Below are 229,299 nucleotides of genomic sequence, written 5' to 3' on the forward strand. Positions count from 1 at the left end.
CGCCAGATGGCTGATGCGCTCGGGCAGCGAACCGGCCAGCACCATCGAGACAATCGCGCCCATCGAATGCCCGAGCAGGCCGAAACGCTTCCAGCCCAGTTGTTCAGCGACTTGCAACACATCATGGGCGTAGTCCCACAGCGCATAACCGGCGCCGCTTGGTCGATGAGCGGAATGACCGTGGCCGGCCATGTCCAGCGCGACGATGCGCAAGCCATCAAGCTTGGGCGCCAGTCGCGCGAAGCTGTTGGCGTTGTCGAGCCAACCGTGCAACGCGATCACCGGCAAGCCGTCCTCGGGGCCGAAAAGATGAGCGGCCAACTCGATATGCGGCAGGTTCAGGCGCACTTCTTCGCAGGTCGGGCTCATGCGCAATCCTTGTTCTGCCGCTGTTCCCAACGCATGAACAGATTCTTGAGCAGCCGAGCCGTGTCCTGCGGACGCTCCAGCGGGAACATGTGCCCGCCAGGCATGCTCAGCGCCTCGCCCTGGGGCAGGCGCGAGACGAAACGTGTGTGATGGCGCATGACCACCCGGCTCTTGTGCCCGCGCACGATGGCCAGCGGCACCTGCAACTGGCGGGTGCGCCCGGGACTGGTGTGCGGCACGCCGCGATAAATGCTGATTTCGGTGGCCGGGTCAAAACGCAGACGCAGCTTGTCGTCGACCTGATGCAAACCGTGTTGCAGGTAGGCATCGAAGCATTCCGGATCGAAGCCGCGAAACAGGGTTTTGCCGGAAAAGTAACTGCGTGCACTGTCGAGATCGGCGAATTCTTCACGCCGCCCGAGGGTGCGCCCGGCGGGTGTCAGCCGGTCGATGAAACCAAAGCGCTTGGCCGCGCGAATCACCCACTGATCAGTGCGGGTCAGTACTGGCGAGTCGAGCATGACCACGCCGCGATACAGCTCGGGACAACGCAACGCCGCGTGCAAATGCAGCAGACCGCCAAAAGAATGGCCGACGCCCCACACCGGCTGCTCCTGCTGCTCGAGGTGATGGATCAGTTCATCGACCAGGTTGTACCAGTTGTCGTCCGCCGGAAAACGCGGGTCATGGGCATGCTGCTCCAGATGCGCGACCCGATACTCCGGCGCCAGCGCCGCGAACAACTTGCCATAGGTCCCCGAGGGGAAACCGTTGGCGTGGGCGAAAAAGATCGGTTGCGACATGCGGGCAAATCCATGAGCGGGAATCGTGGCGTTGATTGTCCGCAAGAGCCGGCGTCGCAGCAATGACTGTAAGTGCCAGGAATGATGACAGTCCGGTCAGGGTGATGTGCATCAGCGAGACCGCTGCCCCCTCACCCCAGCCCTCTCCCCCAAGGGGGCGAGGGGGAAAGGGAGCAGATCGGGGGAGTGTCCGGGACCTGAGCTCGACTCGAATTATCAGGTCGACGAGGATCGCGAAAACCACACGGTAGGCTCCCTCTCCCTCTGGGAGAGGGCTGGGGTGAGGGCTCGACCTGACGGAACCCGATAGATGTCAACGCAGCGGCGGCTGTTCCCCCAGCGGCACCACCGCCATGGTCAGGCGCGACACGCAACTGGCCTTGCCTTCGTCGCTGGTCAAACGGATGTCCCAGACATGCGTGGTGCGGCCGATATGAATTGGCGTGGCCACCGCCGTCACCCTTCCGCTACGCAAGCCGCGCAAGTGGTTGGCGTTGATCTCCAGGCCGACGCAATAGAATTTGCTGGCATCGATGCACAGATAACTGGCCATCGAGCCGACGGTTTCCGCCAGCACCACCGATGCGCCGCCATGCAGCAGACCGTAAGGCTGGTGGGTGCGATGGTCGATGACCATGCTCGCGGTCAGCGACTGTTCGTCGAAGGCTTCGAAGCGAATATCCAGCACTTCGCCAATGGTGTTCTTCTGGATTGCGTTCAACTGTTCAATGTCGGGAGTAGTACGCCACAAGCTCATCGCAGACTTCCTTTGTTGTTGTAATCGACGCTCAATCCTGCCACAGCACTGCCTCGCTGCGCGCGCTCCATTCTTCGAAACGCTCGCCGTAGCGGTCTTCGATGACGTTGCGTTTGATTTTCAGGGTCGGCGTGAGGAAGCCGTTGTCCACCGCCCAACTGTCCTTGACCACTACCAGTCGGTGCAGGCGTTCGTGCTTGTCGAGGGCGGCGTTGACCTCCTCCAGCAATTTTTCCAGGCTCGCGTGCAGGCTGGCACGAGGCTCTTGCTGATTGACCGCCGACAGCACGCACAACCCCAGCGGTGCACTCAGGCCATCGCCCACCACGCATACTTGTTCGATGCGTGAATGCACGGCCAGACGGTTTTCGATCGGCGCCGGCGCGACGTATTTGCCCTTGCTGGTCTTGAAGATTTCCTTGAGTCGCCCGGTCAGGCGCAGGCGCCCTTCGCTGTCCTGCTCGCCCTTGTCGCCGGTGCGCAGAAAGCCGTCGGCAGTCAGCGTCTCGGCAGTTTTCTGCGGTTCCTTGAAATAGCCGAGCATGTTGGCCTGGCTGCGCACCTGCACTTCGCCGGACTCATCGATGCGCACCTCGACTTCCGGGCACGGCTGGCCGATCCAGCCCTGTTTGTATCGCCCCGGCAGACAGATATGCGAATAGCCGCAGCCCTCGGTCATGCCGTACACCTCCAGCACATCGAGGCCAAGTTTCTGATACCACGCGAGCAAGGTCTGCGGCACCGGCGCGGCACCGGACAACGCCACGCGCAAGGCATCCAGGCCGAGCCCGGCCAGCACCTTGTGGCCGACCCGCTTGCCGATGAAGGGCAACCCGAGGAGGAAGTCCAGACGCTGCGCCGGGATCTTGCTGTACACACCCATCTGGAATTTGGTCCAGATACGCGGCACGCCGAACATTGCCGTCGGCCGCGCGCGCTGCAGATCGGTGATGAAAGTCTCGAGGCTTTCGGCGAAGAAAACGGTCTGGCCGGTATAGATCGATGCCAATTCGACAAACATGCGCTCGGCGACGTGGCACAGCGGCAGATACGACAGCAGCCGATCGTTCTCGTTGAGCCCGAACAGCTGCGTGCCGCGACTGGTGGCGAAACCGAGATTGGCGAAACTGTGCATCACGCCTTTAGGCAGGCCGGTGGTGCCGGAGGTGTAAATGATCGTCGCCAATTGCTCGGCGGCGGGACGTGGATCGTCCTGGATTGGCGAACAGCTCTGCAGATCCGCCCAGCTGTAATCGAACTCGCCCGGCGGATGCAGTGGCAGGCTGATGGTCGGTAAACCCGTCGGCACGCCTTGCGCCATGCCTGCCCAGTCATCCAGTTTGCCGATGAACGCCAGCGCACTTTCCGAGTGAGTCAGCACCTGCGCCACGGACTCGGCGGTGAGATTGGGGTACAGCGGCACGGACACATGCCCGGCCATCCAGATCGCCAGGTCGGCGATGATCCAGTGCGCGCAGTTCTTCGAGATCAGGGCGATATGGCTGCCGGGCGGCAACTCCCGCGCCCGTAACCAGTGCGCCGCGCAGCGGGCCTGATGGCCGACATCGGCCCACGTCAGCGTCTCGACCTGACCGCCGCCGATGGGCTGCACAAGAAAGCGCTGGCGCGGGTGCCGGGCTTCCCGTTCGTAGAACACGTCCAGCGGCAAACGGAAGGCGGCAGACATGCGACTCGCTCCTGTTTTTTTGGTCTGGAGCAAGCGTAGTCAACCAAGCAAGTGCTTGGTTGGAATTTTCAAACAAATAATTTCATGGGTTGGCAGAAATCAATGTGGGAGCGAGCCTGCTCGCGAATGCAGTATGTCAGCCCCAAAAAAGGGTGAATGACACGCCGCCTTCGCGAGCAGGCTCGCTCCCACAGGGATATGGCGTTAAGGGTGCTTGAGGCTGTTGAGCTTCATCGAGCCAATCAGCAGTTCACTGTGCTCAAGCTCCGCCAGCCCCGCCGTACTCACCCGCTCCGGCGGATGTCCGGCGCCGTGCTGCAGATAGCTGAGCAGATTGCCCACCAACGGGTTGTGGCTGACCAGCAAAACATTACTGACGGACACCAATTGCTCGGCGACCTTGTCCGGATCGCTATCCGGCGTCAGCCACTCGACCGTGCGAATCTCCGGCTCGAAACCCAATGCGTCGCGCACGATCTGCGCGGTTTGCTGCGCGCGCAGATAAGGGCTGGCGTAAATCGCCGTCAGCGGCTGGCCCATGAGATGCGCGGCGCTGCTCAGGACTTCTTTACGACCATGCTCGGTCAACTCGCGCTCGGAATCGATCTTCGAGTGAGGCACCGCCTCACCATGACGCAATACCCACAGTTTCATAGTTTGGGCTCCTCATCGCGCACCGGATGCGCGGCCGGGGCGACAGTGTGCGGCGCTTCACCTTCCGGGGTGCGCGGCGCCGGCCAGTCGGCGAACGGCCAGGGCTTCTGGTCACTGTGAAACGTGCCGAAGCGGCCAATCTGCGCGAGGAACTGGCTGAGGCTGTCGCCGAAATTCATCAGGCTGGCGCTCGGTGCGCCGTAGATCAGGCGGTAGATCAGTTGCACCAATACCACCGCGCCGAGGATGAACTGCGCGACTTGCCAGACCAGCAGATAAACGATCATCCACAACACCCGCAGGAGGATGGATTCGTACTGGGTTTCGCTTTTCGGATCGCTCATGGCTTGCTTCCTGTCCGTGTAACAGCTGAATCAGTTGAAACCGCTGGTGGAAATAAAGTCGACGTCGGTTTTCGGCTCGGCACGCATCAGTAGACCGATCACCTGCTCCAGCGTGCGTCCTTCGAACAGGATCGCATGCAGCCCGGCGACCAGCGGCATGTACACGCCGACTTCCTGGGACTTGGCCTTGAGCACCTTGAGGGTGTTGACCCCTTCGGCGACCTCGCCGAGACGCGACACCGCTTCGTCAAGGCTCAAGCCCTGACCGAGGGCGAAGCCGACCTGGTAGTTGCGGCTCTTGGGCGATGAACAGGTGACGATCAGATCGCCAACCCCGGCCAGACCAAGGAAGGTCATCGGGTTGGCGCCCTGATTCACGGCGAAGCGGGTCATCTCCGCCAAGGCGCGAGTGATCAGCATGCTCTTGGTGTTCTCGCCCATCTCCAGCGCCACCGCCATGCCGGCGATGATCGCGTAAACGTTTTTCAACGCACCGCCCAGCTCGACACCGAAACGGTCGGCGCTGGCGTAAACGCGGAAGGTGCGCCCGTGCAGGGCGGCTTGCACCGCTTTGCACAGTTCTTCGTCTTCGCTGGCGACCACCGTGGCGGTCAGCGCGTGCTCGGCGATTTCCCGCGCCAGGTTCGGCCCGGACAACACGCCGATCCGCGCCTGCGGGGCGATCTCTTCGAGAATCTGGCTCATCAGCTTGAAGGTCTGCGCTTCGATGCCTTTGGTCAGGCTGACCAGCATCTTGCCGCTCAAGCGCTCGGCGTGGGCGGCGAGTACCGTGCGCAAGGCGCTGGATGGCAGCGCGACAAAGCACAGATCGCAGGCATCGAGAGTGGCCTGCAGGTCGGTGACAGCGGTCACCCCCGGGAGAATCTTGATGCCTTTGAGGTAACGCGGGTTTTCGCGGTTGACCCGGATGGCCTCGGCCTGCTCGGGGTCACGCATCCACTGAAGGACTTGATGGCCGTTCTCGGCCAGCAGATTGGCCACGGCGGTACCAAAACTTCCGCCTCCCAGGACCGCAATCGGGCGCTGTTCAGTCATATGCAATCCGTTAATCCATACCAGTGGCGATGCCGGGCATTATACGGGGCGACCCGGTGGCGGCCAGCCCCAGCAACAATTACCGACATTTGTAGGAAGAAGACCAATAAAACCTAGGAAAATGCCTGCAACGTCACTGGAAAAGTCGCAGCCCTCGGTTAACATGCGCGCCAATTCTTCTCTCTGCAGGCTGTGTCGTGTTTTCTGGCCCTCCTTCCCCGCGCTCGCCCCTGTTACTCGCGCTGATGTTCAGCCCGCTGGTGCTGGCGGACGATCTGTTCGTCGACAGCCAGACGCTGCCGCCGGTGCTTACGGCCACGCGCCTGAAGCAGACCCCGGCCGAAGTACCGGGGAGCATGACCGTTCTCGACAGCGAATTGATCAGCGCCAGCGGCGCCCGCGACATCAGCGAATTGCTGCGACTGGTACCGGGGATGATGGTTGGCAGCATCAACGGCAATCAGCCGGCGGTGAATTACCACGGCACCAACGCCAGCGAAGCACGGCGCATGCAGGTGTTGATCGATGGCCGTTCGGTGTATCGCGCCGGGCTGGCGACGGTGGACTGGAGCGATATTCCGGTCGCGATGGAAGATATCGAGCGGATCGAGGTGTTTCGCGGTCCGAACACTGTCAGCTACGGCGCCAACGCATTGATGGCGGTGATCAACATCATCACTCGCCACCCGGCCGACAGCCACGGCACGCGCCTGAAGATCACCCGTGGCCAGCGTGGCATCAACGACTTTTATGCCAGCCAGGGCACCGGTTGGGATGGCGGCGATCTGCGCCTGTCGCTGTCCGGCCAGGAAGACGACGGTTTCGACAGCGACCGTAACGGCGCCGATTATCGCGACAGTCGGCGCTTGAATCGTCTGAGTCTGGCGATCAGCCATGATCTCAATGAAGATCAAAGCCTCGACTGGCAGCTCAACGCCAAGGACGGCAGCAATCAGCGGCCTTATACCTACCGCCCGGTGTTCTCTGGGATTACCGACGCCGGGAACAATTCCGACGTGGTGGCCAAGGATTACGCCGGTTCGGTGCGCTGGAACCTCGACATCAATCCCGAACACAGCCTCTATGTGCAAGGTTCGGCGCAGCACTGGGATCGCCAGCAGGTCTGGCGCGCCTGCGATGCCGAAGTGTCGTTCAGTCCTGAACTGACGCAGCTGTGGCAGCTCAACCCGAATTACACCGAACGGCTGGCGCGCAACATCACCCGGTTCACCGGCCCCGGCGCGGCGCCCGGCACGCCGCAGGAAATGGCGCTGGCCAATCAAGTGCTCGAGCAATGGCGCAACGGCGCCAGCCAGACCTTGTGCGGCGATATCGACCAGAGCGCCCGCGAGTCGCGTTACGACCTCGAACTGCAGGACACCCTCAGCCTGGCAGACAGCCTGCGTCTGGTCAGCGGCCTGAATTACCGCTACGACCGCGCCGACTCCGAAACCTACTTCAACGGCACCCTCGACGACACCACCTGGCGCGCCTTCGGCCAACTGGAATGGCGCGCTACCGAGCACTGGCTGGTGCAGGGCGGTGCGATGTTCGAAGACACGCAACTGATCGGCAGTTCGCTGACCCCGCGCTTCGCGGTCAACTACCTGATCAACCCGCGTCACGGCCTGCGCGCGGTGTACTCGGAGGCGATCCGTTCGCCGGACATGTTCGAAAACAACGTCAACTGGAGCTATCAGGTCAGCAACCTGCGACCCTCGGCCTATGGCCAGTCGTCGGCGCGTTATTTCGTCAAGACCCGCGGCCCCGGCGATCTCGATCAGGAACACATGCGCTCGCGGGAATTGGGCTACAACGGCTACTTCGCCGAGCTCGGACTGGCCGTCGACGTGAAGCTGTTCTACGACGAAATCACTGGGATGATCAGCGAGCCGCTGCGCAACAATCAGTACATCGCCAGCAATGCCAACAGCTCGCGCTTTCGCGGCACCGAAACGCAACTCGACTGGCGCCTCAATAGCGCCGACCGTTTGCGTTTGACCTACGCCTTCGTCGACGCCGAGGCGAGCAATCCGCTGGATCAGCAGTTGACCTCGCGCAACAGCGGTTCCGCCGGTTGGCTGCGCAATTGGGGCCATGGCTGGAACAGCGCCCTCTTCTATTACGGTGACAACGCGCTCAACGGCTATCGCTTCGAACGCGTCGACACGCGCATCGCCAAACGCATCGCCATTGGCAAAGCTCAGCTGCAATTGGCCGGCGTGCTGCAACAGCGCCTCGATCATCAGCCGAATACCTTCTTCGACAATAATTACGATGAACGCCGGGTAATGTATTTCAGTGCCGAGCTGGAGTTCTAGGATGCGCAACGGCCCGTCACGGAAGACGCCAACCCTTGGCCACTGGCTGGCGGGGCTCTGCCTGTTCTTGACCGCGTGGCTGCACGGGGTCGCGGTGCAAGCGGCGGATATTTTGTTGACCGGCGCCGAGGAAAGCCCCGGCGTGCAGGCTTTCGTACAAGCACTGAGTGAACTGCGCCCGACCGACAATGTGCGGTTCCAGCCGCTGGCCAGTTTGCCGGCACCGGGCAAATTACCGGCCAGTCTGCGCTTGATTCTGCTCGACCTGCCCAGCCTCGACTGGCGTCTGCAAGACTCACAAGGCCCATCGACACTGGTGTTGCGCATCAGCCGCTTGCAGGCGCGCCAGCGTTTCGCCGATGCCCAACCGGCGCGCCTGAGTCTGCTCTGGAGCGACCCACCGCTGAGCCGGCAATTGCAACTGATCCGGCGGATCTTGCCGCAGGCCCGGCGGGTCGGTGTGCTGTTCGATGAACACGGCGAGTTCCTGCTCGACGAATTGCGCGTGGCTGCGCGGCCATTGAACCTGGAGATTGTCAGTCAGCGCTGGGACAACATTCACGACAGCCGTCCGCTGCAAGCGGTGCTGAAAAGCAGCGATGTCTTGCTCGGCCTCGACGATCCCGACCTGTACAACTCGCAGACGGCGAAAAACCTCCTGCTCAGCAGCTACTCGCGTCAGGTTGCGCTGATCGGCCCCAACATTGCATTCGTTCGCGCTGGCAGCCTCGCCAGTACCTACAGCGACCAGAGCGACTGGCTGGCGGTCCTCGACCATTTGCTCGATCAGCCCACCAGCGCCTGGCCGCGAGCGCTTTACCCCGCTCGTTTCAAAGTCTCAAGTAATACGCAGGTGGCTCGTTCCTTAGGCATCGAACCGTTGAATGAAGCATCTGTCGCCAGTGCCTTGGCCGAAGGAGAGCGCCGCCCATGAATTTTCGCCGCCGTTGGGACATCAACACCCGCACGCAGATGATCAGCCTCGGCCCGGCGCTGCTGCTGACGCTGCTGTTGATCAGTTTCTTTACCTTCGTCCGCATCCAGGATTTGCGTCAGGAGCTGAATCACACCGGCCAACTGATCGCCAACCAACTCGCCCCGGCCACGGAATACGGAGTGATCTCCGGCAACAACGAAGTGCTGGAAAGCCTGCTCAAGGCGACACTCGCCACGCCCAACGTGCGTTTTCTCGAAGTGCAGGACAGCGCCAACCGGATTCTGGTGTATGTCGAACAACCGGCCGACAGCCACAGTCGCCCGCATCAGGTCGAAGTGTTCCAGGCCCCGGTGCGTCTGCAACGGATCGCCTTGCACAACGATTTTTTCCAGGACGGCAAGGTCAGCAACAGCGCCGCCGGCGAGGATTATCTCGGGCGAGTGATCGTCGGGCTGTCCAATGACGCTTTCAGTCAGCGCCAGCAGGAGATCCTGTTCAAAGCCGGGGTTCTCGCGCTGTTCGCCCTGCTCTTCACCTTCGTCGTCGCCCGTCGTCTGGCCGGCAGTCTGTCGCAGCCGATCCGTGATATTGGCGATGCGGTCAAGGCGATTCAGGAAGGCGACTACAAAACCCCGCTGCCGATTGTAGATGACACTGAATTGGGTGCGCTGTCGCAGCACATCAATAACCTCGCCCAAGCGCTGGAGCAGGCCAGTCGCGAACAGCAGCAAGCGATGGCGCAACTGATCCAGACCCGCGAGGAGGCGGAAAAGGCCAACAACGCCAAATCGGATTTTCTGGCGATGATGAGCCATGAACTGCGCACGCCCATGAACGGCGTGCTGGGCATGTTGCAGTTGCTTGAAACCACCGAGATGACCGAGGAGCAGGTCGAATACGCCGCGCTTGCTTCGGAGTCGACCGAGCACTTGCTCAAGGTCATCAATGACATTCTCGACTTCTCGCGAATCGAGCGTTCGGAGCTGGAGCTGGAGCACATCCCGTTCAATCTCGCCGAGCTGATCGGCGCCTGCGCGCAATCGTTCCAGCACAGCGCGGTGCAGCGAGGCCTGGCACTGAATCTGCGCATTCCCGACGACATGCGCGGCTTGCAGGTGCAGGGCGATCCGACGCGGATCCGGCAGATTCTGGTCAACCTGGTTGGCAATGCCTTGAAGTTCACCGAGCAGGGCCGGGTCAGCATCGAGGCGCAATGGCAGTCGCTGGACCATGAACTGCTGTGGTTCACCTGCTCGGTGCGTGACAGCGGCATCGGCATTTCTTCGGAAAGTCTGGAGCTGATGTTCAATGCCTTCCAGCAGGCCGACAGTTCGATCTCCCGTCGTTACGGTGGCACCGGTCTTGGTCTGCCGATCGCACGGACTCTGGCCGAACGCATGGGCGGTACGTTGCGCGCGCAGAGTGAGGAAGGACGCGGTTCGGTATTCACTCTGGAAATTCCATTGGCGCTATATAAGCAGGCAATGCCAGCGCTGGCCGCGCCGCGAGCGCCGAACGGTAGTGGTCAGGGTGAAGGACGCCATGTGTTGCTGGTCGAAGACAACCCGGTCAACCAGACCGTGATCGAAGCGATGCTGCGCAGTCTGGGTTTTGCCGTCAGTGTGGCGACCGATGGCGCGCAGGCGGTGCGCAGTGCCGAGGGCAGCGAGTTCGAAGTGATTTTGATGGACTGCCGGCTGCCGATCATCGACGGCTACGAGGCAACACGGCAGATCCGCGACCTGCCCGGACGCCGCGATGTGCCGATCATCGCGCTGACCGCCAACGCCTTGCAGGGCGATCGCGAAACCTGTCTGGCAGCGGGGATGAACGATTACCTGGCCAAGCCGTTCAAACGCAATGACCTGCAGCAGATTTTGCAGCGCTGGGTGTCGTAGTGTGGGCCTTTCGACCATCTGCGACTGGCGTGAAAAGCGAAAGTGCGGCAGTCTTAGGCACCCGAACGAGCCCCAAAAGGGGCTTGATTAAAAATTTCAGTGCACAAGTGTACATTCATGTCCTTGGTGCTGTGACTTTCACCACAACGCAATAGTCTATGAGTAGGCTGCCGGTTCGAGGCATGAATGCCTTGAACGGTCGGGAAGATCTGCCCCACCTGCCGCATGGGATTATTGAGGAGCTCGCATGACCAAACAAAACGCCTTTACTCGGGAAGACCTGCTGCGCTGCAGTCGCGGTGAGCTGTTCGGCCCAGGTAACGCGCAACTGCCCGCCCCGAACATGCTGATGGTGGATCGCATCACCCATATCAGCGAAGAAGGCGGCAAGTACGGCAAAGGTGAATTGGTCGCCGAGCTGGATATCAACCCTGACCTGTGGTTCTTCGCCTGCCATTTCGAAGGCGATCCGGTGATGCCGGGCTGCCTGGGTCTGGATGCCATGTGGCAACTGGTCGGCTTCTTCCTGGGCTGGCAAGGCCTGCCGGGCCGCGGCCGTGCGCTGGGTTCGGGCGAGGTGAAATTCTTCGGTCAGGTGCTGCCGACCGCCAAGAAAGTCACTTACAACATTCATATCAAACGCGTCCTCAAGGGCAAGCTGAACATGGCCATCGCCGATGGTTCGGTCAGTGTCGACGGACGCGAAATCTACACCGCCGAAGGCCTGCGCGTCGGCGTGTTCACCTCCACTGACAACTTCTAAGGGTTATTCGCATGCGCCGCGTCGTTATCACTGGTCTGGGCATCGTTTCGTGCCTGGGCAATGACAAAGAGACCGTCTCCGCTAACCTGCGTGCAAGCCGCCCTGGCATCCGGTTCAACCCGGAATATGCTGAAATGGGTCTGCGTAGCCAGGTTTCCGGCTCCATCGACCTCAACCTTGAAGAGCTGATCGATCGCAAGATCTATCGCTTCGTCGGTCATGCAGCGGCTTACGCCTACCTGGCCATGAAAGACGCCATCACTGACTCCGGCCTGACCGAAGAGCAAGTGTCCAACCCGCGTACCGGCCTGATCGCTGGTTCCGGTGGTGCTTCCACGCTGAACCAGATGGAAGCGCTGGACATCCTGCGCGAGAAAGGCGTGAAACGCGTTGGCCCGTACCGTGTAACGCGGACCATGAGCAGCACCGTTTCCGCTTGCCTGGCCACGCCATTCAAGATCAAGGGCCTGAACTACTCCATCGCTTCTGCCTGCGCCACCAGTGCTCACTGCATCGGTACCGCCATGGAACAGATCCAGATGGGCAAGCAGGACATCGTCTTCGCCGGTGGCGGTGAAGAAGAGCACTGGAGCCAGTCGTTCCTGTTCGACGCGATGGGCGCCCTGTCCAGCAAGCGCAACGACACCCCGGAACAAGCTTCCCGCGCCTACGACAAGGACCGCGACGGTTTCGTCATCGCTGGCGGCGGCGGCATGGTTGTCGTCGAAGAGCTGGAACACGCTCTGGCCCGTGGCGCGAAGATCTACGCCGAGATCGTTGGCTACGGCGCAACGTCCGACGGCTACGACATGGTTGCCCCGAGCGGCGAAGGCGCGATCCGCTGCATGCAGCAGGCGCTGTCCACCGTCGACACCCCGATCGACTACCTGAACACCCACGGCACGTCGACTCCGGTCGGCGACGTCGCGGAAATGAAAGGTGTGCGTGAAGTGTTCGGCGACAAGGCTCCAGCGATCAGCTCGACCAAGAGCCTGTCCGGTCACTCCCTGGGCGCCGCCGGCGTGCACGAAGCGATCTACTGCATGCTGATGATGGAAGGCAACTTCATCGCCAGCTCCGCCAACATCGACGAGCTCGACCCGGAAGTGGCCGATCTGCCGGTGCTGACCAAGACCCGCGAGAACGCCACCATCAACACCGTGATGAGCAACAGCTTCGGCTTTGGCGGCACCAACGCCACGCTGGTACTGAAGCGCTGGGAAGGCAAATAATTCCCCGCTGCTGAGCCACACATGAAAACGCCCCGACTGGTTCGGGGCGTTTTTTTTGCCTGAAAATTAGCTAGGACACCGCTGATCTAGATCGTTCCCACGCTCTGCGTGGGAATGCAGCCCGTGACGCTCCGCGTCACTGGACGCGGAGCGTCCCCAGAGGCATTCCCACGCGGAGCGTGGGAAGGATCAAATTGCGTACCCTCAAGATGAAACTTCTGTCATGAAACTTACCGCCCTGCGACCGAATGTCGCGGTTTACGCGGCCTGCAGCTTTGTTGCGAATTCCGCAACAACACCTTGCGCCAATCGGCAGTTTACTTAGCTGACTAACAAATCCTATAACAGAGTCCTGCACACGCCTTGGTGCAGTAACTTGAGATCTGGAGCTAGCAGATGACTGTAAAAGTAACTGAACGCGACGATTCACACATGTCCCACGAAGGCCTGGCCGCCGGCATCCGTATCTGGGATGTGCATCAACAAGACTTGCTGGTCGGTATGTTTCACAACGAGATCGATGCCCACAACTACAAGGCTGAACTGGAAGTGCAGGAACAGCAAAGAGAACTGAAGTCCGCCTGAAACAACACAGCATTTGAAAACGACAAACCCCGCCATGAGCGGGGTTCGTCGTTGTTACAGCCGTGGATTTACCACATCAGATCGTCAGGGATCTGGTACGCCGCGTACGGATCGTCCTCAGCGTTGACCTCTTCAGTCTGCACGTTGAGCTGGACGATGCGCTGCGGGTCGCGCTCCTGGATCTTCAGCGCAGCTTCACGGGGGATCACTTCGTAGCCGCCGTTGTGGTGCACGATCGCCAGCGAACCGCTGCTGAGCTTGTTGCGCATCAGCGTGTTGACCGATATGCGCTTGACCTTCTTGTCGTCGACGAAGTTGTAGTAGTCCTCGGTGGTCAGCTTGGGCAGACGCGAGACTTCGATCAACTGCTTGACCTGCGCAGCGCGGGCCTTGGCCTCGGCCTTCTCCTGCTGCTGACGGTTAAGCTCCTGGTCGCGCTTGACCTTCTCGGCCATGGCTTCCTGGGCGGCGCGCTGCTGCGAATCGTCCAGCTCGGCCTGGCCTTTGTGAGCCAGGCGCTGTTGCTTCTGCTTGTCTTTGCTGACCTGCTTGGCCTGCTTTTGGTTGACCAGGCCTGCTTTGAGCAACTGGTCGCGAAGGGAAAGGCTCATCAATGCTTACTCACTTGGGCAACGGCTCAGCCGCAGCTGGGCTCATTCTTTTCCTGGCGTTTGGCTTCGCCCCACAGGGCGTCCAACTCTTCGAGGGTGCAATCTTCCATGGGACGGTGGGTGTCGCGCAATGCCTGTTCGATAAAACGGAAACGTCTTTCAAACTTGCCGTTGGCGCCGCGCAAGGCGGTTTCCGGATCGACCTTCAGATGCCGGGCCAGATTGACCACGGAAAACAGCAGATCGCCGATCTCGTCGGCCACCGCCACCGGATCGTTTTCGGACATGGCTTCGAGCACTTCATCGAGCTCTTCGCGAACCTTGTCGAGCACCGGCAAAGCGTCCGGCCAGTCGAAACCGACCTGCCCGGCGCGTTTTTGCAACTTGGCCGAGCGCGACAGTGCCGGTAAGGTGGCCGGCACGTCGTCGAGCAAGGACAACTGCTCGGGCGCCGAGGCTTTCTCGGCACGCTCTTCGGCCTTGATCTCTTCCCAGCGCTGCTTGACCTGCTCTTCGCTCAAGCGCGGCACGTCGAGCGGCGCGTACAGGTCGCCCGTCGGGAACACATGCGGATGACGGCGGATCAGTTTACGCGTGATGCTGTCGATCACCCCGGCAAATTCGAACCGCCCTTCTTCCTTGGCCAACTGGCTGTAATACACCACCTGAAACAACAGATCGCCCAACTCGCCTTGCAAATGGTCGAGATCGCCACGCTCGATGGCATCGGCCACTTCATAGGCTTCTTCGAGGGTGTGCGGGACGATGGTCGCGTAGGTTTGCTTGATGTCCCACGGACAACCGAACTGCGGATCGCGCAGACGGCTCATCAAGTGGAGCAGGTCTTCGAGGCTGTACATCATTTTTCTGTCTCACCACAAAACCATTGTGGGAGCGAGCCTGCTCGCGAAAGCGCTGTGTCTGCAACAAAGATGTCGACTGACACGCCCTCTTCGCGAGCAGGCTCGCTCCCACAGGGAACAATCAATTGCATCACGGGGTACGGTTACGCCGCGTTTCGATGATGTTCGGCAATTGCGAAATCCGCCCCAGCAGCCGCCCCAGCGCATCCAGACCGGGGATCTCGATGGTCAGCGACATCAGCGCGGTGTTGTCTTCCTTGTTCGAGCGGGTGTTGACCGCCAGCACGTTGATGCGCTCGTTGAGCAGCACCTGCGAGACGTCACGCAGCAGCCCGGAACGGTCGTAGGCGCGGATGATGATGTCCACCGGATAGGTGAGCACCGGCACCGGCCCCCAGCTGACCTGGATGATCCGCTCCGGCTCGCGCCCGCCCAGTTGCAGCACCGAGGCGCAGTCCTGGCGGTGAATACTCACACCACGGCCCTGGGTGATGTAACCGACAATCGCATCGCCCGGCAGTGGCTGGCAGCAACCGGCCATTTGCGTCATCAGGTTGCCGACGCCCTGGATCTGGATATCGCCGCGCTTGCCCGGCTTGTAACCGGTCGCCTTGCGCGGGATCAGTTCCAGTTGTTCGTTGCCGCGCTCCGGTTCGACCAGTTGCTGCGCGAGGTTGACCAGATGCGCCTGACGCAGGTCGCCGGCACCGAGGGCGGCGAACATGTCTTCGGCGGTTTTCATGTTGGCCTTTTCGGCCAGCTTGTCGAAATCCACCGCCGGCAGGCCGAGGCGATTGAGTTCGCGCTCGATCAGGGTTTTACCGGCCGCAACGTTCTGATCGCGAGCCTGCAGCTTGAACCAGTGAACGATCTTCGCCCGCGCGCGCGAGGTGGTGACGTAACCGAGGTTCGGGTTCAGCCAGTCGCGGCTCGGCGTGCCGTGCTTGCTGGTGATGATCTCGACCTGCTCGCCGGTCTGCAGGCTGTAGTTCAACGGCACGATACGCCCGTTGATCTTCGCGCCCCGGCAGTTGTGGCCGATTTCGGTGTGCACCCGATAGGCGAAATCCAGCGGCGTCGCGCCTTTCGGCAAGTCGATGGCGTGTCCGTCGGGAGTGAAGATGTAAACGCGATCAGGCTCGATGTCGACGCGCAACTGTTCGGCCAGACCGCCGATATCACCCAGTTCTTCATGCCATTCGAGCACCTGACGCAGCCAGGAAATTTTCTCTTCGTAATGGTTCGAGCCGGATTTGACGTCGGTGCCCTTGTAGCGCCAGTGCGCGCAGACGCCAAGTTCGGCTTCTTCGTGCATGGAGTGGGTGCGGATCTGTACCTCGAGGACCTTGCCCTCCGGGCCGATCACCGCCGTATGCAGCGAGCGGTAGCCGTTCTCTTTCGGGTTGGCGATGTAGTCGTCGAATTCTTTCGGGATGTGCCGCCACAGGGTGTGGACGATACCGAGCGCGGTGTAGCAGTCGCGCATTTCCGGCACCAGCACGCGCACAGCGCGAACGTCATAGATCTGGCTGAATTCCAGACCCTTGCGCTGCATTTTGCGCCAGATCGAGTAGATGTGTTTCGCCCGGCCGCTGATGTCGGCATCGACACCAGTGGCCTGCAGTTCGTCCTTGAGCTGGGTCATCACATCGCTGATGAAGCGCTCGCGATCCAGCCGCCGCTCGTGGAGCAACTTGGCGATCTGTTTGTATTGATCGGGTTCCAGATAACGGAAGGACAGGTCCTCCAGTTCCCATTTGATGTGACCGATGCCGAGGCGATGCGCCAGTGGCGCATAGATGTCGAAGACTTCGCGAGCGACGCGGTTGCGCTTTTCATCGTCGGCGGTTTTCACCGCACGGATGGCGCAGGTGCGTTCGGCCAGTTTGATCAGCGCAACGCGCACGTCATCGACCATGGCCACGAGCATCTTGCGCAGGTTCTCGACCTGCCCTTGGGTGCCCATGACCATCGATTGCCGTGGGCTGAGACTGGCGCTGATGGCCGCCATGCGCTGCACGCCGTCGATCAGCTTGGCCACCACCGGACCGAAGCGCTGGCCGATGGCCGCCAGCTCGATCTGGCCTTCGCGCACGCCGCGATACAAAACGGCGGCGACCAGCGAATCCTGGTCGAGCTTGAGGTCGGCGAGGATCTCGGCGATCTCAAGGCCAGTGCTGAAACTGCCGGAGCCTTCGGCCCACAGATTCTTCTTCGCGTTGGACTGCTGTTCGGCCTCGCGAGCGAACTCGCAGGCCTCTTTCAAGGCCTCGCGATCCAGTGCCAGATCGACACTGACCGCGTGATCGAGCCAGGCCTCGAGATTGATACTGCCGTCGGTGTTGATCGGCTGGTGTGCTCTCACCTGTACCATGCTGCTTTACCTTCCCTACGACGCAGATTCAATGCGTCAAATCGCTGATCCTCAGTGTCCGTTCGCGCTCGCGGGGCTCAGGCGAGCGCTGCGCGGACAGATCAGACGGATTCAGACGAGCCGTCCTGGCTCGCTTCAAATAACGCCATGGCCTCGACATGTGCCGTCTGAGGAAACATATCGAGAATCCCGGCACGTTTTAACCGGTAGCCCTGCTTGATCAATTCCTGCGTGTCGCGCGCCAGCGTGGCCGGGTTGCACGACACATATACCAACCGCTTGGCACCCAGGGTCGCGAGCTTGCGCACCACCTCGAAAGCACCGTCACGCGGTGGGTCCAAGAGTACCGCAGAAAAGCCGTTTCCGATCCACTGGGCATCGGTCAAAGGCTGGGATAAATCGGCTTGAAAAAACTTTGTGTTATGCAAATTGTTACTGATGGCATTTGCAGCGGCACGCTCGACCATGGTCTGCACACCCTCCACCGCCACCACTTCACGGACGCGTTTGGCCAGCGGTAGCGCAAAATTTCCCAACCCGCAAAACAGGTCGAGCACGCGTTCTTCAGCCGTCGGTTTAAGCCAGTCCAGCGCCTGGGCGATCATCGCTTCGTTGACCCCGGCGTTGACCTGAACGAAGTCACCCGGCCGGTACGCCAGCTCGAGATCCCACTGTTCCAGGCGATAGCCGAGGCTCTGACCGGCTTCGACCGGTTGCGGTTCACCTTCGCCATGCAGCCACAACTGCGCTTCATGGAACTGGCAGAAATCCTTGAGAATGGTCAGATCCGCTTCGGACAACGGCGCCATGTGCCGCAGCAATAGCGCCAGAGATGAGCCGCTGAACAACTCGACATGGCCCAGCGCCTGCGGTTTGCTCAAGCGCCGCAGCATCTCTGGCAAGCGGGTCATGATCGGTTGCAAGGGCTGTACCAGCACCGGGCATTCGCTGATCGCGACGATGTCCTGACTGCCGGCAGCGCGGAAACCCACTTCGAGTTTTTTTGCCTTCATGTCCCAGCGCACGGCGATGCGCGCGCGCCGACGGTAACCGAATTCCGGGCCGCTCAGCGGCGCCGCCCACTCTTCAGGTTCGACTCCGGCCACCCGCGACAATTGCTCGGCGAGCATGCGCTGTTTCAGGGCGAGTTGTTCGTCGTGGGGCAAGTGCTGAACGCTGCAACCGCCACAACGGCCGAAGTGCGCGCACGCTGCCGGACGACGCAATTCGCTGGCAGTGAATACCCGTTCGGTACGCGCCTCGACCACTTTGCCGTGGGCGCCGAGCACCCGTGCTTCGACCTCTTCACCGGCAAGGGCGCCGAGGACGAACCAGGTTTTGCCTTCAAAAAATGCGATACCGCGACCGTCATTGGCCAGGCGTTCGATACTCAAGCGCTGCTTTTTGCCGGTCGGGATCTGTGGCGCCTTGCTGCCGCCGGTGGGCTGGAAGCGCAGGCCTCTCTCGTGTTTGGCCATCAGTTCGGCGCGTCGAAAATGCCGGTCGACAGGTAACGGTCGCCACGGTCGCAGATGATCGCGACGATCACCGCATTTTCAACTTCTCTGGACAAGCGCAGCATCGCTGCCACCGCACCGCCCGAGGACACGCCGCAGAAGATGCCTTCTTCGCGGGCCAGGCGCCGGGTGACGTCTTCGGCTTCGCTTTGCGCCATGTCGACGATGCGATCGACGCGGTCAGCCTGATAGATCTTCGGCAGGTATTCCTGCGGCCAGCGGCGTATGCCGGGAATGGCCGAGCCTTCCATCGGTTGCAGACCGACGATCTGCACGCTGTCGCTCTGCTCTTTGAGGTAGCGCGACACGCCCATGATGGTGCCGGTGGTGCCCATCGAACTGACGAAATGGGTGATGCTGCCCTGGGTCTGACGCCAGATTTCCGGGCCGGTGGTGGTGTAGTGCGCTTCGGGGTTGTCGCCATTGGCGAACTGGTCGAGCACCTTGCCACGGCCTTCGGCTTCCATACGCTGGGCCAGATCACGGGCGCCTTCCATGCCCTCTTCCTGAGTCACCAGAATCAGCTCGGCGCCATAAGCAGTCATCGCCGCTTTACGCTCGGCGCTGGAGTTGTCCGGCATGATCAGGATCATCTTGTAACCCTTGATCGCAGCGGCCATCGCCAGCGCGATGCCGGTGTTGCCGGAGGTCGCCTCGATCAGCGTATCGCCGGGATTGATCTGCCCGCGCAACTCGGCGCGAGTGATCATCGACAACGCCGGGCGGTCCTTGACCGAACCCGCCGGGTTGTTCCCTTCGAGCTTGAGCAAAAGGGTGTTGCTGGTGGCGCCGGGCAGGCGCTGCAAACGCACCAGCGGCGTGTTGCCGACGCAATCGGCGATGGTTGGGTACTGCAAGGTCATGGCGTATTCGCAATCCAGACGTGCGGGGGCGCCTATCATACCGGCAAACCCGCGCAGGCCATATCACGCAAAGTGCGGTGCTTATGGTTTATGGGAATAAGCAAATAAAAGTCGCGCCAGTGGTGCGACTTTTATTTGAGTAACACTCAGTTCTTGTGGTGATGCTTGAATTCGCGAGCAGGCTCGCTCCCACAGGGGATGAATTTTGCTTATGCGATCTGCGGTGAATGCACAGCCATTGTGGGAGCGAGCCTGCTCGCGAAGGCGTCCGCATGGGCGACGCCATCATCCGCCAGCAAGCGCAAATTCAACCGCAGCCCCGCCCCGGTGTTTTGCGCCCAGAGCAACCCGCCCTGGCGCTGCACCGCATTACGCGCAATGCTCAAGCCCAGGCCAAAGCCACCATCCCCGGGTCTCGATCCGTCCAATCGAATGAACGGCGAAAAGATCCGCTGCAGATCTTCGTCAGCCACGCCGCCGCCCTGATCCTCCAGCCACAAATGCCAATACTCGCCATCGCGCCGTGCATCTAGCCGCACGATGCCGCCCTCGGGCGAGTGACGAATGGCATTGCGCAGGATGTTTTCCAGCGCTTGCGCGAGGGTATTGAGGTTGCCGCGCACCCAACACGAAGCTTCGACCGAGCATTGCAATTGCAGGCTCGGCCAGCCGCTTTCATAACAGGCGTTGTCGGTGAGCATTTCCCACAGTGCCTGAATCTGGATCGCTTCATCCGGCAACGGCGAGCGGTCGGTGTCGAGCCAGGCCAGTTGCAGGGTGTCTTCGACCAGCCGCTGCATGCCGTCGACCTCGCGGCCGATGCGTTCGCGAAGCTGCGGCAGACCTTGTTCGCTTTCGCTGGCCACACGCAGACGGCTCAGCGGCGTGCGCAGTTCGTGGGACAAGTCGCGCAATAACTGCTGCTGCAAGGCGACCGTGGTTTGCAGGCGCTCGGACATGGAATCGAAGGCCCGCGCCAGCTCACCGAGTTCATCCGGGCGCTGGGTGATGCCGCTCGACAGGCGCACGTTCAACTGATCGGCGCGCCAGGCGTTGGCCTGTTCGCGCAGGTTGTTCAGCGGCACCACCAGCAGGCGATACAGGCCGACACAGAGCAACAGGGTGAACAGCCCGGGAATCACGCCGTTGGTGATCACCCGCCAGAACACCCGGAACTTGCCCGGAACAAAGCGCTCGGGCAACTCGATGACCAGAATGCCGGCGGCCGGATCCTGCGGGAACGGTACCCGCAGCCAAGGTCGGCCCTTCTTGTGGATCGGCCAGTCGAGGCCGCGCAAAAAGGTAAGGTGCTGCACCTCCGCGGCGTTCAACGGCTGGCTGCTCAGCGACTGCAAATCAGCGCCGATCACCCCGACCCAACTGGCCTCGCGCAATTCCATGCTTTGCAACCAGTCATGGACGCCATTGCGCCCGCCGCGCTGCCACGCCTGTTCGGCTTGCGCGGCGTAACGGCTGAGGGTGCTGCGGGCGTCACTGGAGAGGAACTGATTGCGCTCCTCCATGTAGCGGCCCCACGACCAGCTCAGCCAGATCATCAGCAGACAGAACGCCACCAGCAGGCACGCCAGTTTCCAGAACAGCGAATGCCGCCCCGGCAGCTCAGACAGTTTCATCGGCGCCACTCAAGACATAGCCCTTGCCCCACACCGTGCGCACTTCGCGCTCGGTGTAACCGATGGCTTTGAGTTTGCGGCGGATCTGGCTGATGTGCATGTCGAGGCTGCGGTCGTGCGCCGCAAAGCCGCGTTGCAGGACGTGCTGATAAAGGAAGGCCTTGCTCAACACTTCCTCGGTGTTGCGGTGCAGGGTTTCCAGCAGACGGAATTCGCTGCGGGTCAACCCGGCCGCTTGCTCGCCGAAGAACACGTCGCAGTGTTCGTCATCGAAACGCAGGGTGCCGCTGACCACCGCAGCGGTAACCGCAGGCGGGCGCCGATCCAGCGCCACCCGGCGCAGGATCGCTTCGATGCGCACATGCAGCTCGGCCATGCTGAACGGCTTGGGCAGATAGTCATCGGCACCGAGGCGGAAACCGCTGATGCGATCGGCCTCGGCACCCAGCGCCGACATCAGCAGCACCGGCGTCGAATGGCTCTGCCGCAATTGCGTCAACAACTGCAGACCATCGAGCCCCGGCAGCAGAATATCCATCAGCACCACGTCGAAAGGCTGACGCTGGGCGATGTTCAGACCTTCCTGGCCGTTCTGGCACCAGGTCACCTGAAAACCGCTGCGGCCCAGATGCTCGTGCACATACGCGCCGAGGACCGGGTCGTCTTCAATGGAAAGGATGCGTGGCTGGCCAACGGAAACAGGAGTCATGAGTATCTGCAAGTAATTCTCAGTTGGCGGATTATTCAAGATTGTCCGACAGCGGGCAACACAAGCTTGGCCTGTCGGACGAACGAGTGCGTCGGCGGCGCTGCATTTTCCGCAAGATTGCCCGCCTGCAAATCGCTACACTGCGCCCATGTCGCGTGCCGGATGCACGCATGTGTCAACAGATCAGCGGGATGCGGGAGATAGGCGTGCTCAAGAAACTGGGAATCAAAGGTCGCGTGCTGTTGCTGACCTTGTTGCCGACCAGCCTGATGGCGCTGGTGCTGGGTGGCTATTTCACCTGGACGCAGCAGACCGACCTGCACAGCCAATTGATGCAGCGCGGCGAAATGATCGCCGAGCAACTGGCGCCGCTGGTGGCGCCGGCGATGGGTCACGGCGACGCCGATCTGCTTGAACGCATCGCCACCCAGTCCCTTGAACAACCCGACGTGCGCGCGGTGACCTTCCTCGCGGCGGACCGCTCGCCACTGGCCCACGCCGGCCCGACCATGCTCAATCAAGCGCCAAGCGGCGACAGCGCGCTGCTGCAACGACGCAGCGGCAATGACGCGACGCGCTACCTGATGCCGGTGTTCGGCAAGCATCGCAACCTCGCCGGCGAAATCATTCCCGAAGAATCCGAACGCCTGCTCGGCTGGGTCGAGCTGGAGCTGTCGCACAACGGCATGTTGCTGCGCGGCTATCGCAGCCTGTTCGCCAGCCTGCTGCTGATCGCCGCCGGACTTGCCGGCGCCGCCCTCCTCGCGTTGCGCATGGGCCGCACCATCAACCGTCCGCTGAGCCAGATCAAACAGGCAGTCGCGCAGCTCAAGGACGGTCATCTGGAAACCCGCTTGCCGCCCCTCGGCAGCCAGGAGCTGGACGAACTGGCCTCGGGTATCAACCGCATGGCCGGCACCTTGCAAAACGCTCGCGAAGAATTGCAGCACAGCGTCGATCAGGCCACCGAAGACGTGCGGCAGAATCTGGAAACCATCGAGATCCAGAACATCGAACTGGACCTGGCACGCAAAGAAGCGCTGGAAGCCAGTCGGATCAAATCCGAATTCCTCGCCAACATGAGCCACGAGATCCGCACGCCGCTGAACGGCATTCTCGGCTTCACTCACCTGTTGCAGAAAAGCGAACTGACCCCGCGCCAGCTCGACTATCTGGGCACCATCGAAAAGTCTGCCGACAGCCTGTTGGGAATCATCAACGAGATTCTCGACTTCTCGAAGATCGAGGCCGGCAAACTGGTGCTCGATCACATTCCGTTCAACCTGCGCGACCTGCTGCAAGACACCCTGACCATTCTCGCCCCGGCCGCGCACGCCAAGCAGCTTGAGCTGGTCAGTCTGGTCTATCGCGACACGCCGCTGTCGCTGGTCGGCGATCCGCTGCGCCTGAAGCAGATCCTCACCAATCTGGTCAGCAACGCGATCAAGTTCACCCGCGAAGGCACCATCGTCGCCCGGGCGATGCTCGAAGACGAACACGAAGACAGCGTGCAACTGCGCATCAGCATTCAGGACACCGGCATCGGCCTGTCGAATCAGGATGTCCGCGCGCTGTTCCAGGCTTTCAGTCAGGCCGACAATTCGCTGTCGCGCCAACCCGGCGGCACCGGGCTGGGGCTGGTGATTTCCAAGCGCCTGATCGAGCAGATGGGCGGCGAGATCGGCGTCGACAGCACGCCGGGCGAGGGCTCGGAATTCTGGATCAGCCTGAGCCTGCCCAAGACTCGCGACGACGCCGAAGACCTGCCCGCCGCGCCATTGCTCGGACGCCGCGTGGCAGTACTGGAAAATCACGAACTGGCGCGTCAGGCCTTGCAACATCAGCTGGAAGACTGCGGACTGCAAGTTACGCCGTTCAATACCCTGGAAAGCCTGAGCAATGGCGTTACCGGCGCGCATCAGACCGATCAGGCGATCGATCTGGCGGTGATCGGCATCACCAGCAACGACATGCTCCCGGAACGTTTGAATCAGCACATCTGGGACCTTGAACATCTGGGCTGCAAAGTGCTGGTGCTGTGCCCGACCACCGAACAGACGCTGTTTCATCTGTCGGTGCCCAACCCGCACAGCCAGCTGCAAGCCAAACCGGCGTGTACGCGCAAGCTGCGCCGAGCGTTGTCCGATCTGGTCAATCCGCGCCAGACCCGCAGCGAACCGGGCGAGCCGCTGTCCAGCCGTGCGCCGCGCGTGCTGTGTGTCGACGACAACCCGGCCAATCTGTTGCTGGTGCAGACCCTGCTCGAAGACATGGGCGCTCGAGTGCTCGCGGTCGAAAGCGGTTACGCGGCCGTCAAAGCCGTGCAGAGCGAATCTTTCGACCTGGTGCTGATGGACGTGCAGATGCCGGGCATGGACGGTCGCCAGACCACTGAAACCATTCGCCAGTGGGAAAGCGAGCGGCATTGCACGCCGCTGCCGATCGTCGCCCTCACTGCCCACGCCATGGCCAACGAAAAACGCGCGCTGCTGCAAAGCGGCATGGACGACTATCTGACCAAACCGATCAGCGAGCGGCAACTGGCGCAGGTGGTGTTGAAGTGGACCGGGCTGGCCCTGCGCAATCAGGCGCCGGAGCGCAACGGCGACAGCGCGGCGAGTCAGCAGGAACTGCCGGTGCTCGATCACGAAGAAGGCTTGCGCCTGGCGGCGGGCAAAGCGGATCTGGCGGCAGACATGCTCGCCATGCTGCTGGCCTCGCTGGAAGCCGACCGCGAAGCGATTCGCGCCGCGCGTGACAGCCACGACCAGAATGCCCTGCTTGAACGCGTGCACCGCTTGCACGGCGCGACCCGTTATTGCGGCGTGCCGCAACTGCGCGCCGCCTGCCAGCGCAGCGAAACCCTGCTCAAGCAGGACGATCCTAAAGCCGCCGCCGCGCTGGATGAACTGGAGCGCTCGATCAATCGACTCGCGGCGCAGGCGCGCATCAGCGCCTGATCCACGGCAAGGCGCTGCACACGCAAAGCGCTACAGTTGTCGCGGGCCATTGCGGCCCGCGTCGATGTTCCAGGAGGATTCATGCGCACAATCTTTTTCAGCAGTCAGACCTACGATCGCGACAGCTTTCTCGGCGCCGACTGCCCGGCCGGGCTCGAATTGCATTTTCAAGCGGCGCGACTGAGCCTCGATACGGCGGCGTTGGCCGAGCAGCACGAGGTGGTCTGCGCGTTCATCAATGACGACCTCAGCGCCCCGGTGCTCGAACGCCTCGCTGCTGGCGGTACGCGGCTGATTGCCCTGCGTTCGGCCGGTTACAACCATGTCGACCTGCCGACGGCGAAACGCCTTGGCCTGGCCGTCGTGCGTGTGCCGGCCTACTCGCCGCATGCCGTGGCCGAACATGCGGTGGCGCTGATCCTCGCCCTCAATCGTCGCTTGCACCGTGCCTACAACCGCACCCGCGAAGGCGATTTCAGCCTGCATGGCCTGACCGGTTTCGATCTGGTCGGCAAAACCGTCGGCATTGTCGGCACCGGACAGATTGGTGCGACCTTCGCGAAAATCATGCACGGCTTCGGCTGTGAATTGCTCGCCTACGATCCGCATCCCAATCCCGAGGTGCTGGCGTTGGCCGCACGTTATCTGAGCCTGCCGGAATTGCTCGCGCAGTCGCGGATCATCAGCCTGCATTGCCCGCTCAACGAACAGAGCAAGCACCTGATCAATCGCGACTCACTGGCGCACATGCAGGCCGGGGCGATGCTGATCAACACCGGGCGCGGCGGGCTGGTCGACACGCCGGCACTGATCGACGCGCTGAAGGACGGCCAACTCGGTTATCTGGGGCTGGATGTTTACGAGGAAGAGGCGCAGCTGTTTTTCGAGGATCGCTCCGACCTGCCGTTGCAGGATGATGTGTTGGCGCGTCTGCTGACGTTTCCCAACGTGATCATCACCGCGCATCAGGCGTTTCTGACCCGCGAGGCGCTGGGCGCGATTGCCGCGACCACCCTGCACAACATCGCGACCTGGGCGGCAGGTGCGCCGCAGAACCAGGTCGAGGGTTGAACGGTTTTACTTGGACAGCGAAGACGCCAGGATCAGCAAGCCCAGCCAGCCAAAACCGAGCAGGCGCTGCTTGCTCGAATGGCCGTTGCGCAGCAGGAACCAGACGAAAAACGCCGGTAGCAGAAACACCATGATTTTCAGCCAGCCCTCCACCGGGCGGCTGCCATCGGCGTTGAGCGGTTGCTGCTCCTCGCGGGCCTGTTCTGCGGCCTGCTGACGACGGCGACGCCCTGCTGCTGCCGGCATCACTTTGGGTAAAGGCTCGGACACTGGCGGCGCAACCGCCTCGGGCACTGCGTTGTTGCGTGGCAGGCTGCCGAAGGAAATCGTCGCGGCTTGCACCGGTGCCGCCGTCGATTGCGCCTGCATGGCGGCGTGTTCGGCCATCGGCGCGCCGCAGTGAATGCACACCAGCGCTTCGGAACTGATGCTCCGCTTGCATTCATAACATTCGATCAGCGCCATGTTCCGTTCCTTCAGATTCGGGGGCCGGCAGTTTGCCATGACTGTCGCTGCATTTGAACCGGATCGAAGGTCGCACGCGTGCATCATTCTGCAATCGAGCCCGTGCTAGCATGTCGCGCATATTTGGAGGACCCATGGTCGAACACGATTTCCGCTACACCCTGATGAACCCGCAACACACCCTCACCGAATGCCGCGCCCTCGTTCCGGGCCGCTATCAGGTGACCGGTAACGGTGGCTCGATCCGCATCGGCGATGCCCTGTTGGTCACGCTCAAAGGCAGCAAGGATTTGTCCATGCGCCTGACCGTCGACACGGTCCGCCACTTGATCAATCCGCCAGGCCAATGGACCGCAATGACCACAGGCCCGGTGTTCGGCGAACTGGCCATTCACACCTGGCAGGTCAACTGCGACAGCTGCGCGAAAGAGCTGAGTTTCGAATTCGCCGTGGATGCCAAACTCGGCAAAACCGCCGAGAAACCCGCCGCCACTGCGCGCATCGCCGAGCTCGGCTGGAAAACCGCTGGCGACAAGCACCTGTGCCCGAAATGCCAGGAGCCTGCATGATGAAACGCCTCGCCCTGACCGCACTGATCGGTGTCGGCCTGGCTGGTTGCGCCGCAGAGCCGGTACAACTGCAGCACAACCGCAGCTACATTCTGGAATGGATCGGCGAGCGGCCACTGATGGATTACAGCCATTTGACCGTGACCCTCGGCGATGACGGCCGCGCCTACGGCAACGGCGGCTGTAATCATTGGTTCGCGCCGTACACGCAGGACGGCGACAAGCTGAGCTTCGGCAAGATCGGCAAGACCCGCAAGCTCTGCGCCCCGGCGCTGATGGAGCAGGAACAACGGTTCCTGCAGGCGCTGGAAAAAGTCGAGCGCTGGGACATTTCGCCCATCGAGCAGATACGCTTCTGGCCGGCTGAAGGCAAACCGTTGCGCTGGTGGCTGGAAGAGGGTTGATCCGCCCTGGATCGCCAAGGCCCTCACCCTAGCCCTCTCCCAGAGGGAGAGGGGACTGATTGGGGGATATTGAAGAGTTATGTCGACGTGGTAATTCTTCGCCGAATCCATAATCGACTGGATTCTGTCTGACGGGACCATAATCAACTCGGTGTCTCAGGTCGATGTACGACGAAAGACACCTCGGTCGGCCCCCTCTCCCCCCGGGAGAGGGCTGGGGTGAGGGGCTTCTGGCGGTTTACTTCGTAGCCTGCAACGCCTCCAGCTTCGCCATCACCCCCGCCGCCGTCTGCTCACCCAGCAACTGCTCACGCACCTTGCCCTTGTCATCAATAATGAACGTCACCGGCAGCGCCTCACTGCGCGGCAGGTCGAACAGCTCGGCCGGATCCTGCGCCAGCACGGTGAACTTGATGCCGAGTTTTTCGCTTGCCTCTTTCAGCTCCGCGCCCTGCACGTTGTCGAAATTGACCCCGAACACCCCGACGTTCTTGCTCTTGAGCTCATCAGCCAAATGATTCAGCTCGGGAATTTCCGTGCGGCATGGGCCACACCATTCGGCCCAGTAATTGAGCACCACCCACTGCTTGTCCAGACGTTCGGACGCTACCTTCTGGCCGTTCTGGTCGATGCCGTAATCATTACCGCAGCCCCCCAGCATCAACGCCCCGAGAATCGTCAATGCCGCTGCCAATCGCCGTGTCATGTCGTGTTCCTTGTGAAAATTCGAAAGCGCCTGCGACCCATCGCCTCTGACGGTTCTGGATTGCGCGCCGCACAGTTAGAATAGCCGCCACTTTACGCCAGAAGCGACCCGCCATGACCGATCTGACGCTTTATCACAATCCGCGCTGCTCGAAATCCCGCGGCGCGCTGGAACTGCTCGAAGCCCGCGGCTTGCATCCGACCGTCGTGCGCTACCTGGAAACGCCGCTCAGCGCCGCGCAGATCAAGGCCCTGCTCGGCAAGCTCGGGATCAGCGCGCGACAGCTGCTGCGCAGCGGTGAAGAGGAATACAAAACCCTGAATCTGTCGGATGCCAGTCTCAGCGAGCAGCAGCTGATCGACGCCATCGCCACGCACCCGAAACTCATGGAGCGGCCGATTCTCGAAGTCGGCGACAAGGCCGTCATCGGTCGCCCACCGGAAAACGTGCTGGAGTTGTTGCCATGAGCACGCCGTACATTCTGGTTCTCTATTACAGCCGCAACGGTTCGACCAACGAGATGGCCCGGCAAATCGCCCGTGGCGTCGAGCAGGCCGGAATGGAAGCGCGTCTGCGCACAGTGCCGGCGATTTCCACCGAATGCGAAGCGGTAGCGGCGGAGATTCCCGCCGAAGGCGCGCTCTACGCCAGCCTCGACGATCTGAAGAAATGCGCTGGCCTCGCCTTGGGCAGTCCGACGCGTTTCGGCAACATGGCCGCGCCGCTCAAGTACTTCCTCGACGGCACCAGCAACCTCTGGCTGACCGGCGCGCTGGTCGGCAAACCGGCCGGCGTGTTTACCTCCACCGCCAGCCTGCACGGCGGTCAGGAAACCACGCTGCTGTCGATGATGTTGCCGCTGTTGCATCACGGCATGTTGATCACCGGCCTGCCCTACAGCGAATCGGCCCTGCTCGAAACCGAAGGTGGCGGCACGCCTTACGGGGCCAGCCATCACGCCGGTGCCGACGGCAAGAACGGTCTTGATCAGCACGAAGTGGCGCTGTGTCGCGCACTCGGTCTGCGCCTGGCGAAAACCGCACAGAAGCTGGTGGGCTGATGGCGAAGAAGCCGAAAGTCCTGCCCTCGATAGAGTGGCTTGAGCCACGGGTGAAGGCGATGCGCGTGCTCAGCCTGCTGAGCTTTTTCGCCCTCGCCGGCTTGCTCGCTGTTTATTACCTGCTGTTCGCCGATCTGCATGGCGCGCGGCCTTGGGTGATTCTGCTGGTCGAGCTGATCCCGTGGCTGGTCCTCGCCCCGGCGATGATCATGGGCAGCGCCCGTGGCCATTCGTGGATGTGTTTTGTGGTGAACCTGTACTTCATCAAAGGCGCCCTGGCGGCGTACGACCCCAACCGGCAGCTGTTCGGCCTGCTGGAAATGGCCGCGAGCCTGGCGGTGTTCTGCTCGGCGCTGCTGTATGTGCGCTGGCGCTATCAGTTGAATCGCAAATTGGCTGGCGAAGGCGAGATCAGCGTCGCCTGACCAACCGCTTTCGCGAGCAGGCTCGCTCCCACAGGGAATGCATTCCAGAGGTGGGAGCGAGCCTGCTCGCGAATGCAGCGACGCGGTTTTAATGGTTGACGGTATAGGCGAGCATCATCGAAATCTGGCTCATCGGCCGTCCGCCACTCTGCTCATGCCACTGGTTGAACGCGTTCTGCACCGTCGCCAGATCGCGCTGGCTGGTCGGCACTTTGTCGACGATCTTCTGCGCATTCAGCGCCGCAACCACGTCGTAGCTCGGCACGAACGTGTCCTTGCCGACCATGCGCAAAAAGCGTGGCGCCGACAGCCCGCCAAGTTGGTGGCCGTGCTTTTTCAGGTACGTCCACAGGCCGACGATATCGGTCACCGGCCAGTCGGCGATCAGCGCGCCGAAGCTGCCCTTGTCCTTTTCCACATCGAGAATGAACTGCGCATTGCGCGGCACACTTTTCAGCTTGCCCAGATGGCGGATGATCCGCGCATCCTGCATCAGCCGCTCAAGGTGCTCGGCGCTCATCAGCACGACTTTTTCCGGATCGAACTTGAAGAACACTTCTTCGAACGCCGGCCACTTGGCGTCGACCAGGCTGTGCTTGAGCCCGGCGCGAAAAACCCGCAAGGCCATGGTCGAGAGATAGCGGTCATCGCGGATCTTGCGCAGTTGCGTGGGGGTCTTGGGAACGGGCAGATGGGCTTCCAGTTCAGCCGCCGAACCGAAACGGTTCAGACAGTATTCGTGCAGCCACTTGTAATCGCGCATGCCCTCTCCTATTGAATGAAGCGAAGAAACCAATGTGGGAGCGAGCCTGCTCGCGAAGAGGGAGTCTCAGTCAACCAATCAGTTGAATGACACACCGCTTTCGCGAGCAGGCTCGCTCCCACATTTGAAGGTGTTTACAGATTGACGACGTTAACGAAGCGCGAAGCTGCAGTCTCGTCGATCTTCAGGCTGGTGAAGTCGAACAGGTTGCGGTCGGCCAGTTGCGACGGCACCACGTTCTGCAGGCTGCGGAAAATCGATTCGGTACGGCCCGGGGTCTTGCGATCCCAGTCCTGAAGCATTTCCTTGACCACCTGGCGCTGCAGGTTTTCCTGCGAGCCGCAGAGGTTGCACGGGATGATCGGGAATTGCTTGAGGTCCGAGTAGGCCTGAATGTCCTTCTCGTTGCAGTAAGCCAGCGGACGAATCACCACGTTGCGGCCATCGTCGGCGCGCAGCTTCGGCGGCATCGCTTTCAGGGTGCCGTTGAAGAACATGTTGAGGAAGAACGTTTCGACGATGTCGTCGCGGTGATGACCGAGGGCCATTTTCGTCGCGCCGATTTCGTCAGCGAAGGTGTACAGCGTGCCGCGACGCAAACGCGAGCACAGCGAGCAGGTGGTCTTGCCTTCCGGCACCAGTTCCTTGACCACCGAGTAAGTGTCCTTCTCGACGATGTGGTACTCGATGCCCAGTTCTTTCAGATAGGCCGGCAGCACGTGCTCAGGAAAGCCCGGCTGTTTCTGGTCCATGTTCACCGCGACGATGTCGAACTTGATCGGTGCAACCTTCTGCAGGTGCATCAGCACGTCGAGCATGGTGTAGCTGTCCTTGCCCCCGGACAGGCAGACCATGACCTTGTCGCCATCTTCGATCATGTTGAAATCGGCGACCGCTTCGCCGGCCAGGCGGCGCAGGCGCTTTTGCAGTTTGTTCTGGTTGACCGTAAGAGTGCCCATGACGCGAAATCCGTGAGGTGTGACGAAAGGCCGGCATTTTACGCAAAAACCCTGGTAGCGCGAAGCATCTGTGGCGAGGGGATTTATCCCCGCTGGGTTGCGAAGCAGCCCCAAAACCTGAGAACTCGTATTGCCTGACACTGCGCGGTGTATGGCTTGGCGACTGCTGCGCAGCCGAACGGAGATAAATCCCCTCGCCACAAAAGTGTTTCAACCCCAAAAATGCCGTCCCCGCAAGACCCCGAGGCGATTACCTGCAATGTTTACAGCGCGATTTGCTCTAAGCCCGGCATACCGGTGCGTTGGAGTCCTTTCTATACTGCGACATAAGGTCGCACACATCTGAAGACCTGTATTTGCTCGGCCATCTTGGCCCGTAGGCGCTCCGTTGGGGGGCGATGGCAATGACAAGAGGAGTGAATGGCATGATCCATCACGTAGTGGGACTGTTTACCCACCCCGATCAGGAATGGAAGGAGATCCGTGGCGACCAAGAGGAAAGCATCAGCCACATGTACCTGACGCACACGCTGATTCTGGCGGCGATCCCCGCTGTCTCGGCGTTCATTGGCACGACCCAGGTCGGTTGGGTGATCGGCAATCGCGCGCCGGTGATGCTGACGTTCGAAAGCGCCTTGTGGATGACCATCATGTCGTACCTGGCGATGCTCGGCGGGGTCGCGGTGATGGGCGCCTTCGTGCACTGGATGGCGCGCACCTATGACGCCAATCCAAGCCTGGCCCGTTGCGTGGCATTCGCCACTTACACGGCGACACCGTTGTTCATCGGCGGTCTGGCGGCGCTGTATCCGCACATGTGGCTGGGGATGATCGTCGGTACGGCGGCCATCTGCTACACGGTGTATCTGTTGTATGTCGGTCTGCCGACGTTCATGAACATCCCTTCGGATGAAGGTTTTCTGTTTTCCAGCTCGGTGCTCGCGGTTGGGCTGGTGGTGCTGGTGGCGATCATGGCGTTCACCGTGATTGTCTGGGGCCTGGGTGTCGGCCCGGTCTATACCAACTGACCTGTTTCCTCCCTGAGAAAAACAACATCTGCCAATACAGGCCGCCGCAAGGCGGCCTTCTTGTTGGAGCGACGACCATTCGGCAGGTCGGCGATTCGCAAGTCGCCGGGGTTGCGGCATACTCGGCGTCTCTGGAGATCCATCAAGCATGTCCGAGCAACTCAATACCCGCGTCGAAGATTGTTACCAACTCGCTGAATCCTTTTTCAAACGTTCCTTCAAACGCCCCGTGGTCAGTCTCAAGCTGCGCGGGCAGAAAGCCGGTGTCGCGCATCTGCACGAGAACCTGCTGCGCTTCAACCCGCAGCTGTACCGGGAAAACACCGAACACTTCCTCAAGCAGACCGTGGCCCACGAAGTCGCCCACCTGATCGCTCATCAACTGTTCGGCGACCGCATCCAGCCCCATGGCGAGGAGTGGCAACTGATCATGCGCGGCGTCTACGAACTGCCGCCGGATCGCTGCCACACCTATGAAATCAAGCGGCGCAGCGTGACCCGCTATATCTACAAATGCCCGTGCCCCGACAGTGATTTCCCGTTTACCGCCCAGCGTCACGGTTTAGTGCGGCAAGGGCGGCGGTATCTGTGCCGGCGCTGCCGCAGTACGCTGGTGTTCAGTGGTGAAATGCGGGTGGAATGACAGTTTTGTAGAGTATCGGCGGGCCCCTTCGCGAGCAGGCTCGCTCCCACAGGGGAATGCATTTCAATGTGGGAGCGAGCCTGCTCGCGAAGGCGGCGGCATGAGCGCTACAGAATCACCCTGGCCGAACGCAACTCGGCGATCCGCTCAGCACTCAACCCTAACTCCCCCAACACCTCATCCGTATGCTGCCCCAACCCCGCACCAACATGCCTTGGCGCCGGCAACGCCTCAGAGAATTTCAACGGACAGGCCATCTGCGCCTGCGTCGTACCATCGCCGCGCGGCACCTGGGTCACCAGCTCCCGCGCCTGTAACTGCGGATGGCGCAACGCCTCGCCCAGACTCAGTACCGGCTCGACACAGGCATCGACCCCGGCGAACAATTCACACAGTTCTGCAAAATCGTGCCGCTCGAATTCGATGCGCAACGCCTCTTTCAAGGCTTGTTGTTGCTCGGGCCTGGGCGACAACCCTTGCGCCGCCAGCTCCGGCCGGCCCAGCGCCGTGCACAATTGCTGCATGAAGGCCGGCTCCAGACTGCCCACCGACATCCAGCGCCCATCCCGGGTGCGGTAATAGTCATAGAAACTGCCGCCGTTGAGCATCTGATCTTCGCGGCCCGGTTCCGCGCCGCAGGCCAGATAGCCAGCGCCGGCCATGGCGTTCAGGCTGAACGCGCAGTCGGTCATGCTCACATCCAGATGGGTGCCCTGCCCGGTTTGCTGACGGGCAATCACCGCTGCCAGCAAGCCGATCACGCCGTGTAGCGAGCCGCCCGCCACGTCTGCCACCTGCATGCCCAGCGGCAACGGCCCGCTGTCGGCGCGACCGGTGTAAATGGCGAGTCCCGCCAGCGCCAGATAATTGATGTCATGCCCGGCGCGCTCCTTGTACGGCCCGGTCTGGCCGTAACCGCTGATCGACACATAAATCAGCTTTGGATTGATCGCTTTCAACGCTTCATAACCCAGGCCCAGACGCTCCATCACCCCGGGGCGAAACTGCTCGAGGACGATGTCGTATTCGCCCAGCAGTTGCTTGATGATCTGCAGCGCTTCGGGCTGTTTCAGGTCCAGCGCCAGACTGCGCTTGTTGCGGTTCAGATAGGCGTGGCTGGCTGAGACCCCGCCATCATGCGGCGGCAGCACCCGCAGCAGATCCATACGCGTCGGCGATTCGATGCGCAGCACCTCGGCGCCCATGTCCGCCAGCAGCAACGAGGCGAACGGCCCCGGCAGCAAGGTGGAGAAATCGAGAATCTTCAGTGAGGCCAGCGGTGCAGACATGGGTGAACTCCTTGGGCGATGTACTCAGCCTAGGCAGCCATTGCCGATGCGGCAATCACCGCAAATGTCAGCAGGTGTGACCGTTGCGCTCAAATTCCGGGCAAGAAAAAACCCGCCGAAGCGGGTTTTTCTGTGCAAGCGATGCTTACTTCACATTGCTCGGGGTTGGGCCTTCAGCCACACCCAGGTCGTCTTCTTCACGCTCATCGGAGATACCGCGACCGCCGGAAGCCAGCTCGGTCTGCAGTTGATCGGTGTCCAGCTCCTTGACCCACTTGGCGACGACGATGGTCGCTACAGCGTTACCGACCAGGTTGGTCAGTGCGCGGGCTTCGGACATGAAGCGGTCGATACCGAGGATCAGCGCCAGACCGGCAACCGGCAGGTGACCAACCGCCGACAGCGTCGCGGCCAGAACGATGAAGCCCGAACCGGTTACACCTGCCGCGCCTTTGGAGGACAGCAGCAGCACCAGCAGCAGAGTGATCTGGTGGGTGATGTCCATGTGCGTATCAGTCGCCTGAGCGATGAAGACGGCGGCCATGGTCAAGTAGATCGAAGTACCGTCGAGGTTGAACGAGTAACCGGTCGGGATCACCAGACCCACGACGGATTTCTTCGCGCCCAGACGCTCCATCTTGATCAGCATGCGTGGCAGTGCCGATTCCGACGAGGACGTACCCAGTACGATCAACAGCTCTTCACGGATGTAGCGCACCAGTTTGAACACGCTGAAACCGTGAGCCCGGCAGATCGCACCCAGCACCAGCACGACGAACAGGACGCAGGTGATGTAGAAGCAGATCATCAACTGGCCCAGTTGCACCAGCGAGCCGACACCGTAGGCACCGATGGTAAACGCCATGGCACCGAACGCACCCAGTGGCGCCAGTTTCATGATCATGTTGATGATGTTGAACATCACGTGGGCGAAGCGATCGATCATGTCCAGCAGCGGACGGCCGTACGAGCCGAGGCGATGCAGGGCGTAGCCGAAGATCACCGAGAACATCAGCACTTGCAGGATGTCACCGGTGGCGAACGCGCCGACGATGGTGTTCGGGATCACATTGAGGAGGAAACCGACAATGCTCTGGTCTTTACTGGCCGTCACGTAGGTGGCGATTTTCGAGGCGTCCAGGGTGGTGACGTCGATGTGCATGCCGGCGCCCGGTTGCACAACGTTGACCACGATCAGACCGATCAGCAGGGCAATGGTGGAAACGATTTCGAAGTACAGCAGCGCGTAACCGCCGGTCTTGCCTACCGATTTCATGTTCTGCATGCCGGCGATGCCGCTGACAACAGTACAGAAGATGATCGGGGCGATGACCATTTTGATCAGCTTGATGAAGCCGTCACCCAGTGGCTTGAGGGCCACACCGGTCTGCGGATAGAAGTGACCAAGCAGGATGCCGATGGCGATGGCAACGATCACCTGGAAATACAGGGATTTGTACAGTGGCTGACGAGTCGTCATTGCAGGTTTCCTCAAGCGTCCAGCGGCAACATCCATCTGTCGAGCGCCGAACCTTAATTGCGAACCCTCCTGCACTGGAGGGATTTGTTGTTGGAACGGCATTTTTCCCGGTCGGAGAATGCACGCTTCTGTGGCTTGTATCGCAAACGTCGTGCCAGATTGGTGCGAATGGCAGCAAGCCTTTTGATATCAGGGCCTGCGGGAGTTCCCTGTCACCAATCAGCGACTTGAGGCATGGCGGATTTCCGCCAACTGAGCGTTCAGCGTCCTGCAATTTGGCGGAAATCCGCCTTGTGGCGTTGCCGGCCCGCCATTACGATCGGTGCCTGAACAAGGATTGCCGCTTATGCGCGAACGCACCATCGCCAGCCATTTCGCCCGCGCCGCCCTTGGCGGTGCACGCCGGCGTGGCCTGGATTATTCAGGCTTGTTGCAGCAACTGGGAATCAGCCCGGAGTTGCTCGACGAGCCCCGCGCGCGGATTGCCCCGGAGCAGTTCACCCGGCTGATTCAAGGGCTGTGGCTGGCGCTGGACGACGAATACCTGGGTTTCGGCAATGCGCCGAGCAAGCCCGGCAGCTTCGCCATGATGTGCCACGCCTCGATTCACTGCCGTAACTTGGAGAAGGCTCTGCAACGTGGCTTGTTGTTTTACAGCCTGTTCCCCGACGCCCCACGCCTGACCCTGCGTCGCGAAGACGAATGGGTGCGTTTGAGCCTGGACGACGCGCAGTCGTGGGACCCGGATCATTTTCTCAGCGAGAGCCTGTTGGTGATCTGGCACCGCCTCGGCAGTTGGCTGATCGGCCAGCGCATTCGCCTCGAGCAGGCAACCTTCAGCTATCCGCGCCCCGAGCACGGCAGCGAATACGACCTGCTGTTCCCCTGCCCGCTGACCTTTGATGCCGAGCAAAGCAGCCTGCTGTTTCACAGTCGCTATCTGGCCATGCCGCTGTTGCAGGACGAACGCACGCTCAAGCATTTTCTCGAACGCTCCCCCGCCGACCTGCTCTCACGCCCGGACGACGGCGACAGCCTGAGCAGCCGTCTGCGCCGCTTGCTCAGTCGCGACGCTGCGCACTGGCCTGATCTGGAAGCGGTTGCGGCGCATCTGCATATCAGTCCGCAAACCTTGCGCCGGCATTTGCGCGAGGAAGGCACCAGTTTTCAGGAACTCAAGGATCAGCTGCGGCGGGATATCGCCATCTACCATCTGGGCCGGGCGGAGCTATCGTTGCAACAGATTGCCGAGCAGCTCGGGTTCTCTGAGCCTTCGGCGTTTCATCGGGCGTTCAAGAAATGGACGGGGCTGACACCGGGGGCTTATCGGTCGCAGGAGCAATGAGGCGCTAAATCAAAAGCCCCTCACCCTAACCCTCTCCCGGAGGGAGAGGGGACTGATTGGGGGATGCTTGAGAAATACGCCGACCTGCAAGCTCTCTATTGAATCCATATTCGCTGCAAATCGCTCAGGTCGATAATTTTCCAAAGACACTTCGGTCAGTCCCCTCTACCTCTGGGAGAGGGTTAGGGTGAGGGCAGCTCGCAATCACACCGCAGGAAAATCAATCCTGAACGCCGCCCCGCCCATCGGTGAATCACCCAAGGCCAAACGGGCGTTGTAGCTTTCGATGATGTCCTTGACCACCGCCAGCCCGATGCCCTGCCCCGGATGCTGGGCATCCAGGCGTTCGCCGCGTTCGAGAATCCGCGCGCGCTGATCGAGTGGCACACCCGGCCCATCGTCCTCGACGCACAATTCGATCCCGGCCAAGGACTCGCGGACGCTGACCCGCACTTCGCCGAGGCACAGGCGATAGGCGTTTTCCAGCAGGTTGCCGAGCATTTCCAGCAAGGCGCCCTGCTCGATCGGCACGTAACAGTGCTCGGGCAGATCAAAGGTCACGCGCACGTGTTTGTCGCGGTAGACCTTGTCCAGCGTATCGCACAGGCTTTTGAGCACCGGTCGCAGGCGCACCTGATGGCGGACCAGGCCGCTTTTGCGCAGGCTGGCCCGTTGCAGTTGGTAGCTGATCTGCTGGCTCATGCGTTCGATCTGACTTTGCAGAACCCAGGCCTGGTCGCGGTCTTCGGGGCGCTGGGCCATGTCTTCGCTGACGCCTTGCAGCACCGCCAACGGGGTTTTCAGGCTGTGGGCGAGGTCGTCGAGGGAGTCGCGGTAGCGGCTGCGTTGCTGGCGTTCGCTGAGCAGCAAGCGGTTGAGCGAGCCGGTCAGGCGCAGCAGTTCACGCGGGTGTTTTTCCGTCAGGCTTTCGCGGGTGCCGCCTTCTATTTCGTCGAGTTCCTGGCTCAAGCGGCGCAAGGCCTTGAGGCCCCAGGTCAGGCCGATCCATAGCAGCGCCAGCAAGACCAGCAATGCCGCGCCGAAGCCCAGATAGAGATTTTCCCGCAGGCCTTCGAGGGTGGTTTCGTATTCACGTACCGGTTGCAGAGCGACGATGCTGAACGCTGCGCTTTTGCCGCCGAGCAATTTGACTTCGACGTCGTAGACGAAGAATTCTTGACCGCTGGCTTCACGGATGCGCGCGAACTCATTGCCGAGGCCGTCGTAGCGCGGTTTGTAGTTGATCTGTTCTTCCTGGGTGGCTTTCGAGCGCCACACCAGTTTGCCGTCGCGGTCGTAGATATAGCCGAGCAAACGGAAGTCGGTGAGGTTGAAGCGTTCGTCCGGCAATTGCGACGGCATCACCAGCCGACCGTTTTCCACCCGGGCGGCGGAGATCAATGTGGTGACATCGGAGGCCAGACGTTGCTCGATCGAGTCCTGCAAGGCAAGGCTGAAGGCACCCTGCATCGCCGGCAGCAAGGCAAGCATGAACAACACCGCCAACGTGGTGGCGGCGAGCATCAAGCGAACGCGAAGGGAACGGATCAAGTGCAGCGCTCATTGAACAGGTAACCGAGGCCGCGCACGGTGTCGATCGGCTTGAACCCGGCCGGGCCTTCGAGCTTGCGGCGCAAACGGCCGACCAGCACTTCGATGACATTCGGATCGCGCTCGTCATCGTCCGGATAGAGCTGCTCCATCAAGCGATCCTTGGGCACCACTTGCTGATGATGGCGCATGAGGTATTCGAGGATGCGGTATTCGTAAGCAGTCAGCGCCAGCGGTTGTTCATCGAGGCTGGCCTGTTTGCGATTGAGGTCGAGCAGCAAAGGCCCGGCAACGATGGTCGACTGGGTGAAGCCGCTGGAGCGCCGCAGCAATGCGTTCAGGCGTGCATCGAGCTCTTCGAACTGGAACGGCTTGACCACGTAATCGTCGGCACCGGCGGCGAGGCCTTCGACCTTGTCCTGCCAGTTGCCGCGCGCGGTGAGGATCAGGATCGGGAAGGTCTTGCCGCCCGAGCGCAACTGGCGGATCAGGTCGAGCCCGCCCATGCCTGGCAGGCCGAGATCGATCACCGCCAGATCGAAGTTGTACTGGCCGGTCTGGTACAGCGCCTCCTCGGCATTGGCCACGGACTCGACCACGTGACCGCTCTCCGTCAGGCGGGTTTGCAGGTGATGACGCAACAGCGCCTCATCTTCGACGACCAACAGTTTCATGCCTTTCTCCCTATCACTTGAACTCTCCAGGCAACTACCTGTAGGAGCGAGCCTGCTCGCGAATACGGTGGATCAGCCAAGAAAGTGTCGGCCGATACACCCATTTCGCGAGCAGGCTCGCTCCCACACTTCAAACTGCGACAACCACTTAGAAATAGTAGTTGGCCGACAGGTAGGTCTGCGCGCTGCTGGTCAAGTCCAGCGAGCCCTGTTTGCTGCCGCCGCTTTCTTTCATTTCGGTGCTGGCGTTGCTGCGCAGGTAACGGTAACCGAGTTCTACCGAGGTGTTCTGCGAAACTTGCTGCAACACACCGACCTGGCCACCAATGGCGTAACCGATGTCGCTGTCACGGCTGAAGCCGGGCGAATCCTGCGTCAGTTTGGTCAGACCGGCCGTGGCGCCGCCGAACAATTTGGTGCTGCCGCCTACTGGATAGAACAGGTCATAGCTGCCGAGCAGATTTTCCTGGCGCAGTTTAACGCCATTGTGCGAGCCGGAAACGTTGTCATAGGTGGCGTAGTAGCGGCCCTGGCTGTTTTGCTGACCGAGGCGCATGCCGTAGGTGTTGTTGCCGTCGATGGCCCCAGTGACGTTGGGGTTGCCGAGGTTGTTGTTGAGCGCGTGGGACTTGTCGATCTTGTCGCTGGTCTGGCCGAATGTCAGGCCGGCGAAGTTGCTGGTGTCGTCGGCATTCGCCGCGATGCTGGAGCCTAACAGGGTAAAAGCCAGCAGCAATTTGTTTAAACGAGTCATGGGTATTTCCTCTTTCACAGTGCTGTTTGGGTATGGCGCAAGGTTACTGAGCCGCCCCTGTACGGCCCCTGAACCGTCTCTGAACCTGACCTGAACCAGATCGACTAGGCTGTTCTGACCACTTTCAATAAGGACACCCGACCATGCGCCTGTTCCTCGCCCTCACTTTGCTGGCGGTCAGCAGCCTCACCCAGGCTGCGATCAAGACTGAAGAAATCCCCTACCAAAGCGCCGACGGCAGCAAACTGATCGGCTACTACGCCTACGACGACGCGATCAAAGGCCCACGCCCCGGCGTTGTCGTGGTCCACGAATGGTGGGGGCTGAACGATTACGCCAAGCGCCGCGCGCGGGATCTCGCCGAACTCGGCTACAGCGCGCTGGCCATCGACATGTATGGCGAAGGCAAGAACACCGAGCACCCGAAAGACGCCATGGCCTTCATGCAGGCGGCGACCAAGGATGCCGATGCCGCCAGTAAACGCTTCGCCGCCGGGCTCGATCTGTTGAAGAAGCAAAAGCAGACCGACCCGAACAAAATCGCCGCCGTCGGCTATTGCTTCGGTGGCGCCGTGGTGCTGAATGCGGCGCGTCAGGGTGTGCCGCTGGCCGGTGTGGTGAGTTTCCATGGCGCGCTGGCAACCAAGACCCCGGCGACTCCGGGCAGTGTGAAGGCGAAAATCCTCGTCGAGCACGGTGCGCTGGACAGCATGGTCACTCAGGACCACGTCACCGCCTTCAAGTCAGAGATGGACAAGGCTGGGGCGGACTACCAGTTCGTCAGTCTGGATGGCGCCAAGCATGGCTTCAGCAATCCGGATGCCGATCGCCTGAGCCATGGCGAGCATGGCGGGCCGGACATTGGTTACAACAAGGCGGCGGATGAGAAGTCGTGGGCGGATATGCAGGCGTTCTTCAAGAAGATTTTCGGTTGAGTCAGTAACGCCGAGGCGCGGCTTGCGCGAGCAGGCTCGCTCCCACACCGGATATCTGTCGCGCAGAAGATCCCTTGTGGGAGCGAGCCTGCTCGCGAAGGCTTCACCGCCGATCTCGACCTCGCCCCGACTAACCGGCAAAATGCCCGCCATGAACTTCACCCCCGCCCTGCCCGCCTGCTGCACTGCGCTCGACAGCCACTGGCCGTTGCCGACGGTCCTGGCCGATACCGTGCTGCTCAGTACTCACTTCGACCCGGCCCGCCTGCTTGGCGATGACTTCCAGCGCAGCGCTGTGCTGGCGCCGCCGAGCATTCAGCGCTCGGTGGCCAAGCGCCAGGCCGAGTTTCTCGCTGGACGCATCTGCGCCCGGGCCGCGCTGCAACAACTCGAAGGTCTGTGTATCGTCCCGCCGATCGGCGAAGACCGCGCCCCGGTGTGGCCGGCGCATATCTGCGGTTCGATCACTCACAGCACCGGCCGTGCGGCGGCGATTGTTGCCAACAAGCAGCACTGGCGCGGCTTGGGCATGGATCTGGAAAACCTGTTGAGCCATGAGCGCGCCGAACGCTTGGCCGGGGAAATCCTCACGCCAGCGGAACTGCAACGCATGGCGGCGGGTTCTCAGGAGCAACTGGCGCTGCGGGTGACCCTGACGTTTTCGGTCAAAGAGAGTTTGTTCAAGGCGCTGTACCCGATCGTGCAGCAGCGCTTTTATTTCGAGCATGCCGAAGTGCTGGAGTGGACTGAGGCGGGACAGGTCAGGCTGCGGTTGTTGACGGATCTGTCGAGCGAATGGCGCAATGGATCGGAGCTGGAGGCGCAGTTCGGCGTACAGGATGGGCAGTTGTTGAGTCTGGTCAGTATTCAAGCCTGAGGATTTGCATTGTCTGTTATGGCGCCTTCGCGAGCAGGCTCGCTCCCACAGGGGATTGCATTTCAAATGTGGGAGCGAGCCTGCTCGCGAAGGCGGTATACCGAATCTCAGCGGCGCTCCTGATTCCTCGGCCAACTCAGACTGAAACACGCCCCGCCGAGGCTCTTGCTCTTGCCAATGATCGCGCGGCCGTCGTGCCAGTGAATGATCCGCCGCACAATCGACAACCCCAGACCATGCCCGCCCGAGGCCCGCGTGCGGCTATCGTCGAGGCGCAGAAACGGCGTGAAGATCCGCTCCCACGCCACTTCCGGCACGCCCGGTCCGTCATCCTCGACGTCGATCCGGCAACGCAACTGGCCGACCTGATAACTCACCGTCACCTGCGAATGCGCATGGCGCATCGCGTTGCCCACCAGATTCTGCAGCGCCCGATGCAGATAACGCGGTTCAGCCTCGACCCAGGCGCCGTCATTGTCGGCAGATGAAAGACACAAACCGCGCTGCACCGTGACCTCGGCGCGCAGCGGCGCCAATTCTGCGATCACCTGATTGACCAGCGCATCCAGATCGATTCGCTGGAAAGTCAGCGCCGGCGAGCCTTGCTCCAGTCGTGCGTAGGTGAGCATTTCGTCGACCAGCTTGTCGAGGTCCTCGATGTCGTGATCCATGCCTTCACGGTATTTCTCCAGTGCCTGCGGGGTGGTGGCCGTGCCGATCATTTCCAGCCCGAAACGCAGCCGTGCCACTGGGGTACGCAGTTCATGAGACACCGCGCGCACCAGTTCACGCTGGATCGCCAGCAACTGTTGCAAGTGCTCAGCCATGCCATTGAACGCCGACGCAAGCCGCCCGACCGAGTCAGCGCCGCGCGCCGGCACACGGGTTTCCAGGCTGCCCTTGGCGATGCGCGTGGCCGCCGCTTCGAGGCCGCGCAAACGTCGCTCAAGCTGACGCACCAGCAGATAAACGATGAGACCGATCAGCGTCAGACCGAGCGCGGCAATCAATACCAGCCATTCCGGCGGGTACGGATTCATCTGGTACAGCGGGCCGATTTCCAGCACCCACGGCGTACCAACCATGCCGGCGAACACGCGGATCGAATCGCCGCCCTTGCCCAGCGCCATCACCGTATCGCCCTCGGCCACGCGACGACTCTGGTCTTCGTCCATGTCGGCGTCATTTACCGTGACCAGACGCAGATCGAAGCCGAAGCCCTTTTCCTGCTTTATCTGCGCCAGACGCTTGGGCTGTTCGCCGACCGGTACCCGCACCAGTTCATCGGCCAGCAGGTAAATGGTCGCCCGAGCCAGTTGCTCGCTGATCTGCTGCACCTCTCCTACCAGTACAAGCTGCTCTTTTTCGCTGATCAGCCGATAGACCTTGGCCGCATGTGGCCCGGTCTGCTCGACCAGCGCCTGACCGCGCAACACACGGGTGCGCTGGGCCAGATCGAGGTCGGTTTCAGAGAACTTCTTCAGCGTCAGCGGAATACCGAGCAGCCGCTCCCACACCAGCAACGCGCGATGGCGTTCGGTCTGGTTCATCGGCTGCAGGTTGTCGGCCATCAGCGAGAAGGTGCCGTGGGCCAGGCGTTCGCGATATTGCTCGCTGCGCACCTGATTGAGCAGGTTCAGCGCCAGCACGCCGAGCACCGCCACCAGAATCAGCGCGGCGCACATGCCGCCGTAGATGCGCAGGAAGATCGAATTCACAGCGCCAGGTCTGCGCAGGCCTCAGGGACGAACAGGTAGCCTTTGCTGCGAATGGTCTTGATCAGGCGCGGATGATCGGGGTCGTCGCCGATTTTCGGGCGGATGCGCGAGATGCGCACGTCGATCGAGCGGTCCTGGCCGTCATAGCCGATGCCGCGTAATGCAGTGAAGATTTCTTCCCGGGAAAGAATCCGCCCGGCATTGGACACCAGCAGCCAGAGCAGGTCGAACTCGGCGCTGGTCAGCTCGATGCCGTTGTCGCTCAGCCAGGCTTCGCGCAATGCGTTGTCGACCACCAGTGGACCGAATTGCAACCGCCGGGATTTTTCCGCGACCGGCTCCGGTGTGTCACTGCGTCGCAGCAACGCCTGGATGCGCGCCAGCAACAAGCGCGGGCGCACCGGTTTGCACACATAGTCGTCGGCACCGAGGTCGAGGCCGTGGATCTGATCAGCGTCATCGGTGCGCGCGGTGAGCATCAGGATCGGCCCGTCGTACTGGCTGCGCACCTTGCGGCAGATGCTCAGGCCATCTTCGCCGGGCAGCATCAGATCGAGGATCACCAGATCCGGCTGCTCCTTGATGATCCGCGCCGCCGCCAGCGCACCGTTGCCTTCGATCTCGACGCGCAGGCCATTGGCTTGCAGGTAATCGCGGGTGAGCTCGGCCAGTCGCTGGTCATCCTCGACGATCAATACCTGCCAGGTTTGTTGCTCCACCGGTGACCTCTGCTTGCTGTTTTTATTAAAAGAAGAAAGACAATCGCCTGACACGGACAAAACCTGTGGGAGCGAGCCTGCTCGCGAAAGCGTCTGTTGCTTCAACCTGAATGCTCAGTGGTCAACCGATTCGCGAGCAGGCTCGCTCCCACAATCCTGCGTGTATCTCCCGATCATCTGTCATGTTTCAGGAGGATAAAAATGCCCGTGCACCCAGCGATTGTATAAACGCCGATCACCCGGAAAACAAGTCGGTAAATGCGTTCGGACAAGGCGGAATTCTGTGATAGGGTTCGCGCCCTTAAAAAACCGCTGAAGCGTTTTTCCAGGCAAAAAAACAGTGACAAACGGTCTGGCTCAGCAGGTTCGCGGCCTACACGCGTTTTCCCTGTTTCTTACACAAATTACGCACAGGCTTATCCACAGGTAGTACATTGCAATCCCCCCCTGAAACGCATTATCTTGTAGCACGGCGAAAACGGAGACCCTACATATAGGGTTTTCACCTAAAACGCCCAACCACATTTCAGACCTGAAACTCAAGTGCTTTATGGCCGGTTTCCGGTAGAACAAGCGAGTTTTTTCAAGCCCAAACCGCACTGGCGGATGGCACCGTTTTATTTGGTCCGAAACGGACAAAACGGTATGGGTGTTGCAGTCATGACTGCCACCCGCGAAGGAATCCGGTGGCGAGCTTCGGCTCGTAACCAAAACTTCGGCAAGGATGCGGCGTTGCAGCCTTTTTCCTACTGTTCCGAAGTTTGTAATGCCGACGCCCGTCGGTTGCAGTGCTTCGGTACAGAACGGTGAGCACCATGACGGTGCCAAACAAACATAGAGAATGTGGAGACCACCCCCCATGCAAACCGACACAACTCGCGAGAACCCGCAGGGCACCTTGCCGCAGGCCGCCGATTCGACTTCGGATCTGGCAGCCACCGCGCCTGGCCAGCTGCGCGTGATCAAGCGTAATGGCACTGTCGTTCCTTACACCGATGACAAGATCACCGTCGCTATCACCAAAGCGTTCCTCGCAGTTGAGGGCGGCACCGCTGCCGCTTCGTCGCGAATCCACGACACCGTTGCGCGCCTGACCGAACAGGTCACCGCGACCTTCAAGCGTCGCATGCCATCGGGCGGCACCATCCACATCGAAGAAATCCAGGACCAGGTCGAACTGGCCCTGATGCGTGCCGGCGAGCAGAAAGTTGCACGCGACTACGTGATCTACCGTGACGGCCGTTCGAAAGAGCGCGCAGCTCACGCTCCGGCCGAAGCTGCGGTCAACGCTCACCCGTCGATCCGCATCACCCGCGCCGACGGCAGCCTCGCGCCGCTGGACATGGGCCGCCTGAACACCATCGTCACCGAAGCCTGCGAAGGCCTGGAAGAAGTCGACGGCGACCTGATCCAGCGCGAAACCCTGAAGAACCTGTACGACGGCGTGGCCCTGACCGACGTCAACACCGCCCTGGTGATGACCGCCCGTACCCTGGTTGAGCGCGAGCCGAACTACTCGTTCGTCACCGCCCGCCTGCTGATGGACACCCTGCGTGCCGAAGGCCTGAACTTCCTCGAAGTCGCCGAAAGTGCCACCCATCACGAAATGGCCGACCTGTACGCCAAGGCACTGCCGGCCTACATCGCCAAAGGTATCGAGTTCGAACTGCTGAACCCTGTGCTGGCCACCTTCGACCTGGAAAAACTGGGCAAGGCGATCAACCACGAGCGCGATCAGCAATTCACCTACCTGGGCCTGCAGACCCTGTACGACCGCTACTTCATCCACAAGGATGGCGTGCGTTTCGAACTGCCGCAGATCTTCTTCATGCGCGTGGCCATGGGCCTTGCGATCGAAGAGAAGCAGAAAGAAGACCGTGCGATCGAGTTCTACAACCTGCTGTCCTCGTTCGACTACATGGCTTCGACCCCGACCCTGTTCAACGCCGGTACCCTGCGTCCACAGCTGTCGAGCTGCTACCTGACCACCGTGCCGGATGACCTGTCGGGCATCTATCACGCGATCCACGACAACGCCATGCTGTCGAAATTTGCCGGCGGTCTGGGCAACGACTGGACGCCGGTGCGTGCGCTGGGTTCGTACATCAAGGGCACCAACGGCAAGTCGCAAGGCGTTGTGCCGTTCCTCAAAGTAGTGAACGACACCGCTGTGGCCGTGAACCAGGGTGGCAAGCGCAAAGGCGCTGTGTGTGCCTACCTGGAAACCTGGCACATGGACATCGAAGAGTTCATCGAGCTGCGCAAGAACACCGGTGACGATCGTCGTCGTACCCACGACATGAACACCGCCAACTGGATCCCTGACCTGTTCATGAAGCGCGTCTTCGATGACGGCAAGTGGACCCTGTTCTCGCCATCCGAAGTACCGGACCTGCACGACCTGACCGGTAAAGCCTTCGAAGAGCGCTACGAGTACTACGAAGCGCTGACCGAGTACCCGGGCAAGGTCAAGCTGTTCAAGACCATCCAGGCCAAAGACCTGTGGCGCAAGATGCTGTCCATGCTGTTCGAAACCGGCCACCCATGGCTGACTTTCAAGGACCCGTGCAACCTGCGCAGCCCGCAGCAGCACGTCGGCGTGGTCCACAGCTCGAACCTGTGCACCGAGATCACCTTGAACACCAACAAGGACGAGATCGCCGTTTGCAACCTGGGCTCGATCAACCTGCCGAACCACATCGTCGACGGCAAGCTCGATACCGCCAAGCTGCAACGCACCGTGAACACCGCCGTGCGCATGCTCGATAACGTGATCGACATCAACTACTACTCGGTGCCGCAAGCGAAGAACTCCAACTTCCGCCACCGTCCGGTCGGTCTGGGCATCATGGGCTTCCAGGACGCTCTGTACCTGCAGCACATCGCCTACGGCTCCGACGCTGCCGTCGAGTTTGCCGACAAGTCGATGGAAGCGGTCAGCTACTACGCGATCCAGGCTTCCTGCGACCTGGCCGACGAGCGCGGCGCCTACGAGACGTTCAACGGTTCGCTGTGGTCCAAGGGCATCCTGCCGCTGGATTCGCAACAGATCCTGATCGAACAGCGCGGCGAGAAGTACATCGATGTCGACCTGAAGGAAACCCTTGACTGGGCACCGGTTCGCGCCCGTGTACAGAAAGGCATCCGTAACTCGAACATCATGGCCATCGCACCGACCGCGACCATCGCCAACATCACTGGCGTTTCGCAGTCGATCGAACCGACCTACCAGAACCTGTACGTGAAATCGAACCTGTCGGGCGAATTCACCGTGATCAACCCGTACCTGGTTCGCGACCTGAAGGCTCGCGGTCTGTGGGACTCGGTGATGATCAACGACCTGAAGTACTACGACGGTTCGGTGCAGCAGATCGAGCGCATTCCGCAAGAACTCAAAGAGCTCTATGCGACCGCGTTCGAAGTGGACACCAAGTGGATCGTTGACGCCGCCAGCCGTCGTCAGAAGTGGATCGACCAGGCCCAGTCGCTGAACCTGTACATCGCCGGCGCATCGGGCAAGAAGCTCGACGTGACCTACCGCATGGCCTGGTACCGTGGTCTGAAAACCACTTACTACCTCCGTGCCTTGGCCGCGACCAGCACCGAGAAGTCGACCATCAACACCGGTAAGCTGAACGCTGTTTCCAGCGGCGGCAACCACGGCGACGATTCGGTTCTGGCCGCTCCGGCAGGTCCGGCGCCAGTGCCAAAGGCCTGCGCGATCGACGAGCCGGATTGCGAAGCTTGCCAATAAGCTGAGCTGAGATCAGGCGTTGCGAGACGCCTGGGATCTTCAGGCAAAAGAAACCCCCGACAGACTTCTGGTTTGTCGGGGGTTTTGTTTTTTGGCGGCCTTGGCGGCCTCTGGGCCGACCGGGCTCTTGAGGTTTTGGGTGAATATCCGTTTTCTCGGTGCTGCGGCTGGCGGTTTCGCTCTTACAGCGAGTCACCTTTTTCAGACGCCAAAAAGGTAACCCAAAAGGCTTTGCCCCGGCGTACGGCCCGCTCGCTGGGGCTCGGGGTACCTTCGTTACGGGACCGATCCGGGCGCAGCGGCTCCGGTTGGCTTCGCTGCACCTACACTCGCTGTGTACGACTGCGTCGTACGGTCGCTGCGCTCCCACCCCCGGATCGATCCCGTAACGAAGCCTGCCGAAGGGGCAAAAGATCAAAAGCCGGATCAAAAGCCAGAGCAAAAGCAAAAGCAAAAGCAAAAGCAAAAGCCAGATCAAAGATCGCAGCCTTCGGCAGCTCCTACAGTTGGATTGGGTACCACTTCAAGAACAGGTCGGCTGACATGCCGCCTTCGCGAGCAAGCTCGCTCCCACAAAAAGGCAAAAGCAGCGCAGCTGCCCGCGGCGAAGCCGCCCCACTCAACAATGAGCGCAAGCTCGAGTGCTCTTGATCTTGATCCACCGGCGACGTCGGAAGGCTGAGCGGAGGGATTGATCCGGGCGTGGGAGCGCAGCGACCGTCTGGCGCAGCCAGACACAGCGGAAGGAGGTGCAGCGAAGCAAACCGGAGCCGCTGCGACCGGATCGATCCCGCAGCGAAGGAACCCGAGCCTGCGAGGGCCGAACGCAGGAGCTAGCGTTTTTTGCTTACTTTTTTAGGCGCTTGTAAAAAAGTAAGTCGCCGTCAGGCGAAACCGCCAGCAGCCGCTACCGAAGCAACGGATATTCACCCAAAACCCAACAGCCTGGTCGGCCCAAAGGCCGCCACGACCAAAAAAAAGCCCCTCAAAACCGAGGGGCCCAAAAAACCAGTCAGAAACCCGAATCAGGTCATCTGAATAATGGTCTGCATAATCGTGCTCTGAGTCGAAATAGTCTTGGCGTTCGCCTGATAGTTGCTCTGACCCTTGATCAGATCAACCAGCTCATTGGTCAGGTTAACGTTCGACTCTTCCAGCGAGTTGGACACCACCTCACCCAACGTACCGGTCTTCGGCGCGTCATAGCCCGGAATACCCGAAGCGAACGTCTCTTTCCAGCTGGTGCCACCGACAGCCTGCAAGCCCTGTTCGTTGGTGAAGCTGGCCAGTGCAACCTGACCAATCGCTTTGCTCTGGTTGTTGCTGAAGTTGGCAAACAGCGTACCGGTGCCGTCGATGGTCAGGTTGGTGATCTGGCCAGTGGCGTAACCATCCTGAGTCGGGATCGTACGCGAGGTATCAGCGTTGTACTGAGTGGTGTTGGCCATCGAGATGGTCACGCCATTCGGATTCGCTGCCGCGCCGTTAGGCGTAAACACGCCATTGGTCACAGTGCCCGGCACCCAGCCAGTCATCTTCAGATCGCTGCTGATGATCGGGTTGGCTGGATCCGCCGGGTTAGGCGTGCTCACCTGAACCAGCTTGCCGGAGCTGTCGAACGACAATGTCGAAGCAACCGGCGCAGTGGTCACAGGGTTGCTGCCGGTAGCGTCCGGGTTACGGCCATCGACCAGGGTATAAACCTTCCAGGTGTTCCCGCCAGTCTTGACCATGTACTGGTCCATGACGTGGGCGTTGCCCTGGGTGTCATAAATCGGTGTGCTGAAGGACTTGGTGTAAGTCTCAGGCTTCGACGGATCAAACTTGACGGCGCTGGCGCCGGTATCAACGATCACTGGCGAAGACGAATTGAGGTTGATGCTCGAGGTCACCGCAGAAGACGACTTCGGCGCCAGGTTCGAAGTGTCGATCTTCAGATCGGTCAACACGCCGTTGATGATCTTGCCGTTGGCATCCACACCGTAACCCTGCAGACGCGAGGTGTAGTCGGTGTTGGTGATGTAACCGGCGTTGTCGACCTTGAACGTACCGGCACGGGTGTAAGAGATCGAGCCGTTGTTGCTCATGGTGAAGAAACCGGAACCGTTGATGCCCATGTCCAGCACGTTGCCAGTGTTGTTGATGTCACCCTGGGTGAACTGCTGGGAAACGTTGGCCAGGCGCACGCCGTTGCCGATCACTTTGCTGCCGCTGCCCAGACGAGTCGACGAATAGACGTCTTCGAATTCTGCGCGCGAGGATTTGAAACCGGCGGTGGCGACGTTGGCGATGTTGTTGCCGGTGACGTCGAGTTGTTTGTTGGCGGCATAGAGACCGCTAAGGCCGATGTTAAAAGACATGTTCCACTCCTTCGTGCCGGGTTAGTCGGCTCTATATACCAATGGTTTGTACTTTGGACAGGGCAACGGTGCCCTTGCCGGCCAGGTTGAGCATCAGCTCGCCACCGGTCTGGCTGATCGTCACGCTGTTGACGGTCGCCGGCAGGTAGGTCGCCAGGTCGGTCGCGGTGCCGTTGATCGGTGCGTTGGCCTTGAACGTGTAAGTGCCGACCGGAACCACGGTGCCGGCGGTGTCCTTGCCGTCCCAAGTGAAACTGGCATCGCCGGCAGCGCGGCTGCCCAGGTCGATGGTGCGCACGGTCTTGCCGTCCTTGTCGGTGATGGTCACGGTGCCGCCGGCAATCGACGAAGGCACGGTGACCGAACCGGTCAGGCCTTTGCTCGGGTCATCGAGCTGGGCGGTGTTGGTCTGCACGATCACGTTGCGACCGACCAGCGATGACGCCTGCAGCGCCTGCGACGAGTTGTAGTTGCCGGCAAGGCCACTGACAGTGGAGTTCAGCGTGGTGATGCCTTCAAGGCTGCTGAACTGCGCCAACTGCGCGACGAAGGCGCTGTTGTCCTGCGGGTCGAGCGGGTTCTGGTTTTTCAGCTGGGTGACCAGCAATTGCAGGAAAGCATCCTTGCCCAGCGCCTGGCCGCCGGTGGCACTGTTGGTCGCCGAAGCGATGCCGCCCGACGTCGTGCTGCTGGCCTTCTTCGACGAGTTGGCCAGGATGTCGTTCATGCTCAGGCTGCTGGTGGTATCCGTAACGCTCATGGCAGTCGCCCCTTATTACTGACCGAGGGTCAGTACCTTCTGCATCATGGTTTTGGCGGTGTTCATCATTTCCGCGTTGGTCTGGAACGAGCGGCTCGCGGAAATCATGTCAGCCATTTCTTCCACCACGTTGACGTTCGGGTAGTAGACGTAGCCCTTGGCGTCGGCGGCCGGATGGTTCGGCTCGTAGCGCGCTTCGAGGTTGCTCTGGTCTTCGACGACGCCAAGCACCTGCACGCCCTGCCCGGCCGCGTCCTGGTTCTGGAACAGCGAATTGCTGCCGCCGGCCTGGCCGCCCTGGAACATGGTGGCGAACACCGGATGACGGGCGCGGTAGGTCTGGTCGATGCTCGACGAAACGGTTTCGGCGTTGGCGATGTTCGAAGCCACGGTGTTCAGACGCGTGGTCTGCGCGCTCATGCCGCTGCCGGCAATGTTGAAAACGCTGGACAGGGACATGGATTATTCTCCGCGCAGGGCTGACACCAGCCCTTTGAATTTGCTGTTGAGCAAGGTGAAGCTGGCCTGGAAGCCGACAGCGTTTTCCGCGTAGTTCGACTGTTCCAGTTGAGCGTCGACGGTGTTCTGGTCGATCGAAGGCTGCATCGGCGTGCGATACATCAGCGACTCGTCGCCGTTGCCCAGCCCTTCAGCCTCGATGTGCCGGCTGTTGGTCATGTTCAGGGCAAAGTGGCCGCCGGTCTTGGTCTTCTCGGTCTGTGCTTCGAGCACTTTGGAGAAATCCAGATCCCGCGCTTTGTAGTTCGGGGTGTCGGCGTTGGCGATGTTGTTGGCCAGCACTTCGGCACGCTGGGCGCGGAAGCCCAATGCCTTTTCGTGAATGCCCAGCGCTTTGTCGAAGCTGATGCTCATGTCGGGAACCTTCAGGTGACCGGTTTTTCGTACTTGAGCTTTAGCAAGCGCCGTGCCAAATGATCAAAGCCCCGTATTCCGGGGCTTTGTGCCGAACAGGCTAAGCGGCAATGCCAGAAAAGCGGCAACCGGTTACCGCCGGATGCCGCTTTTCTGCCGCTTGCCGTCGTTGCCAGGTCAGCGCAGATCCCTGTGGGAGCGAGCCTGCTCGCGAAGGCGGCGTGTCAGGCGCCAACTGTCTTATGGACAGACCGCTTTCGCGAGCAGGCTCGCTCCCACAGGGGATTCGTGGAAAATAATTCGGGCATAAAAAAAGGAGGCCTTTGCGGGCCTCCCGTTTTTGTATCAGCGCAAACCGCTTATTTCGCCTTGTAGATAATCCCCGGGCTGCACTGAACCATCTGGTAATGATCCGGCAATCCGTTCAGCGCTTCCGAAGCGCCAAGGAACAGATACCCGCCCGGCTTCAACGTGCTGTGAATGCGCAACAGGATGTCCTTCTTCACTTCGGCAGAGAAGTAGATCAGCACGTTGCGGCAGAACACGATGTCGAACTTGCCCAGCGCCGCGTAGCTGTCGAGCAGGTTGAACGAGCGGAATTCCACCCGGCTCTTGATCGGCGCCTTGACCACCCAGCGCCCCGGCCCTTTCGGGTCGAAGTAGCGTTGCAGGCGTTCCGGCGACAGACCGCGACCGATGGCCAGGCTGTCGTACTCGCCGGTCTTGCAGTTGTTGAGCATCAGGCCCGACAGATCGGTGGCAACGATCTGCACACCCATCTTCAACTGACCCAGGTTGCTGCGCTCGAACTCGTCGATCGACATCGACAGCGAGTACGGTTCCTGTCCCGACGAGCAGGCCGCCGACCAGATCCGCAGACGCTGGTTGGGGCTGGCCTTGATCGCTTCCGGCAGTACCTTGTTCTTCAAGACTTCAAACGGATAGGTGTCGCGAAACCACAGGGTTTCGTTGGTCGTCATGGCATCGACCACCTGCTCGCGCAAACCGCTGCGCGGCTGGGTCTGGATGCGCTGTACCAGCTCACCCAGGGACTTGATGCCTTGCTGCTCCATCAGTTTGTTGAGACGGCTCGAGACCAGATACTGCTTGTTTTCACCGAGCAGAATGCCACAGGCTTTTTCCAGGAAGACCCGGAACTGTTCGAAATCCAAATTACCCGTAGACAATGATGCCGCCTCTTAAATCGTGTTGACCGCCAGGGGCAGAAGGCCCCTAGCTGATATCTGCTGCTTTGATCCGGTCGACTACCCGGGATGCGAGGTCATCAGGACGGAATTTGGCCAGGAAGTCATCAGCACCGACTTTCTTGACCATCGCCTGATTGAATACCCCCGACAACGAAGTATGCAGGATGATATGGAGCTTTTGCATGCGTGCGTCGCCGCGGATTTCCGCCGTCAGGGTGTACCCGTCCATCTCCGGCATCTCGATGTCGGAAATCATCATCAGGAACTCTTCTTCCGGCTTCTTGCCCTCGTCGACCAGCTTGCGCAGGTAATCCAGCGCCTGCTTGCCGTCGTTCAGCGCCACCACTTCGACACCGATGGTCTGCAGGCAACGCGTGACCTGCTTGCGCGCCACCGACGAGTCATCGACCGTCAGCACCCGCAGCGACAACGCCTTGGTCTGCGTCTCGACATCGACCACACCCACCGAAATCGCTTCCGGCGTCGGCGCCACTTCGGCCAGCACCTTCTCGACGTCGATGATCTCGACCAACTGGTTGTCGACCCGGGTCACAGCGGTCAGGTAGTGATCGCGACCGGTACCCTTGGGTGGCGGATGGATCTCTTCCCAGTTCATGTTGACGATGCGCTCCACCGAGCGGACCAGGAAACCCTGGGTCTTGGTGTTGTACTCCGTGATGATCACGAACGGACTGTTCTTGTCTTTCAACGCACCGGAGCCCGTTGCCATTGCCAGATCCAGGATCGGAATGGTCGCTCCCCGTATATTCGCTACCCCGCACACGACAGGACTGGATTTGGGCATCAACGTCAGGGACGGGCATTGCAACACTTCCCGTACCTTGAACACGTTGATCCCATAGAGCTGCGGCCCGTCGAGACGGAACAACAGAAGCTCGAGGCGATTCTGCCCTACCAGTTGCGTGCGCTGGTTCACCGAATCCATTACACCAGCCATGCCCAGACTCCTACACCAACGCCAAGTGTTGTTGCGACGCACATTCATTGCTAAACGGCACGGCGCTTGCTTTTTAACTCGTATGAACGCTCAAACGACATTTTCCCGACGCCTGACATCTTCCCTTCGCAAAGGGCTTTGCGCGGTGTCCGCCGTTTACTGCTTGCTTGCTGGCAGTCCTGCCCATGCAGATGCGGTTACCTTGCCTGATATGCTTATCGGCGTGACTCAGGGCTTTCTTGAATTCACCGTAGAAGACTATTTGGCTTCCAGTCAAACCGAAGGCCGCTACGAAATCGAAGTCAATCAGCTCGACCCGCGCATGCGCATGCCCATGTGCGACAAGGAATTGACAGCGACTCTGGAGAGCCCGGCACGCCCGCTGGGCCGCGTCACGGTGAAGGTTCGCTGCGAAGGCAGCTCGCCCTGGACGGTGTTCGTACCCGCTCAAGTCCGCCTGTTTCGCGAGATCGTGACGACCACTCGTCCGCTGAAACGCGCCGGCATTATCGAGCCGCAGGACGTGACCTTGCGCGAGCGCGACGTCAGCACGATCAACCAGGGTTTCCTGACCTCCGTCGACGAAGCGATCGGGCAGAAACTTACCCGACCAACGGTCGCCGATCAGGTCATCACCCTGGTGCATCTGGAACAGGCCGAAGTGGTCCGCAAGGGTGACCAGGTGGTGATCACTGCGCGCAGCGGCACCCTTGCCGTACGCATGCCGGGAGAAGCGCTCTCCAATGGCGGCATGAAAGAACAGATTCGAGTAAAAAACCTTAATTCTCAAAGAGTTATCAAGGCGCAGGTGATTGCGCCGGGACAGGTCGAAGTGGCCATGTAAAAGCCTCGTGGAGAAAACTGGCGCCGATCCCGTCGCTTCCCTAAACTGTGCCGCAGCAGGTCTCGCAACGGCGCATGCAAGCTTATGGTTGATTGGGCCTAAAGTTTTTCAGGGGATAGCCGAAAACATGGCAAGCGTCCAAATTCCCAGAGGTTTTTTATCATGGTTATCGATTTCAACCGATTGAACAGTTCCTCGTCACTAACCGGCAGCACACGTACCAGCAACGCCAAGGAAAGCGCTGAAAACAGCCCCTCCGCGCCGCTGAATACCCAGGCCGAACAGGCCAATGTCGCCAAAAGCGGGGAGTCGGTACACCTCAGCAATGAGGCTCAACAGTTGCAGAAGGTCACTGACAAGCTGCGCGATCAGCCTGCTGTCGACAAAGCCCGTGTGGCCGAGTTGAAAGCCGCGATTGCCGATGGCAGCTATAAAGTCGACAGCAACCGTGTAGCCAGCAAACTGCTCAACTTCGAAGCCCAGCGCTAGGCTTTTGCCGGCGCCAGGCTTTTGGACGCTTAAACCCCAAGGCCAGCCATGCACGACACTAACTTATTGCAACTGATCAACGACGACTTTGCTCCAGCGCAACAATTGCTGGAGTTATTGCAAACCGAATCCCTCGCTTTGCATGGTCGCGACATGCCGTTGCTGGAAGAAATTCTGGCGACCAAGCAAGCGTTGATCATTCTGCTCGAGCAGCATGGCCGCAAGCGCAGCGAAATCCTCGCCAGCCTCAACCTGCCGACCGATCGCACAGGCCTTGAGCAACTGGCCGGCCAGTCGAGCATTGGCGACCAGTTGCTGACCCAGGGCGATGCCCTGACCGCGCTGATCGCCCAGTGCCAGGCTGCCAACGTCAAGAATGGCCAGTCGATCCAGATCCAGCAGGCGACCACGGCCAATCAACTGAAGATCCTCACCGGCGGTGAGCCGCCAGCGCTTTACGACGCCAGCGGGACCTTTGCCAAACCGGTCAAGCCGCGAACGCTCAGCCAGGCATGAGCCATTCGCTGACCCTGCACTATCCACCTGCGCAACATGCTGGCAAAATACTGGCCAGTCGTCTTATTTTGTCTGGAGATTGAAGAACCGTGTCCAACACCCTAAGCGCGGATGATGCTCCGCAGCCTCCGAAGGTGCTCACCACGCCACTGGAAATCTCCAGCAACCTGCGCCAGCTGCAAGACAGCCACGATCCGCTGATCATCACCTTCCATGAACGCAGCCAGCGCTTTCAGAGCTACCTGATCAAGGTCGACCGCGAAACCGCGACGATCGCCCTGGACGAAATGATCCCGCGCGACGGCGAACGCTTCCTCCAGGCTGGCGAGCCGTTCAAGGTCGAAGGCTTTCATGACGGCGTGCGCATCGCCTGGGAATGCAACGGCACACTGAACATCGAAGAATCCGACGGCGACCGTTTCTACACCGGCGACCTGCCGAGCGAAGTGGTCTACCACCAGCGCCGCAACGCCTTCCGCGCTGCGTTGAAACTCACCGACCTGGTCAGCGTTGAACTGGGCGGCGAAAAGCTCAAGGTTCCTCTGCACGGCAAGCTGCTGGACATCTCCGCCACCGGCTGCAAATTCCGCTTCGAAGGCGACATCACTGATCGCCTGCAACTGGGCCAGGTCTACGATCGCCTGATCGCCCCGCCGCTGTTCGGCAATCAGCCAACATCGGTCGAGCTGCGCTACCTGCACTTCGAAGAAAAACTCAACATCACCTTCGCCGGTCTGCGCTTCCACAACATCAGTGGCCAGGCTGCGCGCAACGTCGAGCGTTTCGTTTACCAGTTGCAGCGTGAAGCACGGCGTTTCGACAAAGACGATCTCTGAGTCGCAGCGACCAATAAAAAGGGCAGTCCTGTGCGGGACTGCCCTTTTTTATGCGCCGATGTTTATGTGCGACTCAAGGCCGGCCACCACTGATATCCGGCGCAGGCTTATCGTCATTGCCGCTGTCCAGTTCGGTTTCAACGACTGCTTCCGGCTGCACTTCGGGCTCTGGCTCAGGAGTGACCGGCGCCGGATCCTGCACCATCTGCTCCTGCACCACCTGCTCATCGACACGCGGATCGAGCGCCGCCACCAGCGGCGAACTCGACATGCTGTCCGGCATTGCCACGTGATGCAGCGGTGCGTCGTCGACCTGATGCAGGTTGGTCACTGCTTTCGGACGAATCCGCCAGACCAGCACCAACGCGAAGAAACTGAAGAACGCATACAGGCTCTGACTGCCGAGAAACTTCATCAGCACACCCGCCAGCAGCGGCCCGATGCTCGCGCCGACGCCATAGGTCACCAGCAACATCGCGGTCAGCGACACCCGGCGATCGCCTTCGACGTGGTCATTGGAGAACGCCACCGCCAGCGGATACAGGCAGAACTGCACCAGCGAACAGAAGAAGCCGACGACGAACAACACCTCCAGCGGCACCTGCGGCATGATCGCCAACGGCAACGCCGCCACCGCCAGAAACCCGGCAAAGCAGCGAATCAGCAATGCGCGGTCATAACGGTCGGACAACCAGCCCAACGGCCACTGCACCAGCAAGCCGGCAAAAATGCAGCTACCCATGAACAGACCGACCTGCTCGGTCGTCAGCCCCTGTTGCGAGGCGTACAGCGGCGCCAGACCGTAGAACGAACCGATGATCAAACCGGCGCCGAGCACCGTGCTCAGCGATTGCGGCACACGTTTGATAAAGAAGCGCGGCTCCATCGGCGCGGGGTGCAGAGGCGCCGGGTGAATCCGTCGAGTCAGCGTCACGGGCACCAGGCACAGGGCAAAGCACAGCGCCACCAGCATCAGCAGTTCCAGCCCGAGGCCGGGATGCATGACCAGAATCAGCTGGCCCAGCACCAGGCCCAGATAAGAGGCGATCATGTAACCGCTGAACACCAGGCCACGCTGATTGGCATCGGCCTGCTCGTTGAGCCAGCTCTCGATGACCATGTACTGACACATCATGCCCAGACCGACGATCGTCCGCAGCACCAGCCACGCCGGCAGCCAGTCCACCAGACCATGACCGAGCACCGCCGCGCCGACGATCCCCGCACACGCCGAGTAGGCACGGATATGCCCGACCCGGGCGATCAGGCGATGGCCGATCTTGCCGCCCAGCACCAGACCGAAATAGTTGGCCGCCATCAGCGCACCGACCCACAGCCCGTCGACATTGTCGGCGGCCAGACGCAAAGCCAGATAAGTAGAAAGAAGGCCTGAGCCGATCAACATCATCAGCGAGGCGAAATACAGCGCTCGAAAGGATTTCCAGATTTGGCGCATCGGCGTTCCGAGCGGCTCCTTGCAGTAAATACCGGGCGGTCAGATCGACAGCCCGGCAGCAGCGATACGTCAGGCCTGGGCGGCCAGTACACGGCGCTCCCAGGGAGTGATTTCATCAAAGAAGCTGGTCAACTCCATGGTCTTCGAAGCGATGTAGCCTTCGATGAACTCCGACCCGAACAGTTCCCTCGCCAACTGGCTACGTTTCAGACGCTCAAGCGCGGCGTGCAAGGTACACGGCAAGGCCAGATTATCCGGCACGGCGAATTCGCCCTGGATCGCTGCGCTCGGCTCCAGCTCCTGTTCGATGCCGTGCAAACCCGCGGCCAGACTGGCGGCGATCGCCAGATAAGGATTGGCGTCGGCGCCCGGCAAGCGGTTTTCGACCCGACGTGCGGCCGGCGAGCTGGCGGGAATACGCAAGCCGGCGGCGCGATTGTCATGGGACCAGCAGGCATTGTTCGGCGACGCGTACGGATGACACAGGCGCTGATAGGAATTCACGTTGGGCGCAAACAGTGCGGTGAAATCGGCGAGGCCTGCCTGTTGCCCGCCGATGAAGTGGCGGAACATCGACGTCGGCTCGCCGTTCGAGTCAGTGAAGACATTCTTGCCGCTGCCGATCTCAACGATGCTCTGGTGAATATGCATCGAACTGCCCGGCGTGTGCGCCAGCGGTTTGGCCATGCACACCACGCTCAGGCCATGCTTGAGCGCGACCTCCTTGAGCAGATGCTTGAACAGGAACGTCTGATCGGCCAGCAGCAGCGGATCGCCGTGCAGCAGATTGATCTCGAACTGGCTGACGCCCATTTCATGCATGAAGGTGTCGCGCGGCAGGCCGAGGGCGGCCATGCATTTATACACTTCGCTGAAGAACGGCCGCAGGCCGTTGTTGGAACTGACGCTGAAGGCCGACTGGCCATCCTCGCGACGGCCGTCGAGGCCCACCGGCGGACGGAACGGCTGAGTCGGATCGGTGTTCGGTGCGAAGACAAAAAATTCCAGTTCGGTCGCCACCACCGGCGCCAGACCGTGCGCGGCGTAACGGGCGATGACCGCTTTGAGCTGGCCACGGGTCGAGAGACTTGAGCTCCCCCCGCTCAGTTCGTCGGCGTCGCAAATCGCCATGGCACGCGGCTCGTCGCTCCAGGGCAAACGGTGAATCTGCGCAGGATCGGCGACCAGCGCCAGATCGCCGTCATCGCTGCCGTAGAACCGCGCCGGCGGATAGCCGCCCATGATGCATTGCAGCAGCACACCCCGCGCCAACTGCAAACGCCGCCCTTCGAGGAAACCCTCGGCGGTCATCACCTTGCCCCGTGGCACACCGTTCAGATCCGGGGTGACACATTCAATCTCATCAATGCCGGTCAATCGCTGCGCGAGTGAACCCTGGCCATCGGTTGTCATGACGCAATCCTTGTTGTTGTGCGAGCCGCGAACGGCGACCCGGACAAAATAGGCTGCGGCTGTTCGGAATATCAAGCAGCGCCCACAAAAATCCCGATCTTGTGCAGGAGACGTAGGAGCTGACGAGTGCAACGAGGCTGCGATCTTTTGATCTTGCTTTTTAAAATCAAAAGATCGCAGCCTTCGGCAGCTCCTACACCAGACCTCAGGGCAAGTAGAGGCTGAACACTCCTCCGCCCAACGGCCCGCCATTGCTGATTTCGGTGCGCCCTTCCACGCCGTTGCGCTGATGCAGCGCCGCGATGCGATTGGCGAAATACAGACCGAGGCCAGTGCTGCCGCTGCTGTGATTGATGCCCTGCACATAATCGGCCTGACGCTCGAGCATCTCTGCCGGATAGCCGTCGCCATCGTCGTTGATGCTCAACACCAGTTGCCCGGCTTCGTCGCTGACAGTAATCAGCAACGACTCGCGGGCGTAGCGAATCGCATTGTTGATGCAGTTGCCGAGCACCGAGGCGATCAGCTCGCGATCGAAGAAACCCAGCGGGCTCAACGGGTCGACTTCATAAGTGGCGATGATGCCGCGACTGGCAAACACTTCCTGATGCGCGGCCAGTTGCGCCTCGATGAAATCGTCGAGTTCGTGATACGCCGGCTGCAGCGGCAACTGATTCACGCCAAGTTTGTACAGCCCCAGCAACTGCACGAGCATGCCGTTGAGGTGGGCGAACTCGAAGTCGATCACGCCCTGCTCCGAGCCGTCGCGCAGCTCTTTCGGCAGACGCGCCAGCCATTGGCTGTGCGCCTGCATCAGCATGGCCAGAGAGTTCTTCATGTCGTGAACGGTGGAGGCAATCACCGTAGAAAAATCCAGCGCCGGATCTATTGAGTTCATTCGCCAAACGCCTTGCTTTTCAGCTTCTGATAACGCGCAAACCGCGCGTCGGTGTCGGGCATCAGGCCCACCAGTTTCAGGCAGGCCCGACATTCTTCCAGCTCCGCCGACGGCACACTGGTGTCGGTGCCGTGCAGCAGCGACTGGGCCAGGTTCAGCGCGATACTGATGTTTTTCGGTTGCAGCTTGAGCGCCTTGCGGAACACTTCGCGGGCCTCGACCAGATTGCCGGTCTTGTACACGCGCACGCCCTGACGGTTGAGATCGGCCGCAGCGTTGCTCGAACTGAGAATCGTCGGATCGTCGGTGAGCTTGGCAATGTCTTTCATCACCGCCGGGTCATCACCGTAGATCTCCGCGCAGCTCTTGAGCATCGAAGTGCCCGCCTCGGCCTGACCGAGCATCTGCAACTGCTTGGCCACCAGCAACGCCGCCTCGGGACTCATGAATTGCTCCATGCCATCGAGGCGCATCAGCGCCTGTTCGGTGAGCTTGTCGGCGGTTTCGGCGTCGTTGAGCAACAGGCTGGTGGCTTTCATCAAACGCGCGCGAATCTGCAGACCGGGGTCGCTCGGGTTTTCTTTGGCCACAGCGCTGAGGGTGGTGTTGATCTCCAGTCGCGTACGCGTGTCGAGCCCGCGATCGCTACCCTTGCTGATCAGCGCGTGCGCCAGGCCGAGATTGCTTTCCGGGTCCTTGAAACGCGACTGCGCGCCCTGCGCCACGGCCTGACGATAAGCCCGCGAGGCGGTTTCGAAATCTTCGTTGGCCATCGCCAGTTTGCCGAGCAGCGCCTGACGGCGCACCGCCAGCGGCGACAGACGGATCGCTTCTTCGAGCACTCGCTGCGCGCCTTTGCTGTCGCCTTCGGCCACCAGCACATCGGCCATGCCGTCATACAGCGCCGGCATCATCGGAAAGACTTTCAAGGCTTTTTCATAAACTTCTTTGGCCTGCGAGACCTGCCCGCGCTTGAACAGCAACTTGCCCAATCCAGCGAAGGCCCACGGCAATGGACGGTCGGCAATGATGCCGTCGTAGAGCCGCTCCAGCGCTTCGTTCTGGTTCATGTCACGCAGCGCGTCGGCGCGGTAGCGCAGGCACAGCGGCGAATAGCGGATGTCCTGCTTGCACAAGGCAATACAGGCATTGAGCACCTCGACCGGCTTACCGCGATCAAGGGCCTGCAGAATCGGTTTGAGCAAAGTCTTGCGTTGCTCCAGACGCTCAAGGCGCTGGGCCAGCCCGGAACGGTTGAACGGCTTGGTCAGGTACGCATCCGGCTCGTGCTCCAGCGCGCTGAGCACCATCGCCTGACTGGTCTCGGCGGTGACCATGACGAAAACGGCTTCGTGACTGATGAGCTTTTCCGACATCAGGTCTTCGAGTACCTGCTGGCCGTTCTTCTTGCCGTCGCCGAGGTGGAAGTCCTGAAGAATGAAATCGTAGGACTTCTGCGAGCACATCTTCAGCGCCTGCTCGCCAGTGTCGGCAGTATCGACATCCTTGACGCCGAGCTCACGCAACATCGAACGCACGGAACTGCGGAAATCGGAAAAATCATCGACGATCAGAAAGCTTTTTTGGTGATACGACGACATCGAAGATTTCCAGGCAATTGAAGAAAACGAACCGAGGCGATTTCAGGCGCGCAGATGATAGCTGGAGGCCATGCGCCATCAAGCGATTTCGCGCGAGCCTGAACTCACCGTTCGGGTTATCGGCCAAAAGTGCCGGGGCCTGAGGGTGGAGCTTCAAGAATGTTGCCTGGAGTATTACTCTGCGCGCCTGCTCAAGGATTTGCATAAGGACTGAATCGTGTACATCAAGGGACACTACATCCTGTCAGCGTGTTTGCTTGTCTTTATCCAGCAAGCGACAGCGGCGGCGATGGATTGCAAAAAAGCGGCGAACGACGTGGAAAACATGATTTGCGCGAATAAATCGCTGTATGAGCTAGACGCGCAGATGGGCACGCTGTATCGCCAACTGATGACAACTGCCACAGCGACGCAACCTGAGCTCAAGCGCACCCAGCGCGCCTGGCTAAAAACCCGCAATGCCTGCGCAGTCGATGTCGCTTGCCTGGATGGCAGCTACCGCCAGCGCCTGCAAGCATTGCAGGCACAGTGGACGCAAGCCGCAATGTGGCAGCCGGACGCCGTGGATGTTCAGGCGATGAACGATCTGCAGGAAAGCATTCGTGCCGAGAGCAAAAACCACCCGGAATTTGCCCTGGAACATGCCTTGACCGCACGGGCTTTCGAGTCTTCGCAGACATCTTTCGCGGGCGATCCAGTCGACAGCTACGGCGAGCAAACCAACTTCCCCAAGTCGCGTCCCAAAGGCGTGAGCGAGGACGAATGGAAAGCATTGAACGCCTCAAGCATCGACGGCGCCGCCGAGACCGGACGGTCTTCCTACGCACTGCTGGATCTGGACCATGATGGCCAGCGCGACCTTATCGTCGACACATACGCAGGCGGCACCGGCTTGTTCACCTACGTGGAAACCTGGCGCCGCAAGGGCGAGCGGTTCGTCAAGAGATCGGTCGAGCCGGAAAGCTCGCTGTTCTACACCAACGACCGTGGCGCCAATCAGGCAATCAGCTGGATCAAGCTTCACGACAGAATCTATGCCGCCTACCGAAACGGCGCCTACGGTGTCGACAATCTGTACCTGCTCAATCCGCTGAAGATCAACCGTCAGGTACCGACGGTGTCCGTGCGTTACGCTTACGCCCTGCAGGTGCCCACGACTCAACATAAAGAGGATGGCACCAGCACCTATGAGCTTGACGCGGATCTGCAAGGGGCACTCGAACACGCCATCACTCAGGTAATGAAAGTCGCATCGGAATCAACCGCTAACGCGCCCCTTTGCCCTATTCCTCCCACGGGTGCCGGAGGCGACGATTACTACAGCTACGGTCCAGGGCACTACACCATCGAAAAGATCGCCGATTTGCCGGTAATGATCGGCGGCGAATGCTACATCGGGGCGCTGATTGACTGGTTCGGAAGTTACAGCGAAAAGACGGGGTTATTCGCTCAACTGGCCGTGCGCAAGCCGGGCGTCGAGGCGAGCGGGACTACTTACGAAGTCCACGGCCGTCGGCATGTCACAGACGTCAGCAGCACTCTCGGCAAAGTCGAACTGAACGGCGACTGATCGTCAGTCAGCACCGGCGCAGGATGATCCGCTGCAACCGCAGAGGTGGAACCCCGGAGTTTGTAACAGTGCAGAACGCCTGTTCGTCGACCAAACCAAAAAGCCCCGTCGCAATGGATAAATGCGACGGGGCTTTTCGTTTTCAAGAAGTGGTGTCCCAGGCGGGGTTCGAACCTGCAACCTTCCCCTTAGGAGGGGGATGCTCTATCCAATTGAGCTACTGAGACACTGATTGAAGCGCGCTGTACGCGGGGCGACAGACGGCGTGCATGTTAACGGCCGGCCCCTGTTTTGTCATGTCGTCCGTAGGGCTTTTTAAGTGTAGGCAGGCGCCGTGCAAGATTGTGGGAACTTTTACCGGGCAATTTGCACTACGCGAAAAAGCGGTCATTGCAGTTTGCAATCAGTGCCGCCCGAAAAACCTTACCAAACCCTTGTTTTTAAAGGACTTATCAGCCGTTACACTGTTGGCACGGCGACTGCTATGGCTGTTCTATCAAAAAGAACAATTTGGAGCGTCGTGCCATGAACAGCACCCTCTTGCTTGCAAACGCAGCGGCATTGGCCTTCTTGCTCGGATCGCATTTTTTTCCCAAGGCGGACATCGAGCAGCCAGTGGCGCAGCGCATGCCGCATTACTTGCAGGTGCAGAAAGCGCCGCAGTGGGCGGTGCTGAGTGATCGCAGCGATGCCTCTACGCAAATGGTCAGCGAGCCTGAGCTAGCCTCGGCGCCGACCACCGAACGTCTGGTTTTTTGAAATATCTTCAGGAGTACAACATGTCCAAATCAGCGACGGGATTTCTGATCCTCGCTTTACTGAGTGGCGTTACCCATCTGGCGCTGTTCGAGGAGACGGAAGTCACCTTGCCTCTGGTTGGCTGTGGCGTGTTTGCGGTGCTGTTTGTGCTGGCGCTGATTGCAGGGCGCAAGATCAAGTTTGATCCGGTTCTGCGTTGAGCTGGATCAGCTCAAGTAATGCAGAGACAGCTTCAGCAAGATCAACAGAATTTTCGATCTGATGAACGGGGCTGTCGCTGGATCTGCGGTCTTTGAACAGTGCGTTGCGCGCGAGTCTTGCGTCGATTTGCTCAGGGGTTTCCCGGCCACGCTTGAGCAGGCGCTTACGCAGGACCTCATCGTTGACTGTCAGCAGAACCGGCACCAGCGTTGGATATTTCTCCATTGCTTGACGCAGGTTCGCTCTCGACCCGTTAACCAATACGTGCCGGCCCGCTTGCAACCATTCATCCATTTCCCTTGGAATGCCGTAAGAGAGGCCGTTGGCTTGCCAGGCTAAGGAAAAAGCGCCAGCGTGCTGTCGCCGGTCGAACTCTTCAGGCGTCACGCCGATTGCATCTTCGCCGACTGACTCCGCCGATCGGGTAATCACCCGGCGCATCACTTCACAGTTCAACTCACGCAGTGGCTCACGCGCTGCTTCGATCAGGCTGTCCTTGCCCGAACCGGACGGCCCCATCAGGTAAAAAAGCTTGCCATCCATCCCGAAAACGCCCTCCGACGGGTCCTGCCTCTAGTAAATCGGCAAATTGCCACTATCCTGTACACATAGGGATCAAGAATAGCGAGCCGCATAGCATGCACGTTCTAAGGTCTTCGGACATCAACAGATGTGCATGCGAAAGCGGGCAGCGATACGGAAGGATGGAAAGTTTTCCAACCAGTCCGCATTTCTGACAACTGGTGCTGGCATTACGCCTTTACCCGGCTCAATATTTGTCACAGAATTGACGCCAATGATCTGGCAATTTTGAGGCATGATGCCGGCCTCTTAACAATTCAGGTTGAACCAATTGGTCCGGATGCTTGTCCTACCACACATCCTGCGGCCAATCCCGAGAACCGCTCCCCTGAACTAACCGGTTAAATATATGCGCCCATTGAAACAGGCAATTTATTCCAGCCGTACGGCTGACAAGTTTGTCGTACGTCTGCCAGACGGAATGCGTGAACGCATTGCCGAGGTGGCTCGCAATCATCATCGCAGCATGAACTCCGAAATCATTGCGCGCCTTGAGCAGAGTCTTATTCAGGAAGGCGCACTGGGCGAAGAGCTGAGCATGCGCCTGGACAGCCCGGAGCTGTCGCTGCACGAGCGCGAGCTGTTGCAGCGCTTCCGTCAGCTGTCGCACCGTCAGCAGAACGCCCTGGTGTCGCTGATCGCCCACGACGCTGAAATGGCCGCAGACGCGTCCTGAGTTATACCGAACATATTGAAGCCAGCATGATTGCTGGCTTTTTTTTGCCCGCGATATGACAGATGGCCGCTTGGCAATGGAGTGTGGCGAGGGGATTTATCCCCGCTGGGCTGCATGGCAGCCCCAAAAACAATGGGACTGCTGCGCAGTCCAGCGGGGATAAATCCCCTCGCCACCGTTACTTGTACTTGCGCCCGTATTTGTTTGGCAGGCACAAAAAAGCCCGTCGATTTGACGGGCTTTTCATTGCACAAGGTCAGAGCAGGAAGATTGTCGCCAACCCGAGGAAGATGAAGAAGCCACCGCTGTCGGTCATTGCGGTGATCATCACACTGGCACCCATCGCCGGATCGCGGCCCATCTTCGCCAGCGTCATCGGGATCAACACGCCCATCAACGCCGCCAGCAACAAATTGAGCGTCATCGCCGCCGTCATGACCACACCGAGTGACCAACTGCCGTAGAGCATGTACGCGACCACACCGATCACCCCGCCCCAGACCAGACCGTTGATCAAACCGACCGCCAGCTCTTTGCGCATCAAGCGCGAGGTGTTGCCGGTGCTGACCTGATCCAGCGCCATGGCGCGCACGATCATGGTGATGGTCTGGTTACCGGAGTTGCCACCGATACCCGCCACGATCGGCATCAGCGCCGCCAGTGCCACGAGCTTCTCGATCGAACCTTCGAACAGACCGATCACCCGCGATGCGACAAATGCAGTGATCAGGTTCACCGCCAGCCACGCCCAACGGTTACGCAGGGATTTCCACACCGAGGCGAAGATATCTTCCTCTTCGCGCAGACCGGCCATGTTGAGGACTTCGCTTTCGCTTTCCTCACGGATCAGGTCGACCATTTCATCGATGGTCAGACGGCCGATCAGCTTGCCGTTCTTGTCGACCACCGGCGCCGAGATCAAGTCGTAACGCTCGAACGCCTGAGCAGCGTCGTAGGCATCTTCGTCCGGGTGGAAGCTCACCGGATCGCTGGCCATCACTTCCGCGACCTGCTTCTCCGGATCGTTGACCAGCAGACGTTTGATAGGCAGCACGCCCTTGAGCACGCCGTCGTAATCGACCACGAACAATTTATCGGTATGACCGGGCAGCTCTTTGAGGCGACGCAGATAGCGCAGAACCACTTCAAGGCTGACGTCCTCACGGATCGTCACCATCTCGAAGTCCATCAGCGCACCGACCTGATCCTCGTCATAGGACAGCGCCGAGCGCACGCGTTCGCGCTGCTGGTTATCCAGACTCTCCATCAGCTCATGGACAACGTCTCGCGGCAGCTCGGAGGCCAGGTCAGCGAGTTCGTCGGCGTCCATGTCCTTGGCGGCAGCCAGGAGCTCGTGATCGTCCATGTCGGCGATCAGCGTTTCACGGACGGAATCGGATACTTCGAGAAGAATGTCGCCGTCGCGGTCGGCCTTGACCAGTTGCCAGAGCGTCAGGCGATCGTCCAGCGGCAAGGCTTCGAGAATGTAGGCGACGTCGGCGGAGTGCAGATCATCGAGCTTGCGTTGCAGCTCGACGAGGTTTTGCCGGTGAACCAGGTTTTCCACGCGGTCGTGGTGCGGACCTTCCTGGCGATGAGTCAGGTCTTCAACGACACGCTGGCGCTGCAGCAACTCGACGACCTGAGCCAGGCGGTCCTGCAGGCTTTCCTGTGTTTTTTTTACTTCGATTTCGGACATAGGCGAACTCCACTCCCAGCAGCGGGGCACGCCGGAAGGATCAATCAGTCAATTCATGATTGGTGAAACGGTTTACTGAACAACTACTGGGTAAGTCCATGGAGGTTTTCCATAAGCCCCGGCGGGGCTGACGGGCGCAATGATACACGCCTGACGGTTTAAAACGTTGAAAAAATCACGGCTGAAACAAGCGCTTGCGAAACAAACCTGAGCGCCTGCCTGACCCGTGCAAATGCGACGACTCATCTTGAAAAGAAAACACACCGGCAATGCAAAAAGCAGCGACTACCCTTGAGCTTAGATCGTCATGGAGGACATCGAATGCCAGCAAAACCAGCGCTTTTTCTACTGACCGCCCTGCTCCACATCACGCCTGCCCACGCCACCACACTTCATCGCTGCCAGGCTGCTGACGGCAGCGTCACGTTTACGTCGATGAGCTGCGCAACTGGCGAGCAACTCTCAACTCAGGAGGTCCACCCGTATTCACCCGGCTGGGTCGCAATCATGCCGGAGTTCAATCACGAAGCTGTGACCGGCATGAAAGACAGCGGACGCGAACCGGGCATCGTCGGCGGCACTGAACATAAATGTGGAAACCTGATCGACAACAGACAGCGGCGCGAAGCGATCATCAACCGTCGAGTGATTGCCGGCATGAGTCAGCGGGACGTCGAAAGCGCACTGGGCAAGCCCGACAAGATCAACACCCGCACATCGACCACGAGCTATCGTTACGACCTCAAGCGAGGCCGCAGTGCTCAAATTGATTTTGATGAAAGAGGCTGCGTGAAGGGAAAAGCCAAATCCCGGACAGCAAAAAGCCCGCGTTAAACGCGGGCTTCTTGGTATATGGTGCACTCGACAGGATTCGAACCTGTGACCGCTCGGTTCGTAGCCGAGTACTCTATCCAGCTGAGCTACGAGTGCATTTTGTGTTTTTAAACCAGACCACAACTGGCTGAAGCCGAGTTACTCACCTTACAGCAAATAACTCTTAAATGGTGCACTCGACAGGATTCGAACCTGTGACCGCTCGGTTCGTAGCCGAGTACTCTATCCAGCTGAGCTACGAGTGCATTTGTTGCCGCGCATTATAGGCCGTCTAATCTCTATGTCAAACACTTTTTCTAGTAATTTCAACAACTTACAGAAGAAGCCAGATTACGACGTACTAAGCAAATAATGGCGGAGAACGGGGGATTCGAACCCCCGACACCCTTTTGAGGTGTACTCCCTTAGCAGGGGAGCGCCTTCGGCCACTCGGCCAGCTCTCCGCAACACGGGGCGTATATTAACCAGCTTCTTCCCCGTTTGCAAACATAAAAATCGATAAAAATTAATGGCTTGGTTCTTCGTCCTTCTCTTTCTTTATACGCAGGTAAATTTCCTCACGGTGCACCGCAACCTCTTTCGGAGCGTTGACGCCGATACGCACCTGGTTTCCTTTGACGCCGAGCACGGTCACGGTGATTTCGCCGTCACCGATAATCAGGCTTTCCGCGCACCGACGAGTCAGAATCAGCATACCTTTCTCCTTACGCCATTCATTTCAGGGACAACAGTCTGCAAAAAAAAGGCACCCGACCTACAACCGCAGCGATCGTAGCCCTACATGCCTGAGTATTGACCAGCGCGAGCAAAAGAACAGTTCCGGGGCTCGCGCCATTCAAAAATAAAGGGCGCGGTCAGACCGCGCCCTTCACAGAATCGGATTACTCGCCCTGACGGGCCGGAGCATCCAGTTCGAAAGCCGTGTGCAGCGCGCGCACGGCCAGTTCCAGGTACTTCTCTTCGATCACTACGGAAACCTTGATTTCCGAAGTCGATATCATCTGGATGTTGATGCTTTCTTTTGCCAGGGATTCGAACATGCGGCTGGCCACGCCTGCGTGAGAACGCATGCCGACGCCGACGATCGAGACCTTGGCGATCTTGGTGTCGCCAACCACTTCACGGGCACCGATTTCGCGAGCGGTGTTTTCCAGCACGGTCTGTGCAGCCTGGTAGTCGTTGCGGTGCACGGTGAAGGTGAAGTCGGTGGTGTTATCGTGCGCGACGTTCTGCACGATCATGTCGACTTCGATGTTCGCGGCACTGATCGGGCCGAGAATCTTGAACGCCACGCCCGGGGTGTCTGGCACGCCACGGATGGTCAGCTTGGCTTCATCGCGGTTGAAAGCGATGCCGGAAATGATCGGCTGTTCCATGGTTTCCTCTTCATCAATAGTAATGAGGGTGCCCGGACCCTCCTTGAAGCTGTGCAGTACGCGCAGCGGAACGTTGTACTTGCCGGCGAATTCCACCGCACGGATCTGCAGGACCTTGGAACCGAGGCTGGCCATTTCCAGCATCTCTTCGAAGGTGATCTTGTCCAGACGCTGAGCGACCGGCACCACACGCGGGTCGGTGGTGTAGACACCGTCGACGTCGGTGTAGATCTGGCATTCATCCGCCTTCAAGGCCGCCGCCAGTGCCACGCCCGTGGTATCGGAACCGCCGCGACCGAGAGTGGTGATGTTGCCGTGCTCGTCGACACCCTGGAAACCGGCGACAACCACCACGCGACCAGCCTTCAGATCACCGCGAATCTTCTGGTCATCAATCTGCAAGATACGCGCTTTATTGTGCGCACTGTCGGTCAGGATCCGTACCTGATTACCGGTGTACGACACCGCCGGCACACCGCGCTTGATCAGCGCCATGGCCAACAGGGCAATCGTCACCTGCTCACCGGTGGAGACGATCACGTCCAGCTCGCGCGGAACCGGTTGCGCCTCGCCACTGATTTGCTTGGCCAGATCGATCAGACGGTTGGTTTCGCCGCTCATTGCAGACAGCACAACCACCAGGTCATCGCCGGCATCGCGGAATTTCTTAACCTTGTCGGCGACCTGCTCGATTCTCTCGACAGTGCCGACCGAGGTGCCTCCAAATTTCTGTACGATCAAAGCCATTTCAAAGCCGCCTCTGCCCATGAAGGGCGCCCAATAATCTTTCGAACAGTCGCCAGGCCCGCCACTAGACTGCGGGCCTGGCGAGCCGTCTTATAAAGCCTGCTCGACGAATGGAACGGTCAGCGCGAGTGCGCCATCCAGCGCAGCGGCATCGACACCACCGCCCTGCGCCATGTCCGGACGACCACCGCCCTTCCCGCCCACTGCCGCAGCAGCCTGTTTCATCAAATCACCGGCTTTGAGTTGGCCAGTCAGGTCCTTGGTTACGCCTGCAACCAGTACGACCTTTTCCTCATGGACACCGCCGAGCAGGATCACTGCGCGGCCGAGTTTGTTTTTCAGCTGATCGACCAGCGCCAGCAGCGCCTTGCCATCCTGACCGTCCAGACGGGCAGCCAGCACCTTCACATCCTTGACGTCCACCGCCGAGGCCGACAGATCGTCGCCCGCAGCGCTGGCTGCCTTGGCCTGCAACTGCTCGAGTTGTTTCTCCAGCAGACGGTTGCGCTCCAGTACCGCCGAGAGCTTGTCGATCAGGTTGTCGCGGCTGCCCTTGACCAGGCTGGCCGCTTCCTTGAGTTGTTCTTCTGCCGCGTTCAAGTAGGCCAGCGCCGCAGCACCGGTGACTGCCTCGATACGACGCACGCCCGATGCCACACCGCCTTCGCTGATGATTTTCAGCAGGCCGATGTCGCCGGTACGGTTGGCGTGGATACCGCCGCACAGTTCGACCGAGAAGTCGCCCATGCTCAGCACGCGCACGCTGTCGCCGTACTTCTCGCCGAACAGCGCCATGGCGCCTTTGTTCTTAGCGGTTTCGATGTCGGTTTCTTCGGTTTCAACGGCGGAGTTCTTGCGAATCTCGGCGTTGACGATGTCTTCCAGCTGCTTGATCTGCTCTGGCTTGATTGCTTCGAAGTGGCTGAAGTCGAAACGCAGGCGCTGACTGTCGACCAACGAACCTTTCTGCTGCACATGCTCGCCCAGCACCTGACGCAGCGCGGCGTGCAGCAAGTGAGTAGCCGAGTGGTTCAGCGCGGTGGCGTGACGTACTTCGGCGTCGACGTGAGTTTCCACCGGTGCGCCGATGGTCAGACTGCCCGAGGCCAGCACACCGTGGTGCAGGAATGCGCCGCCGGTCTTGGTGGTATCGCGCACGTCAAACCGGCTGTCGCCGGCCTGAATGAAACCGCAGTCGCCGATCTGGCCACCGGATTCGGCGTAGAACGGCGTCTGGTTGAGCACGATCACGCCTTCCTGACCTTCGCTCAGCACGTCGACCGACTGGCCATCCTTATAGATGGCAACGATTTTCGCCGAGCCGCGAGTGGCGGCATAGCCGGTGAACTCGGTGGCCACGTCAACCTTGACCAGGGTGTTGTAATCCAGACCGAAAGAGCTGGCCGAACGCGCGCGAACACGCTGCGCTTCCATTTCACGCTCGAAACCGACTTCGTCAACGGTCAGGCCGCGTTCGCGGGCGATGTCAGCGGTCAGGTCCATCGGGAAGCCGTAGGTGTCGTAGAGTTTGAACACCACGTCGCCCGGCACCACGGTGCCTTTGAGTTCGACCAGATCCTGCTCGAGGATTTTCAGGCCGTGCTCCAGGGTCTTGGAGAACTGCTCTTCTTCGGCCTTGAGCACGCGCTCGATGTTGCTCTGCTGCTTCTTGAGTTCCGGGAAGGCTTCGCCCATTTCGGCGACCAGCGCCGCGACGATCTTGTAGAAAAAGCTGCCGGTGGCGCCGAGCTTGTTGCCGTGACGGCAGGCGCGACGGATGATCCGGCGCAGCACGTAACCGCGACCTTCGTTGGACGGCAGCACGCCGTCGGCGATCAGGAAACCGCAGGAACGGATGTGGTCGGAAACGACTTTGAGCGACGACTGATCGCCGTTTTCGCAGCCGATCGCTTCAGCCGAAGCCTTGAGCAGGTTCTTGAACAGGTCGATGTCGTAGTTGGAGTTGACGTGCTGCATCACCGCACTGATCCGCTCCAGGCCCATGCCGGTGTCCACCGACGGCGCTGGCAACGGATGCAACACACCGTCGGCGGTGCGGTTGAACTGCATGAACACGTTGTTCCAGATCTCGATGTAGCGGTCGCCATCTTCTTCCGGCGAGCCCGGCGGGCCGCCCCAGATGTGCTCGCCGTGATCGTAGAAAATCTCGGTGCACGGGCCGCACGGGCCGGTATCGCCCATGGTCCAGAAGTTGTCGGAAGCGTACGGCGCACCCTTGTTGTCGCCGATGCGGATCATGCGCTCGGCTGGCACACCGATTTTCTGTGTCCAGATGTCATACGCTTCGTCGTCGGTGGCGTAGACGGTGACCCAGAGCTTTTCCTTCGGCAGCTTGAGCACGCCAGTGAGGAAGGTCCAGGCGAAGGTGATCGCGTCGTGCTTGAAGTAGTCGCCGAAGCTGAAGTTACCGAGCATTTCGAAGAACGTGTGGTGACGCGCGGTATAACCGACGTTTTCCAGGTCACTGTTCTTGCCGCCGGCGCGCACGCATTTCTGGCTGCTGGTGGCACGGGTGTACGCACGTTTTTCCTGGCCCAGGAAGCAGTCCTTGAACTGGTTCATCCCCGCGTTGGTGAACAGCAGGGTTGGGTCGTTGCCCGGAATCAAAGAGCTGGAGGCTACACGGGTGTGGCCTTGCTCTTCGAAGAAGCGAAGGAAGGCTTCACGGATTTCTGCGCTTTTCATTAGGTTCTTCCACGGAGGCTGCGGCCAAAGGCCTGTTCGAAACGTCATGAGACGAAGCGACGGCAAAGGGCCGCATTATATCGGCCCTGCGCGCGGGGTACAGCGTGTTTATACGATAGAAACGGTCAATTGGACGGCTGACGCTGTCACTTGCGTGAAAACTCGACGAATGTCGCGATCACTTGCTCGATTTGCGCGCGGCTTACGTCCATGTGCGTGACCATGCGCAAGCGCGCAGCGGCGCTGAGCCTGATCCCGCGTTCGCCGGCAAAATCCTTGAGTGCTGCGGCCCTGTCGCCCATTTGCACATAAACCATGTTGGTTTGCACGGGCTCGACGACGAAACCGGCCTCACGCAGCCCCTCGGCGAGCAACTGCGCGTTGGCATGGTCATCCGCGAGCCGTTCGACGTGATGATCCAGCGCGTACAAGCCAGCCGCCGCGAGCAACCCGGCCTGACGCATGCCGCCACCGACCATTTTGCGCAAACGCCGCGCCTTGCCGATCAGTTGCTCGGAACCGCACAGCACCGAACCGACCGGTGCGCCGAGGCCTTTGGAGAGGCACACCGACACCGAATCGAAATGCTGGGTGATCTCCCGGGCATCGACGCCAAGCTTGACCGCCGCGTTGTACAGCCGCGCGCCGTCCAGGTGCAATTGCAGGCCGTGTTCCTGAGTAAAGCGTCGCGCGCGCGCCAGATATTCCAGCGGCAGCACTTTGCCCTGCATTGTGTTTTCCAGCGCCAGCAAACGCGTGCGGGCGAAATGGAAATCGTCCGGTTTGATCGCGGCGGCGACCTGATCCAGATCCAGTGAACCGTCGGCCTGCACCTCCAGCGGCTGCGGCTGAATCGAGCCGAGCACCGCCGCCCCGCCACCTTCGTACTTATAGGTGTGCGCCTGCTGACCGACGATGTATTCGTCGCCACGCTCGCAGTGCGCCATCAGGCCGAGCAGGTTGCTCATGGTCCCGGTCGGCACGAACAGCGCGGCGGCAAAGCCCAGACGCTTGGCCAGTTCGGCCTCGAGGCGATTGACCGTCGGATCTTCGCCGTACACATCGTCGCCGGTGTCCGCTGCGGTCATCGCGTCGAGCATGGCGGGAGTCGGTTGGGTGACGGTGTCGCTGCGAAGATCGATAACGCTCATGAACCTGGCCTCTGGTCAGATGGGAAATCCCTTTGTGAAGTGGGATTACTGCGGTCATCGCACAGATTAATCAACCCTAGAACGAGGAAAAATCCCATTCTTCCTCGAGAAGACAAAGCCCATGTGGGAGCGAGCCTGAACGCGAAAGCGGAGTAACAGTCAGCATATTCGTTGAATGTGAAGCCGCTTTCGCGAGCGGGCTCGCTCTCGCAGTGTCATGTGCATGGCCGGGAAATATGTGTTACAAACTTGCCGCCGCCCGCCTATGGGCGGCGAAACGTTCTCAGGGCGGGGTGCAATTCCCCACCGGCGGTAATTGCGCGCAATGCGCATAGCCCGCGAGCGCTTGGCGCTGCACACGACTTGAGTCGGGTGCGTCGGCAAGGTCAGCAGACCCGGTGTGATTCCGGGGCCGACGGTCATAGTCCGGATGAAGAGAGAACGGGATCGACGCCAAAGGGCCGTCCGCGTGCATCCGTGCCTGCGTTCGCACCCTTGCATCCCTTTCGATTCATAACGCCCTGTTTTTCACACAAACAGGAGTCAGAACATGCAACCCACCGCTATCGACAGCAAAAGCAAACACCCCCAGGGCGAGCGCGTCGCGTTCATCCAGGCCTGCTGGCACAAGGAAATCGTCGACCAGAGCCGTAAAGGCTTCGTCGCTGAAATGCTGGTGCAGGGTTATCAGGAAGCGGACATCGACTTTTTTGAAGTCGGCGGCGCCTTTGAAATGCCGCTGCACGCAAAGCTGCTGGCCAAATCTGGCCGTTACGCCGGCATCGTCGCCGCCGCCCTGGTGGTGGACGGCGGCATTTACCGTCACGAGTTCGTCGCGCAATCGGTGGTCAGCGGCCTGATGCAGGTGCAGCTGGAAACCGAAGTGCCGGTGTTCTCGGTATCGCTCACCCCGCACCACTTCCATTCGGGCGAAGAGCATCAGAAGTTCTTCTTCGAGCACTTTGTGCACAAGGGTCAGGAAGCGGCGCGGACTTGCGCGGATACGTTGCAGAAGATTCGCGCGTTGCGCCGCACCGAGCCGCGTGCGGTAGCCGTGTAACGTCGAGTGAGTTTTTGACCTCACTCAAATCAAATGTGGGAGCGAGCCTGCTCGCGAAGAGGGACTGCCAGCCGACGACAAGTTGACTGGTAGACCGCTTTCGCGAGCAGGCTCGCTCCCACATTGGTTTTGTGCCGATTCAGATGTCGCTATCAGGCGAGGTTTTCGTCGGTGGTCGGGACGATCAGAATGCCGGCGCGCAGGCCGTTCTTGACCTTGGGGTTGGGGAAGATGATTCGTGCGCCCTGCTCTTCGATCACCCAGCGGGTATTGGCCAGGTCTTCGGCCAGCACATAACCCGGTTCCAGCTCGGAAAAGTTTTCGATGTCCGCCGGCAGGTTCAGGCGGAACGCATCGCTGTGCTTGATGATTTCCCGCGCCACGCTGAACAGCTGCAAACCATCCAGCCCTTCTTCTGTCTCCGGCTCAGCGCCTTCGATGATCTGCTTCAGGCGGGTTTCCAGCAGTGAGACGTTGACGCCATCGTTCTGCCCGAACGGCCGCGCCTTGCCCAGTTCCAGAGTGAAAGCCTCGGCGTCGAGTTTGTCGTAGGTGTACGAACTGAAGACGATCGACGGTTTGTTCTGCAACAGCACTGCTTCCATGCCGGCGGCGCGCAGGCGCGCCAGTTCGCGACGGGAATGCTGGCGCCCTTCCTTCCACGGGTACAAGGCGAACTGTTCGATCTTCGACCCACGAATCGCCGTGTGCAGGTCGTAGTGCAGACGCTCGCGATCGGGCTTGCTGAAGAAACTCGCCGCCAGCCGTTCCAGCTCACAGGCGCGCAACGCTTCCGAGCCGCTGCTTTGTTCGTGGCGACCGTTGAACAGTCGATTGACGTCCTGCTCGACGAAACGCTCGCCCTTGCGGATGGCTTCCGGGTTGCCGAACAGGAACAGAATGCGTGCGCGCGGCTTGAGATCGCCGCGTGCGATGTCGTGCAGCAGCCGATCGAGCAACTCGATCGGTGCCGTTTCATTGCCATGGATGCCTGCCGACAGCAGCAGGTCCAGGCCATTGTCGCGCGCTTCCGGGGGCCGCACTTCCAGCGCCCCTTCGCTCAACCACCGCATGCGCACGCCTTCGACAGTCAGTTGAGTCTTCTCCGCCGGTTCGCGGCCGGCGAGGGTCAGTTCAAGCAGTTTGCCGAGGGCGAGCATAGAGCGGTTTCCTTAGTGGTCGTGGTTGCAATCCGGGCCGTGTACGTGATCCTCGTCAGCGCCGAGGTCAGCCGGTTCCATTTCCAGTTGCAGACTTACCAGATTAGTCGCCAATGGGCGCAGCAGCAGGTTGGCGTACTCTTCGTCACCTTCCTCGACGTCCACGCCGATCAGCAGCTGGCCACGGCCGTCCTGCTGGATCCACAGCTCTTTGCCTTGCCACATGACCGCAACGCGGGTGCACGAGGTTTGCAATTGCGTGCCGTCGGTGTCTTCAAGGATCAGCTGCAGGGAATCGCTCATGTTTTTACTCTCTTGGGGTGACACGCCGCGCGCCACGTTCAGGCAGCGCGCTGGCGATCAATTGATCTGGAAGGGATAAACCGCGCCCAGTTTAAGGATTTGCGTCAGTTCATCCAGTGCCGTCCGGCATTCAAGCAACAATTGCGGGTCCGCCAGATCGGTTTCGCTCAGGCGGTCGCGGTAGTGCTTTTCAACCCATGCGGTCAACGAACCGTACAACGGGGCCGTCATGATAACGCCTGGGTTGACCGCCGCCAGTTCGGTTTCATTCAGCGCCACGCGCAGACGCAGGCACGCCGGGCCACCGCCGTTCTGCATGCTTTGCTTGAGATCGAAGACTTTAACTTCGCGGATCATTCCGCCGGAGCTGGTCAGGCTTTGCAGATAAGCCCAGACGCGTTCGTTGGCCTGGCATTCCTGCGGCACGATCAGCAGCATCGAACCGTCAGGACGCGAGAGCAACTGGCTGTTGAACAGGTAGGAACGCACCGCGTCATCCACGGTGACTGCCGAACGCGGCACGCAAACGGACTGGAAGTTACCACCGACCTTGGCCAGTTTGCCTTGCAGTTCGGCGAGCATCTTGTCGGTCTCGAGGAACGCGTCCTCGTGATAGAACAGCACTTCACCGTTGCCCACAGCGATCACGTCGTTGTGGAACACGCCCTGATCGATGACGTTGGGATTCTGTTGCGCGTAGACCACGCCTTCGTCACGCAGACCGTGCAGACGCGCGACGGCTTGCGAGGCTTCGAGGGTCTGGCGTGCAGGGTATTTCTGCGGCGCCGGGAAACGGTTGTCGAACGCACTGCGGCCGAACACGAAAAACTCGACGCCCGCCTCGCCGTACTCACGGCAGAAACGCGTGTGGTTGGCCGCGCCTTCGTCGCCGAACTGCGCCACCGCCGGCAATGCGGCGTGATGGGCGAAGTGCTGTTGATCGGCGAACATCGCGCCGAGCACGCGGCTGGTGGTCGGGTGTTCGATGCTGCGGTGATATTTGCAATTGAGGTTGGCAGCGGTGAAGTGAACGCGGCCGTCAGCGGTGTCGGCACTCGGGCTGACCGTAGCAGCGTTGGCCACCCACATGCTCGACGCCGAGCAACTGGCGACCAGCAGCGGCATCGCTTCTTTGGCGGCGCGCTCGATCACTTGCGCGTCAGTGCCGCTGAAGCCCAGACGGCGCAGCGCCGCCACATCAGGACGTTCCTGCGGAGCCAGCACGCCTTGCTGAAAGCCCATGTCCATCAGCGCTTTCATTTTTGCCAGACCTTGCAGCGCCGCTTCCTTCGGGTTCGAGGATTGCTGACTGTTGCTCTGCGAGGCGACGTTGCCGTAGGACAGACCACCGTAGTTATGGGTCGGCCCCACTAGACCGTCAAAATTGACTTCATAGGATTTCATCAGCGAGGCTCCACGAGAATCTGTTGTTATAGGCTTCAGTAACTATTCTTTGCGACCGAGGCGCGGCCTTCGCGAGCAGGCTCGCTCCCACAGGATTTAGGTTGGACACAAAATGTGTGAACACCACTGAACCTGTGGGAGCGAGCCTGCTCGCGAATGGGCGCTACGCCATTTTCACGCCAGGCGTCAGAGCCGATGGCAACACCAGGCTCGGGGTTTCCAGCGACGCCACCGGGTACGCGCAGTAATCCGCTGCGTAATAGGCGCTGGCGCGGTGGTTGCCCGAGGCGCCGACACCGCCGAACGGCGCGCTGCTCGCGGCACCAGTCAGCTGTTTGTTCCAGTTGACGATGCCGGCGCGGCTTTCCAGCCAGAACTGCTGGTAACGCGCTTCGGAATCGGAGAGCAAACCGGCGGCCAGTCCATAAGCGGTGTTGTTGGCTTCACTGATCGCCGCGCCGAAATCGGCATAGCGGATCACTTGCAGCAGCGGCCCGAACAGTTCTTCGTCCGGACGCTCAGCCACGGCCGTTACATCGACAATGCCCGGGGTCAGCAAAGCCGACTGCGCCTGTGGCTGACTCATTTCCAGCAGCGCCACCGCGCCGTTGGCCAGCAATTGCTCTTGCGCATCCATCAGCGCTTTCGCCGCGCCGAGGGAAATCACCGAGCCCATGAACGGCGCCGGTTGCTGATCGAAGGCACCGACTTCAATGGTCGAACTGACTTCAACCAGACGCTTGAGCAGGCTGTCGCCCCACGCGCCTTGCGGCACCAGCAGACGCCGGGCGCAAGTGCAGCGCTGGCCGGCGGAAATGAATGCCGACTGAATGATGGTGTACACCGCCGCGTCCAGATCAGCAACCTGATCGACCACCAGCGGGTTGTTGCCGCCCATCTCCAGGGCGAGGATCTTGTCCGGACGCCCGGCGAATTGCTGGTGCAGGTGATTGCCGGTGCGGCTCGAACCGGTGAAGAACAGACCGTCGATGCCCGGATTCGCCGCCAGCGCGATACCGGTTTCCCGCGCGCCTTGCAGCAGGTTCAACACGCCTGCCGGCAGGCCGGCTTCGATCCAGCACTTGACCGTCAGCTCGGCGACTTTCGGTGTCAGTTCGCTGGGCTTGAACAGCACGCTGTTACCGGCCAGCAGCGCCGGGACGATATGACCGTTAGGCAGGTGACCGGGAAAGTTATAAGGACCAAACACCGCAACCACGCCGTGGGGCTTGTGGCGCAACACGGCGGTGGCGTCGCCCAATGGGCCGCTCTTCTCGCCGGTGCGCTCGCGGTAGCTCTGCACCGAAATCGCGATCTTGTTGACCATGCTGGTGACTTCGGTCGCAGCTTCCCACAGCGGTTTGCCGGTTTCTTCGCCGATGGTGCGAGCCAGTTCGTCAGCGTGGTTTTTCAACGCAGCGGCGAAAGCTTCGAGGACGCTGATGCGCTCCTCGAGGGTGCGACGTGCCCACTGAGGAAATGCCTGGCGAGCAGCCTGAACCGCCGATTCGACCTGCGCAGCAGTGGCGCCCTCGCCCGCCCACAGCACTTGCTGGGTCACCGGGTTCAGCGATTGAAAGGCCTCGCCCTGACCGGCCAGCCACTCACCTGCGATGTATAGCGAATTCATTATTTCGACTCCCGTGCAGCGGACAGCGCCACGGCGCGAACCTGATCGCCGGCGCTGAGTTGAAGACGTTTCGCGGTCTGCGGATCGACCACCAGGGTGCCCGCAGCCAGGCGCGCTGGTGCAGCCGTGATGCGGCAATCCTCGCGCTTGCGGTTGTGGATGATGAACGGCGTGGCGTCATCGCCCGGCGTGCCGACGGCCAGCACCAGCGCTTCGCTGTCACGCACCGCGCGGATCTTGCTGGTTTCGCATTCGATGGCCGGGCCGGCGTCGAAGATGTCGACGTAACCCTGGTAGCTGAAGCCTTCGCTCTTGAGCATGGCCAGCGCCGGCTCGGTGTCCGGGTGCACCTGGCCGATGACGTTGCGCGCGTCCGGCGAAAGGAAGCAGGTGTACAGCGGGAATTTCGGCATCAGTTCGGCGATGAACGCCTTGTTGCCGACGCCGGTCAGGTAATCGGCCTGGCTGAATTCCATCTTGAAGAAGTGCCGACCGAGGCTTTCCCAGAACGGCGAGCGCCCGGCGTCATCGGACACGCCACGCATTTCGGCGATGATCTTGTTACCGAACAGCTCCGGGAACTCAGCGATGAACAGCATGCGCGCCTTGGACAGCATCCGGCCGTTGAGGCCGTTGCGGTAATCAGCGTGCAGGAACAGCGAGCACAGCTCGGAATTGCCGGTCAGGTCGTTGGCCAGAAACAGCGTCGGGATTTCGCGGTAGATGTTCAGCTCTTGCGAAGCGCTGACCGTCAGTCCGACGCGGAAGTTGTACCAGGGCTCACGCAGGCCGACCGCGCCGGCGATGGCGGAAATCCCCACCACGCGGCCGTCATCGTCTTCGAGCACGAACAGATAGTCCGCATCGCCACGCCCGGCTTCGCCGCGAAAGGTCTTCTCGGCCCAGCCGACCCGGTGGGTCAGGCGCTCTTCGTTGGCCGGCAATGTGGTCAGGCCGGTGCCGGTGCTGCGGGCCAGGTCGATCAGCGCGGATAAATCGCTGCTGCGTACGGGACGAACAATCATGCTATCTCCTCAAACGGGCCGCTCGCGCCACCCGTGAAACTCGCTAAGGCGTTAAACCGCCACCAGGCGCACGCTGGCACCTTCACCGACGCCCAGGGCTTCGGCCGCTTCCATATCCAGCGTCACCGGTTTGCCCGGCGCGTAATCCAGCTCCAGCAACACCGCGCGGTAATCCTGCAACTGCGCATTGGCTACCAGGTATTGACGCCCGGCACCTTTGACCGGCTCGCCGATCTTCACCGGCACTACGCGGCTCTGGGCGATCGAACGGATCCCGGAAACCCGTGCATGCAGGGTCGGGCCGCCGTCGAAGATGTCGATGTAGTGATCGGTTTCGAAGCCTTCGCGCATCAGGATGTCGAAAGTGATCTGCGCACGCGGGTGCACCTGGCCCATCGCCTCTTGGGCGGAATCCGGCAGCAGCGGCACGTAGATCGGGTAATGCGGCATCAGCTCGGCGAGGAAGGTGCGGCTTTTCAGCCCGCACAGGCGCTCGGCCTCGGCGTAGTTGAGGTCGAAGAAGTTACGCCCGATCGCATCCCAGAACGGCGAGTCGCCATTCTCGTCGCTGTAACCGACGATCTCGGTCACCACCGAATCGGCAAAACGCTCTGGATGGCTGGCGACGAACAGCAGACGGCCACGGGAATTGAGCTCGGCCCACGGCGATCCGACCAGCTCGCGCTGCACATAGAAACTGGTCAGCAAGCTGTTGCCGGTCAGGTCGTGGCACTGCGAGAGCACGTGGATCTTGTTGTGGATCTTCAGCTCGCGGGAGGCGTGGACGAAGGTCTCGTTACGGAAGCTGTAGAACGGCTCCGAATAACCGGCGGAAGCGACAATGGCCGAGCAGCCGACCAGTTTGCCGGTGCTCGAGTCTTCGAGGACGAAGAAGTAACTCTCTTCACCGTTGAAGCTCACTTCGGCGGCGAACGAGGCTTCGCTCGCGGCGATCTTGTCGCTCAGACGTTCCACGTCATCCGGCAAGGAAGTGACACCAATCGGGCTGTCCGCAGCCAGACGCTGTACCTCGCCCAGATCAGCCATTTGCGCGGGGCGCATCACCAGCATGGTGTCACTCCTTTCTCTTCAATATTCACAGAAAAAACCGGGCCCACATAAAGATCGATGCAGGAATGGGACTTGTGGCGAGGGGATTTATCCCCGCTGGGGGGCGAAGCACCCCCAAAAATCTGGGGCCGCTGCGCAGCCCTTCGGGGATAAATCCCCTCACCACAGGTTCAATCCAACAGGTGAATGTGCCCGGTATCAAAAATTGGTTCGGCGCCGGAAAAACTCCAGGCGCCGAAAGGTCCATCAGGCTTGCGTCAACTTCGCCGCAGCACGTTCGAAGCGGTCGAGACCGGCATCGATATCGGCATCTTCCACCACCAGGCTCGGGGCGAAACGGATCACGTCCGGGCCAGCCTGGAGAATCATCAGGCCTTCCTGTTCGGCGGCGTTGAAGATGTCCTTGGCCTTGCCTTTCCACGCTTCGCTCAGCACGCAACCGATCAGCAGACCGAGACCACGCACCTGAGTGAACAGGCCGTATTTCTCGCCGATCTGTTGCAGGCGGGTCTTGAACTTGTCGTGCTTGGCGTTCACGCCATTCAGCACCTCAGGGGTGTTGACCACGTCGATCACCGCTTCGGCGACGGCGCAGGCCAGCGGGTTGCCGCCGTAAGTGGTGCCGTGGGTGCCGACGACCAGATGTTTGGCCAGCGCTTCGGTGGTTATCATTGCCGCGATCGGGAAACCACCGCCCAGGCTCTTGGCGCTGGTGAGGATGTCCGGGGTCACGCCGTAATGCTGGTAGGCGAACAGCTTGCCGCTGCGGCCCATGCCGGTCTGCACTTCGTCGAACACCAGCAGCGCGTTGTTCGCGTCGCACAGTTCGCGGGCACCTTGCAGGTAAGCCAGCTCGGCCGGCAGCACGCCGCCCTCGCCCTGGATCGGCTCGAGCACGACCGCGCAGGTCTTCTCGGACACCGCGGCTTTCAGCGCGGCCAGATCGTTGTAGGGAACGTGGGTGATGCCAGTGATTTTCGGGCCGAAACCGTCGGAGTACTTCGACTGGCCACCGACGTTGACGGTGAACAGGGTACGGCCGTGGAAGCTGTTCAGCGCGGCGATGATTTCGTATTTCTCGGTGCCGAAACGGTCGAATGCGACGCGACGGGCCAGCTTGAACGCGGCCTCGTTGGCTTCGGCGCCGGAGTTGCAGAAGAACACGCGCTCGGCAAACGTGGCGTCGATCAGCTTGTGCGCCAGACGCAGGGCCGGTTCGTTGGTGAACACGTTGGACACGTGCCACAGCTTGTTCGCCTGTTCGGTCAACGCGCCGACCAGCGCCGGATGCGCGTGGCCCAAAACGTTGACGGCAATCCCGCCGGCGAAGTCGATCAGCTCGCGGCCGGCCTGATCCCAGACCCGGGAACCGGCGCCACGCACCGGAATGAAAGCGGCAGGCGCGTAGTTGGGAACCATTACCTGGTCGAAATCGGCGCGTTGTACCGCAGCGTGCTCAACGGACATCGGAGTCTCCTGAAGAGGAACACCCGCCTGGAACTGGCGAGCGATGAGGGGATTGTAAGGACAGTTGGGTGCCCGGCCTTGTCGCCAAGCGACAACTTCTTATAGCGCAAACCCCGGATTTTCCCGGGTTTACGGCAATGCGACATATAGCGTCGCAAAGGCGCAGTTTACCGGGCGCGGCCGATTTGCGGCAGGCCGCGCAGGATACCAAGTCAGCCCCCACGGCAGAGACATAAATATCTACCGCACGGTGGTCGCTTGCCGCTGATTTGCTGAGGGTTCTTCCCAACGCCAAGGAATGGCCATGCATTTGTCTGAAGCACCCCCATCGACAACCCCGGATGCCGCACATGACGCGCAACATGCGGACGAGCATTACCAACCACTGAAAAACGCGATTCCGGCCTGGCTGGGCGACACCTCAGCCACTCGGCGCGAAGCGCTGAAGAACAGCGTCCCGCAACAGCCGGCCACGCTCCAGGTCGCGCCAGCCGAACAGCATGCGTTGATGAAAAGTCTTGGGGCGGCGCATATCACCGCGCAGAGCCGGGTCGACAAGAGCCTTGAGCACTTGCAGGACGCTGCGGCCTTCGCCGAGCCCCTGCTCAAGGCCGAGCTGAAAAGCTGCTTCGATCTGGAACTGGATGTCAGAAACACCTACGTGCGCCTGTACATTCCTGCCACCACCCCATGGTTTCCGATCCGCACCGGCGCCCGCGCCTGGTCCGTGTCACTGCTTGAGGCGGCACTGCATAACTTCGAAGAAAGGGAAACCGAAGACGACGCCTTCGAAGCCGAGTCGACATTCACTAGCGCACCTTCGGCTACAGGACAGTTTGAAACCCTGCCCGACATCAAGGCGAAACTGAGCATTCCCGCATTCACAAAACTGTGCCGTCGACTGGATATCGGCGCGAAATACAAAGCCAGTCTGGAAGACAATCTGGGCTACTCCGATCCGATGGTCGCGTCGGTCTTGCGCGGCAAGATCGACGCCAGCCAGAAGGCCGCGATGAAATCGGCCCTGCAATGGGCGCGGATGAACCGCGACGTGTCGGAAAACGCGGTACGCCTGATCGAAGCCATGCTCGACGGTGTGAAAGGCCTGCATGTGCACGGCGCCCCGCTGCTGTGTCATGACATGACGATGCTTTGCGCACCGCTCACCGGCATCGTGGTATTCGCCCCGGACCTGTACATGACACGCAATGCAGCGCGCGTCGTCGCCTACGTTCCGGATGACCCCGAACATCCGTTCAAGGAGTACGCCTCGCCATTGGAAATGGTCGTGGAACTGACGCGCCGGTTGCGCTCCAGGGACTATCAGCAGTTCTTCAGCCGCTTCGTCAATCACGACCAGCGCGGCTTCTTCTTCAGCACCCTCAACAGCCGGCTGAGTGAAATCCGCTGGCACCCGCACGAACCCGGCGACCCTCGGCCGGCGTGGCGCGAAGCCGCAGTGGAGCGGCCCGATCTGCAGACTGCGCTGACGCCGTTTTACGACGATGTGTGGCAACACCTGTACCAGGCAAAACTGAACAAGATTTTCAATGACGCCCGAACCATTGCCGTACCGACTGCGTTGGTCGATCAAAGGGCGCGCTGGGCGTTCTGGGATTCGCTGGTCAACATCCTCTCTTCCATCGCCCAGACCGCCGCAATGATCGTCGCGCCGTTCGTGCCGGTGCTCGGTGAAGCGATGATGGCGTACATGGCCTATCAGATGCTCGATGAAGTATTCGAAGGCATTGTCGAGTGGGCGCAGGGGCGCACGACCGAGGCGGTCGAACACCTGATGGGAACCGTGGAATCGATGATCCAGTTGGGCATGTTCGCCGTCGGCGGTGCGATTGGCGCGGCCGAGTTCCGCAAGGTATTGCCCAAGGAAATCGTGGCGTTCATCGACCGCTTCAAACCGGTACAACTGGCCAATGGTGACACCCGCTACTGGCAACCGGATCTCGAACGCTACAAACATCCGCAGCGCCCGAGTGCCGATTCGCAACCCGATGCCCTGGGTTTGCATGCGCATGAGGACAAGCTTCTGCTGCCCTTGGAGGACGCGCACTTTGCGGTCACGAAAAGTCAGGTGCCGGGGCAGTACCGCATCGAACATCCGAGTCGCCCCGACGCTTACCAACCGGTGCTGCGCCACAATGGCGAAGGCGCCTGGCACACTGAACTGGAGCAACCGCTGGAATGGGATGGCGCAACCGCGCTGCGCCGTATCGGCCCTGCGGTCGAGAGCTTGTCCGCGAGCGAGCGCGAAACCGTGCTGCAGATCAGCGGAACCAGCGAAGACGCGTTGCGCAAAATGCATGTCGAGCAGGAAAGCGTTCCGCCTCTGCTGGCCGACAGCATCCAGCGCTTCAAGATTGATCAGCAGTTGCAACGCTTCATCGACCAGCTCGACAGCGCTGATGCTGAAGTTTTCTTGCGCGCCGACCCGGCCATGCAACTGGAGGTGCTCAGCGAATACGGCCGCTGGCCAGGCGACCAGTGCCTGCGTCTGCTCGATCGCCAAGGCGAGCAACTGTGGCAATCGTCTGCCGACACAAGCCTGCCGGTAATCGAACTACGCCACGACACGCTGGCCGGTGGCGACGTGCTCAAAAACCTGCTCCAAGCCCTCGACGAGACGCAGATCAAAACCTTGCTGGACGAGCCCTTCGCGGGACCGACGCCGTCCATCGAGGTCCGCAGCCACAACCTGCGAAAACAAGTGGCCGACCTCGCCAGACGCAACACCAGCGCGCTGTTCGAGTCGCACTATCAAGCCCTTCAGCACCTCGACGACCCGCTGGCGGCACGACTCAAGACCCACCCTCCCCAATTGCCGGCCAGCATTACCCGCGAACTGCTCGATACCGCGACCGGCAGCGAACTGTTGCAGATCAGCGAAGGACAATTGCCCCCGCGCCAGCAGGCACTCATGCAGATGGCCAGTGACGAGGTGCGCGTTACCCGCGCATATGAGGGCCTTGAGCTGGATTCGGTGAGCAATCACGACTCTGACTCTCTGGCGCTGCACAGCCTCAAATTGTTGCCGGGCTGGAGCGGCGATGTACGTATCGAAATCCGCGACGGGCGCTACGAGGGCCGGTTACTGGACGCGATCGGCCGTGACGATGCGCCCGAATACAAGGTGCTGGTTCGCCGCGACGATGGCCAATACCAACCTTATGACGATCGTGGGCAGCAGCTGCATTCGTTCGCTGATTTCTATTCCAGCCTGTTGTACGCATTGCCCGACAGCGAGCGCCAGAGCCTGGACATGCGGATCGGCCAGGGTCAGGCGCTGAAGGCGGCCATTCGTGAACGCACGCTCGAGCGCAACGAGTGGCGTCAGGTGATTGCCGATACGCCGTCCCGAGCGCCGGCTATCGACACCCTGCGCCTGCTCGGTACCGACGGTTACGCCCATGCTCCGCGTCCGCCACGCCCCGCTTACCAGCCGCACACCCTCGAAGAAGACATCCGGGTGCTCTATCCACGCATGTCGAACCATGAAGTGCGCTTCCTCGCCGAAAGCATGCGAAGCAGTCCCGCAGGCCCGCGCGCCGAAATGCTTCGTTTGCAAAATGACTACCTGCAATTGCAGAACGAACTGCATGTCTGGGCCAACAATCCGCCCGCCGTGCACCCGGAAACCGGCACGGCGCTCACCTCGCTGGAGAAGCGCGCCGAAATCCAGAATCGCAGGCTGCTACGGGAACAATTGCTCAAAGCCTGGAGACGGGAGCACGTCACGGGTATCAATCACCGGGGCTTTGCCGCCGGATACGCCTTGCGCCTTACACCTGCGGTGATGGGCGACTTGCCCGTGTTGTCAGCAGACTTCAGCCATATCACCTCGCTCGCCATTGATGGCAGCCCGATGACCACATCTGTCGACAGCTTTCTGCAGTCCTTCAGCCAGTTGCAGAATATCGATGCGCGCAATCTCAATCTGTCGAGCCTGCCGCAAGCACTGACTTCGATGCGCTCGCTGCGCGAATTGCGCTTACGCAATTGTCGGATCAGTCTGACGACGGTCACAGAGTCAGTGCTCGCGGCCATGCCGCAGCTCACCCTGCTCGATCTGCAAGGCAATGCGCTGGGCCTGCCTCCGGACCTGCACACACTGCCTTCATTGCGCTACGTGAACCTGTCGGATACCGGCATTCACACGGTGCCCGACGATCTGCTGGATCATCCGCGCCTGATTTCGGCGCAATTCGATCGCAACCGCATCACGCGGATACCGGACAGTTTTTTCAACCTGGCAAGCTCCCTCAGCGATGGTTTTACCTTCGCCGATAACCCGTTGACGGCGGCTTCTCGCGAGCGGGTAAAAGTGTTCTACGAGCACACCGGAAGGCACTTCGGCGTCCGGCCCGTGCAGGAGGTTCTGCAACGCACCATCGCCTTGTTTCCATCCCTCGACACGGAAGGCGCAACACAGGTGTTGTACCGATTGCCCGGGCCATTGGCGGAGTGCGGCGTACAGTTGTCCCGCTGGGAAAATGAACTCGGCGTGCTGAATCTCGAACTCAGTCAATGGATCAACCAGGCCACCGTGACCGCCTCTGAGTCGGGGGAACGTCTTCCCCTCGAGGCACAGGCCCGCGAACTGGAGGCCCGGCGATCCTTTGCGCAACAGATCGAGCAATTCTGGCGCAGCCCGCCCCTGTACCCGCGCCTTGAAGAACTCAGGGCAACGGCGACGTTCAGTGGGGATATGCCGATACTCAGCGCCGGTCTCGAGCGCGCGACGCAGCTGAACCTCACCGGCACCGCCAATAGCACCGCTGCCCTGCGCTTCGTGGAGTGCTTCCCCAACCTTGCCAAGCTGAAAATGAACGGTTTCGAACTGGGACCGCTTGCGCTGGGCGAAGCAAAACTGCCTCAACTGAGCGATCTGGAGCTGAAAAATTGTGGCGTGGTCATGACCCCGGAAAATCAGGCTGCGCTGCTGTCACTTGGCAGCCTCGACTCACTGGACCTGAGCGACAATCCGTTGGGTACGTTCCCCGACCTGAATTTGTTGCCCGAATTGATCTATCTCGATCTGTCCAACTGCGGGCTGACCGTCGTTCCCGAAGGACTGGCCAGCCATCCGGGGTTGCGAACCGCAGTGCTCGCAGGCAACCGCATCACGCAACTGCCCGAGGCGCTGTTCGACCTCCCCGCCGAGCGCAGTGACGGCATTGACCTTGCCGACAACCCGCTATCGGCCGCCACCCGCGACCAGATCAAAAACTACTACCGCCTCCATCGCAACGACTTCGACGTATTGGCGGCCGAGCCGGACGTGAGCCTCGCCCGGCAGTTGTTTCCCGGTTTGAACAAGCAAGAGGCCAGCGAGATGATTTACGACTTGCCCGGCGACCTGGCCGACGGTCGCCAACAGCTGCTTCGCTGGCAAGCAGAACAGCAACAGATGCGCGATGACCTGACCCGCTGGGCCTTGGCAACGCCGTCTGCGCACCCGGTTACCGGTCAGGCCTTGAGCGCAAGCGAGCGTTTGGCGCAACGATCCGCACGCTCGGACTTCAAGCAATTGATAAAGGATTTCTGGGGCGAAAGATCGATGGGTACCGGCAGGCGCACGACTTCTTTCGCGGCAGACCTCAAGTTCCTCGGCGAAATGCCGCGCCTGACGGTCAACTTCGATCACGTTACCAGCCTCAAGCTGGCGGGCAACGTGACGATCGCGGGACTGGAGCCGTTCGCTGCCTTGTTCCCGAATCTTCAGATGTTGGAACTGAAAGCTTTCACACTCTATGACATCCCTTCATTCGTCAGCCGTCTGCACTATCTCAAAGAGCTCAAACTCAATGACTGCGCGCTGACGCTTACCCCTGCCGGGCAGCAGGTACTTGGCGCGCTGCCCGAGTTGCGGTTGCTCGATCTGAGCCATAACCCACTGACAAACGCGCCAGACCTGACAATCCTGCCCAAGGTGACGAACTTCTCGCTCGGCCATAGCGAACTGACGAGCGTGCCGAAGGGCATCGCCGAGCATCCGCTGCTGCGAGAGCTCCATCTCAATAACAACCAGATAACCGTGCTGCCCGACGCTGTTTTCAGTTTGCATCCCGAGCGGGCCGACAGCGTCTATCTGAACGACAATCCTCTGTCCATGAATGCCCGCGACCGCGTCAAGCGCTACTACGCCGCACAAGGGCGCAACTTCCGGATCAAGCCGGCATCGGCTGACATTGCCATGGCGCAGAGACTGTTCCCGCGACTGGGCGAAAACGCTGCGATCAACATGATTTATCGCCTGCCCGGGACATTACAGACCGGTACGGCACAACTGGTCAGATGGGAGGCGGAAATTGCCCGCATGATCAGTGATCTCAACACATGGAGCGCGCGCCTGCCGGTCAACAACCCTTCGACAGAGCTGCCCTGGACTGCGCCGGAAAGATTTGCAGAACTCGCCGCCAGACAAAGATTCAGCAGCGACCTTGAGAAACTCTGGCGCGGCCGGCAAAACGAAAACTCAGCCCTGCGGTTCAATACTTTCGAAGCAGATGCGACATTCACCGGCGAATTGCCGGAACTGACCGCTGACTTCAGCCACATCACGCATCTCAACCTTCAGGGCAATCCGGGGCTGAACATTCCCGATGGTTTTTTCCGAAGCTTCAGCGGGCTGCGCGGACTGGAACTGCAGGATTTCGCCTTGGGCCGGATACCCCAATCGCTGCCAAGCCTGCCGTTGCTTGAGAGGTTGATGCTGAGCAAGTGCCAGATCACTCTGGATCCTGCCGGACAAGCGATCCTGTCCACGATGACCCGATTGAAATCTCTGGACTTGTATAGCAACCCTCTGCAGGTGACGCCCGATCTATCGACCCTGCAGAACCTGACGTTCATCGACCTGATCAACACCGGCATCGATAGTGTTCCCGCCGGGCTGGAACAGCTGCCGCACCTGGAAGTCGCGTTGCTGAGCGACAACAACATCAGCGAATTGCCGGCGCAACTGACGCAGTATTCCGATCGCGGCATTGAACTGGGCGGCAACCCGTTGTCGGTTGCTTCCAGAGAACGGATCAAGGCCGCATTCCAGGCCAAGGCTGACAACTTCGGTGTCTGGGTCCAACAGCAAGACATCGATCTGGCGCAAAGCCTTTATCCATCGCTGTTCGGCTTCGATGCCAACGATCTGGTCTACAAGCTTGCGGGCACGCTGGCCGATGGACGTGTTGAGCTGATGCGCCGCAAAACCGAGCTCACCTCCGTGCTCGAACGCTTGGATAGCTGGGCCAACGAGTTTCCCGACGATTCTGGCACGCAGATGCCGCTCGCGAACGACGCGGCAGCCAGAGAAAGACTCAACCGCCAGCACTTCAGGCAAAACCTCGAAGACGACCTGCGCCGTGCGCCCTCGTTCCTGACAGGGCCAAGGGTCAGCTGCGAGTTGTCGTTTACCGGTGAGCTACCGCCGCTGACTGCGCGTTTCGACCACATCGAACAATTGAAACTGACCACCACAGCGTCCGCTGCGCCTCGGATCGATCGTCTGCTGGAGCTGTTCCCGAAGCTCAAAGGCATCGACATCCGCAATTATCCGCTAGGCGAGATTCCCAACCCGATCTTCGCTATGGACAGGCTGCGCAGCCTCTATCTGCCTGACTGTGAGATCACGCTGACTGCGCAGACCGCGCAAGCATTCGCAACGCTGAGAAACCTGAGATCGGTGGACCTGAGCGACAATCCGCTCAACATCGCTCCGGATCTGAGTCATTTCCCGCAGATGACCGATGTGCGTCTGGGCAACTGTGCCTTGAGCAAGGTGCCTGACGGCCTGCTCGAACTGCCTCGATTGATGTACGCGGACTTGTCCGGGAACGCGATCACCGAGTTGCCGGGCGAGTTTCCTTTACAGCCCGGCGACGTGCTGACCGAATACGACTTCAGCGACAACCCGCTGACTGCCGAAAGTTTGCAGCGCCTGCAGCGGTATGAGGCGGCGTATCAATTGCGCCTGCTGGAGCAGCAGTCGAGCAACGACACCGCGTATCAGACGATTGAGGATTTCCATGACTTCTCCGGCGGCATGGAAACCGATTGAGGGTCGATCCGCGCTCAGCCACGCTCCGGCGGCACTGACGACAATTCGAACGGGCTGCTGCTGCGCCGCTGGTTGCGATCTTCGCGCGGCGTGGCACCGAAGAAATTGCGATAGGCGCTGGAGAAATGCGGCCCCGAGGAGAAGCCGCACGAGAGGCCGATCTGGATGATCGACTTGCTGGTCTGCATCAACATCTGCCGGGCCTTGTTCAGGCGCAATTCCAGGTAGTACTGGCTCGGCACGCGGTTGAGGTATTGCTTGAAGATCCGTTCCAGCTGCCGACGGGACACGCACACATGCTGGGCGATTTCGTCGGTGGTCAGCGGCTCTTCGATGTTGGCTTCCATCAGCAACACCGCTTGGGTGAGCTTCGGATGGCTGGAGCCGAGGCGATTCTGCAACGGGATGCGCTGACGCTCACCGCCCTCGCGGATGCGCTCAACGACCAGTTCTTCCGACACCGCACCGGCCAGTTCCGCACCGTGATCGCGGGCCAGCACCGCCAGCAACAGGTCGAGCACCGACATGCCACCGCAAGCGGTCAGACGATCGCGATCCCAGTCGAACAGATGGCTGGTGGCGATGACTTTCGGGAAGCGCTCAGCGAAATCGTCCTGCCAGCGCCAGTGCACGGCGGCGCGATAACCGTCGAGCAAACCGAGCTGGGCCAGCGGATAGACACCGGCCGACAGACCACCGATCACGCAACCGGCACGCACCAGTTGCTTGAGCGCACTGCTCAGCGCCGGCGCCAGGGTGGTCGGCGGCTCGTCGGCGAGCAGGAACAGTTTCTGGAAATTCTCGAGCTTGCCGGCCCAGGGTTCGCCGGGCAATTGCCAGGCACCTTCGCTCTGCGGCTCGGCCTGCAGGAACGACAGTTCGTAAACCACGTCCGGGTGCACCCGCTGCGCAACACGCAAGGCCTCCTCCGCCAGCGCCAGCGTCAACGCTTTAGTGCTGGGCCAAATCAGGAAACCAATTCGATGGGCAGTCATGGGCGGGCAATCCGAAACGAACAACGGTGATGAAGGCATGGGCCAATGCTAGCCCGGAAATGAACACAAATCCTGAAACCGGTGAAGATCAGAATGTGGGAGCGAGCCTGCTCGCGAAGGCGGTGTACCAGTCAACATAATTGCTGGCTGTTGTACCGCTTTCGCGAGCAGGCTCGCTCCCACAGGGATCTGAGCCAGCCAGAAGATCGCGAAGCATGACCTAATCTGGTGCGCAACGGCAGCCCTGATTTATTTCAGGCTGCCCGACAGAAACTGCTGCAAGCGCTCCGACTGCGGGTTGACCAGCACTTCGCGCGGGTTGCCGCTTTCTTCGACGACGCCTTTGTGCAGGAACACCAGCTGGTTCGACACTTCACGGGCGAAGCCCATTTCGTGGGTCACCACGACCATGGTGCGGCCTTCCTGCGCCAGCGCCTGCATGACTTTCAGCACGTCGCCGACCAGTTCCGGGTCAAGGGCCGAAGTCGGCTCGTCGAACAGCATCACTTCCGGTTCCATCGCCAGCGCACGGGCGATCGCCACGCGCTGCTGTTCGCCGCCGGACATGTGCCCCGGGAACGCGTCTTTGCGATGGGCCACGCCAACCTTGTTCAGGTAGTACTCGGCTTTTTCGCGCGCTTCGTACTTGGGTACGCCGAGCACGTGCACCGGCGCTTCCATGATGTTTTCAATCGCGGTCATGTGCGACCACAGATTGAAATGCTGGAACACCATCGACAGGCGCGAACGCATGCGTTGCAGCTGTTTTGGATCAGCGGCTTTCAGCGCGCCATCCTTGTTCGCCACCAGTTTCAGCTCTTCGTTGTTGAGCAGGATCTTGCCGGCGTGCGGCTGCTCGAGCAGGTTGATGCAACGCAGGAAAGTACTTTTGCCGGAGCCACTGGAGCCGATGATGCTGATCACATCGCCGGCGGCGGCTTTCAGGGACACGCCCTTGAGCACTTCGTGACTGCCATAGCGTTTATGCAGGTCTTGGACTTCAAGTTTGTACATGCGGTCGGTTCTCACAAAAACAGTCAGTCAGTCGTTGAGCAAGCGCCCGTGACGCAGCGCTTCGCGCCCCGCCACCTTGGCCAGCCAGAAACCGGGTTGGGCATAGCGCAGCCGTTCAATGGCAAACAGCACCCCGGACGTACCAGCACATACCGTGCTGACCCGATCGGACACAGGGTCGATCACTTGAAAAATCTCATCGCCCGCCTCGACCCATTCGCCAGGCCTGCGGGAAAAACTCACCACACCGGGGTGGGGTGCGAACAACAATTCGGTGCCTTCGAACGGCATGCCTTCGCACGGTTCGAAGGCCGGGTCCGGCCACTCGCCGGTGATCAGACCTTGCTCGGCAAGGAACGCCAGAATGCCTTCAGCATAAGCCTCGGCTTCGACGCGGCCAGTGTCGGCCTGCCCGCCCAGCTCGATCGTCGTCGCCAGACACGCCAGCGGAATCTGCGCCTCGGGGAACTGCCGCGCCAGACGCAACCATGGCAACGAGCAGGCTTCATCGAACGAGCTGCCGCCGGAATCTTCCGCGAGCAGACCAACCTTGACGTTCAGGTGCGCCGACAGCGAACGCCACTGCGGCCAGTGCTGCGGCAGCGCATACATGTGCAGCGCGGCTTCGGCATCGCAGTGCAGGTCCAGCACCACATCGGCGGTGCAGGCGTGGCTGAGCAGCACACGTTGCATGCCTTGCAACTGGCTGCTCGCTTCAGGCAATCCGGCCAGGTGGTCGGCCATTGCCTGACGGATCAGGCGCACATTGGCATGGGGATCATCACCGAGTTTTTCGCCCAGCGCCGCCGCGACCGGCGCGCTGAGCTCGACGAAATCACGATTGAAATTCTTGCCGCTGCCCGCCTCGAAACGGCCCTGGAAATTGCCTTGCAGCAATTGCCCGAGGCCGATCGGATTGGCCACCGGCACCAGCTCGATCACGCCGTTGAGCAAGCCTTGGGCTTCGAGTTCGCCGAGGCGCTTTTTCAGCTCCCAGGCGGTGCGCATGCCCGGCAGTTCATCGGCGTGCAGGCTGGCCTGGATGTAGGCCTTGCGCTCGCCGCTACCAAAACGGAAAACCGAAACCTTGCGCTCGCTGCCCAGGTGGCTCCACGGCAATAGGTGGTCGATGCGTTGCATATCAGTGCTTCCGTGGCGCGAGGTAGCTCAACCAGCGACGCTCGGCCAGTTTGAACAGCTTGACCAGAATGAAGGTCAGGCACAGGTAGAACACGCCGGCAGTGATGTATGCCTCGAACGGCAGGTAGAACTGCGCGTTGACGGTACGTGCCGCGCCAGTGATGTCGATCAGGGTCACGATCGACGCCAGACTGGTGGTCTGCAGCATCATGATCACTTCGTTGCTGTACTGCGGCAGCGCCCGGCGCAGGGCCGACGGCAGCAGGATGCGCTTGTACAGTTTGAAGCGCGACATGCCCATGGCCTTGGCCGCTTCGATCTCACCGTTCGGCGTAGCTTTGAGGCTACCGGCGATGATTTCTGCGGTGTAGGCGCTGGTGTTGACCGCAAACGCCAGGCAGGCACAGAACGTTGCGCTGGACAGCCACGGCCACAGGAAGCTTTCGCGTACCGCTTCGAACTGGGCCAGACCGTAGTAGATCAGGAACAGCTGCACCAGCATCGGCGTGCCGCGAATCACGTAGGTGTACAGCCACGCGGCGCCATTGACGAACGGGTTTTTCGAGACGCGCATCAGCCCCAGCGGCAACGCCGCGAGCAAACCGAAGAACAGCGACAGCGCGAGCAGTTTGAGGGTGGTCAGCAGGCCGCTGAAGTACAGCGGCAGTGCCTCCCAGATGACGTTGTAGTCGAAGATCATAGATCAGCCGCCCTTACGCCTACCGAGTAGCGCTTCTCAAGGTGACGCAATGCCAGCAACGAGACACTGGTGATCACCAGGTACATCGCCGCCACTGCGAGGAAGAAGGTGAAAGGCTCGCGCGTGGCATCCGCCGCCTGCTTGGCCTTGAACATCATGTCTTGCAGACCGACCACGGAAATCAGCGCGGTGGCCTTGGTCAGTACCAGCCAGTTGTTGGTGAAGCCGGGAATCGCCAGACGAATCATCTGCGGCACCATCACCCGGAAGAACACCTGAAAACTGCTCATGCCGTACGCCATGCCCGCTTCGGCCTGGCCCTTGGGGATCGCCATGAACGCACCACGGAAGGTTTCCGAGAGGTACGCACCGAAGATGAAACCGAGGGTGCCGATACCGGCGGCCAGCGGGTTCAGATCGATGTAGTCGTCATAGCCGAGCATCGGCGCAACGCGGTTGAGCAAGTCCTGACCGCCGTAGAAGATCAGCAGGATCAGCACCAGGTCGGGAATGCCGCGGATCACCGTCGAATACAGGTCGCCCAGCCACGCCAGCCAGCGCACCGGCGACAGGCGCAACGCGACACCGATCAGCCCGAGAACGATGGCCAGAGCCATGGACGACAAGGCGAGCTGAAGCGTCAGCCATGCGCCATCGAGGATGACAGCCCCGTAGCCTTTCAACATGATTCAGGTCCTCGAAAGTTGGGATGAAAAAATGGCGCAAACCGCAGAGATTCTGTTGCTTGCGCCATTTCGGACTTGTCGCAGAGACGTGTTACTTGCCGTAGATATCGAAGGCGAAGTACTTGTCCTGGATTGCCTTGTATTTGCCGTTCTCGCGGATGGCCGCGATGGCAGTGTTGATCTTGTCTTTCAGGGCGTCGCCCTTGCGCACCGCGATACCTACGCCGTCGCCGAAGTATTTGACGTCGGTGAAGGCCGGGCCGACGAACGCGAAGCCTTTGCCGGCGTCGGTTTTCAGGAAACCATCGTCCAGCAGGGTGGCGTCAGCCACGGTACCGTCGAGGCGACCGGCAGCCACGTCGAGGTAGATTTCGTTCTGCGAGCCGTACGGCTTGATCTCGGCGCCCAATGGAGCCAGAACTTCGCGGGCGAAACGCTCGTGGATCGAGCCACGCTGTACGCCGATGTTCTTGCCTTTCAGCTCAGCCAGACCTTCGCTGACCTGAGTACCGGCCTTCATGACCAGACGCGCCGGGGTGTTGTAGTACTTGTTGGTGAAGTCGACCGACTTCTTGCGATCTTCGGTGATCGACATCGACGACAGGATCGCGTCGATCTTGCGCACCTTGAGAGCCGGGATCAGACCGTCGAACTCTTGCTCGACCCACACGCACTTGACCTTCATTTCTTCGCACAGCGCGTTGCCGATGTCGTAGTCGAAACCGACGATGCTGCCGTCCGGTGCTTTCGAAGCGAACGGAGGGTAAGCCGCTTCGATACCGATCTTCAGCGGTTTTTCGTCAGCGAAGGCATTCATCGACAGCACGGACAGTGCCAGGGCGCCAAGCAGCACAAGTTTCTTCATCTTGGGACTCCATCGGTAAAGGGCAAAAACGGCAGAGTGAGCGACAGCCCAATATGCGAATGGGTGAATCGGAAATCGGTTGCGCATCGGCGGAAATTTCCCATTGGAACCGCAGGCGATTTCAACGTCAGCCACGATGAGCGAGTGATCGGCATTCTAACGACAGGCCCGAAGCCGATATTTCTTCAATGCGACAACTAATTACAGATGCACCGAGAAAGCGGTTTGAGCTCATTGACAGCCCTGCAATTTCATGCAAGAGCGAAAGACAGTGAACCGATACATATTGCAAGTTGCGGGCCTATTATTCGTAAACCCTTCTAATCCGGCAAGCGCAGCGTTATGTCTTATTTTTCAGCAGGGCTTTGGAGGCTCTAAAACGGCGCACCGCGTTTCCCTTCGCCCCGGTTTGGCGCGGGCGGTTACACATTGGGTTGTGGCGGGTAACAGCGGGAAAGGTCTGACGGTGCAGATCGATAATTATTGGTTGGGGTGTTGCGGTTTCCTACAGCTGACTACTGCGGTGTCTGACAGATCGCCTTCGCGAGCAGGCTCGCTCCCACATTTGAAATGCGCCCGTTTCCTTGTGGGAGCGAGCCTGCTCGCGAAGAGGCCCTCCCAGCTACCACAAACCTCACAGCCATAAAAAAGCCCCGCCCGGCATCACCGGACAGGGCTCCTATGCTTCTAAAGCTTAAGCAACATTCATGGTCTTGTGCGTATCAATCAAATGCTGCACCACACCCGGATCCGCCAGGGTCGAGATATCGCCCAAGCCGTCGTATTCCGCCGTGGCGATCTTGCGCAGGATGCGGCGCATGATCTTGCCCGAACGGGTCTTCGGCAGCCCCGGCGCCCACTGGATCACGTCCGGCGAAGCAATCGGGCCGATCTCCTTGCGCACCCAGTTCTTCAGCTCCAGGCGCAACTGCTCGGTCGGCTCCTCGCCGTTCTTCAAGGTCACATAGACATAAATGCCCTGCCCCTTGATGTCATGCGGCACACCCACCACCGCAGCTTCGGCAACCTTCGGATGCGCGACCATCGCGCTTTCGATCTCGGCGGTACCCATGCGGTGGCCGGAAACGTTGAGCACGTCGTCCACACGCCCGGTGATCCAGTAGTAACCGTCGGCATCGCGACGCGCGCCGTCACCGGTGAAGTACATGCCACGGAAGGTCTTGAAGTAGGTATCGACGAAACGATCATGATCGCCGTACAGCGTACGCGCCTGGCCTGGCCACGAATCGAGAATCACCAGATTGCCTTCAGCCTCGCCCTCGATGATGTTGCCGAGGTTGTCGACCAGCGCCGGCACCACACCGAAGAACGGACGCGCCGCCGACCCCGGCTTCAGCGCATGGGCACCCGGCAGCGGGCTCATCATGTTGCCGCCGGTTTCGGTCTGCCACCAGGTATCGACGATCGGGCAACGCGACTTGCCGACATTCTTGTAGTACCAGTCCCAGGCTTCCGGGTTGATCGGCTCGCCCACCGAACCGAGCAGACGCAGGCTGCTGCCATCGGCGCCTTCCACGGCGGCCTGACCCGAGGCCATCATCGCGCGGATCGCGGTCGGCGCGGTGTAGAGGATGTTGACCTTATGCTTGTCGATGATCTTCGCCACCCGGGTGATATCCGGGTAGTTCGGCACACCCTCGAACAGCACGGTGGTCGCGCCGTTGGCCAGCGGGCCGTAGACGATGTAACTGTGGCCGGTGACCCAGCCGACGTCGGCGGTGCACCAGTAGATTTCGCCTGGACGGTAGTCGAATACGCGCTCGTGGGTCATTGCCGCATACAGCAGATAACCGCCGGTGGTGTGCTGCACGCCCTTCGGCTTGCCGGTGGAGCCGGAGGTATAAAGGATGAACAGTGCCTCTTCAGCGCCCATCTCTTTCGGCGCGCAAACGGTGCCCGCGACCTTCATCAGGTCTTCGTACCAGATGTCGCGATGCTGGTTCCACTTGATGTCGCCACCGGTGCGCTTGCACACGATGACCTTCTGGATGCTGCTGGTTTCCGGGTTGGTCAGCGCGTCGTCGACGTTGGCCTTGAGGGAAATCTTCTTGCCGGCGCGAATACCCTCGTCAGCGGTGATCACCACTTTCGATTTGCAGTCAATGATGCGACCGGCCAGGGCTTCCGGCGAGAAACCGCCGAACACCACCGAGTGAATCGCGCCAATCCGGGTGCAGGCCAGCATGGCGACCACGGCTTCGGGAATCATCGGCATGTAAATGGTCACCACATCGCCACGGTGCACGTCCTGACCACGCAGGGCGTTGGCCAGTTTGCACACTTGCTCATGCAGTTCGCGGTAGGTGATGTTTCGGCTCTCGGAAGGATCGTCGCCTTCCCAGATGATCGCGACTTGGTCGCCGCGCTCGGCCAAATGGCGGTCGAGGCAGTTGTAGGAAACGTTCAGGGTGCCGTCGGCAAACCACTTGATGTCGACATGGTGATCGTCGAACGAGGTCTGTTTCACCGTGGTGAAGGGCTTGATCCAGTCCAGACGCTTGGCTTGCTCGCGCCAGAAGCCGTCAGGGTTGACGACCGACTGCTGGTACATGGCTTTGTAGGTCGCCTCGTCAGTCAGCGTGTTTGCCAGAACCTCGGGACGAACGGGATACAGAGAAGCCGCACTCATCTTTCCTACCTCGGTGTAATAGTTGTTTTTGTATGACCCTGTTGTAGCCGGGTGGGGCCTATAGAACCATTCGACGATGGTTGTAGGAGCTGCCGCAGGCTGCGATCTTTTGATCTTCAAAGCAAGATCAAAAGATCGCAGCCTCGTTGCACTCGACAGCTCCTACAGGGGGTCGCGCGAGGGATTGTTACCAAATATGCCAAAAGTGTTTATCAAAACCCGCTCTGTTTACCCCGCCCCCACCGCCCTAAAATTCACCTCGCCAACAAGGCAACCGCGATTAACAACGTTACAGCCCCCACGAAGGCCGTTAATCCAGCGCTTCAAGTAACGCATCAACTACTCAAGCTCCACACGCAACCCTAAAAAGGTTGCGTGACCCCACTCGACCTCAAAAAGGTGAATTAGAAATGAAAGCTTTATTGGTTCTGGCCCTCAGCAGTCTGTGCGCAACCGCCATGGCAGACGAGGTCCCGACTGATGTCGCACAGCAACAACCGGTAATAGAGGAATACACTTACTCCACACATCTGGACATCGCCAAAGTTGTATCGATGAGCGAAGTGCCAAATGTCTGCGAAGTAGTACCGGCAAAAATGGAATACGACGACTCCAAAGGCCAACGCCACATCCTGCGCTACAGCATCATGGGCAACGGCTGCACGAACTGAATCAGACTGCACCGAATCGGATCGCTCAGCGCTACATTGAGGGTCGATTCCAGCCCGGCTTCGGTCGGGCTCAGTTGTGTCTGGAGCCGCGAAAAAGGCTTGCAAAACACTAGATATAGTGAAAAACCCACTTTTCTGGCTATTTTTTAAACAAAAAACCACCTGCCAAAAAATTAACGAAAAAAAATCTGCTCGGGTCGATTCCGCGCAAAGCCCTGTAATCCCTCGGTCGGACCGAAATCCACCCCCTCCTCGGCCTCGCCATGAGCCGATTCGCCGCACCACGCCGGTAAAAATTTCCCTATAATGCCGCCCTATACGGGTCAGCAATATTCCCTTACAGGGAGCAAAAGCCATTCTGAAGCCCCGCAACAGTGCCAGACGCTGATTGCGCCCATCAGAGGCTCTCGGAACCCGTCAAAATTTCTGTTTATTTGCCTGCGTGCAGCGCTGCAAAAAACGACATCCAACGCGGCTTGTTTGGCCGTGTGAAAAACCAACCCATCAGGTTTCACACGGGCACAAGCCCTCACGCAGGAGACGACACGTCATGCTGAGCTGGGACGAATTCGATAAAGAAGACAGTGAAGTCGCAACCGTGAAAGGCGCCAACGCCGGCCACGCAAGCGAAGCCAACATGGACCGCCTCGACAACGCCGGCGGCGCCGCAGCGCTGGAAGCCCGCGCCGTCACCGCCGACGACTCGGCCGCCGTGGCCCGCGCCAAGGCTGCACTGAACTCCCTCGACGTCGCCGAAGGCCTCGCCGAACTCGAAGGCGCCTCCGCCCGTGTCGCCGTTGACGAAAAGCGCATGATCAACTGCCGCGCTGACCTCAACCAACTCGTGCCATTCAAGTACGACTGGGCCTGGCAGAAGTACCTGGACGGTTGCGCAAACCACTGGATGCCGCAAGAAGTCAACATGACCGCCGACATCGCCCTCTGGAAAAACCCGGAAGGCCTGACCGACGACGAGCGCCGCATCGTGATGCGCAACCTCGGCTTCTTCTCCACCGCCGACTCCCTGGTTGCCAACAACCTGGTCCTGGCCGTGTACCGCCTGATCACCAACCCGGAATGCCGCCAGTACATCCTGCGCCAGGCTTTCGAAGAAGCGATCCACACCCACGCCTACCAGTACTGCATCGAATCGCTGGCCATGGATGAAGGCGAAATCTTCAACATGTACCACGAGATCCCATCGGTCGCGAAGAAAGCAGCCTGGGGCCTGAAGTACACCCGTTCGATCTCCGATCCAAAGTTCGAAACCGGCACCCCGGAAACCGACAAAGAGTTGCTGCGCAACCTGATCGCCTACTACTGCGTTCTGGAAGGCATCTTCTTCTACTGCGGCTTCACCCAAATCCTCTCCATGGGCCGCCGCAACAAAATGACCGGCGTCGCCGAGCAGTTCCAATACATCCTGCGCGACGAATCCATGCACCTGAACTTCGGCATCGACGTGATCAACCAGATCAAAATCGAAAACCCACATTTGTGGGATGCTGAGATGAAAGAAGAAGCGACCCAGATGATCCTGCAGGGTACGCAGCTGGAGATCGAATACGCGCGTGACACCATGCCTCGCGGGGTGTTGGGTATGAATGCGGCGATGATGGAGGACTACCTGAAGTTCATCGCCAACCGTCGTTTGTCGCAGATTGGTTTGAAGGAAGAGTACCCAGGGACGACTAACCCGTTCCCTTGGATGAGCGAGATTATGGACTTGAAGAAAGAGAAGAATTTCTTTGAGACGCGCGTGATCGAATACCAAACTGGTGGTGCTCTGAGCTGGGACTAATAGTGTCGCTTGGTGCGATTTGACGATTGCTGCCTGAGTCGACAAGTCGAGAAAGCAAAAAGCCCCGATTTTATCGGGGCTTTTTTTATGGGCGATAAGCGGTAATTAGGTTAACGATGCATTGGTAGGATTTGGCAGGATCAGTCGCTTTTCCCTGTAGGAAATTTCCTAGACAGCAGTGATGGCCACTCAGTATCGTCCGAGGGTTTTCAACCCTCGGCGATTTTATGGACACGGAAAAAAGTAATAGCGATTGGAGTGAGGTCGAGATTCAGGCGGCAGTCGATGCCTATCTGAAGATGCTTGTACGCGAGCAGAGCGGCCAGAAATTCGTCAAGACTGAGGAGAATCGCATCCTGCGCGAAGGCCCGTTAGCCGGTCGGACTAAAGGCTCTGTCGAGTTCCGGATGCAGAACATTTCTACCGTGTTGGTCGAGATGGATAGAAAGCGTATTGAAGGCTATAAACCTGCCAAGAATGTTGGCGCGAATGTAGCGAGCAGCATCCGTAAGGCACTTGATGCTTCTACCGTTCTGACACTTGAAGATTCCAATCCAACGGCGGACGAAGCATTGCTCGAGCAACGCGCGGCTAAATTTGAGCAAAAGCAATTTGATTACGTCCCCAAAGGGATAAAAACACCAATCCAAACGACTTCCACTAGAAAGGTTTACTTTCGCGATCCTGAATTGAGGGGCTGGGTTCGTCAGCAAGCCAATGGAAAGTGCGAGGGTTGTGGCAAAGCAGCGCCATTTGAAAAAAATGGGAAACCGTTTTTAGAAGTGCATCACGTTAAGCACATGTCGCAAAAGGGTTCGGACCTTGAGACGAATGTTGTGGCGTTGTGTCCCAACTGTCACCAACGTTGCCATCATTCGGACGACAGAGAGGCTTTCACTGCTTGGCTGTATGACAACGTTGGAAGACTCGAAAAGGAATAATTGCAGTTTGTCTGGCTAACCTCATTTGCTGGATTTGGGGCAGCTTCGCTGCCCAACGGGGATAAATCCCCTCACCACAATTCAATGTGTTGCTGCTGGGTCGGTGTCTGGATTCGAGATTAGGTTGATGCCACAAATCGCCAGCGGGCTGCCTCCCACAAATCCCGCATCATCCTGAAAACAATCAGTGCAACCCGCGCCGCCTCCCGCTATTAATACCCCTCCCCCACTCAAGGATCCGAGCCCCACCATGAAATTCGATCTCGCCTATTGCCTCAGCCTCGACGACAAGTTGTCGATCTATGACGTTCGCGATCTCAATTTCGATGAGACGGTGGCCTTCGACTCCGCGAAGGAACACTTCCAGTGCCCCAACGATGCGTGTCGTTCGGCGTTCGAGGCGTCCAACGAGTTGGGCACGTTCAACGCGAAGAATGTGAATTACGTGCGCACGCCGCACTTCAAGAATCTGCCCACGACGCAGCATGTGGCGGGTTGTCCGTATGTGAGTTTGAAGGCGTCGGCTTCTGGCGTTGAGACGGCGGATGACGAGGTGGATGACGGGCGTGAGGAACACTTCCCGTCGGAGTTGTTGCTGACCCGGCGTGAGTATGTGCGCAAGCCTGTCGCGCCAGCGGGGGCGGCGGATGTGTTGCGGGATGATCCGGTGCGGGCGGCGGCGGACGGTGGCAAAGAGTCGGCGAGTCGGGAGTCGGCGCCGGATAAGACCAGTGTGTTTGCGCATCCGGTGGAGTGTTTTGTTTCCAACTTCGCCGACAAGGAGTTGCTCAAGCGCATGCCGTTGAAGGTCGGCGAGCATTCGGCGCCGTACAGTTCGTTCTTCAAGAAGATCGAGTATCTGACGGACAACAAGGGGCTGATTTACTGGGGGCGGATCAAGAAGATCGAGGACTTCCACAGTGCCAGTTTTCGTATCGATTTCGAGGACAAGGTCTGGTTCAAGAAACCCGAAGACAGCAAGAAGAAGCCGTATCCGGTCAGCGTTTATCTGAACAAGAAGCTGATCGACAACTACCGCAAGCGCAAGGCGTTTCTGGAAGAGATCAAGCACGCTGTGGATAGCGACAAGGCGTTGTTCTGTTTCTTCTATGGCGTAACGCCGGAGCTGAAGCAGGTGCCCGGCAAGAAGAACCCCGAAAAACCTTTCGAGGTCTTCAATGCCAATATCGAGAACCTGGATCACTTCATTATTCGTGAAGCGCCGGGGTTGAAGTGAAGCTCAGTTGATGCGTGCCCTTTCTTCAAACGCTCGAATCTCCCGCTCCGCCTCCCTGCGTCGCTCAAGTGCAGCCTGAACGCCCAGATCTTCCACTCCGCAATACTGGAGCAGCCAATGAGCGAGCATTTCTTCATCAGGGCGAAAGTAATCTTTTCGGTCCTTGGTGTTTCGAATTTGCGAATTCATCCGCGCATCGAAACCGATAGCTGCACGTTCGCCTTGGGGCAAACAGCCCCACTCTGCCGCGCAATCCTCGAAAAACCAGGCGACTTGTTCGATGTGCTTTTGTGCGCTGCGATGGCCACGGCGATAAAAACGATACTCGCGACTCAGCTCGAGACGATCGGTCATTGTCCCCGCATCAACCCATTGCATGAGGTCATGATTGATTGCATCGCGGATCAGACCTTCGCGCCAACGCTCGTTAAACCACGCTACAAACCCTTCGGCGTCGGCCTTTTTGGCATCAGCCAGGATCACGCAATAGCGGGTTTTGATGTGCAGGACCAACAACACATGTTTGCGCTGCACAGTGATCGCATGAACCAACCACTGTTCGTCCGCGCCGTTCAGCTCATCATCCTCAATAACTGATGACGGCGGTTTGGTGTCCACCGGCGTGATCGTTTGGCCTTTATGAACACGGCTGAAAAACTTGCTGGCGGCTTCGGTGCAATTGAAGATCAACATCCTGGTTCTCTGCTGAAGACTGGAGGCAACGCTCTGCCGCTGATTCTGATTTCTTTCGCCTGCGCCAATCAACGATTCATTTGAGCGAAATGCTCAGCAGCACCACGATCAGCAAACCAATATAGATCCAGGCATGCACCCGATCCGGTATCCGCCCAATCCACCGCGCAGCCAATCTGATCCCCAGCAACGAGCCAACCGTCAGCAGCGCAAACGCCAGCACATTGACATACCCGATATACCAACCCCCCAGATCAGCCTCGGTGAAACCGGCCAGCGCCATGTACGTCAGCGTCCCGGCCAGCGCTACCGGCACGCTGAGCGGATTGGCCATGGACGTCGCTTGCGACATGCTCAGCCCGCAGCGGCGCAGCAGCGGCACGGTCATGACGATTCCTCCTACACCTAGGAAGGTCGCGATGGCGCCGATGCCTACGCCGCCGGCGGATGTTTCTGTTGAGGTCAGTCGCCGTGGGATTGTCGTCTGGGACTGGGTGAGAAATCCGCGACGCAGCAGGCAATCGACGATGGTCACGCCCAGGTAGGCGATGAAGGCGTAGCGAATCACTTGGCCGCTGACCCACATCGCAGCGATGGCGCCGACGACCGCGCCCACGCCGATAAACCCGCCCAATGGCCAGAGGTAGTCCCGGAGCAGATTGCCGGCGCGTTGGTGTTTGCGTGTGGCGATCAGGGCGTTGACGATCATCACGCAGGTCGAGGTGGCCACGGCGATGTGCATGGCCGATTGCGCGATGGGGTCGTCTGCTGCGTGGCTGGCGGTGAGCATGCGGTAGAGCAGCGGCACGATGACGAAGCCGCCGCCGAAACCGAAGAGCACGGCGCTGATGCCGGTGAGGCAACCGAACAGCGTAAGCAGGAGGTAGAACATGGTGGGCGTCCAGGATCGGGGGAGCCCAGGACATTAGAGCGTGATGCACTGGCCGGCTTCAGTAGTTGGGCCAATAATGTTCGCGTTTACGCCAATCGCTGGAACACGTCTGATGCGCAATATTTCGATCAATCAGCTCGATGACACGCCTCGCCCGGTCGTGGCCATCGGTACCGATTATTCCCACGGCCACCTACTCCCGTTTCATACGCATCGCCGTGGCCAATTGCTCTACGGCGCCACAGGCGTGATGCAAGTCAGCACCCGGAACGGTAATTGGGTGGTGCCGCCGCAGCGCGCGGTGTGGATTCCGCCGGGCGTGGCCCACGAGGTATTAATGCTCGGGGTGAGCACGCGCAGTGTGTATATCGAACCGGGCGACGTGGATCTGGGGCCGGACTGCCAAGTGCTCAATGTGTCGCCGCTGCTGCGGCATTTGCTGATGGAAGCGGTGGACGTGCCACCGATGTACGACCAGGCCGGACGCGACGGTGTGCTGATCAACTTGCTGTTGCATGAACTGGCACGCAGCGCGCCCCTTGCCCTACACATTCCCATGCACGCCGAAGGAAAGCTCCTCAGTCTGTGTCAGACCTTTCTGAACATGCCCAATACCCATCAATCCCCGCAGGATTGGGCCGACCAGTTACACATAAGCTTGCGTACCTTTAACAGATTGTTTCGGCAGCAGACCGGGCTCAGCTTTCGTCAGTGGCGCCAGCAGGCGTGCGTCGTGCAGGCGTTGGCACGGTTGGCGGCGGGGGAAGCGGTGACGCGGATTGCCCTGGACTTCGGCTACGAGAGCCCGGCGGCGTTTTCGACGATGTTTCGGCGTGTGCTGGGACAGGCACCGTCCGTCTGGTTGGAGCCGAAGAACTAGGCAAACTCGAAAAATGCATTTGATCCCGGCCGAAAACAACTGTACAAAAACACAGTACATTTTCAATCAGCACTTTTGAGCCCGGAGCACACCATGGCCTCTCTTGCGATGAACCACGTCCTCGAACGCATTGCCCTTTTCCAGTTCACCCCGACCCACTGCGTCCAGGCCCGCGCCATGCTGGGCTGGAGCGTTGAACAACTGTCGCGCGAGGCCGAGGTGGCGGTGGCAGATATCCAGCGGTTCGAAGCGCAGCAGGACGTGGCGGACGCCGCGAGACTGGCACTGGCTTATCGGTTTGAAGCGCAGGGGTTGGTGTTCTTTCCGGGGTTCGCACCGGGGCGCAGTGTCAGGGCGCAGGGTATGGCAGGGGAATCGGTGGGGCGTGGGGATTTTGCGATGGCTGATTAAGCTGGCGAGGGGGACGCCCCTCACCAACTGAACGGATTCATGCGTTCTGTACCACCGCATCACTCTCCTCTTCAACCGCCATCCACCACGCACTCCCCCGTTGTGGATGCGCAATGTTGAACGCCTCCCCCATTCGCGGTGTGGTAATCGCAATACTGCGTTCCCACGCGAGGGCGAGGATGCGGTCGAAGGGTTCGTGCCAGGCGTGCATGGCCAGGTCGAAGGTGCCGTTGTGGATCGGGAAGAGCCAGCGGCCCTTGAGGTCGATGTGGGCTTGCAGGGTTTCTTCCGGTTGCATGTGCACGTGGGGCCATTCGACGTTGTAGGCGCCGGTTTCCATCAGGGTCAGGTCGAACGGGCCGTATTGTTCGCCGATGCGTTTGAAGCCGTCGAAGTAACCGCTGTCGCCGCTGAAGAAGATTCGTGTGTCGGCGTCGATCATCACCCACGACGCCCAAAGCGTGCTGTTGCCGTCGAACAGGCCACGGCCGGAGAAGTGCTGCGATGGGGTTGCGATGAAGCGGACACCGGCGATTTCGGTGCCCTGCCACCAGTCGTACTGGCGCACCTTGCTGGCGTCGATGCCCCATTTGATCAGGGTGTCGCCCACGCCCAGCGGAGTCAGGAAGTAAGTGGTTTTGGCGGCGAGTTTGAGTACCGCTTCGTAGTCGAGATGGTCGTAATGGTTGTGCGAGAGGATCACCGCTTCGATCGGTGGCAGTTCGTCGATGCTGATCGGTGGCTTATGAAAACGTTTCGGACCCGCCCATTGCACTGGCGAGGCGCGCTCGGCGAAGACCGGGTCGGTGATCCAGAATTTGTCACGCAGCTTCAGCAACAGCGTCGAGTGCCCCAAGCGGTAAACGCTGTGATTGGGCGCTGCGAGCAGATCTTCACGGGTCAGCAGCTGCACAGGAATGGCGGCGCTCGGACGGGTGTCGCGCGGTTTGTGGAAAATCATGTTCCACATGATCCGCAGCATTTTGCGTAGCCCTTCGCGCTGTACCGGCGCATGATTGCGAAACAGCCCTTGATCCTGGCGCGAGGCTTGAGGCGTGGGAGTGTTATCCGGGAGAGAGACTGGATTGGCCATGACTGAACGACTCCGAAAAACCGTGTGCTGCACGGTATTCCATGGGAAATGAAAATGGCCAAGCTGCACGCAAGGGCCAAACGCTCTGGTTTGTAAGGTGCGAGGATTAACGCAACATTACACTGAGCGGTGTAGTTTCTAGGTTGCATCAAAGCCGACGCCAAGTAAACTGCCGAGTGTAATTTCATTCCTCTCTGCCGAAGCCCGCTCATGACCGCTCCACAACGCCTCACTGACCGCAAACGCGAAGCCATCATCCAGGCGGCCATCTCCGAATTCCGTGCCCACGGTTTCGAAATCACCAGCATGGACAAGATCGCCGCTACGGCCGGCGTGTCGAAGCGTACGGTGTACAACCACTTCCCCAGCAAGGAAGAGCTGTTCGCCGAGATCCTCAATCAGTTGTGGGCGCGGATCATCGCCGAACCATCGGTGCGCTACGACCGCGAGCAACCGCTGCACGAGCAATTGCGCCAGATGCTGCGAGAAAAAGTGCAGATGATGGCTGACGAGAATTTTCTCACCCTCGCCCGGGTAGCGATTGCCGCAACCATTCATTCCCCCGAACGTGCACAGAACATGATCGAGCGCATGGGCGAGCGCGAGGAAGGCCTGACCGTCTGGATACGCGCGGCGCAAGCCGACGGACGGCTCAAACCGGTGGATCCGGAATTTGCCGCGCATCAAGTACAAGGTTTGCTCAAGGCATTCGCGTTCTGGCCGCAGATCTCGCTGGGTCGCGCGGCCCTTGATCCAGACGCGCAGAATGCAGTTGCCGAGTCGGCGCTGGAGATGTTCCTGGCACTGTATCAGCGGTGAATCACCGGCTCGTCGAGCCGTGTACAACTAATTTCGTAAAAAGTTATACAACCTCGCGAAAAATTCCTTTCTTGTACAACTTTATTAAGTTTTGTATAAGTAGCCATCTGCCAGTAACGGAACGTTGGCATTGAGCAGTCACCACCGAATGCCGCCTGTGCATTTCGGTTTGCCGGCGCAGGAATAGGGACTGAATCCTTTAGATTTTCCCCACTTCCCGAGTATCGCAAGCATGTTTTTCAATCGCCAGAAAGCCGCCCTCGCTGAACTGCAACACACCGTTTTTGACCAGGCCGCGATGCTCGAAGCGATCAACCGTTCGATGGCGGTGATCGAGTTCGATCTTGATGGCGTGGTGTTGCGTGCCAATGACAATTTCCTCAAGACCATGGGTTACACGGCTGCCCAGGCGATTGGCCAGCCGCACCGGCATTTCTGCACACCTGAGTTCGGTCGCAGTGCCCAATACACTGAGCTGTGGTCGCGCCTGAAAAACGGTCAGTTCCAGTCCGGCACTTTTGAACGGGTCGACAGCAAAGGCCAGCCGATCTGGCTGGAGGCCAGTTACAACCCGATCAAGGATGCGTCGGGACGGGTGATCAAAGTGGTCAAGTACGCGATGGATGTCACCGCCAAGGTGCAGCAGGAGAACGAGGCCAACGCCAAGCTGCAGGCGATCGATCGCGCGATGGCGGTGATCGAGTTCGATCTCGACGGCAATATTCTTACCGCCAACCAGAATTTTCTCACGCGCATGGGTTACAGCCTCGCAGAGCTCAAGGGCCAGCATCACCGCCTGTTCTGCACTCCGGCGCTGGTCAACAGCGGCGCCTATCAGGATTTCTGGCGGCGCCTGAATCAGGGCGAGTTCTTCCACGGACAGTTCGAGCGCGTGGATAAGCGCGGTCAGATCGTCTGGCTGGAGGCCAACTACAACCCGGTATATGACGCTTCGGGGCGCTTGTACAAAGTCGTGAAGTTCGCGTCTGACGTTACCGCCCGTGTCGAGCAACACGAGCAGGACGCGCGCAGTGCCAGCACCGCTTACCACATCTCGGTAGCAACGCGAAAAGTCGCCGAGCAAGGTACGCAAGTGATTCAACAGGCTGCCAGCGAAATGCGCGAAATCGCCGAGGACATCAGCCAATCTTCAACGTTGATCGCGCAACTGGGCGACCGCTCCGAGCAGATCACCGCCATCGTCAACACCATCCGCGCGATCGCCGATCAGACTAACCTGCTCGCCCTCAACGCGGCCATCGAGGCGGCACGCGCCGGTGAACAGGGTCGCGGGTTTGCCGTGGTCGCCGATGAAGTGCGGCAACTGGCGGCGCGCACCAGCGGTTCCACCGCAGAAATCTCCACCATGATCAGTCTGATCCAGAGCGAAACACGGCAGGCGATCAAGAGCATGCAAGGCACCCGCGACCGCGCCGCAGAAGGCGTGGAACTGGCCAATCAGGCCGGCACGGTGATTCTGCAGATTCGCGATGGCGCCAGTGAGGCGGTGGATGCGGTGAGCATGTTTGCCAATGAGCGGGTGCCGAATTGAGGTTTGTGCAGGGTCGATAGAACGAGTCGCGACCTTCGTGGGCAGCCCGCGAAGGTCGGCCGCCACAACGCAGAGCTATAGTGACGACACGTCCCAAGCCCCGCCGAGTGCCCCATGAATAACGAAAAACCCGAAGTAACCAACGCCCCCATCGATCACCTGCGCTTCCACCGCCCCCACGCCCACCTGAATACGACCTTCGGCAACGACGCCTTCGCCCTGCGCGCCGAAGCCTTTGCGCGGTTCTTCGGCACGCCGCTGTTCCTTGGAGCGCAAACCTTGATCGTTGCGGTATGGATCGGCCTCAACGTATGGGGCGTGACTCAATTCGACGTCTACCCGTTCATCCTGCTGAACCTGGCCTTCAGCCTGCAGGCGGCCTACGCCGCGCCATTGATCCTGCTTGCACAAACCCGTCAGGCCGCGCGCGACAAAGCGCAGGCCGACGCCGATGCGCAGCACCGCGAAGCTCTGGCATTGGCCAATACCGAACGTCAGGCAGAGGCGGCGAAGAATTCCGCGCAATTGCTGGCATTGCTGGAACAAAACACCCGCCTCACCGAAATGACGAAAACCCTCACCGAACGCATCGAAAGCCTGACCAGCGAGTTGCACGCTCACGTGTGCCAGAACTAAGGCCGCCTTCGCGAGCAGGCTCGCTCCCGCATTGGATCTGTGGCGTTTACAAAATCCCTGTGGGAGCGAGCCTGCTCGCGAAGAGGCCCGCAACCACACAGCAAAACCTCAACCGCGCACCAGACTCCGCACCGCCACAATCTCCGGCACTTCAACCTTGCTCATGTAAACCCGTAACGGTTCGGTGATGTTGATGCGGTCGTCGATGTGTTGATCGAGCAGCAACTGAATCAACTCGCGCTTGAGCGTCATGGTGGTGTCCGACAGCGGTGCCCAGACGAATTCACTGGCGGGGATGATGCCGTCGTCGGCCACGTCCATGCCGAACGAATCTTCGCTGAAGCGCACGATGTATTGGCCGGTCTTGCGGTTGAGGCCGACGAAGCCTTTGAGATCGTCGGCAGCCTGGCAGATGAGTTGGGAGGTGATGCGCATGGTAAACCTCACGAAAGATGATCGATGGTTTACACGCAGGGCAATGTAGCGGCGCGCCCTCTGCCGGGGCATATGCCGTGGGCAAGCGTACTGCAAACAGCGCCACAAAAGTGCAGGAAATTTCCGTTTTGCTCGCTTTATGTCGGTCTGGCGATAGCCCTGCGGCGCTTCAATTGTTAAAAGGTACGTCTCGAAAAAAACCTGCGAAAGGAACTCGACCATGCCTGCCACTTTTACCCGAAGCGCTCTGGTGCTGAGTCTGTTGTTCGGCCTCGGTCAGGCGCATGCCGCCAGCCACCCCGAGCCCAAGGCAATCGCTGCCGCCCATGGCATTCCGCATCCGGCGGTGATTGCCCACCGTGGCGCGTCGTTTGATGCCCCGGAATCCACCGCTGCGGCCTACAAACTGGCCCGTGATCTCGGCGCCGATTACCTGGAAATGGATTTGCAGCGCAGCAAGGACGGCGTGCTGTTCGCCCTGCACGACGACAACCTGCAACGCACCACCGACGTTGCCAGCAAATTCCCCGAGCGCAAGGACAGCCCGGCCACCGCGTTCACCATGGCCGAGCTGAAAACCCTTGATGCCGGCAGCTGGTTCAACAGCAAATATCCTGACCGCGCACGCCCGTCCTACGCCGGGCTGAAGATTCTTACCCTCGATGAAATCATCGACATCGCCCGCGCCAACCCGCAGCACAAGCCGGGCCTGTACATCGAAACCAAAGAGCCGCAGCTGTTTCCCGGCATCGAACATGACCTGAAGGAAAAACTGCAGGATCGCGGCTGGCTCAGTCCGGCCGGCTCGAAACTGGCGAAAAGTGCGTTGGGCGTCGGTCAGGGCAAAGGCAAGGTGATCCTGCAGACCTTCGATAAGAACAGCCTGCAATTGCTGGAAAAGGAAATGCCGCAAGTGCCGAAGATCCTGCTGTTGTGGGTCGGCGAAGGCAGCATCGAGCCGAAATCCGCCGTGACGTTTGCCGCGTCCGGCGAGAAAGACAAAAACGTTTTCTACGGCAAGCAGGAGCCAAAATCCGAAGCGGAATTCAAGCAATGGGTCGATTACGCCAAGGCCCAGGGCGCGATCGGCACCGGCCCTTCCGCGAAGCTGACCCATGGTGGTGACCAGAGTTACTCCGACCTGGTGCAGCCATGGATGAATCAGTACACCCACGATCAGGGCATGCTGGTGCACGTTTATACGGTCGACGAGGCGGTGGACTACGAGAAAGTCATGGCGGCGGGTGTCGACGGCATCTTTACCAACCGCGCCAGTGAATTGTTGAAGTTTTATAAGCGTCCGGCGGCTGGCAGCATTGACGATGTTTTGAAGAAGAACGGTTTCTGACTTGTTATCGAGTCGCCTGCTTCACGATCAGGCTCGCTCCCGCAAAGAGCAGTTTTATCGCGGAGCAGAGATTTAAGGGTGAATTAAGTTGCGCTGGTTAATCTGAACCCACTTACACAGATCAACCACTTCAACGCACTGCCAAGGAATGAACCGATGAAAACTTTGACTGCCCTGTTTACCGCCGCTGCCCTGACCCTCACCGCTGGCCTGGCTCAGGCTGATGTTCGCATTGACCAGATCCCGCAACTGGTCAAGGACGGCAAGATCAAGTCGCTGGAATCGATGAACGCCGAAGCACTGAAACTGCACCCGGGCGCAACGATTACCGACACCGACCTGGATAACCACTTCAATGGTTATGAGTATGAAGTTGAACTTAAAACTGCTGACGGCAAAGAGTTCGACGTGGACTTTGATGCCACCACCGGTAAAGTGCTGAGCGACAAGCAAGACACTTGATAGACCGCTGTTAAAGAGCCGCACGATTTAACGATCGTGCGGCTTTTTTGTGGTTGCGGATTGAGGCGCAAACTTTGTGTGTTCTGTGAACTCGATCCCCCTCACCCCAGCCCTCTCCCCCAAGGGGGCGAGGGGGAAAGGGAGCAGATCGGGGAAATTTCGGAGCCTGAGTACGCCTCAAAATTAAAAAGCCATCACAAACGACTACCAGCCTGAGTACGCCTCGGCATTTCAGGTCGGCGAATCTCGAACAATCAACACGGTCAGTCCCCTCTCCCTCTGGGAGAAGGTTAGGGTGAGGGGCTGACAAACCGCCAGCCAAAATCAGGCACTGAGCCGCGCCGTCACCTCATTCAACTGCCCCGACAACCCATGCAAATTCTGACTGGCACTTTCGGTGCGCTGCACGTTGTCCAGGTTGGTGCTGGCAATCGCGGTGATTTCAGTCAGGTTGCGCGAGATATCCTCGGCCACTGAAGTCTGCTCTTCTGCCGCTGTGGCGATCTGCCGGTTCATGTCGCGAATCGCCTCCACCGCCAAGGTGATGCGCTCCAGCATCGCGCCGGCCTGGGTGACTTGCTCGACACTTTCATCACTGCGCGCCTGGCCGCTCTCGATAGCCTGCGCGGCATCGACAGCGCCGGTCTGCACGTTCTGAATGATCTGGTTGATCTCGATGATCGACTCCGCCGTGCGCTGAGCGAGGTTGCGCACCTCATCGGCGACGACGGCAAAACCACGCCCGGCCTCACCCGCCCGCGCCGCTTCGATGGCGGCGTTGAGCGCCAGCAGATTGGTCTGTTCGGCGATGCCACGAATCACTTCCAGCACCTTGCCGATACGACCGCTGTCGGCTTCCAGTCGACGGATCACCGTGGCGGTGTTGGCGATTTCGCCGCGCATCTGCGTGATCGAGTGAATGGTGGTTTGCATGACCTTTTCACCCTGCTGCGCCGACTGATCGGCATCGTCGGCAGCACGTGCGGCATCGGCGGCGTGACGGGCGACTTCCTGGGCCGTGGCGGACATTTCGTTCATCGCCGTGGCCACTTGATCAGTGCGGTTGAATTGCTCGCTGGTGCCGCCTGCCATGGTCGTGGCAATGGCGTTCAACTCGCCGCTGGCGCTGTCCAGATCACCGGCGCTGCGTTGCAAGCGAGTGAAGGTGTCCGCCAGAAAATCGCGCAGGGTGTTCGCTGCGGCGGCTAGGTTGCCCAGTTCATCGCGACGCTCGCTGACAACACGTTCGGCCAACTGGCCACGGCTCAAGCGGGTGACGTAATCGATGAGGTTGCGGATCGGCTCGATCAGGTTGCGGCTGACCAGCCACAGGCTCAGCAGACCGATCAACAAGCCTGACGCGAGCATCACCAACAGCCCCAGCCACACGGTGCGCTCAGCGCTGGCACTGATCAATGCCGACTGCGCGGTACCCTGCTCGCGCAGCTCGGCAACCAATGCACTCATCTGCTCGCTGGTGGCGCGGTCGACGCCTTTGACAGCAGCGTCGCCGGCGCTCGGGTCACCACCGGCAGCGACGTAGGCATCGCGGCCTTTCTGGTAGGCAGTACCCAACTGGCGATGCTCGTCGCGCAAGCGTTCGATGCGGGATTTGAGATTGGCCTCGATGCCTTTCTGGCCGGCCAGTTCGCCGAGAATGTTCTGCACGTCGCGCTGACGCTCTTCGAACTGGCTCCAGTATTTCGCCAGATCCGCTGGTTGCTTGCCGCGCAGCAGAACGTTTTTCCACTCTTGCACCTGCACCTTGAATTGCAGGTTGGCTTCATCGATCAGTTGCGAAGTGTGCAGCGGGCCGGCGATCAACTGGCTGTAGCTTTGCACGCCGTTGGAGAGGAAATGAAAGCAGGCCAGCGCGATCAACAGCATCGCCAGCAGACTGCCGCTCAACAGGGCGAGAATTTGCGCCCTCAGGGATTTTTGCAGCATTGCAAGGTACTCGAAGCAGGGATGAGGCACGCCCGAACGGACGTGAAAAATGGCCGGACTTCCCTGTCGACGTACCATGGCCATAGGCCAATGGCGCGCAACCTAACTCACCTGAGATCGGCGCGCCAGAGCCGTCCTTGAGAAACTTCCGACAGCCGGTAACGCGTTGATTTGCAGTCATTTTGCTGTCACAAAACGGTCATGTGAGCTTGCGATGATGCCGCTCCGGTGAACCTGAAAATCCTGCCCCAGACACCCTCCTCGCAGCGAGCCGCCATGAACCACAGCCTCGATATCAGCCATCGCGACCCGGACCTGTTTGGCTTGCTCTACGGCTTTCGTTTTCTGCCCGGGGAGCGCGGTCGCGAGATCGATTCGGCGACGGCGTTGCGCTGTTTGCAGGATAACGGTGAGAGCGATGAATTTCTCTGGCTGCACCTGAACCTGGCCCATGCCGCGTGCGAGCGCTGGATGAAAAGTCATCTGCAATTGCCCGAGGAATTTTTCGAGGCGTTGCACGAAGGTTCGCGTTCGACACGCATCGAGCATGTCGATTCGGCGCTGCTGGCGGTGGTCAACGATGTGGTGTTCAACCTCAGCAGCATGGTCTCCTCCGACGTGTCGACGCTGTGGGTCTGCGTGCGCAGCAAACTGATCGTCAGCGCGCGCCTGCAACCGCTGCATTCGGTAGATAAATTGCGCTCGTCGGTAAAGGCCGGCGAGTGCTTTCGCTCGCCCTCGGAATTGCTCGTGCATCTGCTGCGCGATCAAGGTGAGGTGCTGACGCAGATCGTGCGCAAGACCAGCCTGAGTGTCGATCAGGTCGAAGACGAATTGCTGTCTTCACGCCTGTCGACCAACCGCGCCGAACTTGGCGCCAACCGTCGCGTGCTGGTGCGACTGCAACGGCTGCTGGCGTTGGAGCCGGGGTCGTTGCTGCGCTTGCTCAATCGTCCGCCGCCGTGGTTGCAGAAGGAGGACGTCAAGGAGTTGCGCAAATCCACCGAGGAATTTGCGCTGATCATCAACGACCTCACCGCCCTCGGCGAGCGGATCAAATTGCTGCAGGAAGAGATCGCCGCCAACCTCAACGAACAAAGCAACCGCACGCTGTTCACCCTGACGGTGGTGACGGTGCTGGCCTTGCCGATCAACATCATCGCCGGTTTTTTCGGCATGAATGTCGGGGGTGTACCGCTGTCGCAGGACCCGCACGGGTTTTGGGTGCTGGTCGCGTTGGTGGCGACGTTCACCGTGATTGCCGGGCGCTGGGCGTTTCGCAAGCGCGGGGATTATTGAGCGCAAATCCCACACACAACACAGCCCTCCCTGTGGGAGCGAGCCTGCTCGCGAAGTCGGTGTGTCAGATAAATCAATGTTGAATGACATGGCGCTTTCGCGAGCAGGCTCGCTCCCACAGTTCGGGCCAAGGTGAGAAGTCAGAGCGTTGAACGAACGACATCGCCGAGCCAATCCATAAACACCCGCACCCGCAGCGGCAAATGCCTTTGCCGCGCGTACAACAACGAAATCGCCATCGGCGGTGCGGTGTATTGCGGCAGTACGGTCACCAGTTCGCCATTTTCCAGATGCGGCTGCATGCCGGTACGTGGCACCTGGGTCAGCCCGAAGCCGCCCAGGCACGCCGCTTCATAGGCATCGGTGCTGTTGACCGTGACACTGCCGGCCATCGCTACGCGCCGCACTTCGCCACCCTCCTCATAGACAAACCCTTCCGAACGCGAGCCCAGTACGCCGACGTAATGCACCAGTCGATGCCGCGCCAGATCCTCGATGGTCTGCGGCACGCCGTAACGTTGCAGATAAGCGGGACTGGCGCAGTTGACCATCGGGAAGTCGCCAAGATGCCGGGCGACCACCGACTGATCCGGCTGCGCGCCGATGCGTAACACGCAGTCGAAACCCTCGCTCAGCAGATCGACACGGCGGTCGGTGCTGCTGATTTCCATCTGCAGATTCGGGTGGCGATCCATGAATTCCGGCAGGCGCGGCATGATCAAGCGCCGCGCGAGGATGTTCGGCATATCGACGCGGATGCACCCGGTCAGCGAAGCCTCGTCCTGACGGAACAGCCCTTCGATTTCATCCATGTGCGAGAGCAGATCTTTGCTGCGTTCATACAGCACCAATCCATCCTGAGTGGCCTGCACCCTGCGCGTGGTGCGCTGCAACAGCCGCGTGCCGAGCAAGGCTTCGAGCGCCTGCACCTGTTCGGACACCGTTGAGCGCGGCAGGCCGAGGCTTTCCCCGGCGAGGGTGAAACTCGACAGTTCGCTGACCCGGACGAAGGTGCGCAGCAGTTCCAGTTTGTTCATGGCGAGCCTCGGTGATTGTTCGGCTGAGCCGATCAGTGATTCCGCTTTTGCCGTGTTTATCACCTCAGGGCGGATAAATAAACTTCTTCCATCCCCACTCAACGCAATCGAGGAAGTCAGCATGAACCGCAAAATCGCACTGATCACTGGCGCCAGTCGTGGCCTGGGCCGCAGCGCCGCCCTGCACCTCGCCGCGCAAGGCATCGACATCATCGGCACCTACAACAGCCGCGCCGACGAGGCCCAGGCGCTGGTCATTGAATTGCAGGCACTCGGCGCGAAAGCGGCGATGCTGCAACTGGACGTCGGCCACAGCGAAAACTTCGCTGCGTTTGCCGAGCAGGTTGAACGAGCACTGGAACAGACTTTTCAGCGCCAGCGCTTTGATTTCCTGATCAACAATGCCGGGGTCGGCGTGCATGCGCTGTTCAGCGAAACCACCCCGGAGCAGTTCGATCTGCTGATGAACGTGCAGTTGAAAGGACCGTTCTTCCTGACTCAGCAACTGCTGCCGCTGATCAACGACGGTGGGCGCATCGTCAATATCTCCAGCGGCCTGACCCGCTTCAGCCTGCCCGGTTACGGCGCTTATGCGGCAATGAAAGGTGCGATGGAAGTGCTGACGCGTTATCAGGCGAAAGAGTTGGGTGCGCGGCAGATTGGCGTGAACGTTCTGGCGCCGGGTGCGATTGAAACCGACTTCGGCGGTGGCACGGTGCGCGATAACAGCGCGGTCAACGCGATGGTCGCCAGCAATACCGCGCTGGGTCGGGTCGGGCTGCCGGATGATATTGGCGGTGCACTGGCGCTGCTGCTGTCGGAGGGTGGACAGTGGATCAATGGTCAGCGGGTCGAGGCATCCGGCGGCATGTTTCTCTGACTTTGTGCCCGATGACTCACCTTTGTGGTGAGGGAATTTATCCCCTCACCACAGGTTTACCTCAGCTTTCACATGTGTGGCGGGCCATGAAGCGCTCGCGCAGGACGTCATAACCCCAGTGGTAGACGTAGGTGTACGGCAGGAAGAACAGCAGCACGCCAATGTCGAGCAACAACGCCTGCCACAGGCTGACCGACAGCCACCAGGCAATCAGCGGCACACCCATCACGATCAGCCCACCCTCGAACAGCAACGCATGCACCACCCGCACCCAGGCGTTGTGCGGCAGATTCATCCGCGCCAATGCACGGTCGAAAAACCGGTTGAACACCACGTTCCACGCCAGTGCCAACAGCGCGATCAACACGGTCACCGCACCCATGTCGAGCAGCGGCTTTTGCATGATCCAGGCGAGCAGCGGTGTGCAGATCAGAATCGCGAGAAATTCGAAACCAACCGCCTGGAAAACCCGTTCGGTAATGGACTTGTGGGCAGTCATGGCCTGACTCCTTGTTTGACGATGGTTGCCATGATCCAACCGAATACCGATACTTCATAACCAATAACCATCGATCAAGGCGATAGTTCATGGCTTCGCAGGAAGTGCTGTTGGCATTTGTCCAGGCAGCGACGCAAGGCTCGTTTTCGGCGGCAGCGCGCAAGTTGGGCCGCAGTCAGTCGACCATCAGCGCGGCGGTCGCCAGTCTGGAGATCGATCTGGATCTGCAGCTGTTCGACCGCAGCAGCCGCAAACCAACACTCACTCCCGCCGGCCACGTCATGCTGCAAAAAGCCGAGGCGATTCTGGCCGCCACCAGTCGTCTGGAAATGAGCGCGCGGCAATTAGCGCAGGGCATCGAGCCGAAGCTGACCGTGGCGATTTCCGACACTTATCAGTCGTATCGTTTCGAGGCGGCACTGGTGGGTTTCGAGCAGCGTTATCCGGAGCTTGAGCTGGAATGCCTGATTGCCGAATGCGAAGACCTGATCGAACTGGTCCAGCGTGGCCGGGCGCATCTGGCCTTCGCGGAAATGCAGGACAGCTACCCGCCGGACCTTGTGACCTCGACGGTGGCCGAGCGCACGGAGATTGCCTTGTTCGTCAGCCGCGAGCATCCATTGGCGAAACTGGAGCATGTCGATCAGCAGATCCTCGAGCAACATCGCGAGTTGCGTCTGGCGACCATCGTCAATCCGTATGACAGCCGTGGCAAAGGCCGGGTGTGGTCGGCGCCGAGTTATCTGATGCTGCTGGAAATGGCGGAAAAAGGCTTTGGCTGGGCACCGTTGCCGAGGTGGCTGGTACAGCGCTATGCCAATGACTTGCTGATAGAGCTCGACGTGCGCGGCTGGCCGAAACCGGTGTTTGTCGACGCCTTGTGGTCGCGCTTGTATCCGCCGGGGCCGGCGGGGAGCTGGTTGCTCAGCAAGATGCTCGAATAAGCGGTGCTGCCATTCGCGAGCAGGCTCGCTCCCACACTTGAAATGCGCTCACCTGTGGGAGCGAGCCTGCTCGCGAAAGGGCCAGCCGCACCGACGCAGCTTCCAGATCAACCCAGGTCCCTCAGTCGCCCCTCGATAAACCGCCGCTCCGGCTCCTGCCGCGTCAGCTCCAGCGCCCGCTGATACGCTGCCCGCGCCTGCTCCACTCGGCCCAATTGCCGGCAAAACTCCGCCCGCGCCGAATGCGCCAAGTGGTAATCCTGCAACTCCCCTCGCGCTAAAATCCCTTCAATCAACAACAATCCCGCCAACGCCCCATCCCGCTTGGCCACCGCCACCGACCGGTTCAGCTCGATCACCGGCGACGGCACTGCACGCAGCAACACGTCGTACAGACCGACAATCTGCTGCCAGTCCGTTTCCGCCGCCGACGGCGCTTCCGCATGCACCGCTGCAATCGCCGCTTGCAGGCAATATGGCCCGAAGCGTCGCGTACTCAGGGCGCGCTCGACCAGCGCGCAGCCTTCGGCCATCAACCCGGCATCCCACAACGAGCGATCCTGATCGTCGAGCAATACCAGTTCACCGCTCGGCGAGGTTCGTGCCGGTCGACGTGATTCGTGCAGCAGCATCAGCGCCAGCAGCCCCATGACTTCCGGCTCAGGCAGCAACTCCATCAACAGGCGCCCGAGGCGAATCGCTTCGCGCGTCAGGTCCTCGCGGGTCAGCTCAGTGCCGACCGATGCCGAATAACCCTCGTTGAACACCAGATAAATCACCCGCAACACGCTGTCCAGGCGCTCGGGCAATTCGTTCAGCGTGGGTACTTGATAAGGGATTTTCGCGTCGCGGATCTTGGCTTTGGCGCGCACGATGCGCTGGGCAATCGCCGCCGGCGCCGAGAGAAAAGCACGGGCGATTTCCTCGGTGGTGAGGTCGCAGACTTCGCGCAAGGTCAGCGGCACCTGCGCATCCGCCGCCAGTGCCGGGTGGCAGCAGGTGAAGATCAGCCGCAAGCGATCGTCTTCCACGTCTTCGCCACTCCAGTCAGCCTGTTCCAGCTCATCGAGTTGTGCCAGCAGCAACGGTTGCGACGCCTTGAACCGGGCGCGCCGGCGCAGCACATCGATGGCTTTGAAACGTCCGGTCGAGACCAGCCAGGTGCGCGGGTTGTCCGGCACGCCGTCGCGCTGCCAGCGCTCGACCGCGACGAAGAACGCCTCGTGCAAGGCTTCTTCGGCGAGGTCGAAATCACCGAGCAGGCGGATCAGCGTGGCCAGAATCCGCCGCGAATCCTCGCGGTAGACCTGCTCCACCCGCGCCCTGACGTCAGACATTCAACTGCCGCACCGGACGCACTTCAACGCTGCCGACCCGCGCTGCCGGAATATTGCCGGCGACCTGAATCGCTTCGTTGAGATCCTTGGCATCGATCAGGTAGAAACCGGCCAATTGCTCCTTGGTTTCAGCGAAAGGCCCATCAGTGATCGACAACTTGCCGTTACGCATCCGTACCGTGGTGGCGGTCTCTACCGACTCCAGCGCTTCGGCGGCGATCATCCGCCCGCTACCCTGAATCGACTCGGCGTAGGCCCAGCATTCGGCGTCCTCCGGGCTGTCGGGCGAGGTGTGCAGCAGGCGTTCATCGCTGTAGACCAGGCATAGGTATTTCATGGCGATCTCCTGATTCGAACGGATCAACTATGGCTGAAGATCAGGGGGTTACATCGAACAGCGTCGCGCCGCTCATCGGATCGAACGGTGCCGACCAGTGTTCGTGGGCAATCTTCCACGCCCCGCCGATTTGCCGGTAACAGGCGGTGACACGCATCCAGCAACTCTGGGTTTCGCCTTTGTCATTGGTGCCGCCGCAGTTGGCTACCCAATGGGCGAAAGCGATGTTGTCGGCACTTTCGATGGCGATTTCGTGGAACTCGAAGATGTGCGGGCCGGGGCACATTTCCATGCACTCGACCCAGTGCGCGCGGTACGCCGCTTTGCCTTTGAATTGCAGGGCCTTGATCGCATCGAACGAGACGATGTCGTCGGCGTACAGGGCCATGACTTTCTCGACGTCCTTGGCCATTACCGCTTCGCGATAGGTGTTGATCAGAGTCTGGATCTCGCTTTGTGCGCTCATGGTGTTCTCCGTGGTTTTTGTTGTGAAGACACCCTTAGTCGTTTGCCCAATGCGCGGATCGACAGGGCAAACAAAAAAATTTCGCCGACGACAATCTCGCTAGAATCCGAGGCTCACTCTTTGTAGGAAAAAGGAAATTCCCGTGTCAGCCCAACTCGTGCCTTACGACAGCCTCAGCCCTTTACAGCGTCAGCAAGTCGAGGCCATTGAAATCCACCCCGAGCAGATCAAATTCTCCGGCGACATCCACGGTGCCTTGCACACCCTGCTGTCGAAACCCGGCCCCGGCGTAAAGGGTTTTGCCCTGCTGGCGGACGACGTACCGGTAGCGTTTCTGCTGCTCAAGCGCCCGCCGGTGTTGCCCGACTGGGCCGACGAACACAGCGCCACGTTGCATGCCTTGCAGGTCGATCGCCGTGCACAGGGCATGGGTTATGGCAAGGCCTGCCTGCAAGCGCTGCCCGCTGTCGCCCGTGAAGCGTGGCCGGAAATCAAAGGACTGGAATTGTCGGTGGACGCTGATAACGAGGCGGCGATTGCGCTGTACGCCAAGCATGGCTATGTCGACAGCGGCGAAGCGTACAAGGGCCGGATCGGTTACGAGCGGCGGATGGGGCTGTTCTTCTGAGTATCCCCTGATCGTTCCCACGCTCCGCGTGGGAACGCCTCTTTGTGACGCTCTGCGTCACGCTTTTGGGACGCGGAGCGTCCCCGGCTGCATTACCACGCGGAGCGTGGGAACGATCAGGCAGTTTCGATAGGTGTTGGCTTCAGAGGGTCAGGATCATCTCGTGCCACGCCATGCCGCCGTGGTCGGACTCCGACGGTTTGATGTAAGCAAAGCCAAACCCGGCGTACAACGCAATGTGTTGCTCTTTGCACATCAGATGAATTGTCGCTTTGTCCATCCCACGCATGCGCTCGATGAATTCGCCGAGCAGGCGCTTGGCCAGGCCCTGCCCTTGGTAATCCGGGTGCACCACCACCGACATGATCACCACGTTCGGCCCTTTCGGGTCGTGGCCGATCAGCTCCTTGAAGGCCTCGTCGGACATCTGCACGTCGAACGCCGCGCCGGAATTGATGAAACCGGCGACCACGCCGTCCACCTCGGCGACGATGAAGCCGTCCGGCCAGGTGGCGATGCGCGTGGCGATCTTTTCGCGGGTAGCAGCTTCGTCGCCTTCATAGGCGTCGGTTTCGATGGCGTAGCAGCGGTCAAGGTCGGCGGCGCTGACGTTGCGGATCACGGTGTTCATGGCAACTCGGGAATCTGTGGAAACAAGGCCCGCCAGCATAAAGCAGAACCACCGGGGCGGACATGCTCCGCCTCGATTGTTACACCGCTCAAGCCTTGATCGGCAGCCAGATTTCCAGGGTGCCGGTATTGAGCTTCGGATTGAAATCCTCGCTATAGCGCTCGAATTCCGGGGCATCCGCCGCTTCGTAAGCGGACTGCGGCAGCCAAGTGTTCCAGATGTACTGGAAGGTGTCAGGGAGTTGCGCCAGTGACCCCTTGTGCTCGAACACCGCATATTTCTGCGGCTGGATTTCAACCCAGCGGTACTTTTCCGGCAGGTCGTCGAGCTTATCGATCTGCACTCCGGCGATGTATTCGAAACCGCCCTCGCCGTCCGCGTTGCAGCAAACGCCGTAGGTCACTTCATTGACTTGCGCCGGGATTTTTCCCAAGTGCGGAATCAGTTTTTCCCACAACGCTGGAATGTTTTCGGTGGTTTGCTGAGTGAATCGCCCACCGAAACCGGCAATCAACAGAAATTGCCCGTGTTCGAAGCGCGGCCCAGCCAATTCGACGCGTGGTTGTTCATCCATGACGCGACTCCTCAGAACGCAAAAGTGGGTTCGGCTGGGAGTATAGAAAGCCCGATCCGTTTCGCACGTTTACAGCGCATGCAACTGCTCGACGGCGCCCGAGCCAACAAACTCGTTGTACCCGGAAACGATCACGTAGACCGCGAAATAGCAGAAGATCGCCGCCGATGCCAGATAGGAGTAGCGCAGCAGCTTGTCGCCCAGCAGCTTGCCGCCGTGGCTTGCCGCGAAGCACAGACCGGCCGACCACAGCAGCCCGGCGCAGAGAAAGCCGCCCAAAAACAGCGCCGAACTCAACGGACCACCGCCACCGGATCGAGCGATCAACGTGCCGCCGACCGCAGCAAACCAGAGAATCGCACTCGGCGACGACATCGCGAGAAAGATGCCGCGAAAGAATTCCTTGCGATGGGAGTTCTGCCCCACTTCCGCCGTTTCCGCCAGCAACGCTTCGTGGTGGATCGCCGAATAAATCATCTTCGCCGCGAAGTAGATCAGCAGCGCCGAACCGCCAATCCACAGCACCCAGCGCACGGTTTCGTATTGCAGCAAAACAGTCATGCCGGCCAAGGCCAGCACCGCGTAAATCAGGTCGCCGACGCAGGTGCCCAGGCCCAGGGCGAAGCCCTGAAAGTAGCCGCGCTGCATGGCCAGGGTGATCATCGCGATGTTGGCTACGCCGATATCCAGGCACAGCGAAAGGCTCAGCAAGAAGCCGCTGGTGAATTCCATTGACCGATTTTCCTTGAAAAAAATGTTTACAACCGCGCTGGACAGTATGCCATCACTGCACTTATCTTCCGCCACAGGTCACCGCAGTGACCAGCGTCGCTCGGACGGTTCCGGGCGCTTACGTTATCCGAGGCAACAATGGCCGAACAAGGTTCGCCGCGCCGCTTTGCGCGCATAGATCGACTCCCCCCTTACGTGTTCAACATCACCGCCGAGCTGAAGATGGCCGCTCGCCGCCGTGGTGAAGACATCATCGACCTGAGCATGGGCAATCCCGACGGCGCCACGCCGCCGCACATTGTCGAAAAACTGGTGCAGGTCGCCCAACGTGAAGACACCCACGGTTACTCGACGTCCAAGGGCATTCCGCGCCTGCGCCGGGCGATTTCCAACTGGTACAAGCAGCGCTACGAAGTCGATATCGACCCGGAAAGCGAAGCCATTGTCACCATCGGTTCCAAGGAAGGCCTGGCGCATCTGATGCTGGCGACCCTGGACCAGGGTGACACCGTACTGGTGCCGAACCCGAGCTATCCGATCCACATTTACGGCGCAGTGATTGCCGGCGCTCAGGTGCGTTCGGTGCCGCTGGTGCCGGGCGTGGACTTCTTCGATGAGCTGGAGCGGGCCATTCGCGGCTCGATCCCCAAGCCGAAAATGATGATCCTCGGTTTCCCGTCCAATCCGACCGCGCAGTGCGTGGAGCTGGATTTCTTCGAACGGGTGATCGCGCTCGCCAAGCAGTACGACGTTTTGGTCATCCACGATCTGGCTTACGCCGACATCGTCTACGACGGCTGGAAAGCCCCGTCGATCATGCAGGTGCCAGGGGCCAAGGACATTGCGGTGGAGTTTTTCACCCTGTCCAAGAGCTACAACATGGCCGGCTGGCGCATCGGGTTCATGGTCGGCAACCCGGAACTGGTCAGCGCCCTGGCGCGGATCAAGAGCTACCACGACTACGGCACGTTCACCCCGCTGCAAGTGGCGGCGATTGCCGCGCTGGAAGGCGATCAACAGTGCGTGCGCGACATCGCCGAGCAGTATCGTCAGCGTCGCAACGTGCTGGTCAAAGGCCTGCATGAGCTGGGCTGGATGGTCGAGAATCCGAAAGCGTCGATGTATGTCTGGGCGAAGATTCCCGAGGCGTATGCGCATCTGGGTTCGCTGGAGTTCGCCAAGAAACTGCTGGCCGAGGCCAAGGTCTGCGTTTCGCCGGGCGTGGGTTTTGGTGAGTACGGCGACGACCACGTGCGCTTCGCCCTGATCGAAAACCAGGACCGCATTCGTCAGGCCGTGCGCGGGATTCGCGGGATGTTCCGCGCGGATGGCTTCAATCCGAAATCTCCTGCCTGACACCTGCCCCCTGTGGGAGCGAGCCTGCTCGCGAAAGCGGTGGGTCAGTCAGCATAGATGCAGCTGACACGACGCCTTCGCGAGCAGGCTCGCTCCCACAATGGCTTTCAGTGAACCTCCAGGCACAAAAAAACCGCATCACTGCGGTTTTTTTGTGCCTGCAAACTGCCGCTTAAACGAACAGCGACAACAGCAGGATAAAGCCCAGGCCCACTACCGACAGAATGGTCTCCATCGCGGTCCAGGTCTTGAAGGTTTCGGCCACGGTCATGTTGAAGTACTGCTTGACCAGCCAGAAACCAGCGTCGTTGACGTGGGACAGGATCAGCGAACCGGCGCCGGTGGCCAGCACCAGCAGCTCACGGTTGACGCCCGGAATCATGCCGACAACCGGCACCACAATGCCGGCGCCAGTGATGGTCGCCACGGTCGCCGAACCGGTTGCGATACGGATCACCGCCGCCACCAGCCACGCCAGCAGGATCGGCGAGATCTGCGCGCTGACCGCCATGTGGCCGATCACGTCACCCACGCCACTGGTCACCAGCATCTGCTTGAAGCCACCGCCCGCACCAATGATCAGAATGATCGCGGCGGTTGGCGCCAGGCTTGCGTCGAGCCATTTGAGCATCTGGTTGGAACCGATGCCCTGCTTGTAGCCGAAGGTGTACAGCGACAGCAGCAGCGCCAGCAGCAATGCGGAGATCGGGTGGCCGATCATGTCCATCCAGATGCGGAAGAAGTTGCCGTCCGGCAGTGCCACGTCAGCGAAGGTTTTCAGCAGCATGAGGAACACCGGCAGCAGCACGGTGACCAGGGTGATGCTGAAGCTTGGCAGGTTGGCCGAATCGTTTTCACGGGCCAGTTGATCGACCAGTTCCTGATTCGGGTGACCCGGAATGTGCTTGGCGATGAACGTACCGAAGATCGGACCGGCAATGATGGCGGTCGGCAGCGCGACGATCAGACCGTAAAGAATGGTCTTGCCGATGTCAGCGCCGAACACGCCGATGGCCAGCAGCGGGCCTGGGTGCGGCGGTACCAGACCGTGCACCGCAGAGAGGCCGGCGAGCAGCGGGATACCGATCTTGATGATCGATACGCCAGTGCGACGCGCAACGATGAACACCAGCGGAATCAGCAGCACGAAGCCGATTTCGAAGAACAGCGGGATACCCACCAGGAACGCAGCGAACATCATCGCCCACTGCACCTTGTCCTTGCCGAAGGCGCGGATCAGGGTCTGGGCGATCTGATCGGCGCCGCCGGATTCGGCCATCATTTTGCCGAGCATGGTGCCCAGGGCGAGGATGATGCCGACGAAACCGAGCACGCCACCGAAGCCGTCCTGGAACGCCTTGATGATGGTGTTGATCGGCATGCCGGAAGTCAGGCCGAGGAAGGCGGCGGCGATGGTCAGGGCGATAAAAGGGTGAATCTTGAATTTGGTGATCAGGATAATCAGGCCGATTACCGTGACCACTGCATCGAGCAGCAGGAACGTCTCGTGGGACATGCCAAACATGGGGGGTGTCTCCTGGATTGTTGTTGTTATTAAAGCGGGTTGAACAGAAGTCGGGAGGACAGCGCTGTCTTTTTCAACATGCTCATATCGCCTGTTTCAGGCCGTTGGCCTGCCACCAGACGTGAGCCTGCAGGGCCAGCTCTTCAACGCTGTGAATCGAGGCATTGAGCGGCAGAGTCAGCGGCTCGCCCTTGGGCGATTCAAGCGTGGCGAACTGGCTTTCGATCAACGTCGCCGGCATGAAGTGGCCCGGGCGGTGCGATACGCGCTCGGCGGCGACTTCCGGAGTCAATTCAAGAAACACGAAACCCAGGCCCGGCAAGGCACTGCGCAGACGTTCGCGATAGCTGTGTTTAAGGGCCGAGCAGGTCAATACCGGGCGTTGGCCTTTGGCATCGACGCGACGCAGTTCATCGCACAGGCTGTCAAGCCAGCCGGCGCGGTCTTCGTCGTTCAGGGGGATCCCCGCGCTCATCTTTTCGATGTTCGCGGCCGGATGGAAAGTATCGCCTTCAATGGCAGTGGCGCCGCTCAATTGGCACAGGGCCTGGCTGACGCACGTCTTGCCGCAACCGGCAACGCCCATGATGACCAGGGCGGTGATGGGATGACTCATATAACACCTCAGCGCGCAGACAGCGCTACCTTTGCTAGCTATGACTCTAGTGCACAGGCAGAAGTTGCCGACGCCTTCTTGTCGTTTTTTTGGGTTGCAGCAGGTTTGTTCCTAACGCCAAAGAGCACTGATCAGGCAGGACCGCGCTCACGCATTTGCAGCTGCATCAGGACAGCGCTACCTTAGTGCCTTGATTTTTGTTTGGCAAGCCGCCCGATGACCTCCCCCAAGAACGATAAAAATACCCGCACCACCGGCCGTCCGACCCTCAACGAAGTAGCCCGCCTGGCCGGCGTCAGCCCGATCACTGCCTCGCGTGCCTTGCGCGGGGTGAGCACGGTAGCCACCGAACTGGTGGAAAAAGTGCAGAAAGCCGCGCTTGAACTCAACTACGTGGTCAACCCCGCCGCCCGCGCACTGGCCTCGGCGCAGAGCCATTCGGTGGTGGTGCTGGTGCCGTCACTGTCCAACCTGCTGTTCATCGACACGCTGGAAGCCATTCATCGGGTGCTGACGCCCAAAGGCTTCGAAGTGCTGATCGGCAACTTCCACTATTCGCGCGATGAAGAAGAAAACCTGCTGCGCAATTACATGGCTTATCAGCCGCGCGGGTTTCTGCTGACCGGTTTTGATCGCACGGAAAGTTCGCGGCGGATGATCGAGGCCAGCAACATTCCCTGCGTGTACATGATGGAGCTGGACAGTGCTGCCGGGGTCAATTGCGTAGGCTTTTCGCAGTTGAGCGCGGGTGAAACTGCCGCCGAACATCTCCTGTCCCGTGGGCGTAAACGTCTGGCGTACATCGGCGCGCAGCTGGACCAGCGCACCTTGCTGCGCGGTGAGGGTTTCCGCAAGGCGTTGCAGAAGGCAGGCCGTTACGACCCGGATCTGGAAGTGCTGACACCGCGTGCTTCGTCTGTGGGTCTGGGTGGCGAGTTGTTTTTGCAATTGCTGGCGGCGCATCCGGATGTTGATGCGATTTTCTTCGGCAACGACGACTTGGCCCAGGGTGCGCTCCTGGAAGCGTTGCGTAACGGCATCAAGATTCCCGAACAAGTGGCGATTCTGGGTTTCAACGACTTGCCGATGTCCGAGCACATGGTGCCGCGCCTGAGCAGCATCAACACCCCGCGCGAGGCAATCGGCCGGCGCGCGGCGGAGCAGATGCTCACGTTAATGGCAGGCAACAAAGTGGCGCGCCCGATGGAGGATATGGGGTTTGAGCTGAAGGTGCGCGAGAGTACCTGAAACTCACGCGATCCCCTGTAGGAGCTGCCGAAGGCTGCGATCTTTTGATTTTGCTTTCAAGAACAAGATCAAAAGATCGCAGCCTTCGGCAGCTCCTTGTATGTTCCCCACACACCAGCATGAATGAGATCTAAGCTCGCTGGTGCGACATACGAAGATGTGTTTCTGGGGGAGACCGATCGCTCCTTAAGGCAGGACTTGCTCCTGACCTTGTATGTAGAGAGGTCCCCCCGCCTCATTGCCCACCACGAAGAGTATCGAGAAGCCGACGAGTCGGACTTCGCATTACAAGGTTGCAGTGGCATGAAGTTCGAGGTCAGGGGAACCAGGAAGCATTTTTAACTCAGTTCTCTTGGAGTTGAAAGCATGAACATGCACGTCGGTTTGGATGTGGGATCTCGCACTACAGCGATGGGCTGGCGCAATGGCGGCCGTTTTGCAGGTCAGTGCAATATCGACCAGACACCGGCGGGGCGCAAAGCTGCTGTCGGCAAGTTACTTGAGCTCAAGCCTATATCTGTGGTGATGGAAGCCACCGGAATCTACTACCTGGACTTGGCCATGGAGCTCGCTGCGGCGGGTTTGCCAGTCTCGGTTATCAATCCGAAGAGTTTTCACAACTTTGCAAAGCTGATGCTGAAAAACAGCAAAACGGACGCAATCGATGCCCAGTTATTAGCTGAGTACGGCGAACGCATGAGCCCAAGGTTGTGGACGCCGCCCACTTCAATACAGCTTGAGCTACGCGCTATCGGTCGCCACATCAATCGTTTGACGGGTCATCGCACCCGCGCCAAAAACGAGCTGCATGCACTAAAAGCCACTCAAACAACTCTTCTGATGCTGATTGAAGACGAAGAAGAAGCCATCAACGCCTTTGACAAACGAATCGAGCGTTTCCGACTAGCGGGTCGTGCATTGATCGACAACTGCCCAACGTTGAGCGCCCAGTTCGCCCACATGATCGCCGCCCCTGGCATGGGTGAGATCTCAGTATTTGCGGCGCTGGCTGAACTGACGACCTTACCGGTAACGCTCAAGTCAGCGCAGGTCAGCCGCCATGCCGGACTCGATGTCCGACTCACGCAATCAGGCACCAGCATTGATAAACCCGGCCGGATAAGTAAGGGCGGCAATGCCTATTTGCGATCAGCGATGTACATGCCTGCGCTGACCGCCATACGTTGCGACCCGAACGTTAAAGCGTTTTACGAAGCCTTGGTGGCTCGAGGAAAGAGGAAGATGCAGGCTATCGTCGCAGTCATGCGCAAATACCTGACCGGACTATGGGCCTGCATGCGGGCAGGCGAAGACTTCAGTACAGCCAAGCTTTTTAGCGATAAACACACCCAAAAAGCTTGACCGTGAACAGAGTATCTACAGGGGTTTTGTGTTGGGCTCAATGGCTGAGCAGGTCGACCAAAGCCTGGGCGCCCTTCTGCAAGGGCTGGCTCTTGAGCCACACCGCATGCACCGGCAGCACCAGGCCATTTTCGATGTTGCGAAAATTCAGCCGTTTCAAGCGTCCCGCGTCCAGCCACGGCTGCACCACCGACAGCGGGAAATTACCCCAGCCCAATCCCGCTTCGACCATCTCCATTGCCGTCTCAAGATTGTCCGTACGCCAGTAGGATTCAGCCACCAATGGCCGCGTTTCGCTGATCGGCAAGTCGCGGCTGGCGACGATGATCTGCCGCACCTGCACCAGATCTTCCAGAAACACATCCCGCCCCTGCAACAACGGGCTGTCCGCCGCCAGCGTCGCGATCATGCGTTCGCTGCCGACGAACTGAAACCGCTCCAGCGCATTGACGCTTAACCCGGCAAACGCCAGACACACGCTGACCCGGCCAGTGTGCAACATCGCCAGCACATCATCCTGTGGCGCAGTCAGCACTTCGATATCGAGCAACGGATGCCGCTCGGCAATCACCTTGATCGCTGCCAGCAAGCGGCGCCGATCCATGTCAGCAACCACGCCAATCGACAACCTGCTTTCCAGCCCCAGCGACAGCTCCACCGCGTGCACCTGCAGCTGCTTGAGCTGCTCGGCGATCAGTCGCGCGTGCGGCACCAACGACTGCGCCATCGCCGTGGGTTGCGGCTCGCGATGACTGCGGTCGAACAGCGGGTAACCGAGTTCCGCTTCAAGATTGGCAATGCCCATGCTCACCGCCGACGGCACCTTGCCCAACTGCCGCGCGGCGGCGGAAAACGAGCCGCGCTCGATCACCGCGAGAAATAATTCGATGCTGTCGCTGCTGAAATTCAAATGCCTCACCTATCAATAAAACTGAAAGCTACCAACTTTTTCTGTCAGGTCTATTGAAGCTATCTTTGCTCGCCTTCGCCAGCCCTGCTGGCCAACATTTGGCAAGAAAGAGGCAAATCTGCATGCAAGGCGTGAAACGCAAACTGGTCTACGTGTCGCTCTACGAAGTGATTGGGATGACCTTCTCGGCCCTCGGTCTGGCGTTGCTGTCGGGCACGTCGCCGGGCAGCACCGGGCCGCTGGCGGTGATCATCACCAGCATCGCCGTGACCTGGAATTTCATCTACACCTCGTTGTTCGAGCGCTGGGAAAGTCGCCAGGTCTCGCGCACCCGTACGGTCAAACGGCGCATCGCCCACGCGGTCGGCTTTCAACTGACGCTGATCGTGTTTCTGATTCCGTTGATCGCGTGGTGGATGAACATCAGTCTGGTGCAGGCGTTCCTGCTGGATCTGGCACTGATCATTTTCATCCCGTGCTACACGTTCGTGTTCAACTGGCTGTTTGACCGAATCTTCGGTTTGCCGGCGTCGGCGCTGCCGGATTCTGCCGCTGCGGCATAAATCGCTAATTCGTAAGCAGATATTGCGAGAAATCAGCGGTTTGGGCGTTTAAACCGCTGATAATCACAATCCGCCAACTCCGATAGCAGGCTAAGCTTTTCCATCAATAAAGAATGGATCAGCTTATGACTGCTCACGCTCCCGCCGCCGCGCACAGTGACGGCATCGACCCGGTACGCGCCGCCGAGATTTCCGCCCGCATCGACCGTCTGCCCGCCGTCGCCACCATCTGGCGTCTGGTGGCGCTGCTGTCGATCGGTGGATTTTTCGAACTCTACGATCTGTTCCAGACCGCCTACATCAGTCCCGGGCTGATTCGCGACGGCCTGTTCGCCACTGGCAGTCAGGGGGTGTTCGGCTTCTCCGATCAGGCGGCGTTCGCCTCGGCAACGTTCCTCGGCCTGTTCCTCGGCGCCAGCCTGCTCAGTCCGTTGGCGGATCGTTTCGGTCGCCGGGCAATCTTCACCTTCGCGCTGATCTGGTACACGGCGGCGACAGTGCTGATGGGGATTCAGACCTCAGCGCTGGGCATCATCGGCATGCGTTTTCTGGTCGGCATCGGCTTGGGTATCGAATTGGTGACGATCGATGCCTACCTCTCGGAACTGGTCCCTAAACGCATGCGCAGCTCGGCGTTCGCCTTTGCGTTTTTCGTGCAGTTCCTCTCGGTGCCGGCGGTGGCCTTGATGTCGTGGTGGCTGGTGCCGCAAGCGCCGTTCGGGGTGTCCGGCTGGCGTTGGGTGGTGCTGGCCAGCGCGGTGTTTGCGCTGTTTATCTGGTGGCTGCGCAAGCGTCTGCCGGAATCGCCGCGCTGGCTGGCGCAACACGGTCGCTTCGATGAGGCCAATCGGATCCTCGACCATCTCGAAGCGCGCTGCGCCAAGGATTACGGCAAAGCGCTGGATGCGCCGGAACCGGTGCCGGTCGATGTCGAAGGCAAGGGCCGTTTCGCCGATATCTGGCAGCCGCCCTACCGCCGTCGCGCGTTGATGCTGATCGTTTTTCATATCTTTCAGGCGATCGGTTTCTTCGGTTTCGGCAACTGGTTGCCGGCGCTGCTTTCCGGCCAGGGCGTGAGCGTCACCCACAGTCTGATGTATGCGTTCATCATCACCCTCGCCTACCCGCTCGGGCCGTTGCTGTTCGTGAAGTTCGCCAACCGTTTCGAGAACAAATGGCAAATCGTCGGCTCGGCGCTCGGCGCGATGACCTTCGGCACCCTGTTCGCCCTGCAGACCAGCGCCTTCGGGCTGATTTTCTGCGGGGTGATGATCACCTTCTGCAACGCCTGGCTGAGCTTCAGTTATCACTCCTATCAAAGCGAGCTGTTCCCGACCAACATCCGCGCCCGCGCGGTCGGGTTCTGCTATTCGTTCAGTCGCTTGTCGACGGTGTTCAGCAGTCTGCTGATCGGCATTTTCCTGGATAACTTCGGCACGCCGGGGGTACTGGCGTTCATCGTCAGCAGCATGCTGATCGTGATGCTGACCATCGGCTGGTTCGGCCCGCGTACGCGTAATCTGGCACTGGAAAATATTGCCCATCGTTGACGGCCAACACAGGACTCACCTGTGGGAGCGAGCCTGCTCGCGAAGGCGTCGTGTCAGTGGCTATAGGCTTGACTGACACAACGCTTTCGCGAGCAGGCTCGCTCCCACATTGGTTATTGGTGATGTTGAAACAGCTCAGTTCAATTGCAGGGTTTCATTGAACTGGCTGATCGCATCCACCACATGCCGCGAGCCTTGCTGAATCTCGAGGATCACCTCGCCCGCTTCGTTGGCCAGTTCCACGCCCAACCCGGTTCGGCTCAGACTCGACTGCATGCTCGACACTGCGCTCAGCGACAGGTCGTGGTTCTTGCGCACCACGTCGACAATTTCCAGAGTGGCCTGACTGGTCCGCGCGGCGAGGCTGCGCACCTCATCGGCGACGACGGCAAAACCGCGTCCATGCTCACCGGCACGCGCGGCTTCGATCGCGGCGTTGAGCGCCAGCAAATTGGTCTGATCGGCAATGCCGCGAATGGTCTGGACGATGGTGCCGATGATGTCCGACTGTTTGCTGACCGCATCGATGCTCACCGCCGCTTCGTTCAGATCGCGGGAAATGTCCTGAATGATCTGCACGGTCTGCTGCACCACCTGTGAACCTTTCTGCGCGCAGGCGTCGTTTTGCACCGAGGTACTGTGGGCCGATTCCGCAGCGTTCTGCAGAGTGGTCATTTGCCGAGTGATGTCGCTGGCGAACTTGACCACTTTGTACAAGCGGCCCTTGGCGTCGAACAGCGGGTTATACGAAGCCTCCAGATAAACCATCTGCCCGGACTTGTTCTTGCGCTCGAAACGGTGCGAGTGATATTCGCCGCGATTGAGCGAAGCCCAGAACGCTTTGTATTGCGCGGATTCGGCTTCGGCGCGGTGACAGAACAGGCTGTGGTGCTGGCCGACAATTTCAGGGTGCGCGTACTGCATGGTCTGCAAAAAGTTGTCGTTGGCGCGGATGACATGGCCTTCGGGGGTGAACTCGATCACCGCCATGGAACGGCCGATCGCCGCCAGCATGGCTTCTTCTTCATGTTCTTTGTTGATGCGTGCGGTGATGTCCGCCGCAACCTTGATGACACTTCTGACCTGTTTGTCGGGACCGAATACCGGCATGTAACTGGCTTCAAGCCAGATTTCCCGGCCACTCTTGTTCAGACGCAGGAAAGTACCGCTGAGCGGTTCACCACGGGCCAGGTCGCGCCACAACTTCGCGTAGTCCTCGCTGCGATAAAAGCTTTCTTCGCAAAAGATCCGATGGTGTTTGCCGCGCACTTCATCGGCGCTGTAGCCCATGGTCTTGCAGAAGTTCTCGTTGGCGTCGAGAACGATGCCGTCCGGAGTGAACTCGATCATCGCCATCGAGCGGCTGATCGCTTCGATTTTCGCGTTGGCTTCAGTCAGCGCACAGCTGAAGCGCTCGATTTCCCGCAGGTCAGCCTTGTGATGTAGGTTGAACATGGTTGTATCACCTTCCGCGCGTTCTTTTGATTTGATGAAAGTTCAGGTCTTGCAAGATCCATCACTACGTTCCACAGAACAGGCACACGCCTTCCCCCACGGGAGGAAGTTGTCAGGTGATAAATGATGATCAATCGGATGCGCCGTGCAGCGACGCTCTGATCAAGACATCCTTTTCTTGATAGCCCGCATGCGGGCCAGCCCTAACGTGAAGAACTTCCATGTTGGTGACGCTCCTTGTTGGTTCAGTGTCGGTGCCTCTATTTGCGCACTCTGGCAGCATGAATCACGGACCAACCCTGTACCGCCGGCCTGGTGGCATGACGGTCGACATGGTTAGTTACCTGCAAAGCATAGCCATCCCGACGCCGGGCGCAAGGCCACTAGTCGGCCAGTATCTGGCACTTTTTGCACAAGAAACGGTTCAGCGCAGGGAAACAGTGCGGTGAAAACGGACGTTTTCGCCAGCGAGGCGGGAGCCCGTGAACCGGGCTTCCGCATGGTTTGATCAATGGCCGAAAATATCGACCTTCTTGGCTTTCTTCTCCGCGCGTTTTTCAATCGCGGTCTTGGCCGGCTTCTTCTTCGCGGCTTTCTTTGAATCCATACCTTTGGACATGATCGGTACTCCACTCACAGGGGTGTGAGTTCAGGTATACACCTATCCCGAAGCGTGCGTTCTTTTATAATCGGCGCTTTTCGCAGCGACAGCCCGAACCATGTCCGATATCCACTACAGCCAGCTCGACGAATCGTTGTGGCCGCTGATGAACAAGTTCTACCGCAGCCACCAATCCTCGATGAAAGCCGTGCGTGAGGCGCAGTTGTGGGTGGCAAGGCGCGGCGAGATCGTTGCGGCGCTGTGTCTGCGGCCGGTATCCGGTGGGCACTGGCTGACGGGGTTGTTTGTCGATCCGCAGTGTCGGGAACAAGGTGTCGCTGCGCAGTTGATTGCAGCGGCGGTTGCCCAGGTGGACGAGCCGGTGTGGCTGTTTTGCCATCCGGATTTGCGCGGGTTTTATGAGCGAAGCGGGTTCAGCTTCGATCCGCCGCTGCCGCAGGCGATGGCCGAGCGGTTGAGCCGGTACGCGCGGAGCAAGCCGATGATTGCGATGGGACTCAATCCCGCAGATTTACGCTGAAACCCTGTGGGAGCGAGCCTGCTCGCGAATGCGGTGTGTCAGCGCCGAATTTGGTTCTGATACTCCGCGTTCGCGAGCAGGCTCGCTCCCACAGGGGTTGATGGTGTTCTGACAATCAGTCGTCAGCGTTGGGATCAAGATCCGGAAACAGCACTTCGGTAAAGCCGAACTTGCTGAAATCGGTAATCCGCGACGGATACAGCCGGCCGATCAGGTGATCGCATTCATGCTGCACCACCCGTGCATGAAACCCCGAGGCCACTCGCACAATCGGCTCGCCCTTCGGATCAAAGCCTTCGTAGCGAATCTGCTGATAACGCTCCACCGCGCCGCGCAGGCCCGGCACCGACAGACAACCTTCGAAGCCCTCTTCCATCAACGGATTCAACGGCGTGATCAGCGGGTTGATCAGGATCGTCTGCGGCACTGCTTCAGCATCCGGGTAACGCTCGCTGTGTTCGAAGCCGAAGATCACCAGTTGCAGGTCGACGCCGATCTGCGGCGCCGCGAGGCCAACGCCGCCGACGCTTTCCATGGTCTGGAACATGTCATCGATCAGTTGCCAGAGCTCGGCGCTGTTGAACATTTCCGGTGGTACCGGCGCGGCGATGCGCAGCAGGCGCTCGTCACCCATTTTCAGAATTTCACGAATCATGGTCGCGCTTCATCAGTGTCCGGCTTGAGCGAATGATCGCGGCCCAGGCCCGAGACGTGTTGTTTGGGGGATTCGTCAGGCTCGCCAGGGGCTTTTTCGCCCTTTTCCTTGCCTTCGGCGGACATGTGCTCGATCACTGCATTCATCTCCGCGCCGAGCAACAGGACTGCGGAGGAAATGTAGAAATACAGCAAGAGCACGATGATCGCCCCGATGCTGCCATACATCGCGTTGTAGTTGGCGAAGGTTTTCACGTAGAAGGCAAACCCCAACGAGGCGAGGATCCACACCACCACGGCCAGCACCGAACCCGGGGTGATGAAACGGAATTCCTGTTTGACGTCGGGCATCACGTAATAGATCAGCGCCACCGCGACCATCATCAGAATCACGATCACCGGCCAGCGGGCGATCGTCCACACCGTGACGATGAAGTATTCCAGTCCCACTTGTGCGGCAATCCAGCCCATCACCTGTGGCCCGAGCACCATCAGCGCAGCGGCGATCAGGAGCATGCCGGCGATGCCGACGGTGTAGACGATCGACAACGGGAAGCGCTTCCAGATCGGCCGGCCTTCGACCACGTCATAGGCGGCATTCATTGCGCTCATCATCAGGCGCACGCCGGCGGACGCGGTGTACAGCGCAATAACGATACCGATGGACAGCAGGCCACCCTTGGATTGCTGCAACTGGTCGATCACCGGGTTGACCTGCTCCAGTGCCTGCGGTGGCAGCACCAGTTCAGATTGCAGACGCAGCCAGGAAAAGAAGTCCGGCAAGTGCAGGAAACCGATAAGGGCAATCAGGAAAAGAATGAACGGAAACAGCGAGAACAGCATCTGGTAAGCCAATGCCGAGGCATAGGTCGACATTTCGTCATCGACGAACTCAGTGACCGTGCGCACCATCACCCGGTGCAGGGGCAGACCTTTCATGTCCGGAAATATCATTCGCGTCTCCTTGCGCCGCAAAAGGTTGAAGTCGTGGCGACTCAGGGGCCGTTTTTTACCTCAAGGTAGCCTACTTGGCGATCCTTTGGCGGATGACCGCAGGGTTCTGATACAAAAACGGCCATCCTTGGATGGCCGCTCGTGTGATTCGTTCAAGGCTCGCTTACGCCTTGTCGACGCCTTTTTTCACCGCGTCCTTGGCGTTGCCAACCGCTTGCTGGGCTTCGCCTTTTTTCTCTTGAACCTTGCCTTCGGCGCGCAGCTTGTCGTTGTCAGTGACCTTGCCGACGCCTTGCTTGACGTTACCGACGGCTTCGTTGGCCATGCCTTTTACTTTATCGCCTGTGCTACTCATGGTGTTTCTCCGTGATGCATATAGGGAAGAAAAGTCATTACGTAACGATTGACCGGTGCGCTTTGCGCCGAGTTTCATTTATTTTGCCGGCATTTCGTCGTGGCGCGCAGGTTGCGCTTTATGTTTGCCGGCGTTGCCCCGAGAATGCTCAGCCTACGGGCGCTGAGCCCGGCACACCGATTCGCAGGAATGTCATGAAGCTCAATAAAACCCAGGCCATCGCCCGTCGCAACCAGGAACTGGGCGGCGCCGTGCTCGGCACCAACAACTGCCACTTCGCCGAACTGAACCGCAACCGCAATATCTGGTGGTTCGACCTGCCGGTATCGCGTCTGGCCATCGGTCAGTACGAGTGGATTCACTTGCTGCTGCACACCCCGGCCACCGATGAGTTGCTGCACCTGAAAGTGCCCACGGTGTTCCTGCGCGAAAAGCTCGAAGGCCTGGTGATTCGCAACGAAGGCAAGCGCAAGGCGGCGCTGAGCCTGGAATTGAGTGCGGACAAGGATTCTTATCTGCAGGACATGCGACCGGCGGGGACCAACGTGAATTTTGCGCCGTTTCGTCAGTAGGATTTGTGGCGTCAGCCCTTCCCCTCACCCTAGCCCTCTCCCAGAGGGAGAGGGGACCGACCGGGTTGTTCTTACGGAATACGCCGACCTGAAATATCGAGCCGAACTCAGGTTCTGAAAAGTTTGAAGATCGGCTCCCTTCCCCCTCGCCCCCTTGGGGGAGAGGGTTGGGGTGAGGGGGTAGGATTTACCAGACGCTGCAAATCACCAATCTTTCCCAACAAAAAGCCCCGCATCTGCGGGGCTTTTTATTTACGCGGCAGACTTGGCCTTGATCTTCTTCAGCTCTTCATCCCGCAACTCGCGGCGCAGGATCTTGCCGACGTTGGTGGTCGGCAGCGCATCGCGGAATTCCACCGAGCGCGGCACTTTGTAGCCGGTAACGTTGGCGCGCATGTGGTCCATGACCTGCTCTTTGGTCAGGGTCACGCCCGGTTTGGCGACGATGAAAATCTTGATCGCCTCACCCGATTTCTCGTCCGGCACACCGATCGCCGCGCACTGCAACACGCCCGGCAAAGTCGCCAGCACATCTTCCAGTTCGTTCGGATAGACGTTGAAGCCAGACACCAGAATCATGTCTTTCTTGCGATCGACGATGCGCATGTAGCCGTCCGGCTGGATCAGCGCGATGTCACCGGTTTTCAGCCAGCCGTCGCTGTCGAGCATTTCATCGGTGGCTTCCTGACGCTGCCAGTAGCCCTTCATCACTTGCGGGCCTTTGACGCACAGCTCGCCGATTTCGCCCAGCGGCTGCTCGACACCGGCATCGTCGATGACTTTGCACAGGGTCGACGGCACCGGAATGCCGATGGTGCCGATCTGGATGTGCTGAATCGGGTTGACCGTGGCCACCGGGCTGGTTTCGGTCATGCCGTAGCCTTCGCAGATGGCGCAACCGGTCACGGCTTTCCAGCGCTCGGCCGCCGCCAGTTGCAGGGCCATGCCGCCGGACAGGGTAACTTTCAGCGCGGAGAAATCCAGTTTGCGGAAACCTTCGTTGTTGCACAGCGCCACGAACAGCGTGTTCAGACCGACGAAACCGCTGAACTTCCACTTCGACAGTTCCTTGACCATCGCCGGCAGGTCGCGCGGGTTGCTGATCAGGATGTTGTGGTTGCCGATCAGCATCATCGCCATGCAATGAAAGGTGAACGCATAGATGTGATACAGCGGCAGCGGCGTGATCAGGATCTCGCAGCCTTCGTTGAGGTTGGAGCCCATCAGCGCCTTGCATTGCAGCATGTTGGCGACCAGGTTGCGGTGCGTGAGCATCGCGCCCTTGGCCACGCCGGTGGTGCCGCCGGTGTATTGCAGCACCGCGACATCGCCGCTGTCCGGGTTGGCTTCGGCCACTGGCTGGCCGTGGCCCTTGCTCAGAACGTCGTTGAACTTGATGGCTTTGGGCAAGTGATAGGCCGGGACCATTTTCTTCACGTACTTGATGACGCTGTTGATCAGCAGGCGCTTGATCGGCGGCAGCAAGTCGGCGACTTCGGTGACGATGACGTGCTTGACGCCGGTCTTCGGCACCACGGCTTCGGCCAGGTGCGCCATGTTCGCCAGGCACACCAGGGCCTTGGCGCCGGAGTCGTTGAATTGGTGTTCCATTTCCCGCGCGGTGTACAGCGGGTTGGTGTTGACCACGATCAGCCCGGCGCGAATGGCACCGAAGACCGCGACCGGGTACTGCAGGACGTTGGGCAGTTGCACGGCGATTCGATCACCGGGCTGCAAGTCGGTATGCTGTTGCAGATACGCGGCAAAGGCCCCGGACAGCTCGTACAGCTCACCGTAGGTGATTGTCTTGCCGAGGTTGCTGAAAGCCGGTTTGTTGGCGAAGCGTTGGCAGGATTGCTTCAACACTGCCTGAATGTTCGGATACTCGTCTGGATTGATCTCGGCTGCGATTCCAGCCGGGTACTTATCCTTCCAAAAGTCTTCGATCATGGAAGCCCACTCCTCAGCAACGCGAATTCTTCACCGCATTTGATGCGATTATTATTGGTGTGTGTTTTGTATTGGTGAATCCGGCGTTTTACAGGCCGAGAAGTCACAAAGCGCGCCGAGAGTAGCAGCTTTGCCAAGGGTCGACCAGAGCCAAAAGAGGCCCCTACAGTCATATTGATGACTCAAGACTTGCCAGCGGTCATTTTAGAGCAAAAATCCTATTACCCTGTGAAAGCCCCGTAGTCATGGGGTGTAAAAGCAAAGATCGCAGCCTTCGGCAGCTCCTGCATTTGGAATGCGTTTCCTGTAGGAGCTGCCGAAGGCTGCGATCTTTTCGCTCGTAACCTTTATGCGATATCCCGCAACTCGCGCCGCAGAATTTTCCCTACAGGCGTCATCGGCAACGACTCACGCAGCACGATGTGCTTCGGCACCTTGTAGGCCGTGAAATTCTCTTTGCAGTAAGCCTTCAGCTCTTCCAGGCTGACCCCGCTCTCCCGCGCTACCACAAACAGCTTCACCGCCTCTCCCGAACGCTCGTCCGGCACGCCGATCACCGCGCAGTTAGCGACTTTCGGGTGGGCCATGACCACGTCTTCGATTTCGTTGGGATAAACGTTGAAGCCGGAGACGATGATCATGTCCTTCTTGCGATCGACGATGCGCACAAAACCGTCCGGGTCGATCACGGCGATATCACCGGACTTGAACCAGCCTTCGGCATCGAGCACTTCGGCGGTGGCTTCGGGTTTGTTCCAGTAGCCCTTCATGATCTGCGGGCCTTTGATGCACAGCTCGCCGCGTTCGCCCAGTGGCTGTTCGACGCCGTCATCGTTGATGATCTTCACCAGCGTGCCCGGCACCGGCAGGCCTACAGTGCCCAGGCGCGACTGATCGCCGTAAGGATTGGTGCACGCCACTGGCGAGGTCTCGGTCAGGCCGTAGCCTTCGGTGATACGGCAACCGGTCATCTGCTCCCAGCGCTCGGCGGTGGCCTTGACCAGCGCGGTGCCGCCGGAGTTGGTCAGCTTCAGGCTGGAGAAATCCAGGGTCTTGAAGTCAGGGTGATCCATCAGCGCGACGAACAAGGTGTTCAAACCCAGTAGCGCCGAGAAGCGCCAGTTCTTCAGTTCCTTGATGAAGCCGGCGATGTCACGCGGATTGGAGATCAACACGTTGTGGTTGCCCGAGACCATCATGCACATGCAATTCGCGGTGAAGGCATAGATGTGGTACAGCGGCAGCGGCGCGATCATCACCTCCTGGCCTTCGCGCAACAGCGGCTGACCATCCGGGCCGAGCTGAGCCAGACAGGCGCGCACCTGCTGCATGTTCGCCACCAGATTGCCGTGGGTGAGCATCGCGCCCTTGGCCAGGCCGGTAGTGCCGCCGGTGTATTGCAGCACGGCGATGTCATCGAGGCCGACGTTCAGCGGCTTGATGCCCAGACCACGCCCCATGCGCAGCGCGCTTTTGAACGAGGTCGCTTGCGGCAGCGAATACTCGGGAACCAGTTTCTTCACTTTGCTGACCACGGTGTTGACCAGCCAGCCTTTGGCGGTGGGCATCAGGTCGCCCATCTTCGCTTCGATCAAATATTGGATGTCGGTGTCGGGCAGCACTTCCTGGACTTTCTGCCCGAACAGATTCAGGTAGACCAGCGCGCGTGCGCCGGAATCCTTGAACTGGTGGCGCATCTCGCGCGGCGTATAGAGCGGGTTGGTGTTGACCACGATCAGCCCGGCGCGCAGCGCGCCGAACACGGCAATCGGATAATGCAGGACGTTGGGCATCTGCACCGCAATGCGATCCCCCGGCACCAGATCGGTATGGGCCTGCAGGTAACCGGCGAACGCCGCACTCTGGCGTTCGAGTTCGGCGTAGGTCAGGGTGATGCCCATGCTGCTGAACGCCGGGCGGTCAGCGAACTTCTTGCAGGAACGCTCAAACACTTCGATGACCGACTTGAACTCGCCCATGTCGATGTCCAGCGGTACGCCGGCCGGGCGTTTGTCATTCCAGAAATCAGGTTGCATTGTTCTTGTCCTCTTTACCTGAGCCGATCCGGGAGCCGCTTTCTGTCGTTTCTGCTTCGTCCATGGAAGGCGAAAAGCACAAAGCGGAGCTTCACGGACACTAGCAGCTATGGCCATTGAGGCAAATATGACGCAAGCCCTCATTGATCCCGTGAATCTTCCTGCCGTGGCGTGAGCTGATCAGACGCGCTATACACTGTGGCGATGCTGAGCAAAGGAATCGCCATGACCCACGACACCTTCTGGCTGGACGCGAGTGACCGCAGCCGCCTGTACGTCAACCGCTGGCTACCGGCCACGCCATTGAAAGCGGTGATTCTGCTGGCCCATGGTATGGCCGAACACAGCGCTCGCTACGCGCGGCTCGCCGACACGTTTTGCGACAAAGACTATGGCGTGTACGCCCCGGATCTGCGCGGCCATGGTCGCACCGCCGACAACGGCACCCTTGGCCATTTCGCCGATGACGACGGCTGGTGCAAGGTCGTTGGCGATCTGGCCAGCCTCAACCAGCACATCGGCCAGCAACATCCCGGCGTGCCGATCATCCTCCTCGGCCACAGCATGGGCAGCTACATCGCCCAAGGCTATTTGTTGCACCACAGCGCCAGTCTGCACGGGGCGATTCTCAGCGGCTCGAATTTCCAGCCGGTGGCCCTCTATCGCATCGCGCGGCAAATAGCCCGGCTGGAAAAACTGCGCCAGGGCGGCAAGGGCCGCAGTGCGTTGATCGAGTGGCTGTCGTTCGGCTCGTTCAACAATAAATTCAAACCGGTGCGCACCCGTTTCGACTGGCTGAGCCGCGATCCGGCCGAGGTCGACAAATACGCCGCCGACCCGTTATGCGGCTTTCGCTGCACCAATCAGCTGTGGGTCGACCTGCTCGGCGGCTTGCAGCAAATCAGCAAAGCGTCCAATCTCGCGCAGATCGATCCGGGCCTGCCGCTGCTGGTGATTGGCGGCGAATGTGATCCGGTGAGCGAGGGCAAGCGTCTGACAGATCTGGCCAATGCCTTGCGCAGGGCCGGCAGCCAGCACCTGCAACTGAAGATCTACCCGCAGGCCCGGCACGAATTGTTCAATGAAAGTAATCGCGACGAAGTGACCACCGATGTGCTCGCCTGGATCGACCAAGCCCTGAGCCACCGGCGCCCGCAGCGCAGCGAATAATTTTTTGTGGATTGACTGAAATCCGTCACAGGAATCGAAACCGATGACCCAGGTTACCAACATCCCTTACGAAGCCCTCGAAGTCGGCCAGACCGCCAGCTACAGCAAGACTGTCGAAGAGCGCGACATTCAGCTGTTCGCCGCGATGTCAGGCGACCACAACCCGGTGCATCTGGACGCCGAGTTTGCCGCCGCCAGCATGTTCAAGGAACGCATCGCCCACGGCATGTTCAGCGGTGCGCTGATCAGCGCCGCCGTTGCATGCGAATTGCCTGGGCCGGGCACCATTTATATCGGTCAGCAGATGAGCTTTCAGAAGCCGGTGAAGATCGGCGACACGCTGACAGTGCGCCTGGAGATTCTGGAGAAACTGCCGAAATTCCGCGTGCGCATTGCCACTCGCGTGTTCAATCAGCGTGATGAATTGGTAGTGGATGGTGAAGCGGAGATTCTCGCGCCACGTAAACAGCAGACGGTGACGTTGCCGACATTGCCGGCGATCAGTATCGGTTGATCGAAAAGATCGCAGCCTGCGGCAGCTCCTACTTTGGAATTCATTCCCCTGTAGGAGCTGCCGCAGGCTGCGATCTTTGCTTTCCAGACGCGCACAAAAAACGCCAGACAAGCTGGCGTTTTTTTTCAGCCGACTAACTCTTACGAGTTCGCACGAGCCTGATTACGCAGGGCTTTCACCTGGTCGTGGTTGCGCTGTACGCCGTGGTACTGACGCTCAACCAGGTCACGAATACCCACCAGATTGTGCTTGGTGATTTTTTCCAGCGCTTCTTTGTAAGCCTTCAGGGCATGGTCTTCACCGCGCTCGGCTTCGTTCAGCACAGCCTCTTCGTCTTTGCCGGTGAACATGGCTTTCACGTCGACCCAGCGACGGTGCAGGTCACCGCTCACGCTGGTGGAAGTTTCCGGATCGCCGCCCAGCGAACGAACGGCCGCTTGCAGCTCAGCTGCGGCAGCGGCGCAATCAGCGGAGCGAGTCACGAACAGGGTTTTCAGTTCTGGGTGCTTGATGTCTTCAGCGCAAGTCTTGAACCCTTCCTGACCGTCCTTGCAGGTTTCAATCAGGTCGTTGAGTACAGAAATGGCTTCTTTATTCATGTCGGTCATTTTTCAATTCCTTGCGATGGGTTGAAGATGCAAGGGATATTGCAGTGTGCGTGCCAGCTTTTTAATCGAATAAAAAACCTTTACTTTCAACAACTTAAAAAAGATTGAACCATCTGCATGCTGGTTTTTTGCATGATCTGTCATTTGGCCTGCATGCAGAATGCCTGTATTTTCCAGGCTGTGATGTGAATCGATTGAAGCGTGCTGATGAATCCGGAAAAACTCGAACTACTGATCACCCGCGAAATGCCCTTCGGCAAGTACAAAGGGCGGATCATTGCCGACCTGCCTGGCCCCTATCTGAACTGGTTTGCCCGTGAAGGCTTTCCCCACGGTGAACTCGGTGGCCTGCTGGCGCTGATGCAGGAGATTGACCATAACGGCCTGTCCGACCTGCTCGAGCCGCTGCGCGCCAAACACGGCAAACCCGCCCCGCGCCACTGACGCGCCCTTCCCTCTTGAGCCTTGCCGACCATGCCTGACAACACCCGCCGCGCCCGTGACGAAGCCTTCTGGCAAACCTTTGCCGACCGATACGATGTGCAGCCCGGCCCGGTCAACCTGGAAAACGGTTACTTCGGGCGCATGTCGCGCACAGTGATCGAGGAATACCAGCGCAACATCGAGCTGATCAACGCCAGCAACTCGATTTATGCACGCCAGCGCTTTGAACAGCACGACAACCTCGAGATCCGCGCGCAACTGGCCGAACTGATTGGCGTCCGCGCGCAAAGCGTGGCCCTGACCCGCAATGCCACCGAAGGCCTGCAATCGCTGATCCGCAATTACAATCGTCTGCAACCGGGTGATCAGGTACTGATCTGCGACCTCGAGTACGACACGGTCAAGGGCGCCATGCGCTGGCTGGCGAAGCAGCGTGGCGTGGAGGTCATCGAAATTGCCCACCACCATCCCGCCAGTTTCGACAGCCTGCTGGAAAGCTACCGCGAGGCTTTCGTCCGCCATCCAAAACTCAAACTGATGGCCCTGACCCACGTCACCCATCGCACCGGTCTGGTCATGCCGGTGCAGGCCATCGCCGCATTGGCCAAAGAGCATGGCGTCGACATCATCCTCGACGGTGCCCACGCCCTCGGCCAGATTGAATTCGACCTGCAAGCGTTGGGCATCGCTTTCGCCGGTTACAACCTGCACAAATGGATCGGCGCGCCGCTGACCCTTGGCTTCATCTATATCGCCCCGCAGCGTCTGGCTGATATCGATCCGGACATGGGCGAGATGCATTACCCGGTCAGCGATATTCGCGCGCGGACCTCGTACAGCACGCCGAACATCCCGGCGCTGATGACCTTGCCGCTGGTGTTCGAAGAGCACGACGCGCTCGGCGGCGCCGCCGCCAAAAGCCCACGCCTGAGTTACCTGCGCAACCTGTGGGTCAGCCGGGTCCGGCACCTGCCGGGCATCGAGGTGCTGACGCCGGACGACCCGCAACTGTATTGCGGGATCACCGCGCTGCGCTTCACCCGGCATGCCGATCAGCAGGCCATGGCCGAGCGTCTGCTCAGAGAGTTCAACCTGTTCACCGTGGTGCGCACCGGCGCCGCGTGCGGGCCGTGCATTCGCATCACCCCGGGGCTGACCACCACGGCTGGCGAGATGGAGCAGTTGGTTCGGGCGCTGGACCAACTGCGCTAGAACGGCGCTCCGGAGTTTTTTTCGTAGCCTTCCAGGCCAAGCTGCGACGACACGGCGAAGGTGTCGATGCCGAGGGTCTGGCAGGCGAAGGCACCGTCTTCAAGATCGGCGCCGGCGATCGGCTGCAACACCAACCGCAAGGCGTCCTCGGCGGCACCTTCACAGCCGCAGCGACCGGGCAGGTGCAAGGTGCCGGCCCAGGCCTCGTGGTGAGCTTGCGCTCCTGCTTCGTCGCCGGGAATGAATACGTTCAGTTTCAGGCAAGCAGCGCCGTGCGCCAGTCGGTCCGGATAGACACTGGTGAAACGGACGATGCCATGGCTGTCGGTCGATTGACTGCCGCCCAGGCTGGTGTCGCCATCGACACGCTGTTGGATGCGCACCAGCGCGCCGATGACCGGCTCGCTGGTCATCGCATCGACCAGCGACAGACGCAGGATCAACGGCAGGCCTTCGACCCCCTGGCTGATATTGCGCACTTGAGATTCAGCTGCGGGGCGGCCGAGGGGAAGTTGCTTCGGTTGATAAGGGGATTGTGGCGTAAGGGTCAGAGACTGAAGGTCGTCCATGAGGCGTTCTCTCTTCCATAAGATGAACGCAGGTTAACCCCGTGAAAAAGTCAGCGTGCAGTAACTATGTATCGCCGCATGTATCGGCAGTTTTTTCAGCGCAAAAAAAAGGTGCGCCGACCAAGCGCACCATAAAGCCGTAAAGCACACAACGAAGTGTCGGGTAACAATCAGTCCAGCAGCGCCAGGGCCTCGGCGGTGCATTCCTGAATGCGGGACCAGTCGCCGTTCTTGATCCACTCCGGATCAAGCATCCAGCTACCGCCCACGCACATGACGTTTTTCAGCGCCATGTAGCTCTTGATATTGGCCGGGCCGACGCCGCCAGTCGGGCAGAATTTCACTTCGCCGAACGGGCCGCCGAGGGCCTTGATTGCCGCCACGCCACCGCTGACTTCCGCCGGGAACAGCTTGAAGCGGCGATAGCCCAGACCGTAGCCTTCCATGATCCCCGAGGCGTTGCTGATGCCCGGCAACAGCGGAATCGGGCTGTCGACGCTGGCTTCGAGCAGGTCGCGGGTGATGCCCGGGGTAACAATGAACTGCGAGCCTGCCGCTTCAGCCGCCGCTAGCATGTTGCGGTCAAGCACGGTGCCGGCACCGGTCATCAGCTCGGGGCGCTGTTCGCGCAGGATCTGAATGGCCTTGAGGCCGAACTGCGAACGCAGGGTCACTTCTAGCGCAGTCAGGCCACCGGCGGCGAGGGCGTCGGCCAGCGGCAGCACGTCCTGTTCGCGAGCGATGGTGATCACCGGCAGGATCCGCGCCTTGGCGCAGAGACTGTCGATCAGGGCAACTTTGTCCGCCATGGAAACGGTCGGGGATGGGGTTGTCATAGCGGCTGTTCCTTGGCTCATGGGCACCAGTAAATCTCTAACGTAGGTTGCAGAAACGCGCGCACCGGCATGGCCGCAACGTCATCGGATGCCAGCGCGGCATTCAGGGTGGTCAGTTTCGATTGACCGGAAATCGACAGAATCTTGTGCCGGGCCGAGGCCAGCAGCGCGCGGCTCATGGTCAGGCGCTGACGCGGCACGCTTGGCGCCAGCATCGGCCAGCAACGGCGCGTGCCATCGGCTTGCAGGGCTTCGGCGAGGTTCGGGCTGTCGGGGAACAGCGATGCGGTGTGGCCGTCATCGCCCATGCCCAGCACCAGCACGTCGATCGGCGGCAGTTCGCCGAGCAGACGATCGGCCTGTTCAGCAGCCTGCTCGACGTTGGCCGCCGCGCTGTAGAGGCTGAGGAACTGCGCCTTGGCTGCCGGGCCTTTAAGCAGATACTGCTTGAGCAGGCCGGCATTGCTGTCGGCATGTTCCACCGGTACCCAGCGTTCGTCGGCCAGGGTCACAACGACCTTCGACCAGTCCAGCTCCTGCTTGGCCAGGTGCTGGAAAAACGCTACCGGGCTGCGCCCGCCGGACACCACCAGCACCGCGTTGCCGCGCGCGGCAATGGCCTCGCTCAGTTGCTTGGCAACGTTCAGCGCCAGGCCTTCAGCCAGCAGCACCGGGCTGTTGAATTCGCGGGCAGTCACACCCGTCGGCAGTTGCACATCAGATATCGCCATACCACGACCTCCCGTCCCGCGTGATCAAAGCAATGGAGCTCATCGGCCCCCACGACCCGGCCGCATACGGCTTGGGCGCGTCACCGGATTTCTTCCACCCGGCGATCAGCTGGTCACACCATTTCCACGCGGCTTCGATTTCATCTTTACGGACAAACAGGTTCTGATTGCCGTTCATCACTTCCAGCAACAACCGCTCGTAGGCATCGGGGATCCGCGCGCTACGCCAGGTGTCGGAGAAATTCAGTTGCAGCGGGCCGCTGCGCAGTTGCATGCCCTTGTCCAGGCCCTGCTCTTTGGTCATCACGCGCAAGGAAATGCCTTCGTCCGGTTGCAGGCGGATGATCAGTTTGTTGCTGATCTGCAGGCGCTGCTCCGGGGCGAAGATGTAGTGCGAGGGTTCCTTGAAGTGGATGACGATCTGCGACAGCTTTTGCGGCATGCGCTTGCCGGTACGCAGGTAGAACGGCACGCCGGCCCAGCGCCAGTTGCGGATGTCGGCACGCAGGGCGACGAAGGTTTCGGTGTCACTCTGGGTATTGGAATTCGGTTCTTCGAGGTAACCCGGTACGGATTTACCTTCGCTGTGGCCGGCGATGTACTGGCCGCGCACCACTTGTGTGGTCAGGCCTTCCGGACTGATCGGCGCCAGCGCCTTGAGCACTTTTACCTTTTCGTCACGGATGCTGTCGGCGGACAGGTCGGCCGGTGGGTCCATGGCAATCAGGCAGAGCAGCTGCAACAGGTGATTCTGGATCATGTCGCGCAGCTGGCCGGCCTTGTCGAAATAGCCCCAGCGGCCTTCGATGCCGACCTTCTCGGCCACGGTGATTTCCACGTGGGAGATGTAATTCTGGTTCCACTGGGTTTCGAACAGGCTGTTGGCGAAACGCAGGGCGATCAGGTTCTGAACGGTCTCTTTGCCCAGATAGTGGTCGATGCGGTAGGTGCGGTCTTCCGGGAAGAACTGCGCTACTGCGTCGTTGACCTTGCGCGAGGACTCCAGGTCAGAGCCGATCGGTTTTTCCAGCACTACACGGGTATTTTCGGCCAGACCGACTTTCTCGAGGTTCTCGCAGATAGCGCCGTACACCGCCGCCGGGGTGGCGAAGTAGGCAATCATGCGCTGGCTGCTGCCGGCCAGTTCCGCCAGCGCCACGTAATCCTCAGCCTTGAGGAAGTCGACATGCAGATAGGTCAGGCGCGCGAGGAAGCGCTCGGCCACGGTTTCGTTCAGCTCTTTGCCGACATAACGGCGCAATTCGGCGGCGATGAACGCCATGTGCTGCTGCTCGCTGCCGGGCTCACGGGCCAGCGCGATGATGCGCGTGTCCTCGTGCAGCAGGTCGGCACCGTCAAGGTGATACAGGGCAGGAAACAGCTTGCGCAGGGCCAGATCGCCAAGCGCGCCGAACAAGGCAAAGGTGCACGGTTCAACCGTAATGGAAGGCATGATGTTTGTTCTTTTATCAAGTTAAGCTACAAATACCTTTTTTCAAGGCATCACTCAAGGGAAAATGTAGTAATAACCACAACATTTTCGCAGAATACTCAATCCGAGTGGTGGTCGCCCGGACGCATCAGTAGGATAGGCCACCGTCACGGGCCATATCAAAGGCCCAATTTGCATAGCCCGACGCAACTCTGCGTCGGTGAATCAGGAATTCCATATGGACCGCGTGCGAAATTTACTGGAACAGATCCAGAGTCGCCTTGAAGAGCTGAACAAGGCCGAACGTAAGGTCGCCGAGGTGATTCTGCTCAACCCGCAGCAGGCCACCCGCTTCAGCATCGCCGCCCTCGCCCAGGCCGCCTCGGTGAGCGAACCGACGGTCAACCGTTTCTGCCGCTCGTTCGGTGTCAGCGGCTATCCCGAACTCAAGCTGCAATTGGCCCAGAGCCTGGCCAGTGGCGCGGCGTATGTCAGCCGTGCGGTCGAGGCTGACGACAATCCCGAAGCGTACACGCAGAAGATCTTCGGCAGCGCCATCGCTTCCCTGGACAGTGCTTGCCAGGCGCTCGACCCAAACCTGATCAGCCGCGCCGTCGACCTGTTGATCCAGGCCCGGCAGATCCACTTCTTCGGCCTCGGCGCTTCGGCCCCGGTGGCGCTGGATGCGCAGCACAAGTTCTTCCGCTTCAACCTCGCTGTCACTGCCCACGCCGATGTGCTGATGCAGCGGATGATTGCCTCGGTGGCGCACACCGGCGAGCTGTTCGTGATCATTTCCTACACCGGGCGTACCCGCGAACTGGTGGAAGTGGCGCGAATCGCCCGGGAGAACGGTGCTTCGGTTTTGGGCCTGACAGCGGAGAATTCACCGCTGGCCAAAGCCAGTACCCTGAGCCTGAACATTCCACTGCCGGAAGACACCGACATTTATATGCCGATGACCTCGCGGATCATTCAGTTGACCGTGCTGGATGTGCTGGCAACGGGAATGACCCTGCGCCGTGGCGTGGATTTCCAGCCGCATCTGCGCAAGATCAAAGAGAGCTTGAATGCGAGCCGGTATCCGGTTGGGGATGAATTCAACTAAAGATCAAAAGCCCCCTCACCCCAGCCCTCTCCCGGAGGGAGAGGGAGCCGACCGAGGTGTCTTGCGCGGTACATCGACCTGAAATATCCAGTCGATTATGGATTCAGAACTGCACTTTCACGTCGGCGTAATTCTTGAGCATCCCCCATTCGGTCCCCTCTCCCTCTGGGAGAGGGCTAGGGTGAGGGTATCGGTGTACTTGACGCACTAAGCCGCCGCCCACGCCTGCAAACTCAAATGCGCCTTCTCCCCCGGCGCCAGGTGCAGGCTGTCCGTGCCGCCCGCCGCTGCTTCCACGCAGACGAATTCGGAAATCTCGTCCCAACTTACCCCCAGTAACGGCCGCGCGCCGGGATGCCAGACGACGGTGTCGCCGCTGTCGCCGGTATCGATGCACAACTCGCGCTGCCAGGCGTGATCCTTGAGCTGCAATTCGCCGTCATGCTGGAACACCCGCTGACAGCCGCCATCGACCCGCAACTCGCCTTCCTGCTGGCAAACCCGACGATTCAACTGGTCATAACCCTGAGCGCCTTCGAGCCCAGACAGCGCTATCTCACCAACATCGCCTATACGCCAGTAAGCGTGCAAAGCCTGGCTCAACTGGCACGGCATGTCGTCCTGATGCTCGGTGCTCAGGCGTAATTCCATGCGTTCGCCCAGGTGCGCGTGCAAGTCGACCTGCCAATCGCACAGCTGCAATTGCCAGTGCAGGCGCACGCCGTCTTCGGCGCTGCTGCTGTCGAGCAGTTTCCAGTCGAGCAGTCGCGCCCAACCATGGGACGGCCAGGCGTTTTCGCTCGGATGACGGCCATACCACGGCCAGCACACCGGCACGCCACCGCGAATCGCGCCGACATGCGGCCACTTCGCCGCGCACCACAACCACGGCTTCTGCCCACGCGGCTGAAAGTGCAGCAACTGCGCACCCTGCCGACTGAACACCGCCTGACACAGCGGATGATCGATCACCAACACGTCGCGCATCTGATAGCGCTCCCAGGCGAACACCGGTCGCTCGCGCAGGGATTTGAAGAAGCGTTGCAGCGGATGCTCATGCATTGGCTACGGTCCTGAAAATCATGGGGGTACAATTACCTTTGTGACCCTTGAATACTGTGGCGAGGGGATTTATCCCCGTTCGACTGCGAAGCAGTCGCAAACCTGGAAAACGGCCTCTCGCTGATACACCTCAGTGGATGGTTTTGGGGCCGCTTCGCAGCCCAGCGGGGCGGTGCGACGTTTCGCTAAATCCCCTCGCCACAAAAAGCTCTCCAGCCACAAAAAATCATCAAGCAACACATCTGACCTGTGTCACAAAAAAAAGCGGACAGCCTGGGCTGTCCGCAAAATGCGCACATAGAGAGGAGCTTATCGCAGACGCGTTAGAACGTTGACTGAATTTTCAGGCCAGCGACCAAAGCGTTATCGACTTCATCCACACCGCCCGGATGGGTGATGTATTGCAGGTTGGGACGCACGGTCAGCCAGTTAGTGACGTGGATGCCGTAGTTGAGCTCGTAGTTGTACTCGGTCTCACGAATCGGCGAGAACGCGGCGTTGTCGTAGTCGGACACACCGTTGGCAGCGTTCAGCAGTTCAGCGTTGCGCTTGACGTCCTTGTTGACGTGGATACGCGCCGCGCCGATACCGATGTCATCCTTCGGACGCGCGTCGAACGGGCCTTTGTAGACAAACATCACCGACTGGTAGTTGTCGATGAAGTTGGTGTCCTTGTCGTGGAAGGTCGCGTTGGCGGCGATGTTCAGACCGCGAGTCGCATCACCGTTGTGGCTGGTGAGTTGCTGTTGCGCAACGAACCAGTAACCGCTTTTGCTGTTGTGCGACTTGTAGTCATCACCGGTGGTTGCCGCATCGAGACCGTTGACGTCTTCGCGAACGTCGTCGGCATCGGCCGTGCTCTTGTAGTAACCGACGCGGTATTCGCCCGGCAGGCTGTTGACCTTCGGCGACCAGACCAATTCAACCGGCAGCACGGTACCTTTGGTGCCGCTGCCGCTGAGCTTGAAGCCGTTGCCGTGTTCCAGTTGCGACGGGTTCTGGTTGTACGCACCGATCTGCGCGTAGAGCTCGTCGTTGATGTTGTACTTCACACGGATCGCGGCCTGGCTGACGGGCCAGTTGTACCAGATGTTGGTCGCCCAGTTACCCACTTGCGAACCGCAGAACGCCAGGTTCTGGAAGTCGCACGGGAAGGTGTTGAAGTCTTCGCCTTCGCCGAAGTAACCGGCCTTGACGTCGAGTTTGTTGTCGAAGAACTGGTGCTGAATCCACAGTTGGGTCAGACGCACCATGTGGCCACGGCCGTAGACTTCCTGCGAGGAGCTGAGGGTGCCGGCACGCGGATCGCCAACGCGGTCGTTGGAGATGTTGTAGCCGTTACGATTGGTCAGCTGGATCTTCGCCTGGGTGTTGTCCCAGCCCCACAGCTTCTGCAGGTCGAGGGCCACGCCCAGACCGAACTGGTCGGCGTAACGCGCAGTCTTGTCGTCGTTGTAACCGCCGTTCAGGTTGGCGCCCATCTCGCCAACGTAGTCGGCCTTGATGTCGATACCCTGCTCGATCAGCTTGGTGCGCTCGCCGCCCCAGTCGCCGGTCATCCACTTGGAGTCGGAGCTGAACGCATCCGCCGCCATCGCATTACCGGCCAGCACCAGTGCAGCTGCCGCAGAAACCTGGCAGATCAACCGGGCATTGACGTGTTTCTTTTTCATCCCTACATCCTCGTCTTTATTGTTATTAACTGTTTTTATCTAACGCGGTTTACATAAAGTGCAGTGCTCGACAGGCCGGGCACTGCTTGCCCCCTGTGGGAGCGAGCCTGCTCGCGAATGCGGTGTATCAGGCGACATCAATGCTGGATGTCAGACCGCTTTCGCGAGCAGGCTCGCTCCCACATTTTGTACTTCAGCGGCCTTTGAACTGCGCCACATTCGCCGACCGGGTCTCTGTCTGCACCTGGCCCGCAACGCCCAGACGCTCGCCGGTATTGGCGTCGAACAACAACACTTTCGATGGATCGAACTGCAGCGTCAGGCTTTCGCCCACCTGCGGTGCCACGTCCGGCGCCAGTCGGCAGCAGACCTTGGTGTCATTCAGATTGACGAACACCAACGTGTCCGGACCGGTCGGTTCGGTGACCTGCACTTCGGCGCGGATGCTCGGCAGACCATTGCCCTCGCCATTCGCCAAAACAATCTGCTCCGGGCGCAGGCCGAGGATTACTTCGCGATCTTCGAGGCCGGCGTCCTGCATGCTCATCGGCAATTCACAACGCGCCTGACCGCTGTCGAGCAGCGCCAGCAGGCGACCGTCCTTGCGCTGCAAGCGCAGGGGGATGAAGTTCATCGGTGGCGAACCGATGAAGCTTGCGACGAACAGGTTGGCCGGGTCGTTGTAGATGTCTTTCGGCGTGCCGAACTGCTGAATGATGCCGTCCTTCATCACCGCCACCTTGTCGCCCAGGGTCATCGCTTCGATCTGGTCGTGGGTCACGTAGACCGTGGTGGTTTTCAGACGCTGGTGCATCAGTTTCATTTCGGTACGCATCTCGACGCGCAGCTTGGCGTCGAGGTTCGACAGCGGTTCGTCGAACAGGTAGATCTTCGGCCGCCGCGCCAGTGCACGGCCCATCGCCACGCGCTGTTGCTGACCACCGGAGAGCTGGCCCGGTTTGCGATTGAGCAGGTGTTCGATCTGCAACAGCTTGGCCACGCGGGCGACTTCTTCGTCGATCGCCGCCTGCGGCATCTTGCGGATCTTCAGGCCGAACTCGATGTTCTCGCGCACGCTCATGGTCGGGTACAGCGCGTAGGACTGAAACACCATGGCGATGTCGCGATCCTTGGGGCTCATGCCGCTGACGTCCTGATCACCGATCATGATCGCGCCGCCGGTGATGGTTTCCAGACCGGCGATGCAGTTCATCAAGGTCGATTTGCCGCAGCCCGACGGGCCGACGAGGATCAGGAATTCACCGTCCTTGATCGACAGCTCGATGTTCTTCAGGGTGTCCGGCAGGCCGGCCCCGTAGGTCTTGTTTACGTTGCGAAGTTCAAGCGTAGCCATGATTACCCCTTGACCGCGCCGGCCGTCAGCCCGCGCACGAAATACTTGCCTGCGACCACATAGACCAGCAGGGTCGGCAGGCCGGCGATCATCGCCGCTGCCATATCCACGTTGTATTCCTTGGCGCCGGTGCTGGTGTTGACCAGGTTGTTCAGCGCCACGGTGATCGGTTGCGAATCACCGCTGGAGAACACCACACCGAACAGGAAGTCGTTCCAGATCTGGGTGAACTGCCAGATCAGGCAGACCATGATGATCGGCGTCGACATCGGCAGAATGATGCGGCGGAAAATCGTGAAGAAACCCGCGCCATCCAGACGCGCAGCCTTGACCAGCGCATCGGGAATGCTCACGTAGTAGTTGCGGAAGAACAGTGTGGTGAACGCCAGACCGTAGACCACGTGCACGAACACCAGGCCGGTGGTAGTGCTCGCCAGGCCCATCTTGCCGAGGGTGAACGAGGCCGGCAGCAGCACAGTCTGGAACGGCAGGAAGCAGCCGAACAGCAGCAGACCGAAGAACAACTGCGAACCACGGAAGCGCCACATCGACAGCACGTAACCGTTCAACGCACCGATCGCGGTGGAGATGATGACGGCCGGTACGGTGATCTTGATCGAGTTCCAGAAGTAGCCGTCAACCGTGGCCCAGGCCTTGACCCAGCCAATGCCGCTGACCACGGTCGGCCAGCTCAGCAGGTTGCCGGTGCTGATGTCTTCCGGGGTCTTGAAGCTGGTCAGCAACATCACCACCAGCGGCACCAGATACAGAAACACCGCAAGGATCAGCACCGCGTAGATTGCGATGCGGCTCAAGCTGATAGCGGGTTTGGCAGCAAGACTAGTCATTACGCTTGGTCCTCAGCTCGGAGTACAGGTAAGGCACGATGATCGCGAGGATCGCACCGAGCATCAGAATCGCACTGGCCGAGCCCATGCCCATCTGGCCGCGACTGAAGGTGAAGGAATACATGAACATCGCTGGCAGGTCGGAGGAATAACCCGGACCACCGGCGGTCATTGCCGCAACCAGGTCGAAGCTCTTGATCGCGATGTGCGCGAGGATCATCACGGCACTGAAGAACACCGGCCGCAGGCTTGGCAGTACGACTTTCCAGTAGATGCGCGGCATGCTCGCGCCGTCGATCTGCGCCGCACGGATGATCGATTGATCGACGCCACGCAGGCCGGCGAGGAACATCGCCATGATGAAGCCCGAGGCTTGCCACACAGCGGCGATCACCAGGCAGTAGACCACGCGATCGGGGTCGATCAGCCAGTCCAGACGGAAGCCTTCCCAGCCCCAGTCACGCAACAATTTGTCCAGGCCCATGCCCGGGTTGAGCAGCCATTTCCATGCGGTACCGGTGACGATCATCGAGAGCGCCATCGGGTACAGGTAAATGGTGCGGATAAAGCCTTCGCGACGGATGCGCTGATCGAGGAACACCGCCAGCAACACACCGATCACCAAGGTGATACCAATGAACATGCCGCCGAACACGGCGAGGTTCTTGCTCGCCACCCACCAACGATCGTTGTCGAACAACCGCGCGTATTGCGCCAGACCGGCCCACTTGTAGTTGGGCAGGAAGGTCGAGGTGGTGAACGACAGAATGAACGTCCACAGGATGTAGCCATAGAAGCCCACCAGCACGATGAACATGCTCGGCGCCAGCACCAGTTTCGGTAGCCAGCGCTGCAATGCATCGAACGGCGAGGCCTTGCTGAACACAGCAACAGAACTCATGGGGAAATCCACAATAAGGGTTTACGAAAGCATTCCCTTGCAGGAGTGAGCCCTGTGGCGAGGGGATTTATCCCCGATCGACTGCGCAGCAGTCGCGAAATCATTACATGCGGTATTTCAGACACTGCACCGCTGCAACTTTCCGGGGTCGCTTCGCAACCCATCGGGGATGAATCCCCTCACCACAAAGGCTCACTCCTACAGGGGCCAAGCATTACTTGGCCGACTGAACCGCCGCGCCGAGTTTCTTCGCCGCATCGGCCGGGTCGGCTTTCGGGTCGTTGATGTAGTTGGTCACGACATCAAAGAACGCGCCCTGCACCGCCAGCGTGGTCGCCATGTTGTGCGCCATGCTTGGTTGCAGGCCGCCGGACTTGGCGTCCGCCAGGAAGTCCTTGGCAGCGGTCTGTGCGCAGGAGTCGAAGCCGAGCTTGTCCATGTTGTTCAACATGTCGTTGCGCACCGGGATCGAGCCTTTGTTGATGCTGAAGACTTTCTGGAAGTTCTCACCCAGCACGACTTTGGCGATGTCCTGCTGACCGGCCGCAGTGCCTGCATCCTTCTGCTTGAACACGGCCAGCGAGTCGATGTTGTAGGTGAACGCCTTGTCGGTGCCCGGGAACGCTACGCACTCGTAGTCCTTGCCGGCGACTTTCTTGGCGGCGGTCCATTCGGACTTGGCCCAGTCACCCATGATCTGCATGCCGGCCTTGCCGTTGATGACCTTGGCCGCTTCGAGGTTCCAGTCCTGGCCTTTGCCGTCCGCGTCCATGTAGGTCGCGACTTTCTTCAGCTCAGTGAGCGCCTTGACCATTTCCGGGCCGGTCAGCGCTTTGTTGTCGAGATCAACCAGGGCTTTCTTGTAGCCATCCACGCCCATGACCGAGAGCACCACGGCTTCGAACACGGTGCTGTCCTGCCAAGGCTGACCGCCGTGGGCGAGCGGAATGAAGCCCGCCGCTTTCAGCTTGTCGCCGGCCGCGTAGAACTCTTCGAGGGTGGTTGGATTCTTGGTGATGCCGGCTTTCTTGAAGACTTCCGGATTGATCCACAGCCAGTTCACGCGGTGAATGTTCACCGGCACGGCCACGTAATCACCGTCGTACTTCACGGTATCGGAGACTTTCTTGTCGAGCAGGCTGTCCCACTTTTCCGACTTGGCGACGTCTTTCAAAACGTCGGTGTCGAGCAGGCCGGTCGACGCCCATTCCTGGATGTCCGGGCCTTTGATCTGCGCTACGCCTGGCGGGTTGCCGGCAACGGCACGGCTTTTCAGCACGGTCATGGCAGTCGCACCGCCACCACCGGCAACGGCGCCGTCCTTCCAGGTGAAACCGTCTTTTTCGACTTGGGCCTTGAGCACATCGACAGCGGCTTTTTCGCCACCGGAAGTCCACCAGTGCACGACTTCGACCGAACCTTTGGAATCGGCGGCGGAGACACTGAGCGGCAGGATTGCGAGCGGGAACAGGGAGGCGACAGAAATGACAGTAGCGAGGCGAGAAATCGCATTCATTCGAGATGTACCTTTCTTGTTGTTATGCATTGCAAGTCTGGTGCTTGCGCTGCACGGAGTTTAAACAGAGCGTTTCGCTTCGCAGGTAACGAAGGGACGCGTAAATGTCACGATATGGTTACACAGCAATAGGCCGGGACGACTGAGCCAAAGCCGTGGCAATGCTCGGCGCCAGCGGCAATCGCGGAATCAACACAGCCTGCCAGGCGTGATACAGATCGGGTTTACCCGGCCAGATATCGGCACTTGGCACATTCTGCGGATTGAGTTCGTGGTGCCAACTGCCGTTGCAGCGGTCGATGAAATTCGTCTCGCAGAACTCCCAGAACAGCCGGTACCAGGTTTCGTATTGCGCGTCGCCGGTGCGTTTGAGCAAGGCACTGGCGGCGGCGCTGGCTTCGGCATGCGTCCAGTGCAGACGATGGCGGACCACGGCTTTGTTGTGCCAGTCGAGGGTGTAGACGATGCCCGGCGCGCCATCGACATTCCAGCCGTGGCGGCAATTGTTTTCGAAGAGTTTTTGCGCATCGACGGCCAGCCAGCCCGGCGTCAGCATGCCGGCCTGCACCCGCGCGGCTTCAAGGTGCAGGAGCAAGCGCGCCCATTCGAAACCATGGCCCGGCGTGGTGCCGTAAGGACGGAAACCGTCGGCGGGGTTGTCATGGTTGTATTCGCGCAGCGGTTGCCAGTCGCGATCGAAGTGTTCGATGACCATGTAATCGTTGGCTGCAGCGTGGCCATGGATCACCCGCTCGACGATGCGCTGGGCGCGCACCAGCCAGCGCGGATCTTCGGTGACATCGGCCAGCGCGAGGAATGCTTCGGTCGCGTGCATGTTGCTGTTGGCGCCGCGATAGGCTTCTTCTTCGCTCCAGTCGCGGTTGAAGAATTCGCGCATGGCGCCCTCTTCTTCGCTCCAGAAATAAGTGTCGATGATGTCGATTGCGTCATCGAGCAAAGCTTGGGCGCCGGGCCGTTGCGCGACCGCGGCGGAGCTGGCGGCGAGTGCGACAAAGGCGTGCAGATAGGCGTTCTTGCCGGTGTTGTCGTCACGATGCTGGGCAACCGCAAACCAGCCGCCATGCAGCGCATCACGCAGCGGCCCGCGCAACGCGGCGATACCGTGGTCGACCAGCTCGGCAAACCCCGGCAGGCCCTGAATGTGCGCCATGGCGAAACTGTGGGTCATGCGCGCGGTGTTCATGGTTTCGGCTCGTGCGTGCGCCGGCAAACGGCCGCGTTCGTCGAGGTTGCCGAAGCCTTCGGGCAGTCGTGATGCCTTGGCGAAATCCAGCAGACGCAGGCCTTCGGCGGCTAGCCATTGCTGGTGGGCAGGGGCGTTCAGCCAACTGCTGAAGTCTGGATGAAAGGTGTCCATGGCGTGACCCTTTTTTGTTGTTAGGACTGCGGGCAGTCTAAACAACGGGCCGGGGCGGGCTTGTAACGAAGGGGACGGGGTTTGTCACTGGCTCGTGACAAAAGAGAAGAGCAAAAGCACCCTCACCCCAACCCTCTCCCGGAGGGAGAGGGGGCCGACCGAGGTGTCTTGCGTCCTCCGTCGACCTGGAACCACTGAGTCGATTATGGATTGGGTAATGCCCCGAACCGATTTGGGATTCGATATTGCACGTTCAGGTCGGCGTATCTCTCAAGCATCCCCCAATAGGTCCCCTCTCCCTCTGGGAGAGGGCTAGGGTGAGGGGCTTTTCGGGGCTAATCCACAGACCGAGGCAACTGCAACGTCACCCGCAACCCACCCTCACGCAGGTTCTGCAACGTCACCTCGCCGCCATGGCTATGGGCGATGTTGCGCGCAATGCCCAGTCCCAATCCGTAGCCCTGCTGCTGTCCCGCCAAACGGAAGTGCGGTTCGAACACTTGCTCCAGCCGCTGCTGCGGCACACCCGGCCCTTCGTCGTCGACGTGCAAAACGAACGCGCTGTCATCGTCATCGATGTGCAGATGCGCGTTCTGCCCGTACTTCAAGGCGTTGTCGATCAGGTTGCCGATGCAGCGCTTGAGCGCCAGCGGTTTGCCCGGATAGGCCGACAGCGCGCGGCCATGCTGAGTGACGCGGCCATTGCCGTTCGGCGCCAGATACGGCTCGACCAGGCAATCGAGGACATGATTGAGATCCACCGGCTCGATGTTCTCGTGGATGTCGGTGTCTTTCACGCATTGCAACGCGCCTTTGACCAGCAGCTCCAGCTCATCCAGATCGCGGCCGAACTTGGCTTGCAGCTGTTCGTCTTCGAGCAGCTCGACGCGCAAGCGCAGGCGGGTGATCGGCGTGCGCAGGTCATGGGAAATCGCGCTGAACAACTGGCTGCGCTCGGTCAGGTAGCGGCTGATGCGTTCGCGCATGGTATTGAACGCGCGGCCGACTTCGACCACTTCACTGCCACCGCCCTCCGCCACCGGCTCGACGTCGGCGCCCAGCGACAGATCCCGCGCCGCCCGCGCCAGACGCTTGAGCGGCCGACTCTGCCAGTGCACCAACAGGCCGATGAACAACAACAGAAAGCCGCTGGTGAGGACAATGAACCACACCTGCTGCGCCGGCAGGCCTTGTTCTTCGAGACTGGTGTACGGCTCGGGCAGCAACGAGGCGATGTACAGCCACTCGCCCGGGGCCATTTGAATCTGCGTGACCAGCACCGGCGGATTCACCGGTTCAAGCGTCAACGCGTAGTGCGCCCAAGAGCGCGGCAATTCATCAAGTTTCAAACCTGCGTTGAAAATCCGCAGGTCTTCGGGACTGACGAAGGTCACCGAAATATCCGTGTCATGGCCCAGAGACTGGCGCAGCACTTCGTCCACCGCTTGCATCACCGCAGCCTTGCGCGGCGTCACCGGCAGCACGTCCATGCCCAGCGGCTTGTCGTTCAGCGTCACGACAAACCGGGTGCCGCCCATGCTGCGCAACTGATCGAGCACCAGCGGTCGATAGGCCACTGGCAAGGAACGGAAATAGCTGACGCTGGCAGTCATCGAATGCGCCAGGCTGCGGGCACTGGTGACGAGGCCTTCGAGTTGAGTGGCGCGCAACTGCGATACCCAGATCACGCTCGACAGCGTCTGCGCGAACAGCACCGCCAGCAGAGTCAGCAGCAGCATCCGCCCGAGCAGTGAGCGCGGCACCGGTATGCGACTGGCGAATTTGCGCAGCGACTCAGTGAGCATTGCCGGCAACCACATTGGCTGCCAACTGATAGCCGCTGCCGCGCACGGTGCGGATCAACCGTGGCGGTTTTTCGGTGTCGCGCAAGCGTTGGCGCAAACGGCTGACGGCCATGTCGACGATGCGATCGAGCGGCATCAGATCGCGGCCACGGGTGGCGTTGCCGATGGTGTCGCGGTCGAGGATTTGCTGCGGATGATCGAGGAACAGTTTCAGCAGAGCGAAATCGGCGCCGGAAAGGATCACTTCCTCGCCGTCAGTGTGGAACAGCCGATGGCTGACCGTGTCCAGGCGCCATTCGTCGAAGACCAGCACTTCGCTGCCGCTACGTTCGTGGGCGAACTGTGCGCGGCGCAGCAGGGCCTTGATCCGCGCTTGCAGTTCGCGCGGGCTGAACGGTTTGCCAAGGTAGTCGTCGGCGCCGAGTTCCAGACCGATCACCCGGTCGGCTTCGTCGGAACTGGCAGTCAGCATGATGATTGGCACCTGTGCCTGACGCGGGTGCTGGCGTACCCAACGGCACAGGCTGAAGCCGTCTTCGTCGGGCAGCATGACATCGAGGATCACCAGATCGCTCGGCGCCTCGTTGAGCGCCTGACGAAAACCGGCACCATCGGCGGTGGCCCGCACCTGGAACCCGGCGCGGGTCAGGTAGGTTTCCAGCAACTCGCGTATTTCCTGGTCGTCATCGACCAACAATATCGACTTGTTGACTGAGCTCACTTCGAAGGCATCCTTGTTGTTGGAGTTGGGGCGGATTATGCCTTAAGCATCAAACTAACAGACACTACAGAAACCCTTGTGGGAGCGAGCCTGCTCGCGAATCGGTTTTAACATTCAACAGATCTGTTGACTGACACACCGCTTTCGCGAGCAGGCTCGCTCCCACAATTGGATTGCATTTCAGGTCGGGATTGATTGATCCAGCGCCACACCGGCACCAACGAGGCCGGAGTACGGCGCCGTCACCAGCCACACCGGGATGCCTTTGAAGTAATCGCTCATGCAGCCTTTGTCGGCGAAGCAGCGGGCGAAGCCGCTGGCGAGGAAGAAATCGGCGAAGCGTGGAATCACCCCGCCAACGATAAACACCCCGCCGCGCGCGCCAGTGGTAAGCACGTTGTTGCCGGCGACGCGGCCGAGCCAGCAGCAGAACTGCTCGAGCACTTCCAAAGCGATCGGGTCACCGGCAAGGCCGGCGGCGGTGATCGCTTCCGGCGTTTCAAGCGTAGGCTCATGACCATCCACCGCGCAGATCGCCCGGTACAGCCGAGGCAGGCCGCCGCCGCTCAACGCGGTTTCCGCGCTGACATGGCCGATCTCGTTGTAGATGTGTTGCCACAGTTGCGTTTCGCGTGGACTGCTCAGCGGCAGGTCGACGTGGCCGCCCTCGCCCGGCAACGCGGCAAAGCGCCCTTCGCCGAGATCGAGCAGGGTGCCGACACCCAGGCCCGTGCCGGGGCCGATCACCACCGCCGGACGCAACGGCTCCGGCGTGCCTTCGCAAACCACGCGGAACTCGCCAGGCTGCAAGCGGGTCATGCCCAGCGCCATCGCCGAGAAGTCGTTGGTCAGCAACAACTGCTCGACCTGCAAGGTCTTGCAAAACGCGCTGCGGCTGAGCCGCCAGTGGTTGTTGGTGAACTTGAATTCATCGCCACTCACCGGACCTGCCACCGACAGGCACACTGAGCCGATCGAACCCGGCGCCAGGCCGAGCCCGCTCAGGTACAGAGCGATTGCCTCTTCCGGGCTTGCAAAGTCGGCCGTGGCCAGCACCTGAACCGATTGCAGTTGCTGGTTTTGCCACAACGCGAACCGCGCGTTGGTGCCTCCGATGTCGCCGACCAAAGCCAGTTTCAATTAAGCGTCTCCAGGGCAGAAGTGAAGGCGCTGGCGCCCTGCTCCGCCGAGCTGAAGGCCATGCGCATGAAGCCAAACAGCTCGCGGCCGCTGCCAATGTTGTTGCCCAACAGGCCTTTGGCAGGTTCGCGCGCTGCAAATTCGGCGGCGTCGACCTTCAGTTCCAAGGTGCCTTTGACGCCATCGACGCGGATGATATCGCCCTCTTGCACGCGCGCCAAAGCGCCACCGACATAAGCTTCCGGGCTGACGTGAATCGCTGCGGGGATTTTCCCCGACGCGCCGGACATGCGCCCGTCAGTCACCAGCGCGACTTTGAAGCCGCGATCCTGCAGTACGCCGAGGAATGGCGTCATCTTGTGCAGCTCCGGCATGCCGTTGGAGCGCGGCCCTTGGAAGCGCATCACGGCAACAAAATCCTTCTCCAGCAGACCGGCCTTGAATGCGTCCGCCAGGTCCTGTTGATCCTGGAAGACCATCGCCGGTGCTTCGACGATCTGGTTCTCCAGCGCAACGGCGGAAACCTTCATCACGCCGCGACCGAGATTGCCTTCCATCACCCGCAAGCCGCCCTCTTGCGAGAACGCACGGGATACCGGACGCAGGATGTTTTCGTCGAGGCTGTCGGTCGGGCCTTCACGCCAGACCAACTCACCGTTATCAAGGAACGGCTCTTTGGTGTACTGGCTCAGGCCATGGCCGAGCACGGTGTTGACGTCTTCATGCAGCAGGCCGGCGCCGAGCAGTTCGCGGATCAGGAACGACATGCCGCCCGCTGCCTGGAAGTGGTTGATGTCGGCTTTGCCGTTCGGATAGACGTGGCTCAGGGTCGGGACGACTTCGGAAAGGTCGGCCATGTCCTGCCAGGTCAGTTGAATGCCAGCGGCCATGGCGATGGCCGGCATGTGCAAGGTGTGGTTGGTCGAGCCGCCGGTGGCGTGCAGGGCAACGATGGAGTTGACCAGCGCCTTTTCGTCGACGATTTCGCCGATCGGCATGAAGTTGCCGTTCTGCTTGGTCAGGCGCGTGACCTGATGCGCGGCTTCGCGGGTGAGCGCGTCGCGCAGCGGCGTGTTCGGGTTGACGAAAGAGGCGCCCGGCAAGTGCAGGCCCATGACTTCCATCAGCAACTGGTTGGTGTTGGCGGTGCCGTAGAAGGTGCAGGTGCCCGGGCTGTGGTAGGACTTCATCTCCGATTCCAGCAGCTCTTCGCGGGTCGCCTTGCCTTCGGCGTACTTCTGGCGGACGTCGGCTTTTTCCTTGTTGGAAATCCCCGACACCATTGGCCCGCCCGGTACGAAAATGGTCGGCAGATGACCGAAACGCAGCGAACCCATCATCAGGCCCGGAACGATCTTGTCGCAGATGCCGAGCATCAGCGCGCCGTCAAACATGTTGTGCGACAGCGCCACGGCGGTGGACATCGCGATCACTTCGCGGCTCGGCAGGCTCAGTTCCATGCCCGGCTCGCCTTGGGTCACACCGTCGCACATTGCCGGAGTGCCGCCGGCGAACTGACCGACCGAGCCGATCTCGCGCAGGGCGTTCTTGATCTGTTGCGGGAAAACTTCGTACGGCTGGTGCGCCGAAAGCATGTCGTTATACGAAGACACAATGGCGATGTTCGCCGAGTTCATCATCCGCAGGCTGTGCTTGTCTTCAGTGCCGCAACCGGCCACGCCGTGGGCGAAGTTGGCGCATTGCAGCTTGCCGCGCATCGGGCCATCGGTGGCGGCGCCGCGAATCAATGCAAGGTAAGCCTGACGCGTGGCGCGGCTGCGGGCGATAAGCCGTTCGGTGACCTCAAGAACGCGGGGATGCATGTGTAGAACTCCAGGCTAACGGATGTGGCGACCTGATTGTCTATGCTGATCAAACGCCGTTGTTGTTGGAATGACAGACGGCTTTTTTGACCATTCGGACCAGTTGATTCAGGTCACTCGTTGTAGATAAAACAAAATATTGCCACTAAAAAGGCTTGTTTTCTATTTTTATGCGAATAATCTTGTAATTCCAACAACAAAACGACGGCGGCGCTGTTCCATGACTCTTCGAATTGCAATCAATGGTTTTGGCCGCATCGGCCGTAATGTCCTGCGCGCACTGTATACCCAAGGCTATCGTCAAGACCTGCAGATCGTCGCGATCAACGATCTGGGTGACAGTTCGATCAATGCCCATCTGCTCAAATACGACACCGTCCACGGCACTTTCGACGCCGAAGTCGCGCACGATAACGAGAGCCTGACGGTCAATGGCGACCGCATCGCGGTCAGCGCCATTCGCAACCCGGCCGACCTGCCGTGGGCCGCAGAAAAAATCGACGTAGTGTTCGAATGCACCGGTCTGTTCACCGACCGTGCCAAAGCCGCCGCGCATATCAGCGCCGGCGCCCGCAAGGTGATCATTTCTGCCCCGGCCAAAGGCGCCGACGCCACCGTCGTTTATGGCGTCAACCACGACATTCTGCGTCAGTCGCACCAGATCATTTCCAACGCTTCGTGCACCACCAACTGCCTGGCGCCAGTGGCGCAGGTGCTGCATCGCGAGCTGGGGATCGAAAGCGGCCTGATGACCACCATCCACGCCTACACCAACGACCAGAACCTCACCGACGTCTATCACAGCGACCCGTACCGCGCCCGTTCCGCCACGCAGAACATGATCCCGAGTAAGACCGGCGCAGCCGAAGCGGTAGGCCTGGTGCTGCCGGAACTGGCGGGCAAATTGACCGGCATGGCTGTGCGCGTACCGGTGATCAATGTGTCGCTGGTCGACCTCACCGTGCAACTGAAGAAAGAAGCCAGTGCCGACGAAGTCAACGCCCTGCTGAAAGCGGCCAGCCAGCACTCGAAGATTCTCGGTTACAACACCTTGCCGCTGGTTTCCAGCGACTTCAACCACAACCCGCTGTCGTCGATCTTCGACGCCAACCACACCAAAGTCAGCGGCAAGTTGCTGAAAGTGCTGGCCTGGTACGACAACGAATGGGGCTTCTCCAACCGCATGCTGGATAACTGCCTGGCGTTGTGTAACGCCGAATAATCCCGGCCGGTCCCCAATCCCTGTGGGAGCGAGCCTGCTCGCGAAAGCTATATGTCAGTCAATATGGAGCTGACTGACACAACGCCTTCGCGAGCAGGCTCGCTCCCACAGGAGATCCGATTTCAATTTGAAATCAGCGCTTGACCATTCAGCTGGATGATAAGCATTATCATTCGCTCGAAATGGATCAGGTCCTCCCGTGAGTCAATCGCGCTTCAACCACGTCTTCCTCGCCCAGCGCACTTCCCTGCTGCGCACGCTGGAACGGATGGTCAACAATCACAGCACCGCTGAAGACCTGTTGCAGGAGACCTACCTGCGCGTCACCCGGGCGTTGAGCGAACGGGCCATCGATCACCTTGAACCCTTTGTCTTCCAGACCGCGCGCAATCTGGCGCTGGACCATTTGCGTGCGCGCAAGATTCATGCGCGGACCATGGTCGACGACGTGCCGCAAGATGTCGTGCAGAGCATCGCCGCGCCGGCCAGCAGCGCCGAAGACGCCGCCCACGCCGAACAACTGCTGGAGCGTTTGAACGTGAGCCTCAGCCAACTCAGCCCGCGCCAGCAACAGATCTTCATCCTCAGCCGCCTGCACGGGCACAGTTATCAGGAAATCGCCAATGAACTGAACGTGTCGCTGAGCACCGTGCAGAAAGAACTGAAACTGATCATGTCGATCTGCATTGGCGTCGCCGAACGACATAACGGCAGCGGCAAGCTTTGAGCTGCAAGCTACAGGTAAAAACAAAAAGCGGTAACGCATCCGGCTTGCAGCTTGCAGCTTGAAGCTAGAAACTGCTTCGCCAGAAGCCCTGAGGAACCACCGTGACGGACACCCACCGCTCGCCTTCGCCCGATTCGGCGCGGGACGCTGCAGCTGCAATGGACCAGGCGCTGGACTGGCTCATCGTGCTCGGCAGCCCGGATGAGGAACAGACCCGGCAATTTCATGCCTGGCTGGCGGCTGATCCGTTAAATGCCGAGGCATTCGCCAAGGCCCAGGCCATCTGGGACGGCCCGCAAGTCGCACTGTGCGCCGAGGCTCTGGCGACAAAACCGGTAAAAATCACCTTCCTCAAACGCTTGCGCCCGCACTGGAAACCGCTGGCCACCGCTGCGGTGCTGATCCTTGGGCTGTTCAGTTTCAGTAACTTGCCGATGCGCATTCAAGCGGATCACCTGACCGTGGTCGGCGAGCGTCAGCGTCTGCAACTGGAGGACGGCTCGAAGGTTCTGCTCAATACCAATTCGGCGTTTTCCAGCACCATCAACGATCAGCAACGCGTGGCCCGGCTGTTTCAGGGCGAGGCGTTTTTCGAGATCGCCAGCGGGCGCAATCAGCCGCTGGAGATCGACGCAGGTCCGGTAACGGCCAGCGTCCACGACACCGCATTCGCCGTGCGCTACCTCGACGGGGTCGCGCAAGTGAATGTGCAACGTGGCGATGTCGATCTGCGCGCCACCCACAACGATGCCCGGGTGCGCCTGCGTGCCGGGGAAAGCATTCGCATCGGCCCCAACGGTTTTGATCGTCCGGCCAAGCTCGACGCCAATGCCGATCTGGCCTGGGTTGAAGGCCGCCTGGTGTTCGAGAACTGCCCGCTGAATCAAGTGCTGGCCGAGCTGCGCCGCTACTACCCGGGCTGGATCATCAACAACAACGAGCAACTGGCCGACGTCGCCGTCACCGGCAATTACCGTCTCGACCAGCCGCTCGACGTGGTCCGCTCCCTCGCTCACATCACCTCGGCACGCCTGCAGGAATTCCCTGCACTGGTGATCCTGAACTGAATGAGAATTATTTTTACTCGATAGCCAACGGCAGTACGTCTCGTTATAGCCAATGCAATTGATTCGCATCTAACCATGCCGATCAGCACCTATAAAGATTCGTGCGACACGGAGCGCTATCGATGTCCTCACGCCTTACCCGCCAGACTTCCTCCCCTTCCCGCGTGCTGTCGCTGCTGACTGCGGCCATCCTCATGGCTGGCACCGCACCGCTGCTCGCCGCCGCCGCCGAGCAACCGACACGCAACATGGGCGATTACGCCTTCGCCATCGGCCAGCAACCGCTGGTTTCGGCACTGAATGCCTTCACCGCCGTGACCGGTTGGCAGGTCGGCTTGCCGGCAGAGCTGGGGCAGAACGTCTCGTCGCCGGGCGTGCGCGGTTCGCTGCCCCCGGAGAAAGCCCTCGAGCGCCTGTTGGTGGGGACCAACCTGAGCTTTCGCAAACTGAGCAACAACAATGTCGTGCTGGAAAAACGCAACAGCAGCGGCACGCTCAATCTCGATCAGGTGACCATCAGCGCCACTCGCCAGGAACAGTCGGTCAACAGCGTGCCCTCGACCGTCAGCGTGCAGGACCGCCAAGAGCTTGACCGCAACAACGTCAACACCATCAAGGATCTGGTGCGCTACGAACCGGGCGTTTCCGTTGGCGGTGCCGGCCAGCGCGGCGGCATCAGTGGCTACAACATTCGCGGTATCGACGGCGACCGCATCCTGACTCAAGTCGATGGCGTGGAGATCCCCAACGGCTTCTTCAACGGCCCCTACGCCAAAAGCCAGCGCAACTACGTCGACCCGGAAATCGTCAAGCGTGTGGAAATTCTGCGTGGCCCGGCCTCGGTGCTGTACGGCAGCAACGCCATCGGCGGCGCGGTCAGTTACTACACGCTGGACGCCGACGACATCATCAAACCGGGCAAGGACGTCGGCGCGCGTCTGAAAAGCGGTTACAGCTCCGCCGACGACAGCTGGCTGAAATCCGCCACCGTCGCTGGCCGCAGCGGTGAGTTCGACGGTCTGCTGCATTACAGCCAGCGCGACGGTCATGAAACCGAATCCTTTGGCAGCCACAACGGCACCGGTCTGGAACGCACCGCCGCCAACCCGGAAGACGTGCGCGCAACCAACGTTCTGGCCAAGCTCGGCTGGAACTACAACGACGATTCGCGCCTGGGCCTGACCTACGAAAAGTACAAGGACGATCGCGACACCGATCAGAAAAGTGCCTACGGCGGCCCGTACTTCAATGGCGCGCCGACCATTCCGAGCAGCGTACTGCCCGGCGGCATGTACCAGTGGCGCACCGGTAACGACACCATCACCCGCGAGCGTTTCGGCATCGAACACGCGTTCGCCCTCGACAGCCTGCTGGCCGATAACGCCAAGTGGAGCCTCAATCACCAGATCGCCAAGACCGACCAGAGCACCGAAGAGTTGTACTACCCGATCACCCGTAAAGTGCAGCGTACCCGCGACACGCTCTACGAGGAAAAACAGTGGGTGTTCGACGCGCAACTGGACAAGGCTTTCGCCATCGGTGACACCGATCACCTGCTGACTTACGGCACCACGATCAAACAGCAGAAAGTCACCGGCTCACGCAGCGGCGACGGCACCTGTGTGGCCGTCGGTCGCGGCTGCACGGCGATTGGCGCGACGAGTCCGGCAGATGTGCTGGCCAAGGCCTCTGATTTCCCCGATCCGACCATCAACACCTACAGCCTGTTTGCTCAGGATCAGATCAGCTGGAACGACTGGACCTTCCTGCCGGGCCTGCGCTACGACTACACCCAGCTCAAGCCGCACATCACCGAGGAATTCCTCAACACCGTGAATGCCGACGGCCAGGGCACGGTCAGCGACAAGAACAAGACCTGGCACAAGGTGTCGCCGAAATTCGGCCTGACCTATGCACTGACGGACAACTACACCTGGTACGGCCAGTACGCCGAAGGCTTCCGCACGCCCACGGCAAAATCGCTGTACGGGCGTTTCGAGAACAACACCACCGGCTACACCGTAGCGCCCAACTCCGACCTTGAGCCGGAAAAGAGCAAAGGCTTCGAAACCGGCCTGCGCGGGAATTTCGAGCAGGGTTCGTTCGACGTCGCAGTGTTCTATAACAAGTACCGCGACTTCATCAACGAGGACGCGGTCAAGCCGGGCGACGATCAGTTGACCTTCCAGAGCAACAACATCAAGCGCGCCACCATCAAGGGCGCGGAAGTCAAAGGTCGCTTGAACCTGGATGCGCTGGGCGCGCCGCAAGGCCTGTATACCCAAGGCTCGATCGCCTACGCCTACGGTCGCAACAACGACAGCGGCGAGCCGATCAACAGCGTCAATCCGCTCACCGGCGTGTTCGGTCTCGGTTACGACCAGGACAACTATGGCGGTTTGCTGAGCTGGACCGTGGTGAAGAAAAAGGACCGCGTCGACGACAGCAACTTCAAGTCGCCGGACGGCGTCAGCAGCCAGTTCAAGACCCCGGGCTTCGGCATTCTCGATCTGGCCGGCTATTACAAGGTGACCGACGACGTCACCGTCAGCGGCGGCGTCTACAACCTGACCGACAAGAAATACTGGCTATGGGATGACGTGCGCGGTTACGACAGCGTCGGCGAAGCCTCGGTGACGCAACCGGCCAACCTCGATCGCCTGACCCAACCGGGACGCAACTTCGCGATCAACCTGATCTGGGACATCTGATCCGCCCGGCCTCACTGCGCGTGTTCGCGCCGCGCAGTGAGGTTTTTTTACTGTCCGGCGTCCGCCCGTACGTCTTGTTATCAAGCGCCTCATTTATCAAGGACACCCCATGACTGCCTCGGAAAAAACCTTGCGTTCGCAACGCCTGAACCAGATCACCCACGAGCCGCACAGCAAACTCGATGCGCTGGTCAAAGCCCACGCACCGTTCGAAACCCGCGCCAGCTTCGCTCGTTTCGTCGTTGCGCAATACCTGTTCCAGGCGGAACTGGTCGAGCTGTACAACGATGCCGAACTGACCGCGATCATCCCGGATCTGCCGGCCCGTTGCCGCGCCGAAGCGGCCAGGGCTGACCTTGCCGACCTCGACACCGAGGTTCCGGCCCCGGTGGCCGGCGCGCTGAAAAACCCGAGCAAGGCGCGGGCGCTGGGCTGGATCTTTGTTTCCGAGGGTTCCAAGCTCGGCGCGGCGTTTTTGATCAAGCGTGCGGTGGCACTGGAACTGAGCGAAAGCTTCGGTGCCCGGCATCTGGCGGAACCGCAAGGTGGCCGCGCCGAGGGCTGGAAAAGCTTCGTACGCACCCTCGATGCGTTGCCGTTCACGGCAGAGGAAGAGGCGGAAGTTGAGCAAGGTGCGCTGGATGCATTCAACCGCTTCACCGTGCTGCTGGAACGGGCTTATGCCATAGAAGCCGAAGTGGCCTGAAGCAACTCTTATCACTTGTGGGAGCGAGCCTGCTCGCGAAGACGGCAGCACATTCAACATCAATGTGCCTGATCAACCGCTTTCGCGAGCAGGCTCGCTCCCACAGAGCTCACCACAAATCTGTAAGATCTCCGTTCCGCTCCAGAAACCACCTCGAGCCCATGCCCGCACCCGCCCCATCAAAACTCGCCCGTCTGCTGTTCGGCCTGCTGGCCTATGTCAGCCTCGGCATTGGCCTGGTCGCCATCGTCGTGCCCGGTCTGCCGACCACCGAGTTCATCCTTTTAGCCGCGTGGGCCGCGACCCGCAGTTCGCCGCGCCTGAGTGCGTGGCTGGAAAATCATCGCCTGTTCGGGCCGATCCTCAGTAACTGGCGCAACGGCAGGATCATCGCGCGCAAGGCCAAAGTCAGCGCCACCGTCAGCATGCTGCTGTGCGCCACTTTGATGCTGGTACTGCTTGATCACGGCTGGCCGATCTATCTGGCGATTGCCGGCATGGGCCTGGGCAACCTGTGGATCTGGTCGCGCCCGGAGACGCCCGCCGCGGTAGTGAAACATCCCTGTAATTAAAGCCTTTTCAGCACTTTCCCCTGCGCAAACGTTTAGCGGCGACCGTCCGTCGGCGAGCGCCTCATGCCGTTTCGCTCGACGCCGATGAGGATTGAATGGCGCTGAATGGATTTGGCAAACCGGGCTTCAGGCCCAGCCACCTGTTTATTCCATTCGCGAGATCGCCCCATGTTCGACTCTCTTTCCATTCGCCTGAAAATCGTCCTGCTCTCCGGCCTGTGCCTGCTCGGAGTGGTGGTGCTGATCGTCAGCATGAACATCTACCAGACCAACCAGAACGACGCGCTGGTCAGTCAATCCAGCAACCAGTTACTGACCGCCAGCGTGCAGAACCTGCTGCAGGCCAAGGCCGCCGAGCAAGCGGTGCGGGTGCAGAAAACCTTTGGTGAAAGCCTGCTCGTGGTCACCGCCCTCGCCGACCAGATCAAGGATCTGCGGACGATGGCGGCCAAGCGTTCGCTCGAAGCCGGCGCTGTTCGTGAAGAGTTGAACCAGAGCCTGAAAACCGCTTTCGAGCGCAACGATAAAGTCCTCGGTATCTGGCTGGCCTTCGAACCCAACGGCCTCGACGGCAAGGACAGCGAATTCGCCAACGATGCCGCGCGGCAGTCCAACGAAGCCGGGCGCTTCGCCTCGTACTGGAGCCGTGCCGCCGGCGCCGCGCTGAATACGATCATGGTCGAGGACGACTTGACCAAGACCACCCTCAGCGTCAGCGGCACGCCGTACAACAGTTGGTACACCTGCCCTCGCGACAACAAACGCACCTGCCTGCTTGACCCGTATGCCGACACGGTCGGTGGCAAGGAAATGCTCATGACGACCATTTCCGTACCGCTGCTGGTGGATGGCAAAGCGATCGGTGTGGTCGGTGTCGACATCGCGCTCGACGCCCTGCAAGCCGCCGCCGTCGACTCGCAGCGCAGCCTGTTCAACAACGCCGGGCATATGCTGATCGTCTCCGGCAGCGGTGTGCTGGCGGCCGACAGTGCTGACGCGACGCGGGTCGGCAAAAAAATCGGCGACACCCTCGGCGCCGATGGCAAGGATGTATTGCAACTGGTCGGCAGCGGTACGGCGAAAATCCTCGAACAGGGCGACCTGATTCGCGCGGTTTACCCGGTCGACCCGATCGGCAATTCGCGCGCCTGGGGCGTGGTCATCGACCTGCCCGAGCACGTGCTGCTGGCCGACTCGGTGAAACTTCAAGCGGTGCTGGATGACGCGCAACAAACCGGCGTCATCACTGCCCTGCTGGTGGCGGGCGTGGCCGGTCTGGTCGGCCTCCTGCTGATCTGGCTCACCGCCTCCGGCGTCACCCGTCCGATCAACAGCGTTGCTGAGATGCTGAAGAACATCGCCAGCGGCGAAGGCGATCTGACCCAGCGCCTGAACTACAGCAAGAAAGATGAACTGGGCGAACTGGTGAACTGGTTCAACCGCTTTCTCGACAAGCTGCAGCCGACCATCGCGCAGATCAAACAGAGCATCACCGAAGCCCGTGGCACGGCTGATCAGTCTTCGGAAATTGCCCGCCAGACCAGCGAAGGCATGCAGGTGCAGTTCCGCGAAATCGATCAGGTCGCCACCGCGTCCAACGAAATGAGCGCCACTGCCCACGACGTCGCCAACAGTGCCTCGAACGCGGCCAACGCCGCCAAGGGTGCCGATCAGTCGGCGAAGGACGGTATGGCGATCATCGAGCGCAGCACCCGCGACATCAATCAACTCGCCGATGAGGTCAGCAAAGCGGTGACCGAAGTCGAAGCGCTGGCGGTCAACAGCGAGCAGATCGGCTCGGTGCTGGAAGTGATTCGCAGCATCGCCGAACAGACCAACCTGCTGGCCCTCAACGCCGCCATCGAAGCCGCCCGCGCCGGCGAAAGCGGTCGCGGTTTTGCCGTGGTCGCCGACGAGGTGCGCAACCTGGCCAAACGCACGCAGGATTCGGTGGAAGAAATCCGCATCGTCATCGAGCGCATCCAGACCGGCACCCGTGGCGTGGTCGCGACCATGCATTCGAGCCAGACCCAGGCGCACAACAATGCCGGGCAGATTCGTCAGGCCGTTGATGCGCTGGGCAAGATCAGCGACGCGGTGACGGTGATCAGCGACATGAACCTGCAGATCGCCAGTGCCGCCGAAGAACAGAGCGCCGTGGCCGAAGAGGTCAACCGCAACGTCTCGGCGATTCGCACCGTGACCGAAACCCTGACCGAGCAGGCCACCGAGTCGGCAGCGATCAGCAGCCAGCTCAACAGCCTGGCGAGCCAGCAGATGAAATTGATGGATCAGTTCCGCGTGTAACAACCCAGCATAAATCCCTGTGGGAGCGAGCCTGCTCGCGAAGCGGTCGTCATATCCAACATCCGTGTTGACTGACACGACGCCTTCGCGAGCAGGCTCGCTCCCACTGGGGAAACGGGTTCACATCCTGGTTTCATCTAAACCGCGATTCTTTTGCACTATCATCGCCCTCTCGTTCCGGAGGGCCTTCGATGACTGATCTGCTCACGTCCATCCAAACCGCACTCGACCTGCCTCGCACGCCCATCCCCTTCACCGGTGACGGCGCGTTGCCCTCGGCGTTCGCAGTCACTGAACTGGCCTGCGCCAGCATCGCCGCTGCCGGGCAAGCGCTCAGCGAATTGCTCCACCCGCAAATCGGGCACTTGCCAGCAGTTGCAGTCGACCGACGCCTGGCCTCGTTCTGGTTCTCCACCTCGCTTCGCCCGATCGGCTGGCAGGTGCCGCCGTTATGGGACGCGATCGCCGGCGACTATGCGACCCGGGACGGCTGGATCCGTCTGCACACCAACGCTCCGCATCACCGCGCCGCCGCTGAACGCGTGCTCGGTGCCTGCGCCGATCGTGCCGCGATGGCGGCGAAAGTCGCACAGTGGGCGAGCGCGGATCTTGAGCAGGCGGTGGTCGACGCCAACGGCTGCGCCGCCGAGATGCGCAGTTGGACGCAGTGGCAGCAGCATCCGCAGGGGCTGGCGGTGAATGCTGAAGCGCTGGTGCAATTCATCGAGCAGACGGACGAGAACCGTAGCCTATGGCAAGGCTCGATCGCACGACCGCTGGCCGGGATCAAGGTGCTCGACCTGACCCGCGTGCTCGCCGGCCCCAGCGCCAGCCGCTTTCTCGCAGGGCTGGGCGCCAACGTGCTGCGCATCGATCCACCGAGCTGGAACGAACCCGGCGTCGTTCCGGAAATGACTGTCGGCAAGCGCTGTGCGCGGCTGGATCTGCAAGTGCCAGCGGATCGCGCAGTGTTCGAAGGTTTATTGCAAGACGCCGACATCTTGCTCCACGGCTATCGCGCCGATGCGCTGGAACATCTGGGGTTTGGTATTGAACGCCGAAGGCAACTGGCACCGGGGCTGATCGACGTCTGCCTCAACGCCTACGGCTGGAGCGGCCCTTGGCAGAACCGCCGGGGCTTCGACAGCCTGGTGCAGATGAGCAGCGGCATCGCCGAGGCCGGGCAGCATTGGAGGCACAGCGATAAACCGACGCCACTGCCGGTGCAGGCGCTGGATCATGCGACCGGGTATCTGATGGCGGCGAGTGCAATAAGGCTGCTGACTGAACGACTGGCCAGCGGTCGCGGGGGTTCGGCGCGGTTGTCGCTGGCGCGTACGGCGAAGCTGTTGCTTGAGCATGGGCCGGGGATGCTTGACCCGCTGCGGGCTGAAGACGCACTGGATCAGGATTCGGCGATTGAACACACCGCGTGGGGGCCGGCGCGGAGGTTGCGCGTGCCGCTGCAGATCAGCGGGACGGCGATGCGGTGGAATTGGCCGGCGACGGAGTTGGGCTCGCATCCTCCGTGTTGGCCATGAGAAGCCCCTCACCCTAGCCCTCTCCCAGAGGGAGAGGGGACTGATTGGGGGATATTGGAGAGTTACGCCGACGTGCAAGATTTTCGTCGAATCCATAATCGACTCGATCGCTCAGGTCGATGTATAGCGCCAGACACCTCGGTCGGTCCCCTCTCCCAGAGGGAGAGGGGACTGATTGGGGGATATTGGAGAGTTACGCCGACGTGAAAGATTTTCGTCGAATCCATAATCGACTCGATCGCTCAGGTCGATGTATAGCGCCAGACACCTCGGTCGGTCCCCTCTCCCAGAGGGAGAGGGGACTGATTGGGGGATATTGGAGAGTTACGCCGACGTGAAAGATTTTCGTCGAATCCATAATCGACTCGATCGCTCAGGTCGATGTATAGCGCCAGACACCTCGGTCGGTCCCCTCTCCCAGAGGGAGAGGGGACTGATTGGGGGATATTGGAGAGTTACGCCGACGTGAAAGATTTTCGTCGAATCCATAATCGACTCGATCGCTCAGGTCGATGTATAGCGCCAGACACCTCGGTCGGTCCCCTCTCCCAGAGGGAGAGGGGACTGATTGGGGGATATTGGAGAGTTACGCCGACGTGCAAGATTTTCGTCGAATCCATAATCAACTCGATCGCTCAGGTCGACGTATAGCGCCAGACACCTCGGTCGGTCCCCTCTCCCTCTGGGAGAGGGCTAGGGTGAGGGGCTGCTTTTCAGATCACAACGACAACACCCCGCTATACAACCCATACGCCGCCAGCCCCGCCCCGATCACCACGCAAGCAAAAATCCCCTTTTCCACCGTAGTGAAAACCGGTTGCCCCTGTTCACGCTTGGCCTTGGCAAACAGGATCACCCCCGGCGCATACAGCAGCGCCGACAGCAGCAGATATTTCACTCCCCCGGCATACAACAGCCACACCGCGTAAACCAGGGCGATGCCGCCGATCAGCAGATCCTTGGTACGTTCCGCCGAGGCGTGTTCGTAGGTTTCGCCGCGCCCGCTGAGCAGCACCGCATAGGCCGCCGACCACAAATACGGCACCAGAATCATCGACGACGCCAGATAGATCAGACTGGTGTAAGTACCCGCCGAGAACAATGTGATCAGCAGGAAAATCTGGATCATCACATTGGTCAGCCACAGCGCGTTGACCGGCACGTGGTTCTTGTTTTCCTTCTTCAGGAACGCCGGCATGGTTTTGTCTTTGGCCGTGGCGAAGAGGATTTCCGCGCACAGCAAGGCCCATGACAACAACGCGCCCAACAGCGAAATCGCCAGCCCGACGCTGATCAGCAACGCACCCCACGGCCCGACGATGTGCTCGAGCACCGCTGCCAGCGAAGGGTTCTGCAGATTGGCCAGTTCAGGCTGGCTCATGATCCCCAGCGACAGCACGTTGACCAGCACCAGCAGCGCCAGCACGCCGATAAAACCGATCACCGTGGCGCGGCCGACGTCGCTGCGTTTTTCTGCGCGGGCCGAATAGACGCTGGCGCCTTCGATGCCGATGAACACGAACACGGTGACCAGCATCATGTTGCGCACCTGATCCATCACCCCGCCGAAGTTCGGGTTGCTGCGGCCCCAGATGTCACGGGTGAAAATGTCAGCCTTGAATGCCACGGCAGCGATGACGATGAACATGATCAGCGGCACGACCTTGGCCACGGTGGTCAGTTGGTTGATCAGCGCCGCCTCCTTGATCCCGCGCATCACCAGAAAATGCACCGCCCACAACAGCACCGAAGCGCAGCCGATGGCGATCGGCGTGTTGCCCTGGCCGAATACCGGAAAGAAATAACCGAGGGTGCTGAACAGCAACACAAAATAGCCGACGTTGCCCAGCCAGGCGCTGATCCAGTAACCCCACGCCGACGAAAAGCCCATGTAGTCGCCGAACCCGGCCTTGGCGTAGGCGTAGACGCCCGAGTCCAGCTCCGGCTTGCGATTGGCCAGGGTCTGAAAGACGAAGGCCAGCGTCAGCATGCCGATCGCGGTGATGCCCCAACCGATCAGGATCGCCCCGGCATCGGCGCGCGCCGCCATGTTTTGCGGCAACGAGAAAATCCCCCCGCCGATCATCGACCCCACCACCAGCGCGATCAACGCACCAAGGCGCAGCTTTTGCGTCGGTTGCGACATGCAGATCTCCTTGAAAGAGCCGTTGTTGTTTATTTGTAACAACAGCCGACTAAAAGCCTAAGGGTAGATGACGTTTATCAGGTAATGGCCAATTTCGCACCGTTATATATAGCCGACCACGATAACGCTTAGCACGTTAAGTCAGTTTTGTGCGCCAATCTTGATTATTCAATTCTGTACTGAAAACAGATGACGGACATTTGCCAAACGCGGAAAAGCAACTAGCGTCATAGTTCGAAAGCATTAATTGCTATTCCCAATTGCGTCAGCGAAACGGCTCTGGGACGGGCCTTCCAGAGCACAGTGTTATGCCCGCAACGGGTGGATAAGTCATTCATTAACAATGGAATGTGGCCATGCACTGATCCAAGTCAGCTATTCGAACAGACAACGGTACTAGGCTGTGAGCTCTCCTTTCCTGCAATGGAGTCATGCAAATGTCTGAAGCGCCCGGAAAACTAAGACTCGGTGCACTGGTTGCACTGGTAGTCGGTTCAATGATCGGTGGCGGGATATTTTCGTTGCCACAAAACATGGCCGCCAGCGCCGACGTCGGTGCAGTGCTGATCGGCTGGGCCATCACCGCCGTCGGCATGCTCACCCTCGCATTTGTTTTTCAGACCCTCGCCAATCGCAAGCCTGACCTGGACGGCGGTGTCTACGCCTACGCCAAGGCCGGATTCGGCGACTACATGGGTTTCTCCTCGGCCTGGGGCTACTGGATCAGCGCCTGGCTGGGCAACGTCGGTTACTTCGTTCTGCTGTTCAGCACCCTCGGCTATTTCTTTCCGATCTTCGGCGAAGGCAATACCCCGGCGGCGGTGATCGGCGCGTCCTTGCTGCTGTGGGGCGTGCATTTCCTGGTGTTGCGCGGGATCAAGGAAGCGGCGTTCATCAACCTGGTGACCACCGTCGCCAAGGTCATGCCGCTGCTGCTGTTTGTATTGATCGCAGTCTTCGCGTTCAGACTGGACATCTTCACCGCCGACATCTGGGGCGTGAAAAACCCCGATCTGGGCAGTGTGATGAACCAGGTGCGCAACATGATGCTGGTCACCGTCTGGGTGTTCATCGGTATCGAAGGCGCGAGCATCTTCTCCGCCCGCGCCGAGAAACGCTCGGATGTCGGCAAGGCCACCGTGATCGGCTTCATCACCGTGCTGCTGTTTCTGGTGCTGGTGAACGTGCTGTCGCTGGGCATCATGACCCAGCCGGAACTGGCGAAACTGCAGAACCCGTCGATGGCCGCCGTGCTTGAGCATGTGGTTGGTCACTGGGGTGCGGTGCTGATCAGCGTCGGCTTGATCATCTCGCTGCTCGGTGCGCTGCTGTCGTGGGTGCTGCTGTGTGCGGAGATCATGTTCGCCGCCGCCAAAGACCACACCATGCCGGAGTTTCTGCGCAAGGAAAACGCCAACCATGTGCCGGTCAACGCCCTGTGGCTGACCAACGCGATGGTGCAGGTGTTCCTGATCATCACCCTGTTCTCGGCCAGCACTTACCTGTCACTGATCTACCTCGCCACCTCGATGATTCTGGTGCCGTACCTGTGGTCAGCGGCCTATGCCCTGCTGCTGGCGGTGCGCGGCGAGAGCTACGAAGGCTTCGCCGCCGAGCGGCGCAAGGATCTGATCATCGGCGGTATCGCCCTGATCTACGCGGTGTGGTTGTTGTATGCCGGCGGGGTCAAGTACCTGCTGCTGTCGGCCCTGCTCTACGCGCCCGGCGCGATCCTGTTCGCCAAGGCCAAGCTGGAACTCAAACAACCGGTTTTCACCAACGTCGAGAAGCTGATTTTCGCCGCAGTGGTCGTGGGCGCCGTGGTGGCGGCCTATGGTCTCTACGATGGCTTCCTGACGCTGTAACCCCTGATTGAATTGTCATCTGGAGGAACACAGAAATGACCACGGAAAAAGTGAAGTACGGCGTCCACTCCGAAGCCGGGAAACTGCGTAAAGTCATGGTTTGCTCCCCAGGTCTGGCCCATCAGCGGCTGACCCCGAACAACTGCGATGAACTGCTGTTCGATGACGTGCTGTGGGTGGCGCAGGCCAAGCGCGATCACTTCGACTTCGTCACCAAGATGCGCGAGCGCGGCATCGACGTGGTGGAAATGCACAACCTGCTGACCGACATCGTTGCCATCCCCGAAGCGCTGGACTGGATTCTTGAGCGCAAAGTAACTGCCGACTCGGTGGGCCTGGGCCTGATCAGCGAAGTGAAATCCTGGCTGAAAAGCCTCGAGCCACGCCACATCGCCGAATTCCTGATTGGCGGCGTGTCGGCCGATGATCTGCCGGACAGCTTCGGTGGCAAGACCATCCAGATGTTCCGCGACTTCCTCGGCCACTCCAGCTTCATCCTGCCGCCGCTGCCCAATACCCAGTTCACCCGCGACACTACCTGCTGGATCTACGGTGGCGTGACGCTGAACCCGATGTACTGGCCGGCGCGCCGTCAGGAAACCCTGCTGACCACCGCCATCTATAAATTCCATCCGCAATTCACCAACGCCGAATTCGAGATCTGGTACGGCGACCCGGACAAGGACCACGGCAACTCCACCCTTGAGGGCGGCGACGTCATGCCGATCGGCAACGGCGTGGTGCTGATCGGCATGGGCGAGCGCTCATCGCGGCAGGCCATCGGCCAACTGGCGCTGAACCTGTTCAACAACAAAGCGGTGGAAAAAGTCATCGTCGCCGGCCTGCCGAAGTCCCGCGCAGCAATGCACCTGGACACCGTGTTCAGCTTCTGCGACCGCGACCTGGTGACGATCTTCCCGGAAGTGGTCAACCAGATCGTCGCCTTCACCCTGCGTCCTGACGAAAGCAAACAGGGTGGCATCGACATCCGCCGCGAAGAAGGCAGCTTCCTCGACACCGTCGCTGCGGCGCTTAACCTGCCGAAACTGCGCGTGGTGGAAACCGGCGGCAACAGCTTCGCCGCCGAACGCGAGCAATGGGATGACGGCAACAACGTGGTGGCCATGGAACCGGGCGTGGTCATCGGCTACGACCGCAACACCTACACCAACACTCTGCTGCGCAAGGCTGGCGTGGAGGTCATCACCATCAGCGCCGGCGAACTCGGCCGAGGCCGTGGCGGCGGCCACTGCATGACCTGCCCGATCATCCGCGACCCGATCGATTACTAATCTTTGAGCCTTCGCCGCGACTTATCGAGCGCGGCCAAGGGGATAACCAAGGAGATCCATCATGGCTTTTAACATTCACAACCGTAACCTGCTCAGCCTGGAACACCACACCCCACGTGAGCTGCGTTACCTGCTCGACCTGTCCCGTGATCTGAAACGCGCGAAATACACCGGCACCGAGCAACAACACCTGAAGGGCAACAACATCGCCCTGATTTTCGAGAAAACTTCGACCCGCACCCGTTGCGCCTTCGAAGTGGCGGCCTATGACCAAGGCGCAAACGTCACTTACATCGACCCGAACTCCTCGCAGATCGGCCACAAGGAAAGCATGAAGGACACCGCCCGCGTGCTCGGGCGCATGTATGACGCCATCGAGTACCGTGGCTTCAAACAGGAAATCGTCGAGGAGCTGGCCAAGTTCGCCGGCGTGCCGGTGTTCAACGGCCTGACCGATGAATATCACCCGACCCAGATGATCGCCGACGTGCTGACCATGCGTGAGCACGCCGACAAGCCGATCCATGAAATCAGCTACGCCTACCTGGGCGACGCGCGCAACAACATGGGTAACTCGCTGCTGCTGATCGGCGCCAAACTGGGCATGGACGTGCGCATCTGCGCGCCGAAAGCGCTGTGGCCGTTGGACGATCTGGTCGCGCGCTGCAAAAAATACGGCGAGGAAAGTGGCGCACGCATCACCCTCACCGAAGATCCGAAAGAAGCGGTCAAGGGCGTGGACTTCATTCACACCGATGTCTGGGTATCGATGGGTGAACCGGTGGAAGCCTGGGCCGAGCGCATTCAGCAACTGCTGCCGTATCAGGTCAACGCCGAGCTGATGAAGGCCACCGGCAACCCGCGTACCAAGTTCATGCACTGCCTGCCGGCGTTCCACAACAGCGACACCAAGGTCGGCAAACAGATCGCCGAACAATATCCGCACCTGAAAAACGGTATTGAAGTGACCGACGACGTGTTCGAGTCGCCGGCCTGCATCGCCTTCGAGCAAGCGGAAAACCGCATGCACACGATCAAGGCGATTCTGGTCTCGACCCTGGCTGATCTCTGACGCCACAGCGCTCCCACTGAAGGAACCGGAAACCCAATGTGGGAGCGAGCCTGCTCGCGAAAGCGGTGGGTCATTCAACAGCGATGTCGACTGATCTGACGCGTTCGCGAGCAGGCTCGCTCCCACAGGGATATCGGTTCCAGCAGGGAGATCGAATCGTTTGTCATTCCTCTGCTTAGAAGGATTGCACCATGCGTATCGTCGTAGCCCTGGGCGGTAACGCCCTGCTCCGCCGTGGTGAGCCGATGACCGCTGACAACCAGCGCGCCAACATCCGCATCGCCACCGAGCAAATCGCCAAGATCCATCCCGGCAACCAACTGGTCATCGCCCACGGCAATGGCCCGCAAGTCGGCCTGCTGTCGCTGCAAGCGGCGGCCTACACCTCTGTCACCCCATACCCGCTGGACGTGCTCGGTGCCGAAACCGAAGGCATGATCGGCTACATCATCGAACAGGAACTGGGCAACCTGCTCGACTTCGAAGTGCCGTTCGCCACCCTGCTGACCCAGGTTGAAGTCGACGCCAACGACCCGGCTTTCAAGAAGCCGAGCAAGCCGATCGGCCCGGTCTACGAGAAAGCCGAAGCGGAAAAACTCGCCGCCGAAAAAGGCTGGGCGATTGCCCCGGATGGCGACAAATTCCGCCGCGTCGTCGCCAGTCCACGGCCGAAGCGCATCTTCGAAATCCGCCCGATCAAGTGGCTGCTGGACAAGGGCAGCATCGTCATTTGCGCTGGTGGCGGCGGCATTCCGACCATGTATGACGAAAACCGTAACCTCAAGGGTATCGAGGCGGTGATCGACAAGGACCTGTGCTCGTCGTTGCTCGCCGAGCAACTGGAAGCCGATCTGCTGGTGATCGCCACTGACGTCAACGCAGCGTTCATCGATTACGGCAAGCCGACGCAGAAAGCCATCGCCGAAGCCCACCCGGACGAACTCGAACGCCTTGGTTTCGCCGCCGGCTCGATGGGGCCGAAGGTGCAGGCAGCCTGCGAATTCGCGCGCCATACTGGCAAGGTCGCGGTGATCGGTTCGCTGGCCGATATCGAAGCCATCGTCCAGGGCACCGCCGGTACGCGGGTCAGCACGGCGAAGCCGGGGATCAGCTACCGATAACAATAAACGCCGGGGCAGGCTCAAGACCTGCTCCGCTTCCATGCCTTGAAAGGAGTAGCTCAATGGCCCAGTTCGAACCTGGTCATCTGCACATCGAGCGGCACGCGTTGACCGACGATGACGTCAATTACAACGTGCATCTGGACTATGAAGTGTTCACCGATCCGCAGAAAGGCAAAGGGATTCAGTTCACCCTGCACGGCAGCATGCAGGGCAAGGACATGAAGGAGGCGTTTTTCCTGCCCAAGGAAGAGGCCTACAACTTCGCCCGCGATGTCACGCGGATCGCCGAGAAGTACGGCATACCCAAGACCCACAGCCAGATCGGCTCGGTGCACAAGCATTACGATCTGATGTTTGAAGACATTCGGCAGAAGTTGAATATGCAGTCGGGGGATCCGGTGAACCTCGAGCATTTCGAATAAAAATCAAAAGCCCCTCACCCTAGCCCTCTCCCGGAGGGAGAGGGGACTGATTGGGGGATGCTGCAGCATTGCGTCGGCCTGATCCTGCATCACTGAATCCATAATCGCCCGGTACTTTCAGGTCGATGCATAACCCCAGACACCTCGGTCGGCTCCCTCTCCCTCCGGGAGAGGGCTGGGGTGAGGGGGCTTTTGATTTAAGGCATACTTGCCTCCCTCCGCACTACAGATCACTGAACCGCCCCCATGCGTATCCACGTCAGCTTCATCGACCGCGTCGGCATCACCCAGGAAGTCCTGGCTATCCTCGGTGGGCGCAATCTCAATCTGGATGCGGTGGAGATGATCCCGCCGAACGTCTACATCGACGCGCCGACCCTCAGCCCGCAAGTGCTCGAAGAACTCAAAGACGCGCTGTTTCGCGTGCTCGGCGTGGAAGCGGTGACCGTGGTCGATATCCTGCCGGGCCAGCGTCGGCACTTGCAGCTCGATGCTTTGCTCGCGGCGATGACTGACCCGGTGCTGGCCCTCGACAGCGCCGGCAAGGTGCTGCTGGCCAACCCGGCGCTGATTGCCCTGTACGGTCGCGAACCGGCCGGCGAAAGCGTCTCGGCGCTGTTCAACGATCCCGGTCTGCTCGACACGCTGCTGGAAAACGGCTTTCGCCTGCCGCTGCGCGAGATCACCGTCAACGGCCAGACCCTGTTGCTCGACGCCACGCCGATCACCGACGCTGGCGCCCTGCTGACCCTGTATCAACCAAATCGCATCGGCGAACAACTCTCGGCGCTGCACCACGACCACGCCGAAGGCTTCGACGCGCTGCTCGGCGAGTCTCCGGCGATCCGCACGCTCAAGGCCCGTGCGCAACGGGTCGCCGCCCTTGATGCACCGCTGTTGATCCAGGGCGAGACCGGCACCGGTAAAGAACTGGTGGCCCGCGCCTGTCACGCGATCAGTGCGCGGCACAGCGCTCCGTTTCTTGCACTCAACTGCGCAGCGCTGCCGGAAAACCTCGCCGAGAGCGAACTGTTCGGCTACGCCCCCGGCGCCTTCACTGGCGCGGCGCGTGGCGGTAAGCCGGGGCTGATGGAACTGGCCAACCAGGGCACGGTGTTTCTCGATGAGATCGGCGAGATGTCGCCGTACTTGCAGGCCAAACTCCTGCGTTTTCTCAACGACGGCAGCTTCCGCCGCGTCGGTGGTGATCGTGAAGTGAAGGTCAACGTACGCATCCTCAGCGCGACCCACCGCGATCTGGAAAAAATGGTCAGCGAAGGCCTGTTCCGCGAAGACCTGTTCTATCGCCTCAACGTGCTCAACGTCGAAGTGCCGCCGCTGCGTGAACGCGGTCAGGACATCCTGCTGCTGGCGCGCTACTTCATGCAGCAGGCCTGTGCGCAGATCCAGCGCCCGGTCTGCCGCCTGGCGCCCGGCACTTATCCGGCGCTGCTCGGCAATCGCTGGCCGGGCAACGTGCGGCAACTGCAGAACGTGATTTTCCGCGCGGCAGCGATTTGCGAGAGCAGCCTGGTCGATATCGGCGACCTCGACATCGCCGGCACCTCCGTCGCGCGCCAGACCGACACTGAGGTGGAAAGTCTCGAACAAGCGGTCGAATCGTTCGAAAGAGCGCTGCTGGAAAAGCTTTACGTCAGCTATCCCTCGACCCGGCAACTGGCGAGCCGATTGCAAACCTCGCACACCGCCATCGCCCATCGCCTGCGCAAATACGGCATTCCCAATAAACCCTGACTCACCACGCATCCCTATTGCAGGAAATTCCCCATGTGGGAGCGAGCCTGCTCGCGAAAGCGGTCTATCAGCAAAATAGCTGGCGCCTGACACACCGTATTCGCGAGCAGGCTCGCTCCCACAGGGTTTTATGGTGTATTCGAAATCCGTTCAAAAACGACCTCTATCTGTACCGAAAGCGCTACAGCGGAACGATATCGCTACACCCGCCTGTGACCAGCGCTGCGCAACGCTTTGATCCGATTAAGCTTTTCTCCTCGCCCCAAACTGTAGCGATTTCGCTACAGGCGCAACCTGCCGACACCCACCTAAAAACTCCAAGCCATTGATTTATATAGATAAATCAACCTTGGCCGCATTCTTGCTACCTGCCTCCTCATGTATTAAGGGCTTCCCCGCCCCAAGCTTTCCACCGCGTCCACCAGACGAGTCTGGCCCCTGAGGAGTTTCCATGAGCGAGTTGCGTTTTACTGAAGATCACGAATGGCTGCGCACCGAAGCCGACGGCAGTGTCACTGTCGGCATCACCGCATTCGCGCAGAACGCCTTGGGCGACGTGGTGTTCGTGCAACTGCCTGAGCTGCAGGCTTACGAAAAAGGCGCTGAAGCCGCCACCGTGGAATCGGTGAAAGCCGCCAGCGGCGTGTACATGCCGCTCGATGGCGACGTGCTGGAAGTCAACCCGGCGCTGGAAAACGCCCCGGAACTGGTCAACGAAGATCCGCTGGGCGAAGGCTGGTTCTTCCGCTTCCAGCCAAGCGACGCCGCCGCTGTCGGCGAACTGCTCGATCAGGACGCCTATGACCGCCTGATCAAAGCCCAAGCCGAAGCCTGAGGAATTACCCCATGACCGCCATCAATCTCGGCACCGCCAACGAATTCATCGCCCGTCACATCGGCCCGCGCGCCGGTGACGAGCAAGCCATGCTCAACAGCCTCGGCTTCGATTCCCTCGAAGCGCTGAGCGCCAGCGTCATCCCGGAAAGCATCAAGGGCACCAGCGTGCTCGGCATGGACGACGGCCTCAGCGAGGCCGACGCCCTGGCGATGATCAAATCCATCGCCGGCAAGAATCAGCTGTTCAAGACCTACATCGGCCAGGGCTACTACAACTGCCACACGCCGTCGCCGATCCTGCGCAACCTGCTGGAAAATCCGGCCTGGTACACCGCTTACACCCCATACCAGCCAGAAATTTCCCAGGGCCGTCTCGAAGCGCTGCTGAACTTCCAGACCATGATCAGCGACCTCACCGGCCTGCCGATCGCCAACGCCTCGCTGCTCGACGAAGCCACCGCCGCTGCCGAAGCCATGACCTTCTGCAAACGCCTGAGCAAGAACAAGGGCAGCCACCAGTTCTTCGCCTCGATCCACAGCCATCCACAGACCCTCGACGTGCTGCGCACCCGTGCCGAGCCGCTCGGTATTGACGTGGTCGTGGGCGATGAGCGCGAACTGACTGACGTCACGCCGTTCTTCGGCGCGCTGCTGCAATACCCGGCGAGCAACGGTGATGTGTTCGACTACCGCGAACTGACCGAGCGCTTCCACGCCGCCAACGCTCTGGTGGCCGTGGCCGCTGACCTGCTCGCCCTGACCCTGCTCACCGCACCGGGCGAATTCGGCGCCGACGTCGCCATCGGTTCGGCGCAACGCTTCGGCGTGCCGCTGGGCTTCGGTGGCCCACACGCCGCTTACTTCTCCACCAAAGATGCGTTCAAGCGCGACATGCCGGGCCGTCTGGTCGGTGTTTCGGTTGACCGCTTCGGCAAGCCGGCCCTGCGTCTAGCGATGCAGACCCGCGAGCAGCACATCCGCCGTGAAAAGGCCACGTCGAATATCTGCACCGCCCAGGTGCTGCTGGCCAACATCGCCAGCATGTATGCCGTCTATCACGGCCCGAAAGGCCTGACGCAGATCGCCAACCGCGTGCATCACCTGACCGCGATTCTGGCCAAGGGCCTGACCGCGCTGGGCGCTCAAGTTGAGCAGGCAAACTTCTTCGACACCCTGACCGTTGCTACCGGCGCAGACACCGCTGCGCTGCACGACAAGGCGCATGCTCAGCAGATCAATTTGCGTGTGATCGACGCCGAACGTCTGGGCCTGTCGGTCGACGAAACCACCACTCAGGCTGATATCGAAACCCTGTGGGGCCTGTTCGCCGACGGCAAGACCCTGCCGGACTTCGCTGCGCTGGCCGCCTCGGTGCAGAGCACCATCCCTGCTGCGCTGGTGCGCCAGTCGCCGATTCTCAGCCACCCGGTGTTCAACCGTTATCACTCGGAAACCGAGCTGATGCGCTACCTGCGCAAACTGGCGGACAAAGACCTGGCGCTGGATCGCACCATGATTCCGCTAGGCTCGTGCACCATGAAACTCAACGCCGCCAGTGAAATGATCCCGGTGACCTGGGCCGAATTCGGTGCACTGCACCCGTTCGCCCCGGCCGCACAAAGCGCCGGTTACCAGCAACTGACCGATGAGCTGGAAGCGATGCTCTGCGCCGCCACCGGTTACGACTCGATCTCGCTGCAACCGAACGCCGGTTCGCAAGGTGAATACGCAGGTCTCCTGGCGATCCGCGCCTACCACCAGAGCCGTGGCGATGAGCGCCGCGACATCTGCCTGATCCCGTCGTCGGCCCACGGCACCAACCCGGCCACCGCGCAAATGGCTGGTATGCGTGTGGTCGTCACCGCGTGCGATGCGCGTGGCAACGTCGACATTGAAGACCTGCGCGCCAAAGCCATCGAGCACCGCGAACACCTCGCCGCGCTGATGATCACCTACCCGTCGACCCACGGCGTGTTCGAAGAAGGCATTCGCGAGATCTGCGCGATCATTCACGACAACGGCGGCCAGGTGTACATCGACGGCGCCAACATGAACGCCATGGTCGGCCTCTGCGCACCGGGCAAGTTCGGCGGCGACGTTTCGCACCTCAACCTGCACAAAACCTTCTGCATCCCGCACGGCGGTGGCGGCCCGGGCGTTGGCCCGATCGGCGTCAAGTCGCACCTGACCCCGTTCCTGCCGGGCCACGGCCAGATGGAACGCAAGGAAGGCGCGGTCTGCGCGGCACCGTTCGGCAGCGCGAGCATTCTGCCGATTACCTGGATGTACATCCGCATGATGGGTGGCGCGGGTCTGAAGCGCGCTTCGCAACTGGCGATCCTCAATGCCAACTACATTTCCCGCCGCCTCGAAGAGCATTACCCAGTGCTGTACACCGGCAGCAACGGCCTGGTGGCGCACGAGTGCATCCTCGATCTGCGTCCACTCAAAGACAGCAGCGGCATCAGCGTCGATGACGTCGCCAAGCGCCTGATCGACTTCGGCTTCCATGCGCCGACCATGTCGTTCCCGGTCGCCGGCACATTGATGATCGAGCCGACCGAAAGCGAATCCAAGGAAGAACTGGACCGCTTCTGCGATGCCATGATCCGCATCCGCGAGGAAATACGCGCAGTGGAAAACGGCACGCTGGACAAGGAAGACAACCCGCTGAAAAACGCCCCGCACACCGCAGCGGAACTGGTCGGCGAATGGACCCACCCGTACAGCCGTGAGCAAGCGGTGTACCCGGTCGCGTCGCTGATCGAAGGCAAATACTGGCCGCCGGTCGGCCGTGTCGACAACGTCTTCGGCGATCGCAACCTGGTGTGCGCCTGCCCGTCGATCGAAAGCTACGCTTAATGGAATGAGGGGCTGAATATCGGCCCCGATTTCAGCAATACCCTAGATCCCCCTGTGGGAGCGAGCCTGCTCGCGAAGGCGCCATTTCAGTCAACGTAAATGGTGGCTGATCCGACGCTTTCGCGAGCAGGCTCGCTCCCACAAGGGATCTGCACCGATCTCAAAAACTGCGCCAATCCCTATAACAAGAAACCGGAGAACCACTCATGTCGTTAAGCGTGTTCGACCTGTTCAAGATTGGCATCGGTCCCTCCAGTTCCCACACCGTCGGCCCGATGCGCGCTGCTGCGCGCTTTGCCGAGGGTCTACGCCGTGAAAACCTGCTGACCAGCACCGCCAGCGTGCGTGTCGAGCTGTACGGTTCGCTCGGTGCTACCGGCAAAGGTCACGGCAGCGATAAAGCCGTGCTGCTCGGCCTTGAAGGCGAGCACCCGGACACAGTCGACACCGAAACCGTCGCCGCGCGCCTGCAGGAAATTCGCGGCAACGGCCGCTTGAACCTGCTCGGCGAACACTGCATTGCGTTCAACGAGAAAGAACATCTGGCAATGATCCGCAAACCGTTGGCCTATCACCCCAACGGCATGATCTTTCGCGCCTTCGATGCGGCGGGGATTCAGATTCGCAGTCGCGAGTACTACTCGGTTGGCGGTGGTTTTGTCGTCGATGAAGATGCGGCCGGTGCCGATCGCATCGTCGAAGACGCCACGCCACTGACCTTCCCTTTCAAAAGCGCCAAGGACTTGCTCGTTCATTGCGCTACGTACGGGCTGTCGATCAGCCAGGTGATGCTGACCAATGAAAGCGCCTGGCGCCCGGAAGCCGAAACCCGTGCCGGCCTGCTGAAAATCTGGCAGGTGATGCAGGACTGCGTCGCTGCTGGCTGTCGTAACGAAGGTATCTTGCCGGGCGGTTTGAAGGTCAAACGCCGGGCGGCGGCGCTGCATCGGCAATTGTGCAAGAACCCGGAATCGGCCCTGCGCGATCCGTTGTCGGTGCTCGACTGGGTCAATCTTTATGCACTGGCGGTCAACGAAGAAAACGCCAATGGCGGACGCGTGGTCACTGCGCCCACCAATGGCGCGGCGGGGATCATTCCGGCGGTGCTGCATTACTACATGCGTTTTATCCCCGGGGCGAATGACGACGGTGTCGTGCGTTTTCTGCTGACCGCTGCCGCAATCGGCATTCTTTACAAGGAAAACGCTTCGATCTCCGGCGCCGAAGTCGGTTGTCAGGGTGAAGTCGGTGTGGCCTGTTCAATGGCGGCCGGCGCTCTGTGCGAAGTGCTCGGCGGCAGCGTGCAGCAAGTCGAGAACGCCGCGGAAATCGGCATGGAACACAACCTCGGTTTGACCTGCGACCCGATCGGCGGCCTGGTACAAGTCCCGTGCATCGAGCGCAATGCGATGGGTTCGGTGAAAGCCATCAATGCCGTGCGCATGGCCATGCGTGGCGACGGCCAGCATTTCGTCTCCCTCGACAAAGTCATCCGCACCATGCGCCAGACCGGCGCCGACATGAAAAGCAAATACAAGGAAACCGCCCGCGGCGGCCTGGCGGTCAACATTATCGAATGCTGATTACGAACTCAGCCAAACGTAACTAGCTCCCTCTCCCTCCGGGAGAGGGCTGGGGTGAGGGGCTCTTGATCTTGCCTCTCACCCGCAACCCAAATTCAAAGGAGCCACGCATGTCCACCGAACAACTCTCGAAAACCCCGCTGCACGCACTGCACCTCGAACTCGGCGCGCGCATGGTGCCGTTCGCCGGCTACGACATGCCCGTGCAATATCCGCTCGGGGTGATGAAAGAACACCAGCACACCCGCGAACAGGCGGGGCTGTTCGACGTCTCGCACATGGGCCAGATTCGTCTGACCGGTGCCAATGCGGCCAAAGCCCTGGAAACCCTGGTGCCGGTGGACATCATCGACCTGCCGGTGGGCATGCAGCGTTATGCGATGTTCACCAACGAAAGCGGCGGCATCCTCGACGACCTGATGGTTGCCAATCTGGGCAATGACGAGTTGTTCCTGGTGGTCAACGCCGCGTGCAAGGATCAGGATCTCGCGCATCTGCAAAAACACATCGGCGATCAGTGCACCATTACGGCGCTGTTCGAAGAGCGCGCCCTGCTCGCCCTGCAAGGTCCGGCAGCCGTCACGGTGCTGGCGCGTCTTGCGCCGGACGTGACGAAGATGACCTTCATGCAGTTCAACCGTGTGTCGTTGCTGGGCGTGGACTGCTTTGTCAGCCGTTCGGGCTACACCGGTGAAGACGGTTTCGAAATCTCTGTACCGGCCGCTGAAGCGGAGAAACTCGCCCGCGCCCTGCTCGCCGAACCAGAGGTTCAGGCCATCGGTCTTGGCGCCCGCGACTCGCTGCGTCTGGAAGCCGGCCTGTGCCTGTACGGCCATGACATGAACACCGAAACCACGCCGATCGAAGCCAGCCTGCTTTGGGCGATCTCCAAGCCCCGCCGCGCCGATGGCGCGCGGGCCGGCGGTTTCCCGGGCGCCGAGCAGATATTCGCGCAGCAACAGAACGGCGTCGCACGCAAACGCGTCGGCCTGCTGCCACAGGAGCGTACCCCGGTGCGTGAAGGCGCAGAGATCGTCAACGAGGCCGGCGAGATCATCGGCAGCGTCTGCAGCGGCGGCTTTGGTCCAACCTTGGGCGGGCCATTGGCGATGGGTTACCTCGACAGCGCCTACGTCACGCTCGATACGCCCGTATGGGCCATCGTCCGTGGGAAAAAGGTGCAAATGCTTGTAAGCAAAATGCCATTTGTTCCACAACGCTACTATCGCGGTTGATCGACTGTTTCTATAAGTAACGCGATTGCGTTATGCGTGCACTAATGTGTAACGCAATCGCCATAAAACAGTGCGTTTTTTATCATCTGTTTCGAATATGAACGTTGCTTATAACGACTGCAAAAAACTGAACCAGACAATCGTCCAAGACTGCACTAGTGAACTGACTAATTGCCGCGAAGAGCAGTAAAACCGGGGCCTTCGCAGGGCTTGTTTTTTCTCCCGTAGTTGGCGTAGAGTTTGTCCACTGTGTTTGCATGGGTCAGCTTGGAATCGTGACCTGGGCAGTAGCCTACAAGTTAGCTACATCCCGCTCGACGTCTTCTTACTCCTTGCAACCAGCTCCAGTACTCTTTCATGTGAAAGGGGCTGTCATCAATTTATGCGTCAAAGGAAATAAGAAATGTCCACACGTCAGAGCGGTACCGTCAAGTGGTTTAACGACGAGAAAGGTTTTGGTTTTATCACTCCAGAAAGCGGTCCGGATCTGTTCGTACATTTCCGCGCCATTCAGGGCAACGGCTTCAAGAGCCTGAAAGAAGGCCAGAAAGTGACTTTCGTTGCTGTGCAAGGCCAGAAAGGCATGCAGGCTGACGAAGTACAAGCAGAAGCCTGATCTTCTGATACGAAAAAGCCCCTGATATTGATATCAGGGGCTTTTTTGTGCGCGCTTATCCGTAAAATGGCGCTTCCATTCGCGTCCCGAGGCTGCCATGTCGAAACACCTGCTCACGCCGCAAGGGGACTTTCCTCCCGTTGCTCTCGGTCGTCGTCTGGCGGCGATGTTCTACGACTTCCTGCTGTGCACCGCCCTGCTGATCGTCACCGGATTCATCTATAAGTTGATCCAGGCGGCGATCATTGGCGAAGAGCGTCTGCGAGTGATGACCGACGCCGGCCAGCTGGATGGTGATCCGCTCTACTCCACGGTGCTGCTGTTGGTATTGTTCGGCTTCTTCGCCAAGTTCTGGACCCACGGCGGGCAGACACTGGGCATGCAGGTGTGGGGGATCCGCGTGCAGAACGCCAACGGCACAGCGATCAGCCTGTGGCAGGCGCTGCTGCGCTTTATGGTGTCGATCGCGTCGTGGTTGTGTATCGGGCTGGGGTTCTTCTGGTCGCTGTTCGACAAGCAGAAACGCACCTGGCACGACATCTATTCGGATACGCGTGTGGTGCGGATCCCGAAGAAGAGCAAATAATTTCCATGCTCAAGAGTCGGCCTGTGGTGAGGGGATTTATCCCCGTCCGGCTGCGTAGTAGTCGTAAAGGAGCCCACGCGGTATCCCTGATATGCCGCGGTGTTTGATTTAGGGCGGCTTCGCCACCCAACGGGGATAAATCCCCTCACCACAGGGCTCACTCATACAAGGGGTTCTCTCAGGCGTTACCCGCCAATTTCATCCGCGCTGCCTGGGTGAAGTCGAGCATGCGCTTCAATGGGCGGATCGCTTGGGGAATCAGCGCCGGATCGACAAAGATCTCGTTGGTGCCTTCCTTCAAGCTCTTGAGCGTGCGCTCAAGGGTGTTCATGGCCATCCACGGGCAATGTGCGCAACTGCGGCAAGCCGCGCCGTTACCGGCGGTAGGCGCTTCGATGAACACCTTGTCCGGGCACAGCTGCTGCATCTTGTAGAAGATGCCACGGTCGGTGGCGACGATCAGGGTCTTGTTCGGCAGGCTTTGCGCGGCAGCGATCAACTGGCTGGTGGAACCGACGGCGTCCGCCAGTTCGATCACCGAAGTCGGCGACTCGGGATGCACCAGAATCGCCGCGTCCGGGTACAGCGCCTTCATGTCTTCGAGCTGCTTGGACTTGAATTCTTCATGGACGATGCAAGCACCGTCCCACAGCAGCATGTCGGCGCCGGTCTTGCGCTGAATATAAGTGCCCAAGTGCTTGTCCGGGCCCCAGATGATCGTCTCGCCGTTGTCCATCAGGCTTTCGACGATCTCCAGTGCACAGCTCGAAGTCACCACCCAGTCAGCCCGAGCCTTCACGGCGGCGGAAGTATTGGCATAAACCACCACGGTGCGTTCCGGGTGCTGGTCGCAGAACGCCGAGAACTCATCGACCGGGCAACCCAGGTCCAGCGAGCACGTCGCCTCCAGGGTCGGCATCAGCACGCGTTTTTCCGGGTTGAGAATCTTTGCAGTCTCGCCCATGAACTTCACGCCGGCGACCACCACGGTCTTGGCCGGATGGGCATTGCCGAAGCGGGCCATTTCCAGGGAATCGGATACACAGCCGCCGGTCTCTTCGGCCAGGGCCTGAATCACCGGATCGCAATAAAAGTGGGCAACCAGCACCGCGTCCTGAGCCTTGAGCTCGGCGGCGATGGCGGAACGGTAATAAGCCTCCTCTTCTGCCGTCAGCGGTTTGGGCTGTTTGGCGTCGAGGTGGGCTTGAACCAGAAGGCGTTCGGAAATCTGCGTCATGTTCGCAAGACCTGCAGGCGCATTCGCGCGAAAGTCGAGTATACACCCGGCTCCGGACCGTTAGAGGGTACCGCCGGGAGAGTGAGTATCATCAGGCACGGACAGCGTTGAAGCTGCGCAAGGCTACAGAATATCCCGTTGATACAAAAGATGATTCTGACCTGTGTCAGGCCGCCCGCGCTGAAACGTCGAACGCCCGAATTGCAGGCAAAAAAAAACCCGGAAATCCTCACTTTCGTGGGCCTTCCGGATTTTCTAAACCGCCAAATATGGTGGGTCGTGTGGGATTCGAACCTACGACCAATTGGTTAAAAGCCAACTGCTCTACCAACTGAGCTAACGACCCGCTGTGTGGTGGCGCGTATAATACTGATTTTTAAGGACTATTCAACACCTTTTTTGAAAAAGATCAAAAATAAGGAGTTGGATCGCTCACACCCGCCGCCGCGAAGCCTTCAGCACGCAGGCGGCAGCTGTCGCATTTGCCGCAGGCGCGGCCGTCATCGTCTGCCTGATAGCAGGAAACCGTCAGGCCATAATCCACGCCCAGCTTCACGCCAGCCTGGACGATCTGCGCCTTGCTCAGGTTTTGCAGTGGCGCCTGAATGCGGAAGCCATTGCCTTCCACGCCCGCTTTGGTGGCCAGGTTGGCCATGCGCTCGAACGACTCGATGAACTCGGGACGGCAATCCGGATAGCCGGAATAATCCACTGCATTGACGCCGATGAAGATGTCGCGCGCGCCGAGCACTTCGGCCCAACCCAGCGCCAACGACAGAAACACGGTGTTGCGTGCCGGCACATAAGTCACCGGAATGCCTTCGCCCAGCTCTTCCGGAATGTCGATGCTGGTGTCAGTCAGCGCCGAGCCGCCCATGCCGTTGAGATTCAGGCCAATGACCTTGTGCTCGACCACTCCCAGATCGCGAGCAACGCGGGCGGCGGCATGCAATTCAGCATGGGAGCGCTGGCCGTAATCGAAGCTCATGGTATAGCAGGCGTAGCCTTCGGCGCGTGCCATCGCCACCACGGTGGCCGAGTCGAGGCCGCCCGAAAGCAGGATAACGGCACGTTTTTCGGTAGTGTTCAGTTGCTCAATCATCTCAGCGCCCCGGCTCATCATTCCATAGATATTTATGCAACTGCAGTTGCAGCCGCACTGGCAGGTTATCTGCCACCACCCAATCCGCCAGATCCCTGGCATTGAGGTCATGATGACTTGGGGAGAAAAGCACTTCACCCGCACGTCGATCAAGCCCGTACTGGATCAGTTTCGATACCGCCCAGTCATAGTCTTCCCGCGAGCAGATGACAAACTTCACCTGATCGTTGCGGGTCAGCAGTTCGATGTTCTCGTAACGGTTGCGATGGGCTTCTTTCGAGCCCGGCGTTTTCAGGTCGACGACGCGACTGACACGCGGATCGACGGCGGACACGTCGAGGGCGCCGCTGGTTTCCAGCGACACCTCGTAACCGGCATCACACAACCGTTCAAGCAAAGGAATGGCGTTCGGCTGAGCCAACGGCTCACCGCCGGTGACACAAACGTAACGCGGACGATAACCGGCCACTTGCTCAAGGATGTCGTCGAGGGTGCGGACGGTGCCGCCGCTGAACGCATAAGCGCTGTCGCAGTATTGGCAACGCAACGGGCAACCGGTCAGGCGCACGAAAACCGTGGGCAGCCCGGCAGTCCGAGTTTCCCCCTGCAACGAGTAGAAAACTTCGGTGATTCTCAATGTGTCTTGCATAGTCGCCACGGGCGTAACAGCTAAACAGGCTGTCCGCCTCCGTCAGGCACTTCAGGCAATCCCGCCAACGCGTAGACCACAAGAAGCGTGTTTCAGAAAAAGGGCGTGAATTCTAACGAAAAAACCCGCGACAAGCGCGGGTTTCTTCAAAACACGGATGAACAGGCTTACATGCGCTGCAAATCACGCTGGGCCAGCTGCGCGGCGGAAGTGCCCGGATATTGGGACACCACCTGCTGCAGAATGCCTTTGACCTTGTCGGTATGACCGAGGCGGCGTTCTACGTCAGCCAGCTTGTACAGCGAATCCGGCACTTTGTTGTGCTTGGGATACAGCTGCGAAACCTTGGCAAAGGCCTGACCTGCACCTTGCAGATCACCCTTGGCCAGGTTCACTTCGCCCAACCAGTACTGGGCGTTGCCCGCGTACTGGCTGTTGGGGTATTTGCGCAGGAAAGCGGCGAAGGCCTGGCTGGCCTTGTCGAAATCCTTGGCTTTGATCAGGTCGAAAGCGGCATCGTAATACAGCTTTTCCTTGGCCGGATCAGCCGGTTCGCTACCCGCAGCAGGGGCCTGGGCTGCCGCAGCAGCACCCGCGCCTGCGGCAGCACCGGCAGCAGCACTTGCATCGCCACCGGCAGAAGAATTCTCGGGAGTCGCGGCTGGTGCAACGCCGGATCCTATGCGCCGATCAAGATCCTGGTATCGCTCCAGGGATTCCTGCTTCATGCGCGAAACCTGATTCTGCAGTTCTTCGATCACGCCCTGTTGGCGCGAGATCTGATCCTGCATCTGTTGCAATTGGTTGAACAGCATGCCTTGTGCCGAGGCAGGGGCCGAAGCCGCTCCCCCGGCATAGGCGCCGTTCGTACCGTAACCCGCAGGCGGATAACTGCTCCCGCTATTGTTATAACCGGAGTTGTCATCGACCACAGGAACCGCAGCCCACGCCGCAAGCGGCGCGAGGCTGAGAGCCAGAACAGTTACAGCACGACGGCACGTTCGCATATCGAATTACTTACGCAGTTCGACGCGACGGTTCTGGGCCCAGGACTGCTCGTCGTTGCCGGTAGCAACTGGACGCTCTTCGCCGTAGGAAACCAGTTCCAGCTGAGCTGGGGAAACACCTTGCAGTACCAGGTAGCGCTGAACGGCTTTCGCACGACGCTCGCCCAGTGCCATGTTGTACTCACGAGTACCACGTTCGTCGGTGTTGCCTTCCAGAACAACGCGAGCGCCGTTTGCTTTCAGGTCTTTGGCGTGAACGTCCAGAGCGCGCATGGCTTCTGGCTTCAGGTCCGAGCTGTCGTATTCGAAGTAGAAGGTGGTGATTGCGCGCAGAGCAGCTTCTTCGCTCAGGGAACCGTCAACGGCACCGGTGTTTGCGCCGTAACCAGCGTTTGGATCAACAGCGCCTTCACCGGCGTTGTCGCCGCCTTTGGACGAGCAACCTACAGCTACAGCCATGGCCAGAGCCAGCGCAGCAAATTTACCAAACTTCAGCATTTCCATCGTGAAACTCCTAATGAACCCCAGTGTGTTAAGTAAAACGTGTAGCGCCCGCTCACTTCAGGTAAGGGGACCAGGACGGTTCTCTGACTTCGCCTTGAGCGGTAGGAAGCGGGAGCCTCACGCGTCCATTAATGGACACGAGCATCAAGACTCCCCGGCCCTGTTGGCGGGTGGCGTAGATTACCATGGTGCCGTTGGGCGCAACAGTAGGTGACTCGTCCAGAGTGCTATCAGTGAGGATCTTTACACTACCTCGCTGCAGATCCTGAGCTGCCACCTTGAAATTGGTGAAGCCATCCTGACGATGAATCATCACCAAAGTCTTTTCATCAGCCGAAAGTTTCGGGTTGGCGTTGTAGTTGCCCACGAACGTCACACGCTCGGCACCACCGCCACCGACGCTGGTTTTATAGATTTGCGGCTTGCCGCCACGGTCCGAGGTGAAATAGATGGTCGAGCCATCCTTGCCCCAGAACGGTTCGGTATTGATGCCCTGACCATTGGTTACGCGGCTGATCTGGCGCGAACCGAGGTTCATCACGTAGATGTCCGGGTTACCGTCTTTCGACAGAACGAACGCCAGGCGATTGCCATCCGGCGACCAGGCTGGCGCGCCATTGAGGCCTTCGAAGTTGGTGATCTGCTCACGGCGACCGGTGTCGATGTTCTGCATGAAGATACGCGGACGCTTCTGCTCGAACGACACGTAGGCGATACGCTTGCCATCCGGTGCAAAACGCGGCGACAGGATCGGCTCGCGCGATTGCAGCAGAGTCACTGCGCGGGCACCGTCATAGTCGGAACGTTGCAGGGTGTAACGCGTGTTCTTCTCGGAAAAACGCTCGGCCGTCACGTACAGCAGGCGCGTCGAGAAGGCACCCTCAATGCCGGTCAGCTTCTGGAACGACTGATCGGAAATGAAGTGCGCCATGTCACGGATCTGGTCGGTCGTACCGGAAACACTGCCGTCCGCCACTTTCTGCTCGGTGGCGACGTTGAACAGTGCCCACTGCACCTGCAGACGACCGCCCGCTGGAGCGATGCTGCCGACCATCATGTACTGAGCACCCACCGCCTTCCAGTCACGGAAGATGATTTCGCTCGGCTGGCTTGGCTGGCTAATCATGTTGGCTTTCGGAATCGGCGAGTAATAGCCCGAGTTGCGCAAATCGTTGCCAATGATTTCAGCCATGTCATCAGGCAGCACGGCGCCGCCCTGCATGCCGAACGGTACGACGGCGATCGGGGTGGCCCGATCGCTGCCGCTGGTGACCAGAATGTTCTTTTCATCTGCCGTCGCGATCCCTGCCATGCAGCAGATCACGACCAGCATTCCTCGAAGAAGGTTTCTCACAAGGCTAGATCCTCAGGTGTGAATGTCATCTTGAATGAACGATACGGAGCGAAATCGCTCGGCTTCATTCCCTGCATTTCTGTCAAACGTCCAATATTCTTCACTGCCGCGACTGCCGATGCATCGAACGGACCGTCACCACTGGACTTGGCGACGCTGACCGAAGTCACCGTGCCGTCCGGCAACATGCCGATTTGCAGCACGACCGTCATGCCTTTGCGCGCCGAAGGAGGACGAGCCCAGCCTTCCGCTGCACGAGCGCGAATCAGGTCATCGAAACTGCCGGCAACTTCGTCACCCTGCTCATCTGCCAGGGCCTGCTGACGCTGCGGCGTGTCGGAAAGCAGATCTGCCAGGGCCTGGGCCTTTTTGTCTTCGGCGGATTTGCGTGCCGCTTCCTGCGCTTTCTTCTTCGCAGCATCGGCAGCAGCTTTCTTCTTCGCGTCTTCGGCGACTTTCTTCTTCGCCTCTTCAGCTTCAGCTTTCTTCTTGGCGTCTTCTGCGGCTTTCTTCTTCGCGTCTTCGACGATCTTCTTCTTGGCTTCTTCGGCAGCGGCCTTCTTCGCCTCTTCCTCAGCAGCCTTTTTCGCTTCGTCTTCGGCCTTCTTCTTGGCTATATCAGCCAATTGTTTCTCTTCGGCCTTTTTCGCTTCGGCTTTCTTCGCGTCGTCGGCTTTCTTGGCTTCATCAGCCTTTTTCGCCTCGTCGGCTTTTTTCGCCTCGTCGGCCTTCTTGGCTTCCTCGGCCTTTTGAGCCGCTTCCTCTTTCTTTTGTTCCGCCGCCTTCACCGCTTCCTGCTCGATCTTTTTCTGCTCCATCTGTTCGACTTCGGTCTGGCGCGCGGCGGATTTCTTCGCCTCACCCGCAATCTTCTGATTGGTCTGGGTGGTCGCCTGACTTTTCGATTTCAGCTGGTACAGAGTCGCCTGGACGATCGGCTTGGCCGGCGGCAGTTCGGGCGTGAAGGCAAAACTGACGAACAGCATGCCGAACACCAGCACGTGCAGGACGATTGCCAGAACACTAGGCCAGAAGTAGCTTTCCGAGGCGGACGGCTCTCGCTGTTGCTGCATCAGGGGGCCTCGGTAATCAGACCAACGTTACCGACCCCGGCTTTCTGCAACCCGCCCATGGCACCCATGACGGCGCCGTAGTCGACAGTCTTGTCGCCACGAATGAACACCTGAGTGCGTTTGCCGCCCTCGGTGCCGGCGCGGATGATCTTGGTCACCGCGTCAGTCATCTGTGGCAGGGTCATGGCCCTGTCCTGTTGCTTCTCGGTGTCGACTTCGCTGCCAAGGTTCCAGTAGTAGGTCTTGTCAGCCTTGATCGAAATGGTCAGGACCTGAGTGTTGTTGTCCTGCGGCAAGGCTTCGCTGGAAACCTTGGGCAGATCAACTTTCACGCCCTGATTGAGCATCGGCGCGGTCACCATGAAGATGACCAGCAGCACCAACATCACGTCGATGTAGGGCACCACGTTCATCTCGGCGACCGGCTTGCGCTTTTTGCGAGCTCGAGCGATTAAAGCCATCGGGAAATACCTGCTTATTCTTCGCTGGTGTGCACTTTGCGGTGCAGGATCGCCTGGAATTCATCGGCGAAGGTGTAGTAGCGGCCCAGCAAGGTTTCGCTGCGCGCAGCAAAACGGTTGTAAGCGATGACCGCCGGGATCGCAGCGAACAGGCCGATCGCGGTGGCGATCAGGGCTTCGGCGATACCCGGAGCAACGGTGGCGAGCGTCGCTTGCTGGGCGCTGGCCAGACCACGGAAGGAGTTCATGATCCCCCACACGGTGCCGAACAGACCGATGTACGGGCTGACCGAACCGACGGTGGCGAGGAACGGCAGGCTCTGCTCGAGTTTCTCTTCTTCGCGCGAGATGGCCACGCGCATGGCACGGGCGACACCTTCCATCACGGCTTCAGGATCGACACCTGGCTGCTGACGCAGACGGGAGAATTCCTTGAAGCCGGCACGGAAGATCTGCTCCACGCCCGAATCCGGATCAGGGTTGCTGCCAGCCTGACGGTACAGTTTGGACAGGTCGATACCCGACCAGAAGCGCTCTTCGAAGCTCTCCAGGGCGCGTCGACCGGCGCGCAGCAAGTTGCTGCGCTGAAAGATCATGATCCATGAGGTCACCGATGCGGCCACCAGGGTCAACATTACCAACTGCACCACGATGCTGGCATTGCTGACCAGGCTCCACATGGAGGAATGGTCGACGACGTTAGCTTCCACGCTTTATCTCCTGCTTTGAGTGTGTACCCGGGCCGACCGCGTCGGCGAAGGCCGCACGCAGGTCTTCGGGAAGGGCCCGGGGTTTCAAACTGTCGGTGCGCACGCAGGCCACCAAAAACTGCCCTTCGCAGAGCAGCACATTATCCGTGGCCCGCCTGACCTGCTGTCGGAAGCGCAGGCTGGCACGGTTCAATTCGATTACATCAGCGCTTACCAGCAGTTCGTCATCCAGTCGCGCCGGCGCGTAGTAGCGCGCTTCGCTGGAATGCACGACGAACAACAGGTCCTCTCCGGCAAGCACAGATTGGGCAAAACCCAGTTCCCGTAGCCGCTCGGTTCGAGCCCGTTCCATAAACTTGAGGTAATTAACGTAATACACGATGCCGCCCGCATCGGTGTCCTCGTAATAAACGCGACAACGATGTGCGAACGGCTCAAGCCCGTTTTGCGCGCGCATACTCTAGTGCTTACTCCTCAGGTTGCCAATCCGGCCAGACAACTGTTTTTCGTGGTTTCAAAGCTTTAACGCAAAAGTACCGTCGTCTGACAGTACAAACCCTGAATAAATCACCAACAAATGTGTATCAATCGTCGACGGCGTCGAGAAACTCGTCTGCCACGGGCATCTCGCCCATGCGTGACGGAACATTCAAACCGAAATGCAGATAGGCATGCCGCGTCACTACCCTGCCCCGTGGCGTGCGCATGATGTAGCCCTGCTGGATCAGATACGGTTCGAGCACGTCTTCAATGGTGTGGCGTTCTTCACTGATCGCCGCCGCCAGACTGTCGATACCAACCGGACCGCCGTCGAACTTCTCGATCATGGTCAGCAGCAGACGCCGGTCCTGGTGATCGAAACCGTGTTCATCGACGTCCAGCAGGTTCAGCGCCAGATCCGCCACCGCTTTGGTGATGTGGCCCTTGGCGCGTACTTCAGCGAAATCGCGCACCCGCCGCAGCAGACGGTTGGCAATTCGCGGCGTGCCACGAGCGCGACGGGCGATCTCGAACGAACCTTCCGGGTCCAGCGGCAGACCGAGAATTGCCGCCGAACGACTGACGATCGTTGCCAGATCCGCCGTGCTGTAGAACTCCAGACGCTGGACGATACCGAAGCGATCACGCAACGGATTGGTCAGCATGCCGGCGCGGGTGGTGGCGCCGACCAGAGTGAAAGGCGGCAGATCGAGTTTGATCGAACGCGCCGCCGGCCCCTCGCCAATCATGATGTCGAGCTGAAAATCTTCCATCGCCGGGTACAGCACTTCTTCAACGATCGGCGACAGACGATGAATTTCGTCGATGAACAACACATCGTGCGGCTCAAGATTGGTCAGCAACGCGGCCAGATCACCCGGGCGTTCCAGCACTGGCCCGGAGGTGCTCTTGATCGACACGCCCATTTCCTGGGCAATGATGTTCGCCAGCGTGGTCTTGCCCAGCCCCGGCGGGCCGAAGATCAGGGTGTGATCGAGGGATTCGCTGCGGCCACGGGCAGCCTGGATAAACAGCTCCATCTGCTCGCGCACGGTCGGCTGGCCAATGTAATCAGCCAGGCTGACCGGGCGGATGGCCCGATCCTGGACTTCTTCGCGCTCGCGCGGGCTGTGCGCGGCGGCGATCAGACGATCAGCTTCAATCACTTAAATCATTCCCTTCAGAGCGCGGCGGATCAGGTCTTCGCTGCTCAGGTTCTTGTCTTTGATCGCGGAAATCGCCTTGCTCGCTTCCTGCGGCTTGTAGCCCAGCGAGATCAACGCGCTGACCGCATCGGTCTCGGCACTGTTGACCGGCGCCGGGCCGTCCGGCTGATTCGGCACCAGCGCGAACATCGCCGGCGAAGTTTCCCAGGCCTTGAAGCGATCTTTCAATTCCACCAGCAAACGCTCGGCGGTTTTCTTGCCAACCCCCGGCACCTTGGTCAGCGCCGAAGTGTCCTGAGACTGCACGCAGCGCACCAGCTCGTCGACTTCCAGGCTCGACATCAACGCCAGCGCCAGTTTCGGTCCGACGCCATTGAGACGGATCAGCTCGCGAAAGAAGTCTCGCTCACGCTTGCCGGCAAAACCATAGAGCAATTGCGCATCTTCGCGTACGACCAAATGGGTGTGCAGGGTCAGCGGTTCGCCGACCGACGGCAGACGATAAAGGGTGGTCATGGGCACTTCCACCTCATAGCCAAGGCCGTTCACATCGAGAATCAGGTGCGGCGGCTGTTTCTCAGCCAGGGTGCCGCGCAAGCGTCCAATCACGTTTTGAATCCTTGAGCGCTGGCCAGCCGTGGGCTGGCGACGATTGAAGGTGGCTTGCGCGCCGACAACACAGGCACCGCGAAGTCACTTTCGAGAAAATTGATGCTGATGCTATCAGAGACGCAGGCGCCCGCCACGACTGCGTGCGGTTCCCAGCCCGTGCGGCAGCAGGCTTGAGCGCGTGTGCGCATGGCAAATGGCAATCGCGAGGGCGTCGGAGGCGTCGATCTGCGGCTTGCTGGTCAACTTGAGCATGTGCATGACCATCATCTGCACCTGCTCCTTATTGGCCGCACCGGTGCCGACCACCGCCTGTTTGACTTGCGTGGCGGTGTACTCGGCGATTTCCAGACACTCTTCGGCGCCGGCGACAATCGCAGCGCCGCGCGCCTGCCCGAGCTTGAGCGCCGAGTCGGCGTTTTTCGCCATGAACACCTTTTCGATGCCCATGGTCACCGGGCCGTAGGTCTTGATGATTTCGCGCACGCCGCGATAGACGATCTGCAGACGCTCATGCAGCTCGCCGGAGCCGGTGCGAATGCAGCCCGAGGCCACATAGATGCAGCCACCCCGCCCGGTATCGCGAACGATCCCGTAACCGGTGATGCGCGAACCGGGGTCGATACCAAGGATTAAAGTCATAACGCCTGCAGATTCATAAAACGATTTACCTGACAGCCAATAGCAAATGTGGGAGCGAGCCTGCTCGCGAAGGCGGTATGTCAGCAGATACAGGTGCTGAATGACACACCGCTTTCGCGAGCAGGCTCGCTCCCACAAGGAAGACTAGTCGCTTATCAGCCAAGCTGAGCGGCGACGTCTTCCGGGATGTCCGCGTTGGAGTAGACGTTCTGCACGTCATCCAGGTCCTCAAGCATGTCGATCAGCTTGAGCACCTTCTCCGCGCCTTCCAGATCCAGCTCGGCGCTGGTGGTCGGCTGCATGACGATTTCCGCATCGTCGCCCTTGAACCCGGCCGCTTCCAGCGCGTTGCGCACCGCATAGAAACCGGTGAACGAGGTAAACACGTCGATCGAACCGTCTTCGTGGGTGACCACGTCATCGGCATCGGCTTCCAGTGCCGCTTCGGTCAGTGCGTCTTCATCGACGCCCGGAGCGAAGCTGATCTGGCCCTTGCGCTCGAACAGATACGCCACCGAACCATCGGTGCCGAGGTTGCCGCCACACTTGCTGAACGCGTGACGCACAGCCGCCGCAGTGCGGTTGCGGTTGTCGGTCATGCACTCGACCATCACCGCCACACCGCCCGGGCCGTAACCTTCGTAGGTCAGTTCTTCAACGTTGTCCGCTTCAGTGGCGCCGGCACCGCGCGCGACGGCACGGTCGATGATGTCGCGACTCATGTTCGCGCTCAACGCCTTGTCCAGAGCCAGACGCAGACGCGGGTTGGAACCCGGATCACCGCCACCCTGACGGGCCGCAACGGTCAGTTCACGGATCCACTTGGTGAAGATCTTGCCCCTCTTGGCATCCTGACGTTCTTTGCGGTGCTTGATGTTTGCCCACTTGGAATGACCTGCCATAACTTGCTCCGAATGCTCTTTGAAACCTTGCCCGCCCCGCCGAGGCAGCGGCCGGCAATTGAAAAATTCGACCTGAGAAAGAAAAAAGGCGCATCCGAAGATGCGCCTTCAGGCCCGTCTTACTCAGCCTTTGGCGTTTCGCGCAGGCGAATGTGCAGCTCGCGCAATGCCTTGGCATCCACTACGCCCGGAGCCTGCGTCATCACGTCGGCAGCACTCTGGGTTTTCGGGAAGGCGATCACTTCACGGATCGACTGGGCGCCGGTCATCAGCATCACCAGACGGTCCAGACCGAAGGCCAGACCACCGTGCGGCGGTGCACCGTACTTCAGCGCGTCGAGCAGGAAGCCGAACTTCTCTTCCTGTTCCGCTTCATTGATGCCCAGCAGACGGAATACCGCTTGCTGCATTTCCTTGCGATGGATACGGATCGAACCGCCGCCCAGCTCGGTGCCGTTCAAGACCATGTCGTACGCACGGGACAGTGCGCCGGCCGGGTTGGCTTCGAGCTCCTGCGGGGTGCACTTCGGTGCAGTGAACGGGTGGTGCAGCGCCGAGAAGCTGCCGTCGTCGTTCTCTTCGAACATCGGGAAGTCGACGACCCACATTGGCGCCCACTCGCAGGTCAGCAGCTTCAGGTCGTGACCGAGTTTGATACGCAGCGCGCCCAGGGCTTCGCTGACGATCTTGGCCTTGTCGGCACCGAAGAACACGATATCGCCATCGACTGCGCCAACGCGATCGAGGATCACGTTGAGCTTGTCTTCCGGGATGTTCTTCACGATCGGCGATTGCAGACCTTCAACACCGGCGGCACGCTCGTTGACCTTGATGTACGCCAGGCCCTTGGCACCGTAGATGCCGACGAACTTGGTGTAGTCGTCGATCTGCTTGCGCGGCATGCTCGCCCCGCCTGGAACACGCAGTGCGGCGATGCGGCACTTCGGATCGTTGGCCGGGCCGCTGAAGACTTTGAAGTCGACTTCTTTCAACTGGTCGGCAACGTCAACCAGTTCCAGCGGAATACGCAGGTCCGGCTTGTCCGAACCGTAGCGGCGCATGGCTTCTTCGAAGGTCATGTGCGGGAATTCGCCGAACTCCAGGTTCAGCACTTCCTTGAACAGGTTGCGGATCATCTGCTCGGTCAGGCCCATGATCTCTTTTTCATCGAGGAAGCTGGTCTCGATGTCGATCTGGGTGAATTCCGGCTGACGGTCGGCACGCAGGTCTTCGTCACGGAAGCACTTGGCGATCTGGTAGTAACGGTCGAAGCCGGCGACCATCAGCAGTTGCTTGAACAGCTGCGGCGATTGCGGCAGGGCGAAGAACGAACCGGCGTGGGTACGGCTCGGCACCAGATAGTCACGCGCACCTTCCGGAGTGGCCCGGGTCAGGATCGGCGTTTCGACGTCGAGGAAGCCGTTCTCGTCGAGGAAGCGACGGATGCTGGTGGTCATGCGCGAACGCAGGCGCAGCTTCTCGGCCATTTCCGGACGACGCAGGTCGAGGAAGCGATAGCGCAGGCGGGTTTCTTCGCCGACGTCGGAGAACTCGTTGAGCGGGAACGGCGGGGTTTCCGACTCGTTCAGCACTTCCAGTTCATAACCCAGCACTTCGATCATGCCCGAGGCCATGTTGGCGTTGGTCGCGCCGGCCGGACGCAGACGCACCTTGCCGGTGATCTTCACGACGTATTCGCTGCGCACGCGGTCGGCGGCGGCGAAGCTCTCGGCGCGATCCGGGTCGAACACCACCTGGGCCAGACCATCACGATCACGGATGTCGAGGAAAATCACCCCGCCGTGGTCGCGGCGACGGTGAACCCATCCGCAAAGGGTAATTTCCTGGCCTTCCAGGCTTTCGTTCAGTTGGCCGCAATAGTGGCTGCGCATCATGGTGTGGTTCGCTTCTCGTAATTCGAAATTCGGTGGAGATCCCGCCGCCATCAAGCAAGGCGGAAACTCACGCGTGTCGTTCGTTCAGGGTTTGAACCCTAGTCAGCTTTGTCGCCACCGGCCAGATTCTTCTTGGCTCCGGTCTTGAAGTCGGTCTCGTACCAACCGTTGCCGCTGAGGCGAAAACCCGGCATGGACAGCTGCTTCTTCAGTTCGGGCGCCTGGCAGGCAGGGCAATCGACCAACGGTGCGTCGCTGATCTTCTGAATGGCTTCCAACTGATGACCACAGGAAGCACATTGGTAATCGTACATTGGCATGGAGGTGTCTCGGCGATCAGATTGCTGCCGCGCGCAGGGCTTTGCGGCGAAAGCGCGGGATTATATCGATTAAATGCGGGCTGTGCAGCCGTAACGCTGCACAGCCCGCAACCTCGTTGCACCCGCCGTTCAGCGCGAAACTGCGGGTGCGAGATCTTTGATCCCGTTCATGACGCAAACCACCCGCACCAGCGCACTGAAATTCTTCACTCCGCCGTAACGCAGATGCACCTCACGATCGACGTGGGATAACAGTGTGCTGACCGAACAATGATTGTCCTCGGCCATGCCGCCGAGGATGTTCCAGTAGACCTGCTCGAGTCGCAGGCAGGTCGCAAAACCATTGAGGCGAATCGACCGCGACAGCGGCCGGATCAGATTCATGTCGAACTCGCTGACGAACGGATCGACCTTTATTACATGCCGCGAAGCCGACATCCTGTCGCTTCGCCTGTCTCCTTCTACCATAGCGTTGACACTCCTTTGCCATGACTGCTGATTTATAAGGCAACATCCTGCGCCTTCATAAAAACCCAGTGACAAAGTTAGCGCCATACGACTTGTTGACCAGCCTCGTAGGATAAGCCAACGACAACGGTAAGAGTCTGGAGAGCATGCGGACGACCTCAGGCCGTCCGCAGCGGCCGGGTCATTCCTCGAGCAGCGCGCGCAGCATCCACGCAGTTTTCTCGTGCACCTGCATGCGTTGGGTCAGCAGGTCAGCGGTCGGCTCGTCGCTGACCTTGTCCAGCAGCGGGAAAATGCCGCGCGCGGTACGGGTCACCGCTTCCTGACCTTCGACCAATTGCTTGATCATGTCTTCGGCGCTCGGCACACCGACTTCTTCTTTAATAGAAGAAAGACGCGCGTAGGTCGCGTAGGCACCCGGCGCCGGGAAGCCCAACGCACGGATACGCTCGGCGATCAAATCGACGGCCAGCGCCAGCTCGTTGTATTGCTCTTCGAACATCAGGTGCAACGTGCGAAACATCGGGCCAGTGACGTTCCAGTGGAAGTTATGGGTTTTCAGATACAGCACGTAGGTGTCCGACAGCAGTCGCGACAGCCCTTCGACGATGGATTTGCGGTCTTCTTCACTGATACCGATATCAATTGCCATGCTTGCCCCCTAACAGTGATTGAATTCATCCAGCAGGTTCGGTCCCACTGTAGCAAGGCAAGAGCCGGCTCGCAGCTATGAATCCGTGGTCAGACTGCGACAAATCGACCGTTTCTCTGCCGCTGGCCGGGCTGATTTGAGTAGCCGCAGGCTTTGCTGTTAAATAGGCAGTGTGTCGCCATGCCCTATTTTCCGGGGTGTTGCGCATAGGCTGATGCCGTGTACGTGTCCACCGCCTCTTATTTTGTCCTGAAGCGAACCGTGCGCCTTCAGCTCTTCCTTGTGAGCCGTCATAACGTGAGCCAATCAAAATGTTGAAAATCGTCCACCTGCTAATGGGCGCAGCAGCCTTGCTGCTGTCGTTCATACCCAGCCTGAAAGCCGAAGCCGTTCCTTACCTGCAACAGCCCGATGCACTTTACCTGGCCTTTTTCGGCCTGCTGAACCTGGTCATCGCTCCAGTGATTCCTTACTGGAACAAAGGCCCGCGGCAGCATCTGCAAAATCTGGTCAGCGCCCTTCTGGTACTGACTGTCGTCCTGCAAACTTTGACCCTGATCGCGCCGATGCCGGTCATCGCTGGCCAGCCGGCGGTGTTGTTCAGCCTGGTGATCGCCCTGGTTGCCGTGCTGCTGCATCTGGCCGTGAGCTTCTACAAATCGTCACCGGCCGCTGCGCCGACTACCTATGACATGAGCAATCGCGATACCGGCACCGTGAAGTGGTTCAACACTTCCAAGGGTTTCGGGTTTATCTCCCGGGATTCCGGCGATGATATTTTCGTGCACTTTCGCGCCATTCGTGGCGAAGGCCACCGCGTCCTGGTCGAAGGCCAGCGCGTCGAGTTCTCGGTAATGAACCGCGACAAAGGCCTGCAAGCCGAGGACGTGATCGCCGCCCTGCCGCGTCGCTGATCCAAAGCAAAAAAAACCGCGAGCAGCCTGACTGTTCGCGGTTTTTTTATGCCTGCCGAATGGCTCAATAATGCGGCGGCGGTGCATCTTCCTCAAAAGCACCGAACTGCCCGACCATCTCTTCGTGACGCTTGATCAGCGCTTCCATCTGCAATTGCAAGCGCTCGATGACCTTCTGCTGCGCCACCAGCACATCGTTCAATGCCTGAATGGTGTCATCCTGAAAGGCCAAACGGCTTTCCAGATCGGTAACGCGTCCTTCAAGGCTCATTACTCAGCCCTCCAAAAAAGTGAATTCATCGGTCAGCACCAGACGCAAGCGTTCGCGAATGGTCGCTACCTGTTCTGCGCTGTACGGCCTGGCCGGATGCTTGCCCCAGACCGGCGCCGGCCATGCCGCATCGTCACGCTTACGCACGATCACATGCATATGTAACTGGCTGACAACGTTACCCAGGGTTGCCACGTTCAGCTTGTCGGCGTCGAACGAATCCTTGAGCAACTCGGCGAGGGTGGTGGTTTCCTGCCACAGTTGCTGCTGATCGGCGACATCCAACTGAAACAACTCGCTGATATCCTCGCGGCGAGGCACCAGGATGAACCACGGGTAATTGCTGTCGTTGGACAGCAACAGCCGGCACAACGGAAAGTCGCCGATGACCAGGGCGTCCTGTTGAAGTCGTGAATCCAAAGCAAACACTGTGAGCACTCCCGCTGATCCTCTAACTCAGCTTAGCGGCGGCCCATTCGAAGCAGCGCGCCAAGCGACAGAACGGCAGCATACCTGCGAATGCAGCGAGCTTCACGCCGCTGCCAGCAGTAAATCGTCAGGCGCTCCGATATGAAACATTTATCCCGGCCGCGCACCAACACAGGCCCCGACATGAGCCTTGACGTGAAGAGCTGCACGAAAATCCTTGATCTGCCGTACCTCAGGTCAGTCGCCGCCAGATTGGCCAAGGCTGGATTCATGATTTTTTTGCACCAAAACTGCACAACACGACTACGCTCACTGGGTCGGGCATCCGCTAAATACTCAGTAAGGGGTGAACCGGTAACGTTTTTTGCTGTCCTGCGCACCCTGGGTACGCTGCAACACCATTGGGAGAACCTCGTCAAGCCCGCAGCAAAAAAGGCTCCGGAGCCCCGTTTTCACACGGTTTTCACATCTGCGAGCGGCCCATAGAAAAATAACCGCAGCGTTTTCGCGGTTTGTGCACGCTTGTTGCATTAGTAACCGTATGGACTATAAGCGCACCACTGGAAGTGGTCGCTTGAAGCCAATAAAAACAGTGGCAGGGTTGCCCGATGGAGATTCAAGTGTTTTGCCAGGGACTCTTTTTTAGCGATGCAAAAAAGGCCCGGAAACAGCGATAAAGTTGTCAGTCCGGCTGCATCGGTACTGTGAATTTGCGACATCCAGCGCTCCTTTTGCGACAACGCCGTAAAGAAGCTGAAAGGTTGATTTCGCAAGTATCGCCAACAATGTCGGCGTGATATAAGTTTGCGCCGACACAAAAAGAAAGAGCCGCCCAGATAATAAAACAGGTGGGACGGCAGTACTCTTCTAAAAACCAAAGGAGCAAATCACGATGCGCGTGATGAAGTGGAGCATGATCGCCCTGGCTGTTGCAGCAGGCACCTCGCAGTTCGCAATGGCGTCTTCTCAAGATGAAGCCAAAGGTTTCCTGGAAGATCAGAGCCTGAAACTGAAGACTCGTTTCGAATACATGAACCGCGACTACAAAAATGGCGCGGGCAACGTTTCCAACGGTGACGGCACTTTCAAAAGTGGCTATCGCCAGGATAGCGGTCTCAGCCAACTGCTGACTTACGAGTCGGGCTTCACTCAAGGCACCGTAGGCTTCGGTCTCGACGCCATGGCCATGGGTTCGGTAAAACTGGACGGCGGTTCGGGTCGTCGTGGTAACGGTTTGTTCGCCAACGACAGCGATGGCAACCCTGAGAAATCCCAGGGCAAGGTCGGCGGCGCAGTCAAATTCCGTGTATCCGACACCGTTCTGAAATACGGTCAGCAATTCGTTGCCAGCCCGGTTTTCGCCACTGACGACAGCCGTCTGCTGCCAGAAGTCGCCACCGGTACCCTGATCACTTCCAAAGAGATCAAAGGTCTGGAACTGAGCGCAGGTCGCTTCACCGCCCTCAGCAAGCAAACCGGCATGGGCCGCGACAGCATCGGTGGTCTGCCGGATGAAGATGGCAATGGCGGCAAAGGCCTGACCAGCATCAACATTTTTGGCGCCAGCTACTCGTTCACCGACAATTTCACCGGTGCACTGGCGGCTTCCGACGCTGACGACTACTTCAAGAAGTACTACGTCAACCTCAACTACACCTTGCCGATCAACGACGAGCAGTCGCTGAACTTCGACTTCAACGGCTACCACACCAAAGGCGACAGCCGCGGTGATCTGGTTGACGCAATTGGCGATGGCACCACCGGTGTAGACAACAACCTGTGGTCTTTGGCTGCTGCGTACAGCATCGGTGCTCACAAATTCACCCTCGCTCACCAGCGTTCCAGCGGTGACAACGCTTACTACTACGGCGTTGACGGCAACAGCACCATTTTCGTCGCCAACTCCATTCAGATCTCCGACTTCGTGGGCCGCGACGAGCGCTCTTGGCAAGCTCGCTACGACCTGAACATGAAAACTTACGGCGTACCTGGCCTGAGCTTCATGACCCGTTACGTAATGGGTGACCACATCACCACCAACGGTCTGGGTGAAGGTAAAGAGAACGAGTGGAACGCCGAGTCCAAGTACGTGGTTCAGGAAGGTCCGGCCAAAGACCTGTCGTTCCGTCTGCGTTACGCCATGTACCGCTCCAACGGTGCCTACAGCGGTTACTCGTCTGATAACAACGACACCCGTCTGATCATCGAGTACCCACTGAACATCCTCTAATAAGGATGCGAAGCTGACGTACTGTAGAGCTCTGCTCTAACAAAACCGCTCGCCTGAATCAGGTGGGCGGTTTTTTTATGGATGAATAACTAACCAAAAAGACAAACATTAGCTAGCTACTTATTAGCCAGCATAGTTTCATCGCGCCGATAAAAAACCCGAGAGTGTGCACACTGCTCGGGTTCTATATTAGTTGCTGACTGCCAAGCCAACTTCAAAGACGCTTACTGCGTGGCAGATTCCTGCACTACACGTATAACCCTCTGCGGAAATGGAATATCAATGCCCGCAGCCTTCAAACGATCACGCGCCTGTTCATTGAACATGAACATCACGTCCCAATAATCCGCAGTTTTAACCCAGACACGCAGGGAAACTGTGATCGAACTGTCACCCAATGTCGAAATCACTGCCTGTGGCTCCGGGTCCTGCATGACGCGGGGATCTTTGGCCAGATCCAGCAACACCTGACGGGCCTTCTGCAGATCCGCTTCGTAATCCACGCCGACATCAAACACGACTTTGCGGGTTGGCTGACGGTTGGTGTTGGTGATGATGCCGTTCGACAGGTTGCCGTTGGGCAGGATGATGGTCTTGTTGTCGCCGGTACGCAGCACGGTGTGGAAAATCTGAATGCTGTCGACGGTACCCGCTACACCTTGGGCTTCGATCCAGTCACCGATACGGAACGGGCGGAACAGCAGAATCAGCACGCCGCCAGCGAAGTTGGCCAGGCTGCCCTGCAAGGCCAGACCGATCGCCAGACCCGCAGCACCGATGGCCGCGACGAACGAGGTGGTTTCGACGCCGATCATCGACGCGACGCTGACAATCAGCAGCACCTTGAGAATGATATTGGCCAAGCTGCTGATAAAGCCTTGCAGGGCCAGATCGGCATTGCGCAGAGCCAGCAGACCGCCGAGTTTCTGCGTGACCTTGTTGATCAGCCACCAGCCGATCGCCAGGGTAATCACTGCCAGCAGTACGCGGCTGCCGTATTCCATGATCATCGGGATCCACGCCTGGGACGCCTTGACCAGGTGGTCCACTTCCGCATTCAAATCCATGTTCTATCTCCTGATTTCCGGCTTCCCGGGGTGTATTCAAAACAACTGTGGGAGCGAGCCTGCTCGCGAATGCGGCGTGTCAGTCAACTTTTCGCTGAATGAAACACCGCATTCGCGAGCAGGCTCGCTCCCACATAGCCTTCAGACCAAGCTTAGTCGCGGAAGTTGTTGAACTGCAGCGGCATGCCGAATTCCCTGGCACGCAGGGCCGCGATGGCTTCCTGCAAATCGTCGCGCTTCTTGCCAGTGACACGCACCTGCTCGCCCTGAATGGCGGCCTGGACCTTGAGCTTGGCTTCCTTGATGTGGCCGACGATTTTCTTTGCCAGCTCTTTGTCGATGCCTTCCTTGAGGATGGCGTCTTGCTTCATCAGTTTGCCCGAAGCGTAAGCTTCCTTGACCTCAAGGCACTGCACGTCGATCTTGCGCTTGGTCAGCGCCAGCTTGAGGATTTCGATCATCGCTTCGAGCTGGAAAGCAGCTTCGGCGGTGAGGCTGACGGTCAGGTCTTTTTCCTTGAACTCGAAGCTGCCCTTGCCTTTCAGGTCATAACGACGATCGAGTTCCTTCACGGCGTTCTCGACCGCGTTGGTGAGTTCGTGTTTGTCCAGTTCGGATACCACGTCGAACGACGGCATGTAATCTCTCCAATAAAAAGGCGCGCTCGATGTGGATGGAGCGCGCTTGGCTTGCGGTTAAAATCGGGCTCATTATAACGGGTCTTTTCCTACCGATACGGCGAGCCGCACATGCCTGCAAGCAATCGAGCAAAAAACTGATGTCGACCACCTGGCACGTACTCGGCGCCGGCAGCCTCGGCACACTCTGGGCAACCCGTCTGGCTCGCGCCGGCTTGCCAGTGCGGCTGATCCTGCGCGATGCGGCGCGCTTGCACAGCTACGAGGCAGTGGGCGGCTTGACCCTGGTAGAAAACGGACAAGCTCATACCTACGCAGTTCCCGGCGAAACCCCGGACAGCCCCGAACCGATTCGCCGATTGCTGGTTGCGTGCAAGGCCTATGACGCCGAAGAGGCCGTCGCCCGCCTCGCTTCCCGCCTCGCTCCGGACGCCGAACTGATCCTGCTGCAAAACGGCCTTGGCAGTCAGGACGCCGTCGCCGCGCGTGTGCCGCAAGCGCGCTGCATCAGCGCTTCCAGCACCGAGGGCGCGTTCCGTGATGGCGATTGGCGCGTGGTGTTTGCCGGCCACGGGTTCAACTGGCTGGGCGATGGCGCGAACCCGCTGGCGCCGGTCTGGCTGGATGATCTGCAAGCGGCGAACATTCCCCATGAATGGAGCGCTGACATCCTCACTCGACTGTGGCGCAAACTGGCGCTGAACTGCGCGATCAACCCGCTGACCGTGCTCCACGATTGCCGCAACGGCGGGCTGAGCGAGCATCACTGCGAAGTTGCCACACTCTGTACCGAACTGGCCGAACTGCTCGAACGCTGCGGCCAACCCGCTGCGGCGGAGAATCTGCAAGCGGAAGTCGAACGCGTGATCCACGCCACCGCCGCCAATTACTCTTCGATGTATCAGGACGTCGCCAACCAGCGCCGCACCGAGATCAGCTATTTATTGGGCTACGCCTGCAAAGTTGCCGAGCGCCATCAGCTGCATCTGCCGCATCTACACCAGTTGCAGCAACGTCTGATCGCTCATCTGCACAAGCGTGGATTGCCCAGCGACTGAGCAGCCGCTAGGCTGACGACTTGTTCCCCTGCTGCGATAAACCTGATGCCATTGCGCCAGCGCCTTGAAAACCTGCCGGTCGGCCAGAAACTGCTGGCGGCCCTGCTGGTGTTGTTGACCACGGTTCTGCTCGTCGCCAACCTGACCTTTATCAGCGCCGCCTATTACATTTCCCAGGAAAGCATGGCGCCACAGGCCTTGCAGACCATCGGCCGGCTGATCGCCAACCCGAGTCTGGTCAGCGATGCGCTGGAGTCGCCGCGCAGCGCCGAGCGCCTGCTCAAGGAACTCGACAGTTATTCACCGCTGCGCGCCGCCGCCCTGTACGACGGCAAGGGCGAACGCCTGGCGCAAGTGCAGCGCGGCGAAAAACTCAGCCTCCCCGAGCGCTACCGCCATGTCGAAGCCTGGCAACTCACCGAGTTTCGCAGCAATCAACTGATCACCCTGCCCCGCCCCGGCGCCGCACCTGGGCATCTGTTGCTGGTGGCCAGCAGCGAACTGCCGATGGCGTTCTACACCGGCACCCTGACCGCCAGCCTCGGCATCCTGATCTTCAGCGTCTTGCTGTGGCTGGTCATCGCCCGGCAGATCAAGCGCCTGATTACCCGGCCGATTCATCAGCTGGAGGAATTGTCCCGGCAGGTCACCCGCGAAGAGAACTACGCCCTGCGCGCCGCGCGCGGCAACCACGACGAAATCGGCAGTCTGGCCGAGGCGTTCAACACCATGCTTTCGCGCATCGAAGCCCGCGAGCAGCAGCTCAAACGCGCCCGCGACGACTCGCAGGCCGCATACGATCAGGCGCAAGGCCTGGCCGAGGAAACTCGCCACACCAACCGCAAGCTGGAGCTGGAAGTCCAGGTGCGCAGCAAGATCGAAAAGAAACTCACCGGCTTCCAGAATTACCTCAACAGCATCATCGACTCGATGCCCTCGGCCCTGATCGCCCTCGACGAGCAGCTCTACGTCACTCAATGGAACCAAGAGGCCAGCGCGCTCTCCGGTACACGCCTGGATGAGGCTTTGAACCAGCCGATCTTCCTCGCCTTCGAACCGCTCAAGCCGTTTTTGCCGCAGCTCAAGGCCACCGTCGAACAGCACACCGTGGCCAAAGTCGACCGGGTAACCTGGTTCAAGGACGATGAACCCAAGCATTACGCGCTGACGTTTTACCCACTGATGGGCGGTGCCGGGCGTGGCGTGGTGATCCGTATCGACGACATCACTCAGCGTCTGTCGCTGGAAGAAATGATGGTGCAGTCGGAGAAGATGCTCTCGGTCGGTGGCCTCGCGGCCGGCATGGCCCATGAAATCAACAACCCGCTCGGCGCGATCCTGCACAACGTGCAGAACATTCGCCGGCGTCTGTCGGCGGATCTGCCGAAGAACATCGAGACCGCCGAACAACTGGGCATCGAACTGGACACTGTGAACCGCTACCTGCAAGGCCGCGAAGTCCCGCAACTGCTCGACGGCATTCAACAGGCCGGCGCCCGCGCGGCGAAAATCGTCACGCACATGCTCAGCTTCAGCCGCCGCAGCACCCGGCAAATGGCGCCGTGCGATCTGCCGGCGCTGATCGATCAGGCCGTTGAGATCGCCGGTAACGACTTCGATCTGGCCATCGGTTTCGACTTCAAGGGCCAGGCGATCATCCGCCAGTTCGACCCGGCACTGGGTCCGGTGCCGGGCACCGCCAACGAGCTGGAACAGGTGCTGCTCAATTTGCTGAAAAATGCCGCTCAGGCGATTCATCAGCGCGAAGACGACAGCGAGCCGGGCCGGATCATTTTGCGTACCAGACTCAATCCGCCGTGGGCCGAGATTCAGGTCGAGGACAACGGCATCGGCATGAGCGAGAACGTGCGCAAGCGCACTTTCGAGCCGTTCTTTACCACCAAGGAAATCGGCCAGGGCACGGGGCTTGGTCTGTCGGTGTCGTACTTCATCATCACCAACAATCACAAAGGCCAGATGGAAGTGCAGTCGGCGCCCGGCCAGGGCACTTGCTTCACTCTGCGTCTGCCGCTGGTGCAGCCTGCGCCGTTGACCACCGAAACCAATTCACTACCGAGGTAACCCATGGGCTTTCGCTTGTCGAAGATCTACACCCGCACCGGCGACAAAGGCGAAACCGGCCTCGGTGACGGCCGTCGCGTCCCCAAGGATCACCCGCGCATCGAGGCGATCGGCGAGGTCGATACGCTGAACAGTCAGGTCGGCGTGTTGCTCGCCGGTTTGCTCGCCGAGCGCGAAGTGCATCCGGCGCTGAATGAAATCATCGAAGTGTTGGCGCCTTGTCAGCATCGCCTGTTCGACCTCGGTGGCGAACTGGCGATGCCTGAATATCAGGCGTTGAATGAGGCCGAAATCGAGCGACTGGAAGCGGCCATCGATGTGTGGAATGAAGAGCTGGGGCCGCTGGAAAACTTCATCTTGCCGGGTGGTTCGATGTTGATTGCGCAGGCACATGTCTGCCGCAGTCTGGCGCGCAGTGCCGAGCGGCGCTGTCAGCATTTGAATGCGCTGGAGCCGTTGGCCGGGGTTGGCCTGGCGTATATCAATCGGTTGTCGGATTTGCTGTTTGTTGTGGCGCGGTTGATTGCGCGGCGGCAGGGGGTGGCGGAGATTTTGTGGCAGCCGGCGGCGAAACCTGGAGGAAAGTAGCGCCTGTCAGGGCGCCTTCGCGAGCAGGCTCGCTCCCACATTTGACTGCATTCTGACTGGAGAAATGCAATCCACTGTGGGAGCGAGCCTGCTCGCGAAGAGGTCGGTAGCCCTTACACTGGATCAGGCCAGAACGCCCGAATCCCCGCGACACCCTGAGCCCCAGTACCCCAAGCCTTCTCGCGCTCCGCCGGCCCTACTCCACCGAGCAGAAACACCGGTTTACTGAAACCGTCAATCAACGCCTGTGCTCGCTCCCACCCCAACGGCTGCGCATCCGGGTGCGTCAGCGTCGGCTGCACCGGCGACAGAGTGACGAAATCAATGCCCATCTGCTCGGCCAGCGCCAGTTCTTCGGCGTCATGGCAGGACGCCGCGAGCCAGCGCTCGGCCGGCAACGGACGTCCTGCCGCTGCGTATTTACGCAGTTGGGCAGCGGTGATGTGCCATCCGGCAGACGGGAAATCGCCGAGCCATTCGAACGGCCCTTTGATCATCAACTGCGCCTTGCCGGCGCACAGGCCCACCGCGTCGACCGCCAGATCACGGTATTTCGGGTCGTAGCCGTTGGGTGCGCGCAGCTGGATCAATTTGATGCCGCCGGCAATCGCTTTCTGGATGCCGCGCAACAAGGCCGGGCCTTCCAGATCTTCGGGAGTGATCAAGTATTCGGCAGGCAAGCGCGCCGCCGCGACGATCGGCTGATTGGCCGCCGGGAACTCGTAGTTGATCAATTCCCTGGCAGTGACCCAGGCCAGTGGCTGGCCTTCAGCGCCGTGGGGTTCGCCACTGAACGCCGAGACTTCCCAGACATCCAGCAAGACCTGTTTGTCCGGGTAATCGTGGCGAACCTTGATCAGCGGCCGGGCAGCGTCAACGACGATGCCCAGCTCTTCGTGCAGCTCGCGAGCCAGTGCCGACTCGACCGATTCGTCAGCCTCGACCTTGCCACCGGGAAATTCCCACAAGCCGCCCTGGTGTTGAGTGTCGGCACGGCGGGCGATCAGAATTTTGCCGGCGCAGTCACGAATGACGGCAGCGGCGACGTGGACGCGTTTCACGGGTTCAATTCCTCAAGTCCAGCCTTTTGCCACGCTTTGAAGGCGGGCCATTGGTAGATGGTTTCAACATAGGCTTCGTCGACCGCCGGCAGCTTCACCTGATAGGTGCGCAAGCGCACGGCGATCGGCGCGAAAAAGGCATCGGCAAGGCTGACACGACCGAACAGGTACGGCCCCTCTTCCGTCGCTGCCGCGCGGCATTCGGCCCACAGCGCGAGCATGCGTTCGATATCGACCTTCACTTCTGGCGGCACCGGGTTCAGCGGTGCGTCCTGGCTCAGGTTGAACGGCATGTGGTTACGCATGGCGAAGAAGCCGCTGTGCATTTGTGCGCAGGCCGAGCGGGCCTGGGCGCGGGCAAAGGTATCGCTCGGCCAGAGTTGCTCGGACGGAAACTGCTCAGCGAGGTACTCAGCAATGGCCAGCGAATCGGCGATAGTGCCACGGGTGGTTTGCAGCAACGGCACCTTGCCGGTCGGCGAGTGCTTGAGCAGGCGCTCGCGGGTGTCGGGTTTGCCGAGCTTGATCAGCTCTTCGCTGTAGGGTGCGCCGGTCAGGTCCAGCGCCAGTGCCGCACGCAGGGACCAGGAGGAAAGCAGTTTGTCGCCGATGATCAGGTGCAGGGACATGGTGTGGCGCCTTTTCGTCAGGGAAACAATCCAGAATGTCTGGCGTCTGGTCGTCCGTCATCGCGGGCAAGCCCGCTCCCACAGGTTTTGGTGGTGTACACGGCATTTGTGAACGACCGCAATCACTGTGGGAGCGGGCTTGCCCGCGAAGAGGCCGGCAGCCCACTCCCACACCTTGAATCAAGTACGGTATTCAGCGTTGATCTTCACGTACTCATGCGACAGGTCGGTGGTCCAGATGGTTTCGCTGCAATCGCCACGGCCCAGTTCGATGCGGATGGTGATTTCTTCCTGCTGCATCACTGCCGAGCCCTGGGCTTCAGTGTAGGTCGCTGCGCGAGCGCCACGGCTGGCGATGCACACGTCGCCGAGGAACACGTCGATCTTGCTCACGTCCAGATCCGGCACGCCGGCACGACCCACGGCAGCGAGGATACGGCCCCAGTTCGGGTCAGAGGCGAACAGCGCGGTCTTGATCAGCGGCGAGTGGGCCACGGTGTAACCGACGTCCAGGCATTCCTGATGATTGCCGCCGCCATTCACTTCAACGGTAACGAATTTGGTCGCGCCTTCGCCGTCACGCACGATGGCCTGGGCGACGTCCATGCACACTTCGAACACCGCTTGTTTCAGCTTGGCGAACAGCTCGCCTTCAGCGCGGGTGATCTCAGGCAGAGCGGCCTTGCCAGTGGCGATCAGCATGCAGCAATCGTTGGTCGAGGTGTCGCCGTCGATGGTGATGCGGTTGAACGACTTGTTGGCGCCGTCGAGCATCAGGTTGTGCAGCACCTCGCGGGAGACTTTGGCGTCGGTGGCGATGTAACCCAGCATGGTCGCCATGTTCGGCCGAATCATGCCGGCGCCTTTGCTGATGCCGGTGACAGTGATGGTCACGCCGTCATGCTCGAACTGGCGGCTGGCGCCCTTGGGCAGGGTGTCGGTGGTCATGATCCCGGTGGCCGCGGCTTCCCAGTTGTTCTCCGACAGATCATCCAGCGCGGCTTGCAGTGCGCCTTCGATCTTCTCGACCGGCAGCGGCTCGCCGATCACGCCAGTGGAGTACGGCAGAATCTGGCTGGCATCGACGCCGGTCAGCTCAGCCAGTTTAGCGGTGGTGCGCTCGGCGGCGGCCAGGCCCGGTTCGCCGGTGCCGGCGTTGGCATTGCCCGTGTTGGTCAGCAAGTAACGCACGGCATTGTGCACGCGCTTTTTCGCCAGGATCACCGGCGCGGCGCAGAACGCGTTCAGGGTGAACACGCCAGCCACGGTCGAACCTTCAGCACAGCGCATCACCACTACATCCTTGCGCCCCGGGCGCTTGATGCCGGCCGAGGCGATACCGAGTTCAAAACCGGCAACCGGGTGCAACGTTGGCAAAGGACCAAGACCAACAGCCATGAATGCGCTCCTTACTCAATGATGTCAGCACCGCCACGGGAAAGGACGGTGGGATAAATGGCAAAACGCCGCGACGGCAGGAGCCGGTCGCGGCGCGGGGTGTTCAGCGATTGAAACGGGTTTTACTGGATCTGCCCGTGGCAATGCTTGTATTTCTTGCCCGAACCGCAGTAGCACAGTTCGTTGCGGCCCAGCTTCTGCTCGTTGCGCACCGGGGCAGCGGCGGTGGCCAGTGCCACATCGACCTCTTCACCCAGCGCTTCCGGCTGATCCAGGCCAGGCGCTTCGGCGTGTTCGAACTGCATGCGCGCCGCCAGTGCTTCGGCTTCCTGACGCAGGCGTTGCTCTTCGGCTTCCGGATCTTCGCGACGCACCTGAACATGCGAGAGCACGCGGATCGAGTCGCGCTTGATCGAATCCAGCAGCTCGGAGAACAGTGTGAACGACTCGCGCTTGTATTCCTGCTTCGGGTTCTTCTGCGCATAGCCACGCAAGTGAATGCCGTGACGCAGGTGATCCATGGTCGACAAGTGGTCTTTCCACAGGTCGTCGAGTACGCGCAGGACAATCTGCTTCTCGAACGAGCGCAGCGCCTCGGCACCGGCCTGATCTTCCTTCTCGTTGTACGCCGCCATCAGCTCGGTCATGAGCTTCTCGCGCAGGGTTTCTTCGTACAGGTGATCGTCTTCGTCGAGCCATTGCTGGATCGGCAGTTTCACGCCGAAATCGCTTTCGATCGACGCTTCAAGACCGGCCACATCCCACTGCTCTGGCAGCGATTGCGGCGGAATGTGCGCACTGACGGTAGCGTTGAGCACGTCCTGACGGAAGTCGGCGATGGTCTCACCGATGTTGTCAGCGGCCAGCAACGTGTTACGCATGTGATAGATCACTTTACGCTGTTCGTTGTTGACGTCGTCGAACTCGAGCAGTTGCTTACGGATGTCGAAGTTGCGGCCTTCAACCTTGCGCTGCGCCTTCTCGATCGCGTTGGTCACCATACGGTGCTCGATCGCTTCGCCCGGCTGCATGCCCAGGGCTTTCATGAAGTTCTTCACCCGGTCAGAGGCGAAGATGCGCATCAGGCTGTCTTCCAGCGACAGGTAGAAGCGGCTCGAACCGGCATCGCCCTGACGGCCGGCACGGCCACGCAGCTGGTTGTCGATACGGCGCGATTCGTGACGCTCGGAAGCAATTACCTGCAAGCCGCCGGACTCCAGCACTTGCTGGTGACGCTTCTGCCAGTCGGCCTTGATCTGCGCGATCTGCTCAGGAGTCGGGTTCTCCAGCGAAGCGACTTCCACTTCCCAGTTGCCGCCCAACAGGATGTCGGTACCACGACCGGCCATGTTGGTGGCGATGGTCAGCGCACCCGGACGACCGGCCTGAGCGATGATCTCAGCTTCTTTTTCGTGGAACTTGGCGTTGAGAACCTTGTGTTCGATGCCTTCTTTGACGAGCAATTCGGACATGTGCTCGGACGTCTCGATGGTCGCGGTACCCACCAGCACCGGACGACCGGCGGCCATGCTTTCCTTGATGTCCGCGACGATCGCCGCGTATTTCTCTTCGGCGGTGAGGAACACCAGGTCGTTGTAGTCTTTACGCGCCAACGGTTTGTTCGGCGGAATGACCATGACTTCCAGACCATAGATCTGGTGGAATTCGAACGCTTCGGTGTCGGCGGTACCGGTCATGCCGGACAGCTTGGTGTACAGACGGAAGTAGTTCTGGAAAGTGGTCGAGGCCAGGGTCTGGCTCTCAGCTTGGATGTTCAGACCTTCCTTGGCTTCGATAGCCTGGTGCAGGCCTTCGGACAGACGACGACCCGGCATGGTACGACCGGTGTGTTCGTCGACCAGTACGACCTGACCGTCCTGCACGATGTATTCAATGTTGCGATTGAACAGCTTGTGCGCACGCAGACCGGCATAGACGTGGGTCAGCAGACCGAGATTATGCGCCGAGTACAGGCTTTCGCCTTCGGCCAGCAGGCCGACGCGGGTGAGCATTTCTTCGATGAACTGGTGACCGGCTTCGTTGAGTTCGACCTGACGGGTCTTTTCGTCAACGGTGTAGTGACCGGCCTTGGTGACCTGGCCTTCGACTTCCTCGACATGCAGTTCCAGCTGCGGGATCAGTTTGTTGATCTCCATGTACAGCTTGGAGCTGTCCTCGGCCTGGCCGGAAATGATCAGCGGGGTACGCGCTTCGTCGATGAGGATGGAGTCGACTTCGTCGATCACGGCAAAGTTGAGTTCGCGCTGGAATTTTTCATCCATGCTGAACGCCATGTTGTCGCGCAGGTAGTCGAAACCGAATTCGTTGTTGGTGCCGTAGGTGATGTCGGCGGCGTAGGCGGCACGCTTTTCTTCCGGCGGCTGGAACGGCGTCACGACGCCGACAGTCAGGCCGAGAAATTCATACAGCGGACGCATCCAGTTGGCGTCACGGCGGGCCAGGTAGTCGTTCACGGTCACAACGTGCACGCCCTTGCCGGACAGTGCGTTGAGGTAAACACCCAGGGTGGCCACGAGGGTCTTGCCCTCACCGGTGCGCATTTCGGCAATCTTGCCTTCGTGCAGAGTCATGCCGCCGACGAGTTGCACGTCGAAGTGGCGCATGCCCATCACACGCTTGCCGGCCTCGCGGGCGACGGCGAAGGCTTCCGGCAACAGCTTGTCGAGGGTCTCCCCTTTGGCGATACGGGCCTTGAACTCGGCGGTCTTGGCGCGCAATTGATCGTCCGAAAGGGCCACCATTTGCTCTTCGAAGGCATTGACGAGCTGCACCGTCTTGAGCATGCGTTTGACTTCACGCTCGTTCTTGCTTCCAAAAAGTTTCTTTAACAAAGGCGCAAACATATCGGCAGGATCTTCCACACTAAAGGGATGGAGGGCGGCCCCGTGAGTCGCCCGTGCAGCCCTCATGGCCGCATGCGAACGAGCATTCTACCCGGAAACGGTGGTGAGGAAAGTGGCGATGTTCCACGATGCTGGCACTGCGCTTTGACGGGGCTCACTTAAAATAGGGGCGTTTTGCTCAACTTCAACCCGTCGGGGGAAAGAAGTCAGGCGTTGATTTAATGAGCAAATCAGGGACAAAAGCAATGGGCCAGAGGTTCCGCAGCTTTCTGCTACCATGGCGCCTCTGTTCCTTCAGGTGTTCGATCATGGCGTTTCGCCCTCTCACGGCCAGAGCACCCGCCGTTCTGTTACGTGAAGCCAAACCGCTCAAAGCCATCCTCGGCCATGCCCAGCGCCTGGAGCATTTGCAGCGTCTGCTCGAAAGCCAGCTGCAACCGGCCGCCCGCGAGCATTGCCGCGTGGCCAAGTGGCGCGAAGGCGAGCTGTCACTGGTGGTCACTGACGGCCATTGGGCGACGCGCCTGCGCTATCAGCAGAAACGCCTGCAACGGCAACTGCAACTGTTCGAAGAGTTCGCCAACCTGACGCGGATCAAATTCAGCGTGCGCCCGCCGATCGTGCAGCATCGGGCAGTTGGGCACTCGATGGATCTGTCCAGCAGTGCGGCAGAGACGATTCAGTCGACGGCCGACGGGATCAGCGATCCGGGATTGCGCGCGGCGCTGGAGCGGCTGGCGGCGCATGCCAAGGGGAAAGCCTGAAGCAAAATCAAAAGATCGCAGCCTTCGGCAGCTCCTACAGAATGAATGCATTTCAACTGTAGGAGCTGCCGAAGGCTGCGATCTTTGCTTTTAGCGGCGCTTGCTGCCGCCGAGCAGCGACCCCATCAACCCGCGCACCAACTGCTTGCCAAGGTTATTGGCCGCCTGGCGCATCGCTGATTTCAGCGCCTGCCCTGCCGCCGTGCCGAGGAATTCGCCAGCGCGGTCAGCCAGGCTCGGCTCTTCGGCCGCAGCTTTGCCCGCTGGTGTTTCAGCCTCGGGCGCCAGCCCTTTGCGTCCCATCAGGATTTCATAGGCCGATTCGCGATCGATCGGCTTGTCATAACGGCCCTTGAACGGCGAGCCGGCGATCAGCACGGTGCGCTCGGTTTCAGTCAGCGGGCCGATCCGCGATTGCGGCGGCGCCACCAACACACGCTGGACCATTTCCGGCGTGCCCTTCTCGGTCAAGGTGCCCACCAACGCCTCGCCAATCCCCAGTTCAGTCAGCACCGACAGACTGTCGAACGCCGGATTCGGCCGAAAGCCATCCGCCACGGCGCGGAGGGATTTCTGCTCTTTGGCGGTGAACGCACGCAGGCCGTGTTGAATGCGCAAGCCCAACTGCGCCAGCACGTCATCCGGCAGGTCCGCTGGCGACTGGGTGACGAAATACACGCCAACGCCTTTGGAACGAATCAAACGCACCACTTGCTCGAGCCGTTCCTGCAGAGCTTTGGGCGTGTCGCCGAACAGCAAGTGCGCCTCGTCGAAAAACAGCGCCAGCAGCGGCTTGTCGGCGTCGCCGCGCTCGGGCAGTTGCTCGAACAACTCGGCCAGCAGCCACAGCAGGAACGTTGCGTAAACCTTCGGCGCCTCGTGCACCAGCCGACTGGCATCGAGCAGATGGATACGTCCACGGCCATCGGCGCCCGGTTGCAGAATGTCTTCGAGTTGCAGCGCCGGCTCGCCGAACAGGGCTTCGGCGCCCTGCTGTTCCAGCGTCGCCAACCGGCGCAGCAGCGCCTGGCTGGAACCGGTGGTCATCAGCGCGGCGTCTTCGCCGAGCAACTGTGGATTGTCCTTGAGGTGATTGAGCAGCGCTTTCAGATCCTTGAGATCCAGCAGCAACAGCCCTTCGCGATCCGCCACCTTGAAGGCCGCGTACAGGGCCGACTGCTGACTGTCGGTCAGCTCGAGCAGGCTGCCGATCAGTAGCGGACCCATTTCGCTCAGGGTGGTGCGCAGCGGATGACCGGATTCACCGTGGATGTCCCACAGCGTGACGGGATAAGCCTGCGGCGTGTGACCAAGCCAGGGCATGCCGGCGATGCGCTCGGCCACCTTGCCCTGCGGGTTGCCGGCAGCACCGAGGCCGCACAGGTCGCCCTTGATGTCGGCAGCGAACACTGCCACACCGGCGTCGCTGAAGGCTTCGGCCAGGCGCTGCAACGTCACGGTTTTACCGGTGCCGGTGGCGCCGGCGATCAGGCCGTGGCGGTTGGCCAGGCGCATGGCCTGAGCGATGGGTTGCGCGGCCGGATCAGCGCCGATAACGAGTTGCGAGGAGTCAGGCATTTTCTCACCCAATGGTTAATCTTTGATGACACATGGCCGATACATAAATTGGACAGACCCGCCAGAAAACCGGGTCGGACATTTCCCTAAGGAGAGCCGGAAATATCAATTTTTCAACCTTGCCCATAGTGCGCGTCTCTATCAAAGCACGCCCAGGACATTAAGACCTTAGCGGAACCCCAAGCCATGAACAAAAACCTGCGCTTCAGCCATAAGATTTTGCTTGCCGCCGCTCTCATCGTCATTGCCGCTTTTGCCTCGTTCACGTTGTACAACGACTGGCTGCAGCGCAATGCGATCCGCGATGATCTGAACAACTACCTCAATGAAATGGGCGAGGTCACCGCCGGCAACATCCAGACCTGGCTCAGCGGGCGCATTCTGCTGATCGAGAACGCCGCGCAGAACATCGCCATCAACCCGGAACCTGCCACGGTCGCCAGCCTGCTGGAACAGAAAAGCCTGACCTCGACGTTCATGGCCACCTACCTGGGCGATGCCACTGGCCACTTCACCATCCGCCCGGACGTGAAAATGCCGGACGGTTTCGATCCGCGTGTGCGCCCTTGGTATAAAGGTGCCGAAAGCAGCAGCACCTCGACCCTGACCGAACCCTACATCGATGCGGCCACCGGCCAGTTGATCATTTCCATCGCCACCGCGTCGAAAAAGGCCGGGCAGAGCGTCGGCGTGGTCGGCGGCGACCTCAGCCTGCAATCGCTGGTCGACACCCTCGCCGCACGGGATTTCGACGGCATGGGCTATGCGTTTCTGATCAGCGCCGACGGCAAGATTCTCGTCCACCCGGACAAGGCTTTGGTGATGAAATCGCTGAAAGAAGCCTATCCGCAGGACACGCCGCGCATCAGCAGCGATTTCAGCGAAGTGAGCGTCGACGGCAAAACCCGCATCGTCACCTTCGCCCCGATCAAGGGCCTGCCGTCGGTGAACTGGTACATCGGCCTGTCGATCGACAAGGATCAGGCCTACTCGATGCTCAGCGAATTCCGCACCTCAGCGGTAATCGCAACCATCATTGCCGTGGTAATCATCATTGCCCTGCTCGGCATGCTCATCCGCTTGCTGATCCAGCCGCTGCACGTGATGACCCGCGCCATGGAAGACATCGCCGACGGCGAAGGCGACCTTACCAAACGCCTGAACATCGTCAATAACGATGAATTCGGCATCCTCGGCACCGCGTTCAACCGCTTCGTCGAGCGTATTCACGGTTCGATCCGCGAAGTGTCCTCGGCCACCGGCCAGGTCAACGAAGTCGCGCTGCGCGTGGTCGCTGCGTCGAATTCGTCGATGTACAACTCCGACCAGCAAGCCTCGCGCACCAGCAGCGTTGCTGCCGCGATCAATCAGCTCGGTGCCGCCGCCCAGGAAATCGCCCGCAACGCCGCGCAAGCGTCGAATCAGGCCAGCGATGCCAGGGGTCTGGCCGAAGATGGCCAGCAAGTGGTGGAGCGCAGCATCAAAGCGATGAACCAGCTGTCGAGCATGCTCAGTGCGTCGAGCACCAACATCGAGTCGCTGAACAGCAAGACCGTCAACATCGGCCAGATTCTCGAAGTGATCACCAGCATTTCCCAGCAGACCAACCTGTTGGCGCTGAACGCGGCGATCGAAGCGGCGCGCGCCGGTGAGGCCGGTCGTGGTTTTGCCGTGGTGGCCGACGAAGTGCGCAACCTCGCGCACCGCACTCAGGAATCGGCCCAACAGGTGCAGACCATGATCGAGGAGCTGCAAGTCGGCGCTCGAGAATCGGTGAGCACCATGAGCGACAGCCAGCGCCACAGCCAGGACAGCGTCGAGATCGCCAACCTCGCCGGCGAACGCCTGAACAGCGTGACCCTGCGCATTGGCGAGATTGACGGGATGAACCAGTCGGTGGCGACGGCGACCGAGGAACAAACCGCTGTGGTCGAGTCGATCAATGTCGATATCACCGAGATCAACACGCTGAACCAGGAAGGCGTGGAGAACCTGCAAGCGACGTTGCGCGCTTGTTCGGATCTGGAGCAGCAGGCTTCGCGTCTCAAGCAATTGGTGGGCAGCTTCAGGATTTAAGCTGCGGCGACTGGCCACTTC

Annotated in this window: 204 protein-coding genes, 5 tRNA genes, 3 pseudogenes and 1 riboswitch (1 of these 213 cut by a window edge); of the genes and pseudogenes, 85 read left to right on the forward strand and 127 right to left on the reverse strand. The window is 60.0% G+C overall.

What is annotated here, in order from left to right; all coding sequences use genetic code 11:
• From AB9L16_RS18790 to AB9L16_RS18820, 7 genes are all read right to left on the reverse strand, one after another.
• Nucleotides 1–369, reverse strand: partial view of an alpha/beta hydrolase gene (locus tag AB9L16_RS18790; RefSeq protein ID WP_252886654.1) — the beginning only. The gene continues 486 nt to the left of window position 1, outside the view; only the first 369 of its 855 coding nucleotides appear in the window; it begins with the start codon at nt 367–369; the stop codon falls past the left edge of the window.
• Complete coding sequence (locus AB9L16_RS18795; protein ID WP_041479594.1) at nt 366–1,172, reverse strand: alpha/beta fold hydrolase; 807 nt, start codon at nt 1,170–1,172, stop codon at nt 366–368. The genes AB9L16_RS18790 and AB9L16_RS18795 overlap by 4 nt, the downstream gene beginning before the upstream one ends.
• 313 nt (nt 1,173–1,485) lie before the next feature.
• Complete coding sequence (locus AB9L16_RS18800; RefSeq protein ID WP_016773655.1) at nt 1,486–1,929, reverse strand: hotdog fold thioesterase; 444 nt, start codon at nt 1,927–1,929, stop codon at nt 1,486–1,488.
• A 31-nt stretch (nt 1,930–1,960) separates the two neighbouring features.
• A complete protein-coding gene (locus tag AB9L16_RS18805; protein WP_375122542.1) occupies nt 1,961–3,616 on the reverse strand; it encodes an AMP-binding protein in 1,656 nt (551 codons plus the stop codon).
• Between the two features lie 204 nt (nt 3,617–3,820).
• The gene (gene sixA, locus AB9L16_RS18810; RefSeq protein WP_150637596.1) at nt 3,821–4,270 is read right to left on the reverse strand and encodes a phosphohistidine phosphatase SixA; all 450 of its coding nucleotides are present in this window, start codon (nt 4,268–4,270) and stop codon (nt 3,821–3,823) included.
• Nucleotides 4,267–4,614, reverse strand: coding sequence for a DUF4389 domain-containing protein (locus AB9L16_RS18815; protein WP_041479590.1), 348 nt, complete (start codon nt 4,612–4,614; stop codon nt 4,267–4,269). Before AB9L16_RS18815 ends, sixA begins: the two co-directional genes overlap by 4 nt.
• A 30-nt stretch (nt 4,615–4,644) precedes the next feature.
• Nucleotides 4,645–5,670, reverse strand: a complete 1,026-nt coding sequence (locus AB9L16_RS18820; protein ID WP_024013958.1) for an NAD(P)H-dependent glycerol-3-phosphate dehydrogenase — start codon at nt 5,668–5,670, stop codon at nt 4,645–4,647.
• Nucleotides 5,671–5,915: 245 nt separating this feature from the next.
• On the opposite strand from AB9L16_RS18820, the gene AB9L16_RS18825 reads away from it, so the two are divergent.
• The 6 genes from AB9L16_RS18825 (at nt 5,916) to AB9L16_RS18850 (ending at nt 13,406) form a co-directional block, all read left to right on the forward strand.
• The gene (locus AB9L16_RS18825; RefSeq protein ID WP_375122543.1) at nt 5,916–7,991 is read left to right on the forward strand and encodes a TonB-dependent receptor plug domain-containing protein; all 2,076 of its coding nucleotides are present in this window, start codon (nt 5,916–5,918) and stop codon (nt 7,989–7,991) included.
• Between the two features lies 1 nt (nt 7,992).
• A complete protein-coding gene (locus tag AB9L16_RS18830) occupies nt 7,993–8,925 on the forward strand; it encodes an ABC transporter substrate-binding protein (protein WP_305381333.1) in 933 nt (310 codons plus the stop codon).
• The gene (locus tag AB9L16_RS18835) at nt 8,922–10,826 is read left to right on the forward strand and encodes an ATP-binding protein (RefSeq protein WP_375122544.1); all 1,905 of its coding nucleotides are present in this window, start codon (nt 8,922–8,924) and stop codon (nt 10,824–10,826) included. The genes AB9L16_RS18830 and AB9L16_RS18835 overlap by 4 nt, the downstream gene beginning before the upstream one ends.
• A 247-nt stretch (nt 10,827–11,073) precedes the next feature.
• Nucleotides 11,074–11,589 carry a 3-hydroxyacyl-[acyl-carrier-protein] dehydratase FabA gene (gene fabA, locus AB9L16_RS18840; protein ID WP_024013962.1) on the forward strand — a complete coding sequence of 172 codons (516 nt, stop codon included), beginning with the start codon at nt 11,074–11,076 and terminating at the stop codon, nt 11,587–11,589.
• Nucleotides 11,590–11,600: 11 nt separating this feature from the next.
• Nucleotides 11,601–12,821 carry a beta-ketoacyl-ACP synthase I gene (gene fabB, locus AB9L16_RS18845; RefSeq protein WP_375122545.1) on the forward strand — a complete coding sequence of 407 codons (1,221 nt, stop codon included), beginning with the start codon at nt 11,601–11,603 and terminating at the stop codon, nt 12,819–12,821.
• A 396-nt stretch (nt 12,822–13,217) separates the two neighbouring features.
• Complete coding sequence (locus AB9L16_RS18850) at nt 13,218–13,406, forward strand: hypothetical protein (protein WP_016773646.1); 189 nt, start codon at nt 13,218–13,220, stop codon at nt 13,404–13,406.
• A gap of 68 nt (nt 13,407–13,474) precedes the next feature.
• Here the strand turns inward: AB9L16_RS18850 and AB9L16_RS18855 are convergent, their stop codons facing one another.
• The 7 genes from AB9L16_RS18855 to AB9L16_RS18885 form a co-directional block, all read right to left on the reverse strand.
• A complete protein-coding gene (locus tag AB9L16_RS18855; RefSeq protein ID WP_016773645.1) occupies nt 13,475–14,017 on the reverse strand; it encodes a DUF2058 domain-containing protein in 543 nt (180 codons plus the stop codon).
• Nucleotides 14,018–14,043: 26 nt separating this feature from the next.
• A complete protein-coding gene (gene mazG, locus AB9L16_RS18860) occupies nt 14,044–14,877 on the reverse strand; it encodes a nucleoside triphosphate pyrophosphohydrolase (protein ID WP_024013963.1) in 834 nt (277 codons plus the stop codon).
• Nucleotides 14,878–15,010: 133 nt separating this feature from the next.
• Nucleotides 15,011–17,254 carry a GTP diphosphokinase gene (relA, locus tag AB9L16_RS18865; protein ID WP_041479585.1) on the reverse strand — a complete coding sequence of 748 codons (2,244 nt, stop codon included), beginning with the start codon at nt 17,252–17,254 and terminating at the stop codon, nt 15,011–15,013.
• A gap of 101 nt (nt 17,255–17,355) precedes the next feature.
• Nucleotides 17,356–18,732 (reverse strand): 23S rRNA (uracil(1939)-C(5))-methyltransferase RlmD, encoded by a 1,377-nt coding sequence (gene rlmD / locus AB9L16_RS18870; RefSeq protein ID WP_375122546.1) that lies wholly within the window; start codon nt 18,730–18,732, stop codon nt 17,356–17,358.
• Nucleotides 18,732–19,634 carry a cysteine synthase CysM gene (cysM, locus tag AB9L16_RS18875; protein ID WP_041479583.1) on the reverse strand — a complete coding sequence of 301 codons (903 nt, stop codon included), beginning with the start codon at nt 19,632–19,634 and terminating at the stop codon, nt 18,732–18,734. The genes rlmD and cysM overlap by 1 nt, the downstream gene beginning before the upstream one ends.
• Before the next feature lie 209 nt (nt 19,635–19,843).
• Entirely contained in the window at nt 19,844–21,268 is a 1,425-nt protein-coding gene (locus tag AB9L16_RS18880) for a histidine kinase sensor domain-containing protein (RefSeq protein ID WP_375122547.1), read from the reverse strand.
• Nucleotides 21,255–21,977 carry a response regulator transcription factor gene (locus AB9L16_RS18885; protein WP_095181586.1) on the reverse strand — a complete coding sequence of 241 codons (723 nt, stop codon included), beginning with the start codon at nt 21,975–21,977 and terminating at the stop codon, nt 21,255–21,257. The genes AB9L16_RS18880 and AB9L16_RS18885 overlap by 14 nt, the downstream gene beginning before the upstream one ends.
• Before the next feature lie 206 nt (nt 21,978–22,183).
• On the opposite strand from AB9L16_RS18885, the gene AB9L16_RS18890 reads away from it, so the two are divergent.
• Nucleotides 22,184–24,937 carry a response regulator gene (locus tag AB9L16_RS18890; protein WP_056788622.1) on the forward strand — a complete coding sequence of 918 codons (2,754 nt, stop codon included), beginning with the start codon at nt 22,184–22,186 and terminating at the stop codon, nt 24,935–24,937.
• Between the two features lie 81 nt (nt 24,938–25,018).
• Nucleotides 25,019–26,008: a 2-hydroxyacid dehydrogenase gene (locus AB9L16_RS18895; protein WP_375122548.1), complete on the forward strand. Its 990-nt coding sequence runs from the start codon at nt 25,019–25,021 to the stop codon at nt 26,006–26,008.
• Nucleotides 26,009–26,014: 6 nt separating this feature from the next.
• Here AB9L16_RS18895 and AB9L16_RS18900 read toward each other — a convergent pair whose 3' ends face one another.
• Complete coding sequence (locus tag AB9L16_RS18900; protein WP_217851845.1) at nt 26,015–26,473, reverse strand: hypothetical protein; 459 nt, start codon at nt 26,471–26,473, stop codon at nt 26,015–26,017.
• Nucleotides 26,474–26,607: 134 nt separating this feature from the next.
• Here AB9L16_RS18900 and AB9L16_RS18905 point away from each other — a divergent pair, with 134 nt between their 5' ends.
• A complete protein-coding gene (locus AB9L16_RS18905; RefSeq protein WP_095181583.1) occupies nt 26,608–27,042 on the forward strand; it encodes a hypothetical protein in 435 nt (144 codons plus the stop codon).
• Nucleotides 27,042–27,446 (forward strand): META domain-containing protein, encoded by a 405-nt coding sequence (locus AB9L16_RS18910; RefSeq protein WP_041479578.1) that lies wholly within the window; start codon nt 27,042–27,044, stop codon nt 27,444–27,446. The genes AB9L16_RS18905 and AB9L16_RS18910 overlap by 1 nt, the downstream gene beginning before the upstream one ends.
• 238 nt (nt 27,447–27,684) lie before the next feature.
• Here the strand turns inward: AB9L16_RS18910 and AB9L16_RS18915 are convergent, their stop codons facing one another.
• Nucleotides 27,685–28,152: a TlpA disulfide reductase family protein gene (locus AB9L16_RS18915; protein ID WP_095181582.1), complete on the reverse strand. Its 468-nt coding sequence runs from the start codon at nt 28,150–28,152 to the stop codon at nt 27,685–27,687.
• 113 nt (nt 28,153–28,265) lie between these two features.
• On the opposite strand from AB9L16_RS18915, the gene arsC reads away from it, so the two are divergent.
• From arsC to AB9L16_RS18930, 3 genes are read left to right on the forward strand one after another with little or no spacing between them, the layout of a single operon-like run.
• Complete coding sequence (gene arsC, locus AB9L16_RS18920; protein WP_252882515.1) at nt 28,266–28,619, forward strand: arsenate reductase (glutaredoxin); 354 nt, start codon at nt 28,266–28,268, stop codon at nt 28,617–28,619.
• Nucleotides 28,616–29,212: an NAD(P)H:quinone oxidoreductase gene (gene wrbA, locus AB9L16_RS18925; protein WP_375122549.1), complete on the forward strand. Its 597-nt coding sequence runs from the start codon at nt 28,616–28,618 to the stop codon at nt 29,210–29,212. The genes arsC and wrbA overlap by 4 nt, the downstream gene beginning before the upstream one ends.
• Entirely contained in the window at nt 29,212–29,637 is a 426-nt protein-coding gene (locus tag AB9L16_RS18930) for a DUF2069 domain-containing protein (protein WP_016773633.1), read from the forward strand. Before wrbA ends, AB9L16_RS18930 begins: the two co-directional genes overlap by 1 nt.
• Before the next feature lie 88 nt (nt 29,638–29,725).
• Here the strand turns inward: AB9L16_RS18930 and AB9L16_RS18935 are convergent, their stop codons facing one another.
• Both AB9L16_RS18935 and ttcA read right to left on the reverse strand, forming a co-directional pair.
• Nucleotides 29,726–30,400, reverse strand: coding sequence for a DNA-3-methyladenine glycosylase I (locus AB9L16_RS18935; protein WP_056788117.1), 675 nt, complete (start codon nt 30,398–30,400; stop codon nt 29,726–29,728).
• A gap of 134 nt (nt 30,401–30,534) precedes the next feature.
• On the reverse strand, nt 30,535–31,359 hold the full coding sequence (gene ttcA, locus AB9L16_RS18940) for a tRNA 2-thiocytidine(32) synthetase TtcA (RefSeq protein ID WP_024013975.1): 825 nt from the start codon (nt 31,357–31,359) through the stop codon (nt 30,535–30,537).
• A gap of 425 nt (nt 31,360–31,784) precedes the next feature.
• Here ttcA and AB9L16_RS18945 point away from each other — a divergent pair, with 425 nt between their 5' ends.
• Nucleotides 31,785–32,387, forward strand: a complete 603-nt coding sequence (locus AB9L16_RS18945; protein ID WP_375122550.1) for a Yip1 family protein — start codon at nt 31,785–31,787, stop codon at nt 32,385–32,387.
• Between the two features lie 148 nt (nt 32,388–32,535).
• Entirely contained in the window at nt 32,536–33,030 is a 495-nt protein-coding gene (locus AB9L16_RS18950) for a SprT family zinc-dependent metalloprotease (protein ID WP_095181579.1), read from the forward strand.
• Nucleotides 33,031–33,137: 107 nt separating this feature from the next.
• Here AB9L16_RS18950 and AB9L16_RS18955 read toward each other — a convergent pair whose 3' ends face one another.
• Both AB9L16_RS18955 and AB9L16_RS18960 read right to left on the reverse strand, forming a co-directional pair.
• On the reverse strand, nt 33,138–34,319 hold the full coding sequence (locus AB9L16_RS18955; RefSeq protein WP_375122551.1) for a CaiB/BaiF CoA transferase family protein: 1,182 nt from the start codon (nt 34,317–34,319) through the stop codon (nt 33,138–33,140).
• A gap of 145 nt (nt 34,320–34,464) precedes the next feature.
• Nucleotides 34,465–35,799: a dicarboxylate/amino acid:cation symporter gene (locus AB9L16_RS18960; RefSeq protein ID WP_122707473.1), complete on the reverse strand. Its 1,335-nt coding sequence runs from the start codon at nt 35,797–35,799 to the stop codon at nt 34,465–34,467.
• A gap of 346 nt (nt 35,800–36,145) precedes the next feature.
• Here AB9L16_RS18960 and AB9L16_RS18965 point away from each other — a divergent pair, with 346 nt between their 5' ends.
• A complete protein-coding gene (locus AB9L16_RS18965; protein ID WP_375122552.1) occupies nt 36,146–37,144 on the forward strand; it encodes an AraC family transcriptional regulator in 999 nt (332 codons plus the stop codon).
• 204 nt (nt 37,145–37,348) lie between these two features.
• Here AB9L16_RS18965 and AB9L16_RS18970 read toward each other — a convergent pair whose 3' ends face one another.
• The 3 genes from AB9L16_RS18970 to AB9L16_RS18980 all read right to left on the reverse strand — a co-directional run bounded on the left by AB9L16_RS18970 (nt 37,349) and on the right by AB9L16_RS18980 (nt 40,123).
• Entirely contained in the window at nt 37,349–38,695 is a 1,347-nt protein-coding gene (locus AB9L16_RS18970; protein ID WP_150637571.1) for an ATP-binding protein, read from the reverse strand.
• The gene (locus AB9L16_RS18975; RefSeq protein ID WP_016773623.1) at nt 38,692–39,369 is read right to left on the reverse strand and encodes a response regulator transcription factor; all 678 of its coding nucleotides are present in this window, start codon (nt 39,367–39,369) and stop codon (nt 38,692–38,694) included. Before AB9L16_RS18975 ends, AB9L16_RS18970 begins: the two co-directional genes overlap by 4 nt.
• A 148-nt stretch (nt 39,370–39,517) precedes the next feature.
• A complete protein-coding gene (locus AB9L16_RS18980) occupies nt 39,518–40,123 on the reverse strand; it encodes a membrane protein (protein WP_041479569.1) in 606 nt (201 codons plus the stop codon).
• Nucleotides 40,124–40,266: 143 nt separating this feature from the next.
• Between AB9L16_RS18980 and AB9L16_RS18985 the strand changes: the two genes are divergently transcribed.
• Nucleotides 40,267–41,058 (forward strand): dienelactone hydrolase family protein, encoded by a 792-nt coding sequence (locus AB9L16_RS18985; protein ID WP_310217795.1) that lies wholly within the window; start codon nt 40,267–40,269, stop codon nt 41,056–41,058.
• A 151-nt stretch (nt 41,059–41,209) separates the two neighbouring features.
• On the forward strand, nt 41,210–41,935 hold the full coding sequence (locus AB9L16_RS18990) for a 4'-phosphopantetheinyl transferase (RefSeq protein WP_150637568.1): 726 nt from the start codon (nt 41,210–41,212) through the stop codon (nt 41,933–41,935).
• 107 nt (nt 41,936–42,042) lie between these two features.
• On the opposite strand, the gene AB9L16_RS18995 is transcribed toward AB9L16_RS18990, so the two are convergent.
• Together AB9L16_RS18995 and AB9L16_RS19000 are read right to left on the reverse strand one after the other, a co-directional pair.
• Entirely contained in the window at nt 42,043–43,653 is a 1,611-nt protein-coding gene (locus tag AB9L16_RS18995) for an ATP-binding protein (protein ID WP_041479566.1), read from the reverse strand.
• Entirely contained in the window at nt 43,650–44,372 is a 723-nt protein-coding gene (locus AB9L16_RS19000) for a response regulator (RefSeq protein WP_056788095.1), read from the reverse strand. Before AB9L16_RS19000 ends, AB9L16_RS18995 begins: the two co-directional genes overlap by 4 nt.
• 859 nt (nt 44,373–45,231) lie before the next feature.
• On the opposite strand from AB9L16_RS19000, the gene AB9L16_RS19005 reads away from it, so the two are divergent.
• Nucleotides 45,232–48,126 (forward strand): ribonucleoside-diphosphate reductase subunit alpha, encoded by a 2,895-nt coding sequence (locus tag AB9L16_RS19005; protein ID WP_024013986.1) that lies wholly within the window; start codon nt 45,232–45,234, stop codon nt 48,124–48,126.
• A 1,025-nt stretch (nt 48,127–49,151) separates the two neighbouring features.
• Here AB9L16_RS19005 and flgE read toward each other — a convergent pair.
• From flgE to AB9L16_RS19035, 6 genes are all read right to left on the reverse strand, one after another.
• Nucleotides 49,152–50,486, reverse strand: a complete 1,335-nt coding sequence (flgE, locus tag AB9L16_RS19010) for a flagellar hook protein FlgE (protein ID WP_041479563.1) — start codon at nt 50,484–50,486, stop codon at nt 49,152–49,154.
• Nucleotides 50,487–50,517: 31 nt separating this feature from the next.
• Complete coding sequence (flgD, locus tag AB9L16_RS19015; RefSeq protein ID WP_016773615.1) at nt 50,518–51,246, reverse strand: flagellar hook assembly protein FlgD; 729 nt, start codon at nt 51,244–51,246, stop codon at nt 50,518–50,520.
• 15 nt (nt 51,247–51,261) lie between these two features.
• Complete coding sequence (gene flgC / locus AB9L16_RS19020; RefSeq protein WP_016773614.1) at nt 51,262–51,705, reverse strand: flagellar basal body rod protein FlgC; 444 nt, start codon at nt 51,703–51,705, stop codon at nt 51,262–51,264.
• A 3-nt stretch (nt 51,706–51,708) separates the two neighbouring features.
• Entirely contained in the window at nt 51,709–52,119 is a 411-nt protein-coding gene (gene flgB, locus AB9L16_RS19025; RefSeq protein WP_016773613.1) for a flagellar basal body rod protein FlgB, read from the reverse strand.
• Nucleotides 52,120–52,478: 359 nt separating this feature from the next.
• Nucleotides 52,479–53,306: a protein-glutamate O-methyltransferase CheR gene (gene cheR / locus AB9L16_RS19030; protein WP_016773612.1), complete on the reverse strand. Its 828-nt coding sequence runs from the start codon at nt 53,304–53,306 to the stop codon at nt 52,479–52,481.
• A 46-nt stretch (nt 53,307–53,352) separates the two neighbouring features.
• Nucleotides 53,353–54,285 carry a chemotaxis protein CheV gene (locus tag AB9L16_RS19035; protein WP_016773611.1) on the reverse strand — a complete coding sequence of 311 codons (933 nt, stop codon included), beginning with the start codon at nt 54,283–54,285 and terminating at the stop codon, nt 53,353–53,355.
• A gap of 82 nt (nt 54,286–54,367) precedes the next feature.
• Between AB9L16_RS19035 and flgA the strand changes: the two genes are divergently transcribed.
• The 4 genes from flgA (at nt 54,368) to AB9L16_RS19055 (ending at nt 56,970) form a co-directional block, all read left to right on the forward strand.
• Nucleotides 54,368–55,129, forward strand: a complete 762-nt coding sequence (gene flgA / locus AB9L16_RS19040) for a flagellar basal body P-ring formation chaperone FlgA (RefSeq protein WP_375122554.1) — start codon at nt 54,368–54,370, stop codon at nt 55,127–55,129.
• Between the two features lie 162 nt (nt 55,130–55,291).
• A complete protein-coding gene (gene flgM / locus AB9L16_RS19045; protein WP_016773609.1) occupies nt 55,292–55,618 on the forward strand; it encodes a flagellar biosynthesis anti-sigma factor FlgM in 327 nt (108 codons plus the stop codon).
• Nucleotides 55,619–55,666: 48 nt separating this feature from the next.
• Nucleotides 55,667–56,134 carry a flagella synthesis protein FlgN gene (locus tag AB9L16_RS19050; protein ID WP_375122555.1) on the forward strand — a complete coding sequence of 156 codons (468 nt, stop codon included), beginning with the start codon at nt 55,667–55,669 and terminating at the stop codon, nt 56,132–56,134.
• An 89-nt stretch (nt 56,135–56,223) separates the two neighbouring features.
• The gene (locus AB9L16_RS19055) at nt 56,224–56,970 is read left to right on the forward strand and encodes a flagellar brake protein (RefSeq protein WP_041479276.1); all 747 of its coding nucleotides are present in this window, start codon (nt 56,224–56,226) and stop codon (nt 56,968–56,970) included.
• A gap of 73 nt (nt 56,971–57,043) precedes the next feature.
• On the opposite strand, the gene AB9L16_RS19060 is transcribed toward AB9L16_RS19055, so the two are convergent.
• From AB9L16_RS19060 to AB9L16_RS19075, 4 genes are all read right to left on the reverse strand, one after another.
• Complete coding sequence (locus AB9L16_RS19060) at nt 57,044–58,426, reverse strand: MFS transporter (protein WP_056788086.1); 1,383 nt, start codon at nt 58,424–58,426, stop codon at nt 57,044–57,046.
• 69 nt (nt 58,427–58,495) lie between these two features.
• Nucleotides 58,496–59,737 carry a glutamine synthetase family protein gene (locus AB9L16_RS19065; protein ID WP_191637002.1) on the reverse strand — a complete coding sequence of 414 codons (1,242 nt, stop codon included), beginning with the start codon at nt 59,735–59,737 and terminating at the stop codon, nt 58,496–58,498.
• A gap of 307 nt (nt 59,738–60,044) precedes the next feature.
• The gene (locus AB9L16_RS19070) at nt 60,045–60,737 is read right to left on the reverse strand and encodes a sensor histidine kinase KdpD (RefSeq protein ID WP_076563863.1); all 693 of its coding nucleotides are present in this window, start codon (nt 60,735–60,737) and stop codon (nt 60,045–60,047) included.
• Entirely contained in the window at nt 60,734–62,338 is a 1,605-nt protein-coding gene (locus tag AB9L16_RS19075) for a tetratricopeptide repeat-containing response regulator (protein ID WP_016773603.1), read from the reverse strand. Before AB9L16_RS19075 ends, AB9L16_RS19070 begins: the two co-directional genes overlap by 4 nt.
• A gap of 217 nt (nt 62,339–62,555) precedes the next feature.
• On the opposite strand from AB9L16_RS19075, the gene AB9L16_RS19080 reads away from it, so the two are divergent.
• Entirely contained in the window at nt 62,556–63,908 is a 1,353-nt protein-coding gene (locus AB9L16_RS19080) for a lysozyme inhibitor LprI family protein (protein ID WP_375122557.1), read from the forward strand.
• 150 nt (nt 63,909–64,058) lie between these two features.
• Here AB9L16_RS19080 and AB9L16_RS19085 read toward each other — a convergent pair.
• Nucleotides 64,059–64,135: transfer RNA gene (locus tag AB9L16_RS19085), tRNA-Arg, on the reverse strand.
• A 298-nt stretch (nt 64,136–64,433) separates the two neighbouring features.
• On the opposite strand from AB9L16_RS19085, the gene AB9L16_RS19090 reads away from it, so the two are divergent.
• Both AB9L16_RS19090 and AB9L16_RS19095 read left to right on the forward strand, forming a co-directional pair.
• Nucleotides 64,434–64,667 carry a hypothetical protein gene (locus AB9L16_RS19090; protein ID WP_056788077.1) on the forward strand — a complete coding sequence of 78 codons (234 nt, stop codon included), beginning with the start codon at nt 64,434–64,436 and terminating at the stop codon, nt 64,665–64,667.
• A 20-nt stretch (nt 64,668–64,687) separates the two neighbouring features.
• Entirely contained in the window at nt 64,688–64,867 is a 180-nt protein-coding gene (locus tag AB9L16_RS19095) for a PA3371 family protein (protein WP_016773599.1), read from the forward strand.
• Here the strand turns inward: AB9L16_RS19095 and phnN are convergent.
• Complete coding sequence (gene phnN, locus AB9L16_RS19100) at nt 64,842–65,411, reverse strand: phosphonate metabolism protein/1,5-bisphosphokinase (PRPP-forming) PhnN (RefSeq protein ID WP_375122558.1); 570 nt, start codon at nt 65,409–65,411, stop codon at nt 64,842–64,844. The genes AB9L16_RS19095 and phnN overlap by 26 nt on opposite strands.
• Nucleotides 65,412–65,799: 388 nt before the next feature.
• Between phnN and AB9L16_RS19105 the strand changes: the two genes are divergently transcribed.
• Nucleotides 65,800–66,126, forward strand: a complete 327-nt coding sequence (locus AB9L16_RS19105; RefSeq protein ID WP_003178899.1) for an Arc family DNA-binding protein — start codon at nt 65,800–65,802, stop codon at nt 66,124–66,126.
• 256 nt (nt 66,127–66,382) lie between these two features.
• Here AB9L16_RS19105 and mgtE read toward each other — a convergent pair whose 3' ends face one another.
• Nucleotides 66,383–67,825: a magnesium transporter gene (gene mgtE / locus AB9L16_RS19110; protein WP_016773597.1), complete on the reverse strand. Its 1,443-nt coding sequence runs from the start codon at nt 67,823–67,825 to the stop codon at nt 66,383–66,385.
• 321 nt (nt 67,826–68,146) lie between these two features.
• Between mgtE and AB9L16_RS19115 the strand changes: the two genes are divergently transcribed.
• A complete protein-coding gene (locus AB9L16_RS19115; RefSeq protein ID WP_252876753.1) occupies nt 68,147–68,659 on the forward strand; it encodes a cell envelope protein SmpA in 513 nt (170 codons plus the stop codon).
• Nucleotides 68,660–68,678: 19 nt separating this feature from the next.
• Here the strand turns inward: AB9L16_RS19115 and AB9L16_RS19120 are convergent.
• From AB9L16_RS19120 to ltaE, 7 genes are all read right to left on the reverse strand, one after another.
• Nucleotides 68,679–68,755 (reverse strand) — tRNA-Arg (locus tag AB9L16_RS19120).
• Nucleotides 68,756–68,827: 72 nt separating this feature from the next.
• Nucleotides 68,828–68,904, reverse strand: a tRNA-Arg gene (locus tag AB9L16_RS19125).
• Nucleotides 68,905–69,011: 107 nt separating this feature from the next.
• Nucleotides 69,012–69,102 (reverse strand) — tRNA-Ser (locus AB9L16_RS19130).
• 62 nt (nt 69,103–69,164) lie between these two features.
• Nucleotides 69,165–69,353, reverse strand: coding sequence for a carbon storage regulator CsrA (gene csrA, locus AB9L16_RS19135; protein WP_002554426.1), 189 nt, complete (start codon nt 69,351–69,353; stop codon nt 69,165–69,167).
• A gap of 187 nt (nt 69,354–69,540) precedes the next feature.
• Nucleotides 69,541–70,782, reverse strand: coding sequence for an aspartate kinase (locus tag AB9L16_RS19140; RefSeq protein WP_016773595.1), 1,242 nt, complete (start codon nt 70,780–70,782; stop codon nt 69,541–69,543).
• 90 nt (nt 70,783–70,872) lie between these two features.
• Nucleotides 70,873–73,488, reverse strand: a complete 2,616-nt coding sequence (alaS, locus tag AB9L16_RS19145) for an alanine--tRNA ligase (RefSeq protein WP_375122559.1) — start codon at nt 73,486–73,488, stop codon at nt 70,873–70,875.
• Nucleotides 73,489–73,634: 146 nt separating this feature from the next.
• Complete coding sequence (ltaE, locus tag AB9L16_RS19150) at nt 73,635–74,639, reverse strand: low-specificity L-threonine aldolase (protein ID WP_110646700.1); 1,005 nt, start codon at nt 74,637–74,639, stop codon at nt 73,635–73,637.
• Nucleotides 74,640–74,914: 275 nt separating this feature from the next.
• Nucleotides 74,915–75,086, forward strand: a riboswitch (FMN riboswitch).
• Between the two features lie 103 nt (nt 75,087–75,189).
• On the opposite strand from ltaE, the gene AB9L16_RS19155 reads away from it, so the two are divergent.
• Nucleotides 75,190–75,699, forward strand: coding sequence for a 6,7-dimethyl-8-ribityllumazine synthase (locus AB9L16_RS19155; protein WP_024014011.1), 510 nt, complete (start codon nt 75,190–75,192; stop codon nt 75,697–75,699).
• Nucleotides 75,700–75,851: 152 nt separating this feature from the next.
• Here the strand turns inward: AB9L16_RS19155 and astE are convergent, their stop codons facing one another.
• The 7 genes from astE to AB9L16_RS19190 form a co-directional block, all read right to left on the reverse strand.
• Entirely contained in the window at nt 75,852–76,859 is a 1,008-nt protein-coding gene (astE, locus tag AB9L16_RS19160; RefSeq protein WP_150637549.1) for a succinylglutamate desuccinylase, read from the reverse strand.
• A gap of 12 nt (nt 76,860–76,871) precedes the next feature.
• Nucleotides 76,872–77,162 carry a hypothetical protein gene (locus tag AB9L16_RS19165; protein WP_016773591.1) on the reverse strand — a complete coding sequence of 97 codons (291 nt, stop codon included), beginning with the start codon at nt 77,160–77,162 and terminating at the stop codon, nt 76,872–76,874.
• 57 nt (nt 77,163–77,219) lie between these two features.
• Nucleotides 77,220–78,566, reverse strand: a complete 1,347-nt coding sequence (gene astB, locus AB9L16_RS19170) for an N-succinylarginine dihydrolase (RefSeq protein ID WP_056788059.1) — start codon at nt 78,564–78,566, stop codon at nt 77,220–77,222.
• A gap of 163 nt (nt 78,567–78,729) precedes the next feature.
• Nucleotides 78,730–80,199: a succinylglutamate-semialdehyde dehydrogenase gene (astD, locus tag AB9L16_RS19175; protein WP_375123778.1), complete on the reverse strand. Its 1,470-nt coding sequence runs from the start codon at nt 80,197–80,199 to the stop codon at nt 78,730–78,732.
• Nucleotides 80,196–81,221, reverse strand: a complete 1,026-nt coding sequence (gene astA / locus AB9L16_RS19180) for an arginine N-succinyltransferase (RefSeq protein WP_024014014.1) — start codon at nt 81,219–81,221, stop codon at nt 80,196–80,198. The genes astD and astA overlap by 4 nt, the downstream gene beginning before the upstream one ends.
• Before the next feature lie 51 nt (nt 81,222–81,272).
• Complete coding sequence (gene aruF / locus AB9L16_RS19185; RefSeq protein ID WP_024014015.1) at nt 81,273–82,292, reverse strand: arginine/ornithine succinyltransferase subunit alpha; 1,020 nt, start codon at nt 82,290–82,292, stop codon at nt 81,273–81,275.
• Between the two features lie 246 nt (nt 82,293–82,538).
• Nucleotides 82,539–83,759, reverse strand: a complete 1,221-nt coding sequence (locus AB9L16_RS19190) for an aspartate aminotransferase family protein (RefSeq protein ID WP_375122560.1) — start codon at nt 83,757–83,759, stop codon at nt 82,539–82,541.
• A 304-nt stretch (nt 83,760–84,063) separates the two neighbouring features.
• Between AB9L16_RS19190 and AB9L16_RS19195 the strand changes: the two genes are divergently transcribed.
• Nucleotides 84,064–91,827 carry a dermonecrotic toxin domain-containing protein gene (locus AB9L16_RS19195; protein WP_375122561.1) on the forward strand — a complete coding sequence of 2,588 codons (7,764 nt, stop codon included), beginning with the start codon at nt 84,064–84,066 and terminating at the stop codon, nt 91,825–91,827.
• Nucleotides 91,828–91,841: 14 nt separating this feature from the next.
• Here AB9L16_RS19195 and argR read toward each other — a convergent pair whose 3' ends face one another.
• The 7 genes from argR to acs form a co-directional block, all read right to left on the reverse strand.
• Nucleotides 91,842–92,822 carry a transcriptional regulator ArgR gene (gene argR, locus AB9L16_RS19200; RefSeq protein WP_024014018.1) on the reverse strand — a complete coding sequence of 327 codons (981 nt, stop codon included), beginning with the start codon at nt 92,820–92,822 and terminating at the stop codon, nt 91,842–91,844.
• A 249-nt stretch (nt 92,823–93,071) separates the two neighbouring features.
• Complete coding sequence (locus AB9L16_RS19205; protein ID WP_007912705.1) at nt 93,072–93,836, reverse strand: ABC transporter ATP-binding protein; 765 nt, start codon at nt 93,834–93,836, stop codon at nt 93,072–93,074.
• Nucleotides 93,837–93,863: 27 nt separating this feature from the next.
• Entirely contained in the window at nt 93,864–94,976 is a 1,113-nt protein-coding gene (locus tag AB9L16_RS19210; RefSeq protein WP_375122562.1) for a succinylglutamate desuccinylase/aspartoacylase family protein, read from the reverse strand.
• A 1-nt stretch (nt 94,977) separates the two neighbouring features.
• Nucleotides 94,978–95,676 (reverse strand): ABC transporter permease, encoded by a 699-nt coding sequence (locus AB9L16_RS19215; protein WP_024014019.1) that lies wholly within the window; start codon nt 95,674–95,676, stop codon nt 94,978–94,980.
• Nucleotides 95,673–96,362, reverse strand: coding sequence for an ABC transporter permease (locus tag AB9L16_RS19220; RefSeq protein WP_016773583.1), 690 nt, complete (start codon nt 96,360–96,362; stop codon nt 95,673–95,675). Before AB9L16_RS19220 ends, AB9L16_RS19215 begins: the two co-directional genes overlap by 4 nt.
• 91 nt (nt 96,363–96,453) lie before the next feature.
• Nucleotides 96,454–97,227, reverse strand: coding sequence for an ABC transporter substrate-binding protein (locus AB9L16_RS19225; protein ID WP_041479236.1), 774 nt, complete (start codon nt 97,225–97,227; stop codon nt 96,454–96,456).
• A 694-nt stretch (nt 97,228–97,921) separates the two neighbouring features.
• Nucleotides 97,922–99,877: an acetate--CoA ligase gene (acs, locus tag AB9L16_RS19230; protein WP_056788049.1), complete on the reverse strand. Its 1,956-nt coding sequence runs from the start codon at nt 99,875–99,877 to the stop codon at nt 97,922–97,924.
• Between the two features lie 410 nt (nt 99,878–100,287).
• Between acs and AB9L16_RS19235 the strand changes: the two genes are divergently transcribed.
• The 4 genes from AB9L16_RS19235 (at nt 100,288) to AB9L16_RS19250 (ending at nt 104,527) form a co-directional block, all read left to right on the forward strand.
• Entirely contained in the window at nt 100,288–100,548 is a 261-nt protein-coding gene (locus AB9L16_RS19235) for a DUF2790 domain-containing protein (RefSeq protein WP_007912695.1), read from the forward strand.
• A gap of 550 nt (nt 100,549–101,098) precedes the next feature.
• Nucleotides 101,099–102,349 carry a ribonucleotide-diphosphate reductase subunit beta gene (locus tag AB9L16_RS19240; RefSeq protein WP_016773579.1) on the forward strand — a complete coding sequence of 417 codons (1,251 nt, stop codon included), beginning with the start codon at nt 101,099–101,101 and terminating at the stop codon, nt 102,347–102,349.
• Between the two features lie 227 nt (nt 102,350–102,576).
• A complete protein-coding gene (locus tag AB9L16_RS19245) occupies nt 102,577–103,290 on the forward strand; it encodes an HNH endonuclease signature motif containing protein (protein WP_150637540.1) in 714 nt (237 codons plus the stop codon).
• A gap of 250 nt (nt 103,291–103,540) precedes the next feature.
• Entirely contained in the window at nt 103,541–104,527 is a 987-nt protein-coding gene (locus tag AB9L16_RS19250) for a hypothetical protein (RefSeq protein WP_353188046.1), read from the forward strand.
• Between the two features lie 3 nt (nt 104,528–104,530).
• Here the strand turns inward: AB9L16_RS19250 and AB9L16_RS19255 are convergent, their stop codons facing one another.
• Nucleotides 104,531–105,220, reverse strand: coding sequence for a DUF6933 domain-containing protein (locus AB9L16_RS19255; RefSeq protein WP_353188045.1), 690 nt, complete (start codon nt 105,218–105,220; stop codon nt 104,531–104,533).
• 76 nt (nt 105,221–105,296) lie between these two features.
• A complete protein-coding gene (locus AB9L16_RS19260; RefSeq protein ID WP_375122563.1) occupies nt 105,297–106,112 on the reverse strand; it encodes a sulfite exporter TauE/SafE family protein in 816 nt (271 codons plus the stop codon).
• Nucleotides 106,113–106,224: 112 nt separating this feature from the next.
• On the opposite strand from AB9L16_RS19260, the gene AB9L16_RS19265 reads away from it, so the two are divergent.
• Both AB9L16_RS19265 and AB9L16_RS19270 read left to right on the forward strand, forming a co-directional pair.
• Nucleotides 106,225–106,992, forward strand: coding sequence for a helix-turn-helix domain-containing protein (locus AB9L16_RS19265; protein ID WP_375122564.1), 768 nt, complete (start codon nt 106,225–106,227; stop codon nt 106,990–106,992).
• 93 nt (nt 106,993–107,085) lie between these two features.
• Nucleotides 107,086–107,403 carry a hypothetical protein gene (locus tag AB9L16_RS19270; RefSeq protein WP_056788034.1) on the forward strand — a complete coding sequence of 106 codons (318 nt, stop codon included), beginning with the start codon at nt 107,086–107,088 and terminating at the stop codon, nt 107,401–107,403.
• A gap of 37 nt (nt 107,404–107,440) precedes the next feature.
• Here the strand turns inward: AB9L16_RS19270 and AB9L16_RS19275 are convergent, their stop codons facing one another.
• The gene (locus tag AB9L16_RS19275; protein WP_375122565.1) at nt 107,441–108,496 is read right to left on the reverse strand and encodes an MBL fold metallo-hydrolase; all 1,056 of its coding nucleotides are present in this window, start codon (nt 108,494–108,496) and stop codon (nt 107,441–107,443) included.
• Between the two features lie 210 nt (nt 108,497–108,706).
• Between AB9L16_RS19275 and AB9L16_RS19280 the strand changes: the two genes are divergently transcribed.
• The 3 genes from AB9L16_RS19280 to AB9L16_RS19290 all read left to right on the forward strand — a co-directional run bounded on the left by AB9L16_RS19280 (nt 108,707) and on the right by AB9L16_RS19290 (nt 111,503).
• The gene (locus AB9L16_RS19280) at nt 108,707–109,315 is read left to right on the forward strand and encodes a TetR/AcrR family transcriptional regulator (protein ID WP_252878747.1); all 609 of its coding nucleotides are present in this window, start codon (nt 108,707–108,709) and stop codon (nt 109,313–109,315) included.
• 232 nt (nt 109,316–109,547) lie between these two features.
• Entirely contained in the window at nt 109,548–110,867 is a 1,320-nt protein-coding gene (locus AB9L16_RS19285; RefSeq protein WP_122704239.1) for a PAS domain-containing methyl-accepting chemotaxis protein, read from the forward strand.
• Nucleotides 110,868–110,981: 114 nt separating this feature from the next.
• Nucleotides 110,982–111,503, forward strand: a complete 522-nt coding sequence (locus tag AB9L16_RS19290; RefSeq protein WP_252886681.1) for a DUF1003 domain-containing protein — start codon at nt 110,982–110,984, stop codon at nt 111,501–111,503.
• Nucleotides 111,504–111,611: 108 nt separating this feature from the next.
• Here AB9L16_RS19290 and AB9L16_RS19295 read toward each other — a convergent pair whose 3' ends face one another.
• Complete coding sequence (locus AB9L16_RS19295; protein WP_095181510.1) at nt 111,612–111,938, reverse strand: DUF2025 family protein; 327 nt, start codon at nt 111,936–111,938, stop codon at nt 111,612–111,614.
• 220 nt (nt 111,939–112,158) lie between these two features.
• Between AB9L16_RS19295 and AB9L16_RS19300 the strand changes: the two genes are divergently transcribed.
• On the forward strand, nt 112,159–113,286 hold the full coding sequence (locus AB9L16_RS19300) for a glycerophosphodiester phosphodiesterase (RefSeq protein WP_150637525.1): 1,128 nt from the start codon (nt 112,159–112,161) through the stop codon (nt 113,284–113,286).
• Nucleotides 113,287–113,442: 156 nt separating this feature from the next.
• Nucleotides 113,443–113,748 carry a PepSY domain-containing protein gene (locus AB9L16_RS19305; RefSeq protein WP_016773566.1) on the forward strand — a complete coding sequence of 102 codons (306 nt, stop codon included), beginning with the start codon at nt 113,443–113,445 and terminating at the stop codon, nt 113,746–113,748.
• Between the two features lie 324 nt (nt 113,749–114,072).
• Here AB9L16_RS19305 and AB9L16_RS19310 read toward each other — a convergent pair whose 3' ends face one another.
• A complete protein-coding gene (locus AB9L16_RS19310; RefSeq protein ID WP_252868131.1) occupies nt 114,073–115,695 on the reverse strand; it encodes a methyl-accepting chemotaxis protein in 1,623 nt (540 codons plus the stop codon).
• A gap of 276 nt (nt 115,696–115,971) precedes the next feature.
• On the opposite strand from AB9L16_RS19310, the gene AB9L16_RS19315 reads away from it, so the two are divergent.
• The gene (locus AB9L16_RS19315) at nt 115,972–116,994 is read left to right on the forward strand and encodes a transporter (protein ID WP_256808963.1); all 1,023 of its coding nucleotides are present in this window, start codon (nt 115,972–115,974) and stop codon (nt 116,992–116,994) included.
• A gap of 140 nt (nt 116,995–117,134) precedes the next feature.
• Here AB9L16_RS19315 and AB9L16_RS19320 read toward each other — a convergent pair whose 3' ends face one another.
• Nucleotides 117,135–118,031, reverse strand: a complete 897-nt coding sequence (locus AB9L16_RS19320) for a LysR family transcriptional regulator (RefSeq protein WP_056788018.1) — start codon at nt 118,029–118,031, stop codon at nt 117,135–117,137.
• Between the two features lie 121 nt (nt 118,032–118,152).
• On the opposite strand from AB9L16_RS19320, the gene AB9L16_RS19325 reads away from it, so the two are divergent.
• A complete protein-coding gene (locus tag AB9L16_RS19325) occupies nt 118,153–118,911 on the forward strand; it encodes an SDR family NAD(P)-dependent oxidoreductase (RefSeq protein ID WP_256808964.1) in 759 nt (252 codons plus the stop codon).
• A gap of 61 nt (nt 118,912–118,972) precedes the next feature.
• Here AB9L16_RS19325 and AB9L16_RS19330 read toward each other — a convergent pair whose 3' ends face one another.
• The gene (locus AB9L16_RS19330; RefSeq protein WP_256808965.1) at nt 118,973–119,410 is read right to left on the reverse strand and encodes a multidrug/biocide efflux PACE transporter; all 438 of its coding nucleotides are present in this window, start codon (nt 119,408–119,410) and stop codon (nt 118,973–118,975) included.
• 89 nt (nt 119,411–119,499) lie between these two features.
• On the opposite strand from AB9L16_RS19330, the gene AB9L16_RS19335 reads away from it, so the two are divergent.
• On the forward strand, nt 119,500–120,354 hold the full coding sequence (locus tag AB9L16_RS19335; RefSeq protein WP_256808966.1) for a LysR family transcriptional regulator: 855 nt from the start codon (nt 119,500–119,502) through the stop codon (nt 120,352–120,354).
• Nucleotides 120,355–120,461: 107 nt separating this feature from the next.
• Here AB9L16_RS19335 and AB9L16_RS19340 read toward each other — a convergent pair whose 3' ends face one another.
• From AB9L16_RS19340 to AB9L16_RS19350, 3 genes are read right to left on the reverse strand one after another with little or no spacing between them, the layout of a single operon-like run.
• Nucleotides 120,462–121,691 (reverse strand): RNA polymerase sigma factor, encoded by a 1,230-nt coding sequence (locus AB9L16_RS19340; RefSeq protein ID WP_252868134.1) that lies wholly within the window; start codon nt 121,689–121,691, stop codon nt 120,462–120,464.
• A complete protein-coding gene (locus tag AB9L16_RS19345; RefSeq protein WP_024014039.1) occupies nt 121,684–122,028 on the reverse strand; it encodes a YciI family protein in 345 nt (114 codons plus the stop codon). The genes AB9L16_RS19340 and AB9L16_RS19345 overlap by 8 nt, the downstream gene beginning before the upstream one ends.
• 40 nt (nt 122,029–122,068) lie before the next feature.
• Nucleotides 122,069–122,494, reverse strand: coding sequence for a nuclear transport factor 2 family protein (locus AB9L16_RS19350; protein WP_236168344.1), 426 nt, complete (start codon nt 122,492–122,494; stop codon nt 122,069–122,071).
• Nucleotides 122,495–122,636: 142 nt separating this feature from the next.
• Here AB9L16_RS19350 and AB9L16_RS19355 point away from each other — a divergent pair, with 142 nt between their 5' ends.
• Nucleotides 122,637–123,122, forward strand: a complete 486-nt coding sequence (locus tag AB9L16_RS19355; protein ID WP_056788001.1) for an N-acetyltransferase — start codon at nt 122,637–122,639, stop codon at nt 123,120–123,122.
• Nucleotides 123,123–123,264: 142 nt separating this feature from the next.
• Here AB9L16_RS19355 and AB9L16_RS19360 read toward each other — a convergent pair whose 3' ends face one another.
• The 3 genes from AB9L16_RS19360 to AB9L16_RS19370 all read right to left on the reverse strand — a co-directional run bounded on the left by AB9L16_RS19360 (nt 123,265) and on the right by AB9L16_RS19370 (nt 125,059).
• Nucleotides 123,265–123,753, reverse strand: coding sequence for a GNAT family N-acetyltransferase (locus tag AB9L16_RS19360; RefSeq protein WP_041479202.1), 489 nt, complete (start codon nt 123,751–123,753; stop codon nt 123,265–123,267).
• Between the two features lie 88 nt (nt 123,754–123,841).
• Nucleotides 123,842–124,327, reverse strand: coding sequence for a GyrI-like domain-containing protein (locus tag AB9L16_RS19365; protein ID WP_150741965.1), 486 nt, complete (start codon nt 124,325–124,327; stop codon nt 123,842–123,844).
• 69 nt (nt 124,328–124,396) lie between these two features.
• A complete protein-coding gene (locus AB9L16_RS19370; protein WP_041479200.1) occupies nt 124,397–125,059 on the reverse strand; it encodes a LysE family translocator in 663 nt (220 codons plus the stop codon).
• 138 nt (nt 125,060–125,197) lie between these two features.
• Here AB9L16_RS19370 and alaC point away from each other — a divergent pair, with 138 nt between their 5' ends.
• Nucleotides 125,198–126,415 (forward strand): alanine transaminase, encoded by a 1,218-nt coding sequence (gene alaC, locus AB9L16_RS19375; RefSeq protein WP_056787993.1) that lies wholly within the window; start codon nt 125,198–125,200, stop codon nt 126,413–126,415.
• Between the two features lie 172 nt (nt 126,416–126,587).
• Here the strand turns inward: alaC and AB9L16_RS19380 are convergent, their stop codons facing one another.
• Entirely contained in the window at nt 126,588–127,940 is a 1,353-nt protein-coding gene (locus AB9L16_RS19380; RefSeq protein WP_016773551.1) for a GntP family permease, read from the reverse strand.
• 82 nt (nt 127,941–128,022) lie between these two features.
• Nucleotides 128,023–128,556 (reverse strand): gluconokinase, encoded by a 534-nt coding sequence (locus tag AB9L16_RS19385; protein ID WP_151553227.1) that lies wholly within the window; start codon nt 128,554–128,556, stop codon nt 128,023–128,025.
• Between the two features lie 216 nt (nt 128,557–128,772).
• Here AB9L16_RS19385 and AB9L16_RS19390 point away from each other — a divergent pair, with 216 nt between their 5' ends.
• On the forward strand, nt 128,773–129,804 hold the full coding sequence (locus tag AB9L16_RS19390) for a LacI family DNA-binding transcriptional regulator (RefSeq protein ID WP_056787988.1): 1,032 nt from the start codon (nt 128,773–128,775) through the stop codon (nt 129,802–129,804).
• A 366-nt stretch (nt 129,805–130,170) separates the two neighbouring features.
• Nucleotides 130,171–131,166: an IS110 family transposase gene (locus AB9L16_RS19395; protein ID WP_150638880.1), complete on the forward strand. Its 996-nt coding sequence runs from the start codon at nt 130,171–130,173 to the stop codon at nt 131,164–131,166.
• Between the two features lie 37 nt (nt 131,167–131,203).
• On the opposite strand, the gene AB9L16_RS19400 is transcribed toward AB9L16_RS19395, so the two are convergent.
• Nucleotides 131,204–132,076 (reverse strand): LysR family transcriptional regulator, encoded by an 873-nt coding sequence (locus tag AB9L16_RS19400; protein WP_150637513.1) that lies wholly within the window; start codon nt 132,074–132,076, stop codon nt 131,204–131,206.
• Between the two features lie 122 nt (nt 132,077–132,198).
• Between AB9L16_RS19400 and AB9L16_RS19405 the strand changes: the two genes are divergently transcribed.
• Both AB9L16_RS19405 and AB9L16_RS19410 read left to right on the forward strand, forming a co-directional pair.
• On the forward strand, nt 132,199–132,639 hold the full coding sequence (locus tag AB9L16_RS19405) for a PACE efflux transporter (RefSeq protein ID WP_252878756.1): 441 nt from the start codon (nt 132,199–132,201) through the stop codon (nt 132,637–132,639).
• Nucleotides 132,640–132,764: 125 nt separating this feature from the next.
• Nucleotides 132,765–134,189, forward strand: a complete 1,425-nt coding sequence (locus AB9L16_RS19410) for an MFS transporter (protein ID WP_375122567.1) — start codon at nt 132,765–132,767, stop codon at nt 134,187–134,189.
• A 135-nt stretch (nt 134,190–134,324) separates the two neighbouring features.
• On the opposite strand, the gene AB9L16_RS19415 is transcribed toward AB9L16_RS19410, so the two are convergent.
• Both AB9L16_RS19415 and AB9L16_RS19420 read right to left on the reverse strand, forming a co-directional pair.
• Entirely contained in the window at nt 134,325–134,864 is a 540-nt protein-coding gene (locus AB9L16_RS19415) for a methyl-accepting chemotaxis protein (protein ID WP_223259141.1), read from the reverse strand.
• Between the two features lie 6 nt (nt 134,865–134,870).
• Nucleotides 134,871–135,644 (reverse strand): annotated as a pseudogene (locus tag AB9L16_RS19420) (PAS domain-containing protein); the annotation flags it as partial.
• A 719-nt stretch (nt 135,645–136,363) separates the two neighbouring features.
• Between AB9L16_RS19420 and AB9L16_RS19425 the strand changes: the two are divergent.
• Entirely contained in the window at nt 136,364–136,786 is a 423-nt protein-coding gene (locus tag AB9L16_RS19425; RefSeq protein WP_375122568.1) for a GNAT family N-acetyltransferase, read from the forward strand.
• A 115-nt stretch (nt 136,787–136,901) separates the two neighbouring features.
• Here AB9L16_RS19425 and def read toward each other — a convergent pair whose 3' ends face one another.
• The 3 genes from def to AB9L16_RS19440 all read right to left on the reverse strand — a co-directional run bounded on the left by def (nt 136,902) and on the right by AB9L16_RS19440 (nt 138,749).
• Nucleotides 136,902–137,441, reverse strand: a complete 540-nt coding sequence (def, locus tag AB9L16_RS19430) for a peptide deformylase (protein ID WP_076563914.1) — start codon at nt 137,439–137,441, stop codon at nt 136,902–136,904.
• Nucleotides 137,438–138,394 (reverse strand): YihY/virulence factor BrkB family protein, encoded by a 957-nt coding sequence (locus tag AB9L16_RS19435; RefSeq protein WP_041479188.1) that lies wholly within the window; start codon nt 138,392–138,394, stop codon nt 137,438–137,440. Before AB9L16_RS19435 ends, def begins: the two co-directional genes overlap by 4 nt.
• A gap of 163 nt (nt 138,395–138,557) precedes the next feature.
• A complete protein-coding gene (locus AB9L16_RS19440; RefSeq protein WP_041479186.1) occupies nt 138,558–138,749 on the reverse strand; it encodes a CsbD family protein in 192 nt (63 codons plus the stop codon).
• A 194-nt stretch (nt 138,750–138,943) separates the two neighbouring features.
• Between AB9L16_RS19440 and AB9L16_RS19445 the strand changes: the two genes are divergently transcribed.
• Nucleotides 138,944–139,321 (forward strand): hypothetical protein, encoded by a 378-nt coding sequence (locus AB9L16_RS19445; RefSeq protein ID WP_016775519.1) that lies wholly within the window; start codon nt 138,944–138,946, stop codon nt 139,319–139,321.
• Nucleotides 139,322–139,573: 252 nt separating this feature from the next.
• Here AB9L16_RS19445 and fadD1 read toward each other — a convergent pair whose 3' ends face one another.
• Together fadD1 and fadD2 are read right to left on the reverse strand one after the other, a co-directional pair.
• Nucleotides 139,574–141,271, reverse strand: a complete 1,698-nt coding sequence (gene fadD1, locus AB9L16_RS19450; protein ID WP_024014053.1) for a long-chain-fatty-acid--CoA ligase FadD1 — start codon at nt 141,269–141,271, stop codon at nt 139,574–139,576.
• 347 nt (nt 141,272–141,618) lie between these two features.
• Nucleotides 141,619–143,307 carry a long-chain-fatty-acid--CoA ligase FadD2 gene (gene fadD2, locus AB9L16_RS19455; protein WP_024014054.1) on the reverse strand — a complete coding sequence of 563 codons (1,689 nt, stop codon included), beginning with the start codon at nt 143,305–143,307 and terminating at the stop codon, nt 141,619–141,621.
• A 225-nt stretch (nt 143,308–143,532) separates the two neighbouring features.
• On the opposite strand from fadD2, the gene AB9L16_RS19460 reads away from it, so the two are divergent.
• Entirely contained in the window at nt 143,533–144,477 is a 945-nt protein-coding gene (locus AB9L16_RS19460; protein WP_095181493.1) for an alpha/beta hydrolase, read from the forward strand.
• Between the two features lie 43 nt (nt 144,478–144,520).
• On the forward strand, nt 144,521–144,991 hold the full coding sequence (locus tag AB9L16_RS19465) for a MaoC family dehydratase (RefSeq protein ID WP_003227420.1): 471 nt from the start codon (nt 144,521–144,523) through the stop codon (nt 144,989–144,991).
• A gap of 140 nt (nt 144,992–145,131) precedes the next feature.
• Here the strand turns inward: AB9L16_RS19465 and AB9L16_RS19470 are convergent, their stop codons facing one another.
• Nucleotides 145,132–145,599: a PA2169 family four-helix-bundle protein gene (locus AB9L16_RS19470; protein WP_375122569.1), complete on the reverse strand. Its 468-nt coding sequence runs from the start codon at nt 145,597–145,599 to the stop codon at nt 145,132–145,134.
• Nucleotides 145,600–145,806: 207 nt separating this feature from the next.
• Between AB9L16_RS19470 and AB9L16_RS19475 the strand changes: the two genes are divergently transcribed.
• Together AB9L16_RS19475 and AB9L16_RS19480 are read left to right on the forward strand one after the other, a co-directional pair.
• On the forward strand, nt 145,807–146,043 hold the full coding sequence (locus AB9L16_RS19475; protein ID WP_003227425.1) for a DUF3820 family protein: 237 nt from the start codon (nt 145,807–145,809) through the stop codon (nt 146,041–146,043).
• A gap of 30 nt (nt 146,044–146,073) precedes the next feature.
• The gene (locus AB9L16_RS19480) at nt 146,074–147,255 is read left to right on the forward strand and encodes an aminotransferase class V-fold PLP-dependent enzyme (protein WP_150637503.1); all 1,182 of its coding nucleotides are present in this window, start codon (nt 146,074–146,076) and stop codon (nt 147,253–147,255) included.
• Here AB9L16_RS19480 and AB9L16_RS19485 read toward each other — a convergent pair.
• From AB9L16_RS19485 to zwf, 4 genes are all read right to left on the reverse strand, one after another.
• Nucleotides 147,252–147,824: a hypothetical protein gene (locus AB9L16_RS19485; RefSeq protein ID WP_375122570.1), complete on the reverse strand. Its 573-nt coding sequence runs from the start codon at nt 147,822–147,824 to the stop codon at nt 147,252–147,254. The genes AB9L16_RS19480 and AB9L16_RS19485 overlap by 4 nt on opposite strands.
• Nucleotides 147,825–147,994: 170 nt before the next feature.
• Nucleotides 147,995–148,660, reverse strand: coding sequence for a bifunctional 4-hydroxy-2-oxoglutarate aldolase/2-dehydro-3-deoxy-phosphogluconate aldolase (locus tag AB9L16_RS19490; RefSeq protein WP_056787965.1), 666 nt, complete (start codon nt 148,658–148,660; stop codon nt 147,995–147,997).
• A gap of 17 nt (nt 148,661–148,677) precedes the next feature.
• Nucleotides 148,678–149,391, reverse strand: coding sequence for a 6-phosphogluconolactonase (pgl, locus tag AB9L16_RS19495; RefSeq protein ID WP_056787964.1), 714 nt, complete (start codon nt 149,389–149,391; stop codon nt 148,678–148,680).
• Nucleotides 149,378–150,844 (reverse strand): glucose-6-phosphate dehydrogenase, encoded by a 1,467-nt coding sequence (gene zwf, locus AB9L16_RS19500; RefSeq protein WP_016773537.1) that lies wholly within the window; start codon nt 150,842–150,844, stop codon nt 149,378–149,380. Before zwf ends, pgl begins: the two co-directional genes overlap by 14 nt.
• Nucleotides 150,845–151,070: 226 nt before the next feature.
• Here zwf and AB9L16_RS19505 point away from each other — a divergent pair, with 226 nt between their 5' ends.
• Entirely contained in the window at nt 151,071–151,931 is an 861-nt protein-coding gene (locus AB9L16_RS19505) for a MurR/RpiR family transcriptional regulator (RefSeq protein ID WP_169842436.1), read from the forward strand.
• 207 nt (nt 151,932–152,138) lie between these two features.
• Here AB9L16_RS19505 and AB9L16_RS19510 read toward each other — a convergent pair whose 3' ends face one another.
• The 11 genes from AB9L16_RS19510 to edd form a co-directional block, all read right to left on the reverse strand.
• Complete coding sequence (locus tag AB9L16_RS19510; protein WP_252876779.1) at nt 152,139–152,993, reverse strand: D-hexose-6-phosphate mutarotase; 855 nt, start codon at nt 152,991–152,993, stop codon at nt 152,139–152,141.
• 323 nt (nt 152,994–153,316) lie between these two features.
• Nucleotides 153,317–154,666, reverse strand: coding sequence for a carbohydrate porin (locus tag AB9L16_RS19515; protein ID WP_016773536.1), 1,350 nt, complete (start codon nt 154,664–154,666; stop codon nt 153,317–153,319).
• A 193-nt stretch (nt 154,667–154,859) separates the two neighbouring features.
• Entirely contained in the window at nt 154,860–156,020 is a 1,161-nt protein-coding gene (locus tag AB9L16_RS19520; protein WP_041479770.1) for an ABC transporter ATP-binding protein, read from the reverse strand.
• A 2-nt stretch (nt 156,021–156,022) separates the two neighbouring features.
• Nucleotides 156,023–156,868 (reverse strand): carbohydrate ABC transporter permease, encoded by an 846-nt coding sequence (locus tag AB9L16_RS19525; RefSeq protein ID WP_039758116.1) that lies wholly within the window; start codon nt 156,866–156,868, stop codon nt 156,023–156,025.
• Nucleotides 156,861–157,769, reverse strand: a complete 909-nt coding sequence (locus AB9L16_RS19530) for a carbohydrate ABC transporter permease (RefSeq protein ID WP_042607263.1) — start codon at nt 157,767–157,769, stop codon at nt 156,861–156,863. Before AB9L16_RS19530 ends, AB9L16_RS19525 begins: the two co-directional genes overlap by 8 nt.
• A gap of 214 nt (nt 157,770–157,983) precedes the next feature.
• Complete coding sequence (locus tag AB9L16_RS19535) at nt 157,984–159,285, reverse strand: ABC transporter substrate-binding protein (protein ID WP_024014061.1); 1,302 nt, start codon at nt 159,283–159,285, stop codon at nt 157,984–157,986.
• 118 nt (nt 159,286–159,403) lie between these two features.
• The gene (locus tag AB9L16_RS19540) at nt 159,404–160,663 is read right to left on the reverse strand and encodes an AGE family epimerase/isomerase (protein WP_375122571.1); all 1,260 of its coding nucleotides are present in this window, start codon (nt 160,661–160,663) and stop codon (nt 159,404–159,406) included.
• Between the two features lie 335 nt (nt 160,664–160,998).
• A complete protein-coding gene (locus AB9L16_RS19545; RefSeq protein WP_056787959.1) occupies nt 160,999–162,468 on the reverse strand; it encodes an ATP-binding protein in 1,470 nt (489 codons plus the stop codon).
• Nucleotides 162,458–163,189, reverse strand: coding sequence for a response regulator (locus AB9L16_RS19550; protein ID WP_236168331.1), 732 nt, complete (start codon nt 163,187–163,189; stop codon nt 162,458–162,460). Before AB9L16_RS19550 ends, AB9L16_RS19545 begins: the two co-directional genes overlap by 11 nt.
• Nucleotides 163,190–163,369: 180 nt before the next feature.
• Entirely contained in the window at nt 163,370–164,329 is a 960-nt protein-coding gene (locus AB9L16_RS19555) for a glucokinase (RefSeq protein WP_056787957.1), read from the reverse strand.
• Nucleotides 164,326–166,152, reverse strand: a complete 1,827-nt coding sequence (gene edd / locus AB9L16_RS19560; RefSeq protein WP_016773527.1) for a phosphogluconate dehydratase — start codon at nt 166,150–166,152, stop codon at nt 164,326–164,328. Before edd ends, AB9L16_RS19555 begins: the two co-directional genes overlap by 4 nt.
• Nucleotides 166,153–166,372: 220 nt before the next feature.
• Between edd and gap the strand changes: the two genes are divergently transcribed.
• The 9 genes and pseudogenes from gap (at nt 166,373) to AB9L16_RS19605 (ending at nt 177,005) form a co-directional block, all read left to right on the forward strand.
• The gene (gap, locus tag AB9L16_RS19565) at nt 166,373–167,374 is read left to right on the forward strand and encodes a type I glyceraldehyde-3-phosphate dehydrogenase (protein WP_016773526.1); all 1,002 of its coding nucleotides are present in this window, start codon (nt 166,373–166,375) and stop codon (nt 167,372–167,374) included.
• 199 nt (nt 167,375–167,573) lie between these two features.
• Complete coding sequence (locus AB9L16_RS19570) at nt 167,574–168,101, forward strand: RNA polymerase sigma factor (protein WP_041479774.1); 528 nt, start codon at nt 167,574–167,576, stop codon at nt 168,099–168,101.
• A 101-nt stretch (nt 168,102–168,202) separates the two neighbouring features.
• The gene (locus tag AB9L16_RS19575) at nt 168,203–169,168 is read left to right on the forward strand and encodes a FecR domain-containing protein (RefSeq protein WP_150637495.1); all 966 of its coding nucleotides are present in this window, start codon (nt 168,203–168,205) and stop codon (nt 169,166–169,168) included.
• 122 nt (nt 169,169–169,290) lie between these two features.
• Entirely contained in the window at nt 169,291–171,879 is a 2,589-nt protein-coding gene (locus AB9L16_RS19580) for a TonB-dependent receptor (protein ID WP_375122572.1), read from the forward strand.
• 109 nt (nt 171,880–171,988) lie between these two features.
• Nucleotides 171,989–172,585, forward strand: coding sequence for a biliverdin-producing heme oxygenase (locus AB9L16_RS19585; RefSeq protein WP_375122573.1), 597 nt, complete (start codon nt 171,989–171,991; stop codon nt 172,583–172,585).
• Between the two features lie 161 nt (nt 172,586–172,746).
• Nucleotides 172,747–173,157 (forward strand): YbaN family protein, encoded by a 411-nt coding sequence (locus AB9L16_RS19590; RefSeq protein ID WP_375122574.1) that lies wholly within the window; start codon nt 172,747–172,749, stop codon nt 173,155–173,157.
• 441 nt (nt 173,158–173,598) lie between these two features.
• A pseudogene (locus tag AB9L16_RS19595) lies at nt 173,599–174,558 on the forward strand (chemotaxis protein); the annotation flags it as partial.
• A gap of 378 nt (nt 174,559–174,936) precedes the next feature.
• Nucleotides 174,937–175,464, forward strand: a pseudogene (locus AB9L16_RS19600) (methyl-accepting chemotaxis protein); the annotation flags it as partial.
• A gap of 191 nt (nt 175,465–175,655) precedes the next feature.
• Complete coding sequence (locus tag AB9L16_RS19605) at nt 175,656–177,005, forward strand: CoA transferase (RefSeq protein WP_375122575.1); 1,350 nt, start codon at nt 175,656–175,658, stop codon at nt 177,003–177,005.
• 718 nt (nt 177,006–177,723) lie between these two features.
• On the opposite strand, the gene arcD (AB9L16_RS19610) is transcribed toward AB9L16_RS19605, so the two are convergent.
• Nucleotides 177,724–179,151, reverse strand: coding sequence for an arginine-ornithine antiporter (gene arcD / locus AB9L16_RS19610; RefSeq protein WP_056787938.1), 1,428 nt, complete (start codon nt 179,149–179,151; stop codon nt 177,724–177,726).
• Nucleotides 179,152–179,588: 437 nt separating this feature from the next.
• On the opposite strand from arcD (AB9L16_RS19610), the gene arcD (AB9L16_RS19615) reads away from it, so the two are divergent.
• The 12 genes from arcD (AB9L16_RS19615) (at nt 179,589) to AB9L16_RS19670 (ending at nt 194,400) form a co-directional block, all read left to right on the forward strand.
• Nucleotides 179,589–181,016 (forward strand): arginine-ornithine antiporter, encoded by a 1,428-nt coding sequence (gene arcD / locus AB9L16_RS19615; RefSeq protein WP_375122576.1) that lies wholly within the window; start codon nt 179,589–179,591, stop codon nt 181,014–181,016.
• A 35-nt stretch (nt 181,017–181,051) separates the two neighbouring features.
• Nucleotides 181,052–182,308: an arginine deiminase gene (gene arcA / locus AB9L16_RS19620; protein WP_016773516.1), complete on the forward strand. Its 1,257-nt coding sequence runs from the start codon at nt 181,052–181,054 to the stop codon at nt 182,306–182,308.
• A 61-nt stretch (nt 182,309–182,369) separates the two neighbouring features.
• Nucleotides 182,370–183,380 (forward strand): ornithine carbamoyltransferase, encoded by a 1,011-nt coding sequence (locus AB9L16_RS19625; protein WP_041479782.1) that lies wholly within the window; start codon nt 182,370–182,372, stop codon nt 183,378–183,380.
• A 191-nt stretch (nt 183,381–183,571) separates the two neighbouring features.
• Nucleotides 183,572–184,501 carry a carbamate kinase gene (gene arcC, locus AB9L16_RS19630; RefSeq protein ID WP_056787936.1) on the forward strand — a complete coding sequence of 310 codons (930 nt, stop codon included), beginning with the start codon at nt 183,572–183,574 and terminating at the stop codon, nt 184,499–184,501.
• Between the two features lie 62 nt (nt 184,502–184,563).
• On the forward strand, nt 184,564–184,926 hold the full coding sequence (locus AB9L16_RS19635) for a DUF5064 family protein (protein WP_041479784.1): 363 nt from the start codon (nt 184,564–184,566) through the stop codon (nt 184,924–184,926).
• 246 nt (nt 184,927–185,172) lie between these two features.
• On the forward strand, nt 185,173–186,681 hold the full coding sequence (locus AB9L16_RS19640) for a sigma-54-dependent transcriptional regulator (protein ID WP_095181474.1): 1,509 nt from the start codon (nt 185,173–185,175) through the stop codon (nt 186,679–186,681).
• A 451-nt stretch (nt 186,682–187,132) separates the two neighbouring features.
• Nucleotides 187,133–187,516, forward strand: a complete 384-nt coding sequence (gene gcvH, locus AB9L16_RS19645; protein ID WP_150741947.1) for a glycine cleavage system protein GcvH — start codon at nt 187,133–187,135, stop codon at nt 187,514–187,516.
• 11 nt (nt 187,517–187,527) lie between these two features.
• Nucleotides 187,528–190,380, forward strand: coding sequence for an aminomethyl-transferring glycine dehydrogenase (gene gcvP / locus AB9L16_RS19650; RefSeq protein WP_375122577.1), 2,853 nt, complete (start codon nt 187,528–187,530; stop codon nt 190,378–190,380).
• Between the two features lie 206 nt (nt 190,381–190,586).
• Nucleotides 190,587–191,963 (forward strand): L-serine ammonia-lyase, encoded by a 1,377-nt coding sequence (locus tag AB9L16_RS19655; protein WP_056787927.1) that lies wholly within the window; start codon nt 190,587–190,589, stop codon nt 191,961–191,963.
• A 110-nt stretch (nt 191,964–192,073) separates the two neighbouring features.
• Nucleotides 192,074–193,198 carry a glycine cleavage system aminomethyltransferase GcvT gene (gcvT, locus tag AB9L16_RS19660; RefSeq protein ID WP_150741945.1) on the forward strand — a complete coding sequence of 375 codons (1,125 nt, stop codon included), beginning with the start codon at nt 192,074–192,076 and terminating at the stop codon, nt 193,196–193,198.
• A 403-nt stretch (nt 193,199–193,601) separates the two neighbouring features.
• Nucleotides 193,602–193,814, forward strand: coding sequence for a cold-shock protein (locus tag AB9L16_RS19665; RefSeq protein WP_003227496.1), 213 nt, complete (start codon nt 193,602–193,604; stop codon nt 193,812–193,814).
• A 97-nt stretch (nt 193,815–193,911) separates the two neighbouring features.
• Entirely contained in the window at nt 193,912–194,400 is a 489-nt protein-coding gene (locus AB9L16_RS19670) for an RDD family protein (protein WP_016773510.1), read from the forward strand.
• Nucleotides 194,401–194,578: 178 nt separating this feature from the next.
• Here AB9L16_RS19670 and nadA read toward each other — a convergent pair whose 3' ends face one another.
• The 19 genes from nadA to AB9L16_RS19765 form a co-directional block, all read right to left on the reverse strand.
• Entirely contained in the window at nt 194,579–195,637 is a 1,059-nt protein-coding gene (nadA, locus tag AB9L16_RS19675) for a quinolinate synthase NadA (RefSeq protein WP_016773509.1), read from the reverse strand.
• A 270-nt stretch (nt 195,638–195,907) separates the two neighbouring features.
• A tRNA-Lys gene (locus AB9L16_RS19680) sits at nt 195,908–195,983 on the reverse strand.
• A gap of 63 nt (nt 195,984–196,046) precedes the next feature.
• Nucleotides 196,047–196,739 (reverse strand): 7-cyano-7-deazaguanine synthase QueC, encoded by a 693-nt coding sequence (gene queC, locus AB9L16_RS19685; protein WP_041479788.1) that lies wholly within the window; start codon nt 196,737–196,739, stop codon nt 196,047–196,049.
• A 1-nt stretch (nt 196,740) separates the two neighbouring features.
• Nucleotides 196,741–197,388: a 7-carboxy-7-deazaguanine synthase QueE gene (gene queE / locus AB9L16_RS19690; RefSeq protein ID WP_041479789.1), complete on the reverse strand. Its 648-nt coding sequence runs from the start codon at nt 197,386–197,388 to the stop codon at nt 196,741–196,743.
• A gap of 167 nt (nt 197,389–197,555) precedes the next feature.
• Entirely contained in the window at nt 197,556–198,395 is an 840-nt protein-coding gene (ybgF, locus tag AB9L16_RS19695; RefSeq protein WP_024014085.1) for a tol-pal system protein YbgF, read from the reverse strand.
• Between the two features lie 6 nt (nt 198,396–198,401).
• A complete protein-coding gene (pal, locus tag AB9L16_RS19700) occupies nt 198,402–198,899 on the reverse strand; it encodes a peptidoglycan-associated lipoprotein Pal (RefSeq protein WP_003178634.1) in 498 nt (165 codons plus the stop codon).
• 52 nt (nt 198,900–198,951) lie between these two features.
• The gene (tolB, locus tag AB9L16_RS19705; protein WP_164488347.1) at nt 198,952–200,232 is read right to left on the reverse strand and encodes a Tol-Pal system beta propeller repeat protein TolB; all 1,281 of its coding nucleotides are present in this window, start codon (nt 200,230–200,232) and stop codon (nt 198,952–198,954) included.
• 17 nt (nt 200,233–200,249) lie between these two features.
• Entirely contained in the window at nt 200,250–201,326 is a 1,077-nt protein-coding gene (tolA, locus tag AB9L16_RS19710; RefSeq protein WP_016773505.1) for a cell envelope integrity protein TolA, read from the reverse strand.
• Nucleotides 201,326–201,778 carry a protein TolR gene (gene tolR / locus AB9L16_RS19715; protein WP_160767866.1) on the reverse strand — a complete coding sequence of 151 codons (453 nt, stop codon included), beginning with the start codon at nt 201,776–201,778 and terminating at the stop codon, nt 201,326–201,328. Before tolR ends, tolA begins: the two co-directional genes overlap by 1 nt.
• 23 nt (nt 201,779–201,801) lie before the next feature.
• On the reverse strand, nt 201,802–202,497 hold the full coding sequence (gene tolQ / locus AB9L16_RS19720; protein WP_008080223.1) for a protein TolQ: 696 nt from the start codon (nt 202,495–202,497) through the stop codon (nt 201,802–201,804).
• On the reverse strand, nt 202,487–202,954 hold the full coding sequence (gene ybgC, locus AB9L16_RS19725; RefSeq protein WP_252868155.1) for a tol-pal system-associated acyl-CoA thioesterase: 468 nt from the start codon (nt 202,952–202,954) through the stop codon (nt 202,487–202,489). The genes tolQ and ybgC overlap by 11 nt, the downstream gene beginning before the upstream one ends.
• Nucleotides 202,955–203,081: 127 nt before the next feature.
• Nucleotides 203,082–204,143: a Holliday junction branch migration DNA helicase RuvB gene (gene ruvB, locus AB9L16_RS19730; RefSeq protein WP_024014087.1), complete on the reverse strand. Its 1,062-nt coding sequence runs from the start codon at nt 204,141–204,143 to the stop codon at nt 203,082–203,084.
• Nucleotides 204,144–204,752, reverse strand: a complete 609-nt coding sequence (gene ruvA / locus AB9L16_RS19735) for a Holliday junction branch migration protein RuvA (protein WP_024014088.1) — start codon at nt 204,750–204,752, stop codon at nt 204,144–204,146. It abuts the gene before it with no gap.
• 114 nt (nt 204,753–204,866) lie between these two features.
• Nucleotides 204,867–205,394 carry a crossover junction endodeoxyribonuclease RuvC gene (gene ruvC, locus AB9L16_RS19740; RefSeq protein WP_016773501.1) on the reverse strand — a complete coding sequence of 176 codons (528 nt, stop codon included), beginning with the start codon at nt 205,392–205,394 and terminating at the stop codon, nt 204,867–204,869.
• A gap of 155 nt (nt 205,395–205,549) precedes the next feature.
• Entirely contained in the window at nt 205,550–206,296 is a 747-nt protein-coding gene (locus AB9L16_RS19745; RefSeq protein WP_024014089.1) for a YebC/PmpR family DNA-binding transcriptional regulator, read from the reverse strand.
• A gap of 119 nt (nt 206,297–206,415) precedes the next feature.
• Nucleotides 206,416–208,191 (reverse strand): aspartate--tRNA ligase, encoded by a 1,776-nt coding sequence (gene aspS, locus AB9L16_RS19750; protein ID WP_041479793.1) that lies wholly within the window; start codon nt 208,189–208,191, stop codon nt 206,416–206,418.
• A gap of 98 nt (nt 208,192–208,289) precedes the next feature.
• Nucleotides 208,290–208,511 (reverse strand): FmdB family zinc ribbon protein, encoded by a 222-nt coding sequence (locus AB9L16_RS19755; protein WP_016773499.1) that lies wholly within the window; start codon nt 208,509–208,511, stop codon nt 208,290–208,292.
• A 129-nt stretch (nt 208,512–208,640) separates the two neighbouring features.
• Nucleotides 208,641–208,979 (reverse strand): ribbon-helix-helix domain-containing protein, encoded by a 339-nt coding sequence (locus tag AB9L16_RS19760; RefSeq protein ID WP_038861040.1) that lies wholly within the window; start codon nt 208,977–208,979, stop codon nt 208,641–208,643.
• A 181-nt stretch (nt 208,980–209,160) separates the two neighbouring features.
• Complete coding sequence (locus AB9L16_RS19765; protein ID WP_041479794.1) at nt 209,161–209,631, reverse strand: Dps family protein; 471 nt, start codon at nt 209,629–209,631, stop codon at nt 209,161–209,163.
• A gap of 311 nt (nt 209,632–209,942) precedes the next feature.
• Here AB9L16_RS19765 and AB9L16_RS19770 point away from each other — a divergent pair, with 311 nt between their 5' ends.
• Complete coding sequence (locus AB9L16_RS19770) at nt 209,943–210,545, forward strand: cold-shock protein (RefSeq protein WP_016773496.1); 603 nt, start codon at nt 209,943–209,945, stop codon at nt 210,543–210,545.
• Between the two features lie 64 nt (nt 210,546–210,609).
• On the opposite strand, the gene AB9L16_RS19775 is transcribed toward AB9L16_RS19770, so the two are convergent.
• Complete coding sequence (locus AB9L16_RS19775) at nt 210,610–210,816, reverse strand: SlyX family protein (RefSeq protein WP_041479795.1); 207 nt, start codon at nt 210,814–210,816, stop codon at nt 210,610–210,612.
• A 3-nt stretch (nt 210,817–210,819) separates the two neighbouring features.
• Nucleotides 210,820–211,245, reverse strand: coding sequence for an HIT domain-containing protein (locus AB9L16_RS19780; protein WP_122611781.1), 426 nt, complete (start codon nt 211,243–211,245; stop codon nt 210,820–210,822).
• An 892-nt stretch (nt 211,246–212,137) separates the two neighbouring features.
• Between AB9L16_RS19780 and AB9L16_RS19785 the strand changes: the two genes are divergently transcribed.
• The gene (locus tag AB9L16_RS19785) at nt 212,138–213,475 is read left to right on the forward strand and encodes an OprD family porin (RefSeq protein ID WP_016773493.1); all 1,338 of its coding nucleotides are present in this window, start codon (nt 212,138–212,140) and stop codon (nt 213,473–213,475) included.
• Between the two features lie 224 nt (nt 213,476–213,699).
• Here AB9L16_RS19785 and AB9L16_RS19790 read toward each other — a convergent pair whose 3' ends face one another.
• Nucleotides 213,700–214,542, reverse strand: coding sequence for a mechanosensitive ion channel family protein (locus tag AB9L16_RS19790; protein WP_016773492.1), 843 nt, complete (start codon nt 214,540–214,542; stop codon nt 213,700–213,702).
• 152 nt (nt 214,543–214,694) lie between these two features.
• Complete coding sequence (locus tag AB9L16_RS19795; RefSeq protein ID WP_375122579.1) at nt 214,695–215,180, reverse strand: YajQ family cyclic di-GMP-binding protein; 486 nt, start codon at nt 215,178–215,180, stop codon at nt 214,695–214,697.
• Nucleotides 215,181–215,320: 140 nt separating this feature from the next.
• Between AB9L16_RS19795 and AB9L16_RS19800 the strand changes: the two genes are divergently transcribed.
• The 3 genes from AB9L16_RS19800 to AB9L16_RS19810 are packed head-to-tail and all read left to right on the forward strand — an operon-like array spanning nt 215,321 to nt 218,908.
• A complete protein-coding gene (locus AB9L16_RS19800; RefSeq protein ID WP_375122580.1) occupies nt 215,321–216,238 on the forward strand; it encodes a putative 2-dehydropantoate 2-reductase in 918 nt (305 codons plus the stop codon).
• 45 nt (nt 216,239–216,283) lie between these two features.
• Nucleotides 216,284–218,320 (forward strand): HAMP domain-containing sensor histidine kinase, encoded by a 2,037-nt coding sequence (locus AB9L16_RS19805; protein ID WP_076563949.1) that lies wholly within the window; start codon nt 216,284–216,286, stop codon nt 218,318–218,320.
• A gap of 3 nt (nt 218,321–218,323) precedes the next feature.
• Complete coding sequence (locus AB9L16_RS19810) at nt 218,324–218,908, forward strand: cob(I)yrinic acid a,c-diamide adenosyltransferase (RefSeq protein WP_150637464.1); 585 nt, start codon at nt 218,324–218,326, stop codon at nt 218,906–218,908.
• Nucleotides 218,909–219,021: 113 nt separating this feature from the next.
• Here AB9L16_RS19810 and AB9L16_RS19815 read toward each other — a convergent pair whose 3' ends face one another.
• From AB9L16_RS19815 to secA, 4 genes are all read right to left on the reverse strand, one after another.
• Nucleotides 219,022–219,969: a Nudix family hydrolase gene (locus AB9L16_RS19815; RefSeq protein ID WP_375122581.1), complete on the reverse strand. Its 948-nt coding sequence runs from the start codon at nt 219,967–219,969 to the stop codon at nt 219,022–219,024.
• Nucleotides 219,966–220,598, reverse strand: a complete 633-nt coding sequence (locus AB9L16_RS19820; RefSeq protein WP_024014096.1) for a glutathione S-transferase family protein — start codon at nt 220,596–220,598, stop codon at nt 219,966–219,968. Before AB9L16_RS19820 ends, AB9L16_RS19815 begins: the two co-directional genes overlap by 4 nt.
• 180 nt (nt 220,599–220,778) lie before the next feature.
• Nucleotides 220,779–221,996 (reverse strand): bifunctional glutamate N-acetyltransferase/amino-acid acetyltransferase ArgJ, encoded by a 1,218-nt coding sequence (gene argJ, locus AB9L16_RS19825; protein ID WP_041479803.1) that lies wholly within the window; start codon nt 221,994–221,996, stop codon nt 220,779–220,781.
• A gap of 122 nt (nt 221,997–222,118) precedes the next feature.
• The gene (secA, locus tag AB9L16_RS19830) at nt 222,119–224,860 is read right to left on the reverse strand and encodes a preprotein translocase subunit SecA (protein ID WP_038861039.1); all 2,742 of its coding nucleotides are present in this window, start codon (nt 224,858–224,860) and stop codon (nt 222,119–222,121) included.
• A gap of 308 nt (nt 224,861–225,168) precedes the next feature.
• Between secA and AB9L16_RS19835 the strand changes: the two genes are divergently transcribed.
• Nucleotides 225,169–225,624 (forward strand): DUF721 domain-containing protein, encoded by a 456-nt coding sequence (locus AB9L16_RS19835; RefSeq protein ID WP_095181464.1) that lies wholly within the window; start codon nt 225,169–225,171, stop codon nt 225,622–225,624.
• A 90-nt stretch (nt 225,625–225,714) separates the two neighbouring features.
• On the opposite strand, the gene AB9L16_RS19840 is transcribed toward AB9L16_RS19835, so the two are convergent.
• Nucleotides 225,715–227,202 carry a helicase HerA-like domain-containing protein gene (locus AB9L16_RS19840; RefSeq protein WP_041480025.1) on the reverse strand — a complete coding sequence of 496 codons (1,488 nt, stop codon included), beginning with the start codon at nt 227,200–227,202 and terminating at the stop codon, nt 225,715–225,717.
• Nucleotides 227,203–227,388: 186 nt separating this feature from the next.
• Between AB9L16_RS19840 and AB9L16_RS19845 the strand changes: the two genes are divergently transcribed.
• Nucleotides 227,389–229,278 carry a methyl-accepting chemotaxis protein gene (locus tag AB9L16_RS19845; RefSeq protein ID WP_236168318.1) on the forward strand — a complete coding sequence of 630 codons (1,890 nt, stop codon included), beginning with the start codon at nt 227,389–227,391 and terminating at the stop codon, nt 229,276–229,278.
• The last annotated feature ends 21 nt before the right edge of the window (nt 229,279–229,299 follow it).

Source organism: Pseudomonas sp. LW8 (assembly GCF_041956865.1).
Taxonomy (GTDB): domain Bacteria; phylum Pseudomonadota; class Gammaproteobacteria; order Pseudomonadales; family Pseudomonadaceae; genus Aquipseudomonas; species Aquipseudomonas siliginis.

What these genes read in the sequence shown, in the direction of transcription:
- AB9L16_RS18830 (WP_305381333.1), top strand. Translation starts at nt 7,993, where the DNA reads ATGCGCAACGGCCCGTCACGGAAGACGCCAACCCTTGGCCACTGGCTG.
- AB9L16_RS19090 (WP_056788077.1), top strand. Translation starts at nt 64,434, where the DNA reads ATGAACAGCACCCTCTTGCTTGCAAACGCAGCGGCATTGGCCTTCTTG.
- AB9L16_RS19315 (WP_256808963.1), top strand. Translation starts at nt 115,972, where the DNA reads ATGAACCACAGCCTCGATATCAGCCATCGCGACCCGGACCTGTTTGGC.
- AB9L16_RS18985 (WP_310217795.1), top strand. Translation starts at nt 40,267, where the DNA reads ATGCGCCTGTTCCTCGCCCTCACTTTGCTGGCGGTCAGCAGCCTCACC.
- nadA (WP_016773509.1), bottom strand. Translation starts at nt 195,637, where the DNA reads ATGACGCAGATTTCCGAACGCCTTCTGGTTCAAGCCCACCTCGACGCC.
- AB9L16_RS18835 (WP_375122544.1), top strand. Translation starts at nt 8,922, where the DNA reads ATGAATTTTCGCCGCCGTTGGGACATCAACACCCGCACGCAGATGATC.
- AB9L16_RS19240 (WP_016773579.1), top strand. Translation starts at nt 101,099, where the DNA reads ATGCTGAGCTGGGACGAATTCGATAAAGAAGACAGTGAAGTCGCAACC.
- AB9L16_RS19165 (WP_016773591.1), bottom strand. Translation starts at nt 77,162, where the DNA reads ATGAGCGATTCCCTGCAGCTGATCCTTGAAGACACCGACGGCACGCAA.
- AB9L16_RS19465 (WP_003227420.1), top strand. Translation starts at nt 144,521, where the DNA reads ATGACCCAGGTTACCAACATCCCTTACGAAGCCCTCGAAGTCGGCCAG.
- flgM (WP_016773609.1), top strand. Translation starts at nt 55,292, where the DNA reads ATGGTTATCGATTTCAACCGATTGAACAGTTCCTCGTCACTAACCGGC.
- AB9L16_RS18935 (WP_056788117.1), bottom strand. Translation starts at nt 30,400, where the DNA reads ATGCGCGATTACAAGTGGCTGCACGAATACTGTCTGAACCGTTTCGGT.
- AB9L16_RS19050 (WP_375122555.1), top strand. Translation starts at nt 55,667, where the DNA reads ATGCACGACACTAACTTATTGCAACTGATCAACGACGACTTTGCTCCA.
- arsC (WP_252882515.1), top strand. Translation starts at nt 28,266, where the DNA reads ATGACCGATCTGACGCTTTATCACAATCCGCGCTGCTCGAAATCCCGC.
- AB9L16_RS19380 (WP_016773551.1), bottom strand. Translation starts at nt 127,940, where the DNA reads ATGTTTGGCATGTCCCACGAGACGTTCCTGCTGCTCGATGCAGTGGTC.
- AB9L16_RS19270 (WP_056788034.1), top strand. Translation starts at nt 107,086, where the DNA reads ATGGCCTCTCTTGCGATGAACCACGTCCTCGAACGCATTGCCCTTTTC.
- AB9L16_RS18815 (WP_041479590.1), bottom strand. Translation starts at nt 4,614, where the DNA reads ATGAGCGATCCGAAAAGCGAAACCCAGTACGAATCCATCCTCCTGCGG.
- AB9L16_RS19275 (WP_375122565.1), bottom strand. Translation starts at nt 108,496, where the DNA reads ATGGCCAATCCAGTCTCTCTCCCGGATAACACTCCCACGCCTCAAGCC.
- gap (WP_016773526.1), top strand. Translation starts at nt 166,373, where the DNA reads ATGACTCTTCGAATTGCAATCAATGGTTTTGGCCGCATCGGCCGTAAT.
- AB9L16_RS19765 (WP_041479794.1), bottom strand. Translation starts at nt 209,631, where the DNA reads ATGGCAATTGATATCGGTATCAGTGAAGAAGACCGCAAATCCATCGTC.
- AB9L16_RS19205 (WP_007912705.1), bottom strand. Translation starts at nt 93,836, where the DNA reads ATGTACAAACTTGAAGTCCAAGACCTGCATAAACGCTATGGCAGTCAC.
- AB9L16_RS19625 (WP_041479782.1), top strand. Translation starts at nt 182,370, where the DNA reads ATGGCTTTTAACATTCACAACCGTAACCTGCTCAGCCTGGAACACCAC.
- AB9L16_RS19585 (WP_375122573.1), top strand. Translation starts at nt 171,989, where the DNA reads ATGACTGCCTCGGAAAAAACCTTGCGTTCGCAACGCCTGAACCAGATC.
- ybgF (WP_024014085.1), bottom strand. Translation starts at nt 198,395, where the DNA reads ATGCGAACGTGCCGTCGTGCTGTAACTGTTCTGGCTCTCAGCCTCGCG.
- AB9L16_RS19785 (WP_016773493.1), top strand. Translation starts at nt 212,138, where the DNA reads ATGCGCGTGATGAAGTGGAGCATGATCGCCCTGGCTGTTGCAGCAGGC.
- AB9L16_RS19305 (WP_016773566.1), top strand. Translation starts at nt 113,443, where the DNA reads ATGAAAACTTTGACTGCCCTGTTTACCGCCGCTGCCCTGACCCTCACC.
- AB9L16_RS19545 (WP_056787959.1), bottom strand. Translation starts at nt 162,468, where the DNA reads ATGCTCACTGAGTCGCTGCGCAAATTCGCCAGTCGCATACCGGTGCCG.
- AB9L16_RS19755 (WP_016773499.1), bottom strand. Translation starts at nt 208,511, where the DNA reads ATGCCAATGTACGATTACCAATGTGCTTCCTGTGGTCATCAGTTGGAA.
- AB9L16_RS19410 (WP_375122567.1), top strand. Translation starts at nt 132,765, where the DNA reads ATGACTGCTCACGCTCCCGCCGCCGCGCACAGTGACGGCATCGACCCG.
- AB9L16_RS18950 (WP_095181579.1), top strand. Translation starts at nt 32,536, where the DNA reads ATGTCCGAGCAACTCAATACCCGCGTCGAAGATTGTTACCAACTCGCT.
- AB9L16_RS19265 (WP_375122564.1), top strand. Translation starts at nt 106,225, where the DNA reads ATGCGCAATATTTCGATCAATCAGCTCGATGACACGCCTCGCCCGGTC.
- AB9L16_RS19095 (WP_016773599.1), top strand. Translation starts at nt 64,688, where the DNA reads ATGTCCAAATCAGCGACGGGATTTCTGATCCTCGCTTTACTGAGTGGC.
- AB9L16_RS18915 (WP_095181582.1), bottom strand. Translation starts at nt 28,152, where the DNA reads ATGACACGGCGATTGGCAGCGGCATTGACGATTCTCGGGGCGTTGATG.
- alaS (WP_375122559.1), bottom strand. Translation starts at nt 73,488, where the DNA reads ATGAAAAGCGCAGAAATCCGTGAAGCCTTCCTTCGCTTCTTCGAAGAG.
- AB9L16_RS19475 (WP_003227425.1), top strand. Translation starts at nt 145,807, where the DNA reads ATGAATCCGGAAAAACTCGAACTACTGATCACCCGCGAAATGCCCTTC.
- AB9L16_RS19395 (WP_150638880.1), top strand. Translation starts at nt 130,171, where the DNA reads ATGAACATGCACGTCGGTTTGGATGTGGGATCTCGCACTACAGCGATG.
- AB9L16_RS18905 (WP_095181583.1), top strand. Translation starts at nt 26,608, where the DNA reads ATGGTCGAACACGATTTCCGCTACACCCTGATGAACCCGCAACACACC.
- AB9L16_RS19540 (WP_375122571.1), bottom strand. Translation starts at nt 160,663, where the DNA reads ATGGACACCTTTCATCCAGACTTCAGCAGTTGGCTGAACGCCCCTGCC.
- AB9L16_RS19060 (WP_056788086.1), bottom strand. Translation starts at nt 58,426, where the DNA reads ATGCGCCAAATCTGGAAATCCTTTCGAGCGCTGTATTTCGCCTCGCTG.
- AB9L16_RS19490 (WP_056787965.1), bottom strand. Translation starts at nt 148,660, where the DNA reads ATGACAACCCCATCCCCGACCGTTTCCATGGCGGACAAAGTTGCCCTG.
- gcvP (WP_375122577.1), top strand. Translation starts at nt 187,528, where the DNA reads ATGACCGCCATCAATCTCGGCACCGCCAACGAATTCATCGCCCGTCAC.
- AB9L16_RS19590 (WP_375122574.1), top strand. Translation starts at nt 172,747, where the DNA reads ATGCCCGCACCCGCCCCATCAAAACTCGCCCGTCTGCTGTTCGGCCTG.
- AB9L16_RS18990 (WP_150637568.1), top strand. Translation starts at nt 41,210, where the DNA reads ATGAACTTCACCCCCGCCCTGCCCGCCTGCTGCACTGCGCTCGACAGC.
- AB9L16_RS19280 (WP_252878747.1), top strand. Translation starts at nt 108,707, where the DNA reads ATGACCGCTCCACAACGCCTCACTGACCGCAAACGCGAAGCCATCATC.
- AB9L16_RS19320 (WP_056788018.1), bottom strand. Translation starts at nt 118,031, where the DNA reads ATGAACAAACTGGAACTGCTGCGCACCTTCGTCCGGGTCAGCGAACTG.
- AB9L16_RS19775 (WP_041479795.1), bottom strand. Translation starts at nt 210,816, where the DNA reads ATGAGCCTTGAAGGACGCGTTACCGATCTGGAAAGCCGTTTGGCCTTT.
- mgtE (WP_016773597.1), bottom strand. Translation starts at nt 67,825, where the DNA reads ATGTCCGAAATCGAAGTAAAAAAAACACAGGAAAGCCTGCAGGACCGC.
- AB9L16_RS19070 (WP_076563863.1), bottom strand. Translation starts at nt 60,737, where the DNA reads ATGAACTCAATAGATCCGGCGCTGGATTTTTCTACGGTGATTGCCTCC.
- AB9L16_RS18900 (WP_217851845.1), bottom strand. Translation starts at nt 26,473, where the DNA reads ATGGCGCTGATCGAATGTTATGAATGCAAGCGGAGCATCAGTTCCGAA.
- AB9L16_RS19670 (WP_016773510.1), top strand. Translation starts at nt 193,912, where the DNA reads ATGTCGAAACACCTGCTCACGCCGCAAGGGGACTTTCCTCCCGTTGCT.
- cysM (WP_041479583.1), bottom strand. Translation starts at nt 19,634, where the DNA reads ATGACCTTGCAGTACCCAACCATCGCCGATTGCGTCGGCAACACGCCG.
- AB9L16_RS19845 (WP_236168318.1), top strand. Translation starts at nt 227,389, where the DNA reads ATGAACAAAAACCTGCGCTTCAGCCATAAGATTTTGCTTGCCGCCGCT.
- AB9L16_RS19350 (WP_236168344.1), bottom strand. Translation starts at nt 122,494, where the DNA reads ATGAGCGCACAAAGCGAGATCCAGACTCTGATCAACACCTATCGCGAA.
- AB9L16_RS19415 (WP_223259141.1), bottom strand. Translation starts at nt 134,864, where the DNA reads ATGACCACTCTGCAGAACGCTGCGGAATCGGCCCACAGTACCTCGGTG.
- AB9L16_RS19235 (WP_007912695.1), top strand. Translation starts at nt 100,288, where the DNA reads ATGAAAGCTTTATTGGTTCTGGCCCTCAGCAGTCTGTGCGCAACCGCC.
- gcvH (WP_150741947.1), top strand. Translation starts at nt 187,133, where the DNA reads ATGAGCGAGTTGCGTTTTACTGAAGATCACGAATGGCTGCGCACCGAA.
- aspS (WP_041479793.1), bottom strand. Translation starts at nt 208,191, where the DNA reads ATGATGCGCAGCCACTATTGCGGCCAACTGAACGAAAGCCTGGAAGGC.
- AB9L16_RS19215 (WP_024014019.1), bottom strand. Translation starts at nt 95,676, where the DNA reads ATGATCTTCGACTACAACGTCATCTGGGAGGCACTGCCGCTGTACTTC.
- mazG (WP_024013963.1), bottom strand. Translation starts at nt 14,877, where the DNA reads ATGTACAGCCTCGAAGACCTGCTCCACTTGATGAGCCGTCTGCGCGAT.
- AB9L16_RS19840 (WP_041480025.1), bottom strand. Translation starts at nt 227,202, where the DNA reads ATGCCTGACTCCTCGCAACTCGTTATCGGCGCTGATCCGGCCGCGCAA.
- AB9L16_RS19480 (WP_150637503.1), top strand. Translation starts at nt 146,074, where the DNA reads ATGCCTGACAACACCCGCCGCGCCCGTGACGAAGCCTTCTGGCAAACC.
- AB9L16_RS19835 (WP_095181464.1), top strand. Translation starts at nt 225,169, where the DNA reads ATGGCGTTTCGCCCTCTCACGGCCAGAGCACCCGCCGTTCTGTTACGT.
- AB9L16_RS19790 (WP_016773492.1), bottom strand. Translation starts at nt 214,542, where the DNA reads ATGGATTTGAATGCGGAAGTGGACCACCTGGTCAAGGCGTCCCAGGCG.
- tolA (WP_016773505.1), bottom strand. Translation starts at nt 201,326, where the DNA reads ATGCAGCAACAGCGAGAGCCGTCCGCCTCGGAAAGCTACTTCTGGCCT.
- AB9L16_RS19525 (WP_039758116.1), bottom strand. Translation starts at nt 156,868, where the DNA reads ATGACTAGTCTTGCTGCCAAACCCGCTATCAGCTTGAGCCGCATCGCA.
- AB9L16_RS19580 (WP_375122572.1), top strand. Translation starts at nt 169,291, where the DNA reads ATGTCCTCACGCCTTACCCGCCAGACTTCCTCCCCTTCCCGCGTGCTG.
- AB9L16_RS19510 (WP_252876779.1), bottom strand. Translation starts at nt 152,993, where the DNA reads ATGCATGAGCATCCGCTGCAACGCTTCTTCAAATCCCTGCGCGAGCGA.
- AB9L16_RS19105 (WP_003178899.1), top strand. Translation starts at nt 65,800, where the DNA reads ATGCGCCCATTGAAACAGGCAATTTATTCCAGCCGTACGGCTGACAAG.
- edd (WP_016773527.1), bottom strand. Translation starts at nt 166,152, where the DNA reads ATGCATCCCCGCGTTCTTGAGGTCACCGAACGGCTTATCGCCCGCAGC.
- AB9L16_RS19245 (WP_150637540.1), top strand. Translation starts at nt 102,577, where the DNA reads ATGGACACGGAAAAAAGTAATAGCGATTGGAGTGAGGTCGAGATTCAG.
- AB9L16_RS19360 (WP_041479202.1), bottom strand. Translation starts at nt 123,753, where the DNA reads ATGAACACCGTGATCCGCAACGTCAGCGCCGCCGACCTTGACCGCTGC.
- AB9L16_RS18895 (WP_375122548.1), top strand. Translation starts at nt 25,019, where the DNA reads ATGCGCACAATCTTTTTCAGCAGTCAGACCTACGATCGCGACAGCTTT.
- astA (WP_024014014.1), bottom strand. Translation starts at nt 81,221, where the DNA reads ATGATTGTTCGTCCCGTACGCAGCAGCGATTTATCCGCGCTGATCGAC.
- csrA (WP_002554426.1), bottom strand. Translation starts at nt 69,353, where the DNA reads ATGCTGATTCTGACTCGTCGGTGCGCGGAAAGCCTGATTATCGGTGAC.
- AB9L16_RS19655 (WP_056787927.1), top strand. Translation starts at nt 190,587, where the DNA reads ATGTCGTTAAGCGTGTTCGACCTGTTCAAGATTGGCATCGGTCCCTCC.
- AB9L16_RS18825 (WP_375122543.1), top strand. Translation starts at nt 5,916, where the DNA reads ATGTTCAGCCCGCTGGTGCTGGCGGACGATCTGTTCGTCGACAGCCAG.
- AB9L16_RS19140 (WP_016773595.1), bottom strand. Translation starts at nt 70,782, where the DNA reads ATGGCTTTGATCGTACAGAAATTTGGAGGCACCTCGGTCGGCACTGTC.
- acs (WP_056788049.1), bottom strand. Translation starts at nt 99,877, where the DNA reads ATGAGTGCGGCTTCTCTGTATCCCGTTCGTCCCGAGGTTCTGGCAAAC.
- AB9L16_RS18975 (WP_016773623.1), bottom strand. Translation starts at nt 39,369, where the DNA reads ATGAAACTGTTGGTCGTCGAAGATGAGGCGCTGTTGCGTCATCACCTG.
- AB9L16_RS18955 (WP_375122551.1), bottom strand. Translation starts at nt 34,319, where the DNA reads ATGTCTGCACCGCTGGCCTCACTGAAGATTCTCGATTTCTCCACCTTG.
- AB9L16_RS19325 (WP_256808964.1), top strand. Translation starts at nt 118,153, where the DNA reads ATGAACCGCAAAATCGCACTGATCACTGGCGCCAGTCGTGGCCTGGGC.
- AB9L16_RS19640 (WP_095181474.1), top strand. Translation starts at nt 185,173, where the DNA reads ATGCGTATCCACGTCAGCTTCATCGACCGCGTCGGCATCACCCAGGAA.
- AB9L16_RS19290 (WP_252886681.1), top strand. Translation starts at nt 110,982, where the DNA reads ATGAATAACGAAAAACCCGAAGTAACCAACGCCCCCATCGATCACCTG.
- AB9L16_RS19520 (WP_041479770.1), bottom strand. Translation starts at nt 156,020, where the DNA reads ATGGCTACGCTTGAACTTCGCAACGTAAACAAGACCTACGGGGCCGGC.
- AB9L16_RS19225 (WP_041479236.1), bottom strand. Translation starts at nt 97,227, where the DNA reads ATGAAGAAACTTGTGCTGCTTGGCGCCCTGGCACTGTCCGTGCTGTCG.
- flgA (WP_375122554.1), top strand. Translation starts at nt 54,368, where the DNA reads ATGAACGCTCAAACGACATTTTCCCGACGCCTGACATCTTCCCTTCGC.
- queE (WP_041479789.1), bottom strand. Translation starts at nt 197,388, where the DNA reads ATGCAAGACACATTGAGAATCACCGAAGTTTTCTACTCGTTGCAGGGG.
- AB9L16_RS19770 (WP_016773496.1), top strand. Translation starts at nt 209,943, where the DNA reads ATGTTGAAAATCGTCCACCTGCTAATGGGCGCAGCAGCCTTGCTGCTG.
- AB9L16_RS19195 (WP_375122561.1), top strand. Translation starts at nt 84,064, where the DNA reads ATGCATTTGTCTGAAGCACCCCCATCGACAACCCCGGATGCCGCACAT.
- flgD (WP_016773615.1), bottom strand. Translation starts at nt 51,246, where the DNA reads ATGAGCGTTACGGATACCACCAGCAGCCTGAGCATGAACGACATCCTG.
- AB9L16_RS18965 (WP_375122552.1), top strand. Translation starts at nt 36,146, where the DNA reads ATGCGCGAACGCACCATCGCCAGCCATTTCGCCCGCGCCGCCCTTGGC.
- fabA (WP_024013962.1), top strand. Translation starts at nt 11,074, where the DNA reads ATGACCAAACAAAACGCCTTTACTCGGGAAGACCTGCTGCGCTGCAGT.
- alaC (WP_056787993.1), top strand. Translation starts at nt 125,198, where the DNA reads ATGGCCGAACAAGGTTCGCCGCGCCGCTTTGCGCGCATAGATCGACTC.
- AB9L16_RS19745 (WP_024014089.1), bottom strand. Translation starts at nt 206,296, where the DNA reads ATGGCAGGTCATTCCAAGTGGGCAAACATCAAGCACCGCAAAGAACGT.
- fadD1 (WP_024014053.1), bottom strand. Translation starts at nt 141,271, where the DNA reads ATGATCGAAGACTTTTGGAAGGATAAGTACCCGGCTGGAATCGCAGCC.
- fadD2 (WP_024014054.1), bottom strand. Translation starts at nt 143,307, where the DNA reads ATGCAACCTGATTTCTGGAATGACAAACGCCCGGCCGGCGTACCGCTG.
- AB9L16_RS19300 (WP_150637525.1), top strand. Translation starts at nt 112,159, where the DNA reads ATGCCTGCCACTTTTACCCGAAGCGCTCTGGTGCTGAGTCTGTTGTTC.
- AB9L16_RS19250 (WP_353188046.1), top strand. Translation starts at nt 103,541, where the DNA reads ATGAAATTCGATCTCGCCTATTGCCTCAGCCTCGACGACAAGTTGTCG.
- astE (WP_150637549.1), bottom strand. Translation starts at nt 76,859, where the DNA reads ATGCTCGCCCTCGGCAAACTGCTTGAACTGACCCTCGCCGGCCGCGAA.
- AB9L16_RS19035 (WP_016773611.1), bottom strand. Translation starts at nt 54,285, where the DNA reads ATGGCTGGTGTAATGGATTCGGTGAACCAGCGCACGCAACTGGTAGGG.
- pgl (WP_056787964.1), bottom strand. Translation starts at nt 149,391, where the DNA reads ATGGCGATATCTGATGTGCAACTGCCGACGGGTGTGACTGCCCGCGAA.
- AB9L16_RS19330 (WP_256808965.1), bottom strand. Translation starts at nt 119,410, where the DNA reads ATGACTGCCCACAAGTCCATTACCGAACGGGTTTTCCAGGCGGTTGGT.
- AB9L16_RS19800 (WP_375122580.1), top strand. Translation starts at nt 215,321, where the DNA reads ATGTCGACCACCTGGCACGTACTCGGCGCCGGCAGCCTCGGCACACTC.
- ttcA (WP_024013975.1), bottom strand. Translation starts at nt 31,359, where the DNA reads ATGGGCACTCTTACGGTCAACCAGAACAAACTGCAAAAGCGCCTGCGC.
- AB9L16_RS19805 (WP_076563949.1), top strand. Translation starts at nt 216,284, where the DNA reads ATGCCATTGCGCCAGCGCCTTGAAAACCTGCCGGTCGGCCAGAAACTG.
- AB9L16_RS19445 (WP_016775519.1), top strand. Translation starts at nt 138,944, where the DNA reads ATGAAGCTCAATAAAACCCAGGCCATCGCCCGTCGCAACCAGGAACTG.
- AB9L16_RS19065 (WP_191637002.1), bottom strand. Translation starts at nt 59,737, where the DNA reads ATGACCGCCGAGGGTTTCCTCGAAGGGCGGCGTTTGCAGTTGGCGCGG.
- argR (WP_024014018.1), bottom strand. Translation starts at nt 92,822, where the DNA reads ATGACTGCCCATCGAATTGGTTTCCTGATTTGGCCCAGCACTAAAGCG.
- AB9L16_RS19295 (WP_095181510.1), bottom strand. Translation starts at nt 111,938, where the DNA reads ATGCGCATCACCTCCCAACTCATCTGCCAGGCTGCCGACGATCTCAAA.
- AB9L16_RS19425 (WP_375122568.1), top strand. Translation starts at nt 136,364, where the DNA reads ATGTCCGATATCCACTACAGCCAGCTCGACGAATCGTTGTGGCCGCTG.
- AB9L16_RS18850 (WP_016773646.1), top strand. Translation starts at nt 13,218, where the DNA reads ATGACTGTAAAAGTAACTGAACGCGACGATTCACACATGTCCCACGAA.
- AB9L16_RS19530 (WP_042607263.1), bottom strand. Translation starts at nt 157,769, where the DNA reads ATGAGTTCTGTTGCTGTGTTCAGCAAGGCCTCGCCGTTCGATGCATTG.
- AB9L16_RS19470 (WP_375122569.1), bottom strand. Translation starts at nt 145,599, where the DNA reads ATGACCGACATGAATAAAGAAGCCATTTCTGTACTCAACGACCTGATT.
- AB9L16_RS19440 (WP_041479186.1), bottom strand. Translation starts at nt 138,749, where the DNA reads ATGAGTAGCACAGGCGATAAAGTAAAAGGCATGGCCAACGAAGCCGTC.
- AB9L16_RS19485 (WP_375122570.1), bottom strand. Translation starts at nt 147,824, where the DNA reads ATGGACGACCTTCAGTCTCTGACCCTTACGCCACAATCCCCTTATCAA.
- arcD (WP_375122576.1), top strand. Translation starts at nt 179,589, where the DNA reads ATGTCTGAAGCGCCCGGAAAACTAAGACTCGGTGCACTGGTTGCACTG.
- AB9L16_RS19760 (WP_038861040.1), bottom strand. Translation starts at nt 208,979, where the DNA reads ATGGTAGAAGGAGACAGGCGAAGCGACAGGATGTCGGCTTCGCGGCAT.
- ybgC (WP_252868155.1), bottom strand. Translation starts at nt 202,954, where the DNA reads ATGCGCGCGCAAAACGGGCTTGAGCCGTTCGCACATCGTTGTCGCGTT.
- arcD (WP_056787938.1), bottom strand. Translation starts at nt 179,151, where the DNA reads ATGTCGCAACCGACGCAAAAGCTGCGCCTTGGTGCGTTGATCGCGCTG.
- AB9L16_RS19665 (WP_003227496.1), top strand. Translation starts at nt 193,602, where the DNA reads ATGTCCACACGTCAGAGCGGTACCGTCAAGTGGTTTAACGACGAGAAA.
- AB9L16_RS19260 (WP_375122563.1), bottom strand. Translation starts at nt 106,112, where the DNA reads ATGTTCTACCTCCTGCTTACGCTGTTCGGTTGCCTCACCGGCATCAGC.
- AB9L16_RS19810 (WP_150637464.1), top strand. Translation starts at nt 218,324, where the DNA reads ATGGGCTTTCGCTTGTCGAAGATCTACACCCGCACCGGCGACAAAGGC.
- ltaE (WP_110646700.1), bottom strand. Translation starts at nt 74,639, where the DNA reads ATGAGCGTTATCGATCTTCGCAGCGACACCGTCACCCAACCGACTCCC.
- AB9L16_RS19210 (WP_375122562.1), bottom strand. Translation starts at nt 94,976, where the DNA reads ATGCAACGCATCGACCACCTATTGCCGTGGAGCCACCTGGGCAGCGAG.
- AB9L16_RS19795 (WP_375122579.1), bottom strand. Translation starts at nt 215,180, where the DNA reads ATGCCGTCGTTCGACGTGGTATCCGAACTGGACAAACACGAACTCACC.
- AB9L16_RS19255 (WP_353188045.1), bottom strand. Translation starts at nt 105,220, where the DNA reads ATGTTGATCTTCAATTGCACCGAAGCCGCCAGCAAGTTTTTCAGCCGT.
- fabB (WP_375122545.1), top strand. Translation starts at nt 11,601, where the DNA reads ATGCGCCGCGTCGTTATCACTGGTCTGGGCATCGTTTCGTGCCTGGGC.
- flgE (WP_041479563.1), bottom strand. Translation starts at nt 50,486, where the DNA reads ATGTCTTTTAACATCGGCCTTAGCGGTCTCTATGCCGCCAACAAACAA.
- AB9L16_RS19370 (WP_041479200.1), bottom strand. Translation starts at nt 125,059, where the DNA reads ATGGAATTCACCAGCGGCTTCTTGCTGAGCCTTTCGCTGTGCCTGGAT.
- AB9L16_RS18800 (WP_016773655.1), bottom strand. Translation starts at nt 1,929, where the DNA reads ATGAGCTTGTGGCGTACTACTCCCGACATTGAACAGTTGAACGCAATC.
- AB9L16_RS19115 (WP_252876753.1), top strand. Translation starts at nt 68,147, where the DNA reads ATGCCAGCAAAACCAGCGCTTTTTCTACTGACCGCCCTGCTCCACATC.
- AB9L16_RS19365 (WP_150741965.1), bottom strand. Translation starts at nt 124,327, where the DNA reads ATGGATGAACAACCACGCGTCGAATTGGCTGGGCCGCGCTTCGAACAC.
- flgB (WP_016773613.1), bottom strand. Translation starts at nt 52,119, where the DNA reads ATGAGCATCAGCTTCGACAAAGCGCTGGGCATTCACGAAAAGGCATTG.
- queC (WP_041479788.1), bottom strand. Translation starts at nt 196,739, where the DNA reads ATGATTGAGCAACTGAACACTACCGAAAAACGTGCCGTTATCCTGCTT.
- AB9L16_RS19820 (WP_024014096.1), bottom strand. Translation starts at nt 220,598, where the DNA reads ATGTCCCTGCACCTGATCATCGGCGACAAACTGCTTTCCTCCTGGTCC.
- AB9L16_RS19435 (WP_041479188.1), bottom strand. Translation starts at nt 138,394, where the DNA reads ATGATATTTCCGGACATGAAAGGTCTGCCCCTGCACCGGGTGATGGTG.
- ruvC (WP_016773501.1), bottom strand. Translation starts at nt 205,394, where the DNA reads ATGACTTTAATCCTTGGTATCGACCCCGGTTCGCGCATCACCGGTTAC.
- AB9L16_RS19535 (WP_024014061.1), bottom strand. Translation starts at nt 159,285, where the DNA reads ATGAATGCGATTTCTCGCCTCGCTACTGTCATTTCTGTCGCCTCCCTG.
- AB9L16_RS19335 (WP_256808966.1), top strand. Translation starts at nt 119,500, where the DNA reads ATGGCTTCGCAGGAAGTGCTGTTGGCATTTGTCCAGGCAGCGACGCAA.
- AB9L16_RS19310 (WP_252868131.1), bottom strand. Translation starts at nt 115,695, where the DNA reads ATGCTGCAAAAATCCCTGAGGGCGCAAATTCTCGCCCTGTTGAGCGGC.
- flgC (WP_016773614.1), bottom strand. Translation starts at nt 51,705, where the DNA reads ATGTCCCTGTCCAGCGTTTTCAACATTGCCGGCAGCGGCATGAGCGCG.
- phnN (WP_375122558.1), bottom strand. Translation starts at nt 65,411, where the DNA reads ATGGATGGCAAGCTTTTTTACCTGATGGGGCCGTCCGGTTCGGGCAAG.
- AB9L16_RS18930 (WP_016773633.1), top strand. Translation starts at nt 29,212, where the DNA reads ATGGCGAAGAAGCCGAAAGTCCTGCCCTCGATAGAGTGGCTTGAGCCA.
- tolB (WP_164488347.1), bottom strand. Translation starts at nt 200,232, where the DNA reads ATGCTGGTCGTGATCTGCTGCATGGCAGGGATCGCGACGGCAGATGAA.
- AB9L16_RS19390 (WP_056787988.1), top strand. Translation starts at nt 128,773, where the DNA reads ATGACCTCCCCCAAGAACGATAAAAATACCCGCACCACCGGCCGTCCG.
- AB9L16_RS18945 (WP_375122550.1), top strand. Translation starts at nt 31,785, where the DNA reads ATGATCCATCACGTAGTGGGACTGTTTACCCACCCCGATCAGGAATGG.
- argJ (WP_041479803.1), bottom strand. Translation starts at nt 221,996, where the DNA reads ATGGCTGTTGGTCTTGGTCCTTTGCCAACGTTGCACCCGGTTGCCGGT.
- arcC (WP_056787936.1), top strand. Translation starts at nt 183,572, where the DNA reads ATGCGTATCGTCGTAGCCCTGGGCGGTAACGCCCTGCTCCGCCGTGGT.
- sixA (WP_150637596.1), bottom strand. Translation starts at nt 4,270, where the DNA reads ATGAAACTGTGGGTATTGCGTCATGGTGAGGCGGTGCCTCACTCGAAG.
- AB9L16_RS19460 (WP_095181493.1), top strand. Translation starts at nt 143,533, where the DNA reads ATGACCCACGACACCTTCTGGCTGGACGCGAGTGACCGCAGCCGCCTG.
- def (WP_076563914.1), bottom strand. Translation starts at nt 137,441, where the DNA reads ATGATTCGTGAAATTCTGAAAATGGGTGACGAGCGCCTGCTGCGCATC.
- relA (WP_041479585.1), bottom strand. Translation starts at nt 17,254, where the DNA reads ATGGTACAGGTGAGAGCACACCAGCCGATCAACACCGACGGCAGTATC.
- secA (WP_038861039.1), bottom strand. Translation starts at nt 224,860, where the DNA reads ATGTTTGCGCCTTTGTTAAAGAAACTTTTTGGAAGCAAGAACGAGCGT.
- pal (WP_003178634.1), bottom strand. Translation starts at nt 198,899, where the DNA reads ATGGAAATGCTGAAGTTTGGTAAATTTGCTGCGCTGGCTCTGGCCATG.
- AB9L16_RS19190 (WP_375122560.1), bottom strand. Translation starts at nt 83,759, where the DNA reads ATGTCCGTTGAGCACGCTGCGGTACAACGCGCCGATTTCGACCAGGTA.
- rlmD (WP_375122546.1), bottom strand. Translation starts at nt 18,732, where the DNA reads ATGGCCAAACACGAGAGAGGCCTGCGCTTCCAGCCCACCGGCGGCAGC.
- AB9L16_RS19405 (WP_252878756.1), top strand. Translation starts at nt 132,199, where the DNA reads ATGCAAGGCGTGAAACGCAAACTGGTCTACGTGTCGCTCTACGAAGTG.
- AB9L16_RS19340 (WP_252868134.1), bottom strand. Translation starts at nt 121,691, where the DNA reads ATGTCTGACGTCAGGGCGCGGGTGGAGCAGGTCTACCGCGAGGATTCG.
- AB9L16_RS19635 (WP_041479784.1), top strand. Translation starts at nt 184,564, where the DNA reads ATGGCCCAGTTCGAACCTGGTCATCTGCACATCGAGCGGCACGCGTTG.
- AB9L16_RS19515 (WP_016773536.1), bottom strand. Translation starts at nt 154,666, where the DNA reads ATGAAAAAGAAACACGTCAATGCCCGGTTGATCTGCCAGGTTTCTGCG.
- AB9L16_RS18885 (WP_095181586.1), bottom strand. Translation starts at nt 21,977, where the DNA reads ATGACTCCTGTTTCCGTTGGCCAGCCACGCATCCTTTCCATTGAAGAC.
- AB9L16_RS19345 (WP_024014039.1), bottom strand. Translation starts at nt 122,028, where the DNA reads ATGAAATACCTATGCCTGGTCTACAGCGATGAACGCCTGCTGCACACC.
- arcA (WP_016773516.1), top strand. Translation starts at nt 181,052, where the DNA reads ATGACCACGGAAAAAGTGAAGTACGGCGTCCACTCCGAAGCCGGGAAA.
- AB9L16_RS19155 (WP_024014011.1), top strand. Translation starts at nt 75,190, where the DNA reads ATGCAACCCACCGCTATCGACAGCAAAAGCAAACACCCCCAGGGCGAG.
- AB9L16_RS19220 (WP_016773583.1), bottom strand. Translation starts at nt 96,362, where the DNA reads ATGTTGAAAGGCTACGGGGCTGTCATCCTCGATGGCGCATGGCTGACG.
- AB9L16_RS19385 (WP_151553227.1), bottom strand. Translation starts at nt 128,556, where the DNA reads ATGAGTCATCCCATCACCGCCCTGGTCATCATGGGCGTTGCCGGTTGC.
- AB9L16_RS19605 (WP_375122575.1), top strand. Translation starts at nt 175,656, where the DNA reads ATGACTGATCTGCTCACGTCCATCCAAACCGCACTCGACCTGCCTCGC.
- wrbA (WP_375122549.1), top strand. Translation starts at nt 28,616, where the DNA reads ATGAGCACGCCGTACATTCTGGTTCTCTATTACAGCCGCAACGGTTCG.
- zwf (WP_016773537.1), bottom strand. Translation starts at nt 150,844, where the DNA reads ATGCCTTCCATTACGGTTGAACCGTGCACCTTTGCCTTGTTCGGCGCG.
- AB9L16_RS18805 (WP_375122542.1), bottom strand. Translation starts at nt 3,616, where the DNA reads ATGTCTGCCGCCTTCCGTTTGCCGCTGGACGTGTTCTACGAACGGGAA.
- AB9L16_RS19005 (WP_024013986.1), top strand. Translation starts at nt 45,232, where the DNA reads ATGCAAACCGACACAACTCGCGAGAACCCGCAGGGCACCTTGCCGCAG.
- AB9L16_RS18820 (WP_024013958.1), bottom strand. Translation starts at nt 5,670, where the DNA reads ATGACTGAACAGCGCCCGATTGCGGTCCTGGGAGGCGGAAGTTTTGGT.
- AB9L16_RS19285 (WP_122704239.1), top strand. Translation starts at nt 109,548, where the DNA reads ATGTTTTTCAATCGCCAGAAAGCCGCCCTCGCTGAACTGCAACACACC.
- astB (WP_056788059.1), bottom strand. Translation starts at nt 78,566, where the DNA reads ATGAAATCCTATGAAGTCAATTTTGACGGTCTAGTGGGGCCGACCCAT.
- AB9L16_RS18795 (WP_041479594.1), bottom strand. Translation starts at nt 1,172, where the DNA reads ATGTCGCAACCGATCTTTTTCGCCCACGCCAACGGTTTCCCCTCGGGG.
- AB9L16_RS18880 (WP_375122547.1), bottom strand. Translation starts at nt 21,268, where the DNA reads ATGAAACTGTCTGAGCTGCCGGGGCGGCATTCGCTGTTCTGGAAACTG.
- AB9L16_RS19075 (WP_016773603.1), bottom strand. Translation starts at nt 62,338, where the DNA reads ATGTCGTCGTATCACCAAAAAAGCTTTCTGATCGTCGATGATTTTTCC.
- AB9L16_RS18910 (WP_041479578.1), top strand. Translation starts at nt 27,042, where the DNA reads ATGAAACGCCTCGCCCTGACCGCACTGATCGGTGTCGGCCTGGCTGGT.
- aruF (WP_024014015.1), bottom strand. Translation starts at nt 82,292, where the DNA reads ATGCTGGTGATGCGCCCCGCGCAAATGGCTGATCTGGGCGAGGTACAG.
- AB9L16_RS18980 (WP_041479569.1), bottom strand. Translation starts at nt 40,123, where the DNA reads ATGACTCGTTTAAACAAATTGCTGCTGGCTTTTACCCTGTTAGGCTCC.
- gcvT (WP_150741945.1), top strand. Translation starts at nt 192,074, where the DNA reads ATGTCCACCGAACAACTCTCGAAAACCCCGCTGCACGCACTGCACCTC.
- AB9L16_RS18855 (WP_016773645.1), bottom strand. Translation starts at nt 14,017, where the DNA reads ATGAGCCTTTCCCTTCGCGACCAGTTGCTCAAAGCAGGCCTGGTCAAC.
- AB9L16_RS18960 (WP_122707473.1), bottom strand. Translation starts at nt 35,799, where the DNA reads ATGACGACTCGTCAGCCACTGTACAAATCCCTGTATTTCCAGGTGATC.